157 protein-coding genes and 2 tRNA genes (1 of these 159 only partly in view) are annotated in these 198,077 nt (G+C 62.5%); 74 read left to right on the forward strand and 85 right to left on the reverse strand.

Translation table 11 applies throughout. The features are described 5' to 3' along the window. Positions 1-1,631, forward strand: the 3' portion of a protein-coding gene (locus RCO24_RS14030; RefSeq protein ID WP_308962951.1) for an acyltransferase family protein. 319 nt of this gene lie to the left of the window's left edge; the window shows 1,631 of its 1,950 coding nt (coding positions 320-1,950); the start codon falls outside the window, past its left edge; its stop codon occupies positions 1,629-1,631. A gap of 45 nt (positions 1,632-1,676) precedes the next feature. Here RCO24_RS14030 and RCO24_RS14035 read toward each other — a convergent pair whose 3' ends face one another. Then, positions 1,677-2,669, reverse strand: a complete 993-nt coding sequence (locus RCO24_RS14035; RefSeq protein ID WP_308962953.1) for a glycosyltransferase family A protein — start codon at positions 2,667-2,669, stop codon at positions 1,677-1,679. A 185-nt stretch (positions 2,670-2,854) separates the two neighbouring features. Between RCO24_RS14035 and RCO24_RS14040 the strand changes: the two genes are divergently transcribed. The 4 genes from RCO24_RS14040 to RCO24_RS14055 all read left to right on the forward strand — a co-directional run bounded on the left by RCO24_RS14040 (position 2,855) and on the right by RCO24_RS14055 (position 7,545). Next, positions 2,855-4,279: a lipopolysaccharide biosynthesis protein gene (locus tag RCO24_RS14040; RefSeq protein ID WP_308962954.1), complete on the forward strand. Its 1,425-nt coding sequence runs from the start codon at positions 2,855-2,857 to the stop codon at positions 4,277-4,279. Between the two features lie 90 nt (positions 4,280-4,369). Then, entirely contained in the window at positions 4,370-5,488 is a 1,119-nt protein-coding gene (locus RCO24_RS14045) for a nitroreductase family protein (RefSeq protein WP_308962955.1), read from the forward strand. A gap of 42 nt (positions 5,489-5,530) precedes the next feature. Next, positions 5,531-6,670: a polysaccharide pyruvyl transferase family protein gene (locus RCO24_RS14050; protein ID WP_308962956.1), complete on the forward strand. Its 1,140-nt coding sequence runs from the start codon at positions 5,531-5,533 to the stop codon at positions 6,668-6,670. Continuing rightward, positions 6,667-7,545, forward strand: a complete 879-nt coding sequence (locus tag RCO24_RS14055; RefSeq protein WP_308962957.1) for a glycosyltransferase — start codon at positions 6,667-6,669, stop codon at positions 7,543-7,545. Before RCO24_RS14050 ends, RCO24_RS14055 begins: the two co-directional genes overlap by 4 nt. A 14-nt stretch (positions 7,546-7,559) precedes the next feature. Here the strand turns inward: RCO24_RS14055 and modC are convergent, their stop codons facing one another. Further along, entirely contained in the window at positions 7,560-8,654 is a 1,095-nt protein-coding gene (gene modC, locus RCO24_RS14060) for a molybdenum ABC transporter ATP-binding protein (RefSeq protein ID WP_308962958.1), read from the reverse strand. Then, a complete protein-coding gene (modB, locus tag RCO24_RS14065) occupies positions 8,651-9,349 on the reverse strand; it encodes a molybdate ABC transporter permease subunit (protein ID WP_308962959.1) in 699 nt (232 codons plus the stop codon). Before modB ends, modC begins: the two co-directional genes overlap by 4 nt. Before the next feature lie 186 nt (positions 9,350-9,535). On the opposite strand from modB, the gene RCO24_RS14070 reads away from it, so the two are divergent. Then, positions 9,536-10,534 (forward strand): glycosyltransferase family 4 protein, encoded by a 999-nt coding sequence (locus RCO24_RS14070; protein WP_308962960.1) that lies wholly within the window; start codon positions 9,536-9,538, stop codon positions 10,532-10,534. Between the two features lie 5 nt (positions 10,535-10,539). Here the strand turns inward: RCO24_RS14070 and RCO24_RS14075 are convergent, their stop codons facing one another. Then, entirely contained in the window at positions 10,540-11,487 is a 948-nt protein-coding gene (locus tag RCO24_RS14075; RefSeq protein WP_308962961.1) for an NAD-dependent epimerase/dehydratase family protein, read from the reverse strand. Between the two features lie 120 nt (positions 11,488-11,607). On the opposite strand from RCO24_RS14075, the gene RCO24_RS14080 reads away from it, so the two are divergent. From RCO24_RS14080 to RCO24_RS14105, 6 genes are all read left to right on the forward strand, one after another. Next, positions 11,608-12,255, forward strand: coding sequence for a class I SAM-dependent methyltransferase (locus RCO24_RS14080; protein WP_308962962.1), 648 nt, complete (start codon positions 11,608-11,610; stop codon positions 12,253-12,255). A 25-nt stretch (positions 12,256-12,280) separates the two neighbouring features. Continuing rightward, positions 12,281-13,012 (forward strand): hypothetical protein, encoded by a 732-nt coding sequence (locus tag RCO24_RS14085; RefSeq protein ID WP_308962963.1) that lies wholly within the window; start codon positions 12,281-12,283, stop codon positions 13,010-13,012. Between the two features lie 125 nt (positions 13,013-13,137). After that, positions 13,138-14,181: an NAD-dependent epimerase gene (locus RCO24_RS14090; RefSeq protein ID WP_308962964.1), complete on the forward strand. Its 1,044-nt coding sequence runs from the start codon at positions 13,138-13,140 to the stop codon at positions 14,179-14,181. 37 nt (positions 14,182-14,218) lie between these two features. Beyond that, positions 14,219-16,198, forward strand: a complete 1,980-nt coding sequence (gene asnB / locus RCO24_RS14095; RefSeq protein WP_308962965.1) for an asparagine synthase (glutamine-hydrolyzing) — start codon at positions 14,219-14,221, stop codon at positions 16,196-16,198. Between the two features lie 13 nt (positions 16,199-16,211). Then, the gene (locus RCO24_RS14100) at positions 16,212-17,360 is read left to right on the forward strand and encodes a glycosyltransferase family 4 protein (protein ID WP_308962966.1); all 1,149 of its coding nucleotides are present in this window, start codon (positions 16,212-16,214) and stop codon (positions 17,358-17,360) included. Between the two features lie 142 nt (positions 17,361-17,502). Next, positions 17,503-18,450 carry a class I SAM-dependent methyltransferase gene (locus tag RCO24_RS14105; protein WP_308962968.1) on the forward strand — a complete coding sequence of 316 codons (948 nt, stop codon included), beginning with the start codon at positions 17,503-17,505 and terminating at the stop codon, positions 18,448-18,450. A gap of 29 nt (positions 18,451-18,479) precedes the next feature. On the opposite strand, the gene RCO24_RS14110 is transcribed toward RCO24_RS14105, so the two are convergent. Then, positions 18,480-19,634, reverse strand: coding sequence for a glycosyltransferase (locus RCO24_RS14110; protein WP_308962969.1), 1,155 nt, complete (start codon positions 19,632-19,634; stop codon positions 18,480-18,482). Between the two features lie 119 nt (positions 19,635-19,753). Next, entirely contained in the window at positions 19,754-20,896 is a 1,143-nt protein-coding gene (locus RCO24_RS14115; protein ID WP_308962971.1) for a glycosyltransferase family 4 protein, read from the reverse strand. A gap of 228 nt (positions 20,897-21,124) precedes the next feature. Between RCO24_RS14115 and RCO24_RS14120 the strand changes: the two genes are divergently transcribed. The 3 genes from RCO24_RS14120 to RCO24_RS14130 all read left to right on the forward strand — a co-directional run bounded on the left by RCO24_RS14120 (position 21,125) and on the right by RCO24_RS14130 (position 24,510). Further along, positions 21,125-22,255, forward strand: coding sequence for a glycosyltransferase family 4 protein (locus RCO24_RS14120; RefSeq protein ID WP_308962973.1), 1,131 nt, complete (start codon positions 21,125-21,127; stop codon positions 22,253-22,255). Positions 22,256-22,534: 279 nt separating this feature from the next. Further along, the gene (gmd, locus tag RCO24_RS14125) at positions 22,535-23,524 is read left to right on the forward strand and encodes a GDP-mannose 4,6-dehydratase (RefSeq protein ID WP_308962974.1); all 990 of its coding nucleotides are present in this window, start codon (positions 22,535-22,537) and stop codon (positions 23,522-23,524) included. A 14-nt stretch (positions 23,525-23,538) separates the two neighbouring features. Continuing rightward, on the forward strand, positions 23,539-24,510 hold the full coding sequence (locus tag RCO24_RS14130; protein WP_308962975.1) for a GDP-mannose 4,6-dehydratase: 972 nt from the start codon (positions 23,539-23,541) through the stop codon (positions 24,508-24,510). 1 nt (position 24,511) lies between these two features. Here the strand turns inward: RCO24_RS14130 and RCO24_RS14135 are convergent, their stop codons facing one another. Beyond that, positions 24,512-25,507 (reverse strand): glycosyltransferase, encoded by a 996-nt coding sequence (locus RCO24_RS14135; RefSeq protein WP_308962977.1) that lies wholly within the window; start codon positions 25,505-25,507, stop codon positions 24,512-24,514. Positions 25,508-26,010: 503 nt separating this feature from the next. Here RCO24_RS14135 and RCO24_RS14140 point away from each other — a divergent pair. From RCO24_RS14140 to RCO24_RS14160, 5 genes are all read left to right on the forward strand, one after another. Beyond that, positions 26,011-26,589 carry a hypothetical protein gene (locus tag RCO24_RS14140; RefSeq protein ID WP_308962979.1) on the forward strand — a complete coding sequence of 193 codons (579 nt, stop codon included), beginning with the start codon at positions 26,011-26,013 and terminating at the stop codon, positions 26,587-26,589. 207 nt (positions 26,590-26,796) lie between these two features. Next, positions 26,797-27,801 carry a glycosyltransferase family 2 protein gene (locus RCO24_RS14145; protein WP_308962981.1) on the forward strand — a complete coding sequence of 335 codons (1,005 nt, stop codon included), beginning with the start codon at positions 26,797-26,799 and terminating at the stop codon, positions 27,799-27,801. 46 nt (positions 27,802-27,847) lie between these two features. Further along, complete coding sequence (locus RCO24_RS14150; RefSeq protein WP_308962983.1) at positions 27,848-28,480, forward strand: class I SAM-dependent methyltransferase; 633 nt, start codon at positions 27,848-27,850, stop codon at positions 28,478-28,480. Further along, on the forward strand, positions 28,470-29,414 hold the full coding sequence (locus tag RCO24_RS14155; protein WP_308962984.1) for a hypothetical protein: 945 nt from the start codon (positions 28,470-28,472) through the stop codon (positions 29,412-29,414). Before RCO24_RS14150 ends, RCO24_RS14155 begins: the two co-directional genes overlap by 11 nt. A gap of 88 nt (positions 29,415-29,502) precedes the next feature. Next, positions 29,503-31,716: a hypothetical protein gene (locus RCO24_RS14160; RefSeq protein WP_308962986.1), complete on the forward strand. Its 2,214-nt coding sequence runs from the start codon at positions 29,503-29,505 to the stop codon at positions 31,714-31,716. A 13-nt stretch (positions 31,717-31,729) separates the two neighbouring features. On the opposite strand, the gene RCO24_RS14165 is transcribed toward RCO24_RS14160, so the two are convergent. Beyond that, positions 31,730-32,818, reverse strand: coding sequence for a class I SAM-dependent methyltransferase (locus tag RCO24_RS14165; RefSeq protein ID WP_308962988.1), 1,089 nt, complete (start codon positions 32,816-32,818; stop codon positions 31,730-31,732). Beyond that, positions 32,815-33,582 carry an FkbM family methyltransferase gene (locus tag RCO24_RS14170; RefSeq protein WP_308962990.1) on the reverse strand — a complete coding sequence of 256 codons (768 nt, stop codon included), beginning with the start codon at positions 33,580-33,582 and terminating at the stop codon, positions 32,815-32,817. The genes RCO24_RS14165 and RCO24_RS14170 overlap by 4 nt, the downstream gene beginning before the upstream one ends. A 581-nt stretch (positions 33,583-34,163) precedes the next feature. Here RCO24_RS14170 and RCO24_RS14175 point away from each other — a divergent pair. The 7 genes from RCO24_RS14175 (at position 34,164) to RCO24_RS14205 (ending at position 44,876) form a co-directional block, all read left to right on the forward strand. Continuing rightward, positions 34,164-35,606, forward strand: coding sequence for an FkbM family methyltransferase (locus RCO24_RS14175; protein ID WP_308962992.1), 1,443 nt, complete (start codon positions 34,164-34,166; stop codon positions 35,604-35,606). Positions 35,607-35,612: 6 nt separating this feature from the next. Further along, the gene (locus RCO24_RS14180; RefSeq protein ID WP_308962994.1) at positions 35,613-38,510 is read left to right on the forward strand and encodes a glycosyltransferase family 1 protein; all 2,898 of its coding nucleotides are present in this window, start codon (positions 35,613-35,615) and stop codon (positions 38,508-38,510) included. A 101-nt stretch (positions 38,511-38,611) separates the two neighbouring features. Beyond that, positions 38,612-39,397, forward strand: coding sequence for an ABC transporter permease (locus RCO24_RS14185; RefSeq protein WP_308962995.1), 786 nt, complete (start codon positions 38,612-38,614; stop codon positions 39,395-39,397). Positions 39,398-39,399: 2 nt separating this feature from the next. Further along, positions 39,400-40,635 carry an ABC transporter ATP-binding protein gene (locus RCO24_RS14190; RefSeq protein WP_308962997.1) on the forward strand — a complete coding sequence of 412 codons (1,236 nt, stop codon included), beginning with the start codon at positions 39,400-39,402 and terminating at the stop codon, positions 40,633-40,635. Continuing rightward, on the forward strand, positions 40,632-41,492 hold the full coding sequence (locus tag RCO24_RS14195) for an FkbM family methyltransferase (RefSeq protein WP_308962999.1): 861 nt from the start codon (positions 40,632-40,634) through the stop codon (positions 41,490-41,492). Before RCO24_RS14190 ends, RCO24_RS14195 begins: the two co-directional genes overlap by 4 nt. A gap of 254 nt (positions 41,493-41,746) precedes the next feature. Then, entirely contained in the window at positions 41,747-43,696 is a 1,950-nt protein-coding gene (locus tag RCO24_RS14200) for a nucleoside-diphosphate sugar epimerase/dehydratase (RefSeq protein ID WP_308963000.1), read from the forward strand. A 205-nt stretch (positions 43,697-43,901) separates the two neighbouring features. Next, positions 43,902-44,876, forward strand: a complete 975-nt coding sequence (locus tag RCO24_RS14205; protein WP_308963001.1) for a KpsF/GutQ family sugar-phosphate isomerase — start codon at positions 43,902-43,904, stop codon at positions 44,874-44,876. 91 nt (positions 44,877-44,967) lie between these two features. On the opposite strand, the gene RCO24_RS14210 is transcribed toward RCO24_RS14205, so the two are convergent. Continuing rightward, positions 44,968-45,360: a response regulator gene (locus RCO24_RS14210; protein ID WP_308963002.1), complete on the reverse strand. Its 393-nt coding sequence runs from the start codon at positions 45,358-45,360 to the stop codon at positions 44,968-44,970. A gap of 314 nt (positions 45,361-45,674) precedes the next feature. Between RCO24_RS14210 and RCO24_RS14215 the strand changes: the two genes are divergently transcribed. Next, the gene (locus RCO24_RS14215; RefSeq protein WP_308963003.1) at positions 45,675-46,700 is read left to right on the forward strand and encodes a chemotaxis response regulator protein-glutamate methylesterase; all 1,026 of its coding nucleotides are present in this window, start codon (positions 45,675-45,677) and stop codon (positions 46,698-46,700) included. 14 nt (positions 46,701-46,714) lie between these two features. Here RCO24_RS14215 and RCO24_RS14220 read toward each other — a convergent pair whose 3' ends face one another. The 4 genes from RCO24_RS14220 to RCO24_RS14235 form a co-directional block, all read right to left on the reverse strand. Next, entirely contained in the window at positions 46,715-46,990 is a 276-nt protein-coding gene (locus RCO24_RS14220) for a helix-turn-helix transcriptional regulator (protein WP_308963005.1), read from the reverse strand. A 116-nt stretch (positions 46,991-47,106) separates the two neighbouring features. Beyond that, positions 47,107-54,795, reverse strand: a complete 7,689-nt coding sequence (locus RCO24_RS14225) for a tetratricopeptide repeat protein (RefSeq protein WP_308963007.1) — start codon at positions 54,793-54,795, stop codon at positions 47,107-47,109. 272 nt (positions 54,796-55,067) lie between these two features. Continuing rightward, positions 55,068-55,829, reverse strand: a complete 762-nt coding sequence (locus RCO24_RS14230; RefSeq protein WP_308963009.1) for a CmcI family methyltransferase — start codon at positions 55,827-55,829, stop codon at positions 55,068-55,070. Between the two features lie 183 nt (positions 55,830-56,012). Next, on the reverse strand, positions 56,013-73,916 hold the full coding sequence (locus RCO24_RS14235; protein ID WP_308963011.1) for a hypothetical protein: 17,904 nt from the start codon (positions 73,914-73,916) through the stop codon (positions 56,013-56,015). A 534-nt stretch (positions 73,917-74,450) separates the two neighbouring features. Between RCO24_RS14235 and RCO24_RS14240 the strand changes: the two genes are divergently transcribed. Genes RCO24_RS14240 through RCO24_RS14270 form a run of 7 tightly spaced genes read left to right on the forward strand, consistent with a single transcriptional unit; the run spans position 74,451 to position 82,118 of the window. Continuing rightward, positions 74,451-76,160 (forward strand): type I secretion system permease/ATPase, encoded by a 1,710-nt coding sequence (locus RCO24_RS14240; protein WP_308963013.1) that lies wholly within the window; start codon positions 74,451-74,453, stop codon positions 76,158-76,160. Beyond that, positions 76,157-77,578: an HlyD family type I secretion periplasmic adaptor subunit gene (locus tag RCO24_RS14245; RefSeq protein WP_308963015.1), complete on the forward strand. Its 1,422-nt coding sequence runs from the start codon at positions 76,157-76,159 to the stop codon at positions 77,576-77,578. Before RCO24_RS14240 ends, RCO24_RS14245 begins: the two co-directional genes overlap by 4 nt. 39 nt (positions 77,579-77,617) lie before the next feature. After that, positions 77,618-78,400: a sugar phosphate nucleotidyltransferase gene (locus RCO24_RS14250; protein WP_308963017.1), complete on the forward strand. Its 783-nt coding sequence runs from the start codon at positions 77,618-77,620 to the stop codon at positions 78,398-78,400. 14 nt (positions 78,401-78,414) lie between these two features. Further along, the gene (gene rfbG, locus RCO24_RS14255) at positions 78,415-79,488 is read left to right on the forward strand and encodes a CDP-glucose 4,6-dehydratase (RefSeq protein WP_308963018.1); all 1,074 of its coding nucleotides are present in this window, start codon (positions 78,415-78,417) and stop codon (positions 79,486-79,488) included. Further along, a complete protein-coding gene (locus RCO24_RS14260) occupies positions 79,481-80,746 on the forward strand; it encodes a class I SAM-dependent methyltransferase (protein WP_308963019.1) in 1,266 nt (421 codons plus the stop codon). The genes rfbG and RCO24_RS14260 overlap by 8 nt, the downstream gene beginning before the upstream one ends. After that, positions 80,743-81,297 carry a dTDP-4-dehydrorhamnose 3,5-epimerase gene (rfbC, locus tag RCO24_RS14265; RefSeq protein ID WP_308963021.1) on the forward strand — a complete coding sequence of 185 codons (555 nt, stop codon included), beginning with the start codon at positions 80,743-80,745 and terminating at the stop codon, positions 81,295-81,297. The genes RCO24_RS14260 and rfbC overlap by 4 nt, the downstream gene beginning before the upstream one ends. Further along, a complete protein-coding gene (locus RCO24_RS14270; protein ID WP_308963023.1) occupies positions 81,294-82,118 on the forward strand; it encodes an SDR family oxidoreductase in 825 nt (274 codons plus the stop codon). Before rfbC ends, RCO24_RS14270 begins: the two co-directional genes overlap by 4 nt. Before the next feature lie 152 nt (positions 82,119-82,270). Here RCO24_RS14270 and RCO24_RS14275 read toward each other — a convergent pair whose 3' ends face one another. The 4 genes from RCO24_RS14275 to RCO24_RS14290 form a co-directional block, all read right to left on the reverse strand. Next, a complete protein-coding gene (locus RCO24_RS14275) occupies positions 82,271-82,756 on the reverse strand; it encodes a DUF1178 family protein (RefSeq protein ID WP_308963025.1) in 486 nt (161 codons plus the stop codon). Then, positions 82,753-83,628 (reverse strand): carbon-nitrogen hydrolase family protein, encoded by an 876-nt coding sequence (locus RCO24_RS14280; protein WP_308963027.1) that lies wholly within the window; start codon positions 83,626-83,628, stop codon positions 82,753-82,755. Before RCO24_RS14280 ends, RCO24_RS14275 begins: the two co-directional genes overlap by 4 nt. A gap of 4 nt (positions 83,629-83,632) precedes the next feature. Next, positions 83,633-83,896, reverse strand: a complete 264-nt coding sequence (gene grxC, locus RCO24_RS14285) for a glutaredoxin 3 (RefSeq protein ID WP_308963029.1) — start codon at positions 83,894-83,896, stop codon at positions 83,633-83,635. A gap of 132 nt (positions 83,897-84,028) precedes the next feature. After that, a complete protein-coding gene (locus RCO24_RS14290; RefSeq protein WP_308963031.1) occupies positions 84,029-84,832 on the reverse strand; it encodes a ComF family protein in 804 nt (267 codons plus the stop codon). A 186-nt stretch (positions 84,833-85,018) separates the two neighbouring features. Between RCO24_RS14290 and RCO24_RS14295 the strand changes: the two genes are divergently transcribed. Further along, positions 85,019-85,906, forward strand: coding sequence for a methyltransferase domain-containing protein (locus RCO24_RS14295; RefSeq protein ID WP_308963033.1), 888 nt, complete (start codon positions 85,019-85,021; stop codon positions 85,904-85,906). 16 nt (positions 85,907-85,922) lie between these two features. Here RCO24_RS14295 and RCO24_RS14300 read toward each other — a convergent pair whose 3' ends face one another. Beyond that, positions 85,923-86,432 carry a GNAT family N-acetyltransferase gene (locus RCO24_RS14300; RefSeq protein WP_308963035.1) on the reverse strand — a complete coding sequence of 170 codons (510 nt, stop codon included), beginning with the start codon at positions 86,430-86,432 and terminating at the stop codon, positions 85,923-85,925. 11 nt (positions 86,433-86,443) lie between these two features. Then, positions 86,444-86,851: an 8-oxo-dGTP diphosphatase MutT gene (gene mutT, locus RCO24_RS14305; RefSeq protein ID WP_308963037.1), complete on the reverse strand. Its 408-nt coding sequence runs from the start codon at positions 86,849-86,851 to the stop codon at positions 86,444-86,446. Between the two features lie 50 nt (positions 86,852-86,901). On the opposite strand from mutT, the gene RCO24_RS14310 reads away from it, so the two are divergent. Further along, the gene (locus RCO24_RS14310) at positions 86,902-87,879 is read left to right on the forward strand and encodes a beta-ketoacyl-ACP synthase III (RefSeq protein ID WP_308963039.1); all 978 of its coding nucleotides are present in this window, start codon (positions 86,902-86,904) and stop codon (positions 87,877-87,879) included. Here RCO24_RS14310 and RCO24_RS14315 read toward each other — a convergent pair. From RCO24_RS14315 to RCO24_RS14325, 3 genes are all read right to left on the reverse strand, one after another. Further along, positions 87,876-90,353 carry a transglycosylase domain-containing protein gene (locus RCO24_RS14315; RefSeq protein ID WP_308963041.1) on the reverse strand — a complete coding sequence of 826 codons (2,478 nt, stop codon included), beginning with the start codon at positions 90,351-90,353 and terminating at the stop codon, positions 87,876-87,878. The genes RCO24_RS14310 and RCO24_RS14315 overlap by 4 nt on opposite strands. Before the next feature lie 739 nt (positions 90,354-91,092). Further along, positions 91,093-94,482: a helicase HerA-like domain-containing protein gene (locus RCO24_RS14320; protein WP_308963043.1), complete on the reverse strand. Its 3,390-nt coding sequence runs from the start codon at positions 94,480-94,482 to the stop codon at positions 91,093-91,095. Between the two features lie 39 nt (positions 94,483-94,521). After that, on the reverse strand, positions 94,522-95,694 hold the full coding sequence (locus RCO24_RS14325; RefSeq protein ID WP_308963045.1) for a hypothetical protein: 1,173 nt from the start codon (positions 95,692-95,694) through the stop codon (positions 94,522-94,524). Between the two features lie 566 nt (positions 95,695-96,260). On the opposite strand from RCO24_RS14325, the gene RCO24_RS14330 reads away from it, so the two are divergent. After that, positions 96,261-96,836 carry a CAP domain-containing protein gene (locus RCO24_RS14330; protein ID WP_308963047.1) on the forward strand — a complete coding sequence of 192 codons (576 nt, stop codon included), beginning with the start codon at positions 96,261-96,263 and terminating at the stop codon, positions 96,834-96,836. 18 nt (positions 96,837-96,854) lie between these two features. On the opposite strand, the gene RCO24_RS14335 is transcribed toward RCO24_RS14330, so the two are convergent. From RCO24_RS14335 to RCO24_RS14355, 5 genes are all read right to left on the reverse strand, one after another. After that, the gene (locus tag RCO24_RS14335; protein WP_308963049.1) at positions 96,855-97,955 is read right to left on the reverse strand and encodes an esterase-like activity of phytase family protein; all 1,101 of its coding nucleotides are present in this window, start codon (positions 97,953-97,955) and stop codon (positions 96,855-96,857) included. Positions 97,956-97,991: 36 nt separating this feature from the next. Next, positions 97,992-99,875, reverse strand: coding sequence for a cobaltochelatase subunit CobT (gene cobT, locus RCO24_RS14340; RefSeq protein WP_308963050.1), 1,884 nt, complete (start codon positions 99,873-99,875; stop codon positions 97,992-97,994). A 6-nt stretch (positions 99,876-99,881) separates the two neighbouring features. After that, positions 99,882-100,217, reverse strand: coding sequence for a hypothetical protein (locus RCO24_RS14345; protein ID WP_308963051.1), 336 nt, complete (start codon positions 100,215-100,217; stop codon positions 99,882-99,884). Between the two features lie 13 nt (positions 100,218-100,230). Beyond that, entirely contained in the window at positions 100,231-101,235 is a 1,005-nt protein-coding gene (gene cobS / locus RCO24_RS14350) for a cobaltochelatase subunit CobS (RefSeq protein ID WP_308963052.1), read from the reverse strand. Between the two features lie 162 nt (positions 101,236-101,397). After that, entirely contained in the window at positions 101,398-102,030 is a 633-nt protein-coding gene (locus RCO24_RS14355) for a DnaJ domain-containing protein (RefSeq protein ID WP_308963053.1), read from the reverse strand. Between the two features lie 102 nt (positions 102,031-102,132). On the opposite strand from RCO24_RS14355, the gene RCO24_RS14360 reads away from it, so the two are divergent. Next, positions 102,133-102,408, forward strand: a complete 276-nt coding sequence (locus tag RCO24_RS14360) for a BolA family protein (protein ID WP_308963054.1) — start codon at positions 102,133-102,135, stop codon at positions 102,406-102,408. On the opposite strand, the gene RCO24_RS14365 is transcribed toward RCO24_RS14360, so the two are convergent. From RCO24_RS14365 to RCO24_RS14380, 4 genes are all read right to left on the reverse strand, one after another. Next, positions 102,381-103,544: an NAD(P)/FAD-dependent oxidoreductase gene (locus tag RCO24_RS14365; protein ID WP_308963055.1), complete on the reverse strand. Its 1,164-nt coding sequence runs from the start codon at positions 103,542-103,544 to the stop codon at positions 102,381-102,383. The two genes, RCO24_RS14360 and RCO24_RS14365, sit on opposite strands and share 28 nt — an antisense overlap. A 97-nt stretch (positions 103,545-103,641) precedes the next feature. Continuing rightward, positions 103,642-104,946 (reverse strand): HlyC/CorC family transporter, encoded by a 1,305-nt coding sequence (locus RCO24_RS14370; protein WP_308963056.1) that lies wholly within the window; start codon positions 104,944-104,946, stop codon positions 103,642-103,644. 90 nt (positions 104,947-105,036) lie between these two features. Then, positions 105,037-106,137 carry a 3-dehydroquinate synthase gene (gene aroB, locus RCO24_RS14375; RefSeq protein ID WP_308963058.1) on the reverse strand — a complete coding sequence of 367 codons (1,101 nt, stop codon included), beginning with the start codon at positions 106,135-106,137 and terminating at the stop codon, positions 105,037-105,039. 97 nt (positions 106,138-106,234) lie between these two features. After that, positions 106,235-106,816, reverse strand: a complete 582-nt coding sequence (locus tag RCO24_RS14380; protein WP_308963060.1) for a shikimate kinase — start codon at positions 106,814-106,816, stop codon at positions 106,235-106,237. A 671-nt stretch (positions 106,817-107,487) separates the two neighbouring features. Between RCO24_RS14380 and RCO24_RS14385 the strand changes: the two genes are divergently transcribed. From RCO24_RS14385 to RCO24_RS14415, 7 genes are all read left to right on the forward strand, one after another. Next, positions 107,488-109,095: a hypothetical protein gene (locus RCO24_RS14385; RefSeq protein WP_308963062.1), complete on the forward strand. Its 1,608-nt coding sequence runs from the start codon at positions 107,488-107,490 to the stop codon at positions 109,093-109,095. Between the two features lie 31 nt (positions 109,096-109,126). Further along, positions 109,127-110,068: a site-specific tyrosine recombinase XerD gene (locus RCO24_RS14390; RefSeq protein ID WP_308963063.1), complete on the forward strand. Its 942-nt coding sequence runs from the start codon at positions 109,127-109,129 to the stop codon at positions 110,066-110,068. Positions 110,069-110,295: 227 nt separating this feature from the next. After that, on the forward strand, positions 110,296-111,279 hold the full coding sequence (locus RCO24_RS14395) for an acetyl-CoA carboxylase carboxyltransferase subunit alpha (protein ID WP_308963065.1): 984 nt from the start codon (positions 110,296-110,298) through the stop codon (positions 111,277-111,279). 201 nt (positions 111,280-111,480) lie between these two features. Next, positions 111,481-112,482 carry a murein L,D-transpeptidase family protein gene (locus RCO24_RS14400; RefSeq protein ID WP_308963066.1) on the forward strand — a complete coding sequence of 334 codons (1,002 nt, stop codon included), beginning with the start codon at positions 111,481-111,483 and terminating at the stop codon, positions 112,480-112,482. Positions 112,483-112,494: 12 nt separating this feature from the next. Next, complete coding sequence (locus tag RCO24_RS14405) at positions 112,495-113,430, forward strand: murein L,D-transpeptidase family protein (protein WP_308963068.1); 936 nt, start codon at positions 112,495-112,497, stop codon at positions 113,428-113,430. A gap of 187 nt (positions 113,431-113,617) precedes the next feature. Beyond that, on the forward strand, positions 113,618-114,604 hold the full coding sequence (locus RCO24_RS14410; RefSeq protein ID WP_308963070.1) for a L,D-transpeptidase family protein: 987 nt from the start codon (positions 113,618-113,620) through the stop codon (positions 114,602-114,604). An 87-nt stretch (positions 114,605-114,691) separates the two neighbouring features. Continuing rightward, positions 114,692-115,246 (forward strand): TIGR00645 family protein, encoded by a 555-nt coding sequence (locus RCO24_RS14415; protein ID WP_308963072.1) that lies wholly within the window; start codon positions 114,692-114,694, stop codon positions 115,244-115,246. A gap of 45 nt (positions 115,247-115,291) precedes the next feature. Here the strand turns inward: RCO24_RS14415 and RCO24_RS14420 are convergent, their stop codons facing one another. After that, complete coding sequence (locus RCO24_RS14420; RefSeq protein WP_308963073.1) at positions 115,292-117,505, reverse strand: EAL domain-containing protein; 2,214 nt, start codon at positions 117,503-117,505, stop codon at positions 115,292-115,294. Positions 117,506-117,879: 374 nt separating this feature from the next. On the opposite strand from RCO24_RS14420, the gene RCO24_RS14425 reads away from it, so the two are divergent. Beyond that, on the forward strand, positions 117,880-119,025 hold the full coding sequence (locus RCO24_RS14425) for a saccharopine dehydrogenase NADP-binding domain-containing protein (RefSeq protein WP_308963075.1): 1,146 nt from the start codon (positions 117,880-117,882) through the stop codon (positions 119,023-119,025). 42 nt (positions 119,026-119,067) lie between these two features. On the opposite strand, the gene RCO24_RS14430 is transcribed toward RCO24_RS14425, so the two are convergent. The 4 genes from RCO24_RS14430 to RCO24_RS14445 all read right to left on the reverse strand — a co-directional run bounded on the left by RCO24_RS14430 (position 119,068) and on the right by RCO24_RS14445 (position 121,305). Then, positions 119,068-119,502, reverse strand: coding sequence for a heme-binding protein (locus RCO24_RS14430; protein WP_308963076.1), 435 nt, complete (start codon positions 119,500-119,502; stop codon positions 119,068-119,070). 103 nt (positions 119,503-119,605) lie between these two features. After that, positions 119,606-120,766, reverse strand: coding sequence for a slipin family protein (locus RCO24_RS14435; RefSeq protein WP_308963078.1), 1,161 nt, complete (start codon positions 120,764-120,766; stop codon positions 119,606-119,608). A 388-nt stretch (positions 120,767-121,154) separates the two neighbouring features. Beyond that, positions 121,155-121,228, reverse strand: a tRNA-Asn gene (locus tag RCO24_RS14440). A 3-nt stretch (positions 121,229-121,231) separates the two neighbouring features. Further along, positions 121,232-121,305: transfer RNA gene (locus RCO24_RS14445), tRNA-OTHER, on the reverse strand. Between the two features lie 405 nt (positions 121,306-121,710). On the opposite strand from RCO24_RS14445, the gene RCO24_RS14450 reads away from it, so the two are divergent. Both RCO24_RS14450 and RCO24_RS14455 read left to right on the forward strand, forming a co-directional pair. Continuing rightward, entirely contained in the window at positions 121,711-123,405 is a 1,695-nt protein-coding gene (locus tag RCO24_RS14450) for a GMC family oxidoreductase N-terminal domain-containing protein (protein ID WP_308963080.1), read from the forward strand. Positions 123,406-123,420: 15 nt separating this feature from the next. After that, complete coding sequence (locus tag RCO24_RS14455) at positions 123,421-124,359, forward strand: 50S ribosomal protein L11 methyltransferase (RefSeq protein WP_308963082.1); 939 nt, start codon at positions 123,421-123,423, stop codon at positions 124,357-124,359. Positions 124,360-124,380: 21 nt separating this feature from the next. On the opposite strand, the gene RCO24_RS14460 is transcribed toward RCO24_RS14455, so the two are convergent. The 4 genes from RCO24_RS14460 to RCO24_RS14475 all read right to left on the reverse strand — a co-directional run bounded on the left by RCO24_RS14460 (position 124,381) and on the right by RCO24_RS14475 (position 128,269). After that, complete coding sequence (locus tag RCO24_RS14460; protein ID WP_308963084.1) at positions 124,381-125,772, reverse strand: polyhydroxyalkanoate depolymerase; 1,392 nt, start codon at positions 125,770-125,772, stop codon at positions 124,381-124,383. A 204-nt stretch (positions 125,773-125,976) separates the two neighbouring features. After that, entirely contained in the window at positions 125,977-126,639 is a 663-nt protein-coding gene (locus tag RCO24_RS14465; protein WP_308963086.1) for an SCO family protein, read from the reverse strand. 11 nt (positions 126,640-126,650) lie between these two features. Next, a complete protein-coding gene (locus RCO24_RS14470; RefSeq protein ID WP_308963088.1) occupies positions 126,651-127,478 on the reverse strand; it encodes an ABC transporter permease in 828 nt (275 codons plus the stop codon). Continuing rightward, a complete protein-coding gene (locus RCO24_RS14475; RefSeq protein WP_308963089.1) occupies positions 127,475-128,269 on the reverse strand; it encodes an ABC transporter ATP-binding protein in 795 nt (264 codons plus the stop codon). The genes RCO24_RS14470 and RCO24_RS14475 overlap by 4 nt, the downstream gene beginning before the upstream one ends. Before the next feature lie 171 nt (positions 128,270-128,440). Here RCO24_RS14475 and RCO24_RS14480 point away from each other — a divergent pair, with 171 nt between their 5' ends. Continuing rightward, complete coding sequence (locus RCO24_RS14480) at positions 128,441-129,868, forward strand: ActS/PrrB/RegB family redox-sensitive histidine kinase (RefSeq protein WP_308963091.1); 1,428 nt, start codon at positions 128,441-128,443, stop codon at positions 129,866-129,868. A 169-nt stretch (positions 129,869-130,037) separates the two neighbouring features. Then, entirely contained in the window at positions 130,038-130,604 is a 567-nt protein-coding gene (locus RCO24_RS14485) for an ActR/PrrA/RegA family redox response regulator transcription factor (protein WP_308963093.1), read from the forward strand. A 64-nt stretch (positions 130,605-130,668) separates the two neighbouring features. Here RCO24_RS14485 and RCO24_RS14490 read toward each other — a convergent pair whose 3' ends face one another. Continuing rightward, entirely contained in the window at positions 130,669-131,850 is a 1,182-nt protein-coding gene (locus RCO24_RS14490) for a hypothetical protein (RefSeq protein ID WP_308963095.1), read from the reverse strand. Between the two features lie 378 nt (positions 131,851-132,228). Continuing rightward, positions 132,229-132,759: an MmcB family DNA repair protein gene (locus RCO24_RS14495; protein ID WP_308963097.1), complete on the reverse strand. Its 531-nt coding sequence runs from the start codon at positions 132,757-132,759 to the stop codon at positions 132,229-132,231. A 223-nt stretch (positions 132,760-132,982) separates the two neighbouring features. On the opposite strand from RCO24_RS14495, the gene RCO24_RS14500 reads away from it, so the two are divergent. From RCO24_RS14500 to RCO24_RS14515, 4 genes are all read left to right on the forward strand, one after another. Next, entirely contained in the window at positions 132,983-135,526 is a 2,544-nt protein-coding gene (locus RCO24_RS14500) for an AAA family ATPase (RefSeq protein WP_308963099.1), read from the forward strand. Further along, positions 135,523-136,389, forward strand: a complete 867-nt coding sequence (locus RCO24_RS14505) for a hypothetical protein (RefSeq protein WP_308963101.1) — start codon at positions 135,523-135,525, stop codon at positions 136,387-136,389. The genes RCO24_RS14500 and RCO24_RS14505 overlap by 4 nt, the downstream gene beginning before the upstream one ends. A gap of 97 nt (positions 136,390-136,486) precedes the next feature. Further along, complete coding sequence (gene mutM, locus RCO24_RS14510) at positions 136,487-137,374, forward strand: bifunctional DNA-formamidopyrimidine glycosylase/DNA-(apurinic or apyrimidinic site) lyase (protein WP_308963102.1); 888 nt, start codon at positions 136,487-136,489, stop codon at positions 137,372-137,374. A gap of 26 nt (positions 137,375-137,400) precedes the next feature. Next, the gene (locus RCO24_RS14515) at positions 137,401-138,174 is read left to right on the forward strand and encodes an enoyl-CoA hydratase (RefSeq protein ID WP_308963104.1); all 774 of its coding nucleotides are present in this window, start codon (positions 137,401-137,403) and stop codon (positions 138,172-138,174) included. Here RCO24_RS14515 and RCO24_RS14520 read toward each other — a convergent pair. The 4 genes from RCO24_RS14520 to RCO24_RS14535 all read right to left on the reverse strand — a co-directional run bounded on the left by RCO24_RS14520 (position 138,161) and on the right by RCO24_RS14535 (position 141,663). Continuing rightward, a complete protein-coding gene (locus RCO24_RS14520; RefSeq protein WP_308963106.1) occupies positions 138,161-138,805 on the reverse strand; it encodes a hypothetical protein in 645 nt (214 codons plus the stop codon). The genes RCO24_RS14515 and RCO24_RS14520 overlap by 14 nt on opposite strands. 13 nt (positions 138,806-138,818) lie before the next feature. Further along, positions 138,819-139,412, reverse strand: a complete 594-nt coding sequence (locus RCO24_RS14525; RefSeq protein WP_308963108.1) for a hypothetical protein — start codon at positions 139,410-139,412, stop codon at positions 138,819-138,821. Positions 139,413-139,525: 113 nt separating this feature from the next. Further along, positions 139,526-140,461 (reverse strand): ornithine carbamoyltransferase, encoded by a 936-nt coding sequence (gene argF, locus RCO24_RS14530; protein WP_308963109.1) that lies wholly within the window; start codon positions 140,459-140,461, stop codon positions 139,526-139,528. Positions 140,462-140,496: 35 nt separating this feature from the next. Further along, entirely contained in the window at positions 140,497-141,663 is a 1,167-nt protein-coding gene (locus tag RCO24_RS14535) for an aspartate aminotransferase family protein (protein ID WP_308963204.1), read from the reverse strand. A 729-nt stretch (positions 141,664-142,392) separates the two neighbouring features. On the opposite strand from RCO24_RS14535, the gene RCO24_RS14540 reads away from it, so the two are divergent. Beyond that, complete coding sequence (locus RCO24_RS14540; protein ID WP_308963111.1) at positions 142,393-142,953, forward strand: GcrA family cell cycle regulator; 561 nt, start codon at positions 142,393-142,395, stop codon at positions 142,951-142,953. 141 nt (positions 142,954-143,094) lie between these two features. Here RCO24_RS14540 and RCO24_RS14545 read toward each other — a convergent pair whose 3' ends face one another. Beyond that, the gene (locus RCO24_RS14545) at positions 143,095-143,595 is read right to left on the reverse strand and encodes a DUF2244 domain-containing protein (protein ID WP_308963112.1); all 501 of its coding nucleotides are present in this window, start codon (positions 143,593-143,595) and stop codon (positions 143,095-143,097) included. A gap of 39 nt (positions 143,596-143,634) precedes the next feature. On the opposite strand from RCO24_RS14545, the gene nth reads away from it, so the two are divergent. After that, positions 143,635-144,354: an endonuclease III gene (gene nth, locus RCO24_RS14550; protein ID WP_308963113.1), complete on the forward strand. Its 720-nt coding sequence runs from the start codon at positions 143,635-143,637 to the stop codon at positions 144,352-144,354. 167 nt (positions 144,355-144,521) lie between these two features. Continuing rightward, on the forward strand, positions 144,522-145,634 hold the full coding sequence (locus RCO24_RS14555) for a diguanylate cyclase domain-containing protein (RefSeq protein WP_308963115.1): 1,113 nt from the start codon (positions 144,522-144,524) through the stop codon (positions 145,632-145,634). 11 nt (positions 145,635-145,645) lie between these two features. Here the strand turns inward: RCO24_RS14555 and hisF are convergent, their stop codons facing one another. After that, positions 145,646-146,419: an imidazole glycerol phosphate synthase subunit HisF gene (gene hisF / locus RCO24_RS14560; protein WP_308963117.1), complete on the reverse strand. Its 774-nt coding sequence runs from the start codon at positions 146,417-146,419 to the stop codon at positions 145,646-145,648. Between the two features lie 96 nt (positions 146,420-146,515). Between hisF and RCO24_RS14565 the strand changes: the two genes are divergently transcribed. Further along, the gene (locus RCO24_RS14565) at positions 146,516-146,839 is read left to right on the forward strand and encodes a hypothetical protein (protein ID WP_308963119.1); all 324 of its coding nucleotides are present in this window, start codon (positions 146,516-146,518) and stop codon (positions 146,837-146,839) included. A 5-nt stretch (positions 146,840-146,844) separates the two neighbouring features. On the opposite strand, the gene hisA is transcribed toward RCO24_RS14565, so the two are convergent. Further along, positions 146,845-147,573: a 1-(5-phosphoribosyl)-5-[(5-phosphoribosylamino)methylideneamino]imidazole-4-carboxamide isomerase gene (gene hisA / locus RCO24_RS14570; RefSeq protein ID WP_308963120.1), complete on the reverse strand. Its 729-nt coding sequence runs from the start codon at positions 147,571-147,573 to the stop codon at positions 146,845-146,847. Between the two features lie 109 nt (positions 147,574-147,682). On the opposite strand from hisA, the gene RCO24_RS14575 reads away from it, so the two are divergent. The 3 genes from RCO24_RS14575 to RCO24_RS14585 all read left to right on the forward strand — a co-directional run bounded on the left by RCO24_RS14575 (position 147,683) and on the right by RCO24_RS14585 (position 149,438). Beyond that, entirely contained in the window at positions 147,683-147,991 is a 309-nt protein-coding gene (locus RCO24_RS14575; protein ID WP_308963122.1) for a hypothetical protein, read from the forward strand. A gap of 256 nt (positions 147,992-148,247) precedes the next feature. Then, entirely contained in the window at positions 148,248-148,607 is a 360-nt protein-coding gene (locus tag RCO24_RS14580; protein ID WP_308963124.1) for a hypothetical protein, read from the forward strand. 417 nt (positions 148,608-149,024) lie between these two features. Then, entirely contained in the window at positions 149,025-149,438 is a 414-nt protein-coding gene (locus RCO24_RS14585; RefSeq protein ID WP_308963125.1) for a YciI family protein, read from the forward strand. Between the two features lie 269 nt (positions 149,439-149,707). Here the strand turns inward: RCO24_RS14585 and RCO24_RS14590 are convergent, their stop codons facing one another. The 5 genes from RCO24_RS14590 to hisB all read right to left on the reverse strand — a co-directional run bounded on the left by RCO24_RS14590 (position 149,708) and on the right by hisB (position 152,760). Continuing rightward, positions 149,708-150,115 (reverse strand): hypothetical protein, encoded by a 408-nt coding sequence (locus RCO24_RS14590; RefSeq protein WP_308963127.1) that lies wholly within the window; start codon positions 150,113-150,115, stop codon positions 149,708-149,710. 158 nt (positions 150,116-150,273) lie between these two features. Beyond that, positions 150,274-150,831, reverse strand: a complete 558-nt coding sequence (pyrE, locus tag RCO24_RS14595; RefSeq protein WP_308963128.1) for an orotate phosphoribosyltransferase — start codon at positions 150,829-150,831, stop codon at positions 150,274-150,276. Positions 150,832-150,934: 103 nt separating this feature from the next. Next, on the reverse strand, positions 150,935-151,588 hold the full coding sequence (gene hisH, locus RCO24_RS14600) for an imidazole glycerol phosphate synthase subunit HisH (protein ID WP_308963130.1): 654 nt from the start codon (positions 151,586-151,588) through the stop codon (positions 150,935-150,937). 24 nt (positions 151,589-151,612) lie between these two features. Then, a complete protein-coding gene (locus tag RCO24_RS14605) occupies positions 151,613-152,131 on the reverse strand; it encodes a DUF2628 domain-containing protein (RefSeq protein ID WP_308963132.1) in 519 nt (172 codons plus the stop codon). 35 nt (positions 152,132-152,166) lie between these two features. Then, positions 152,167-152,760, reverse strand: coding sequence for an imidazoleglycerol-phosphate dehydratase HisB (gene hisB, locus RCO24_RS14610; RefSeq protein ID WP_308963134.1), 594 nt, complete (start codon positions 152,758-152,760; stop codon positions 152,167-152,169). Positions 152,761-152,901: 141 nt separating this feature from the next. Between hisB and hslV the strand changes: the two genes are divergently transcribed. From hslV to RCO24_RS14640, 6 genes are all read left to right on the forward strand, one after another. Further along, a complete protein-coding gene (gene hslV, locus RCO24_RS14615; protein ID WP_308963136.1) occupies positions 152,902-153,471 on the forward strand; it encodes an ATP-dependent protease subunit HslV in 570 nt (189 codons plus the stop codon). Continuing rightward, positions 153,468-154,514 (forward strand): hypothetical protein, encoded by a 1,047-nt coding sequence (locus RCO24_RS14620; protein WP_308963138.1) that lies wholly within the window; start codon positions 153,468-153,470, stop codon positions 154,512-154,514. Before hslV ends, RCO24_RS14620 begins: the two co-directional genes overlap by 4 nt. Before the next feature lie 63 nt (positions 154,515-154,577). After that, complete coding sequence (locus tag RCO24_RS14625) at positions 154,578-154,895, forward strand: multidrug efflux SMR transporter (RefSeq protein ID WP_308963139.1); 318 nt, start codon at positions 154,578-154,580, stop codon at positions 154,893-154,895. 10 nt (positions 154,896-154,905) lie between these two features. Continuing rightward, positions 154,906-156,219, forward strand: coding sequence for an ATP-dependent protease ATPase subunit HslU (gene hslU, locus RCO24_RS14630; RefSeq protein ID WP_308963141.1), 1,314 nt, complete (start codon positions 154,906-154,908; stop codon positions 156,217-156,219). 185 nt (positions 156,220-156,404) lie between these two features. After that, positions 156,405-157,532 (forward strand): WD40 repeat domain-containing protein, encoded by a 1,128-nt coding sequence (locus RCO24_RS14635; protein WP_308963144.1) that lies wholly within the window; start codon positions 156,405-156,407, stop codon positions 157,530-157,532. A 125-nt stretch (positions 157,533-157,657) separates the two neighbouring features. Further along, entirely contained in the window at positions 157,658-158,377 is a 720-nt protein-coding gene (locus tag RCO24_RS14640) for a hypothetical protein (RefSeq protein ID WP_308963146.1), read from the forward strand. Here RCO24_RS14640 and gcvA read toward each other — a convergent pair. Next, complete coding sequence (gene gcvA / locus RCO24_RS14645; protein ID WP_308963147.1) at positions 158,374-159,321, reverse strand: transcriptional regulator GcvA; 948 nt, start codon at positions 159,319-159,321, stop codon at positions 158,374-158,376. The two genes, RCO24_RS14640 and gcvA, sit on opposite strands and share 4 nt — an antisense overlap. Positions 159,322-159,428: 107 nt before the next feature. Between gcvA and RCO24_RS14650 the strand changes: the two genes are divergently transcribed. Beyond that, the gene (locus tag RCO24_RS14650) at positions 159,429-159,575 is read left to right on the forward strand and encodes a hypothetical protein (protein ID WP_308963148.1); all 147 of its coding nucleotides are present in this window, start codon (positions 159,429-159,431) and stop codon (positions 159,573-159,575) included. A 19-nt stretch (positions 159,576-159,594) separates the two neighbouring features. After that, entirely contained in the window at positions 159,595-159,912 is a 318-nt protein-coding gene (locus tag RCO24_RS14655; RefSeq protein ID WP_308963149.1) for a multidrug efflux SMR transporter, read from the forward strand. Here RCO24_RS14655 and RCO24_RS14660 read toward each other — a convergent pair. Together RCO24_RS14660 and pip are read right to left on the reverse strand one after the other, a co-directional pair. After that, positions 159,892-160,710: a rhodanese-related sulfurtransferase gene (locus tag RCO24_RS14660; protein WP_308963206.1), complete on the reverse strand. Its 819-nt coding sequence runs from the start codon at positions 160,708-160,710 to the stop codon at positions 159,892-159,894. The genes RCO24_RS14655 and RCO24_RS14660 overlap by 21 nt on opposite strands. A 13-nt stretch (positions 160,711-160,723) precedes the next feature. After that, positions 160,724-161,680: a prolyl aminopeptidase gene (gene pip, locus RCO24_RS14665; protein WP_308963150.1), complete on the reverse strand. Its 957-nt coding sequence runs from the start codon at positions 161,678-161,680 to the stop codon at positions 160,724-160,726. Positions 161,681-161,818: 138 nt separating this feature from the next. On the opposite strand from pip, the gene RCO24_RS14670 reads away from it, so the two are divergent. Beyond that, positions 161,819-162,661, forward strand: a complete 843-nt coding sequence (locus RCO24_RS14670) for a transglutaminase family protein (RefSeq protein ID WP_308963152.1) — start codon at positions 161,819-161,821, stop codon at positions 162,659-162,661. A 132-nt stretch (positions 162,662-162,793) separates the two neighbouring features. On the opposite strand, the gene gyrB is transcribed toward RCO24_RS14670, so the two are convergent. From gyrB to RCO24_RS14705, 7 genes are all read right to left on the reverse strand, one after another. Beyond that, a complete protein-coding gene (gyrB, locus tag RCO24_RS14675; protein ID WP_308963154.1) occupies positions 162,794-165,232 on the reverse strand; it encodes a DNA topoisomerase (ATP-hydrolyzing) subunit B in 2,439 nt (812 codons plus the stop codon). Positions 165,233-165,400: 168 nt separating this feature from the next. Beyond that, positions 165,401-166,600: a DNA replication/repair protein RecF gene (gene recF, locus RCO24_RS14680; protein WP_308963155.1), complete on the reverse strand. Its 1,200-nt coding sequence runs from the start codon at positions 166,598-166,600 to the stop codon at positions 165,401-165,403. A gap of 2 nt (positions 166,601-166,602) precedes the next feature. Next, positions 166,603-167,721, reverse strand: a complete 1,119-nt coding sequence (gene dnaN / locus RCO24_RS14685; RefSeq protein WP_308963156.1) for a DNA polymerase III subunit beta — start codon at positions 167,719-167,721, stop codon at positions 166,603-166,605. Positions 167,722-168,231: 510 nt separating this feature from the next. Continuing rightward, the gene (gene dnaA / locus RCO24_RS14690) at positions 168,232-169,815 is read right to left on the reverse strand and encodes a chromosomal replication initiator protein DnaA (protein ID WP_308963158.1); all 1,584 of its coding nucleotides are present in this window, start codon (positions 169,813-169,815) and stop codon (positions 168,232-168,234) included. Positions 169,816-169,923: 108 nt separating this feature from the next. After that, positions 169,924-170,361: a rhodanese-like domain-containing protein gene (locus RCO24_RS14695; RefSeq protein WP_308963159.1), complete on the reverse strand. Its 438-nt coding sequence runs from the start codon at positions 170,359-170,361 to the stop codon at positions 169,924-169,926. A 962-nt stretch (positions 170,362-171,323) separates the two neighbouring features. Continuing rightward, a complete protein-coding gene (rpsT, locus tag RCO24_RS14700) occupies positions 171,324-171,587 on the reverse strand; it encodes a 30S ribosomal protein S20 (protein WP_308963160.1) in 264 nt (87 codons plus the stop codon). Positions 171,588-171,851: 264 nt separating this feature from the next. Next, positions 171,852-172,406 carry a thioredoxin family protein gene (locus tag RCO24_RS14705; protein WP_308963162.1) on the reverse strand — a complete coding sequence of 185 codons (555 nt, stop codon included), beginning with the start codon at positions 172,404-172,406 and terminating at the stop codon, positions 171,852-171,854. Between the two features lie 304 nt (positions 172,407-172,710). Here RCO24_RS14705 and RCO24_RS14710 point away from each other — a divergent pair, with 304 nt between their 5' ends. Then, positions 172,711-173,985, forward strand: a complete 1,275-nt coding sequence (locus tag RCO24_RS14710; RefSeq protein ID WP_308963164.1) for a cyclic nucleotide-gated ion channel — start codon at positions 172,711-172,713, stop codon at positions 173,983-173,985. Here the strand turns inward: RCO24_RS14710 and RCO24_RS14715 are convergent, their stop codons facing one another. The 4 genes from RCO24_RS14715 to fabA form a co-directional block, all read right to left on the reverse strand. Then, entirely contained in the window at positions 173,986-174,843 is an 858-nt protein-coding gene (locus tag RCO24_RS14715; protein ID WP_308963165.1) for an aspartate/glutamate racemase family protein, read from the reverse strand. It abuts the gene before it with no gap. Positions 174,844-174,939: 96 nt separating this feature from the next. Then, positions 174,940-175,809: an enoyl-ACP reductase FabI gene (gene fabI, locus RCO24_RS14720; RefSeq protein WP_308963167.1), complete on the reverse strand. Its 870-nt coding sequence runs from the start codon at positions 175,807-175,809 to the stop codon at positions 174,940-174,942. Positions 175,810-175,936: 127 nt separating this feature from the next. After that, positions 175,937-177,169, reverse strand: a complete 1,233-nt coding sequence (gene fabB / locus RCO24_RS14725) for a beta-ketoacyl-ACP synthase I (protein WP_308963169.1) — start codon at positions 177,167-177,169, stop codon at positions 175,937-175,939. A 221-nt stretch (positions 177,170-177,390) separates the two neighbouring features. Further along, complete coding sequence (gene fabA, locus RCO24_RS14730; protein ID WP_308963171.1) at positions 177,391-177,927, reverse strand: 3-hydroxyacyl-[acyl-carrier-protein] dehydratase FabA; 537 nt, start codon at positions 177,925-177,927, stop codon at positions 177,391-177,393. A 429-nt stretch (positions 177,928-178,356) separates the two neighbouring features. Here fabA and irrA point away from each other — a divergent pair, with 429 nt between their 5' ends. Beyond that, positions 178,357-178,761: an iron response transcriptional regulator IrrA gene (gene irrA, locus RCO24_RS14735; RefSeq protein ID WP_308963207.1), complete on the forward strand. Its 405-nt coding sequence runs from the start codon at positions 178,357-178,359 to the stop codon at positions 178,759-178,761. 121 nt (positions 178,762-178,882) lie between these two features. On the opposite strand, the gene RCO24_RS14740 is transcribed toward irrA, so the two are convergent. Continuing rightward, entirely contained in the window at positions 178,883-179,431 is a 549-nt protein-coding gene (locus tag RCO24_RS14740) for an SH3 domain-containing protein (RefSeq protein ID WP_308963172.1), read from the reverse strand. Positions 179,432-179,827: 396 nt separating this feature from the next. On the opposite strand from RCO24_RS14740, the gene RCO24_RS14745 reads away from it, so the two are divergent. Further along, on the forward strand, positions 179,828-180,826 hold the full coding sequence (locus RCO24_RS14745; protein ID WP_308963174.1) for a D-glycerate dehydrogenase: 999 nt from the start codon (positions 179,828-179,830) through the stop codon (positions 180,824-180,826). Positions 180,827-181,023: 197 nt separating this feature from the next. Here the strand turns inward: RCO24_RS14745 and RCO24_RS14750 are convergent, their stop codons facing one another. The 15 genes from RCO24_RS14750 to exbB all read right to left on the reverse strand — a co-directional run. Beyond that, positions 181,024-182,241, reverse strand: coding sequence for a site-2 protease family protein (locus tag RCO24_RS14750; protein ID WP_308963176.1), 1,218 nt, complete (start codon positions 182,239-182,241; stop codon positions 181,024-181,026). Positions 182,242-182,298: 57 nt separating this feature from the next. Then, positions 182,299-183,111, reverse strand: coding sequence for a HesA/MoeB/ThiF family protein (locus tag RCO24_RS14755; RefSeq protein ID WP_308963177.1), 813 nt, complete (start codon positions 183,109-183,111; stop codon positions 182,299-182,301). An 84-nt stretch (positions 183,112-183,195) separates the two neighbouring features. Continuing rightward, positions 183,196-185,022, reverse strand: coding sequence for an AsmA family protein (locus tag RCO24_RS14760; RefSeq protein WP_308963178.1), 1,827 nt, complete (start codon positions 185,020-185,022; stop codon positions 183,196-183,198). 529 nt (positions 185,023-185,551) lie between these two features. Continuing rightward, positions 185,552-185,953, reverse strand: coding sequence for a hypothetical protein (locus tag RCO24_RS14765; protein WP_308963180.1), 402 nt, complete (start codon positions 185,951-185,953; stop codon positions 185,552-185,554). Between the two features lie 26 nt (positions 185,954-185,979). Further along, the gene (locus RCO24_RS14770; protein ID WP_308963182.1) at positions 185,980-189,114 is read right to left on the reverse strand and encodes an efflux RND transporter permease subunit; all 3,135 of its coding nucleotides are present in this window, start codon (positions 189,112-189,114) and stop codon (positions 185,980-185,982) included. 24 nt (positions 189,115-189,138) lie between these two features. Continuing rightward, the gene (locus tag RCO24_RS14775; RefSeq protein ID WP_308963183.1) at positions 189,139-190,863 is read right to left on the reverse strand and encodes an HlyD family efflux transporter periplasmic adaptor subunit; all 1,725 of its coding nucleotides are present in this window, start codon (positions 190,861-190,863) and stop codon (positions 189,139-189,141) included. A gap of 265 nt (positions 190,864-191,128) precedes the next feature. Continuing rightward, positions 191,129-191,518, reverse strand: coding sequence for a hypothetical protein (locus RCO24_RS14780; RefSeq protein WP_308963184.1), 390 nt, complete (start codon positions 191,516-191,518; stop codon positions 191,129-191,131). Between the two features lie 118 nt (positions 191,519-191,636). After that, complete coding sequence (locus RCO24_RS14785; protein WP_308963186.1) at positions 191,637-192,698, reverse strand: FAD:protein FMN transferase; 1,062 nt, start codon at positions 192,696-192,698, stop codon at positions 191,637-191,639. Continuing rightward, positions 192,695-193,501 (reverse strand): DUF4198 domain-containing protein, encoded by an 807-nt coding sequence (locus RCO24_RS14790; RefSeq protein ID WP_308963188.1) that lies wholly within the window; start codon positions 193,499-193,501, stop codon positions 192,695-192,697. Before RCO24_RS14790 ends, RCO24_RS14785 begins: the two co-directional genes overlap by 4 nt. Positions 193,502-193,522: 21 nt before the next feature. Continuing rightward, entirely contained in the window at positions 193,523-194,035 is a 513-nt protein-coding gene (locus RCO24_RS14795) for a DUF2271 domain-containing protein (RefSeq protein ID WP_308963190.1), read from the reverse strand. 64 nt (positions 194,036-194,099) lie between these two features. Then, positions 194,100-194,753: a PepSY-associated TM helix domain-containing protein gene (locus RCO24_RS14800; protein WP_308963192.1), complete on the reverse strand. Its 654-nt coding sequence runs from the start codon at positions 194,751-194,753 to the stop codon at positions 194,100-194,102. Further along, complete coding sequence (locus RCO24_RS14805) at positions 194,750-195,550, reverse strand: tetratricopeptide repeat protein (RefSeq protein ID WP_308963194.1); 801 nt, start codon at positions 195,548-195,550, stop codon at positions 194,750-194,752. Before RCO24_RS14805 ends, RCO24_RS14800 begins: the two co-directional genes overlap by 4 nt. A 288-nt stretch (positions 195,551-195,838) precedes the next feature. Beyond that, complete coding sequence (locus RCO24_RS14810) at positions 195,839-196,642, reverse strand: energy transducer TonB (protein ID WP_308963196.1); 804 nt, start codon at positions 196,640-196,642, stop codon at positions 195,839-195,841. After that, positions 196,639-197,130 (reverse strand): TonB system transport protein ExbD, encoded by a 492-nt coding sequence (gene exbD / locus RCO24_RS14815; RefSeq protein WP_308963198.1) that lies wholly within the window; start codon positions 197,128-197,130, stop codon positions 196,639-196,641. The genes RCO24_RS14810 and exbD overlap by 4 nt, the downstream gene beginning before the upstream one ends. Positions 197,131-197,149: 19 nt before the next feature. After that, on the reverse strand, positions 197,150-198,077 hold a 928-nt coding region (exbB, locus tag RCO24_RS14820; RefSeq protein WP_308963200.1), incomplete at its 5' end, for a tonB-system energizer ExbB.

Genomic DNA, 198,077 nt, shown 5'->3' on the forward strand with positions numbered 1-198,077 from the left:
GCCTCACGCACGTCATTCCATTCCTCTCGAACACGTACTTCTACGATCAACGCGGATACTTCGAGACGGCCGCGGAGCTGAAGCCGCTGATCCACACCTGGAGTCTCGCGGTGGAGGAGCAGTTCTATGTGGTTTTGCCGATCGCCGCTTGGGCGCTTTGGCGATGGCACAAGTCGTTCCTCCTGCCGGCGCTCGTGATCGCGGCCGCCGCAAGCCTCGCCTACTCGCAATACAGCGTCTCGGCGGACCCGCATGCGGCGTTCTATCTTACGACCTCGCGCGCTTGGGAGCTTCTCGCGGGCGCGATCCTCGCCGTCTTCACGAAGCAGCGAAACCTTCCCGCGCAGCCCAGCCAAGCCGGCGGCGCAGCAGGCCTAATGCTCATTGTCTTTGCCGTGTTCTTCTTCGATCAGACTGTCGCGTTTCCCGGATTGAATGCCGTGGTTCCCGTGGCTGGCGCGCTGCTGGTCCTTCACTACGGCGCCCCGCAAACGGCCGTGGGGCAGCTACTCGGCAGCAAGCTCGCTGTCGGCATCGGACTGATCAGCTACAGCGCCTATTTGTGGCATCAGCCGCTTTTCGCCTTCGCGCGCCATCTCACGCTCACCGAACCGGGCCTGCCGATCTTTGCAGTGCTCATTGCGGCGACGCTGGCACTCGCCTTCCTGAGCTGGCGATATGTGGAGCAGCCATTCAGACGGGGGACCATTGATCGCCGCGGAATTGTTGCCGTGGCGGTCGCTGCCTCGGTTTTTCTGTTCTCTGTCGGAATGGCTGGCACGGTCAGCGACGGATATGCGCGCCTCTATCAGGCGAGCTGGGATTCGCGTCAGCTCGCGATATGGAACGAGGGCAAGAACGCCGTTCCGAGAGACAACGGCGATTGCCACCTCAGCTTCAGAACCGTTTCGGCCGAACTCGAACCTCGCTTCGACGCGTGTCTCGAAAAATACGGGAAAGCGATCGTTGTCCTTGGAGACTCCCACGCCGCCGATGTGTTTGGCGCGATCGCCTCACAGTCGGATAGAAAGTTCATCCTCGGAGTTGCGCAGGGCGGATGCAGGCCGCATTCGCCCGCCGACAAATGCCACTACGACGGTTTCCTTTCCTTCCTGGAACGGCGCTCTCAGGCAATTTCCGACGTGATCTACGTCCAAGCCGGCTTTCACATGATCCAGGACGACGACGGCCACCCCGGCGACCGATCGTTCTTTCGGAAGCGGGCCATTCCAGTCTATCGACCCGACATCGATGCCATCGATCAAACGATCCGCTACCTCAACACACTATCGACCCGTGCCCGCGTCACCTGGCTTGGTCCTCGGTTCGAGCCTCACGTGAATACGATGAAAATCAAAAAGTTCGCGATGGCCTGCGAGGACGCCCAGATCGAGATTCATGACAGCGTATCGAGGACTTGGCAGGCGTTGGATGCGTTCTTGACGACCCGATTGGCCGAAGAACCACGTCTTCGGTACGTCTCCGGGCTGGCGGCGGTTCCGTTCGACAGCCGACACGACCTCTATGATTGCCACTCGGTATACTGGGAGGACACCGATCATTGGTCCGCCTCCGGAGAACGGCGCTTCGGGAAACGCATCGTGGCGGCATTGCAAGCCTCTGCCCAATAATCAGCCCCATGTGTTCAGGCTCGGCTCTGCGATGACGGCCTGGCCTCAGCCCACAGAGACCTTTCGCCCGCGGGAGCCTTGGCGTTTCAGCCATTCCAGGATGGGCCAGATCGGAGCCGTCATTCGGTTCGATATCACCATGGAAAGGGCATAGAGGATCGGATTGTCCCTGACATAGAACGTGTCCAGCGGAGCGCCGCCAAATCGCCCAGCGCGGGCGGCATGCAGCACATAGAGGAATGCCTCGAGATTATATAACTCGCGCAACCGCGATCCGAGTTCGGGCGGCGCGGTTTCGAGCAGCATCTCGATTGTTTTCGTAATGCAATGCGGCTCGGTCGTCGCGACACTGACCGTGACCATGTTTGTCGAGTCGGTTCTGTAGGTCGCGAGCGCTTTGTTGCAATGGAGGGCGGTTCCAAGGTTCATCGCACGAAGCCAGAGATCCTTGTCTCCCCCGCGCTTGCAACGATGCTCGGGAAAAAGCCCGGATTCGAGCAAGACCGTTCTGCGGAAACTCGCTGCTCCGGTCCAGATGGGACATTCCCGGTCAGTCAGCCAGGCATCGATAAAAGCTTCGAAATTCAGCTCGTGCACGCCCTGTGCATCGTTGCGCCGCATATATTTCTGATCGACCAGCGTGTCGTCCTTCCGCCTCCGAGCGTAGCCGGTAAAAACGCAGCCGACGCGAGACGGCGCATTTTTTGCCAAATCGTCGACGTTGCGAAGATACTCGGCGTCCCATTCGTCATCGGCGTCGAGAAAGGAAATCCACTCCGTGACGGCGTGCCTGACAGCGCAGTTTCTCGCCGCATACCCGCCCGGGCCTGGAGATGGGCGCGTCAGAACGACGGCGTTCGGCCAGTCGAGCTGGCGCAGATACTCCACGCCGCCATCTGTCGATCCATCATCGACAAAAATCACTTGGGCGGGCTGGACGGTTTGGCGCGCAAGCGACGCCACGCAGCGCAACAGATCGGGCATCTTGTTGAGCACCGGTACGACGACGGTTACGTCAGCCACTCTTTCGTCGGTCATCAATCACTCGTTTCGAAGCTGCCCGAACCTGGCCCGCTCAATTTTCTGATGGGTTTCCCAGGTTGCCCAGGCGCATTGACGCTGGCACTCGACCCCGACAAATGCAATACACGCCCAGGGAGATACAGATGATTGCGCTGCGTCACTTTCGATAATCAGGGCAACCCGCTCATGGGATCTGACGCATGCAATCTCTGAAGTCCGACGCCACGTGGACCGCGGTCGATACACTGATCTCAAGCGGTTTAGGACTGCTGTTCCGGTTGGCAATAGCGCGCGTCCTCGCACCCGATCAATTCGGTATTGTCGCAATCGCGCTCGCTTTCATATCGATCTTAACCGCGATCAACAACTTTGGTCTCACGGCCGCCCTCATCCAGCGGGACAGGGAGACTTTGTCGCCATCGCTCATCAACTCGTGCTTCACGGCTTCCTGCATCATTTCGGGTGTGCTGTGCCTTTTGACCATCGGCGGACTGGCACCGTTTTTGGCGTGGTACTATCAAAGCCCGACGATATCGGCGCTCACGTCCGCCCTTGCTATCACCCTGATCGGCGCTCCGTTCGCGACGGTCTCTTCGGCGCTTCTCTCGCGCGAACGCCGTTTCAGAGATCTTGCGATCATTCGCGTTGCCTCGAGCGGAATCAGTATCCTGATCGCGGCGCTCTATCTTTGGGTGTCGGCGGACGTTTGGGTGATCGCAGTCCAGCTGTGGGTCGCCCAAATCATCTCGACCATCGGCCTTACAATCGCGGCGCGCTGGAAATTTCGTCTCGAGCTCGACAAAAGCCATATCGGCGAATTGTTCGGCTATAGCACCCTTGTTTTTATCAACGATGTCGTCGGCACCATTACCGCTAACGTCGGAACGTTGATCATAGGGCGCATCTTCACCCCCTCGGAAGCCGCGATCTACGGGTTGGCGGTCAATCTTACCGAAACCGTGCGCCGGGTCATCATGTCAGTGCTCAATCGAGTGATGTTCGTTCACTACTCGATAAACAAGCACGACAACCATGCGCTCAGAACCGGGTATGTCCGGACGCTGACGTGGAACTGCCGGGTCATTTTTCCGATGATGACCGCATGCATTTTCTTCAGCGACGCGATCGTAAACGTTCTTCTTGGCCCGGAGTGGCGAGATATGGAGAGCGTCATGCAGATCCTTGCCGTGTCGATCATGATCCAGACCGCCGGAGGCACCACCTCGACCCTTTACAAGGCCATCGGCAAACCGGGCCTCGACACCTCCCTTTCAATCCTGACCAACCTTCTACTCCTCCTGCCCGCAATCGTAGCAGGATCGTATTGGGCTGGCCTCGAAGGCGCTGCGGCGGCAACGGCAGCAACAAAGCTGATCGCCGTTTGCCTGCGGCAGGTTTTGCTCGACCGGCTCATCGGATCAACGCTGGCCGCCGTCTGCAAGACGGTTCTGGCCGCACTTGCGGCCCAGCTCCCGATCATCGCTGCATTCGCATTGAAATATGCTTTTATGCCGGATGCTGATTCTCTTGCTGCGGTCGGTTTTCTCGTCCTCGGCCTGATCGGGACCGGGTTGATAGAACTGTGGCGGATTCGTGCGAGCGACCCGCCTGACTTCCTAAAATAAATTTGCAGGATCACATTTGCGATCGGTAGACTCCGGCGCGATCGGTAGATTCCGGCCTACTCGAGGCTGGCTCGCTCGGCGAGAGGACGCATGGCGTTGGCAAGACAAGTATTATCTCGAATTCTGCCGGTGCGGGTGTATCAAGCCCTAGCCGGTTTTCGACGTCGCCAGCAGCGCCTGCTGCAACAGACCTTGCGTGCGCGCGCGATGAAGAGCGACGCGTTCTCAGCTTTTTATGCGTTTGTCATCGATCGGGGGCTCGGCCGGGAAGCTCGAGCGGTCGCGGCAGGACAACATCGCTATCACGCTGATCACGATGCAGCCGCGACAAGCTACTTCCTGCTCAGACGCAATATTCACCGCCTCGAAAAGGGCCTGATCATGCGGCCGCGCCGCGACAGTTTCGCTGCCGATTATATAGGCGAAACCGTCAGGTGCTATCGCAACGCCTATCTTGAGCTCGAACGAACCAATCGATCTGAAACGCCCGAGCTTGCGTGGGCGACGGACGTCCTCGGACAGTACTTTTCAGTCGTCCAGAAAGATGATCCGAAAATCGCGGACGCGCATGAAATTTTTTCAAAGCTGGCCGCGATTCCTCTCGGGCATGCCGTGCCGTATGCGCGAGATATCGCGGCGCCGCCGCCCGTCAGCTACGACGCTTTCATGAGTCTGTGCCGGCGGCGAAGATCGGTTCGCTGGTATCTCGACAAGCCGGTCCCGAGAGACATGATCGATCTTGCAATCGACGCGGCGGCCCAGGCGCCCAGTGCCTGCAATCGACAGCCGTTCGTGTTCAGCATATTCGATGACAAAGAGTTGGCGAGACGCGTCGCCAAGCTTCCCATGGGAACAAAAGGCTTCTCCGATCAAATTCCGGCGGTCGCGGTTGTGATCGGCCGCTTGAGAGCCTATCCCCACTCCCGGGACAGACACGCGATATATATCGATGGCTCGCTGGCGGCGATGTCGTTCATGCTTGCCCTCGAAAGCATGGGCATTGCCTCCTGCACGATCAACTGGCCCGACCAGAACCCACAGGAAACGCAAATCGCGCAGCTTCTCGGGCTTGCGCAAGACGAGCGTGTGATCATGCTAATCGCCTTCGGATGGCCCGATCCCAGCGGACAAGTTCCTTACTCGGCGAAACGAGGACGAGACGAGCTGCGGACCTACAATTCGCTGGCTACGCAGACATCGATCCAATGAGTCTCACGCATGTCCGGCCGTCTTTCCGATAGAGCACCTCGCATGAACATCGAGATCGTCGGCGTGCATCCCGCGAACAAGGGCGCGCTGCTGATGTTGGAGGCGATCCGGGCGCAGCTCGCTCCGCGCTTCCCAAACGCGCGGTTCGCAGTTCCGTTCACCTGGCCGCCGGACCAGAGGATCAAATACGGCCTTTGGGCCACGGTGCCCAACGACCTGGGGCGCGTCGATTTCTCAAAATGGTCCTCGCTCGTTCCCGCACGCCTGCTGCGCCCACTTGGCGTGCTGCTCCCCAAGGACATTGACGTTCGGCTCGATGCGTCCGGGTTCGCCTACGGGGACTACTGGGGACCGCGCAAACTCAATCGACGCCTCGTAGGTCCGGCAACCGGCTGGAAGCGCGCAGGAAAAAGCCTGATCCTGCTTCCACAAGCCGTCGGCCCCTTCGAAAAACCTGGCATGGCCGAGGCTTTCCGGGCGGCGCTTCGCGGGGTCGACCTCGCCTACGTTCGCGACAGCGTGTCGATGGCGTACGTAAAAGCTGTTGCGCCTGATGCCACGAATATCAAGCAAGCTCCGGACTTCACGAACCTTCTAAAACCCGAACTTCCGGACCGGCTTTCTCATCTCAAGGGGGCGGCGCTTATCGTACCAAACGAGAGGGTGGTTCAAGGAGACGAAGAGAGCCGTAAAAAATACCTCTCGTTCCTGGCCCAAGCGGTGCGAGAGTTGCAGGCACGAGGCTTTCCGGTTGCGATCGTGTTGCACGAGGGAAGCGGTGACCGGGCATTGGCAACTGCTCTCAACAGTCAATTCTCCACGCCTCTCGAACTCATCGACGAGGACCAGGCGCTTGTCACCAAAGCCGTCATCGGGGCCGCCTCTGCGGTCATCTCGTCTCGTTTCCACGCCCTCGTGAGTGCATTGAGCGCTGCGGTACCGGCGCTCGCATGCGGATGGTCGCACAAGTACCGCGAGTTGATGTCCGACTATGGGTGCGAGGATTTCATGATCTCGCTCACACAGCCATTGACCTGGTCCGAACGTATAGGAGCGCTCGCGGCTGCCGTGCACGATCGGGATTTTTTGCAGGCGCTTTCGGACCGTGCTGTACACCAGCGCCGTTTGAGCGAGACGATGTGGAAGGATGTGATCGAGTTGATCGAGGCGCGGCAAGCATGAGCACAACGCCGTTTGTTTCGGTCATCGTGCCGGTCTGGAATGGCGCAGGCGAGATCGAAAAGTGTGTCGCCGCGTTGAGTACGCAGTCCTACCCGCGCGAGCGCTACGAAATTCTCGTCGTCGACAACGGCTCATCGGACGACACGCCCGACATTCTGGCTCGCCTCGCTGACATCAAGGTGCTCAGCGAGCGCGAGCCCGGCTCCTATTGCGCGAGAAACCTGGGACTTCGTCACGCTGCTGGGGACGTCATCGCATTTACGGACGCGGATTGCGTCCCGGATCCCACATGGATCGAGACAGGAGCTGCGCGCCTTTCCGAACGCCCGGATGCTGGCCTTGTCGGAGGGCGGATCGAGCTTTTCAGCAGGGCTTCTGAAAGCGAAACCTGCCGGCTCTACGAGCTGACGTTCAGTTTCGATCAGGAGACCACAATTCGGAAAGGGCGTTGCGCGACGGCGAACTGGATGAGCCCTCTTGCGGTGCTGAGGAAAACGGGCGGCTTCAACGCGCAGCTCAAATCGGGAGCGGATTTCGAGCTTTCGCGCCGTCTGTTCGATGCCGGCCTAGCATTGCTTTACGAGCGTGACATGGTCGTGCGGCATCCCTTTCGGGGCGGCTGGGCAGAGCTTCTCAACAAACGGCGTCGCACCACCGGCGGGAATTGGGCGCTTCTCGAAGGCAAGCGCGCGAAGCTGCGCTATATGGCCGGAATTCCGTTCGGCTGGGCGCAGCGCATTGCCATAGTCGCTAGCAACACATCGATTCCGTTGCACCGAAAGCCCGGCGTGGCCGCTCTCGTGTCCGCGCTTTCAATCGTGCAAATCGCGGAGATCATCCGCCTCGCGTTCGGCGGCAATCCCCGGAGGCGCTGAGAGGATCGTAGGGTCTAGCCCAGCATCACGACCGAGCGCTCGTCGATCGACACCGCTTTGACGAGCGCGTAGACCTCGCGCCCCACGTCGAGGCCGAGGTCCGAAATCGCCAGGCGCGTGAGCGACGCCGAGATCTTGTCCCCGCCATCAAGCTCGACCGTGACCAGCGCCGTCGGGCCGGTGCCAACTGCGATCGCGTGGATCCGCCCTTTCAATGTGGTCCTGACGCTGAGCCCCTGGGGCTTCTCGGTCGCGAGCGTGACGTTGGTCGCGCGAATGGCCATGCGGACCGTGCGGCCGGGAGGTCCGAACAGGCCTGGAACGGCGATCTCGCCAGCCGGATGGGCGAGCGTCGTCATCGCATAGGCGGTCAGTTCCTTCAGCGAGGTTCCTGCTAGAACCGAGACGGCTTCGAAACGGTCGGCGGCGCTCTCCGGTAGGGCTGCGGCGAACACCTCTGTCGGCGGGCCTTGCGCGACTATTCTCCCCTCCGACATCCGAACCACGACCGTCGCAAGCCGCGCCACTTCCTCGAGTGCATGGGAGACGTAGACGATCGGCAGCGAAAGCTCGTCACGCAGCCGTTCGATGAACGGGAGGATTTCCAGCTTGCGGTCCGCGTCGAGCGAGGCGAGCGGCTCGTCCATCACGAGCAGTCGTGGCGCGGCCAAAAGCGCGCGGCCGATTGCGACGCGCTGGCGCTCGCCTCCCGACAAGGTTGCGGGCCTCGCCGCCAGCAAGTGACCGATACCCAGCAGCTCGACGACGCCATCGAACGGCACTTCGCGCGCATCGACCGGTGAAAAATAGCGACCGTAGGCGAGGTTCTGACGTACGGAGAGATGCGGAAGAAGCTGCCCGTCCTGAAAGACAAGCCCGACGCGGCGCTTGTGGACGGGTAGGTCGATGCCCGCGTTGGTATCAAGCAGAACGCGATCGCCGACGACGATGCGGCCGCTTTGGGGGCGTTCCAGCCCCGCGATCAGCTTGGCAACGGTCGTCTTGCCGGAACCGGACGGGCCGAACAGCGCCACGCAACCGCTCGGGCAATTGAAATCAGCTTCGAGGGTGAAGCGAGGACGCGACAGACGGCAGGAGAATTCGATCATTCGTAACCCGCCCTACGCTGGTTCGAACGACGCGCGAGGATCTCCGACACGATGAGTGCGCCTAACGAAAGCGCCACCGCCACCAGCGACAGCCGGAAGGCTCCCTCCTCGCCGCCGGGCGTCTGTGTGTATGAGTAGATCGCGGCCGGGATGGTTTGTGTCTCTCCGGGGATGTTCGAAACGAACGTGATGGTGGCGCCGAATTCTCCCAGCGCCTTGGCGAAGCCCAGCATGGCGCCGGCGATAATGCCAGGTAGCGATAGGGGTAACGTCACCGTAAGAAACACCCAGGCCGGAGAGGCACCGAGCGTGGCCGCGGCGTCTTCGCTTCGGCTATCGATCGTATCCATAGCGAGGCGGATCGCCCGCACCATGAGCGGGAACCCCATCACGGCGGCGGCCAACGCGGCGCCTGTCCAGCGGAACGACAGCACCAGGCCGAAGGTCTGCTCGAGGAATGCGCCGAGCGGCCCACGGCGGCCAAACAGGATCAGCAGAATGTATCCGGTCACCACCGGCGGCAGGACCAGCGGCAGGTAGACGAGGCCATCAAGCAGGATCTTGCCGCGGAAGTTTCCCCGCGACAGCAAATAGGCCACCAGCACGCCGAGGGGGAGGCTCGCGAGCGTCGCCACCGTCGCCACGCGCAGCGAGAGCTTTATGGCCGTGAACTCGTCTGGCGTGATCGTCCACATATTCCCAACTTCTCGATTCGAGCGTCCTGAGCTCGAGCATTGCTTCGCCTATGGCTCTTGGCAGCTCTAGGCGACGCTCCGGACCGGGGCAAAGTTGCACATGGCTTTCTGTTCGGGCAAGCAATTGATCTTGTTGATCGAGCGGCGCTTGATATACCGAATTGCGAAAGCGGTGGGGAGCGGCGGTTGAAAGCGATCATTCCGGCAGTGCTGAGCTTCGTGGCCGCCGTGGCCCTCGTCCGGCTGCTGGCGCTCAGCCGCTTCTCCCAAAGCGCGCTCGATATGCCTAATGAACGCTCGCTCCATGTCGCTCCGGTGCCGCGAACCGGCGGTCTCGGCTTACTCAGCGCTGCCAGTATCGGATGCGTGCTGCTCGCGCCCTCGGGGCTGTGGGGGCTCGTGGCGCTCGCGGGCCTGCTCAGCGTCGTGACGTTCGCGGACGACCGAGTCGGCCTGCCGGTGATGACGCGCCTCTTCGTGCAGATCGCCGCCGCCGTGCTCTTTCTCGCGCTTTACTACGCGGGACCCTTGTGGCTGCTGCCGCTCGCGTTCGGGGCGCTGATCTGGATGGCGAACCTCTATAATTTCATGGACGGATCGGACGGCCTCGCGGGGGGAATGACGGTCGCCGGATTCGGCGCCTACGCCATTGCCGCGATCTACGCGCCGGCCGAGGCGCCCCAAGCGGAGGCGCTTGCTGTGATTGCAGCCTCGATCGCGGGGGGCGCCGGCGGGTTCCTGGTCTGGAACTTCCACAAGGCGAGCGTCTTCATGGGCGACTCGGGCTCCGTTCCGCTCGGCTTCCTGGCAGCGGCGCTCGGCATCGTCGGATGGCAGAGCGGGATCTGGCCGGTCTGGTTTCCCGCGCTGGTGTTTTCGCCCTTTATCGCAGACGCCACCGTGACGCTGATCAAGCGGTTCCGGCGCGGCGAGAAGCTCACCCAGGCGCACAAGACGCACTACTACCAGCGGGCACTGCGCATGGGGCTCGGCCATCGCGGCACCGCGCTGGCGAGCTATGTGCTGATGGGGGCCGTGGGAGTGAGCGCACTTTTGGCCCGCGACTGGGGGCCTGTGGCGGTTGGCTTAATGCTCGGGTTCTGGGGGGCGGCCTATGCGGCGCTGATGACCCTCATCGACCGGCATTGGGACGCCTTTTCGCGCGATCCGGCTCGGGCCGTCTAAACCTCTTATTGGCGGGACCGGTATCCATCGGCCGTGAGCTTCATGGCCTCGCCCGCACTGACGCGAGGCTCCCACGCCAGCAAACGGCGCGTTTCGCCGTCGTCGATCTCCAGATTGCCGGTGAGACGGCGGACCTCCGCCGTGCGCCCGGTGAGACGGCCGATTAACTCCAGCATCGACACCGGGCACGGCAGTAGAATTGGGCGCTTGCCCAGGGCGCCGGCGATGCTGCGGAAAAGATCCGGCGTGGACAGCGGTTCGCCGTCCCGCGCCAGGAAAACCCGGTTCGCCGCAGCCGGCGCGGAGACGGCTCGGACGATCAGATCCGCGAAAGATCCGACATAGAGCAGATCGCGTGCATTCCGGATCGAGCCGAACGGAACCGGCCAACCGCGGTCGGCAATCGCGTACAGGCGCGCCATGTTGCCGCGAACGCCGGGCCCATACATCAGCGGTGGCCGTAGAATGACCCATTCCATGGCGGTGCCAGCAATTTCTCGGAGGCGCTGCTCGGCTTCCAACTTGCTTTTTCCGTAGGCGTCCTCTGGCGCGGGAGGCCTATCTGCCGAAAAGGGCACGCCGAAGGTCTCCTCGCCGTTGACCTTGATCGAGCTTGCAAACGCCAGGCGTTTCACGCCCGCAGCGACTGCGGCCCGCGCCAAGCCCTCGAGCACCTCGACGTTGGCCTGCCTGTAGAGGCGCTCGGCTTCGCGCGCATCGTCGTTCAAGACGTGGGCGCGGCCCGCCAGGTGTACGACGGCATCGATACCGACCAACACGTCGCTCCAGTCGGTCGCGCCGGTCAAATCGCCCAGCACCGCTATGCGCTCGGCAGCCAAGGGCGTTGCGGTCGGCGACCGCGTCACGGCGGTGACGCGATGCCCGCTCTCCGACAAAGCCTTGCAAGCGGCCACCCCTACAAAACCGGCGGCTCCAGTTACCAGTATTCGCATTCAAAGAGTTCCGTCGTGCCTGGAGCCTTGCGTCGCCGTTGGGGGCCGTGTCACATCGCACTATAGTATTTTTTCAGGCGCCGGGTCTTGGGCCTTTGGCGCTGCGCCCCAGGAAAGCCCGTGCCGAAAACGCTAAAATGGCTGGAGATGCGGGTGCGCAAGCTTATGCCGCAGCCGGTCAGAACGGCTTACAGGATCGCGCGCTCCTTGAAGCACGTGGAAGTCGCCCAGCCACTTCCTCCAGAGCTGGTAGATGGCGCCCGCCTCAGCCCGTCACGCCTGCATCTTCTGGACCTCATGCCGAAGCGAGGTAAGGTTGCAGAGCTCGGCACGCTCAGAGGGGACTTTGCCCGCTGTATTTTTTCGCGTACCGAACCGGCCGAGCTGCATCTCGTCGACATCGACTATACAGAATTCGACGAAACCGGGCTGCCGGCGCCGCAGGTTAGCCGCCACGTCGGGTTTACTCACGACGTGATCGCGTCGTTTCCGAACTCCTATTTCGATTGGATCTATATCGACGCCGATCATTCTTACGAGGGCTGCCTGAGAGATGCCCATATTTCGGCGGACAAGATCCGGCCAGGCGGATACATGGTTTTCAACGATTTCGCCCATATTGACCCCTATCTCGGCCGCTATGGCGTGAAGCGCGCCGCCATGGATTTCATGCACGAACGCCGCTGGCCAATTGCCTTCCTTGCGCTCGACGCATATGGCCTTTACGACATCGCCCTAAGGAAGCCGGACGTAGACAACGACCCGTGACCGTTTTGCTTTTCGGGAGACGGACATGCGTATTCTGTCGATGATCGCTTCTCGCAAAGGCGTGGTGTTGCTCTTCCTCGGCGCCATTGCCCTGACATTGTGGGCGCACGACGTCTCGACCGAGGTCACGGACGAAGACGAGATCTACGCAAAGCACATTCTGGCACAAGCGGGCTACGATCACGCGGCGCTGAAAGTGGCAGGGCCGGCCGATTTCGAGTCCGAGGTCCGAACCATCAAAGCGGTGCAGGATGCAGTGCTAACTGCGGCTCCCGACAACAAGGGGCTCCCGTTCAAGACTGAACGGGAACCAAGGGACATTTTCGAGCGCAAGTATGGGCTTTGCTATGATCGGAGCCGCGCTATCGAGAAAATCCTGTCCTGGCTCGGCTTCGAGACGCGGCACGTCGCGATCTATTCGACGGCGGACACATCGCCCCTCCAGGCGCTTTTCACGCCCCAGGTCGCCTCGCACGCCGTCTCGGAGGCGCTGACGCGCAAGGGCTGGATGGTCGTCGATTCCAATGCGCGATGGATAGGTCTCGACCAAACGCGCGACGCGGTTTCTATCGATGATATCCAGTCCTCCGGACTTCGAGGCTGGGCCAGCGAAAGTAGCGCCCCTATCAACGGCATTTTCAGGGGGGCGTTCATACAAATTCGCGGGCTCTACTCTCGCCATGGGTACTTCTATCCCCCTTACACACCCATTCCGGATTTCAATTTCCGGCAAGTCGTGGGTAATGTAGTCGACTGAGACCAACCCTTGCATCGAAACACAGTGCGACGCCGACCGGCGCCTCCAGCCCCCAATTATCCTACATGAGCGCAGCCGGTGCCTCCCTTGGCGACCGCGACGGCTACTCTCCGCGAGACAAAGATATGACCACCCTGCCACACTCCATCCCGCCGGGATCCGGCCCCGTCCTCCTGACGGGTGTAGCGGGTTTCATCGGGTTTCATGTGGCGCGTGCGCTTCTCGATCGCGGGCGGATCGTGCACGGCATCGACAATCTCAACGACTACTATGATCCCGCTTTGAAAGAGGCGCGGCTCGCCCTGCTCGAAGGGCGCAACGGGTTCAGCTTCGAAAAGCTTGACGTGTCGGACCGTGCAGCAACAGCCGAATTGTTTGCGCGCCTCAAGCCGGAATACGTCATTCATCTCGCGGCGCAAGCGGGTGTGCGCTATTCGCTGATTAACCCGCAGGCTTATGTGGATGCCAACATCGTCGGCTTCTCGAACATCCTCGAGGGATGCCGGCAAGGCGCGGTCCGCCACCTGACCTATGCATCATCGAGTTCGGTCTATGGCGCGAACACAAGCATGCCGTTCTCGGTGCACCAGAACGTGGATCATCCGGTCAGCCTCTATGCCGCTTCGAAAAAGGCCAACGAGCTGATGGCGCATTGCTACAGCCACCTCTATGGATTGCCGACGACCGGATTGCGCTTCTTCACCGTGTATGGCCCGTGGGGTCGGCCGGACATGGCGCTTTTTCTGTTCACAAAGGCGATCCTCGAAGGTCGACCGATCGAGGTGTTCAACAACGGCGATATGAGACGCGACTTCACTTACATCGACGACATCGTCGAAGCCGTGATCCGCACCAGCGATACGGTCGCGAGCCCGAACCCGGCCTGGGACGGAGCGCACCCGGATCCCGGCACCAGTCGCGCACCCTACCGGCTTTACAACATCGGAAATCACAGTCCGGTCGAGCTTTGGGACTTGATAAGCTGCCTCGAACGCGCGATTGGCCGCGAAGCGCAAAAAGTCCTGCTTCCGATGCAGCCGGGAGACGTTCCGGAGACCTATGCCGACGTGGACGACCTCGCTCGCGACGTCGGCTTCAGGCCCGATACGCCCTTGGAAGACGGCGTACGCAAATTCGTGGCGTGGTATAGAGACTACTATCGCGTCTAGACGAATTTCACGACGACAGAGGGGATGACCAAAGCGCATGTGTGGCCTGGCAGGATTTGCAGGCTTCAAAGCCCTGGCGCATGAGCCGGGGAGAATAGCGCGCGTGATGGCGGACGCGATCCGCCACCGGGGGCCAGACGACTCGGGCACGTGGATCGATACGAATGCTGAGATTGCCCTCGCGCATCGGCGTCTTTCGATCGTGGACCTCTCGCCCGCCGGGCATCAGCCGATGCCGTCGGCGTCTGGGCGCTTCGTCATTGTCTTCAACGGCGAGATCTATAATCATCGCGAGATGAGGGCGCGCCTCGAACAAGAGGGGCGCACTATCGCTTGGCGCGGCACCTCCGATACCGAGGTGCTGCTCGAAGCGGCGGCGGCTTGGGGGCTTCGCGTGGCGCTCGAGTGCGCTGTCGGGATGTTCGCGCTCGCGTTGTTCGATCGCGAGAAGCGGCACCTCTATCTCGCTCGCGACCGGCTTGGCGAGAAACCGCTATACCATGGGCGCGTGGGAGGATCGTTCGTTTTCGGATCTGAGCTGAAGGCGCTTGCACAGCATCCGGAGTGGATTGGCGAGCTCGACCGCGATGCTGTTGCGATGTTCATGGACACCGGAAATGTCCCGGCGCCGCACTCCATCTATCTGGGCATCCGGAAGCTTCGGCCCGGCACGTTCCTCACTCTCGATTTGGCAACGGACGCGGAGACGACAGAGACCTATTGGGACGCGCGATCCGTTGCGTCGGCAGGGCTCGCCCATCCGTTCGCTGGCACGGCCGATGAGGCCGTGGACCGCACCGAAGCTTTGCTTAAATCCTCTATAGCGGGGCAAATTATTGCGGATGTGCCGCTCGGTGCGTTTCTTTCGGGGGGCATCGATTCCTCAACTGTGGTCGCACTCATGCAATCCCAGAGCGCGCGGCCGGTGCGCACGTTCTCGATCGGATTTCATGTCGAGGGCTATGACGAGGCGCAACATGCCAAAGCTGTCGCCAGACACCTTGGGACGGAGCACACTGAGCTCTACGTTTCGGAAACGGATGCGCTCGCCGTGATTCCCAAATTGCCGGAGATCTACTGCGAGCCGTTTGCGGATGCTTCCCAGATTCCGACGTTTCTGCTCTCGAAGCTCGCGCGGCAGCAAGTGACGGTTTCTCTGTCGGGGGACGGCGGCGACGAACTGTTCGGCGGATATTCCCGCCACGCATTCGCGCGTCGCTACTGGCCCGCGCTCAAGCGCCTTCCAGGTGCCGCACGTCGCGGCATTGCTTCTACCATTACACACGTCTCTCCCGCCGCATGGGACAAAGCGATGAACCCGCTTTTCGCCTTGCTGCCAAAGACCAAGCGGCCTCCTCGTTTCGGCGAGCAGCTTCACAAAGCCGCTTCCATCGCGGGGGCTGCGGACGACGACACGCTCTATCGCGCGCTTACCACGCGGTGGCCCGACTGCGGTCGCCCGGTGCCTCACACGCACGACCTCCCGCGCGCAAGCGCACTTGGCTCGGCCGACACCATTCGCAACATGATGTTCCAGGATCTTACCGGCTATCTTCCGGACGACGTGCTCGCCAAAGTCGATCGCGCCGCCATGGCGGTCAGCCTTGAGACGCGCGTGCCGATGCTGGACCATCGACTTGTCGAATTTTCCTGGAGCCTGCCCGACAGCTATCTTTCTCGTGGCGGAAAATCCAAATGGCCGCTCCGGCATCTACTTGCCAAATATGTGCCGCGTGACTTGATCGAACGCCCGAAGAGCGGCTTCGCCGTGCCAATCGGAACTTGGCTCCGCGGCGAGCTTCGGGATTGGGCGGAGGGGCTTCTGAGCGAGGCGCGGCTCGAAAATGACGGCCTGCTCGACGCTGCGCTCGTCCGGCGTCTTTGGAGCGACCACCTTTCTGGACGAAAGAATGCGCAATACGCGCTCTGGAACGTCCTCATGCTCAATGCCTGGCTCGACGAAACCGGGGGAGCGCGGGTGCAACGCGTCTCCGCCGATCGCGATCATGTTGCCTGAGGCGAGCCATTCGATGAGTCAGACAGGCAAGCCGCCGAAGCTTTTGTATCTCGTCACGGAAGATTGGTACTTCGTCTCGCACCGGCTGCCGCTGGCCATCGCAGCGCGCGAGCGGGGCTACGACGTTGTGGTGGCGACGCGCGTCCGGGAATCAGGCGCCAAAATCCGCGACGCCGGTCTGCGGCTCATCCCACTCGACTTCGAGCGCGCGAGCCTTTCGCCGTTGAGCGAAGGCAAGACGATCTCACAGCTCGTGGCGCTCTATCGGCGCGAGGCTCCGGATATCGTGCATCACGTGGCGCTAAAGCCCGTCTTGTATGGGGCGATCGCGGCCCGCCTTGCCGGGACGAAGGCGGTCGTGAATGCCATCATGGGGCTAGGCTTCGTGTTCAGCTCGAACTCGGCCAAAGCGCGCTTTTTGCGGCCAGCGGTTCAACGGCTCATGAAAAGCGCGCTTGGCCGATCCGGCGCACGGACCATCGTTCAAAACGCAGACGACCTTGCTTTTTTGACCGACAACCGGATCGCTGCGCCCGGTACCGTGCGCCTCATTCCGGGCTCTGGCGTGGACGTGAACCTCTATTCGCAGGCGCCACCGCCGGAAGGCGTCCCGACGATCGTGCTGCCGGCGCGTCTCATTCGCCCCAAAGGCGTAATGGAGTTCGTGGAAGCCGCGCGTCGGCTGAAGCAGGACGGGCTTCGCGCGCGCTTCGTCCTCGTCGGGGCGCCGGACCCTTCCAATCCCGCCTCGCTTACGGAAAACGAGATCAGGAACCTAGCCGAAAGCGGCGTGGTCGAGCATTGGGGTTGGCGCGCCGACATGCCGGCCGTGCTCGAAGCCGCAACAGCCGTTTGTCTTCCCACCTACTACGGCGAAGGCGTGCCCAAGTCCCTCATTGAAGCGGCCGCCAGCGGGCGCGCCATCGTGACGACCGATACGCCCGGATGCCGCGATATCGTCAAACACGACGTCAACGGCTGGCTGGTACCGCCACGCGACGTGGATGCGCTAACGCATGCCCTGCGGGACGTCATCACCAGCCCGGAAACGACACGCCGATATGGCGAACAGGGCCGGCACCTCGTGCGCAACGGATTTTCACTCGAGGAAATCGTCCGGCAAACACTCGCCGTGTACGACGAAATCCTGCCGCCCGGCTGATCACACCCACAGTTGCCTGCAGGCCGGGGTTTCGGCCGGCGTTTTCTGATCGTGCCTGATGTAGTATTCATGCTGACGCACACGTGTGCAACGCCCCTGATGCATGACTTTTCCGCACCACTCAGCAACGAGGGATACGGACATGCCGATCGCTTCCATTGTCGCGGAACCTCCGCTGCAAGACGTGCAAACCGCTCAGCACGTGATCACGTCCAACACCAAACGTGGCGTGCCTATGCCGTGGTGGGCGAAAATCGCGGCGAAGGTCGTGCTTTCGCGCGTCATGCCCAGCTATCAGGTGCGCCAGCGGCTCGGCCTGTTCCGGCACGGCGCGATGGATCGCGATGCTCATCGGCAGATTCGGCAGGTCGAGCGGGTGATCGCTCATCATCGCGCGCATGGGCGTAACACGCCGCGCGCCATCCTCGAGCTTGGCCCCGGCGACAGCGTCGGCATGGCGCTTGTCGCGAAGTCGATGGGCTTTCACACATCCTATCTCGTGGACGTCGGGGATTTCGCATCACGCGACATGCAGGTCTATACGCGCTTGCTCGACGCCTTGCGCGACACTGGCCATACACCACCGTCGAATGTCGACACGTCAAGCCGTGACGCCTTGCTGAAAAGCGTCGATAGCTCCTACCGCACGATCGGAACCCGGGCCCTCAAGGACATCCCAGATACCTCAATCGACATTCTCTTCTCGAACGCCGTTCTCGAGCACGTGGCGCGCTCCGAGTTTCAGGATCTGATCGAGGAAACGTTCCGGATCATGACGCCGGGCGCCATCGCGCACCATCAGATCGACTTGATGGACCATCTTGGCGGCGCGCTGAACAATCTCCGCTTCAGTGAGCGCGTGTGGGAAGGTCGCCTGATGTCGAACTCGGGCTTCTATACGAACCGGCTGAGGTTCAGTGAAATCCTGGATATCGCGAAGAAGGCTGGTTTCAATTTCGCCGTTACGCAGATCACGGCCTGGCCAGAGCTGCCGACGCCAAAGCGGGCTCTCGCTGCTCCGTTCAACGCATTGCCGGACGACGAGCTCAAGGTGGCAACGTTCGGGCTGTTGCTTCGGAAGCCGGACTAGAGCGTATTTGCGTTCCTAATCCGTCGCGCTTACGAGGCCGCGCGCGCGAGCGACCGGTAGAGGTTCGCATAGGTCGCGGCGATGTGCGCCAAGCTGAAATTCTGGACGATGCGCTCGCGCGCGCGGTTTCCGAGCGCCGTTCTCTCATTTGGTGAGAGCCGCAGCATTTCGCGCAGGGCCTGCGCAAGAGCCGCGTCGTCTTTCGGCGCAACGATGCGGCCGGTATCAGCCACGATGGCGGCGGATTCTCCAACGTCGGTCGCAACGCACGGAACCCCGCACGCCATGGCCTCGCCCAGAACATTCGGAAAGGCCTCTCCCCATGCAGAAGAAGAGACGTAGACATCGAGTGCGGGCAAGAGCCGATACATATCGGTACGCTCGCCCAAAAGGTGAACCTTGCCGGCGAGACCTGCCTCCTCGATGAGCTTGGACAGGCCACTATTTGCAGGGGTGATTTCCCGTCCCGCGAGGATCAGGTGCGCACGCTCGTCTCCGGACGCCACATCTGCAAATGCGCGGATCAGGCTCGCATGGTTCTTCATCACATGATAGCGCGCCGCATGGCCCACAAGACGCATCTCAGGATCGAGCCCAAGCTCCGCCAATAGTCGATCACGCGCTTCGGACTCGGGCTTGAATCGCTCACAGTCGAAGCCATTGGGGATGACAAGCGCGTCGTCGGCCGGATAGCTCACGGCCTCATGCTGCTGGCGGCTTTGCTCCGAGCAGTAAACGACGCGGCCGTTTCTCGCCTTGATCAACGTAGGGCCGAGCCAGATCGAGGCACGTGTGAATATTTTTTCCTGCTTCGCGGCGAGGGTGCAGCGGATACCCGCGATGAGTGGCGTTGCCTTCGGTGCGATCAGACAGGCGACGACATTGGCGTGATACATCCAGCCGTGAACGACATCGGGACGTTCGGCACTCGCGAGGCGCTGCAACCGCTGGATCGCGAGTGGCATGCTTAGAGAGCCCGTCAGGTTCGCAAGCGTTACCGGCACACCGAGTCTCGCGAAATCAAACGCATTCTTGCCGCTCAGGGCTATGATGGAATGGCGGGACGTGCCGTCCTTGCTGAGCTCGGTAATCAGCTTGTGCAACATCGTCTCGGCCCCGCCGCGCGACAAGCCCGTTATCACGTGGAGGATTTTAAGTGGACGATTTGCTTCAGACGATCCCATTACTCGCGGAGCTCAGCACACGACCCGGTTGCCACATCGATCGACTCGCACCCGCCAGCCGAAACCAATCGGGAGCATTTCTCTAGGACTAGTGCAACAAATTCAATGACCGCGTGCCGTCAATTTCGCGGCGCGGCGCTGGTTTCGGCAGAGCACCTCAGTAAATGTGCGATGCACTCTTTCGCAAAGCGCGCCATGGAACGACTTTCTCGTGTGGCGGCGATGTTGACGCAGATCGAGTTGTAAAGCACGGGATTGAGCAACAAATCCTCAAGTGCCTCCGACAATGCGGCAGCATCGGCTCGCAGGGCGACCACACCTGTCCGGCCGTCTAGTATCTGCTCGATCAACCCCCCGACCGGGGTTGCAACCACAGGCATACCCGCTCCGAGCGCCGCAGCCGCCACGCCAGACTGGCTCGCCTCGACGTGCGACAGCACCATGACGTCAAAGCGGCTCATAATCTCGCTGATTTCGGTGTCCGAAAGCCATCGGTTCACAACCTCGGCGCCGAGCGCATGAAGGCGGGGCGCGCAAGATCCCAGCCTGCCTTCGCCGAATACGCCGACCTCTATCGGAACGCCGTTGCTCTTGAGAATCTCCATCGCATCCAAGAAGAGCGGCAATCCCTTGTAGTCCATGATCCGGCCCATGAAGAGAAGACGTGTAGGCCGACCAGTTGGCGCTTCGCGGGAGATGGGGGCGGAATAGCTGAGTTCGGGATGGAAAAGCGTGACAATTTTTTGCCTGGAAATGCGCCCCAAGGCTTCAAGCCGACCCGCAACCGCGCCGCTCAGCGTCAGCACGAGGTCAGCGTGATCCATCGACTTGTCCATCCACCCTTTTGCCAAGGATGTGATATCTCCCGGATGGGGATCGGCGTCATGCACGATCGGCACGTAAACTGCTCCGGCCGCCTTCACCACTGGCGCAACGATGGGCGACCAGACGTGAGGCATGAGATCGATCACGGCACGGGTATTGTCGTCGTGCAGCCGCTTTCGCAAGGCAGAGCAGAGCGACGGCAAAGACCACGCTCGGGCGAAGGCGCCCATATCGGAGCGAAATGTCGAAACGGGAAAAAGCGACGCGCCAAATTCTTTGAATTGATCGTAGGTGTCGCACTGGCGGGAGACTGAGATGGTGATGTTGGACGCTGGCTGAGCACGGACCTCACGAGCGAAATCCAACGAGAAGCGCGTCAATGCACCGCGCCGCCCCCAGTACATACACATCACGTTAGGTGTTGCAGATGTACGCAAGCCCCCGTCCATGTTCGTTCGGCGTCCTCGTACGTGGTTATGTGGTCTAGCGAGGGTGCGAGGCGCCGAAGCGCGGCACAAAAATCGATGTGGCGGATCTCAATACCGGACTGAAAACGGTGTGGTCCAACGGAAAAGCGTGATTACCGGATCCTATCCCGCGAAAAGATGTCCATTGACACACCAATCGGTGCTTGGGATTGTCAAATTTTTTGAGGGTTTTAGCTTTTGTTTCCGCAGAATAATTCCCGCGAAGGCGTGCTTTTCACGTACTGGGGGCGTCGAGGGGCGCTGTCCCGTTTTGCTCTAGAGGTCGGGCGCGAGGCGCTATCGAACCGCAACTATCGCGCGGCTCTTTCTGTCTCCGAATACAACCAGGATTTTCGCGCAATCCGCGATGTCGGCAGCGAGCTTCTTCCGCTGCGACTTTTTTCCTCGGATTTGGGCGCTCTCACGCAGAGCTGGCGCATCCCCATTGTGCGCAGCCAGCTCATTTCCTGGGTTCGAGAAGCGCGCATCGGAACCGTCGTCGAGCTGATGCCCCATATCTGGTCCCCGTTCGTCATGCCAGCAGTCCAGGCCCACGGCGTCAGATACATCAGCGTCATCCACGATGCCGATGCCCATCCGGGCGATCGCTCCAGCATTGCCAAGACGCTGCTCGATCGGGCGCTCGACAATGCGGATTTGATTATTACGCTCAGCGGCGCCGTGGCGGGACGCCTTGAGGCGATGGAACGTGTGAGCGCCAAGAAAATCTTCACGCTCTTTCATCCCGATCTGCACTACGGCGCTGCTTCGCAGGCTCGCCGGGCGCCTGAGGGCCGGCCTGTGAAACTGTTGTTTCTTGGCCGTATTTTGCACTACAAGGGGCTTCCGATCCTCATCGACGCTGTCGAGCAGCTTCGCGCCGACGGACATTCTGTCGAACTTGGCGTTTTCGGAGAGGGTCCGCTTGGCGGAAGCGCACCACGTCTTCGCGCTCTCGGCGCCGAAGTCGTCAACAGATGGCTTTCCAATGACGACATCGCCTCCGTTCTCACCCGCTACGACGTCATGGTTCTGTCCCACGTCGAAGCAAGCCAATCTGGTGTCGCGGCGACGGCGTTCGGAGCGGGAATGCCGGTGATCTGCACGCCTGTGGGCGGATTGCCCGAGCAGGTTCTGGATGGCGTGACCGGGATCGTTGCGAGGCGCGCTGACGGTCCTGCGCTCGCGGACGCGATCATGGGGCTTGCGAACGATCCTCAGCTCTACAACGCCATAAGCGCGGCAATCGTCGATACCCAAGGCCACCGTTCGATTGCGCGGTTTGTGGAGGACTGCGTTGCGCACGCGCGCCATGCGACGGCACCGTAGGCCCCTCTTCGACTATCGCGGCATTTCAACCCACCCCCGCATTTCCCGTGTTCGATGGCACGACCAACGGCTCGTTTCAGACCGAGCAGACTGCCGGGCGACAACCTCCGAAAGTTATACGTCCGCTCACGTAAAACTCCGAGCGGATGAAATTCCAAGTGCGAACTGATTGCACGCAATAACGTTCGAAAGTAAAAGCAAATTACGAGTGGCCACGTGGCGGTATTTCATCCGGCAAGGGGTGCCCTTCGCAGTGAAACATCTTTCTTGAGGGTTTGCATGACCGCGAAGAAGGCCTTGATCACGGGCGTCACCGGACAGGATGGAGCGTATCTCTCAAAACTGCTCGTGGACAAAGGCTACGAGGTCCATGGCCTGCTTCGCCGAAGCGCATCGGCCGATGTCATCGATGCCCGCCTCAAGTGGCTCGGGATCGCCAACAAGGTCATCTACCACGACGGCAACCTGGTCGACCTCTCCTGCCTCATTCGCATCGTCGAAGATGTCGCGCCGGATGAAGTCTACAATCTCGCCGCACAATCGTTCGTGAAGTCCTCGTGGCAGCAGCCTCTTCTGACCGGATCGGTCACCGGCCTCGGGGCTGCAAACGTGCTCGAAGCGGTTCGGATTGCTCGTCCACAAGCGCGCTTCTATCAGGCTTCGTCATCCGAGATGTATGGCCTCATCCAGGAGCCTATCCAATCGGAAACGACCCCTTTCTATCCTCGTTCGCCCTATGCCGTGGCCAAGCTCTACGCGCACTGGATGACGGTCAACTACCGCGAAAGCTTTGGGCTCCATGCGTCGAGCGGCATCCTGTTCAATCACGAGTCCCCGCTGCGCGGCATCGAGTTCGTCACGCGCAAGATCACCGACGGCGTCGCCCGCATCAAGCTCGGCCTGCAGAAGAACATCATGCTCGGCAATCTGGACGCCAAGCGGGACTGGGGCCATGCGAAGGATTACGTTCAGGCCATGTGGCTCATGCTGCAGCAGGAGCGACCTGACGACTACGTGGTGGCCACCGGCCGGACGACGTCGGTCCGCACGTTCTGCGAGCTTGCCTTCGCGCACGTGGGGCTGACCGCCGAGGACCACATTTCCGTGGATCCGAGATTTATGAGGCCCGCGGAGGTCGATGTCCTGCACGGAAACTCCGAAAAAGCTCAAAAAGCGCTAGGATGGTCTCCGGAAACGAGCCTCGAACAGCTGGTGGCGGAAATGGTGGAAGCCGACCTGGTTCGCCTCAAGAGGCACGAACACCTTTAGCCAGGGCAGCCAACATGCGCGTTCTCGTCACCGGTGCGGGCGGCTTCGTCGGCCCCTATCTGATCGCTGCCTTGCGCGACCAGTTCGGGAGCGGGCTTGATCTCGTTGCGACGTCGAAAGATCGCGTTCCGCATCCAAGCATCGGAACAATCGAAGCTCTCGATGTCTGCGATGCAGCGGCCGTCGAGGAGATCGTGCGACGAGTCCAGCCGGACCACATCGTTCATCTCGCGGGCTTGGCTGCCATTCCAAAGGCCGCTGCCAACGTCGATCTCGCCTGGAACATCCATCTCTTCGGCAGCCTGCATATTGCGAGAGCCGTTCTGAGGCATGTTCCGAAATCAGTCCTCCACCATATCAGCACAGGGCAGGTCTACGGCGCGAGCGCTTTGCCCGGCCTTGCTTTGGACGAGACGGTCCTACTGGCCCCGAACAACACTTACAGCGCAACCAAGGCGTCCGCGGATCTGGCACTCGGGGCGCTCGCGGCCGAGGGCTTGCGCTGCATTCGCCTCCGCCCCTTCAATCACATCGGGCCTGGCCAGAGCGAAGACTTCGTTGTTTCGAGCTTCGCGATGCAGGTCGCGCGCATCGAGGCCGGCCTGCAAGAGCCCGTGATGCGCGTTGGGAATCTCGACGCCGAGCGCGATTTTCTGGATGTGCGCGACATCGCGGCCGCGTACGCGCTCGCGATCAAGAAGTCGGGAGAGCTCGAAGCGGGTGCAGTTCTCAACATTGCTTCAGGACGCCCCGTCCGAATTCGCGACATCCTTCATCGCTTGGTCAAGCTGAGCGGCGTTCAGATCGCGGTGGAGCAAGACGCCGCGCGAATGCGGCCGAGCGACATTCCGCGCTACATCGGCGACGCGGCTCGTGCGCGTCAGATCCTCGGGTGGTCGCCCAAATGGGAATTCGAAACGACACTCACGGACATTCTGAACGACGCGCGCAACCGAGTGCGCGAAGCAGCCGGTGGTCGCGCTTGACCTATTGCACGACGCTGTCTCGTGTCTCCGGCCGTTGTTCGATCATTTCCCGGACCGAACGGGCATAGCGCTCGGCGCTCCAGGCCTCGAGCGCAAACTGCCGGCCGCAAGCACCGAGGCGCCGACCTAGCCCCTCCTCGGAGCGCAACCTGACAAGCGCCGCCGCCGCCTGCTCGACATCGGCCTCGGCCCAGCTCGCGGCCGGATCGTGGTACGTTCTCTGCTCATCGCGCGCGGGGACGAGATGATAGTCGATCGGGAAGCCATGATCGCGCGTCAGGAAATCCGTATTTGCAGACCAATTCGTCGCGACGACCGGCAGGCCGGCCAGCATGGACTCGGCAATGGGCAGACCAAAGCCTTCCGCGCGATGAAGAGAAAGAAGCACGTCGGATTGCGCGTAGAGGCTCGCAACTTCCTCTCTCGACATGCTCTGCGTGATCAGCTCGATGTTGTCCGCATCGGCAACAGCTTCCTCAAGGCGGCGCAGCCCAGCCGGATACAATGAGGTATTCTGAGTTTTAACGATGAGGCGCGCAGACCGGTCGTTTCCGAAGGCTCTGCGGAAGGCGGCTATCGCGGCAAGCGGGTTCTTCCTGGCGAAACTCGACCCCGTATCGAACATCGACAAGACAGTAAAGCAATCCGAACGCTCACCCTTTTCCCAGTCCTTTGCGATTCCGCCCGCATGAGCCGCGACCGGATGGGGCAAGACCTTTACGGGCTTTCCTGCCGCAATCGATGAGATCGCGGCTTGCGTGAAATGGCTGGACACCCAGATCTCGTCGACAAACGGTACACCGCCCGACCACGTAGCCGGTACCCGCGGCAGCTCCCAATGCCAAACGCCGACTATTCTCTTGGCCTCGAGCAATGTGCGGCCGAGCTTCAGCAAGGCGACAGGCAGAATGGGACTATTGACGTGTGCGATGATCGTGCCGCTGCCGACCATCGTGCTCCCGTCTCGAAACGGAAAGTCGACGTTCCTCGCTTGCATCAGAGTTTCTGAGAGATCGACCGCATAGACCTCGAGGCCGGCGCGTTCGAGGGCTTGGTAGCAAAGCCGAGCTGACTCCCCCAGCCCCGTCGAAGACGTCAGGACGCCAACAACGATCAGCGGCTCAGAACCGCTTCTCCCCAACGCCGCTCTTGGCGCAAGCCTGGCCGCCGCCCCCTGAAGCATCGCGCTGCGCGCACCGGCAGGCAATCTTTGCCAGATTTGACGGTGTAGAAATCGCCTCAGCACCGGGCTGCCTTGTCTTCCAGGGCTTCGTCCATTCCATGCTGGACCACAACCAATCGATACGCGACACGTTTACAGATGCTTCGATATCGCGGCAACGTGTTGCATTCAATCCACCAAACGACTTCCAGGATGTGCCTATAAGTTCCAAATGGCCCAGGACGATATTCTAACGCAGAGAGGCTCGTTTTTCGCTGATCCGGCTTGGCCGATAGCGACTGACGATCGAATGTCCAAATAACGTGCCGAGTCGCTCCATGCCCCTTTCCCGCGACAGCCGCGCACGGAAGCGGCGAACAGGTGACACGCTGCTGCTTCTCGCGCTTGGGACAGCCGGGCTCGTGTCGGGATCCTGGATCGCACAATCTTACCTGAGCAAGAGCTTGACCAAGGCGCCAGCCTCCGGCCCTCTCGTCATCGAGCAGTTCAGCGAAGAAAGTGCGCACCAGTTCGCCACCCCTTATGTCGACAAAAAGAAGCTCAAGCAGGGCTGGTTCCCGCCCGAGACCTGGGGCGTGTGGTCCAACGCGCTCGTGTCGGAGCTGTCGATCCCGGTTGGAGAGACCTACTCCGACACACGTGTATCCGCGCAAATTTTCGCTTTCACCGCGCAAGAGATCAAAGTCGAAGCAAACGGCACCCAGATCGCGACCTGGCGTTTGGGGACCAAGACTTCGACGCAGACCGCTACCATCCCGAAATCTCTCGTGAACACCGTGCGAAACCTGGAAATAAAGTTCACTGCGCAGCGATTGGCTTCGCCAAGTGAGGGCGGAAAGAGCCGGGACACCCGTCAACTCGGAATCGGGCTTACCAGCCTGACGCTCGCTCATTGACGACAAATGTTCGCACGCTTCAGGACGCGACAGCGGAGTGCGCAGACTCGCAACGAAGATTTCCCGAATAGAAGGCGTATCCCTCAGCGGCCTTACTTCTTGCATAACGGGAGGAGCTGAGCCATTAAGCTATTGGAACACGGTTCCATTGCGCGAATGTTCTGAGACGGCAAATTGCCGAACTGTCGTGGGGGAAGAGTTTTTACCGTGACCAATCTCAGTGCCGATTTGAGTCGAGACGCCAACAACAAGCCCAGCGTCACCGTCGTCATTCCAGTCAAAGACGAACAAGATACGCTCGCGCGTCTTGCCGAGGGAATTTTCGAAGCTGTCAGCGGCCACGCTAAAAGCGCGGAGATCGTTTTCGTCGACGATGGCAGCAAGGACAAAAGCTGGAAGGTGATGCAGGACCTCGTTCTGCAGCATCCCGGACAAGTTCGAGCGCTGAAGCTGAGGCGCAATTTCGGCAAGTCCATCGCGCTGGCAGCAGGCTTCAAGGTCGCCCATGGCGACGTGATCTTCACCATGGACGCCGACCTGCAGGACGATCCGAAAGAGATCCCTCGCTTTCTCGAAGCCCTCGACGGAGGGCTCGATCTGGTCTCCGGCTGGAAACGAAAACGCAACGACCCGCTCTCCAAGACGCTGCCGTCGCTGCTGTTCAATCGTGCCACCGCCTGGATAACCGGAGTGCCGCTCCACGACTTCAACTGCGGCTTCAAGGCTTATCGGCGCGAGGTCATCGAGCAGCTCAAGCTCTACGGAGAGTTGCATCGCTACATCCCGGCCTTGGCAAACGATGCCGGCTTCCGGATCGGCGAGATCGAAGTGGAGCACCACCCGCGCCGGCACGGGGTGACGAAGTACGGCCTGGAGCGCTACGTCCGCGGCTTTCTCGACCTCATCACGATCCTGGCGACGACCCGCTATCTGCAGCGGCCCGGACATCTGTTCGGCGGTCTCGGCGTGGGCTTCGGACTCCTGGGCAGTCTCGTCCTGGGATATCTCGGCGTGCTCTGGCTCATGGGACAGTCCATCGGACACAGGCCGCTGTTCTTCGCCGGCATTCTTCTGATGGTCTTTTCGGTGCAGATGATCTCTCTCGGCGTGATCGCCGAACTGTTGATCCGCCTGTCCACCCCGCGGGACGTGGGAGATCTGGTCGTGGCAGACGTGTCGGAGAGATCCACGACCAAAGCTATCGCAGAATGACCCAAGCCCGGGTTTCGGATGACAAAGGCCGCTTTAGGGACGTTTCATGACAGCCAACATCAGAGTTGAAAATGGCCTTGTGATCGGTACTGCGGGCAACAAATACGAGTCGAAGAATCCGATTGCCCGTTGGCTGGTCCGCGGTTTCGACGACGCAGTGTCGCAACTTGCCGCGCAGGCCGCTCCCCAGACAATCCTCGAGGTCGGATGCGGAGAGGGCCATGTCGTGCAGCTTCTGCTCGACGCGACAACCGCGAAGATTCACGCGACCGATATCTCGGCAACCTGTATTGCCGATGCCAAAACGAACATCTCGTCGGATCGCGTAACCTTCGCCGTCGAGGACGTGATGACGATCGGACCGAGCAGCGCTTCTCCACCAGAGATGGTGGTGTGCTGCGAGGTTCTGGAGCATCTCGAAGATCCTCGCAAAGGGCTTGAGGCGCTTCTCGCGCTCGGGGCCGACTATTATCTTCTTAGCGTGCCGCGCGAGCCTCTCTGGCGTGTGCTGAATTTTTCAAGAGGGGCTTATGTCAAGGATTGGGGGAACAGCCCTGGGCATCTGCAGCACTGGAGCAAGCGCGGCTTCCTGAAGTTCATCGGCGAGCACCTAACCCCCATCGCAGTGCGTTCGCCTGTGCCGTGGACGGCCGTGCTGTGTCGCCCAAATGGACGCTAGGCTTGGTCGCTGGGTGAAGGCCGCAGGTTCGGCACTCGCCATCGTATCCGTTGTCTTCATTGCCGCTCTTTTCTGGAAAGAGCGTGTTGTTCTTTCCACATTCCGACCAGGAGCCGCCGGCATCGCGGCACTTGCGTTGTCGGCGATGGGCTACGGATTGCTTGGATGGGTCCTGGCGGACGCCTGGCGCCAACTGCTCCTATGGTCCGGTGAAACGAACGTTCCCAGCTCGTATACGCGCCGGATCTATGCTCAGACGCAGATCGCGAAATACATTCCGGGCAACGTCGCGCAGTTCGCCGGGCGGCAGGTAATAGGCCGCCAGGCGGGATGGACCCACACCGGCCTTTTACTCTCTACCGTGTTCGAACTGCTCAGCCTCGTTTGCGTGGCGGCAGCCATAGCGGCGGTGACCATTGCCACCGGGGCCCACGACGCGCTCGCTTGGAAACTGCTTGTTGCAGGAGGAATAGCGGCTGCATTCGTCGCGGGTGGCGTGACCGCTTTGCGTATCAGCCCGCGCCTGCTTGGCGGTCGTTGGCCGGACGTCGCCCATCGGTTGGCGAGCCTGAGATTGCGAGACCTATGGCCTGTCGCCGCCTATCATACGCTCTTCTTCATCACATCCGGGCTCCTGTTCATCGTCGTGACCGCTGTGACGACTGGGAAACCTGTGGCTTACGAGCACTGGCCGAAGCTGATCGGGTTGCTATCAATTGCCTGGATCGTAGCCACTTTGACGCCAGGTGCGCCATCCGGCATCGGCGTCAGAGAGATGATGCTTGTGGCAGGACTAGCGTTCATGACGACAACCGACAAAGCGATCCTCATCGCAACGCTGTGGCGAGCTGTAACGGTCGGTGGCGATTTGCTTTTCTTTCTCTCCGCCGGATTTCGGACCTCCAAAATAACACTCTCTCCCCCGCAGGCATAGTTCATGCACGGATATCACTTGTCGGCAATCTGAAACCCGCCTTTGTCACCCATCGCGACTCTCCCAACTGAAGAAAAGTGAAGCTCGAATGGCATCTGCAGTTTTCAACGCTTTCGAAATTGCGCGACCTGCTTTTTTATTGGGGCTTTATGCGATCCTTATCGGTCTGGGCGTACAGGCAGCTGTAGCACGATACGTCCGGTTTCCTCGGAGTATCGGGCTAACCGCAGGAATCGGACTGAGCGCGACCGCGGTGATCATTTTCTTTAGTTACCATTTCGCGGACGACGCAACGACGCCGATCTGGCCACTTGCCGCCGTGGCGGCGTTGGCGATTGCGGCGCGATTTGTCTTTGTTCTTAAAAAATGTTCTTGGAACACCTCGTTTCTCTGGAGATGGCTTCGATCGAGCTCGTCACGGTCAATAACTCCGATCGACATCATGGCAGCGGTTGCGGTCGCGCTCGTGATGTATCCCGTCACCAAGTTCGGCTTAACCTATTGGACCAATGGAACGGCCGATTTTCCAAACTACGCGTCTTCTGCAAAAATTTGGATGACCTCTGCGGCAGCTTTTGCGGAAAAGCACCCTGATGCGTTTGGAGATCTTCAGCTGCATCGGGCTTCCTTCGAAAAGCCGATGGTCACTGCCCTTCTCGTTGCGATGAGCCAGTTGTCTGATACGCCTCCGTATCAGCTTCTGACACCCGCCTTCCTTTTCTATTTGTTCATCCTTGCCACGTCATTGCTGGTTTTGTGCTCACGACTGTTTGGGCTTGGGCTATTCACGACAACAATCACCGTTCTAACTCCTGCACTGTCGCTCGTCCCCATGTCGCGCGTTTACGATGCGCAATTGGGCCAAGCCGCCGCAGTTTCCTTGCTGGCCTGCACGTTCGCGATTGTAGGAACGGCCGTCTTCAAAAGATCGGCATGGGGAATATTCGCATTTGCGCTCGTTACTGCGGTGGTGAGCGTAGCCGCACTGGGGTCCAACTTCACTCTCGTTATAGGGAGCGGGATTGCGCTGGCTGCTCTCGTCGTCTGGGCAGCATTGCATCGGGCACACTATTTTACTCGCCTAACCAAAGCTGCCGCCGTCTGCGCGCTTCTGATCGGCGCTATATGTTTGCCGTTGCTGAGTTGGTTCAAAGTCTCTTTTGCGGCACAAACGACGGGCGTCCCGGGCTTCAATATCCCGCTGGCGTCACCTCTTGCGATTGTCGGCCAGCAGATTTCTCTCGCTTCGGTGAGCGAGCAATCGCAAACGCTGCTGTCCTGGAGTGTGCTGTTGGTAATCGTATCGGCAGTGCTTTGGATTCGTGCGGCCTATGTACGTCGCGCAAGTATGCTGGATTTTTTCGTTCTGGCTGCCGCGACCGCTAACATTCTAATAATCGGATTGAAACTCGGCTGGAGTAACTACAGCGTTCATAAATATCTTGCTGTCGTTATCGCGGTGCTGATGCCGCTTGTGCTCTCCTATGCCACATCAAAACTTCGAGGAAGAGCAAGGATTGCCGCAATATTTACTTTTGTACCGCTACTCATCTCGAGCCTCTGGATCAGCTTGCAGCACGGCTCATCGGTGCAGATCGTCATGAGCCCTGATTTGGTCAGTCTTCAAAATCACCCCAAGCTTGCCGAGCAGGACTTCGTCAACATCGACCTTAAAAACCTTCACGAGGACTCGTTCGCGGCGCTGCTGTCGCCGTCGCGGTCAGCAACCATCCTCAGGTCGACCTACGCACGACCTACCCCACCCAATACCGGCTTATTTCTGATTCGATCAGATAAAGCTGACGCCGATATTTACTCAAACACGGTCAAGTTGAACGATACCTACTCATTGGCGTCGATAGACTTATCGCTTACTGACACCAAAATTGAGTTCAACAGTAAGCACCCTGCCTCGCGCCGCTTTCTGTTCGGCAACTGGCACCCGCTAGAAGAATGGGGGACATGGTCGGGCCGCAAGAACAACTACGTCGTGTTCGATCTGCCGCCCGAACTTCAATCCCGTGACTTCAACATGACCGTGACGGGCTACGCTTTTTCACACGTCACGACGCCACAAGAAATAGAAGTTTTGGTGAATGACTCCCCTTTGGGAGTCCAAACGTATCAAAACGAAGGGGCGAGGACGTTCACGGTTTCCGTCCCCAGACAATTGACTGAAGCAAGCAACGGGCGCGTAACCGTCAACTTCAAATCGAAACGGCTCATGTCTCCTTCTGAATTCGGCTACGCCGACAAAAGGTTTCTGACGTTCGGACTGATTAGCCTTCAAGTCGGACCGTAGGGATCGTCCTCGCCTATCGCTGAGTAGCCTTCTCAGCGACCATGATCCATCCGATGGCGCCGGCTTCGGCACCGAAATGGGTGACCTTGAAGCCGCAGCGTTCGACGCATGCGGTTAGGAAGCGCGCGCTCCAGCCGCTCTCGAACCATCCGTACTTCCTAATGCAATAGACGGATAAGGGGTCGGTACGAAGACCCCAGTGCTTCCAGATGTCGTTGATCGGCTCACCCGCGAGCAACAGCTTTCCGCCGGGCTTCAACCTGCTATGGACGAGCGAAAGCGTCTCCCACGGCTTGATGGCATGGTGCAGGCATTCATAATAGAGGACGGCATCGTACAGCGTGTCGCCGGGGATGCTTTCAAAGCTACCGACGACCGCATCGACTTTGTGGCCGAGGCGGGCAGCCCGTCGGTTGACCAATTCGACGAACTTCGGATTGATATCGAGCCCCGTCGCGCGCAAACCGGAAAAGGCCATCAACTCGGTGCTGGTTCCCCAGCCACACCCCATGTCGAGAACGTGCGCGTCGATCCCCAACCCCGAATACTCAATGGCGCGGGCAACGCGCCCGATATGCACGGCGACGCCGTGGGGAGCATGATGCGCATAGGGGTTTGCGGCGGCGACGTGAACCTCCAGATCGAAGTCTGTCAGCTCGTTCTTTCCCTGATCGATCTCCCGCCCCGATATCTCGTGATAAACCGCAATCTGCTGGGCAACGTATTCTTCGCTAAACGGGTCCAGGTCTTGATTGACCTTCGTCGTCGGCGAGTAGGTCATGCCCTTCCAGAACTCCTCGACGGGCGGCGTCGCGGGCGGGCCAAGCTTGTCCGATTCCGAGATGAACCAATCGAGCTCGGCAGCCGTGATCGTCTTTGATTTTCCGTTTAGAAGAGACGCAATGACGGAGGAGAACGGTGTTGACCTGCGCGCTTTCTCAGGTGGATTGAGGGCATTATACTCCGGAGACGCCTTCAGGCTCTGCTCCAGAGCAGCGACTTCCTGGTGCAAAGACAAATGATGGCGAATGACATCCTCGCTTTCGGGCAAGCGATGGAGCAGCTTCTGGTAGGCCTCGACAACATCGCCGCGACTTATCATTGAGCGATCAGCCTCCCGTTGAGCCACCCCTGAACGCCATCCACCTGAATATTGGGACGGCCATCGGCCAAACCGAAGATGCAGGGCCGTTCCATCTCGAGCTTCCAGCCTTGGTCGAGCATGAACCGCATGATGTCGCCTTCGATAACGCGTGAGTGCGTACCGATTAGAGTTCTCCGCACGTAACGGTTGATTTCGTCAAAATTGGCCTTCAAGAAATCCGTTTCGCCGCCCTGGATGTCGATGTGCAGGAGGTCGATGGGACGGCCGCCGGCAAGCTCGGCGAGCGGATAGGCTTCGAGTACGTGATATCGGCCGGTACGCTCGGCCTCCGCGATTTGCTGCGATGTTGCATCGAAGATCGGTTCAGAGCCCCAGTGTTTTCCCGGCTCGGCGACCGGAAACAGTGCCTTCGAGCGCTTCGGCGCGGCAACGCCGTAAACGATCTTGAACTGATCGGGCGAAAAACCGTTTGCTGTGAGCGACTCGAGCGCAAAGCCGACATGCCCTTCGTCGCCCTCTATGCCAATAAGCTCCACTTTGAGCCCGCGACGCCGGGCCGCTGCGCCGGTATTGTTCAGCCAGCAACCCCAGCCGCAACCGAGCTCGACCACGCGAAAAGTCTCTTTCGCTGCATCGACAGCATGGAGCGCATAAGCCCACTCGGCGATGTCCGCATGCCAGTTTGCAGGAATCGGGATGGCCTCGATCGTCCCCTGCCTTCCGTCGAGGATCCCCGGAAAATATCGAGGGGAGACCTTCACGCCCAAGAAATTCGTGACGTATTCGGGATCCGGTCGCGCATCACCAACCGCGTGCCGCTGCATCACAGCGATGGCATCGAAGGAGGAATTGTAATGGTAAAAGGGGCTTCTTTCGAGCGACGGTACGACAGTTTGAACGGGGAGGCGTTGCGCCAATGTGGCGACAATTTTTCCCTTAAAGGCGGCTATTCGATTCCAAACATTCGTCATGCACGAAGATCCAAATGGGGCGATCGATGTTATCGCGCGGTCTCGTCTACACGCCGCGGATACCCCCGACAAGCATCCCGCCGTCATGTGGCCCGTTCGGAGGCCGGCCTAAAAGGGCATATCGAAATGAGCAAGCGCAGAGGCCGCCTTACTTGCGCCGCGCGCTATACCCATCAAGCTAACGAATCTGCCCCCTCAGGGACATCCGTCAACAAAATTACTATTGTTCTCCATAGGATATATACTAGTGGGTGAATCTGGAGACCACCTAGACCGCGTTTTAGACGCAGCTAGCATGAAACCTAAAGTGGGAGTTTCCCGCTGGGCTCGCGCAGCCTAAATGCTAAGGCTCGCGGTAGAAGGATTTCAAGATGTTCGTCTCCTACGCGCAAAATTTCGAGGATGTTCTGCTCTGGCGCGCCCTCAAGGATGTGAAAGACGGCTTTTACATCGACGTGGGCGCGCAAGATCCTGTCACCGACTCGGTCAGTTTCGCCTTCTACGAGCGTGGTTGGCGCGGCCTGCATGTCGAGCCGGTGCCGATGTATGCCGAGAAGCTCCGCGCTTCCCGCCCCGAGGAGGAAGTGGTGCAGGCGGCGGTCTCGTGCGAGGAAGGCGCTCTGCCGTTTTTTGAAGTCACCGCTACGGGCCTTAGCACCGGGAAGGAAGCCGTCGCCAAACGGCACAGCGAAGGCGGCTTGGACGTCAACGAACTTCAGGTCCGCTCCGTCCGACTTTCAACCCTCCTTGATCAATACATCGACAAAGACATTCATTGGCTTAAGATCGATGTTGAGGAGATGGAGCGGGAGGTTATAACCAGTTGGTCGCCTTCTACTGTGCGCCCCTGGATTGTTGTAGTTGAAAGCACCCGGGCTCGCTCTCCGGAGCTTAATTATCTCGAATGGGAAGCAGAGATTCTCGCTCTCGGGTATGAGTTTGCATATTTCGATGGCCTTAATCGATTTTACGTCCATTCCGACCGATCTCACTTGAAATCTTTGCTTGAAGTTGGGCCGAATGTTTTCGATGATTTCGTGGTGGGGAAATCAACACCCTTTGCTTGGAAACTCAACGCAGACATTGCCGAGCTTGAGCGGCGTGAGGCAGAAGAGATGGCAAAAGTAGAGGAGCTGGCAAAGGCTGTCCAAGCTATGGCCGAGCGGGAAACCGCGGCCGCCTCTCTGGTCCGTGCAGCCGAGACTTGGCAAACCACCTGCTCGGCGCTTTCGAGCGAGCTGATAGGAAAAAACGAAACGATTGCCTCCCTCAGAGAGCAGCTAGAGAAATCGAACCAGAAAATTTCTGAGTTGGAGGCCTCTAATCGCGATCTGGTTTCAACGCTGGATGCTCAGGCGGCCTCTCTCTCGACGAGAAGCGACGAAATAGACAATCGCGATGCGCAAATTGCGTATCTCAACGAGATCGTAAAAGAAGTCTCTCTTCGCGTGTCGGAACTCGATCGACATATCGGCAGCATTCACGCTTCGACATCATGGCGCTTCACGGCCCCTCTTCGGGCGGCTATGAAGGGGAGGCGTTCGCTGCAAAGCCGTCTGCGGGAGCACTCTCGCGACCTGCTCAACCGTTCGATCGGATGGACGGCCGAGAAGCCTCAGATTAAGTTTGTGGCCAAGAGCGTCATTCGGATGCTTCCCCCTCTCGACCGGAGAGTACGCGCCGTCGCTCTGTCACGCGGATACATTACTGCTGCGGTGCCCTCCGTGCACGGGCAATGGAAGATGGAGCCCGACCCCGTTGTGCTGGACGATTGGGAAGCCCTGTTGGGAGCTTCTTGGAAAAAGCGGAATTGATAAAGTATGCGTCTTTGGGTTGATGGTCAGTGTTTTCAAACTGCGAGTAGATTAAGAGGCATCGGGCGCTATGTTCATGAGTTCACTCGGTGCATCGTTGAAAATCATCCCGAAGTCGAACTCCTCATTTCCTTCAATGCGGCTATGGGCGAAGCTGCAATCGAAGCCAGGGACGTGGTTTCGGGCTGGATAAAGGCTGAAAACATTTATGTCTGGCACGGCGCTTCCGAGGCTGGCGAGACAATCGAGGGGCATTCAACCAATCGGCAGCTTAGCCATATCGCACTCGCGCATCATGTAAATTGCCTCAAGCCGAATGTTGCACTGTCTACCAGCCCGTTCGAAGGCTTCAACGATATCGCCGTACCCTTGCTGCCGGGCCCGTTCTGTGCGGTTCCGATTGCATCCATTTTCTACGACGCCATTCCGCTGCATTTTCCCGAACGGTATTTGGCGGACACGCATACACTCGCCTGCTACAAACGCCGGTTGGCCGCTTTCGGCGATTTCTCTGCCAACCTCTGCATCTCCGAATTCTCGAGGAACGAACTCCTGGAGCGACACCCGCATGCAAATGCGGTGAACATTGTCGCCGGCGTATCAAGCGAGCTCAGCACATCGCTGAATGAGCGGGAGCTGACGGATTCCCAACAGAAGTACGGCTCCTATGTGCTTTACGTCGGCGGGCTGGACTGGCGGAAGAACGTCGGGCTTATCATCGATGCGTTTGCATTGCTGCCATCGACGCTTCGCAATCGCTACAAGCTCGTGCTGGCTGGAGACCACCCAAAGGGTCTTGTCTCGCAGCTGATTTCGCAATGGAATAAGTACAACCTGCTGCCAGACAACCTAGTCTGCGTAGGGCATGTATCAGAACAGGAGCTGGCATCCCTTTACAAGGGTGCATTGGCGCTGGTGCAGCCCTCGTTCATGGAAGGCTTTGGGCTTACGGCGCTCGAGGCCATTACCTGTGGCACACCGGCACTTGCCGCCAGAGCTGGCGCGCTTCCCGAAGTGGTTGGCGACGAAGCCGCGCTGTTTGATCCTTCGTCTTCGCAGCAGCTTTCGGCACTCCTTTACAAGCTGATGGTCGACACCTCGTTTCGCCAGCAGTTGCTCGCAAGGGGAGCCGAGCAAGCGAGCCGGTTCAGTTGGACAAAGAGCGCGTCCATTGCGCTCGAAGCTCTCAAAAAAATTGCCGCAGACAACACCGCGCTCCCGGACAAGGAGATCTCCAGGCAACGGATTGCTCGCGAATGGCAACTGACAAAATCGCAACTTCCCTTGGCTGCGCGAACCCTGTCTCTGGCCGAACCTCTTGAGCAAGAATCGCCGCGCCTAATCGTGGATGCGACATCGACGACCCTTGTCGACCATGCCACGGGGATCCAGCGGGTCGTCAAGAACATCTGCCGCGAGTTCGCCCGGCAGGACACTCCGGATGGCAACAAGATCATCTCTTATTGCGTCGATGAAAATGGTTGGCTCGATACCGGGGGGAAGCTTAGGCCTCCAACCTCCATCGAGCCGACCAGTCGCGTCCGCTTTCGCAACAGCGATACCATTCTCATGCTCGACAGCTCCTGGGAGCTCTATCAATGGCATGGGACTTATCTGTGCGGTTTCCGCATAAGAGGCATGGAGATCGTGTCCTGTCTCTACGATATGGTTCCGTTGCGCACGCCCGCCTTCTGCGACCCCAACATGCCGGTGATTTTCAGCCAATGGTTCCGATCGGCACTCACCCATTCGACCGGCTTCGTCTGTATCTCTCGCGCCGTCGCCGACGAACTCTATGCAATGCTCGAGGCCGTTTCCTTTCCCCACCGCATGAAGATCGGATACTGGCAGCTGGGGGCGGACTTCGTCGGCGGAGGTTCTGACGGTCCGGCCGACGCGCTACAACAAACCAAGCCGGCGAAGCTGCGTCCGGTTGTCTTGATGGTGGGAACACTCGAACCACGAAAAGGGCATCGCGTTGCGCTGGATGCGTTCGAGTCCCTTTGGCTTGCCGGCGTGGATGTCGAGCTCGTGATCGTGGGCAAGAAGGGATGGGGCGTCCAGGCGCTCGCGGACCGAATACGCGGGCATCCGGAGTACGGGCGCCACCTCGTGTGGCATGAGGGCATCGACGACGCGACCCTGCGCGGGCTTTATGAGAGCTGCGATGTGCTGCTCGCTGCATCCTTCGCCGAAGGATTTGGCTTGCCCATCGTGGAGGCCGGGTATTTCGGAAAACCCCTGATTGCGAGCGATCTCCCGGTTTTTCGCGAGGTCGCGAAGGGGGCTGTCTCGGCGCGTTTCTTCAAAACAGGATCTGCCGAGGATCTTGCCGATGCGGTTCGCGACTTCTTGGCGGAGGCTGATGCCCGGCACGAAAATCTGCCCCGCTCGAAATGGCCGAACTGGCGCGAAAGCGCCGATCAGCTCGACGATGTCGTTCTGGGCGGGAATTGGTACCGGGTCTACGAACCACGCGAGCAAAAGGACTACGTCGCGTTCGGTGATCTCGGTCGGATACGCATGGAGACTCCATTGGAGCCTTCCGAGCGTGTCCATGCGCTCCGCCTCGTCGAAGGCCCTGTGTCCGAAGACAATGGCAGCACGCTCAAGTTCATCGTCGGTGTCACCAACCTGTCATCGAAGATTTGGTCCAGCGACGGCAGGCCAGACGGCAATTTCCGCGTTGCTCTGAGCTATCACATCCTGACCGGCAACGGGAAGATGCTACAGTTCGATAATCCGAGGGTCCATATTCCCTTCGTCCACTTGCCCGGCGATGTGCACTACATGGCTCTTGCGGTGCCGGCCGACTGGAAGGCGCGTGGCGCCCGCTATGTCGATATCGAAATGTTACAGGAAGGCGTGGCTTGGTTCGGAAAGCCGCTGCGCGTGGCACTGTAGAACCGACGCCGGCCCCAAAGCTGGCAACAGAGATCGCGGTGAACTAAGATTGCAGTTGCGAGGGTCCCCTGACGAGCGGGCCCATAAGGATCAACGGGCCTATGTTCGAGAGTTTGTGGAGATACCGGCACTTCATCAGTTCGTCGATCAAAGGGGATTTGCAGGGCCGCTTTGTCCGCTCTCGCTTCGGTGGCCTTTGGTTCATTCTACATCCGCTCGCCCAGGCGCTCATTTTTTCGCTCGTCCTTTCGGAGGTGCTCAAAGCTAAGCTTCCCGAAAACGATACGCCGGCAGCGTATCCGATCTACCTTCTGGCGGGCATGGCGGCATGGACATTGTTCAGCGACATTCTCACGCGCAGCATGAATGTCTTCATCGAACAAGCGCCCATCATGAAGAAGATCGCGTTCCCCCGGCTATGCTTGCCGCTCATCGTCGGCGGCAGCACGCTGATCACCCATCTCCTCCTGCTCGCTGCGATCTTTGTGATTTTCATCTTCTTCGGTCACGCGCCCGGCCTCACGTTGATCCTTCTCCCGCTGGGCATACTCTTGATCGCTGCGCTCGGTTTTGGCCTGGGCGTGATACTAGGAGTGATCAACGTCTTCATCCGCGATACGGCGCAGGTCATGACGATCGCGTTGCAGTTGTTGTATTGGATGACCCCCATTGTTTATCCGATCAACATCGTGCCCGAGCAGTACCGCTTCATTGTTGAGCTCAACCCCCTCACGCCTTTGATCGGTCTCTACCAGGATGCTCTTCTCTTCGATCGTTGGCCTGATCCGGCCACGCTGATATGGCCAACCGCGCTCGGAATTCTATGCGTCGCTTTCGCATTTGTTTTCTTCCGCCGGGCAAGCCCCGAACTGCTTGATGTGCTCTGACAATGACCGTGCTTACCGTCCGTGACCTATCCAAGCGCTACGCAACATACGCGAGCAATCTCGAGAGATTTGCCGGATGGTTTGGCGCACCCGTCGAGCTTCGCGAGGAGTTCTGGCCGGTCCGGAACATTTCGTTTTCGCTATCGGCCGGACAGGCGGTCGGCCTCATCGGGCAGAATGGCGCCGGCAAGAGCACACTCCTGAAGCTCATCACAGGAACCGTGCGGCCGACCTCGGGGGAGGTTTACATCGCCGGCCAGATCCGAGCGATCCTCGAACTCGGGCTCGGGTTCAATCCCGAGTTCACGGGGCGGCAGAATATCTTTCACGCCGGCGGTCTCATGGGGCTATCGCACGCTCGACTCGCGGAGCTGATGCCGCAGATCGAAGACTTTGCGGAGATCGGCAGCTACTTCGACCAACCGGTTCGAACCTATTCGAGCGGTATGCAGGCAAGGCTGGCGTTTGCGCTCGCGACGGCCGAAAGACCGGACGTGCTGATCGTCGACGAGGTGCTGGCTGTCGGGGACAGCTATTTCCAGCACAAGAGCTTCGATCGCATCCGCAGTTTCAAGGACGAAGGAACGGCGATCATTCTGGTTACCCACGGCCTCGGGGATGTTCGGGCCCTGTGCGATCGGGTGTTGTTGCTCGACAAGGGGCAGGTTCTTAAAGACGGGGATCCGGACGAGGTTATCGACTACTACAATGCGATCATCGCCGCGAAAGAGAACGCGAAGCTCACGGTCGAGCAGCGGCGCCAGAAAAATGGCTGGCTATTCACGAGATCAGGCACGCTGCAGGTGCGTGTCGCGTCGCTCGAACTTCTCGATGCCGATAGCCACGAGCCGGTGCATGTCGCGCGCGTCGGCCAGCGTCTCCGCCTTCGACTTGTCGCCAAAGCGGATGTCGACATCCCGCGTCTGGTTCTCGGCTACATGCTGCGGGACAGAACGGGGCATGTCGTTTGGGGAACCAACACGTGGCACACACGCCAGACCCTCGAAAACATCAAGGCGGGTGATGAAATCGCATTCGATCTCTCTCTGACCTGCGCCTTGGGGCCAGGCTCCTACTCGTTCACGCCCGCGCTTACGAACGCCGACAGTCATCTCGACGCGAACTACGATTGGCAGGATAACGCGCTGGTATTCGATGTCGTCAATACTGACCGTAGCTTCTTCCTCGGCACGGCGGCGCTCGACACAGAATTCACGATCAACGGACCTAACCAATGAACGAACTGGAACGCGCCGTCATGACGATCAGTTGTGACGACTGTGCTGGCATTCCAAAGGTTCAGGAGGCAGGCCGGATTCTCGATACCTCGGATGGTCTCGTTCAAATCATGCACAATGGTTTGAAGGTGCGGGCCGGCGGATACTACGGCGATTGGATGGCCCATATCATTCGCGGGCTGCGCGGCCACCACGAGCCTCAGGAAGAGCTCGCATTCCATCATCTCTTGAAATACGTGCGCCACAACTCGCTCGTGGTCGAGCTGGGTGCGTTCTGGTCCTACTATACGCTCTGGTACTTGCACGACGTGCCGAACAGCTCGGCAATCTGCGTCGAGCCCGATCCCAGCAATATCGAAGTCGGCAAAGACAACGCGCGTCTCAATCATCTTGAGGACCGCATCCGTTTTCATGAGGCTTGGATCGGCGCTCAGAGCCTCGACAGCCTTGAACTGCGCTGTGAATCCACGAACACTCAGCGCCTGCTACCTTGCCTCGACATGGCGGCGGTCGCAAATCTCGCCGACAACCGGATAATCGAGCTCCTGCACATCGATGCACAAGGCGCGGAGCTGCCTTTCATTCTCTCGATGGTGCCGCAGGTACAGCAGAGACTTGTGCGCTTCATCGTCGTGTCGACGCACCACAGCAGCATTTCCGGTTCGCCGACGACGCACACCGATTGCCGGGATGCCCTGCTAAACCTTGGGGCCATCATCCTCTCCGAGCATGACGTCCAGCAATCGTTCAGCGGGGATGGATTGATCGTGGCCAGCTTTTTCGCCGAAGACCAGCGGATCCAACTGCCTCATCTGTCTCTGAACAGTCCTCACCTGTCGATGTTTCCCGAACCGTGACCGGTGACGTATGCCGCTCCACCAGTGCGCGCTCGCTTTTCTCGCTGCATGACCACTTTGAATATGCTCAATAAAGATAATTCCTTTGTTTCGGCAATTGCCGTCCTTCCGGGGCGTGGACCGAGACGCGCTCCGTCGCGACGCGGCACGCCGCTTTCGAGAACGACGCCGCCAAAATTGATACAACTTGACGTCCAGGCTTTTCCTATCTTAGGGCTGAGTTCCATAACGACTCCGCACAGAAAATAGGTCCCATGGTCGGTAGCTGGCGTTCGTGGCTGATCGAACTGCCGCGCTATTTCAAGCGCGCCGTCCTAGCCTTGATAGACTTCTTCCTGGCCAGCGCCGCACTGTGGGTCGCGCTGTCGATTCGCTACGGCCAATACTTCGTCCCTTCCAGCCTCGGCCAGCTCGGCCTGCTGCTCAGCGGCCCGCTGATCACCCTTCTCGTTCTTTGGCGGATCGGCCTCTACCGGCTCGTCACGCGCTTCATCGGCTATCGCGGCACCCTGCAAATCATTGCGGGTGTCGGCTTTGCTGTACTCGTCTGGTCGCTGCTCGTCTTCATGGTGGGGCAGCTCGGTGTCCCGCGGTCCGTCATCCTCACTTATGCGGCCTTGAGCGCGGCGCTGCTTTCCTTGTTGCGATATGCGATCGGCATCGTTCTCGACAGCGCCGGAATTCCCTATCCCGCAAGCAAGCCCGAAATCGCCCCGAAATCGGCCATCATCTACGGAGCTGGGCCGATGGGCATCGCCTTGCTGCAGGCCATGAGACGGGCGGGCGACCGAAAGGTCGTGGCTTTCGTCGACACGGCGCCCACCATGTGGCGCCAGTACATAGGCGGACTGAAGGTTTACGCGCCCTCCAAGCTGACGCGGCTGATCGAACGCGAATCCGTCCGCGAGATTCTCGTGGCTGTCCCCGAAGCCAGGCCGCGCCGGAAAATTCTGCACGAACTCGAGCAGCATCCCGTCGAAGTGAAGGTACTTCCCGCCTATGAGGACATCGCTTCCGGCCGGGTTCGCCTCTCCGACTTGCGTCCGGTGGACGTTACCGATCTGCTCGGGCGCGATCCGGTCGAACCAAACCCGGAGCTGCTTCGCCGCAACATATCGGGCAAGGCCGTCCTGTTGACCGGCGCGGGCGGCTCGATCGGCTCAGAGCTCGTCCGGCAGGTGCTGCACCTCGATCCGCGTCTCGTCGTGTTGCTCGATGTATCCGAGGTCGCGCTCTACCAGGTCGAGCTCGAAGTCCGCGACCGTCTCAGCGAAATGCAGAGGACCGATCGGATCCCCAAAGTCAAAGCGGTTCTGGGATCGGTTCTCGACGAGGCCCTCATCAGCGATGTGGTCCGGTCCAACGGCATCGAAACGATTTTTCATGCCGCGGCCTACAAGCACGTTCCGATGGTCGAGAGAAATCCGATTTCGGGAGTCGAGAACAACGTGTTCGGCACGCAGGCCCTCGTCAACGCCGCGCTGAAGCACGGTGTCGAACGCATGGTGCTGATATCGACCGACAAGGCCGTGCGCCCGACCAACGTCATGGGGGCGAGCAAGCGGCTCTCCGAACTCATTCTGCAAGCCGCTGCATCGGAGCAAAACCGGACCGTCTTTGCGATGGTCCGCTTCGGCAACGTGCTGGACAGCTCCGGCTCGGTCATCCGCCGCTTTCGCCAGCAGATCCAGGCGGGCGGGCCGATCACCGTTACGCATCCCGAGGTCACGCGCTATTTCATGTCGATCCCGGAAGCCGCCTCTCTCGTCATCCAAGCCGGCGCGATGGCAAACGGCGGCGAAGTGTTCGTTCTCGATATGGGAGAATCCGTCAAGATCGACAAACTGGCGCGCCAGCTAATCCGTCTTTCGGGGCTTGAGGTTCGCGACGACACCAATCCTCTTGGCGATATCGCGATCTCCTACATCGGCCTCCGACCCGGTGAGAAGCTTTACGAAGAGCTTTTGATCGGCGCGCAGACGTCGCATACGGAGCATCCCCGCATTCAAAAATCCGACGAGCCGTTTCTGCCGTCGTCGGCACTCGGCGTCGAGCTGATCGACCTCAAGGCCGCCTTGACCGCTCGCGACGGAAATGCGGTTCGTGCCATTCTCCTGCGCTCGGTCGAGGGATATGAACCCCACATCGAAGAGCCGGCAACGGCTCTGCATCCACAAGAAATCTCGGCACCGCTCCTCCCGTAAAATCGGGTTTTTCGGGCGCTTCAGGGACATTCGCCGCAGGACCGGAGCGCTTCACGGCCGCGTGCTTGACAGCCTTCGGCGGGGGTGATCAGTAGCGTTCAGAAGCGTATTCGGGGACCGTGGGGCCGGCCCCATCGAGCGTGTTCTTTGTCTCCTCCACTCAAGCTCTCCCTGTTCGGGGCCGTTCGCTGACAAAGGCTTCTCAATGCGACCAGAACACGTAGCACAGGCCCTGGATCGAGCCCGCAACATCGTCGATCAGGAAATGGAAGCGCTCGCCCTTTTGCGGGAAAGCTTCGATGACAGCCTGATCAAGGCCGTCAGCCTCGTTCACGCGTGCAAGGGGCGGTTCATCGTCACCGGTGTCGGCAAGTCGGGACACATCGGGGCCAAGCTGGCCGCAACGTTCGCCTCAACCGGCACGCCCTCCTTCTTCCTGCATGCTGCCGAAGCCTCGCACGGCGATCTCGGCATGATCACCAGCCAGGATGTGGTGCTCGCAATCTCCAACTCGGGCATGACCAAAGAGCTGTTTCCCGTGCTCGAGTTTTGCGTGACCAACGGCACCAAGGTCATCTGCATGACCTCGAACGATCAGAGCCGCCTCGCTCAGCAATCCGATATCTGCCTGCGGCTGCCGAAGGTGAAGGAGGTTTGCCCGAACAACCTCGCGCCGACGTCATCGGCCATCATCACGCTTGCCGCAGGGCATGTGCTCGCCGTGCTTCTCATGGAGCAGCGCTCGTTCCTGGATGCCGACTTCGGCAAGTTGCACCCAGGCGGGCGCCTCGGACTGCTGTTGTCCTCGGTGCGCCGCTATACGGAAGAGTTTCAGGATACCGTGCCGATGGTTCGCCCGAACGAGCTTTTGGGTCACGTCGTGATCCGGCTTGCAGAAGGCCAGCGCGGATGCGTGGTGGTGACCGAAGAGGGAACCAATCGCTTGATCGGGCTGATCACCGAAGGCGACCTTAGGCGCGCTTTCTCTCCCGACATGTTCAGCAAGTCGGCTCAAGCGATCATGACCACGCGACCAGTGACGGTCAGCGTCGAAGATCTCATGAGCACGGCCGTCTCGCTGATGAAGGAACGGCGGATCGCCAACGTGGTCGTCGTCGACGGTGATACGGTCGTCGACGTGCTGCACACGAAGGACCTGATGCAGCGCGGCTATATGTGAGCGGCCCCGCTCCTTTACCTCACGCCGTACCACGAGAAAGCCCCGGACCTTCGGCCCGAGGCTTTGAACTCTCTATCGACTATTTCGCAGATCAGGCCGCGACGGGCGCAGCAAGAGCGAGGTCGATCTTTTCCTTCAGAACCTTTTCGTTGAACGGCTTGATGATGTAGCCGCTCACGCCGGCGCTCTTGGCGGCGTTGATGTTGTCCTGCTTCGATTCCGCAGTGACGAGAATGAAAGGCGTCTTGCTCATTTCAGGATCGGCGCGAACGACCTTCAGCAGCTCGTAGCCCGTCATCGGCTCCATGTTCCAATCCGAGATAATCAGGCCGTACTGCTTGGCCTTGATCTTCTGGAGGGCAGCCTCACCGCTCGAGGCTTCATCGACGTTTTCGAATCCGATCTGCTTCAGAAGCTTGCGAATAATCCGCACCATGGTGCTGTAATCGTCCACGACGAGTACAGGCATGTTGTTAACGCTCATAACCCTATCCCCTTCAAACCCATATCATGCACACGTGGTCCTCTAGGCGCGGACCTTGTACGCAGCTAACTCCGTCGATGTCTGCAAAGTATGCCCGTAGATTGCTTGCAATAGTATTAATAGCGATCCTTGGAAGAGGCCGAGTCCGTCCGTATTTGTTGTAATTTTTCAGCGCTTGCCCGTAACGGAATCGCAACCAATCTCGATTAACTATCTCCTTTAAAGAAGACCAATGGGCACCTGGGGCCCGTCGCGAGCCGCTTCCGAAGCCCGGCGCGCAAACGCTCCAGAAGCCGTCGAGGAAGCATCGAGATATGTCCGCACCTCTCATTCGTGTTCTGGTCGTGGACGACTCCCCCTTCATGCGGGGCGTTCTACCTCCCAAGATCGAGTCCGACCCGCGGTTCAAAGTTATAGGAACGGCGTCCAATGGACGTGAGGCGGTCGAAAAGACCCTCGCGCTTTCTCCGGATGTCGTGACGCTCGACATCGACATGCCGATCATGAACGGCATCGATGCGCTGAAGGAGATCGTGCGCCAAAGCACATCTTCCGTGATCATGCTCAGCGCGCGAACCGAGCAGGGCGCGGCCATTACGCTCGAAGCGCTGGCGCTCGGTGCCGTCGATTTCATTCCGAAATCCCGCGGCGTCGATCGCATCCACGAAAAACTTCTGGCTGCCGTCGAAGCCCGGATTCAGAAAACACGCGCCTCGACTCAGCGGCCCGCGCTTGCTCGCCCCATGGCTCCTTCGCGCGCGGCAGGCGGAGCCCGCGTTACGGCCAAAATCTGCATCATCGGTTCCAGCACCGGAGGCCCGCAGGCGCTCCAGACCGTGCTTTCGCAGTTCCCCGACAATCTACCCGTTCCGGTGGTGATTGCTCAGCATATGCCGCCCAACTTCACGAAGGCCTTGGCGCAACGGCTCAACGACACGTGCAAGCCCACTGTCGTCGAGGCTGCCGACGGCATGCCGCTTACGAAGGGCACCGTCTATATTTCACCCGGTGGCATGCAAACCAGGGTCTCCGCCAGCGAGCTCAAGGTGGCCGCCGATCAGGGCGAAAGCCTCTATAAGCCCTCAGTCGACGTGCTTACCGAGAGCGCGCGGGCTGCGTTCGGAAAGAACGTTCTGGGCGTGATGCTCACCGGCATGGGTGCCGACGGCGCGATTGAATTTGCAAAGCTGCGGAAGCTCGGAGGCTATAATATCTCGCAGGACCAGGCTTCGTGCGTGGTCTACGGCATGCCGCGCTCGCTTGTCGAGCATGGCGGCGCCGACGAGGTGCTTCCGTTGGATCAGATCGGCGCGCGGGTGCGGTCGGCGCTTGGGTGCTAGGTTAGCGCATCGCGTTAGATCGCGACGTCGTCGTCCTCGAAATCGCAGAGTTCCGTTTCGCCCGAAAGCAGCGACAGAATGAGCGCGTGGCTCTTGTTGGCCGCGCCGAGCTTGCGCTTGATGTTCTCGATATGCACGCGCACGGTGTTGGGACTGATGTCCAACTTCTGCGCGACTTCCTTCTCGGAATTGCCGCGGCCGCTCAACACGAGGCAATCGCGCTCGCGCCTCGTCAGCAGCTCTCTGCGCTTGGGTACGGATATCGAAATTTCTTCTTGAAGTGTCGTCACGCGTCCCGCCCCTCGCTCATCGTCTTCTACGCACTTCAACAGATCGGTCTGCACTCGCCTTATGTAAACAGGGCTAAGGCAACAGGCTTATCTGAACCTGTTGGGTAGCGCCCGGATCACACGCGCGCATCCGAGTGTGTGCAAAATGCAATCCACAGCGAGCGGTACGCCGCCTCGACTTCGCGTGCGAGCCCGACGCTGTCGGTTCCGATCGGAGAGGCTTTGAACTTTTCGCGCAGGCTTTGACGCAAACGCGAGAGCGCCGCGATGTTGCTCGCAGCGGTGGCGGCACGTGCGACGTAAGAATCGACGTTGTCCGTCACCCAATCTTCGAGCCCGACGCTACCGAGAATCGAAGCGCCGAAACGGCCCACGGGCGGGCGCCCGGCCAGCGACACAACCGGCACGCCGAGCCACAGCGCCTCGATCGTCGTCGTTCCCGCATTGTGGGGGAATGGATCGAGCGCGATATCGATGGTGCCGTAAGCATCCCAGGTGCGCGGCTGGGGCGACGTGTACACGAGTTTCACGCGGCCCGGCTCCAGCCCCAAAGCGCTGAAACGATTATGCCAGGCAATGCAATTTTCTTCCTCGCGGAACGGCTTGCTGTTGAGCACAAGGCGGGAGTTCGGCACCGACTTGAGTATCCGTGCCCACGCCTTGATGACATCCTCGTTGATGCGGGCGGGACGGCTAAAGCAGCCGAACGTCACATAGCCGTTCTTGAGGGCCGGAAGCGGCGCCACCTCCGGCATTCCTTCCGGCGGCACATAGACATGGGGCATGCGCGACAGGCGAATCGGGCGCTCGGAGAAGTAGCGCTCTGCGCCCATCGGCAGCAGGGCTTCGTTGATCAGAAACGCGTCGATTGCAGAAAGGCCGGTCGTCGTGCCGGAACCGACCATATGCGCGACCTGGACAGGTGCGGGCTTGCGCGCGAACGTCAGCAGCCGGTTACCGGAAGTGTGACCGGCGAGATCAACCAGAACGTCGATGCCGTCCTTTCGGATCAGCTCGGCGAGGTCGGCGTCCGAAAGACCAACGGTCGAGCGCCAGCGCGTGGCGTGCTTTTTGAAACGCTCGGTGACCGCGTCGGGGTTGGCGACCTCGGCGTAGCAGGTGACCTCGTAACGCGATTGATCGTGGGCCGCGATCAGCGATTCGATGAAGAAGCTTACCGCGTGATAGCGCAAGTCCGGCGACACGTAGCCGATGCGGAGGGGACGGTTCGGATCGCGGGTTCCGGAATAGGCGGGATTTGCGGGGCGCAATGGTGCCGCGTGGACGCGATCCCAGCCGCGATAGGCTTCGAAGATCTTTTCAGCCGAGAGGTCGGTGCGGTAGTTCAGGCAGAACAGATAGTTCGAATGTGCGATCGAGAAGTCCGGCTTGATCGCCACGGCCTGAGCGAAGCACTCGGCCGCCTCGGGGAGGCGGTCCTGCTGCATCAACGCGGTGCCGATGTTGTTCAGCGCATTGGCGTCACGCGGGTTCAGCTCAAAGGCCCGCCGCGCCGCCGCCTCGGCCTCACGCGCATTGCCCGAAAGAGAGAGCGTCCACGAGAGATTGCACCAGGCGTCGGAGTAATCCGGCCGAATCCTCAAGGCATGGCGCAGGTGCGCTTCGGCCTCGGCAACGCGGCCCATATCCTTGTAGACAGTTCCAAGATTGTTGTGCGCTTCGGGCGATTCAGGGGCGAGCCTGACCGCTTCCTTGCCGTGAAGCTCGGCCTCCGGAAGGCGGCCCATTCCGCGCAGCATCGGCGTGATGTTCCAGCGGAAGTCGGCCCGATCGGGATTTCCGCGGATCGCCTCGATCATGTCGGAGACGGCTTCCGGCAGCCGCCCGAGCTTGAAAGCCGATACGCCGCGCAGATGCCAAGCATCGGTATGCCGGGGCATCGCGACGATCACGGCATTCGCCAAGGCGTGCGCGTGTGCATAGTCGCCGGATTGAAAAGCCCGGACGGACTTATCAAATGTGGCGTTGATGTTGGCGACGTCGCGCTTCCTGTGCTCGGCGCACCAATCGTTCCACAACTTCTGGAACGCTGTTTCGAGTTCGCGGGCGAGGCCGGGACCGTCGGCCAGCGGCGAGGCCGTCACGCGTGCGCGTAACCCCGCGCGCAGCGCCGACAGCGCCTTCACATCCGACGCCTTCGACGCCGCAAGCGCCACATACCCCGAGACGTCCGTCGCAACCCAGTCCCGCAGGCCCACCGCGCCGAGGTTGCTCGCGCCGAACCGGCCCACAGACGGACGGTCCTCGACCGACACAACCGGAACCCCCAGCCACAGCGCCTCGATCGTCGTCGTCCCCGCATTGTGCGGGAACGGATCCAGCGCGATGTCGACCTCGCCATACGCCGACCACGTCTTCGGCTGCGGGCTCGTGTAGACGAAGTGCAGACGCTCTCGCCCGATCCCATGCGCCGCAAACCGCTGCGCCATCAGATCCGAGAACGCCTTCTCCGAGAACGCCTTCGAGTTCAGCATCAGCCGGCTGCCCGGAACCCGGGCCAGGATCTCCGACCACGCCTTCACAACCCGGTCGTTGATCCGCTCCGGGCGGCCGAAGTAGCCGAACGTGATGAACCCGTTCTTCAATGCCGGCAGCGAGGCCACCTCCGGCATCCCCTCAGGGGCCTGATAGGCCACCGGGATGCGCGACAGGCGGACGATGCTCTTCTCCGCAAACAGGTGCTCCGACCCGACCGGGGCCATCTCCTGGTCCGACAGGAACACGTCGATCGCCGACAGGCCCGACGTATAGCCATGGCCCAGGTGGTGGGCGACCTGGATCGGCGCCGGCTTCCGTGCCATCGCCAGAATCCGGCTCGACGACGTGTGGCCGCCGAAGTCCACCAGGATGTCGATCCGGTCCTTGCGGATCAGGTCCGCAACTGCATCGTCGGAGAGGCCAACCGTCGAGCGCCAGACGTCCGACATGGCCTTGAAGCTCGCGGTGACGTGGTCTTCGTTGGTCACCTCCGCGTAGCAGACGATCTCGAGCTTCGACCGGTCCAGGTAGCGAAGCAGGGGATCGAGGAAGTGACGGGCCGCGTGCTCGCGGAAATCCGGAGACAGGAAGCCGACCCTGATCTTCCGATCCGGGTTCGGGTCGTTGGCGTAACGAAGCTCGGCCGGCTTGTGGCGGGCGGCATGAGCCGCATCGAAACGCTGGTACTCCGCGAAGATCTCCTCCGCGCTCCGGTCCGGGTGGTAGTTCAGGCAGAACAGCAAGTTCGCATGCGCCAATGCATAATCGGGCTTCAGGGACAAAGCACGGCGGAATAAACGCTCCGCTTCGGTATAGAGAGACAGGTCCTGCATCAGCAGCGCCTGGTTGCCGATCGCGCGCCAGTTGTTGGCGATCTCTTCGCTCACGCTGGCATAGATCTTCACGGCCGCAACCGGCTCGCCCTTTTGGCGCAGGAGCTGAGCGAGATTGTCCTGAACGTCGCCGTCGCGCGGCATCAGGCTCGCCGCCTTGCGCAGAACCTTCTCGGCTTCGCCGGCCTTGAGCTGGCGCATCAAGCAGAGGCCAAAATTACGAAGGATCTGCGGATCTTCGGGCGAAAGCTCGTAAGCACGGCGCAGCTCGACCTCGGCCTCGGCCAGACGGCCGCGGCCAGAGAGCAGGTTGCCGAGGTTTCCGCGTGCGTTGGCGAATGTCGGATCGCGCGCGATCGCCTCGCGATAGGCGGCTTCGGCGTCGGCTTCGCGGCCGCAAGCGCGCAAAGCCGCACCAAGATTGGAGAGGATGCCCCCGCGGCGGCTCCGCTTCACGGCTTCCTCGAACAGCTCGACAGCGCGGGTGGCATTGCCACGGCCGTAAGCCCAGCCCGCCGCCTTCTGCAGGCTTTCGATGGCTTCCTCGCGATCGAGATAGCGCTGCCAGAGCTTCCCATAGACGCGTTCAAGCTCGACACAGAGCCCGCGCGCATCGCACAAGGGCGACGTGGCCATGCGCGCACGAAGCCCCGCGCGCAGCTTCGCAAGCGCCTCAATGTCCGCTGCGCGTTCGATGGCCTTCGCGACGTAGTCCGCCCGCGTGCCGGCGACCCAATCGCCGAGCCCGAGCGAGCCCATGATGGTGGCGCCGAAGCAGCCGACCGACGGGCGCGTGCTGAGGCAGATCGACGGAACGCCCAGCCACGCCGCCTCGATGGTCGTCGTACCGCCGTTGTGCGGGAACGGATCGAGCGCAATATCGATGGCGCCGTAGGCATCCCAGGTTTTGGGCTGCGGGGTCGTAAAGACGAGATCGACGCGATCGGACGCGATGCCGCGATCGGCGAACAGGCCGCGATAGCGACGGCAGATCTCCTCGTCGAGGAAAGCGACCGTATTCAGAACAAGCCGTGACTTCGGCACGGCGGCTAGGATTTCGGCCCAGGTCGCGATCACCTCGTCGTTGAGGCGCACGGCGCGGCCGAAATTTCCGAACGTCACATAGCCGTTCTTGAGGGCCGGGAGCGGCGCCACCTCGGGCATGCCCGTCGGCGGGTGATAGGTCACCGGCATGCGCGGCAGGCGTTCGACCGGCTCGGAGAACAGATGATCGGAACCTTCGGGCGCCAGCGCATCATCGGCGAGGAACGCGTCCATCACCGTCAGGCCGGACGTGTAGCCATGCCCGAGGAAATGCGCGACCTGGACGGGCGCAGGCTTGCGCGCAAATGCCAGTAGCCGGTTGCGCGCCGTATGCCCGCCGAGATCGACCAGCACGTCGATGCGATCGCGCCGGATGAGATCGGCCAGGGCATCATCGGACAGGCCGACCGTGCCGCGCCAATGCTCGGCGAGCGCCTTCAGGCGGTGCGTCTCGGCATCCGGGGCTGGAACCTCGGCGTAACAGAAGACTTCGACCTTGCTGCGATCATGGCCGACGAGAATCGGCTCGATGAAGTGGCGCGAGGACTTGGTGGCGAAGTCCGGCGATACGTAGCCGACGCGCAGGCGGCGGCCCGGCGTGCGGTCGTTCGGCCAGACCGGATTTTTCGGCGCATGCCGCGCGGCGTGCATGTCGTTCCAGTTGCGGAACTCCTCGAAGATCTGCTCGCCCGAGAGGCCCGGGTGATAGGTCACGGCGAACAGCATCATGCCGTGGCCGGTCGGATGACCGGGCGTCTTAGCGAGGGTAGCGCGGAAAATATCGACCGCTTCGGCGGCGCGGCCCTGATCCTGCACCGCGTTTGCGAGGTTGTAGCCGATCTCCGGGAGGTCCGGGCGCAGGCTAAGCGCAGTGCGCAGATCGCGTTCGGCGGCAACGAGCTTGCCGCGGCGCATCAGGATCAACGCGCGATTGTTGAAAGCCTCGGCGTGGCCGGGCTTGGCCATGATGGCATCGGTGAAAGCGGCTTCGGCTTCCGTCAGGCGGTGCTGCGCGGAGAGCGCATTGCCGAGCGCGTTGGAAGCACCGGCGCTCGTTCCCTCGATCTTGAGCATGGCCCGGGCCATCGCCTCGGCATCGGAGAGGCGGCCGAGACGGCGCATGACATCCGAGAGGTAGCAGCCGGCGTCGACGTCGCTCGGATCGGTGGCCAGATGCTTGACGACGTGCTGGGCCGCTTCGTCGAGCTTGCCGGCGACGTCCAGGCGCTGAGCAGTGGCCAACTCCTTGGTCCGGCGCGTGCGCGCGGATTTGATATCTTCGGTGGCGTGCTGCTTCTTGGCCGCCGTCGTGGCGCACCAATCGTTCCACAACTTCTGGAACGCTGTTTCGAGTTCGCGGGCGAGGCCGGGACCGTCGGCCAGCGGCGAGGCCGTCACGCGTGCGCGTAACCCCGCGCGCAGCGCCGACAGCGCCTTCACATCCGACGCCTTCGACGCCGCAAGCGCCACATACCCCGAGACGTCCGTCGCAACCCAGTCCCGCAGGCCCACCGCGCCGAGGTTGCTCGCGCCGAACCGGCCCACAGACGGACGGTCCTCGACCGACACAACCGGAACCCCCAGCCACAGCGCCTCGATCGTCGTCGTCCCCGCATTGTGCGGGAACGGATCCAGCGCGATGTCGACCTCGCCATACGCCGACCACGTCTTCGGCTGCGGGCTCGTGTAGACGAAGTGCAGACGCTCTCGCCCGATCCCATGCGCCGCAAACCGCTGCGCCATCAGATCCGAGAACGCCTTCTCCGAGAACGCCTTCGAGTTCAGCATCAGCCGGCTGCCCGGAACCCGGGCCAGGATCTCCGACCACGCCTTCACAACCCGGTCGTTGATCCGCTCCGGGCGGCCGAAGTAGCCGAACGTGATGAACCCGTTCTTCAATGCCGGCAGCGAGGCCACCTCCGGCATCCCCTCAGGGGCCTGATAGGCCACCGGGATGCGCGACAGGCGGACGATGCTCTTCTCCGCAAACAGGTGCTCCGACCCGACCGGGGCCATCTCCTGGTCCGACAGGAACACGTCGATCGCCGACAGGCCCGACGTATAGCCATGGCCCAGGTGGTGGGCGACCTGGATCGGCGCCGGCTTCCGTGCCATCGCCAGAATCCGGCTCGACGACGTGTGGCCGCCGAAGTCCACCAGGATGTCGATCCGGTCCTTGCGGATCAGGTCCGCAACTGCATCGTCGGAGAGGCCAACCGTCGAGCGCCAGACGTCCGACATGGCCTTGAAGCTCGCGGTGACGTGGTCTTCGTTGGTCACCTCCGCGTAGCAGACGATCTCGAGCTTCGACCGGTCCAGGTAGCGAAGCAGGGGATCGAGGAAGTGACGGGCCGCGTGCTCGCGGAAATCCGGAGACAGGAAGCCGACCCTGATCTTCCGATCCGGGTTCGGGTCGTTGGCGTAACGCAGCTCGGCCGGCTTGTGGCGCACAGCATGAGCCGCATCGAAACGCTGGTACTCCGCGAAGATCTCCTCCGCGCTCCGGTCCGGGTGGTAGTTCAGGCAGAACAGCAAGTTCGCATGCGCCAATGCATAATCAGGCTTCAGGGAAAGAGCCCGGCGGAATAAACGCTCCGCTTCAACGTAACGTGAGAGATCCTTGCAGATCACGCCGAGGTTGCTAACCCAGCGCTGCTCGTTTGGAGCCAGGGCCATCGCGCGGGATGTCGCTTGCTCCGCCGCGATGAAATGGCCGATGCGCATCTTCAGCGCGCCGAGATTTCCAAGCGCCAGCGCCGAATTCGGGTCCGTCGCGACGGCCTTCGCCAGAAGCTCAGATGCCTCGTTGAATTTCTGCTGCGCCATGTAGGTCGCCGCGAGATCGGACATGATGTCCGCACGAGCGGGGCGAAGCGCAAGGGCGCGATCAAGCGCTTGCTCGGCTTCCACCAGTTTGTCCATGCGCTGAAGCGCAATGCCGAACCCGTGCCAGGCATCGGCGTAGGACGCGTTCGCCGCGATCGCATTGCGATAGCTCGCCGCGGCGTCGGCGAAGCGCCCGGCATCGCGCGCGATATTGCCGAGATTGTTGTGAGCGGGCGCGAAGCTCGGGTTTACCGCGAGCGCCGCCTGGTAGGAGGCTTCAGCCTCGCCAGTGCGGCCGGCGGCCCTCAGTACGACGCCAAGGTTGGCATGATAGTCGGCAGCGTCCGGCTTGAGCGCGACGGCGCGACGGCCGGCGGCAATCGCCCGATCGAGAGCTCCGCCCCGGTGCAACGCGAGGCTCAGGATTTCCCAGGCCAGTGCATCCTCGGGTGCGGCCTCGATAGCGAGCTGCGCTTCAGAAGCGGCCGTCGCGAGATCGCCGCGATCGAGCGCCTGCATCGCGCTCTGCTGAAGGGCTTGGACACGCTGCGAAAGCGCCTGGCCGTCCTTTGCTTCGCTGTTGGCGGTCGGCTGGCGCTGCATCTAGGCTCCAAACTCAATCAGGATAGCGTCACGACGCGAGGGCTTTTGTTCGGCGGGCAGGAGCGAGACCGCCGCAAACCTCATGGTTTGCAAGGTCTTGCGACGAACCGGGCGAGCAAAAGAACCGCGCGGCTCTGCCGTGAGACGGGATTGACCGATGGCGGCGTCGAACCGCTCGACCGATGGAACGCCATCGCTCTTCGCACTTCTCGTGGCCCTCGGCCAATCTCGTCTCATCGTGATGCCATCCTGATTGAGTTTGGGGCCTAGCCCTATTTCCGTCTCAGAAATCCACGGGGCCAATAGGTGACGCGCTCGGTGACCACGCCTTCGTTGAAGGGGAATTCCGGCTCTTCGAGAGAAAACTCCGGGTGGTTCGCCGCAAACTCGGCGGCGGCATCGAGCGGATTGTTCCAATCCCAGTCGGGAGCGGTGCGCGGTGCGCCTACCACTTCCTTCATGATGCCGTCGGTCGCGACGATGTAGGAGCCGGGCGTCACGAGCGGGCCGTAGGCCTCGAGCTCCGCTAGCACGTGGGCCTTGGTGTGGTTGCTGTCGAGAAGGACGAGCACCGTCTCGCCCGGCGCAACCATCGCGCCAACAGCGCCGACCACCTCGGGGGCCACCGAACTCCCCTCGACGAGCGTGATCAGCGGCTTCATCTCGTGCGCCTCGATGGCGCTGCGGTTATGGGGCCGGATCTCGATATCGATGCCGATGACACGGCCCTTGCCCATGGCCTTGAAGAGGCTGGCGTAGAAAATCAGCGAGCCGCCATGCGCCACGCCGGTCTCGATGATCACATCCGGCTTCACCCGGTAGATCACTTCCTGTATGCGCAGCATGTCTTCGGGCAGCTGGATGACGGGGCGGCCCATCCAACTGAAAGAATAGACATATTTCGTGTCCCAACCGCAGCGGACCCAGGCCTTCGAGACAAGACTGAACGCCTCGGGGCTATCCAGCCGGTGAACGGTTTCGCCTTCGGGTCCTTCGGCAATCACAACACCACGGACCTCATCGATCTTCAGCATGGAGATGAGCTGCCCTTTCGCACATGGATTCTGAGGCTCACATCTCCATGCGATTTGCCTTGCCCCAACCTGAACGAGAACCCTGTTCAAAAACGCAGAGCGGCCGCATCTTTCGATGCAGCCGCTCGACTTGTATCTTCATTGTCACGCGGAACCCGGGGGTGTCCTGCGCGTGATCACAGGCTAGACATCCAGGAACTTCGTGAAGTCGTAGGTCCAGGGCGTCGATCCATCGCTCGTGATGACGCCGACGAGCGTACCACCGGAGGTGAAGTCGCCGTTGGCGCTGTAGTAGAGCTCGCCGGTATCCTGCTGGTAGATGAAGCCACCCTTACCGCCCGTCGACAACGTCGTCGAGAGGAGTGCGCCCTGGTTGGCAACGGCCTTGATGTTGCCGTTGTTGGTGAGCGCACCGGTGGTGTCGTAGGTGTTGCCATTGACGGTCGAGCTGTTGTCCGTGTCGAGACCGATCCTGTCGGAGCCGGTGCCCATGTTCATGACCTTCATGTAGCTGCCCGTCGAGTTCTGATCGAACACGAAGGTGTCAGCTCCCGTGCCACCGGTCACATGGTCGATGCCGCCGCCGCCGCGGATATGGCCCGTTCCGGCCGTAACCGTGATGGTATCCGCGCCCGCTCCACCAATCACCGTCTCGGCATTGGCCACCGAGATCGTGTTGTTGTAGTCGCCGAGCGTCAGCTTATCGATGCCGCTACCCAGATCGATCGAGGTGTTGGAGGCCTGCGAGCCGAGGGTGATGGTATCGACGCCGGTTCCACCGACGATGGTTTCGACGTTCGAGATCGTCGCCGTGTTGGCGAAGTTACCGAAGGTCAGCTTGTCACTACCGCCAGCCAGATCGATCGTGCCGCCGTTGACCTGCGACGCGAAGGTGATCGTGTCGCTGCCGGCGTTGCCGAGCAGGCTTTCGACGCTCGTCACCGTACCGGTGTTGGTGAAGTTTCCGAGCGATAGAGAGTCCGTTCCGGCGCCGAGATCGATCGACATTGCGGTCGTCAGTGCAGAACCCAGCGTGATGGTATCGACATTCGCGCCGCCGCCGATGGATTCGACATTGGAGACCGTTGCCGAGTTGGTGAAGCTGCCGAACTTCAGCGAGTCGATGCCGGCTCCGAGATCGAACGATCCGTCGACGATGGCGGACGTCAAGGTGATGGTATCGGCATCCGATCCGCCGATCAGGGTTTCAACGTTCGAGACCGAGACGACGTTGGCGAAGTTGCCGAGCGTCAACTTGTCCGCGCCGTCTCCAAGGTTGATGGTACCCTTCGAAATCAGCGTTGCGATGGTGATCGTGTCGGCATCCGCGCCGGCCACAATCGTCTCGACATTCGACACCGTCAGGGTGTTGGCATAGTCGGCCAGCGTCAGCGTATCGTTGCCGGCGCCGAGATCGACCGAGCCGTTCGAAACCTGCGAAGCAAACGTGAGCGTATCGATGCCGGTTCCGCCAATCACGGTCTCTACGTTCGAGACTGTTGCCGAGTTCGTGTAGTTCGCGAACGTCAGCGTATCGGCACCCGCACCGAGATCGATCGTCACCTGTGAAGCAACCGTTCCGAAAGTCACGGTGTCAGCCGCAGAGCCACCAAGAACCGACTCGACGTTGTTTACGGTCGCGACGTTGGCGAAGTTGCCGAAGGTCACGCTGTCGTATCCGGCGCCGAGATCGATCAGGGCGTTAGAGGCCTGCGTCGTGATGGTGATGCTGTCGGAGTCGCTGCCGCTCGTTACGGTTTCGACGTTCGCCACCGAGCCCAAGTTCGCCGCGTCGCCGAGGACGAGCTTGTCGGATCCGGCGCCGAGATTGACCAGGTCGGTTGCGGCGAGCGCAGTCGACAGCGTGATCGTATCGTTAGCCGATCCGCCAATCAGGGTCTCGACTTGCGAGATCGTCGCAACGTTCGCGAAGTCGCCCAGGGTCAGCGTGTCAGCGCCGTCTCCGAGATCGATAGATCCCTTCGAGACGATGCCGTTGATCGTGATCGTGTCGGCAAGCGCGCCACCAATCAGCGTCTCGACATTGCTGATCGAGCCGGTGTTGGCGTAGTCGCCGAGCCTCAGGACGTCGCTTCCCGCGCCGAGATCGACGGAGTTCGAAGAGACGAGTGCACTGCCAAGCGTGATGGTGTCCGATCCGCTTGCGCCGATCAGTGTCTCGACATTCGAGACCGTCGCCACGTTGCCCGATCCGCCGAGGGTCAGAGTATCATTGCCGGATCCGAGATCGATGGTCGCTTCGGACACCGCAACACCCAAGGTGATCGTATCCGTCGTCGATCCGCCGAGGATCGATTCCGCGTTCGAGACCGTCGCCGTGTTGGCGAAGTTGCCGAACGTCAGGGCGTCGATGCCGGCCCCAAGGTCGACCGAGGCGTTGGAAGCCTGGGTCGAAAGGGTGATCGTATCGGTATCCGCTCCGCCGACAATCGTCTCGACGTTCGAGAGCGAGCCCGTGTTCACGACATTGGCCAGCGTCAGCTTATCGTTTCCGGCGCCGAGGTTGATGCTATCCGAGGCGTTGAGCGCCGCGGCGAGCGTGATGGTATCCGCACCCGAACCGCCGACCAGCGTTTCGATGTTGGCGACCGTTGCCGAGTTGGTGAAGTCGCCCAGCGTCAGCTTGTCCGCGCCATCCGCCAGATCGATCGACCCACTGGAGGCCGCCGTTGCGAGCGTGATGGTGTCGGCACCCGTGCCGCCGATGACAGTTTCGACGTTGGTGAGCGATCCCGTGTTGGCGAAGTCGCCGAGCTTGACGGTATCCTTGCCTGCGCCGAGATCGATCGAGTTCGACGAGACCAGCGCACTTCCGAGCGTCACGGTATCAGCCAGCGAGCCACCGACCAGCGTCTCGACACCCGCGACCGTCAGGTCGTTGATGAAGTTTCCGAGCGTCAGCGTATCGGAACCCGATCCGAGATCGATCACGGTCTCGGATGTCGCCACGCCGAGGGTAATCGTATCAGCGAGCGAGCCGCCCAGAACCGATTCGGCGTTCGAGATCGTGGCCGTGTTGGCGAAGTTGCCCAGGGTCAGCGAATCCGAGCCGCCACTCAGGTTGATGGTCGCGTTAGAGACCTGCGTTGCGAAGGTGATCGTGTCGGAATCCGCGCCACCGACCAGGGTCTCGATGTTCGAGACCGAGCCCGTGTTGGCGAAATCTCCGAGCGTCAGCTTATCCAGGCCAGCTCCCAGATCCACCAGGCTGGAGGACGTGAGCGCTGCGCCAAGGGTGATGGTGTCGGCCAGCGAGCCACCCGTCAGCGTCTCGACGTTCGAGATCGTTGCCGTGTTGTTGAAGTCGCCGAGGACCAGCTTATCCGTGCCGTCTCCGAGATCGATCACGCCCTTCGTGATCACGGTCGAGATCGTGATCGTGTCAGCACCCGAACCACCGATGATGGTCTCCGTGTTGCCCACGGTCGCCGTGTTGGCGAAGTTGCCGAAGGTCAGCGAGTCGGACAAGGCGCCGAGATCGATCGAACCGTTGGAAATCTGTGCCGTGAAGGCGATGGTGTCGGTATTCGATCCACCGATCACCGTCTCGACGCCAGCCAGGGTCGCAACGTTGACGAAATTGCCAAGCGTGAGGGTATCCGCGCCGGATCCAAGATCGATGACGGCGTTGGAGGCCGCTGCTTTCAGCGTGATCGTGTCAGCCGCCGATCCGCCAAGCACGCTTTCAGCGTTGGAAATCGTGACGGTGTTGGCGAAGTCGCCCAGCGTGAGGCTGTCGATGCCCTCTCCGAGATCGACCGACCCGTTCGAAAGCTGGGTCAGGACAGTGAGGGTATCGGAGTCGGCGCCGCCGGTGATCGTCTCGATGTTAGAGAGAGAGCCGGTGTTGACGACATCGGCCAGCTTGATCGTATCCGCGCCGGAGCCCAGGTCGATGCTGTCGCTCGACGTGATCGCCGAGGCGAGCGTGATCGTATCCGTGGCGCTGCCGCCGACGATGGTTTCCGTTCCGGAGATGGTCACCGTGTTGGCGAAGTCTCCGAGGGTGATCTTGTCCGCACCTGCGCCGAGGCTGATGACGCCCTTGAGCTGGGTTGCGACCGTGATCGTATCGGCATCGCTGCCGCCGATCAGCGTCTCGACGTTCGAGACCGTGCCGGCGTTGGCGACATTCGCCAGAGTCAAGGAGTCCTGGCCACCGTTGAGGTTCACCTCGCTGGAGCTCGTGAGAGCGCTACCCAGCGTAATGATATCCACAGAGCCACCGCCCAGCAGCGATTCGACGTTCGAGATCGTAGCCGTATTGTTGGCGGTCGCGAGCGTCAGCTTGTCGGTGCCGTCGCCAAGGTCGATCACCGCGTCGACGAGTTGCGTCGAGATCGTGATCGTGTCGTTGACGGAGCCGCCAAGGAGGCTCTCGACGTTCGAAATGGTTGCCGTGTTTGCGAAATCTCCCAGCGTGACGCTGTCGATGCCGACGCCGAGGTTGATGTTGCCGTTCGAAAGCTGCGTCACGACCGTGATCACATCCGCGCCGGTTCCACCCACCAGGATCTCGACGTTCGAGATCGAGCCGGTGTTCGCGAAGTCGCCCAGGGTCAGCCTGTCATTGCCGGATCCGAGATCGATGCTATCGGTGGCGGTGAGTGCCGATCCGAGCGTGATCGTGTCGGCGGCGCTGCCGCCAACAATGGTCTCGACGTCGGTGATCGTCGCGCTGTTCGCGTAGTCGCCCAGCTCGACCTTGTCGGAGCCTGCTCCCAGGCTGATGAGTGCGTTGCCGAGCAGCGTATTGATAGTGATGGTGTCCGCGCCGGTTCCGCCGATCAGCGTCTCGACGTTCGACACCGTGCCCGTGTTGGCCGCATTCGCGAGAACAAGGGTGTCGTCTCCCGACCCCAGGTTGACGCTGTTGCTGCCGGTCAGAGCTCCGCTCAAGGTGATGGTGTCGTTGCCGCCGCCGCCGACCAGGCTCTCGACGCCCGATATGGTCGCGATGTTGGCGTGGGTGGTGCCGAAGGTGAGCTTGTCGGAGCCAGCGCCCAGATCGATCGAGGCGTTGGTTACCCCGCCGCTGATCTGGATGGTGTCGTCGTCGCTACCGCCAGCGATCGTCTCGACATTCGAGATCGTCGCCGTGTTGGCGAAGTCGCCGAGGGTCACCTTGTCGCTACCCGCGCCGAGGTCGATATTGCCCTTGGAGAGGATGGTGTCGAAGGTGATGGTGTCGGACCCAGAGCCGCCGATCAGCGTCTCGACATTCGAGACCGAGCCGGTGTTGGTGAAGTTTCCGAGAGTCAGCTTGTCGCTGCCCGCATCGAGGTCGATGCTATCGCTTGCAGTCAGTGCGGTTGCGAGCGTGACCGAGTCCGCAGCCGATCCGCCGACCACCGTGCCGACGTTGGCAACCGTGACCGAGTTTGTGAAGTTGCCGAGCGTGAGCTTGTTGGCTCCCGCGCCGAGATCGACCGAGCCGCCGCTGATTGCAGCGCCGATGGTGATGGTGTCCGCTCCGCTGCCGCCGACGATCGTCTCGACGTTGGAGACCGTGCCGGCGTTGGCGAAGTCGCCGAGCGTCAGCTTGTCGGATCCGGCGCCAAGGTTGACGACATCCGTTGCGGCCAGTGCGGAACCAAGGGTGATGGTGTCGCTCGACGAGCCGCCGACGATGCTTTCGACGTTCGAGATCGTCGCGGTGTTGACGAGGCTACCCAGCGTCACGGTGTCGGTGCCGGCGCCGAGATCGATCGCGGCGTTCGAAAGCGCCGTACCGAAGGTCACGGTGTCGCCCAAGCTGCCGCCGAGAACCGATTCCACGTTCGAGAAGGTGACCACGTTCGCGAAGTCACCAAGGATCGCGGTGTCGGAGCCGTTGCCCAGATCCACGGAGCCCTTCGAGATGACGGTCGCGAAGGTGATCTTGTCGATGCCGGAGCCGCCGAGAACGGTCTCGACATTCGAGACAGATCCCTCGTTGGCGAAGTTTCCGAGCGTCAGGGTGTCGTTTCCGACTCCGAGATCGATGCTGTTCGACGATACGAGCGCCGCGGTCAGGGTCACGGAATCCGCGCCTGTTCCGCCGAGGACCGTCTCCACGCCCGCAACCGAGACGCGGTTGCTGAAGTCGCCGAGCGTGAGCTTGTCGAGACCTGCGCCGAGATTGACGTAGACATCGTTTGCCAGGGTCGCGAGGGCGATTGTGTCCGCTCCGCTGCCACCGACGACGCTTTCGACGTTCGACAGCGTTCCGGTGTTGGCGAAGTCGCCCAGGATCAGCGTATCGAAGCTGCTGCCGAGGTTGATCGACGCGCCGGACAGCTGGTCTCCGAACGTGACGGTATCGATGTCGGCTCCGCCGATCAGCGTTTCCACGCTGGCCACCGTGAGCTTGTTCGCAAGATCGCTGAGGATCAGCTTGTCGCTGCCCGCGCCGAGGTTAATCGAGGCGTTGGAGGCCGCCGTCGCGATGGTGATCGTGTCCGCACCGCTTCCGCCGCCGATGGTTTCGACGTTGAGAACCGTGGCGTTGTTCGTAAAGTCTCCGAATGCGAGCTGATCTGCACCTGCACCGAGGTCGATTTCGCCGTTCGAGATCTGGCTCGTCAGGGTAATGGTGTCGATGTTGGCGTTGCCGTAGATGCGCTCGACGTTGGAGATCGAGCCGGTGTTGGCCACGTTGGCGAGCGTCAGGGTATCGATGCCAGCGCCCAGGTCGATGCTGTTGGACGTCGTGAGCGCCTTGGACAGCGTCACGTTGTCCGCGACAGAGCCACCGATGATGGTTTCGACGTTCGCGATCGTCACGATGTTCGCAAAGTCGCCGAGCGTGACCTTGTCGTTTCCGGCGCCGAGATCAATCGTGCTTCCGTTATCGAGCAGCGCGCCGATCGTGACCGTATCGCTGTCGGTTCCACCGATCAGGCTTTCGACGTTGGAAACCGTCAGCGTGTTGGCAAAGTTACCGAGCGTCAGCTTGTCGATATCGGCGCCGAGATCGACAAGGGTATTGGAGGCCTGGCCTGAGAGCGTAACAGTATCCGAGAGGCCGCCACCAACGATCGTCTCGATGTTGGAGATGGAGACGATATTGGCGAAGTCGCCGAGGATCACCTTGTCGTTGCCCGAGCCGAAGTCCAGCGCGGCCTTGTTCAGGAGCGATCCAAGCGTCAGCGTATCGTTGCCGGATCCGGCGACGATGGTCTCGACGTTGGTGATCGTGCCGGTGTTGGCGAAGTCGCCCAGCGTCAGCGCGTCGTTGCCGGCGCCGAGATCGATGTTGGCATTCGAGAGCTGGGTCGAGACGGTGATCACATCCGCTGTCGATCCGCCGAGGATCGATTCGACGTTCGCGACCGTTCCCGAGTTGGCAGAGTTGGCGAGCGTCAGGCTGTCGTTGCCGGCGCCGAGGTCGATGCTTCCGTTGGTCAGCGCTGCACCGAGCGAGATGGTGTCGCTGCTCGAGCCGCCGATCAGCGTTTCGACGTTCGATACCGTTGCGGTGTTGGCGAAGTCGCCGAGCACCAGCTTATCGAGGCCGGTCTTGAGATCGATGCTTGCCGCAATCGAAAGGGCAGTGCTGATAGTGATTGTATCGGCACCCGTTCCCGCAGTGATCGTCTCGACGTTGGAGACGGATGCGGTGTTGTCGAAGTTTCCGAAGTTGACGGTGTCGTCACCGCCGCCCAGATCGACTGAGGCGTTGGATGCCGCAGCCGAGTAGGAGATCGTATCGGTATCGCTGCCGCCGATCAGGGTTTCGACGTTCGAGATAGAGCCCGTATTGACGAACTCTCCAAGCGTCAGCTTGTCGTTGCCGGCGCCGAGGTCGATGACGTTCTTGTTTCCGATCGCGCTTGCCAGGACAACGTTGTCCGTGCTGCTGCCACCGGTAATGGTCTCGGTGTAAGCAACCGTTACCGTGTTGGCGAAATCGCCGAGCGTAAGCTTGTCGCTACCCGCGCCAAGGTCGATGTATCCATCCGAGATCTGGGTCCCGATGGTGATCGTGTCGTTGACCGAGCCACCAATGACGGTTTCGACGTTGAAGACGGAGCCAGTGTTGGTGAGGTTGGCCAGCGTCAGCGTATCGGCGCCGGAGCCAAGGTCGATAGAGCTCGAGGTTGCGAGCGACGATCCGAGCGTCAGAGAATCGACATCCGCGCCGCCGATGATCGTTTCGACATTGGTGATGGTGCCGGCGTTGGCGAAATCGCCCAGCGTCAGCTTGTCGTTACCCGCGCCGAGGTTGATGTCGGCCGTGATCGACAGTGCAGTTGCCACCGTCAGCGTGTCGACGCCCGTGCCGCCGACCACACTTTCGACGTTAGATAGCGTAGCGGTGTTGGCGAAGTTGCCGAACGTGATCTTGTCTTCGCTCTCGCCGAGGTCGATCGAGGCGTTGGAGGCCTGCGTACCAATCGAGATCGTGTCCGAATCGATGCCGCCGATGATGGTTTCGACGTTCGAGATCGTTCCGGCGTTGGCATAATCGCCCAGGATCAGCTTGTCGGAACCGGCGCCCAGATTGATGCTGCCGGTTGCGGCGACGGCCGAGGCGAGCGTGATCGTATCCGCGCCCGAACCAGCAGCAAGCGTCTCGACGTTCGCCACCGTTGCCGTGTTGGCGAAGTCTCCGAGCGTCAGCTTGTCTGTGCCCGCGCCAAGATCGAAGGAGGCGTCGGACGCGACGGACATCAGGGTAACCGTGTCAGCCGCCGAGCCACCGACAATGCTTTCGACGTTCTCGACCGACAGCGTATTGGCCGCATCTCCGAGGGTCAGGGTATCGATACCCGCTCCGAGGTCGACCGATCCCTTGGCCAGGCCGCCGTTGATCGTGATCGAATCCGAATCGGCTCCGCCGATGACGGTTTCGATGTTCACCACGGTTGCGGTGTTGCCGCCATCGCTGAAGGTGATCTTGTCGTTTCCGGCGCCGAGATCGATGACCTCGCCTCCAGACAGAGCTCCCATGACCGTGACGGTATCCGCCACAGATCCGCCGATCAGCGTCTCGAAGCCAGAAACAGAGACCGAGTTCGCGAAATCGCCCAGCGTGAGCTTGTCGTTTCCGGCACCGAGATCGATCGAGCCGTTAGAGATCTGCGTTCTGTAAGTGATCTCGTCGTTGCCGGCGCCACCGATCAGCGTCTCGACGTTCGAGACGGAACCGACGTTGGTGAAATCACCGAGCGTCAGCTTGTCGCTACCGGATCCGAGATCAATGCTGATCGAGCCGGTCAGAGCCGATCCGATCGTAACGGTGTCGTTGGCGGATCCGCCCACGATGGTTTCCGTGCGCGAGATCGTCACGACGTTGGCGAAATTGCCGAGGGTCAGGGTATCGGCGCCGACGCCGAGGTCGATCGACACATCCGAGGCCAGAGCGCCGAGCGTAACCGTATCGGCGCTCGATCCGCCAAGGATCGTTTCGGCGTTGGATGCGGTGACGACGTTGACGAAGTTGCCGAGCGTCAGGGTGTCGGTTCCGTCGCCCAGGTCGACAGAGCCGTTCGACACTGCCGTCGCGAAAGTGATGGCATCGGAATCCGTACCACCGACGATGCTTTCTACGTTCGACACCGAGCCGGCATTCGAAAGGTCGCTCAGGATCAGCTTGTCCACGCCGACGCCGAGGTCGATCTTGTGAGATCCGGTCAGAGCTTCGCTGAGGGTTACGGTGTCGTTCGCGCTGCCGCCTGCGACAGTCTCGATATTGGAAACCGAGACGACGTTGGCGAAGTCGCCGAGCGTCAGCTTGTCAGCGCCGTTGGCGAGATCGATGGAGCCGTTGGAAATCAGCGTCCCCAGCGTGATGACGTCCGCGGCGGATCCGCCGATGATGCTCTCTACGTTCTGGATAGTCGCGGTGTTTGCGACGTCGGCGAGCGTCAGAGTATCGGAGCCCGAACCGAGGTTCACAAGGGCGTTAGAAAGAGCGGTTGCGATGGTGACCGTGTCGGCCGCGCTGCCGCCATTGATCGTCTCAACGTTGGAGAACGTGACGGTGTTGGCGAAATCGCCCAGATTGACGGTGTCATTTCCGGCGCCGAGATTCACCGTACCTTCGGAGACCTGGGTCGCGATGGTCAGCGTGTCGGCACCCGAGCCGCCCACGATCGATTCCACGTTGGAAATCGTGGCCGTGTTCGCAAAGTTGCCGAGGGTGAGGCTATCGACGCCCGCACCGAGATTGACCGAGGCTCCCGATAGCTGCGACGTGATGACAATTTCGTCCGAGCTCGAGCCACCGATGATGGTCTCGACGTTCGAGATCGAGCCCGCGTTGGTGAAGTCACCGAGGGTCAGCGTATCGGCGCCGACGCCGAGATCCACGCTGTTTCCAACCTCGAGGATTGCACCGATCGTAATGTGATCGGCATCCGAGCCGCCGATCAGGGTTTCGACGTTCGAAACCGTTGCGGTGTTGGCGAAGTTGCCGAGGGTCAGCTTGTCGATTCCGCCGCCGAGGTTGACGGATGCGTTGGACAGGAGCGTTGCGGTAGTCACCGTATCGTTGTCGAGACCGCCGATGATCGTTTCGACGTTCGAGACGGTCAGGGCATTGACGACATCGCCCAGTGTCAGCTTGTCGGCGCCAGAGCCGAGGTCGACTGAGCCGTGTGAGACTTGCGTCGACAGCGTGATGGTGTCCGCGTCGGTTCCGCCGACGAGGCTTTCGACGCTGCCGACGGTGCCGGTATTGGCGAAGTCGCCCAGGATCAGCTTGTTCGAGCCGAGGCCTAGATCGATGCTGTGGCTCGTGGTGAGAGCGTTCGCCAGAGTGATGGTATCGGCTCCGGTGCCGCCTGTCAGGCTTTCGACGTTCGTTACCGTGGCGACGTTTGCGAAGTTTCCGAGCGTCAGCGCATCAACGCCGGCTCCCAGGTTGATATCAGCCTTCGAGAGAAGGGTCGCGATGGTGATCACGTCCGCATCCGTACCGCCGACGATGGTCTCGACGTTGGCGACGGTGGCCGTGTTGGCGAAATTGCCCAGGGTCAGCGTGTCGTTGCCGGCGCCCAGGTTGATCGATGCGTCGGATGCCTGCGCGCCCAGCGTGATGGTGTCGGCGCCCGAGCCCGTGGTCAGCGACTCGACGTTGGAGATCGTCGCCGTGTTGGCGAAGTTGCCAAGCGTCAGGCTATCGCTGCCTGATGCGAGATCGATGCTACCGGCGCTCACCGCAGTCGCGATCACGACCTTGTCGGCCGCGGAGCCGCCCACGATCGTCTCGATGTTCGAGACCGTCAGCGTGTTGTCGAAGTCTCCGAGCGTGATCTTGTCGGCCCCTGCGAGCAGATCCACGGATGCGTTCGAAACCTGCGTCGCGAAGGTGATGCTGTCGGCCAGGCTGCCGCCGAAGAGGGTCTCGACGTTGGAAACCGAGCCGGAGTTGACGAAGTTTCCGAGCGTCAGCGTGTCGGCACCCGCCTCGAGATCGATGAGCGTCGACGAGGTGATTGCAGCGCCGAGCGTGATGGCGTCAGAGCTGGTGCCACCGACCAGAGACTCGACGTTGGAGATCGTGGCCGTATTCACGAAGTTTCCGAGCGTCAGCTTGTCGGCGCCCGCGCCGAGATCGACCGATCCCTTGGAAATTTGCGTCGCGAGGGTCACCGTGTCGGCGTCCGATCCGCCGGTGACGGTCTCCGTGTTCGATACCGTTACATCATTTACGAAGTTGCCCAGGATCAGCGTGTCGCCGCCCGATCCGAGATCGACAGCAACTCCGGTTGCCTGCGACCCAAGCGTCACGGTGTCGGCAGACGCATTTCCTACGATGCTCTCAACATTGGAGACCGTTACCTTGTTGGCAAAGTTTCCGAGGATCAGCTTGTCGGCGCCAGATCCGAGATCCACCGATCCGGTAGCGATGGTCTTGAAGGTGATCGTATCGGCGGCCGAGCCACCAATCACCGTTTCGATGAGCGAAACGGAACCGTTGTTGACGAAATCACCGAGGATCAGCTTGTCGTTGCCAACGCCCAGATCGATGTTGTGAGCCGTCGTAAGGGCACTGCCGAGCGTGATGGTGTCGGCTCCGGTCCCGCCAACGATCGTTTCGACGTTTGAGACGCTGGCGACGTTGGCCACGCTCTTCAGCGTCAGGCTGTCTACGCCCGCGCCGAGATCGAACGAGGCGTTGGAAACTGCCGTTGCGAGCGTGATCTTGTCGGCGCCCGTTCCGCCGATCACCGTCTCGATGTTGGCAAGCGTACCCGTGTTGGCGAAGTTGCCGAGGGTCAGGGTGTCCGATCCCGAGGCGAGATCGATCGATCCCGTGAAGGCCGCCCCGAGCGTGATTGTATCAGCATCAGAGCCGCCAGAGATGGTTTCCGCGCTCAGAATGGTTGCTGTGTTTGCAAAGTCTCCGAGCGTCAGCGTATCTGCGCCGGAGCCCAAATTGAGCGATCCGTTGGAGAGCTGGCTGGCAATCGTGATCGTATCGACGCCATTGCCGAACACGAGCGTTTCAACGTTGGCAACCGTGGCGGTGTTGGCCGAGTTGCTGAATACCAGGGTGTCGGCGCCGCTTCCAAGATCGATAGAGCCCTTGGAGATGCCGGCAGACAAGGTGATGGTGTCGGCTCCAGAACCGCCGATGATCGTCTCGACGTTCGCGAGCGTCGCGCTATTGGCGAAGTCGCCGAATGTGACCTGGTCGTTTCCTTGCGACAGGTCGATCGATCCGTTCGAAAGCGCGGTCACAAAGGTGAGCGTGTCGGCGCCCGAGGCACCCACGACTTGCTCGACATTCGACAGGCTGCCGGTATTGGTTGCCGCTTTCGCAAGGGTCAACGTGTCGATGCCTGCACCCAGATTGATCGAGTGCGCGGTCGTCAGCGCCGTTCCAAGCGTCACCGTATCGGCGAGAGATCCGCCGACAAGAGTTTCCGTTCCGCTGACAGTGACGGTGTTGGCGAAGTTTCCGAGGGTCAGGCTGTCGCTGCCGTCGCCGAGATTGATATCGCCGTTGGAAATCGCGGTCGCGATCGAGATGGTGTCCGCGTCAGTTCCGCCGACCACGATCTCCACGTTCGACAGGGAGCCCGAGTTCGCAACGTCCGCAAGGATCAACTTGTCGGTTCCAGCGCCGAGATCGATGCTGGCCGATGAAACGAGGGCCGCTCCCAGCGTGATCGTATCGGCACCGCCGACGCCGATCAGTGTTTCGACGTTCGATACGGTTGCGGAGTTCGCGAAGTTGGCGAGCGTCAGCTTGTCTGCGCCGGCGCCGAGATCGACCGAGCCCTTGGACAGGGCAGACGTCAGGGTGATCACGTCGGAGCTCGACCCGCCCGAGACCGTTTCGATGCTCGTGAGCGTGGCGCTATTGGCGAAGTCTCCGAAGCTTACCTTGTCGTTGCCGCCGTTCAGGTTGATCGATCCGTTCGATACCTGTTGCGAGAAATGAACCTCGTCGTTTCCGGCGCCACTGATCAGCACCTCCACGTTGGCAAGCGAGACCACGTTGGACGTGTTCGCCAGGGTCAGCGTATCCACACCGCCGCCGAGATCGATAGATGCCCCGCTGGTTGCGCCCGAAAGCGTCACCGTATCCTTGAGCGAGCCGCCGATCAGCGTCTCCACTCCCGAGATGCTCAGGCTGTTTTCGAAGTTGCCGAGCGTCAGCGTGTCGCTACCGGAGCCGAGGTCTACGGATCCCTTCATCTGGGTGCTCAACGTCACCGTATCGGCAGCGCTGCCGCCGATCAGCGTTTCGACGTTCGAGATGCTGCCTTCGTTCGCGACGTTTCCAAGCGACAGCGTATCGGATCCCTTGCCGAGATCGATCACGGTCGACGTCGTCAGCGCGGACTCCAGCTTGATGGTATCGTTGCCGGTTCCACCCGTCACCGTCTCGATGCCGGACAGCGTCGCACTGTTTGCAAAGTTGTCGAGAATGAGCTTGTCGGTGCCTGCGCCAAGGTCAATCGATGCTTTCGCCGCGACACCTACAAGCGTTACGGTATCCGAGCCGCTTCCGCCGACGATCGTTTCAACGCCCGAGAAGCTTCCGGTATTGGTGAAGTCACCCAGTGTTACCTTGTCTTGACCCAGGCCAAGATCGACAACACCGCCTGACAGCGCCGTCGTGATCGTTATCGAGTCCGCGCCGGCCGCGCCGGTGATTGTCTCGACATTCGCGATGGAGCCCGCGTTGGTGAAGTTAGCCAGGAACAGCTTGTCCTTGCCGGCACCCAGATCAATCGTCTGAGCGGACGTGAGTCCAGCGCCGAGAGTTACGGTATCCGCCAGGCTACCACCGAGCAGGCTCTCGACGTTCGAAACCGTCAATGTGTTGTTGAAGTCGCCGAGCTTGAGAGTATCGGTTCCGCCAGCAAGATCAATCGACCCCTTGGAAACGATTGCTGCAAACGTCAGCGTATCCGACCCACTGCCGCCAATGATGGTCTCGACGTTTGAAACGGACCCTTCGTTGGTGAAGTCGCCCAGCGTCAACTTATCAGCGCCGGCGCCAAGATTTACGTTCGTAGAAGTTGTCAGGGCCGATCCGAGCGAGATGTTGTCGACACCCGAACCGCCAACAATCGATTCAGCGTTCGATACGGTGGCGGTGTTCGCGATGTTTCCGAACGTAATCTTGTCGCTGCCAGCACCCAGGTCGAACGAGGCTTTGACTGCGGATCCGCTGATCGTGATGGTGTTGTTGCCGGAGCCACCAACCAGCGTCTCAACGTTGGCAAGCGTTGCGACGTTTGCGAAGTCGCCGAGCGTCAGCTTGTCGTTACCCGCTCCGAGATCCACCGAGCCGTTCGACAGCAACGTGGTGATCGTGATCGAATCCGCGCCGCCCAAACCGACGATCGTCTCGACATTCGCCACCGATCCGGCGTTGGCGAATGCACCAAGATTTAACTTGTCCTTGCCGCCGCCCAAATCGATGGTTTGAGCAGACGTCAGAATGGCGCCCAGAGTTACGGTGTCAGTCTGGCTACCGCCGAGCAGGCTTTCGACGTTCGACACCGACAGGGTGTTCGCGAAATCGCCAAGCTTGATCGTGTCGGTACCCGCGCCGAGGTCGATGGACCCCTTCGACACGACGGCGGAGAACGTCAGCGTATCGGCAAGGCTGCCGCCGACAATTGTCTCAACGTTTGCAACCGAGCCTTCGTTTACGAAATTTCCGAGCGTCAGCTCGTCCGAGCCCTTGCCGAGATCGACATTGGTCGCCGTGGTCAGAGCCGAGGCAAGGGTGATCTTATCGACGCCTGCGCCGCCGACAACCGATTCGGCGTTGGCGACCGTTGCCGTGTTACCCGAGCTTCCGAATATGATCTTGTCGTTGCCAGCGCCGAGGTCCAACGAGGCTTTCACCGCCGACCCACCGAGCGTGATCGTGTTACTTCCCGATCCGCCGATGAAAGTTTCGACGTTCGAAATCGTCGCGACGTTGGCGAAATCGCCCAACGTCAGCTTGTCCTTGCCACCGCCGAGATCGATGGAGCCGTTCGACAGAAGCGTCGTGATGGTGATCGAATCGTCACCGGCGGCGCCGGTGATCGTTTCGACGTTGGCGATCGAGCCCGCGTTGGCAAAGTTGCCGAGCACGAGCTTGTCCTTGCCGCCCGCGAGATCGATGGTCTGAGCAGAGGTTAGGATTGCGCCGAGCACGACGGTATCGGCCGCGCTGCCGCCAAGCACGCTTTCGACGTTCGAGATGCTCAGATTGTTTGCGAAATCGCCGAGCTTGATGGTGTCGTTGCCGGCAGCGAGATCAATAGACGCCTTCGCGACGAGAGCTGCAAAGGTCAGCGTGTCCGAGTTGCTGCCGCCTACGATCACTTCGACGTTCGAGACAGAACCTTCGTTGACGAAGTTGCCGAGGATCAACTTGTCGTTGCCGCCGCCCAGATCGACGTTGGTCGATGTCGTGAGCGCCGTGTTGAGCGTCACGGTATCGACGCCGGATCCACCGACGATCGATTCGGTGTTTGCAACCGTAACCGTGTTGACCTTGTTGGCCAGAACCAGCTTGTCGGCGCCGTCGCCGAGATCAATCGAGCCATTGACCAGGCCCGACGAGACCGTGATCGTATTGTTCCCAGAGCCGCCGATCACCGTTTCGATGTTGGCGACTGTCATCGCATCCGGGCCCGCGCCGGAGAAGGTAATCGAGTCCAGTCCCACGCCGAGGTCGACAAACCCGTTCGAAACCACGGTCGCAAAGGTGATGGTGTCTGCGCCTGTGCCCGCAACCAGGCTTTCGACGTTGGCAATCGAGCCAGCGTTGGCAAAGTTGCCAAGCACCAGCTTGTCCTTGCCGCCGCCGAGGTCGATGCTCTGAGCAGACGTCAGCGCCGCACCGAGCGTCACCGTATCCGTGCTGCTACCGCCCAGCAGGCTTTCGATGTTCGAAATGCTCAGCGTGTTCGCAAAATCGCCGAGCTTGATGGTGTCGCTGCCTCCGGCGAGATCGATCGATCCCTTCGCGATGGCCGCTCCAAAGCTCAGGGTGTCTGCGCCGCTGCCGCCGACGATCGTCTCGACGTTCGAGACCGAGCCTTCGTTGGTGAAGTTTCCAAGATATAGCGTATCTTTGCCGGCGCCGAGGTTGACACTGGTCGATGTCGTGAGCGCCGAGGCGAGCGTCACCGTATCAACGCCGGATCCGCTAACGATGGTCTCCGCGTTGGCAATGGTGGCCGTGTTGGTGCCATTGCCAAGCGTAAGACTGTCAAGACCGGCGCCGAGATCGATCGATCCCTTGGACGCCGCCGATGTCAACGTCAGGACGTCGCTCGATGAGCCGCCGATCAGCGTTTCGACGTTCGCGACGCTACCCGTGTTGGCAAAATCGCCGAGAATGAGCTTGTCGCTTCCGGCCGCAAGATCGATCGATCCTCCGGACAGCTGAGACGTGATTGTGATGGAGTCAGCCCCACTGGCGCCAATTATGCTTTCGACATTGGCGATGGAGCCGGTGTTTGCACCCGCTGCGAGCGTCAGCTTGTCGCTACCGCCCGCGAGATCGATCGTCGCACCCGACGTGAGCAGGTTGCTCAGCGTAACCGTGTCGCCTGCGCTGCCGCCGAGCAGGCTTTCCACGTTTGCGATCGTCACGACGTTCGCGAAATCGCCCATAGTAACGGTGTCGGCACCGGCGCCGAGATCAATCAATCCCTTCGAAATGATGGCCGAGAACGTCAGCGTGTCCGCGTCGCTGCCGCCAATAATGGTTTCGACGTTAGAAACGGCACCCTCGTTAACGAAATCGCCAAGCGTCAGCTTGTCCGTGCCCTTGCCGAGATCGACAACAGTCGATGTCGTGAGCACGGATCCAAGCGTGATCGTGTCGGCGCCCGTGCCGCCGACCACTGATTCGGCGTTTGCAATCGTCGCGGTGTTCGAGAAGTTGCCGAGAACCAGCTTGTCCGAACCGCCGCCGAGATCGATGGACGCCTTAGATGCGGCAGATCCGAGCGTGATGGTGTCGTTGGCGCCCGCGCCGATGAGAGTTTCTACGTTCGCCACGGTCCCGGAGTTGGAACCTGCGCTCGAGAGCGTGAGCTTGTCCGCGCCAACGCCCAGATTGATGCTGCCGTTCACCAATGCGCTGGTGAGGGTGATCGTATCTGCGTTGGTACCGGAGATCAGGGTCTCGACGTTCGCGATCGAGCCCGCGTTGGCGAAATTGCCGAGGGTCAGCTTGTCCGCGCCCGCGCCGAGATCGACCGAGCCGTCACTCGCCAGGACCGTCGCCAAGGTAATGGTGTCTGCGCCAGTGCCGCTGGTGACGGTATGAACGTTGGAAAGCGTCGCCGTGTTGGCGATGTCGCCCATGACCAGCTTGTTGTCGCCACCTCCGAGGTTGATGGTGGCTTTCAAAAGCGCGTCAGCGACGGTGATCGTATCGGCCCCGTCGCCTCCGACCAGCGTCTCGATGCCGGCGACTGTCGCCGTGTTCCCCACACCGCTGAGCGTGAGCTTGTCTCGCCCTCCGGCTAAGTCGATGCTCGCATTGACTGCCGCCCCTGTGACCAGGACCGTATCGGTCGCCGACCCGCCAATGAGCGTATCGACACTCGCGGTCGTATACGAATTGGCCTTGCTTTTGTTCGGCAGATTCTCGACAGCCATTTTAGACCCCGAATTAACGTTGCGCGCCCGCCAGCTATGCGGCGACCCAGTCAAACCCCCACGGTGCACGCCCCTGTTAATCCGCCGTCAGCGCATTCGACTTCTTTTCGACTTGCAGCTACCGATCGTTTTAATCAGAAACACCCATTACGGGCTTCTTCACCGTACCAAGAACATTAAATGCACTGGTAATGTTTCTTTTTAGTAAATTACGCGAAAAGGCTGCATTTCACCTCATCAATAAAACTGCTAATTGAAATCAGCTAGTTCGCAACGTTGAGCGAACAGTTTATGCTTCGCTCACATCTTGCTGACTCTAATGTCTTTTATTGTTGCGTCCGCAAGGTGCCGTTTTCTCTAAAAAATGGCATTTCGAGTTGAATATGAATCTCGTCATTTCGAGCTTCATTTCCTCTTTCTTGCGCCCTTTATCGCCTTACTCGTTGTTAAAGTGCGGCTCGGAATAAACTCATGTAGCGTGCATCAGGTTTGCGTCAGTGATTCGCTCCCAGCGGAAGAGCATGAAAAAGTCAGATGACGCCAACCCTCTCAGCCGTAATCGGCGCCGGATTGTCCGGCTATAAACGCTTCCTTGTATGGGCCGCGGTTTTCAGCGTTTTCGTGAACACGCTGACTCTCGGAATACCGCTCTATACAATTCAGGTTTTCGACCGTGTGCTGCCGAGCGGCAGCGGCGCGACGCTCGTCGTGCTGACCATCGCGGTCCTGGGCGGCATCGCGGCCGCCAATGCGCTCGAGGAAGTGCGAGCTCGCCTTCTCATCTCACTCGGCATCCAGTTCGACGCGCAACTGTCCAAGCAACTGTTCGAGCGACTTGTCGAACGGGACGGAGATGCCGCGAGCGTCACGAAGGGGGGCGCAGTTCGCGATCTCGATACGGTGCGCCACGCGTTGACGGGCAGCGCCATCCTCACTCTATTCGACCTGCCGTGGACGCCTTTGTTCCTGCTAGCGTGCTTCTATCTGCACCCGGTGCTGGGCATCATTTCACTGGGAGGCGCCTTGCTGGTGATCGGGCTCGCGGTGCTGAACCAGGTTCTCGTCGGACAGCGCCTCGCGACGTCGGCGAAGCTCACCGAGGAAAGCTATCGGCTGACCGAAGGCGTGATCGGGAATGCCGAGACCGTGCGGGCCATGGGCATGCTGCCGGAGCTTTCCAAGCGCTGGTCGGACATTCGCGTCCAGGCCATCGGCATGCAGGCGGACGCCAGCGCGGGAAACTCGTCGGTTTCGAGCGTCATCAAGTTCGTCCGCTATACGCTGCAGGTTTTGATCATGGGCGCCGGCGCGTGGCTTGCGGTCGGCCGTGAGATCTCGCCCGGCTCGCTGTTCGCCGCCTCTCTCATCTGCACTCGCGCCCTGATGCCCGTCGACCAGCTCGTCGGTGTCTGGCGGCAGATTCTTTCGGCTCTGGCCGCACTCGGGCGCGTTGAGGAGGTTTTGGCCGTTCCGCTTCGGCCGAAGACGATGGAGCTGCCTATTCCGGCAGGGCGTCTCTCTGTCGAGGCGCTCTCCTACACGGTTCCTGGCGCACGCGCGCCGACACTCAACGACATCTCGTTCCTCGTGAACCCCGGCGAATCACTCGGCATCGTCGGCCCCAGCGCGGCCGGCAAATCGACGCTCGCGCGCCTCCTCGTCGGAGCGATCAAGCCCACTGCCGGCAATGTGCGCCTGGACGGCGCCGACGTGTGGTCCTGGGGTCGCGCGCAATTCGGCACCTTCACCGGCTACGTATCGCAGAACATCGAGCTGTTCGAAGGCTCGATCGCCGAGAACATTGCGCGGTTTCGCACTGTCGATGCCGCCGAGATCGTAGCCGCGGCCCGTCTTGCCGGCGTGCACGAGATGATCCTCGGCTTTCCGAAGGGATACGACACGCGACTGCTCGCGTCCGGCGCGCCGCTCTCCGGCGGACAGCGGCAACGCATCGCGCTCGCGCGGTCCGTGTTCGGCAATCCGAAACTCGTCGTTCTCGACGAGCCCAACTCCAATCTCGACAGCGACGGCGAAACGGCACTGCACGGGCTGCTCGCCGCACTCAAAGCGCGTGGAACGACCGTGATCATGATCGCGCACAGGCCCAGCATTCTCGTCTCGCTCGATAAAGTTCTGGTACTGACCAACGGCGCGGTTGCCGAGTTTGGCCCGATCGCGCGCGTCATGCCGCGAATCGCGCCGGGCTTTGCGACCGGCCAGAAGAGAATTGGAGAGAGCGCATGAAACACGCACTCGCCAAGCTCGAGCTCCTCAAGTCGGAATTCGCGAATACAGCCGCAACCAACGGCTCCGCCCCAAACGGCGAAGCCGATCCGAAGGGCGCATCCGCTGTCCGTTCGGTCGCGGGCTCCGCAAATTTCAATCAGGCGGTTCGCCTGATAAAAATCGGTCTTATCGTCGTACTCGGGTTCTTCGGGTTTCTTGGCGGCTGGGCCGCTTTGAGCCCGATCGAGAGCGCTGCCATCACTTACGGCCTCGTCGGAGCGGACGGAAACCGCAAAGCCGTACAGCACGTGGACGGCGGTATCGTGAGCGCCATCCTCGTCAAGGAGGGCGATCTCGTCAGCGCCGGGCAAGAACTGATCCGGCTTGAGCAGGTGCAGGCCCGCGCTGCGCTCGAAATTCAAACCGAATCGGTCACGACGCTTTCGACCGTGCTGGCCCGGCTCGAAGCCGAATCAGCCGGCCGGCCGGCGGTCAACTTCCCGAAGGCGCTCATCGAGCGGCGCAGCCAGCCGAGCGTCGATCAACTGCTGACGTCGCAAGAGCAGATCCTGCAGGCGCGGCGCAGCGCCAACGCCACGCAGGCCGGCACCATCCGCGAGCAGATCAAGCAGGCGCGCACGCAGATGGATATCTACAAGGGGCAGGCCGATGCGGCCGCGGACCAATATCGCATGGTCAACGAGGAGCTTGGCCCGAAGCAGATGCTCTACGACAAGGGCTATGCGACCAACTCGCCTTTGATGCAGCTCAAGCGCGCCGCGTCGGCCCTGCTCAGCCAGCAGCAGGAGTATCAGGGCCACATCATGCGGCTGCAGCACCTGATCGGGCAGCTCGAAAACCAGATCGTTCAGGTCGACAGCGATTTCCGCCTCAAGATCGCTCAGGAACTCGAAGATGCGCGCGGCAAGCTCGCCGACGCAACGGAGCGCGAGCGGGTCGCCAGGGATATCCTGGTCCGCACCGTCATTCGGGCGCCCGTCAGCGGCCACGTGCTGGGGCTCACCGTCAATACGGTGGGCGGAGTGATCGGCAAAGGCGAGCGCCTGCTTGAGATCGTGCCAGCCGATTCCGGAATCGTCATAAAGGGGCAGCTTCGCCCGACCGACGGCCTCGAGGTGCATGAAGGCATGCGCGCCGAGCTGCGCGTGCTCACCACGCAGGGCCGGCGGCTTCCAGTGGTACATGGAACTATCCGCACACGCTCCGCAGACGCGCGCCCTGATTCGGAAGGACATGCCCTGTTCTTCGACATCACCGTGGACGTCGACCCGTCGGAACTCAAAAAAATCGACGGGCTCAAGCTGATGCCGGGAACTCCGGTCGAGATCATCATCCCGACAGGCTCGCGCACGGTCCTTGATTACATATTGGAGCCGATCACGATGTCGATGCGTCACGGCCTGCGTGAGAAATAGCGTCGACTTCCCATCCCAGAGACCCAGCGGGGGAGATTTATGGAAGCACTGATACTTTGTGGTGGACTCGGTACGCGCCTGCGCGAGGAAACCGAATTCAAGCCCAAGCCGATGGTCGAAGTGGGCGGCAAGCCCATGCTCTGGCACATCATGATGCACTATCGCCACCACGGCGTGGGGCGGTTCGTGCTTTGCCTCGGCTATAAGGGCGACGCGATCCGCGATTACTTCGTGAACTACCATCAACGGGCCCACGACCTCGAAATCGACATCCGCACCGGTGGCATCTACGCACAGCGGACGACCAACTCCGAACTCCTCGATGCCCGCGTCGTGCTCGCCGAAACCGGTCTCGAAAGCCTCACTGGCCGGCGCATTCTGCGCGCGCTCCCCCATATCGAGGGCGATACCTTCCTTGCGACCTACGGCGACGCGGTTGCCGACGTCGATATCGACGACCTCATCGCCACCCACAAGCGCATGGGCAAGCTCGCGACCGTCACGGCCGTGCATCCGTCTTCCCGCTTCGGCGAACTTGCTATCGACGACGGCATGATCACGAGCTTTGCCGAAAAGCCACAGGTCACCCAGGGCTGGATCAACGGCGGCTACTTCGTGTTCAACCGGCGCGCGTTCGACATGCTGGACCCGACGCTCAACGAGCCGCTCGAAACCGGCCTCCTGGAGCGCCTCGCCAAGATGGGTGAGCTTGCCGTGCACCAGCATGGCGGCTTCTGGCAGTGCATGGATACCTATCGCGAAATGCAGCTCCTGAACGACATGTGGACGTCGGGCAAGGCGCCGTGGCAGGTCTGGAACTAAGGCTGGAGCCTCGCATGACGGCGCCGCTCAAGCGCACCTTCTGGACGGGGCGCCGCGTCTTCGTGACCGGGCACACCGGCTTCAAAGGCGGATGGCTGATGGGACTCTTGCGCCAGCTCGGCGCGGAAGCCTCGGGCTATGCGCTTGCGCCGCCTTCCAATCCGAACCTGTTCGATGTGGCGGGCGTAGCCGGACTCGGTACGTCGACGCTCGGCGACATCCGGGACGCGTCGCGAATCAAAGCTGCTATGGCAGCCGCCGACCCGGAGATCGTGCTGCATCTGGCCGCGCAAGCGCTGGTGCGCCCGGCGCGGGCGGAGCCAGTCGAAACCTTCTCGACTAACGTCGTCGGCACCGCGCAGGTGCTCGATGCGGTCCGCGAGACCGCGAGCGTGCGAGCCTGCGTCGTCATCACCAGCGACAAGGTCTATGACAACGTCGAGTGGCCATGGGCCTATCGCGAGACCGACCGGCTCGGCGGCAAGGAGCCTTACGGGGCGAGCAAGGCCTGCACCGAGATCGTCGTCGAAGCCTACCGTGCCTCCTATTTCTCGGGCGACGGGCGACCAGCCTGCCTTGCCACAGCGCGCGCCGGTAACGTCATCGGCGGCGGCGACTGGGCCGAGGACCGCCTGATCCCGGACGCCATTCGCGCCTTCACGGCGGGCGAAGCGCTGATGATCCGCAACCCTTCCTCGGTGCGGCCCTGGCAGCACGTGCTGGAGCCGCTTTCGGGCTACCTCGCGCTCGCGGAGGCACTTGTCGAGAAAAGTACGCTGCCGCAGCCGCTCGCGTTCAATTTCGGCCCCGCTCAAGAGGATGCGGTTTCGGTGCGGGTCATCGCCGACGAAATCTCCTCTCGCTGGGCTGACGGTGCCCATTGGCGGCACGACACGCGTTTCCAGCCCTACGAAGCCCGCCTTTTGGAAGTGGACAGCGCAAAGGCCCGCGGCGCGCTGAACTGGGGGCCGCGCTGGCGGCTTTCTGAGGCACTGGACCGGACGATCTCCTGGTACAAGGCCTATAATGGAGGCCAAGACATGCACGCCTTCACCCTTCGCCAGATCGACGAGTATCTCAATGGCTGATCCCAATTCCAAAACCGACGCCGTGCGTACGCTTCCCTGCCGGGCGTGCGGAACACCGCTTCGCCATGTGTTCGTGGACCTCGGGATGTCGCCGGTTTCGAATGCCATGCGGCTGCCGGCCGAGGCGCATCTCGCCGAGCCTTTCTATCCGCTGCGCACGTTCGTGTGTGAGGCCTGCAAGCTCGTGCAAATCGAGGACGTGCAGCCGGCCGAAACGCATTTCCACGGCTCCTACACGTATTTCTCGTCCTACTCGAAATCCTGGGTCGAGCATGCGCGCCGCTACGCCGACATGATGATCCAGCGGTTCGGGCTCGGCGCGGCGTCCAAGGTTGTCGAGGTCGCGAGCAACGACGGCTATCTGCTGCAGCATTTCAAGGCGGCCGGCATTCCCGTGCTCGGGATCGATCCGGCGGCCAATTGCGCGGAAGTGGCCGAGCGCGAGCGGGGCATCCCGACGCTGGTCCGCTTCTTCGGCGCCAAGACCGCAACCGAGGTTGCCGACGCCGGCAAGGCCGACGTCATCGCCGGCAACAACGTGCTGGCGCATGTGCCGGACATCAACGATTTCGTCTCGGGGCTCAAGATCCTGCTCAAGGACGGCGGCGTCATCACCATCGAGTTCCCGCATCTCCTGCGGCTGATCGAAGCCAAGTACTTCGACACGATCTATCATGAGCACTATTCGTATCTGTCGCTGCTCGCGGTGGAGCGCCTGTTCGCGCGCCACGGGCTTCAGGTGTTCGACGCGGAAGAGTTGCCGACGCACGGTGGCAGCTTGCGCATCTTCGCGGGCCACACTGGAACGACCGCCGCCGATTCGGAGCGCCTCGTCTCGTTCCGTGCGCGGGAAGCCGCCGCCGGGCTCGACGCACTCGATATCTACAGCTCCTTCGCCGCCGAGGTGCGCCACGCCAAGCGCGCGCTGCTCAATACGCTGATCAGCCTAAAGGAGAAGGGCGCGCGTATCGTGGCATACGGCGCTGCTGCCAAGGGCAACACGCTGCTCAACTATTGCGGCATCCGCGGCGATTTTATCGACTACGCGGTGGACGCAAGCCCGCACAAACAGGGCCTCCTGCTGCCTGGAACGGCGCTGCCCGTCTACGCGCCAGACCGCATCTTCGAAACCAAGCCCGACTACGTGCTGATCCTGCCCTGGAACCTCAAGGACGAGATCATCGGCCAGATGGCGGGGATCCGCGACTGGGGCGGGCAGTTCATCGTGCCGCTGCCCGAGCCTTTGATCATCCCATGATCTTCGAAGCGACGCCCCTGGCCGGCGCGTACGTGATTACGCCGGAGCCGATCTCCGACAACCGGGGCTTTTTCGCGCGCCTGTTCTGCGCGACAACCTTCACCGAACGCGGGCTCAATCCGCATCTCGACCAGATCAGCCTCTCCCAGAACATTCACGCCGGCACCGTGCGCGGGATGCATCTGCAGCGCCCGCCGGCCGCCGAATGCAAGCTCGTGCGCGTGACGGCTGGAGCCGTCTACGACGTGATCTTGGATGTGCGGGCGGGATCGGAGACCTACGGCCGCTGGTACGGCGTCGAGCTTTCGGCCGCAAACCGCATGCTTCTGTATATTCCCGAGGGCTTCGCGCATGGCTTCCAAACGCTGGTTCCCGGCACCGAGGTCACCTATCACATCTCGCGCGGCTATGAGCCGGCGCTTGCCGCGGGCATCGCCTACGACGATCCAGACCTCGCGATTTCCTGGCCGCTTCCGCCTCCCGTCGTGATCTCCGAGCGGGACGCAGCGTGGCCGCGGCTTCGCGACTTCGACCCGATCATCCTCCCATGACCGCCGCCACCGAAAAGAACGCCACCGTGTTCGGCGCCAACGGCTTCGTCGGGCGGGCGCTGGTTTCCCATCTCAAAGAGCGCGGCTATCAGGTTCGCGAGAGCGTGCGCGAGGACACCTCGTGGCGGGGCGCCGATCTCGGGCACGCGTTCTACACGATCGGGCTTACGGCAGATTTCCGCTCGCGCCCGTTCGAGACGATCGATGCGCATGTGACGCTCTTAACGGACATCCTGCGGGGCGCGCGGTTCACGTCGTTCGTCTATTGCTCTTCGACACGTGTTTATGGGACGACCTCGTCGACCGATGAAGACACGCCGATCCCGGCACTGCCGTCGAACCCGGATCATCTCTACAATCTCTCGAAGCTGATGGGAGAGGCGGCGTGCCTCGGGGCGGGGCTAAGCAATGCACGCGTCGCGCGCCTTTCAAATGTGTTCGGCCGGGATCTGGCCTCGCAGAACTTCCTGACCTCGATCTTGCGAGACGCGATCGAAACCGGCCGCGTCCATCTTCGGAGCGCTCTCGACTCCGAGAAGGATTACGTCTGGGTCGGCGATGTGGTGCGGGCTCTGGAAGCCATTGCCGTGTCCGGCGACGCGCCGATCACCAACGTTGCGTATGGGCACAACACGACCCATCGGGAGATCCTGGATCAGATCCGGGCGCTGACGGGGGCTGAAGTTTCTATCGAAGCTGGCGCGCCGCGGGTGGCGTTTCCGGCGATCGCGACCAGCCGCCTCGATCAGCTCGGCGTCACCGAGCGCACGTCGCTTTCGGCGATGATGGCCGACCTCGTGGCCACTTTCCGCAACGTCTAGAGCGTGTTTGCTTTTCTGCGAATCGCAATCCCGCTCTAGATTCTTGATGAGACCAATGATTCACGCTTCGGGCATTTCCTGCGCTGCCGATTCACGCCGCGCCCGATAGGGGTCGCGACGATCGGAGCGCATAGGGCCGAAGCGATCATGGTCTAGTTCAAATCTTCGGGCAGGCGCGGCACGGGAAGGAACGGAATGCCGTCCTCTGCCAGCTCTCGCGCTTCATCGACAGAGGCCTCGCCGTAGATGCCGCGCGCCGGGCTTTCCTCGAAATGAATGCGGCGCGCTTCCTCGGCAAACTTGCCGCCCACGTACTCGGCCTTGGTGTGCACTTCCTGGCGGAACTGGCGCAGCAGACGGTGCAGCTCCTGCGGGGGAATTTTCATGTCGGCCGCCGCTGCAGCAACCGCCTCGCTCGGCGCACCAACCTCTTTCGGTGCGGGTGTCTCGCTGGTTGCGCTCTTGTTCGTTGCGCTCTTGGCAACGGCCGGCGCCATAATGGCCTTGTTGACGGAATGAGTTCCGCAGTGCGGACAGACAAGCTGCTTGGCCGCGACCTGCGCCTCGTAGGCCGCCCCGCTCTGAAACCACCCCTCGAAGTCATGCCCCTCGTGGCAGACCAGGCTGAACTTGATCATGACGTGACCTCTGTGGCGGCCTTTGCACCCGCCTCGACCACTTCGAACTTCCTATCGTGCCGCAAAGACGGCACGCGAGCGCGGACATCCGCGATTTGCCCCAAGTCTACATCCGCGAAAATGACCGACGGGTGAACGCCGCCTTCCGCAAGCACCTCGCCCCACGGCGAAACGATCAGGCTGTGCCCGAAGGTTTCGCGGCCGTGCTCGTGCAAACCGCCCTGGCCCGCCGCAAAGACGAAGCACTGGGTCTCGATCGCGCGCGCGCGCAGCAGCGTAACCCAGTGGGCTTCGCCCGTGAGACGGGTGAATGCCGCGGGCACCGCGATGAACGACGCCCCGGCCTGGGCAAGCGCCCGATAGAGATAGGGAAAGCGGAGGTCGTAGCAGATCGAGAAGCCGAGCTTGCCCCAAGGCAGATCAGCCACCACGGCCTGCGTGCCGGGCTCGTAGTTCGTGCTTTCGCGGTAGACCTCGCCATTCGGTAGATCCACATCGAACATATGGATCTTGTCGTAACGGGCTGCCACCTCTCCAGCCGGCGAAATCAGAAAGGCACGGTTGGCGAGCTTGGTATCGCTCACCTTCACCACCAACGAGCCGAGGTGAAGCCAGATCGACAGCTCCTTGGCGAGAGCCTTGAAGTGACGCAGCGCGGCATCGGAATTTTCGGGCTCGGCCGCGGCAAACAGCCGTTCGCGCTCGAGCTCCATGAGATTGGTGACCTCGGGGGTCTGGACGTACTGGGCGCCGCCACTTGCCGCTTCGCGGATCAGCGCTGTGGCGTCGCTGAGATTGCGCGCGACATCGCGCCCCGAACACATCTGAACCAGCGCGACGCGAAGCGCCTCCGTCGGATCGGTCTCGGACATACCCCTAATGTCCCGCAGACAGAAGAGGATCGAGCTTGCCGCTCCGTTCGAGGCACATCAGATCATCGCAGCCGCCCACGTGCTGCTCGTCGATCCAGATCTGAGGGACCGTATTGCGACCGCCCGCCTTGGACTTCATCTCGGCGCGAAGCGTCGCCTGCCCGGTCACGTCAACCTCTTCGAAGGTCACGCATTTTGCCCTCAGAAGCTCCTTTGCCATGTGGCAGTAAGGGCAAAGGATCGTGGTGTAGATTGTGACTTTGGCCATGTCTCCCAGGGTTCCTCGACGGCCAACCTGATTGCATTTTGCTAAATGGCGCAGGGCCCAACCACGCGTTTCCGCGCCGTAACGCTATTTACGCAACGATTTGCGGCATTTTTCCAGTGTTGAGAAGGGCTTTCAAGAGGGAATGACGGCGCGATCGGTTACAAGGGCCAGCGCCAGGACATCCACCCGCGTCGCTCCGGCCCTTCGGAGGGCCCGGGCACAGGCGCCGACGGTCGATCCCGTCGTTATGACATCGTCGATGAGCAAGATGTTGCGGCCTCTTATGCGCGCCTCCCGACGCGGCGGGACGGCGAAAGCCCCCGCTACATTGCGCTGGCGCGCGCCCCGCGACAATCCGACCTGGCTGGCGGTGGCCCGCGTCCGCTCCAGGGTCAGCGGCTCGTAGCAGATGCCGGCGAGTTGACCCACTTCGCGCGCCAGAATGGCCGCCTGATTGAAGCGGCGCATGACAAGCCGCCTGCGCGCGAGCGGAACCGGAACCACGACATCGGCATCAAGCACCAACTCGCGACCGGCCTCGACCAGCCACTTCCCAAGCAGGCGGCGCACGTCGTGGCGGTCGTGAAACTTGAGGGCGTGCACCAGCGTGCGCATCGATCCCGTATGGGCGGCCACGGCGCGGGCCCGGTCATAGGACGGAGGGTCTGCTACGGCGGCGGCCGACACCGCCCCCTCTCCTGCATCGAAGGGGAGCGGAATTCCCAAGCGGTCGCATAGCGGCGGGCGAATAAAGTCGATCTCGCGCCAGCAGCCAGCGCAGAGCGCGTCGTGGGAGCCGATCGGCGTCCGGCACACCAAGCAGACGGGCGGCATCACGAGATCGGAGAGGGCCGTGAAGACGCGCCGAAAGAGCCCGGGGCCTAGAGTGGCCGCGGTGAGCTGGTCGGTGTTCTCGTCCAGGCTCGTTTCCGACACCTCGCACCCTCCGGCGGCTTCGGGCCCGCCCGCGCCAAATCTCTTTCGTGCTAGAAAGGCGCCGCTGTTCAGGGCGGCCAGGCTGGACTTTCCGTCCCTCGGCGGCCACTTAGACTTCGGAAGCCCCCTCATCTGCGGATGCTCGCGCGTCCGCACGCACCTTAGCGAAGAACGTCCCGTATTCAAATGTCCGAGCCTCGCCCCTTGTTCGACAGTGCGCTTCTGGCCAGCCGGCGCAACCGCGCGGCCGGCCGGGCCGCAGACCATGATTTTCTGCTGCGCCGGGTGGCGGACGATCTCACGGAACGGCTCGCCATCGTAAAGCGCGACTTTCCGGTTGCGCTCGACCTCGGCTCTCATCACGGCGTTCTCGGGCGACAGATCGGAGCAAGCCCCAATGTCGGGCGCCTCATCTCGTTAGACCCATCGGCGCGGCTTCTTGCGCAAGCGCCAGCTCCGCGCGTGCAGGGGGCGCTCGAAGCCTTGCCGTTCGCACCCGCTTCGTTCGACCTCGTGATATCCGGGCTTTCGCTGCAGCTCGTCGACGACCTGCCGGGCACGTTGTTTCAGATCCGGCACGTGCTCAAACCGGACGGCCTGCTGCTCGCGGCGGTGCTCGGCGGACAAACGCTCAAGGAACTACGCGAAGCGTGGCTTCTCGCGGAAGACGACCTCTTGGGCGGAGCTTCGCCGCGTGTCGCGCCGTTCGCGGACGTGCGCGATCTCGGCGGCCTGTTGCAGCGGGCCGGGTTTGCTCTCCCAGTGGCCGACTCCGATACGGTTGCCGTAACCTATGCGGACCCACTCGCACTGATGCGTGACATCAAAGGCATGGGCGCGTCCAACATGCTGCTCGACCGGCGCCGGGTTCCGGCGACGCGCCGGCTTCTGATGCGCGCGGCCGAGATCTACGTCGAGCGGTTCGGGCTGGCAGGCGGGCGCGTGCCGGCGACATTCGAAATCCTGACGCTCACGGCTTGGGCTCCGCACGAAAGCCAACCCAAACCGCTGAAGCCGGGATCGGCGCAAGCTCGCCTTGCAGACGCCCTCGGCGTGCCGGAGCGGAAGGCCTAGTTTTTCCGGAAACGTTCTAGAACCTTCGCACCATGTAGCGCGCGTCGGCGTCATAGGTGAGAAGCCTGGCGTGGAGCGACGGCTCGGACACGACCTCGAAGCCGAAGCGGCTCCAGAACGGAATAGACTTGTTCACTGCCACCAGCGACACGTTCGGCAACGCGCGGCTCCTGGCGTGCGCGATGACAGCATTTGCGAATGCAGATCCTGCACCGGATCCTCGGGTTTCCGGCAACACCGCGAAATCGTGGATGTAGTAAGTCGTCGGCCTTTCGGGCAGCGTGCCCAGCATGACGTTCAGAGCCGGCGGCTCGGCACAGCGCCAGGGATGGGTGATGGCGTAGCCGGACACGGCTCCTTCATGCTCCAGCACCGCACATCCCTCCGGATAGAGCGCCAGACGCTCGGCCTGAACGGCATCGTCTTCCGGGTAAGAGATGTGGACCTTGTTCGCGACCGACGCGACCGCTGCCAGATCGGCCTGCGTCATCGGCCGCCAAACACCGCGCTCAAGCTCGACCCGCATGACAGGTCCTCCTAGCCCAAGAGGTCGCGCAACCATGGGATCAACGGGGCGTCGGCCGGCGGCATCGGGTAGTCGGCCAGGCGCTTGGCGCGAACCCAGGTCACTTCCTGACCCTCCTGAGGCGTGATTTCCCCCTCCCAGTTGCGGCACAAATAGAGCGGCATCAGCAGGTGAAAATCGCGGTAGGCGTGGCTCGCAAACGTAAACGGCGCGAGGCACGTTTCGCATACCTCGATCGCCAGCTCCTCCTTGAGCTCGCGGATCAGCGCTGCCTCGGGCGTCTCGCCGGCATCGACTTTTCCACCCGGAAATTCCCAAAGCCCGCTGAGCGATTTACCTTCCGGGCGCTTGCTAATCAGGACCCGATTGTCCGAATCGACGAGCGCAGCCGCCGCCACCAGAAGAATTGGCTTAGTCATGAGGTGATTTGGACCTTGTGCGGACAGGAACGGCGTCTATACGAAAGGGCATGGGAACGGCACTTCATTCGCTCGGACACTATGCGCCCGAGCGGCGCGTGACAAATGCGGAAATCGAGGCGCGTCTCGGCGTCGAAAGCGGCTGGTGCGAGCAGCGGACCGGGATTCGCGAACGCCGGTTTGCGGCACCTGACGAGGCGCTGTCCGATCTCGCGTTCAAAGCTGGGGAGATGGCGCTCGGCGCTTCCGCATTCGATCGAAGCTCGATCGGTCTCTTGGCGCTTGCAACGTCGACGCCGGATCATCTGCTGCCGCCTTCGGCGCCGCTCGTGGCGCATCGGCTCGGCCTCACCGGGGCCGGGGCCATCGATATGGCGGGCGCCTGCGGCGGCTTTCTCTATGCGCTCACGTTCGCAGATGGATTTGTCCGCCAGCACAACGCGCCGGCCCTCGTCATCGCGGCCAACATTCTTTCGCGCCGTCTGAACCTCGACGATCCCAAGAGCGCGCTGTTGTTCGGCGACGCCGCAGGTGCGGTTCTGCTCGTCCCGTCCGACCGGCCGACTTCGGGCGTGCGCGGCGTGCATCTCGCCTCGGACGGCTCAGCCTACGATCTGATCAAGATCCCGGCGGGCGGCAGCAGACGTCCGTTCGAAAACGGGCTCGATCCCGCCGCAACGCTGATGCAAATCAAGGACGGCCGGGCGGTGTTCACGCGCGCGGTCAAGATCATGACGGACTCGTCGAAAAAGGCGCTGGCGCGGGCGCAATTGACGCTCGACGACATCGACTATTTCGTGCCTCATCAGGCCAACGCACGCATCATCGGAGCGGCGCAGAAGCAGCTCGGTGTCCCCGATGACAAACTGATTTCGACCGTCGCGCTTTACGGCAACAGCTCTGCTGCGACGATCCCGCTGTCGCTCTCGATCGCTGCGGAGGCGCGTCCGTTCCGCGTCGGCGAACGGCTTCTGCTCACGGCTGCCGGCGCGGGCCTCACCGGCGGCGCGCTGGTGCTAGAAGTTTAGCGCATCTGCTGCAGATTGAGGGCGCGGGTCAGGGCGTCTTCTGCGGAACCTATGTTGTTAGCGACGGGCTTCGGTGGCGCGCGCGGTGGCAGCAGGCCCGGCATCGGGTTTTCGCGCGCGTGCCCTGTCAAATCCTCGAGCAGGATTTCGAGCAGGGGGGCCGCAACATCCGCGGCATGGATCTTCGTCGCCCACGGCTCCGATCCGGACCCGGTTCCGACCAGCACGACATACGAATAAGCCGCGCCGTTCGCGAACTGGAGACCGCCCGCGGTCCAGACATCGACGGTGGCATTCATATCCGCCGTGACCTGCGTGCCGGTCTTGGCGAAATGCAGACGCAGGCCGGTCCGCCGCCCCGCGCACCACGACGAGAGCGATTTCAGCGTGCCGGCCGGCGCGCTGCCGGTTTTGTAACAGAGAGGTGCCGACAACAGCGCCCGCAGCAGCGGCACAGCGCGGCGTTGGATCAGCCGGTTCGGGATGATGGGATCGCGAACATCCAAGTGCTTCTCGCGCGCGTCTTCGGCGTGTGTGTAGTCGTAACTCTTCACGAGCGTCGGCTCGCGGACGGGCGTCGCGCCGCGGCCGATCAGGGCTGCGAGGATCACCGCCGACATATGGTGCACCTTGCGTGGCGATCCGGAGATCTGCCCGAGAACGGCCGCCGTCGAGGGCGGCGTCCCATGCCCCGACGCGTCTGCCGGCGGCATCGTGAAGCCGAAGCCGTCGATGAGGCGGCGCACACGCTCCTGGCCGGCGAGCGCCGTCCGGTTGATCAGCGGGGCGTTGAGCGAGCAGGCGAAACTGACGAGCGCTGTGCGGCCGAAGCGGTTGTTGCCCTTGGCACAGGTTTCCAGCCCGCGGGCAGGGGCCTCGGTATCGACGTAAAGCGACGCGGTGCTGTCGCGTCCGCTGTTGGCAATCGCGATGGCCGCGATCATCTTGCCGGTGGAGGCGATCATGCGCGGATCGCGAGTGGGGTCGTAAAGGCCGGTTGCGGGATTGCGCGCGACCGGGGCACCGAAATAGGGCGCCGTCTCGCCCGCCTCGTAGTAGCGCACGATCTCGCCCTTCGCGTTGGCGGCGACGACCGTGATGGACGGTAGCTTGCGATCCGGCCCGGCGCGCGCGGGATCGAGCGCGTAGCCCTTGTCGAGCTTCGGCTGCACGGCTGCGTCGATCTTCGCGAGAGCGGTCTTGATCTTGTCATGGAACGCGAGATTGGTGGCCGCATCGAAGGTGGTCGTGACGCCGCGGACATGATCACGCCAGCCGAAGCCGTAGATCTCCTTCATTTCCTCGCGCAGACCGAAGCGGGCCGCCGGCATCAGCGCATTGGCGCGGGCAACGGGATTGGCGCGGGCGCGCCTGGCTTCGCCCGGTGCGTAGCGATCGAGGGCGGCCTGAAGCTTCGGCTTCACTTTGGGATCGGGCGGGCCACCAGCCATCGCGATCAGCTCGAACAGGACCTGCTTTTTCAAATCCTCGTCGGTAATGAGGGCTTCCGCACAGAGGCGCGCGCGCACCTCTACGATAAAGCGCCAGCGGTCGAGGCGCACTTCGTTGAGGCGTTCGTCGCCCTTGAGCAGGATGATCGGTTTGTTGACGGCAGAGGCGAGGACGAACTGCTCGGCAATCGACAGCTCGCTCGAATCCTTGCCGAACACCACGCGGCTCGTGATCTCGACGCCATGCAGCGGCGCGCCGCCCGTCCTCTGCGCCAGCCAGAGGTGGTTTGCGGCCCACTGCTTCAAGAGCGTCGGGTCTCCGCCGCGCGTCAGCTCATGATAGACGACGGGCGCGAGCCACCATTCTCCGAACTTGCGGGAGAGCTTGGTCATCGCGCCTTCGCCGCTGTGGGGCGGGGTGTTGTAGATCACGCGAACGAGCTGCATGGGCAGCGTGGAGCCGCCGACACCGAGGCTCGGCCGGCGCAACGCAATGGAGCGCAGCGCCGAGGAGTAGGGGATCTTCAAGACGCCCGCGAGATCGATGCCGAAGGGGTTCAGCCAGGTGCCGAGGTAGCGGTCCTCGTGATGGACGAGGCATTGCCAATAGTGAGGTGGTACCTCGCGCACCGGGATCGATTTGTGGTCCGGATTGGCTGTGTAGTTGCCGACGTCGATAGCGGCGTCGGTGTAGTTCACGTCGCGCCGGCTATCGAGGCGCGCATCGAACGTGCCCGCAAAGCTGCCGTTGCCGTCGTAGATGGCCGTCGCCAGCCAGCGCTCGGCGTCATAACGGAGCTTTTCTCCAAGAAAATAGTGCCCGGCGAGCCCGCGCAGCGGCGCCACCGCATAAACAAGGACGACCGCGAAGAAGGCATAGGCGACCGCGGCGACGAACACGTAGCGCAGCGGGCCGAGGCGGGGATTGAAGGCGACAAGCTCGCCGAACAAGCTCACGAACCGCATCGGAATGCTGATCACGAGCTCGCGCACGTTGGCGAGGAGGCGGAGAACGAACAGCATGACGCGACAGGATTTCTACGGCGCTTCTGCCAATCGTCTTAGGCGACGTTTATGGCCGAAGCTCGGGGGAATCGAGGCGCGCGCCCGAAACAGAAGCCTCAGCATCGAAATCCTGGCGTTGCTCGCGAAAAAGCATACGCCGAGGAACGTGCCTAAGCCGCATTTAAAGATCAGGAGATGTCGGCCAATTGCAGGTCAAAGACCCAGACTACGACCGGCTGCTACATCGTGTTGAGAAGAACGAAAAGCCCAACGCCGACAGCCGGCCCCAATAAAGTGGCCACAACAAGCATCAAGAATGATTTGCCAAGCATAACACAAACAGACCCCGCGAACTCTACACAACCTCACTGCGAAGCCGCCCACTCCTCGCCGTGTCTTCCGATGCCTCGCGAACCCTCACCCGCGAAACAAGGAGATAATACAACAAGAAAATAATTCCCTCATCACAGAATCCCAATTTCGCCACAATGTTATCTCGCGTCGGCGAGCGTTTTTGTTGCGATGCAAATGAAAATCGATGCCCAAAGAAAATTGCTATAGTTTTTCAAAATCTTGAATTGCCGTGTTGCATGCAGCACATGTGCATAGCCCTGTGCAAAACAGCGTTCCGGGGAGTTTGAGCGGCTTCTGTGGGTAAAAAACGTTGCAGCCGGGCAACAGGTCTTTAGTCCTATCCCTTGGTCCGTCAGCTATGTTACGGGCGGGCGGCCGCGTTTTTCGCAGACGCACCTTTCGGTCACGAGCGGCGCACCGTGGAGGTTCGGCCCATCGGGTCGAACAAGCGAAGCTGGCGCTCATCCTGCCCCTTGGTTTCGTGCGCGAGCTGTTCGATGCGGTCGAACGGAACCTGCTCGGCCTCGATCAACGAGCGCTGCGCCTTCATGGCGCGCACGAGCCCTTCCTGGACGAGATGGAATTCACCCACCGTCTGGCCCGGCAGAACAGCGGCCGGATCGAGCCCGCTTTCGCTCTGGAAGGCAGCCTTGAGCTTGCGTAGCGCGGTGTCTTCACGAACTCGGCCGATGAACCAGCTGGTGATCTGATCGCGCGATTTGTAGTCGAGGTCGCCCGGCGACTGGGTCGCCAGCATCAGGCCGAGGCCGGCCGAACGGGCACGCTTCAGCAAGCTCTGCAGCGGCTCGGCCGTGGCCGGCTTGGCGTTGGCCGGAATGTAAAGGTCCGCTTCGTCGAACATGACCACGGCCTGCAGCTCGTCGTTCGGGTTGCGCTGGCAGAAGCGCAGCGCCTCCGAAAGGAACTGGGAGACCCAGAACAGAATGTTCTCGTTGTCGCCGAGGAAGCCGGTGTAGATGACCGAAAGGCGCGTGCGGCCTTCGCGGGCGAACGAGCCCAGGCCGAGCAGCGCATCCATGCGCAGGCTCTCGCCGCCCCCCTCGAACAGCGCCGCGTTGCGATAACGAAGGCTGTCGAGCTGGGCCACGAGGTCACGGCGGATCTTGCCGGACGGGTCCATGCGCTGTGTGAGATCCGTCAGTTCGGGATCTTCGTCCTCCAACAGTGCAATGAGATCGGACAGCGTCACCTCGCGGCTGTGGCGAGAGCCCAGGATGCGGAGTGCGACCGACAGCGTTCCCGACTGCTTCTGGTGCGTCGCCGAGTTCTTCAGATGCAGCATGTCGCCGAGCGCGGCCGCCGAAAGGTTGGCCAAAAGCTGCTGCTCGTGATCGGGCAGCTCGTTGATGCCGTTCGGCAAAAGCGTGATCGAGATCGGCCGGCCGGATGAACGACCCGGCGTGTACACGGCGACATCGATGGCGTCCGCCAGCCGCTCGCGTTCGCCGCGGCGTTCGCTGAACTCGTCGTCGTTGGCGCGCCAGACATCGGGGTTGGCGTAGCTGCAGAGATCGCCCTTGCGGTCGATCAGCACCGCCGGAATGCCCTTCAAGAGGAGCTGCTCGATAAGCGTAAGTGCGAGCGTCGTCTTACCCGAACCGGAACCGCCGAGCACGGCGGCGTGCCGCTTCAAGACGTTCATGTTGAGCGTCACCGGCTTGCTGCGGTTGCCGATCTCGCGGCCGGCGAAGATGCTGGTGCCGTTGCTGCCGGTCTCGTCCAGTATAACGGACAACGGCAGTTCGTCGTCGTTGGCGGGAAGCGGCTCGGCAGAGCCTTCGCTCAACGACCACGGCGGCGGCAGCGCAGGGTTTTGCGAAGCGCCTGCTTCCCCAGACGGAGCGGCCACTGCGCTCTTGGCGGTATCCAATGCGGGTTCGGCTTCGCGCGTGACGCGCGGCAGCGTACGGCCAAGAAGATCGAGACGCAGGACGCTGATGATCGAAATGATGTTCGACAGCAGCTTTGCGTCCGCGAACCAAGCCAGGAAGCCGGGGTCGTTCTTGTAGTGCGCGTAGAACTCGCGCACCATCATCATGCGCTCCCACTCGGGGATCGGAATCGTGAACAGGCGGCCACCGCCCTCGCGGAACTTGCGGAAGGCCTGCGCGGTCTGATTTTTCTTGTTCGGCGGATAGTCGCTCGCCCGCAGCATGACGCAGCTCTTGCCCGACGTCATCGGCAGAACCTTGTCCAGCTGGCGCTTCAAGCCGCCGCCCTGCGTCGTGCGGTTGCAGAGAAACACGCGCGTCTCGCTCATGTGGCCGGACTTGTGGTTGACCCGCAGATCGACCGCCGGAACCTCGTCGGAAATCTCGAGACGCCCGACCGTGAGCTTGATGGCGCCGCTCCACTCTTCCTTGGCGAGCGCAAGCGAGGACGCGAAAACGTCCATCAGCTCGTTCTCGTCGGAGGGGATCTCGGCCTCGGACGCACTCTGGAAACGTTCCCAGGCGTCGCGGTAGTCGACCGACGGCGAAAGCGGCCGCGAGGTCTCGCCCTCGGGGCTTCCGAAAATGCCGCCGAGAACAGACGCCAGTGTCGATGTCCACGAGCCCTGTGCATCGGGCTCGTCGTCGCCCTCGGGCGCGGTCTTGTCACGCAGACGGTTCTGCGCATGCTCCAGAAGACGGCGCGTCGAGAGACCGCCGAACTCTTCGAAGAAGTCAGGGCCGAAATACTGTGCGGGATCGGGGAAGTCGAGGCCGCCAGCGTTCTCGGCAATATGCTCGAGCCGCTTGGCGATGATCAGGCGCGCCTCTTCGGGCGTGCGCGTTTCGAGCAGCGGCACGGGGCCGGACTTCTCGATGCGATCGACGTAAGACTGGGCGAGGACGCCCCGCACCTGTCCGTAGAAATCCTCGAGGCACGAAATGATGATGATCGCATTCGGCAGCCGGTTCGCGATCTGGATGAGATCGCGCGCCGCCTTCTGAAAGCGCTCCTCGGCGTCGTCGAAGAAGCGCAGATCTTCGACCTGATCGATCGAGAACACCAGCGCCGCGCGCTCGACGGTCCACATCAGCGTGCCGACGGCCGTGATGATCTCGAAGGCGCGATCCTCGCCGGTGTTGGGATCGAGCGCAGCGACGGCTTCACGCGCGAGCGGCGTCAGCTGGCGCCCGAACAGATACTGCCGGATGCGCTGATCGATGCGGGGATCCTTGCGCTCGAGATAAAGGAGCGCGCGCACGATGTTGATGTCGAGTTCGAGATCGCGAAACTTGGGGCTCGCGACGACCTCGTCGGCGAGCTTCAGAACGAGACTGGCAAGCTCGTCGTCCGACAACGCGCCGTCGGAGAGCTGCTTGCGGTTCGCCTTCGATAACACCTCGGTGTCGCCGACCAGGCTCTCGGTCAGCCGCGTCAGGCCGCTGATGCCCTCGTTATCCGGGTCGTAGGGCTTCTCCAGCGAGTGAATAAGGCGGCGCAGATAATAGTCGGCATAGTTCGCCACGTCCGGCGTCATCTGGGCGTAACCGAAGTACGCCCTGCCTTCACGATGGGCGGTCGTGCGGAGAGCGCGCAGAAGATGCGTTTTGCCGGCGCCGGACTGGCCATGAAACAAAAGAATGCGCGATTGCGTGGCCGCGCCGTTGCGCCCGCTCGTCACCTGCGACAAGAGGTCGGCGAACTTGCGGCGCGCCTTTACATGCACTTCGGGGACGTCGACGGGATCGGCCCGCCAGATGTCGTCCTCCCAAGTGATGCTGTGCTCAAAGGCCTGAGACAGCTTGTCCGTAGCCCCGGCCTCGACGACTTCCTGATGCATGCGCGAACGTTCTCCAACGCAATCCAAATTGGGCGGGGGCTACTCTTCGACCCGAACGAAGTGCCAAACGGTATTCTTGTAGGGGACAGCCGAACTCTCGAATTCCTTGATGCTCTTCTTGTCTTTGAGATCGGCATTGGCGAGCACGAGGGCACCGAGCCGGTGGGCTTCGGCGAGCATGCATTTGAATTCGATTTCGGAAACCTTCCAGGATGTCTGGGTCGTGCGAATCGCGTCCCAGACGTGCGAGATAAACGCCTTGCGGCTGCCTGGCCAGCCTTCGGCTCGCGACGCTGCCGCTTTCTTGACGGCGCGGGCGAACTCCGAAAGATCCGGGCGGGAGGCGGGAGGCGGCGGCGCCTTCACCGCCGCGGGCGCGACGTCATTCGCGACCGAAGCCAGCGTGGGCGTCGGTTCCGCGACGCGCGCCGGCATGACGGGACGCTCGGCGCTCGGCGTCGCAATTTCCGTGGAGCCCTGCTCCAGCGCCTGGGCACCAAGACCCCTGAGCACGCCAAGACGCAAGCCTTCGAGCGTGGATTCGCGGGCGCCGACGTGCTCGACCGCGAGCTCTGCGATGAGCTTGGCGTCCGTCGTGAAAGCGCGGGGATTCTGGGACAACTGGCCAGCGAGCAGGCGTCCGGCCTTGGCCGATAGCGCCGAGCCCTTGCCGAAGCCGGCTTTGATGCGATTGCCGAACGCGCGCTCGAGCGCAATCACCGCCAACTGGGCGCGGAGCTTGGTCGGAGGCGGATTCTTTTTGACCGAAAGCCCGAAAGCCTTCTGCACAATCAGCGTGCGCAGACCTTCGACCCGCGCCAACGGCTTCAAGCGTGCGGCGGTTTCCTTCTCGAGGCCGAGGCCTTTGGCAATCAGAGCGACATCGCGAAGCTCCGACCACGGAGCGGCGATAGGGCCTTTCTGGCCGAGGAACCGAGCCGCGGCCAATGCGCCGGTCTCGCTCGGGGCCAAGCGGCCGCGCGTTTCCGTGACGAGGCCATTTGCGATCAGGTTGCCGATTTCCTTTTCGGCGAGGCGGCGCCAATCGGCCGGCGACAACTTATGGGTGAACAGGGGGGCGAGATCGGTCGCGATATCCGCGCGGGTCGCGCCACCGGAAGCGGTCGTGCGGACCAGGATCAAATGTCCCGTCGCCGATGCGCCTCCGCGCCGCGGCCCTGCAAGGGGAGCACCGCTGCCAAGCGCCGACATCTCGCACGTCTCCTTCTCGGGTCTCAAGCTTCTGGGAAAGCCGTACGCGCGAATCACCGGCCCGATTCCGATACATTGCGGGAGACTGCCTTTAGTTCCAAGGGATTCGGCAGCACGCGTTTTTATTTTTCTCGAGTTGTAACCGCCAGGCCGCGCTCGCTCCTTTCCGCGGATTTTTCCTCCCGGTTGCGGCGGCTTTTGTCGGCTTTCTGCCCCAATGGCGACATGTTCGTTAGCAAAATTAGCTGCGGGCTTCGGGGGATAGACAGGAGCTCGAGGGGGATTTCGTTAAATTCGTTGATGAAGCAACCCTCGACGAACCGGCCAACTGGCCTGTTCGCGACGCCTCAAGTCCCCCGCAGCGATATCGGGTAAACCCCGTCTTAGTCTTAACGACGAGTTAACTCCTTACTGCGATGTTGGCTCTTAGTACCGCGCGTCCACTTGCGGGAGTTACGGGAATGTATCGCGTCGCCCTTCTGGCTGTTGTATCAGCCTCACTCGCTCTCGGAGCGTGCAGCCTCAACACGGCTGGTATCTCTTCCGGTTACAATGATCTCGGATCCATGTCGTCCGTCGACGCCGTAGGCGGGTCTCGGCAAGCGACCACGACAGGATCGATCGACCGCAGCTCGCGGTCCTCGCTCGCGGGCACGCAGGTCGCGGCGCTCGCCCCCGACAAGGCCCCCAAGGGATCCTACGAAAAAGCGCCGCGCGGCGCCCTTTCCGACCGCGACTATTCCGCGACCGCTCTCAACCCCGAGCGGGCTCGCGACCTCATCAACCAGTACCGCCACGAGAACGGGCTGAAGCCGCTCAAGCTCAACGCCGCCCTGACGGACGCCGCCAAAGAGCACAGCCGCGATCTCTCAAAGTGGGACCGCATCTCGCATTACGGATCGGACGGCTCCAATCCCTGGGATCGCGTCAAGCGCACGGGCTACAAGCCGCGGCTCGCCGCCGAAAACGTCGGCACGGGTCAGGTTTCGTTCGCAGAGGTTCTCAAGGGCTGGAAGGAAAGCCCGGGCCATAACAAGAACCTGCTGCTTGGCGATGCCAGCGAAATGGGGCTGGCGCTGGTTCAGGACCCGAAGACTGAATTCAAATCGTTCTGGACGCTCGTCATCGGCACGGCGATGTAACGCCTGCCAACCCGGCGATCAGTTGGCTTCCTCGTTCGACGCGCGCTTCTCGGAGCGCGCGTTTTCGTTTTTACCGGCAGCGTTCGGCGCATCCTTCAACGTGAACTGCAGCAGCACGGTGCGCTGCAGGAAGCGATTGAAGTTGTCGTCCGACATCAGTGTAACCACGGTTTCGCCCTTGGCGCCTTCCGTCACCGCCAAGGCTTCAAGATTGTCGATCTCCATGGCGCTGTCGGCTTCGAGAAGGATCTCGCCGGCCGCAGTGCCGCCGGGCTTCAGGCTGCTGGCCGCGAGATGGCGCAGGCGAATTTTCACGCCTTCGAACCAGCGGAAGCGACGCTCCAGGATCAGCACGCTGCCGTCGGCGAGGCTTGCCGCATCGGTGATGCCGTAGCCCTCGACGCCTGGCACAACGAACCCTTTCGGCCCGCCGGCTCCCCAGATCCATCCGCGATGGAGCTTTTCGCCCCGCAACGGATGCTCGGCGAACGCGACAACGGCTCCCTTGTTCGGCCCGCCCGCTAGAACGGTCAATGCTTCGAAGCCGTCCGCGCGCATGCGCGCGGCTTCCTTCGGCATCTCCAGATATTTCGTCGGCGCTCCGATGCCGTTCTTATCGAGCGGAAATACGCCGATGCGATCGTTCTGCTCGAAGGCGATGTAGGCGGTGCCCTTGCCGACACTTCCGCTCGCGAGCGTGATCGCCTCGGCGTCGCGATCACGGGCGCGGCGCAGCGGCAGGCCCTTGAGCGCCTTCAACGCGCCGACACGGACCGCGCGCAATGCCTTCGGGCGTTCGCCATCGTCGTAAGCGATCTCGCCGGTCATCCACATTCCAGCGTCGGAAACGGCTGTGAGGCTTTTGCCGTCACCGCTCAAGAGCAGCCCCGACCAGCCGCCGAAATAGGATGAAGGGGACGTGAGAACGAGGCCGCCGCGCCATTCGAGCTTCGGGTTCGGCTTTTCCTGGCCGTTACGCGCGAAGGTCGCGATGGGGCGGGCCGTAACCTCGATCGACTGCGTCTTCATGCCGGCCGTGTCGGGCTTCATCTGCGCCGAAGCAGGGATTACGGCGAACAGCGCGAGGACCGACACTGTCAACGGCAACAAGGCTCGCACGACCCGCCTCTCGATCTCTTCGCTTAATTTCCCGGCCTAGACGGCGCGACGCGCCTTCGGCCGCCCGCGCGTCGGCACCACTTTCGGCTTTTCCTCGAACAGCTCGACGAGCTTGTCCGTCATGGCGCCGGCCAGCTCACTCGGATCCGAGATGGTAACAGCGCGAGCGTAATATCGTGTGACATCGTGGCCGATACCGATGGCGATCAGCTCGACGGGCGAGCGGGTCTGGATCTCGTCAATGACTTTCCGCAGATGCTGCTCAAGGTAGCTGCCCGAATTCACCGAGAGCGTGGAGTCGTCGACCGGCGCACCGTCCGAGATCATCATCAGAATGCGGCGCTGCTCGGGACGGGCCATCAGGCGACCGTGCGCCCACGCCAATGCCTCGCCGTCGATGTTCTCTTTGAGCAAGCCTTCCCGCATCATCAGCGCGAGCGAGCGCTTGGCGCGCCGCCAGGGCTCGTCGGCCGTCTTGTAGATGATGTGACGGAGATCGTTGAGGCGCCCCGGTGTCGCCGGCTTGCCGGCCGCAAGCCATTCCTCGCGCGACTGCCCGCCCTTCCAGGCCCGCGTCGTGAACCCGAGGATCTCGACCTTGACGCCGCAGCGCTCGAGCGTGCGGGCCAGGATATCGGCACAGCAGGCCGCGACCATGATCGGGCGACCGCGCATGGAGCCGGAATTATCGAGGAGCAGCGTGACGACCGTGTCGCGGAATTCGGTATCGCGCTCGCGCTTGAACGACAGCGGCTGCATCGGATCGGTGACGATGCGCGTCAGGCGCGCGGCATCAAGCGTGCCTTCCTCGAGGTCGAAATCCCAGGCGCGGTTCTGCTGCGCGAGCAAACGGCGCTGCAGGCGATTGGCGAGGCGGGCGACAACGCTTGCAAGCGCCTTCAACTCCTTGTCGAGGAATGTGCGCAGGCGCTCCAATTCCTCAGGTGAGGAAATGTCCTGGGCGGCGACCTCTTCGTCGTGGGCGCGCGTATAGACCTTGTAACCGAAGGGCTCGGGATCCTCGAGAACCGAGACGTTCGGCCGCCAGGGCTCGGTCGTCTCCATGCCGTCGGGCTCTTCGGCGTCGCTGTCGAAATCTTCGGGATCGGGAGCGTCGGCCGTTTCCTGCGCCTCGCCAGCGTCGCCTTCAGAGCGCTCTTCCTCGCGTTCCTGCTCGCCGCCCTCGCCGCCTTCGTCCTCGCTTTCGGCCTCAGCCTCGCCGCCATCGGGCTTCTCTTCGGCGGTCTCCTCGCTCTCGTCGGCCTGGCCTTCCTGGAACTCGTCGGCGAGATCCAACGCCTTCAGGAGGTCGCGAACGAGGCGGCCGAATGCTTCCTGGTTCTCGGCCAGGTCCTTCAGCTGCTGAAACACGCCGTCGGCGCGCTCTTCGACGAGCGGGCGCCACAGGTCGACGAGTGCACGGGCACTTTCGGGCGGCGCGCGTCCTGTCAGGCGCTCGCGCACCAGAAGCGACAGCGCGTTGCCGATCGGCGCGTCGGCGCGATCGGAAATGCGGTCGAAGCGGCCATGACCATATTCATCCTCGCACTTGGCGGCGAGATTGTTGGCCATGCCGTCCATGCGATTTGCGCCCAGCGCCTCGATGCGCGCGCGCTCCAAGGCCTCGAACACTTCGCGGGCCGCACCGGACGAGGGCGCGAGGCGACGATGCACGGCGTCGTCGTGGCACGCAGCCGTCAGCGCAAGGCTATCCGCCCACCCACGCAACACCGCGATCTCGGCCGCGGAGGGAATGCGCGAGGGCTCCGCCAAGCGGACGAGCTTGCCTTCGAGGGCCGGCTTGGCCGGACCGTAGGTGACCTCGACCTCCGGATCGCCGGCGATCGCACGCACCGTCAGCCCCAGCACGCGCTTCAGCGGCTCGGAGGGCGATTCCCGGCGTTTCGGATTTTGCGTCATGGCGCCTTACTTACCGAGTTCGCGCCGAAGCTGGCGGCGCCATTCCCTGTCGCCGACCTGCTCGCGGGCTTCGAGGTTGCCCTGGCGGATCTTGATCAAGCCAATCAGCACCGCAGCGACGGACCCGAAGCCTGCCCCGACCGCCGTGCTGATGGTCTCGGACGTTCCCGGCACCATCGCATTCCAGAGAATGGCAATCACCACCGAGCCGAGCAAACCGCCGACAAAAGCGAGGATCGCGCAGAACAGAACCGCCTGGCGCGGGCTGGTATAGCCCGCTGCTGCGAGTGCGGCTCTGTCTTCGTCGTGTTCGCCCATGACGGCCAGGCTTGCGCTTCCCATCTCAGCCCAGATCTCAACCGAGTGCGACGTTCGCCGCGCTCTCGGGCAGTTCCTCACCGAAGGCGCGCTGATAGAACTCGGCGACCAGCGGGCGCTCGAGCTCGTCGCACTTGTTCAAGAACGTGAGGCGGAACGCAAAGCCGACATCGCCGAAGATCTCGGCGTTCTCGGCCCATGTCATCACGGTGCGCGGGCTCATGACGGTCGAGAGGTCGCCGTTGATGAAGGCCTGGCGCGTGAGATCGGCGACGCGAACCATGTTCGACACGACCTTGCGCTTGGCGTCGGTCTTGTTCCAGCTCTTGACCTTCGACAGGACGATGCGTGCCTCGTCGTCGTGCGGCAGATAGTTCAGCGTCGCGACGATGGACCAGCGGTCCATCTGGCCCTGGTTGATCTGCTGGGTGCCGTGATAGAGGCCCGACGTATCGCCGAGGCCGATGGTGTTCGTCGTCGCGAAGAGGCGGAACGCGGCGTGCGGGCGGATCACCTTCGACTGATCGAGCAGCGTGAGCTTGCCCGAAACCTCGAGCACGCGCTGGATCACGAACATCACATCGGGGCGGCCGGCGTCATACTCGTCGAACACGAGCGCGGTGTTCGTCTGCAGCGCGTAGGGCAGGATGCCCTCGCGGAACTCGGTGACCTGCTTGCCGTCCTTCAGCACGATCGCGTCCTTGCCGACGAGATCGATGCGCGAGACGTGGCTGTCGAGGTTGACGCGGATGCACGGCCAGTTGAGGCGCGCGGCGACCTGCTCGATGTGGGTCGATTTGCCGGTGCCGTGATAGCCCTGAACCATCACGCGGCGGTTGTATTTGAAGCCCGCGAGGATGGCGAGCGTCACTTCCCGGTTGAACTGATAGTCGGGATCGAGATCGGGCACATGCTCATCGGCCTTCGAGTACGCCGACACCTCGAGATCGGAGTCGATCCCGAACACCTGGCGAACCGAGAGTTTCATGTCGGGCAGCCCAGGCGCCTGGGAGGAAGCAGCAGTGGAGGTTTGCGCGCGCATTGAGACCTGTATCGGGCAATGGTTACGACGTCCGCCGGTCCGTGCTTGTCCGTAATTCGGCAAGCGGCGGATGCGGTTCGGACAAGATCCGGTTTCCGCAGATAGTTATAGGGTCGAGGTCGCCCAGTCCAGCGAGCAGGGCGGGGAGGCGAGCTTACCGGATCAGACCAGTCCGGAGCGCTTCAGGTAATTATAGGCCTGGATGATCTCGCGCAGGGTGTCCTCGGAGCGCGTATCGCCGCCGTTGGAATCGGGGTGGTGGCGTTTAACCAACTCCTTGAAGCGCGTCTTGATCTCCTGCTTCGATGCCGTCTCGGGCAAGTGAAGCGCCTCGAGCGACTTGCGCTCGATCGGCTTCAATGTGCGCCGCTGCTCCGCCGGCTGCTCACGGGCCTGGCGCGCCTGCTCGGCGAACAAATCGTGCGGATCATGCTCGCGAAACCCGTCGCCGCCACCGCGGGCGCCCGAGACCTTCGCGCTGGTGCCGTGCGCCCAAGAGTTCGCCCCGACCTTCCAGGTCGGCCTGTGGCCGGTCATGGCGTCCTTCTGGAAGTCCGAGACCTCCGCGTCGCTCATGCCGTCGAAATAGTTATAAGACGCATTGTACTCGCGAACGTGGTCCACGCAGAACGCGAAATACTCGCCGTCTCGCCCGCGGCCTTTTGGCGCGCGGTGAGGCGCCGGCCGGTTGCATCCCTTCCATTGGCAGGTGGGGTGCTTTTTCCGGTCCGCGTCGTCCGCTGCCCGCTTGGGAGCGGCCCGGATCGAATCAAAGTATTTCGAGTTGAGTTTCATGGCTTAGATTATGGTCTCCCGGCCGCGGCCAGACAAGACGAACTCTTTGTCGATGCTGCCGGAGCGTAGCCGCAAAGCAAAAAATTTCATGGAGGATACACTATGTCGGCGGAGACGCGGTTGCGCGAGAAGCTCATGGTCGCACTCGAACCGACGCGTCTCGATATCATCAACGAAAGCGAATTGCATGCCGGACACCGTTCCTCGCCAAACACCGGGGAAAGTCATTTTCGCATCCTAATCGTTTCGCCGATGTTTACGGGCGTCTCACGCGTGGGGCGCCATCGCATGGTCACCGACGCCATCGCCGACGAGCTCAAAGGGAGCATTCACGCGCTGGCGCTTTCGACCTATGCGCCGGGCGAAGCGGTGGGATAGGGAGCCGCCGCGCTTTGCCGCTCGGCGTTGAGCTTCGCCTCGAACTCGGCAAAGCTGACGCCGCCGGCTCCGCGCCGGTGGAAATACATGTGCTGGGCCAGCCAGCGCATCGGCGGCAACGCAATCGCCATATCGATAAGCGCGTTCGGAGGCGCGAGATCGAGTGCCGTCCGCGTCATCTTCTTCATCGCGAACGACGGCAGCTCGGGAGCGAGCGCAACCGCGGGCGGGGGGCCGAGATCCTGCAGATGGTCGGCGATGACCTGCGCGGAGCGCCGTCCCAACTCGAAGGCGAGCTTGATGCCTCCGCCGGTGGCGGGCGAGACTTGGCCGGCCGCATCGCCGACGAGCATAACGCCGTCCGTGTGCCAACGCTTCAAAAGGCCGCCAGCCGGAATGCGTCCCGACCTGCGCTCGACGGCTCGCGCCTTCGAATATCCGAAGATCGGCTCGGTCGCGGCGAGAAACGCCTTGAGGTCGGGGCTGCGGCCGGGGCCGACGGCGAGGCCGGCCTGGGTTACGGACGGTCCGGGTGCAACCCAGCCCAGATAACCTGGCGCGAGCCTGGAATCGAGGAAGCAGTGCAGGAAGCGCGGGTCGGCATCGGCCAAGTCTTCGTACTCGACTTCGAGGCCGGTCAGGAATTTCTCATTGCGGTCGAGGCCAAAGGCGCGCGCCACGGCCGAGCGGGCACCGTCGGCGCCCAGGATGTAACGCGCCGCAATGTTGATGCCGCGAAACCGAAAGAGGCCGCTCTCACGATCGGCACCCTCGAAACGCGCGCGATAAAGAATTTTGGCGCCAGCGCGGAGGGCTTCGTTGGAGAGCCAGCGCAGCACGTTGGCGGTGTCGGTCGTCAGGAAGAAATAGCCCGGAGCGAACAGGTCGATGAAGCGGTGGCTCGGCGCGTAGAGACGGACGCCATGCACCCGCCGCGTCAGCGTGTGGGGAATGTCGATCTCCTCGGCCGCTTCCTTGACCAGGATGCCCGTCGTCGCGACGCGATGGCCGGCTTCGGGCTTGGCTTCGAGAACGGCGACCTTGAGGCCGCGCATGGCCGCTGTGCGCGCGGCGACTAGCCCCGCGAACGAGGCGCCGACAATGACGAGGTCATAGGGGCGGACAGCTTCCGACATGCGAAACTCCGGCTGAGCGACTGCAGCCCGAACATGCCAAACGATTGTGGCGTCCTCGCGCCTCGACGCGAGCGATCAGGCGTTCGCGGAGGATATGCTAGCCTACGGAGCTTTGAGCGCCGCCGGTCGCCTCCGCTCCGTCCAGGCGCTTGATGCGGACCGCCGCGATCTTGTTGCGCGAGCGGCGGAGGATTTCCATCCGATAGCCGTAGAACGTGAAGACCTGCCCCGGCTCGGGGATCATCTGCGCCTCGTGCACGACGAGCCCGGCGATGGTCGTCGCCTCGTCGTCCGGGAGATCCCAATCCATATGCCGATTGAGGTCGCGGATCGGAACCGTGCCGTCGACATTGATGGTTCCGTCGGCCTGCGGACGAATATGCAGCTCGGCGGAATCATGCTCGTCCGAGATCTGACCGACGATCTCCTCGAGAATGTCCTCGAGCGTGATCAAGCCCTGCACCTCACCGTACTCGTCGACGACGAGCGCCATCTGTGCCTTGTTCTTCAGGAAATGATTGAGCTGATCCTTCAGGGTCGTCGTGTCGGGCACGAACCACGGCTTGGCCGCGATGCTCAGGATGTCGAGCTTCTCGACATCCCAGCCGGACTTCGAAAGCGCGCCCAGGAGATCTTTGGTGTTGAGGAGGCCGATGATGTTCTCGGGTTCGTCGAGCCAGATCGGAACGCGCGTGTACTGCGAGCGGAGCACCTGATCGATGATGGCCTGCGGCGACTCGGCCGCGTCATAGGTTTCCATCTTGGTGCGGTGGATCATGATGTCCGCGACCTGCAGCTCGCCCAGATCGAGCACACCGCCGAGCATGTTGGCGTCGTGGCGCGCGACTGCGCCATCTCTCGTTTGCAGGTCGATCGCGCCGCGGATCTCGGCATGGGCCGCAAGAATGTTGGCTTCGTCGTCCTTGGTCGTCGGTGTGAACTTCAGGATCCAGCGGACGATCAGCTCGATAAAGCGCGTCACGGGGCCGAACAGCACGATCAGCACGCGCATGATGGGGGCGACGAACAGCGCGACCCGGTCGGAGTAGGCCAGCGCGTAGGTCTTTGGCAGGACGGCGGCAAAAATCACGATGAGAAGTGTGACGATGCCGGTCGCATAGACCACGCCGACCTCTCCTACGAGGCGGATCGCGAGCGCAGAGGCAAGGCTCGCGGCGAGAACATCGACCAGCGTATTGCCGAGCAGCACGGCGCCGATCATCTTCTCCGGCTCCGACAGAAGCCGGTTGACGAGCTTGGCCTTGGCGTTGCCTTCCTGATCGAGGGCGTGCATGCGGGCGCGCGAAGCGGCCGTCAGCCCCGTCTCGCTCATGTTGAAGAATGCGCTCATGGCGATCATCAGGACGATCGCCGCGATCAAAAGACCGATTTCGAGTGTCATGGATCTACCAATGCGACTTCGCGTTCACCGCACTATAAAGTCGGCGCCGCGAAACACGAAGCGGCGGGTCGCGCCTTCCGTGCGACAAGACTAGGCAGCTGCGATCTCGGCTGCGAGGAAATCGCGCACGGCCGCCTCGTCGATATCGCGCGAGACGAACGCCTCGCCGATGTTGCGCACAAGGATAAACGTCAGCCGGCCGTCACGGACCTTCTTGTCCTGGCCCATCAGGCGCACGAGTTCGCCCGCGTCGGCCTTTCCGCCCGGAATGTCGGAGAGCCGCGTGGGCAGACCAGCAGCAGCAAGGTGGCGCGAAACCCGCTCGGCCGTCCCCTGCGGGCAAAGGCCCAAGTGCTCGGAGAAGCGGAACGCGAGGCACATGCCGATCGCGACGCCCTCTCCGTGGAGGAGACGATCCGAATAGCCGGTCCAGGCTTCGAGCGCGTGGCCGAAGGTATGACCGAGGTTCAGGAGCGCGCGGTCGCCGTTCTCGTGCTCGTCGCGCACGACGATAGCCGCCTTGGCCTTGACGCTGGTCTCGATGGCCGTGATCAGCGTTTCCTGATCGTAGCTGAAAATCCCGTCGTGACCCTGCTCGAGCCAGGAGAAGAAGCCGGCGTCGCCGAGCAAGCCGTATTTCGCCACTTCGGCGTAGCCCGCGCGCATCTCACGCGGCGGCAACGTTTTCAGAACATCGGTATCGGCAATGACGAGCGACGGCTGATGAAACACACCGATCAGATTCTTGCCTTGCGGCGTGTTGATGCCGGTCTTGCCGCCGACGGAGCTATCGACCTGGGCAAGCAGGCTGGTCGGAATCTGGACGAAGCGGATGCCGCGCCGGAGAATTCCGGCCGCGAAGCCGGCGAGGTCGCCGATCACGCCGCCACCAAAGGCGACCACGAGGTCGCCGCGCTCGAGCCCCAGCTCCAGCAAGCGCTCGCAAAGCGGGCCCAGCTCGCGGAAACTCTTGGTCGGCTCGCCCGGCTTCAAAACGATGGAGCCCTTGAGACGGCCTTCGGCGCGCAGGCTCGCTTCCAGCGCGGCCAGATGATGCTTCGCGACATTCTCGTCGGTGACGATGCCGCAACGCGCCTTGCCGAGGCGCCCGGCGATGAGACGGCCGGCTTCCGCCAGAAGATCGGGGCCGATCAGCACGTCATAAGCGCGCCCCGGGAGCGGAACGGGCACCGTGCGGCTCGCTCGGGTTGTGGCAGCAAGAGAATGAGCAAGGGTCGGCATGATCTTGAATTATGTCTCGCGCTTTGGGCTTCAAAGCCCAGGACTATCAGATCGAGGACGCTTGCGCCAATGCAGGGTGCCTGGATAGAGCCTCGATAATCTCGGCAACGATACTGTCGTGGGGCACGTCCCGGCTTTCGACAGTCAGGTCCGCCTCCGCATAGATCGGATAGCGCGCCTCCATCAGCTTGCGCATGACCGCCTCCGGGTCGCCGCCCTTGAGCAGGGGACGGGTATCGCGCTTGGCGACCCGTCGCATGAGGACAGGCAGCTCGGCCCTGAGCCAGATCGAAAGCCCGGTATCGCGGATCATTTCGCGCGTGCTCGGCATGATGAAGGCACCTCCGCCCGTGGCCAGCACCTGCGGCCCGTGCGCCAGCAGGCGCGCAATCACCTTGCTCTCGCGATCCCGGAAGAAGTTCTCGCCGTGGTCGGAGAAGATCTCGCTGATCGACTTTTGCGCGACGCGCTCGATTTCCTCGTCGGCATCGATGAACGGCAGGCCCAGCTTGGTCGCAAGGCGCCGGCCGATCGACGATTTTCCGCACCCCATCAGGCCGACGAGCACCACCGTGCGCTGACCGAGCGCGCGCCGAACCTTCTCAGCGGTGTCCTTGTCGTGCTCCATCTCGCCTCTCGTGGGCTCCGGGTGGGCTTCGCCGAACGGGCGCACTCATACTTCAATTTGCCGTGTCGAGGCAATTTGCAGTCCGGTGGCCGGCTGATCGGGCCGAAATCGGGATATTTTCTTGCCCGCATGGCGGGGAAATCAGCCATAATCGCGCCACCTTAGGTTCGAAGATGTCCTAAAGCGTTCGCGTGCCTTCACGACGTGCCCCGTCTCGCGCTCCAAAGCGTAAACGCTTTGGATTTTTGTTTTGTCGCATTTTCCAACGACGAACCGGTATCCATCCCGGATCGTGTCCGGGACAGGCTTCGTCGGAAAATGTTGTCGTCCGCGCATTCATCCTGAGCGACTTCCACCGATGCCAAGCCTTTTCCGCTTCCTCGTCTCTGCCGGGTCGCTGCTGGCACTGGTCTCGGGAGGATTGTACATTCTCGCCAGTCAGTTCGAGCCCGTTCAGCACGAGGTGGTTAAGGTGGTGCCCGGGGTCAAAATCCGAAAGCCATGACGCTGCTCCCATGACCGCCAAGCCGATGCGCGCGCCCCGTGTTTGCTCAGCTCCCCGCATCCGGCGGACCCTGCGACCCGTCCTGTTTGCCGCTTTCCTTGCTTGGCCGTCCTTAGGGCCGGCGTTTTCGCAGGAGTGGGGCGACGACCGCCCGCGGGGCGGGGGCGTGACCCGGGAAGAGCTGGCGCCCTCGGCCGCCTACGAAGAGCGCGGGCGCGGCGTCGAGCGCGAGGAACTCGACCCCGTTCTGTCGTCGGACGGCTCGGGGCTGCCTTACGAGCTTTGGAGCGGTCTTTCAGCGGAGCAATTCGCCGAGCACATCGCAGCCCTCAGCCTGCCCCCCAAATCGCCGGCGCTGCACGCGCTCTGGCGCCGTCTCATCGCCTCGGATACGGGTCCGGCGGCCGGCACAGTCAGCACGGCGCGTTTCACCGCCTTGCGCGTCGAGGCGCTCGATCAATCCGGCCTGATCGACGACACGGCCGCCGTGCTCGCGAAAGATCGAGCCTCGGAGAGCGATCCGCTGCTGCTGGCGCTGACGGCGAAAAGCGAGATCGGGCTCGGCAACTTCGAGCGCGGATGCGAGATCGCGAAGAGCCTGCTTTCGGTTCAGTCCCAGCTCCCGAAGACACTGCTCTCGGACACCCTGCTGATCAACGGCTTTTGCGCCGCGTCTCGCGGCGATCCCGACGGGGCCTCGCTGCAAGCGAGCTTCATCCGTGAGCAGGATCTACCCGGCCTCGTGGGCGCGGATCTGCTCGATACGGCCGCCGCGGGCGGCGTGCCGGAGGTTCCGTCAGGGCTCAAGCTCTCGCTGCTCGACTACCGCATCGCCTCGCTCAAGGGCACACCCAACCAGACCAAGCTCCTTGCCGCCGCGACACCGGCCCTGCTCGCCGGGCTCGCCCACGATCCGAGAACGGCGCCCGACCTCAGACTGGCAGCCGGAGAAGCCGCCGCGGCCCTCAATGCCATTCCAGCCGGAGACCTTGCGCAGCTCTATCGTGCTTCAGGCGCGGGCGGAGACGCCGGCACGATCGAACGGGCAGGCCTCTTCAAATCGGCGGAGGGGGAGCAGACGCCGTTGCGAAAGACGCGCCACATCCGGGCTTTTCTCGACGAAGCGCGGCGGGGCGGCTTCTACTGGCCGGCACTGCAGCTCATGGCGCGGCCGACCGAGGAACTTTCTCCCACACCGGAAATCGGCTGGTTTGCAGAAACCGCCATCGAGATCAATCTTGCGTCGGGCAATTTCGAAGGTGTCCGGCACTGGGCCCGCCTCGGATCTTCGCTCGGGGCCGGGGAGGGGCCGGGCCCGCAGCCGCTGGCGCACTGGATTGCGCTGGCCGACATCGCGGACCCGGCGCGCGGGGCAGACCGCGGACAGAACCTCGATGCGCTCGAACCCCTGGCCCGAAACGGCCGTTTCGACCCAGCGCTGCTGCATCGGCTCGCGACCGTGCTCGACGCCCTCGACATGAACGTGCCGATGCCGCTCTGGGAGCTGGCCGGCCGCTCGCCTCAGCCGGAAGGCGGGCATCTGCCGGATACGGGCGTGCTCTCCCAGCTCGCCGAGGCTTCTAAAAAGAAAGAGTTCGGGCGGACGGTGCTGCTCGTCATGCGCACGATCGGGCCTGCGGGAGCGGAAGGCGCTCATATGATCGCTCTCGGCGATGCGCTCCGGGCGCTGAAACGCGCCGGCCTCGACGCGGAAGCCCGCCAGCTCGCGCTCGAGGGCCTGTTCGGCTCCTGGCCGCGTTCCGTCAGCCAATGAGGGGCGCGATGCAAATCACCTTCGTGTCCCCATGAGCGACGACCAGCGCCACGTGGCAGCCTTTCTCGAAATGCAGACGGCGGAAAAAGGGGCTTCGGCCAACACGCTCGATGCCTATCGCCGCGATCTCCAGGACTTCACGGCCTATCTCGACCGCGGCGGCGTCACCATAGCCGCGGCAGGAAAGGCCGACCTGTCGCGCTACCTGCAGGAACTTTCGATCGCCGGGCTCAAACCCGCGTCGCGGGCGCGGCGGCTTTCCGCCGTCCGCCAGCTCTACAAATTCCTCGAAGCCGAAGGCGTGGTGCGAGACAGCCCGGTCGAAGGCATCACGGCGCCGAGCAAGAAGCGCGCGCTGCCGAAAACACTTTCGGTGGACGAGGTGGACCGCCTGATCGAAAGCGCGGCCCAGGCTGCGGACGGCCTCTCCGGCCGCGATCTCGTGCGCGCGGTGCGTCACCATTGCCTGCTCGAAATGCTCTATGCGACGGGCATGCGCGTCACCGAGCTGGTTTCGCTTCCCCGCAGCGTGCTCAAGGGCGATCCGCGGTTGCTCTCGATCACGGGCAAAGGTGGGCGGGAGCGCCTGGTTCCGCTCAATACGAGCGCGCGCGCCGCACTCGACCGCTATCTTCAGCTGGGGTCCGATCCGGCGGACGGTGTCAGCCCCATGATCGCGACCCGCTATCTTTTTCCCTCGCGCGGAGACGCCGGCCATCTCACGCGGCAACGTTTCGCCCAGGATCTCAAGGAGACCGCGATCCGAGCCGCGCTCGACCCCGAGCGGGTCTCGCCGCACGTCCTCCGGCACGCCTTTGCGAGCCATCTGCTCGACCGGGGCGCAGACCTCCGGTCGGTACAAAGCCTGCTCGGACATGCCGACATCTCGACGACCGAGATCTACACGCACGTGCTCGAAGAGCGCCTGAAACGCCTCGTGACCGAGCATCATCCGCTGGCCAAACGGGGCTGATGGATCCAAAATGGCGATCCGTGGGCTGCAAGATCTGCCAGCTGCAGGCCGTTGCACTTGAAATCGGCCACTTTTCCGGGAGCCAGCGCGGCAAGAGAGCGGTGAGGCGACGTTTACGACGATCCGCGCGGGCCTTGACAGGCGAGAAGCGGGAAGGTCAACGTGCCCCCAAATTTCCGTCGTCCCGACTGAGCGCCGCACATCAAGCGGCAGGATGAGGCCTTTCCTTGGAACCTACGAAGTCCGACCGCCCGGTAACTGTCCGCACCTATCTCGATTTCGAGAAGCCGATCGCCGAGCTTGAAAGCAAAGTCTCGGAGCTCAAGGCGCTCGAAGGCGGCGAGGGCGTCTCGATCTCGGAGGAGATCAAGAAGCTCGAGCAAAAGGCCAAAGCCGCGCTTGTCGACACCTACGGCAAGCTGACGCCTTGGCAGAAAACTCAAGTCGCTCGGCATCCCGATCGTCCGCACTGCCTCGACTATGTGAAGGCGCTGATCGAAGATTTCACGCCGCTCGCCGGGGATCGCTATTTCTCGGAAGACGAAGCGATCATGGGCGGGCTCGGCCGGTTCCGCGGCAAGCCGGTCGTCGTGATCGGACACGAGAAGGGCTCGGACACGGAAGGGCGTATCCGGCACAACTTCGGCATGGCCAGACCCGAAGGCTACCGCAAGGCCGTGCGCCTCATGGACATGGCCGACAAGTTCAACCTGCCCGTAGTCACGCTCGTCGATACCGCGGGCGCCTATCCCGGCATCGGCGCGGAGGAGCGGGGCCAAGCGGAGGCCATTGCGCGCTCCACCGACAAATGCCTCGAAATCGGCGTTCCGATCATCGCGCTGGTGATCGGGGAGGGCGGATCGGGCGGCGCGATCGCCATCGCTTCGGCCAACCGCATCCTTATGCTCGAACATTCCATTTATACCGTGGCCTCGCCCGAGGCGGCAGCCTCGATCCTGTGGCGCGATTCCGCCAAGGCCATCGACGCGGCCACCAACATGAAGATCACGGCGCAGGACCTCGATACGCTCGGGGTCATCGACGTGATTATCCGCGAGCCGGTGGGCGGCGCCCACCGCGACCGGGCCCTGGCGATCCAGACCGCCGGCGACGCCATCGCCAAGGCGCTCGCGGAATTCGAGGGGAAAACCCCGGAAGAGATCAGGAATCTGCGCCACGAGCGCTTCCTCGGCATCGGGCGGCAGTTGTAGGATTTGCCGTTTCCGTTCGTGCGTGTTGCCGATAAATCGGGTAACATCCGAGGCTCGGTTGGGGTGGGTGGCCCCATGAGCGCCCAATTCGGGTGTCATGTTCGACACTTCCGCGCTCGCACTGAAAACTTTGGGGAATCCGTAACGTTAATGGAATCTTTACGGTTTCGGTTGGATGGTCCTTCGTATGCGCCAGGGGGAATGCGTGTGCGTCTAAACATCCTCGCTGACAGAATTGCCGCTCGCTTGAAGCCCGCCTTGGCGGTTGGGCTCGTGAGCGCTTTGCTTGGCGCGTGCTCGAGCGCGACCGGGTTGATCCCGCCTTCCGAACAGCCGCTGACTGCGGAAACCGTCTCGCTTCTCGGCAAGAAGGGCATGAATACGGCTGCGCCGATCTTCGTGCGCATCTTCAAGGAGGAGTCGGAGCTCGAAGTCTGGAAGATGCGCGACGATGGGCGCTTCTATCACTTCAAGACCTATCCGATCTGCAATTGGTCCGGCGATCTCGGGCCCAAGCAGGTGCAGGGCGACAAACAGGCGCCGGAAGGGTTCTACACGATCTCCCAGACGCAGATGAACCCGAACTCCAAGTTCTATCTGGCCTTCAACCTCGGCTATCCCAACGCCTATGACCGCTCGCTCGGCCGCACGGGCGAAGCGCTGATGGTGCACGGCAAGTGCAAGTCGGCCGGCTGCTACGCGATGACGGATGCGCTCGCCGAAGAAATCTACGGGCTCGCGCGCGATGCGCTGCGCAGCGGGCAGACCGGCTTCCAGGTGCATGCCTTCCCGTTCCGCATGACGCAGGAGAAGCTTGACCGCTTCAAGGGCCACAAGTGGTACGCCTTCTGGAAAACGCTGAAGCAAGGCTACGACTCCTTCGAGATCAACCGCATCCCGCCCTCGATCGCCGTGTGTGAGAAGCGCTACGTCGTCGATGCCGTGGCCATGACCGACCAGCCGATCGATCCGGCCGGACGCTGCCCGCGCTTCGAGAAGCCGACGCTGCAGCCGTTCGCTCCGCGCCCGGCCGAATGGCAGCTCGCGACGGAACGGCTGACAATGCCGGGTCCTAAAACCCGGGATGCGACGGAAGTCGCGCAGACCACAGCCCAGTCGCAGAGCCTGTTCGCCACGACGACCGGTTCCATCTCCGGCAGCGGCATGCCGCCGGGCGCTTCCGCGCTCGGCTACAATCCATAGTCCGTGGCGCGGATGGCCGACACGCCCTCCAAGGCCTCACCTGACGGCACACCGGATGCGGCGGCTCAACCGCCGCAGCGCGGGCAGAAGCCGCGCAAGCGCCGTACGGGACGTCTTGTTTTCCGCGCGCTGCTTCTGCTTCTGATCGCGGTGCCGATCTCTGCCGCGCTATTTGCGCTCGCCCGGCCAGTCGATGCCGAGCGGACGTGGATCGGCATCCAGCGTCATTGGCGCCACACGCTCGCAAGCTACAAGGTGCCGCTGCCCGGTACGCCCGATCTCTGGAACCTGGACAAGCGTCTCGCCTCACACGGTTTGGCGGTCGGCAATCCGATTTTCATGCGGATCTTCAAGCGCGAGTTCGAGCTCGAGCTGTGGATGCTGCGCGACGGGAAATTCCACCGCTTCGCGACCTATCCGATCTGCAAATGGTCGGGCGAGCTTGGCCCTAAGATCAAGACCGGCGACCGGCAGGCCCCGGAGGGCTTCTATACCGTCGACGCGAAGGCGCTCAATCCCAACAGCGCCTGGCACCGCTCCTTCAACCTCGGTTTCCCCAACGCCTTCGACCGCGCGCTTGGCCGCAGCGGATCGTTTCTGATGGTGCATGGGGGATGCGGCTCGATCGGATGCTACGCGATGACGAACCCGGTCATCGACGAGATCTGGAAGCTCGTCACCAGTGCTCTCAACGGAGGCCAGCAGCGCTTCCAGGTGCAGGTGTTTCCGTTCCGCATGACGGAGAGCAATCTCGCACGCCATGCGGGCTCACCGCAGAGCGCGTTCTGGACCAGCCTCAAGCCGGGGTACGACCTATTCGACGCCAACTTGACCCCGCCGAAGGTCAGCGTTTGCGGCAAAACATATGCCTTTGGCCCCGGCGTCGAAGGTTCGGACGGAAGCGCGCCGATCGAGGCCGGATGCCCGACAGGCGCCACCGCCCGATAGCTGCGGGACACCCAAGTTTTCCACACCCTTGGCCAAACCTGTGGCGGTCCGGCTGCGCGCGCAAAGCTGAATTATCGATAAAGCCACGCTAAGGTTTCATCCACGGGGCGCCTGTGCTTTCAATTGCTTGGCGATCTACTGGGGCACGGCCCTGTCTTTCTGGAAGCCCTCTAGCGAGCGGTGCGGGATGGTTGGCGTAAGGCCGGAACAAACCAAGCGTGGGGCGCGGCGCGCCCTCATGGCCGGTCTCGCAGCCGCCATCGGGCTCGCAGTTGGCGCCGGCAACGCATCGGCGATTTCGATCGAGCTCAAGGACGTCGCGCCGGATCGCATCGAGCGCCAGCGCGCCGCAGTCGATGGTCGCCTGCCGCTCGCAAATACTCCAGATGTCAGCCGCCTCACGGAGCGGCTTGCCGAAGCCGGCGTCAAATCCGGCGCGCCGGTGCTGATGCGCGTGTTCAAGGACAGCTCGGAGCTCGAGCTTTGGATCGAGAAGGGCGACCGCTTCGTCCTGTTCGCGACCTATCCGATCTGCCATTGGTCCGGAACGCTCGGCCCCAAGCTCAAGGAAGGCGACAAGCAGACGCCGGAAGGCTTCTACACGATCGCCAGCCGCCAGCTTCGCCATCTCGGCCGCTGGCCCCGCGCGATCAATCTCGGCTTTCCGAATGCATTCGACCGCGCGCATGATCGCGACGGCTCCTATATCCTGATGCACGGCGGATGCTCGTCGGTCGGCTGCTTCGCGCTGACCAATCCGGTCATCGGTGAAGTCTACGGGCTCACCAAAGCTGCCCTCGGCAACGGGCAGCGCTACGTGCCTATCCACGTGTTTCCATTCCGCATGACCGACGAAGCCCTCGCGGCGCATACGGCGAGCCCGTGGCACGGATTCTGGACGACGCTCCAGGCGGGATACAAATCGTTCGAACGGACGGGACGGCCGCCGCGCGTCAGCGTCTGCAAGGGTGCCTATAGCGTTGCGGATGCGCCGCCGAAAGCGGCCGACGCCGTCGAGGAGCCGCCGGCTTCAAAGCGTAAGCGCGGCAAATCCCGCTCGGACATCATGCTGGGGGCGCTTCGCACCGATTGCCCAGATCCGGTGGTGGTGACGGCCGAAGGCAAGGATGCCGGCTCGGCAGCGCCCGGCCAGCAGGTCGTGAAGCAGCATTAACGGATTTCCGCCCGTTGCTTGCCGCGAGCGCGCCCGTCATGCCATACCCCCGGTGTTCAGGACGCAGGCACGGGAGCCAGGGACCTCATGTGGGATACAGTGACGAGCAAGATCGAGAAGGCGCTGGAAGTTTTGATCTTCGCCAGCCGGTGGATTCTCGCCCCGTTCTATCTCGGATTGGCGATCTCGCTGTTGGTGCTGCTCGTCAAGTTCACCGGCGAACTGTTTCACATCGCTCTTCATGCCTTCACCGCAACCGAGAGTGAGGTCATTCTCGGCGTGCTGGCGCTGGTCGACCTCACGCTGACGGCTTCGCTGCTGATCATCGTGATCTTTTCGGGCTACGAGAACTTCGTCTCGAAGATCGACCACTCGGGTCACCGCGACTGGCCGGAGTGGATGGGCACCATCGATTTCTCGGGGCTGAAGCTCAAGCTGCTGTCGTCGATCGTCGCGATCTCGGCCATTCAGCTGCTGAAGCAGTTCATGTCGATCCAGAACATCTCCGAGCGCGAGATCTTCTGGCTCGTCGTCATCCATGTGGTGTTCGTGGTGTCGAGCGTGCTGCTCGCGCTTTCGGATCGCATCTCGGGGCATGGCGGCGGACATGCCGCGCCGGCACCCGGAAAATCGGAGCATTGAGGGGCCACGCGCCCCTCTCACTACCCTGATCGATCCGCTGATTTCTCAGGCGACGCGCTTCGGCTTGCGCTTGGTGAGGAAGGGCAGCAACGCATCTTGCGTGCGGGCCTTGCTGAACAGGAAGCCCTGCCCCTGGTCGCAGCCGATGCTGCGCAGGCAGGCGAGTTCTTCCGCGGTCTCGATGCCTTCGGCGGTGATGGTTTTGCCGAGCGTCTGGCCGAGGCCGACGATGGCGCGGACAACCGCCTGCTGCTCGACGTTGCCGGCAATACCCTGCACGAACGAGCGGTCGATCTTGATCTTGTCGAATGGGAAGCTGCAAAGGTAGCCGAGCGACGAATAGCCGGTGCCGAAATCGTCCATCGCGATGCGGGTTCCGAGCTTGCGCAACTCCGCCAGCGTATCGAGCACCAGATTCGATCGGTCCAGGAACAGGGATTCTGTGATTTCGAGTTCGAGGCGATCCGGTGCGAGACCCGAGCCCGCGAGCGCGGCTTCCACCATGTCGCGTACGTTGCCGCAGCGGAACTGCATCGGCGACAGATTGACGGCGACCCGCACGCTGTCGGGCCAGGCAACCGCATCGCGGCAGGCGCGGTTCAGGACGAAATCGCCGAGCGCCCAGATCAAGCCGGCTTCCTCGGCAATGGGAATGAATTCCACCGGCGAGATGAAGCCGCGCTCCTTGTGCGGCCAGCGCACCAACGCCTCGGCGGCGACGATGCGGCCGTTCGCCAGAGAGACCAGCGGCTGATAGTGCACATCGAGACCATCGTTCTCGATGGCGTCGCGCAAATCCTGCTCCAAGCGGCGGCGCTCCTGGGCGCGCGCATTCATCTCGGCTTCGAAGAAGCGGAACGAGCCCTTGCCGCGCAGCTTGACCTGCGAGAGTGCGAGGTCGGCATTCTTCAACAGCTTGCCGGCTTCCTCACCGTCTCCCGGTGCGATGGCGATGCCGATGCTGGCACCGATCGTGATCTGCTGGCTCTGAATCTTGTAAGGCGCGCTGATCACCTCGATCAGGCGCTTCGCAACGGCGCTGACTTCTTCCGGCTCAGCGATGTCCGACATGATGATGCCGAACTCGTCACCGCCGAGCCGCGCCGGCACGGAGCCCTGCCGCAAGGTCTTGGTGATGCGCCGCGACACGGCCTGGAGCAGCAGATCTCCCGCTGCAGGCCCCATGGTTTCGTTGATCGATTTGAAGTTGTCGAGACCGATGCAGAGGGAGGCGCCGAGCCCACCGCTTTCCTTGATGGCCGCAAGCATCTCCCCGGCCTGCTCGAGATGGCGCGCGCGGTTGGCGAGGCCGGTCAACGGATCGTGGTGAGCGAGATAGGCCACCTGGGCTTCGGCGCGGCGGCGCTCGGTGATGTCGACGGCAGCCACGAGCACGGCCGGCGCGCGTTCATGCACGATCGCCTGCGAGAAGATCGCGACCTCGATATTGCTGCCGTCGCGCTTCAGATGGCTCCAGACGTGGTCGGCGAGAATACCGGGCGCGGGGCTGTAAAGCTCGTCGAGCCGGTCGTGATCCTGATCCAGATGCAAGCAGTGCACGGGCCGGCCGATCAGGTCGGTGCCCGGATACCCGTAATGATCGCGCGCAGCCGCATTGGCGGACAGAACCGTCTTGCCGTTTTGCGAGACGACATACATGGGAACCGGGTTGGCCTCGAAGAGAAGCCGGAAAGACGCCTCGCGCTCCTTAAGCTCGGTGATGTCGACGCGAAGACCGATAATGCCGCCGTCGTTGGTGCGCCGCTCCTCGATCATGATGCAGCGACCATCGGCGAGCCACTGTTCGTGGCGCTCGCGCGGGCTCGTCAGCTTTTGTAGGCGCTCCTTGATCCACTCTTCCTCGCGGCCCTTGGCCGCCGGGTAGTCTCCGCGCATGACGCCGACGCGCAGCGTATCGGCGAGACGTGCACCGACTTTGAAGAGATCGGCCGAGCGATGATAAATCTTGGAATAGTGCTCGTTCCAGAGAACGTAGCGGCCCTCGGAATCCAGGAACACGATGCCTTGCGGCAGGATCTCGATCGCTTCGCGCAGGCGTGCGTTGGCGGTGCGGGCGTCGTTGGTCGCCGTGCGCGCCATATCGAGCGCCGCTTCCAGCTCTGAAATCTGCGCGGCAGCGTCGGCGCCATGCCGGGTTGCGACGGCGCCGCTCAAAACTTTCAGCGCGGCGCGCAAGGGACGTCGTCCGGCCGGAGTACGCCGCGCAGTCGATTTCCGCTCTTTGATAGCCGTACTCATTCGATCCTCGGCGTGCTTACGCTCCGAATAATGAGCATCAAGATTTAACGGCGTGTTTCCGCAGGCCAAACGATAGGTCGTCGAACCTACTGATTTTGCCTGATAAATGACTACTTTTCGTGCATGCTTCGCGTCGCGAAATGGGACGACCGTTGACACCTCCACGACGGATGGCGCGCCAATAAACATTTATCGTCGTTCAAACGAGTTTCAGGCGTATCCGGAGGATCCGGCGCGGTAACCAATCGTTTGCGCTGATCAAAAAAGTTGCATTTGAACGGTGAGCGAAAGAGTTCGTTTATGGTTATGGAAGTCTTACTCATCGGCTCTTCGCTGGCCCCGCTTGCCGAACTCGCGTTCCTTCCCGTGCTCGCATGAACTCTCAGACGCGCGACTTCCCGATCCTCGTCCTCGGCAGCACGGGAGCGTTCGGCGCCAGGATCGTCACGCTGCTCGCGCGGGGCGGGCCTGTCGACCTCGTGCTCGCCGGACGAACCCGGCAGGCGCTCGATAATCAGGCGCGTTCTCTCGCTGATCTTGCTGCCGGGAGCCGCGTGCGCACGGCGGTTCTTGACGCCAACACGGTTGAAGCCGACGCTCTCTCCCGGCTCGGCGTCGCGCTCGTCATCAACGCCTCGGGGCCCTATCAGGGTGGACACTACGGCCTCGCCCGTGCGGCCATCGGCGCCTCCTGCCACTACATCGACCTTGCGGACGGGCGCGCGTTCGTCGCCGGAATCCGCGCGCTTGACGAGAGCGCGCGAGGCGCCGGCGTGCTGGTGGTGAGCGGCGCCAGCTCGGTGCCCGGGATATCGTCGGCGGTGGTTTATCAGCATCGAGAGGCATTCGCCGGTCTGCGCTCGATCGATATCGCGATCTCGCCTGGAAACGCATTCGATCCCGGTATTGCCACCGTCAGATCGGTGCTCGGCGGCGTCGGCCAGCCCATACGCATGTTCCAAGACGGCGACTGGCGAACCGTTTACGGCTGGCAGGGACTACGCCGTGGCGATTTCGGGTCGGCCGGGCGGCGCTGGCTCGGTTATGTCGATGTTCCCGATCTCGAGCTCATGCCTGCGCATGGCGTCAGCCTCGAAACCGTGCGCTTTCAAGCGGGGCTTGAAGTCTCCCTGTTCCACCTTGGCTTATGGGGCGCATCCTGGCTCGTCCGTTGCGGCCTGGTTCGAAGCCTCGAGCCTCTGGCGCCGGGACTACTCGCGCTCAAACGCAAGCTTCACCGCCTCGGCAGCGATCGGGGCGGCATGAGCGTCACGATGCGCGGGCTCGGCCGCGACGCCACGCAGAGGGAAATCACCTGGCTGCTCGTCGCCCACAGCGGCCATGGGCCGTACGTGCCGGCGCTCACGGCCGTTGCCCTTGCCAAGCGGCTCGCATCCGGCGCCGAAAAGCGGCGTGGCGCCCTGCCCTGCCACGGGCTCGTTCCGTTGGCCGACATCCTGGCCGAGGCGAATGGCCTCGACATTCATTGCTCGATCACGGAAAAGCCCCTCCCGTCGTGAAACGGAAGGGGCTTCTTTTTATTGCCAATTGGACGGCAGCAATCAGGTGCGCCAGGGATGCTCCGGCAGATCGGACACGCCGACAACCTTCACGCCCGCCTCGGCAACCTTGTGATCGTTCTCGACGGAGCTGCCGGAGACGCCGATGGCGCCGACGAGCACGCCTTCCTTGTCGACGATCGGCAAGCCGCCCGGAAACGTGATCAGTCCGTCATTCGAATGCTCGATGCCGAACAACGGGCCGCCGGGCTGAGAGAGCCCGCCGATTGCGCCTGTCGGCATGCCGAAGAACACGGCCGTCTTGGCCTTCTTGATGGCGATGTCGATGGAACCAACCCACGCGTCGTCCATGCGATGAAACGCCTTCAGATTGGCGCCGCTATCGACGACTGCGATGCACATCTTGGTTTTGGTTCTCTCCGCTTCCTTGCGGGCAGCGGCGATAATTTTTTGAGCGTCATCGATCGTAACGTGCATGGACCTTATCCTCCAGAGTGCGCGACACATGCGCGAGCGTGATATCGCGTCGGATGTCCGCGATTTCAATGGCCGAAAAAATTAACCGTAACCCGTTCCACTACTACTTCTGCTCGGCGGCTTTCTGGTCGCCGAGCTTGTAGAGGTTCGAAAGCAGCGCATCGAAGCCACCGGCGCCGGTGTGCAAGTCGATACGGCCCACCTTTTCGACGAGCTTCTCCAGCGCCTCGAGCTCCTTCAAGCGAAGTAGAAGCGGATTGTTCTCCATCAACTTCGACGTGTTGAGCAGCGAGCGCGTAGCGGCCGTTTCCTCCTGGCGGCGGATGATGTTCGCCTTGGCGACCCGCTCGGCCTCGACGACCTTGTTCAGAAGCTCGCGCACATCGCCCGGCAGGATGACATCCTTGACGCCGATTTCACCGATCTCAGCGCCGAGCGCTCCGGCGCGATTGGTCACGTAGGCGCGCACCTCGTTGTCGATCGTATGACGGGCGGCCAGGATGTCGTCGAGCGTGCGCGTCGCGACGGCCTCACGGATCGCGAACTGGATGTAGCGATAGAGCGTGGCGTTGACGTCGCTGCTCGCGGCCGCTGCGATCTCCGGATCGACGATGCGCGTGAAAGCCGTCAGCGTCACGCGGATGCCGACCCGGTCCTTGGTCAGAATCTCCTGCGCGGTCACTTCGAGCGGCTGGGGACGCATATCCATCGTCACGATGCGGACGTTGCGGCCAACGGCCCAGAACGCATGGCGGCCGGGTCCGAGACGCTCGGTCAGCACGCCATCGACGAAGAGAAGGCCCGCCTGGTTCGCCTCTACGATCGTCGAAACGACGGAGTTGCCGGCGCGGCTCACGTCGAGCTTGTCGAGATGGCGCTTCTCGACGCGCAAGGCGGACGCCGTATCTATGACCTCGACATCGATCGCCGTCAGCGTCTTCCAGAATGCGCGCGTGGTGTTCGGCAATACGAGGTGCTTCGGTTCGCCGTCCATCGAGACGATGGCGACCTCGGTCGGGCCGGGCTGCACGATGGCAAAATTTTCAATGGCGATGTCCGGCTCGGTCTTGGCGAGCAGAAGCGCCTTCTCGGGCGCGATCTCGGCGCGGAGAATTTTCAAGATCTCGACCGCGAGCTGCTGGAACGGATCGAACTCGATGAAGCGGCCGGGTTCGAGCAGCTTCTCGAAGCGTCCATTGCGCCGCAGAATGGCGCGCTCGTCGTCCTTCACGACAGCCGTGGTCCAAATACTCAGGCGGGACATGGGAAACTCCAGAAACAGGATGGGCTGCGGAAGGCGAGGTCAGGTGTTATTCAATCGTCGTCGTGTGTCGTATCGATTTCGACCGTGCTGGTTAGTCAATTCCTAGCGACCGGGCTGCGGCAGGCCGCCGGCCGTTACGCTACGACGAAAACGCGGGCCCACGTTTGAGCCCCTCGGCTTCGGCCTTAGGCCGCCCGCGCAGTCGAGACTGTCCCCGAAGGAATGGCCAAGGCTGCAACGCGCATGCATCCGGCTCTGCCGCGAGGCGGTATCCGCGCGGGCGCGGAGCGCTTCGACGCTTGCCTTCCGCTTCACTCTCTCGGCCGAAGCTTTGAGAGAGAAACTTGGGCCAGAGCAACGACCGGCTTCCCATCAATTGGAGATCGCTTGGAGGCGATCGGCATGGGATTCGAACCCATTACAGCGAGATTAACAGTCTCGTGCTCTACCCAATGAGCTAGCCGCTGGAGAAGCTAAAGGGAGTCGAACCCTCGACCTCCCGGATAAATCCGGACGCTCTACCGCTGAGCTACAGCCTCGTTTGTTCCCGAATGACGCGGAACACGCCGCCGCAGGGCGGTGCGCGCCGGCCGGGTCTCGGAGAGCCCGGGCCCATGGCGCCGATCAGGAGCTGTGAGTAAACAATCGATTTTGTCGAAATTCCATCCCGGGCTCGGAAAACCGCGATTATCGTTACACGGAAGCCACCCTCTCCTGGGAAGTGCGGGAAACTTGACCGGGTCGCGTTGCGCTCGCCAGCCCAGGAGAGTACCCCCTCGGTACTGGGCGCCCATGGCGCTTGCCGACATTTACCATCCGCTGGGACACGTCACGCGGGGAACAGCGGAGGACCACACGGAACGGCAGGCTCGTTGGCTTGCCGTGCCCGGACGACGGGATGCGGGCACTTCGTGTCAGACTGCTTGCGTCAGACGGGGACTTCGATGTCAAGACTGAGCCTTCCGCTTTCTGCCCTCAAGGGACGCTACGACGTTATCGTCGTCGGCTCGGGCTATGGCGGCGGGGTTACAGCATCCCGACTTGCGCGCGCAGGAAAGCGCGTCGCGGTGCTGGAGCGCGGCCGTGAAATCCTGACCGGCGAATTCCCGCAAAAATTTTCCGAGCTGAAGAACGAGTTTCAGGTCCGCGGCAAGAGCTTCCGCACCGGGTCGGATCAAGCGATCTACGACGTGCGGCTCGGGACCGACATGCACGTGCTGGTAGCCTGTGGGCTCGGCGGCGGATCGCTGGTCAATGCGGGCGTTTCGCTGATCCCGGACAGCCGCGTGTTCGCCGACGACGCATGGCCCGGACAGATCGCGCAAGACGGGCTGATGGACGAGGGCTATCGCCGCGCCGAGCAATGGCTGCGGCCTGCCGCCGATCCACGCGCCAGCGAAATGACGAAGTACAAAGTCCTGGAGGCAGCCGGCAAAGCCATCGGCGTGAGCCCGGTGGCGTCGCGGCTCGCCGTGAGCTTCGCCGATACGACCAACCCGGCCGGCATTCGGCAATCGGCGTGCACGCGGTGCGGCGATTGCTGCGCGGGATGCAATGTCGGGGCAAAAAATACCGTCGCGATGACCTATCTGCCGGATGCCGTGCAGCATGGCGCGGAGGCGTTTACCGGGCTCATGGTCGATACCGTTCGCAAGGGTGCCGACGGACTGTGGCGCGTCTCGGCACGCGTGGTCGGGCCTGACCGCAGCCGCCCGAACGTGGAGATCGAAGCACCGGTGGTCGTGCTGGCGGCCGGCACGCTCGGCTCCACCGAGATTCTGTTGCGCTCGCGGGAAGCGGGGCTTTCGGTTTCGGATCGTCTCGGCCAGAGATTTTCTGCCAACGGCGACATCATCGCCTTCGGCTACGGCGCGAAGACGCCCGTCAACGGCGTGGGTGTCGGGCATCCGTCGAAGGTGGACGGGCTCGAAATCGGCGCGGCCGTTTCCGCCCAGCTCGAAATCCGCGACGCCGAAACGCTCGCCAACGAACTCAACGTGCAGGAAGGCGCGCTGCCGTCTGCATTCGCCTCCGTGTTGCCGGTGATGTTCCTGCCGAACGGGCGCCTGCTCGGAGCGCTTTCGAGCCTCGTCAACGGCGTCTACAAAGGGCCGTTCGCGAGCCTGCAGACGTTCTTCGCGGTTTCGCACGATAGCGCTTCCGGGCGCTTCTCGCTCGATGACGATCAGCTTTCGCTCGCCTGGCCTGGCGCCAAAGACGAGCCGGTTTACGCGCGACTCGATGCGATCCTTTCGCAGCTCGTCACGGCCAGCGGCGGCTCTTACGTCAAGAACCCGCTGGCGGGCACCGTCATGGGCCACCAGCCGGCTACCGCGCATCCACTTGGCGGTTGCGGCATGGGGCGCGACCGCAGCGACGGCGTCGTCGATCACAAATGCCGGGTTTTCTCGGGCGCGAGCGGCGCCGGCGATACCGCCGTGCACGACGGGCTTTACGTCATCGACGGCGCGGTGATCCCGCGCTCGCTCGGCGTCAATCCGCTGCTAACCATTACCGCGCTCGCCGAACGGGCGATGCTGCACTTTGCACAAGACCGCGGTCTCAGGTACACAACGGCACCGGTCACAGACCCGGTTTCGTCAACCTCTCTCGCAGACCGGGCTGCCCAGCCGGTCTGAAACAAGACCGACCCCATGCGCATCGAATATCATCGCACGCTGATCGCCGACCACGTCCGCAATCAGGCGTTTCACGACGCGCTCGCCCGCACCATCAAGAAGGGCGAGACCGTCGTTGCCGACATCGGCGCAGGAACGGGCCTCATCGGCCTCATGGCCGCAAAGCTCGGCGCGCGCGAAGTCATTCTATACGAAGCGGCGGAGGTTGCGGGCGTGGCTGCCGCGACCCTCAACGCCAATCGCGCCAGGGCCTGCAATCTCATGCCGTGCCACTCGACGGAGATGGAAGATCCGCCGCGCGTCGATCTCGTCGTCTCGGAGACGCTCGGGAACTACGCGCTCGAGGAAAACATCATCGATACGCTTGCGGACGCACGCCGGCGGCATCTGAAGGACGGCGGCGTGATGATCCCGGCGCGAATCCGCCAGTTCGTGGTTCCGGTCATTTCGGATCGCATCCATAAGGAGTTGACCGTCTGGGATGGCGTCGGCTTCGGGATCGATCTTTCGGTTGCGCGCACGATGAGCCTGAACAATGCGTATGTGCGCAGCTTCACCGCCGACGAGTTGCTGTCGGGCGGCACTGTCGCGAAGGTGTGGGACGAGGTTGCGCTCGGCTCCGATACGCGCGGAAGCCGCAAAGGCGAAGCCTCCTGGAAACTCGACCAGGCGCAAACGATCTACGGCTTTGCCTATTGGTGGGACGCCGAGCTCGTTCCCGGCGTGACGTTGTCCACGGCGCCCGACGCACCGCGCACCCATTGGGAGCAGCTTTACTTCCCGCTGCAGACGCCGATGGCGCTCGAAGCCGAGGAAAGCGCGCTCGTCACGCTACGCTCGCGCTCGTCGGAGGAAGCGGGCACGCATCTCGCCTGGACGGCGGTGCACTTCGACCGCGACGGCGCGTCCAAAGGGCGCCAGGCGATGGACCTCGACAAGGGTTGGATTCCCTGAGGCTTGGGGCCGCGCCCAGCGTCAACTCTTTAGCGGTATGATCTCAGGCGGCGTGTACATGCCCGGGAGAAGATCGTTGGCGGGCGAAAACGTGAATGCCACGGACGCGGGATCGAAGCCCACGACGGGCGGCACAGACGACAATCGCGAAACTGCGGGCTGTCTCGCGATCATCTCGGCGCGAGGATCGAACGTTCTCACGAACTGAGCGATGCGCGGCGCAATCTCCGAGCGGAAGCGCGAACCGTTGAAGATGCCGTAGTGACCGACGCCGGTGCACTCGACATGAAACTTCTGGTCGCTTGAAAGGCCGGTCGCGAGATCATGCGCAGCGCGGCACTGGCCGACGCCGGTAATGTCGTCCTTCTCGCCCTCGATGGTCATCAGCGCCGTGCGCTCGATCTTGCTCGGATCGACGCGTCGGCCGCGATGGGTCAGCTCGCCATTGGGCAGCGCATGGCGCACGAACACGGCGTCGATCGTATCGAGATAGAATTCCGCGGTGAGATCCATGACCGCGAGATATTCGTCATAGAATTCGCGATGCTTCTCGGCGGAATCTCCGTCACCCTTGATGAGGTGCAGGAACAGATCCTTGTGCGCGTTGGTGTGGCGATCGAGGTTCATCGACATGAACCCCGAAAGCTGCAGGAAGCCGGGATAGACGCTGCGGCCAGCTCCCGCGTAAGGCCAGGGAACAGCGGTGATCACATGGCTTTTGAACCAGTCGGTGCCGTTCTCGACCGCAAGCTTGTTGACGGCCGTCGGATTGACGCGGGTGTCGACCGGCCCGCCGGCGAGGATCAGGCTCAAGGGCGCGTTGGGATCGTTGTCCTCCTCCATCAGCGATACGGCGGCGAGAGCCGGGATCGACGGCTGGCAGACGGCGAAGACATGCACGTCGCCGCGCAGAAACGTCAGCATCTCGCGCATATAGTCGATGTAGTCATCGAGCGCGAAGCGGCCTGACGCGAGCGGCACACTGCGCGCATCCTGCCAATCGGTGATGTAGACTTCGTGATGAGGGAGCAGCGTTTCCACCGTACCGCGCAGCAAGGTCGCAAAGTGGCCGGACATCGGGGCCACCAGCAAAATGCGTGGGTGAGCCGCGCACTCCTCGGCCGGCAAATCGCGGCGGAAGTGGATCAGGCGACAAAAGGGCCGCTGCCAGACGACCTCCTCGGTGACGGCCACCGCGCGGCGATCGATCTCTGTCGTCTCGATGCCGAAGATGGGCTTGTCATATCGGCGCGTGGTGCGCTCGAAGACCTCACAAGCCGCGGCGGTGTGACGGCCGACTGGCGTATGGGTGAATGGATTGAACGGACTTTCGAAGAGGTAGCGCATGGATTCCGCAACGGCGCGCGCCGGCCTCAGAGCCACGTGGCTCATTTCATAGAGATGATAAAGCACAGTCGATCCCCCGCTCTCGTGCGCTTGGCTTGTCGCGACCAACGCCGCTACCGACCACCTCTTCTTGATATACGTCAGGCGGCATTAGCCGAATGGCCACGTGCGCGGCGGATCGCCGCGAAACGTAAACGATGTTTGATTTTTTGCGCATCCCCGTGGCGAGAATGCACTGATTCGAGTCGATTGGCTAAATACCGTGCGGTGTCACAAAACTTTCGCCACTTCTTCCGCGAGCTGCCCGGCGTCCACGCTATGCGGGAAATGTTTTACGAACTCGCCGTTGGCGTTCATCAGGTACATGAACGAGCTGTGATCGACGTTATATTCGCCGGGACGCTCTGCGTCGGGGGCCTTCTTCGCGTAGACCCGATAGGCTTTGGTGACGGCTGCGATATCTTCTGGCGAGCCTGACAAGCCGACGATGCCGGAGTGGAAGCTCGCGACATATTTGCCAAGCAGCTCGGGCGTATCCCGCTCAGGATCAACGGTAATAAAGAGAGGCGTTACACTTTTCGCCTTGTCGCCGAGACGATCCAGCGCCGCAGCAATGACCTGCAAACCGGCCGGGCACACGTCGGGGCAATTGGTGAACCCGAAATAGACGAGCATCGGTTTGCCGGCGAAATCCTTGTCGGTGACGCGTTTGCCGGTTGCGTCGGTCAGCGTGAAGGGGCCGCCAATCAGCGCTTTTCCGGTCGTCGAAACCTGGCCGGTTCCGGAAGGGTTCGGGACGGCGAGCAGGAACACGGCCGTCATCACGCCCGCAGCCAAGCCGACGATGAGCGCAAGCAGCAGCGTTTTGCGAGACGCGCCGGCGGCGGGCGCGGCGGCACCGGTTTTCGTTTCGGAAGGCTTTTTCTTCGTCATCTCGTTCTCGCTCATTCGCCCATGTGGACCAGCGTGCCGGCGGTGCGGGCGCTGTCGATCAAATAGCGGAACAGCGCGACGCCGGCCGCAAGGTATACGAGGTTCAAGAGGAAAGCCCAGAGCATAAGGTCACCCCTGTATTCGCCGTGCAGCACGATCGCCCGGAGACCTTCGAATACGTAGGTCGGCGGCAGCGCCCACGAGAACGGCTGCATCCATACGGGAAGCGTGGTCACGGGATAGTAAACGCAGGCGAGCGGCATCATCAGGAAGGTCATGAGCCAGGCAATGTTCTCGGCGCCGAGACCGTAACGCAGCACCGCGCCCGTCGAGACCAGACCAAACGACCAGCTGGTGATGACCAGGTTCGCGAAGAAAGCGGCCAGCGGCAGGCCGATACTGAACAGGCTGTAGTCGAACATCAGGTAGGCGATCACGACGACCGGAACCATCGAGACCGCAAGCTTGATCAGGCTTACGACGATGAGGCTCGAAATCAATTCCCAAGAACGGAGCGGGCTCATCATCAGATGGCCGAGATTGCGCGCCCAGACTTCCTCCAGGAACGCCATTGCGAAGCCTAGCTGACTGCGCGCCAGAATATCCCACAGCAGAACGCCGCCCACGAAAAGGCCGGCCGCGGTTGCGGCGAGGCTGGTGGTTTGGGCGAGATGGACCTGGACGAAGCCCCAGGTCAGCATCTGCACCAGCGGCCAGAACACCATTTCGAGCGCGCGTGGCCCCGACGAGCGCAGCAGATACCAATGGCGCAGCACCATCGCGTGAATGCGACGCGCCGAAGCTCTGGGCCCGGTTTGGGCTTCGCGCAGCGCCATCATGATGCTTTCTCCGCGTCGCGCACGCGGCCGTTACGCGCGATATCGAGGAACACCTCCTCGAGCGTCTCGCGGCCGAAGCGGCTGACCAGCGAACCCGGCGTCTCGTCGGCCACGATGCGGCCCTTGTCGAGCATGATCACACGATCCGCCATGCGCTCGACCTCGCTCATGTTGTGGGACGCGAGCAGAATGGTGGCGTTGGTCTGACGGCGATACTCCTCGAGGCGCGAGCGCACCCAGTCGGCAGTATCGGGGTCGAGCGACGCCGTCGGCTCATCGAGCAGCAGCAGCTCGGGCGTATTGAGCAGCGCCTTGGCCAGGCTCACGCGCGTTTTCTGGCCGGCGGACAGCTTACCGTAGGGGCGATGTAAAAACTCTTCGAGCCGCAACGAGGCCGCGAGCTCGCGGATCCGCTCTTCGAAGCGTACGACCCCATAAAGCCGGGAGAAGATCGCGAGGTTCTGATGCACGGTGAGGCGCATCGGCACGTCGGAATAGGGGCTCTCGAAATTCATGCGATGGAGGACCTGATGCCGGTCCGTGCTCATATCCGCGCCAAACACCACCGCGGCGCCGGAGGTCGGGACGATGAGCCCCATCAGCATTGAAATCGTCGTGGTTTTGCCAGCCCCGTTGCCGCCAAGGAGGGCAGTTACCGTGCCCGCTTCGAGCGAAAACGTGATCCCGTCGACGGCCACGACGTCGCCATACACCTTGCGCAAGTCGCGAACGATCACGGGAGGTTCGGCGCGGGCGTCGCCCGGAGCCCGGTGCTGGGCGATATCAAGCATTGCCAATCCACTTAAGCAGGGTTTTACCAGCCCATCCGAGCGATTATCTTGTCGTTCAGCGCTTTCCCGGGCAGACGAAGGTGCATTCCCTATCTGGATCAGGCAACGCCCGCTTGCAAGGCGTGCTAAAGTCCCCAAAACTCAAACTTCAATTCAAGAAACGGTCCGGCCGTGCCAGGAAATACTCCTCGATTTTTCGAACCGAATTTTACCTTCGGCGGCGACAGCCAGCTCCGCCTGCAAACCATCGTGCGCCTCAGGTGGTTCGGCGTTCTCGGGCAGATCTTCGCGCTCTGCGTGGTGTACTTCTGGCTGGGGTTCGATCTGCCCGCCGGGGCGTGCCTGACCATCATCGCCGTGTCGGCTTGGGTCAACGTGTTCCTTGCCATTCGCTATCCTGCGCGCCACCGCCTTTCGCTCCGTTTCGCAACTGCGCTCTTGGCCTACGACATCATCCAGCTCGCCTCGCTGCTCTACCTTACGGGCGGCATCGACAACCCCTTCACCATGCTCATCGTCGCCCCGGTCACGGTTTCGGCGGCCACGCTGCCGCTCGGGCATACCATCGGGCTCGGCGTGCTGGCGCTTGCGAGCACCGCGCTCCTGGCCTTTTACGCGAAACCGCTGCCCTGGTATCTCGATCCGCCGCTGACCCATCCCCTGCTTTACAAAGTCGGGATCCTGTCGGCGGTGGCCGCTTCGATGCCGTTCCTTGCGATCTACGTCTGGCGGCTGACGAAAGAGGGCCGTCAGATGTCGGCGGCGCTGGCGGCCACGGAGCTCGTGCTTTCGCGCGAGCAGAAGCTGCATGCGCTCGACGGCCTTGCGGCCGCCGCGGCGCACGAGCTTGGAACGCCGCTCTCTACGATTACCCTCGTCACTAACGAGCTCGACCGGCAGATCGACAAGAACAGCCCCCACCGCGAAGACATCCTGCTCCTGCGCAGCCAGGCCCAGCGCTGCCGCGAAATCCTGCAGAAGCTCACGCGGCACCCGCCGGACGAGGACCCGCTGCACGCCACACTCACGGTCAAGGAATTGCTGCACGAGGCGGCGGCTCCTTACCTGGATGGGCGTGCGCGGATCCAGATCCGCGCCACGCCTTCCTCCTCAGCCGCAGGCCCCGAGGCGAGGCAGCCGACCGGGCTCAGACGCCCCGGCGTGATCTACGGGCTTGGAAATCTCATTGAAAACGCAGCCGACTACGCGGAAAGCCGGGTCGAGATCAGCGCCGAGTGGGACGGGCAGACGGTGGTCGTGCTGATCGCCGACGACGGCCCCGGCTTCAAGCCCGAGGTGATCGACAATCTGGGCGAGCCCTACGTCACAACGCGTTCGGCCGGACGCAAGGAGCGGAACGGGGGCAAAGTCTCGGGGCTTGGGCTCGGCTTCTTCATCGCCAAGACGCTGCTCGAACGCTCCGGGGCGCGTTTCCATTTCGACAACCGGGCCGCACCCGAGCACGGCGCCATGGTGCGCATCACCTGGCCGAGGACGGCCTTCGAGGCCATGCCAGAAGCCCGAGAAGGACATGCGCCGTTTCCAACCCGGCGTCTCGAGCCTCCCGCGCCCGGAGATCCGATTTCCGATGCCATCTGACGACTTGTATGAGGAATTCGACCACGTGCAGCGCAGCAATGCGCCCGTTGCAGAGCCGTTCACTATGATTGCCGATAAGATTTAACCCGTTAGGCAACGCCAAAGATTGCATCTGCCCTTTGCACGGCGTCCTCGGCTAATATAAATCCCAAGAATCGGGAGGTACGCGGTGGTGACTGAAGATCTATCATTTCGGCAGGACGAACTGCCAGAAGACCGCTCATTGATCGTCGTCGACGACGATCGTCCTTTCTTGCAGCGCCTCGCCCGCGCCATGGAGCTGCGCGGATTTGAAGTCCGAAGCGCACATTCCGTGGCCGAGGGCATCGATCTCATCAAAGCGCATGCGCCCGCGTTCGCCGTCGTCGATATGCGGCTCGAGGACGGAAACGGACTCGACGTGATCGCAGAGCTGACGCGCGCCCGGCCGGACGCCCGCATCATCGTGCTGACCGGATACGGCAACATCGCGACCGCCGTCTCGGCGGTGAAGCTCGGCGCGGTCGACTATCTCGCCAAGCCCGCGGACGCCGACGACGTGACGGACGCACTGCTCGCGCCCCACAACGCGAAAGCTGCGCCGCCCGAGAACCCGATGTCCGCGGATAGGGTCCGCTGGGAACACATCCAGCGTGTCTATGAATTGTGCAACCGCAACGTCTCCGAGACGGCGCGGCGGCTCAACATGCATCGGCGTACGCTGCAGCGCATCCTCGCCAAGCGCGCGCCGAAGTAGACGCGCCCACGCGGCGGGTCGTTTAAATGGCGTGTGTCCAATGAGTGGGCCGGGGTTTCCCGGCCTATTTCTTTTTGTCGGCGGGACAGGGATCGAATTCCAGGTTCAAGCTCACAGTTCCGATAAAGCCATCCCAATTGGCGGCGTCGAGCGATGAATCCTGGCGTTGGTAGGTCGCAGCGAACTTCAAAGTTGCTTCGTCCGTCACCCCCCAGTTGAGGGCCGCCGCGACGGTGCTTACGAGATCCGAGCGATCCTCGGGATGCTCGGCGTAGTGGCGGCCCCTGAGCCTTGCCGAGACGTTCAGTGTCACAGCCTTCCACGGCGTCTCGAAGTCGCCCTCGGTCGCCAGCAAGGCAAAGGTATTGCTCGATGCCTCATTGGCCGCAAAGCTCTGGCCGCCGGTCAGAGAGGCCTGCGCTCTGTTGCACAAGCCTTTGCCGCAGATTTTATTTGAGATCGGGATGTTGGAAAGACCCCATCTCGCCTGCAATACGACGTTCGAGGACAGCCAATCTCCAAGCCCCTCATCGTAGTTGTTGTTGTTCGTCGCCGTGAGACTGAGAGACTCCGAGGTCAGAACCTCCTTGTTTTCGGCCCAGCGATGCTTGGCGAGGGTCTTGTTCATGGACGCGGCAAACGTCGCGGTATCTCCGCTGCTGTCGTCAAGTTCGGCGTAGCGAAGGCTCGTCAGCGATGCCGACACCTTGAAGCCCAGGCTTTCGTCCGATGTCGGGATGGAGATCACAATGCCGGGTGTTACAGCCGTGGTGCTGTCGGAGACAGCGTTCGTCGGTGAGTTCGACGCATTGCTCTCTAACGTCTCTGCGACTTCGAGCGAGAGCTTGACGGTCGGCTTCTTCTGCGCGGATTGGGCTGCTGCAGCCGTGACGATCGGGACTTTCTGCATCACCGTTCGGGTTGTCGGGATCTTAGCAAGGTCCAGGATAGGCTTGGCCTTGAGCGATTCCGCTCCCGGCGGCGGGACGTACATCATCTTGTTGGGATTGCGGTTATTGAAGATTACGACACGCTCTGCCTCGGTGAGCTTTTCTTCGACCGGAACGAAGACGTATTCTTGTTTCTTGACGGGTTGAGGTGCCGGGGGTGTGGGCTGCGAGACAAGGTCGGGAACGTAGCGATCGTTGCGCTCGTCGATGTTGAGATCTCTCGACTGTGACCACCCCGGTGTCGCGTAGAGCAATGCGGCAACCAGGAAAGAAATACGCCCCCACATCTTGGTCATGATACGCCCCTACACTAGATACGCCCTGAGGGAGCATTCTCATGATCTGTGATTGAGATCGAGCGGTGATCCGTGCACAAACATAAATCATCAGTGGTAGTTGTATTGTTATCACTGCTGGCCGTATCCAGCGCGAGTGCGTATGCGGACCCTGCGAGCGATCGCACAAACGCTGATATCGATCGCGAGTCACGAAACGACAGGTACGTCCCGAACCTGATCGAGAGGCAGTTCGAGAAAGAGCTCGAGAACACCCGTTGCACGGCTGAAGACGTGCGTCGCGGTATTTGCTCTCGCGAGAGCAGGGTGAAGAAGAAGCTTCACGAAGACCGGTAGAAATCTCAGGCTCGAGCAAGACAAGAAGCGTCCAACGCCTGTCTAGGTGTCAGTGATGCCGAGGCCGATTTCGGCCGGTAGAGTGGGGTCGAGCTGCACGCAAAGCCGAGACGCGGCGGCACGGGCGATGCGCAAGGTCATGGCCTTGCGCTTCGGCGCGAGGAGGCGGATCTCAGGCGCGGCGCGCACGATCTCGCCGCCGTAGCGATCCGCGATAACAAGCCCCGCCTCGACCGGCAGGATCTCTACCGGAAAGCTCGGCAAGACGGCAAAGAACAGCCGATCCGAGAACTCCCGGTACTCCGGCCATTTGTGGTCGGATCGAAAATCCTCGATCGACGACTTGATCTCCACGATCCAGATCGATCCGTCCGGCCCGACGCCGACGACGTCGGCGCGCCGCCCGTTCGGGAGAGGTAGTTCGGCAATCGCGGCAAGGCCATGGGCTGCGAGAACGCGCACGACGCCGCGGCAAATCTCGCGCGCGATCTGCGACTGCGGCCCGCCGAGCGACGTTGGTGGAATATCAACCCCCGCCGCTACGTTCTCCACACTGTCCTCTACGCCGGTCATCGAACTGCCATTGGGGACTGACACCACTTTGCCCTCAAGTTGACCCAAACTCTCTACCCAATCATCGCTCTAGCGTCGTGCTTCTGTTCGGAAAACCGTTGCACACTTTTCCGGAAGCACTTTTGTTCGAAGTTGTCGCGTCCTGACATCACGGACTATCCGCGCCACGCTCTCCGCATTACCTTGAACCTCGATCTCATGACCACGTGAGGCTTCAGCCCCCATGTTCTTCAAGCGACTTTCCAAGTCCAAGTCGACCCCGTCGCCGGCACCAGCGGCAGACGAAACGGCGAAGCTCGATACCGCCACGAGCGTCCCAGTCCCGGCCCTGCAGGCGAGCAACGGAGCTCAGGCGCTTGCAGCTGCGGACCTGCGCCGCACCGTCGACGGCAAATCGCTCGGTTTCAAGACGACCGCCGATCTCAAGCCTGCAGCAGGGCTCATTGGCCAGGATCGCGCGCTCAAGGCGCTGGATTTCGGCCTAAGCATAAAAGCACGTGATTTCAATATCTTCGTGCTGGGCCCGCCTGCCTGCGGAAAAAGCACGGCGGTGCGCGCCCACCTCGCCAAAGCTGCCGCTGCCTCGGAAACGCCTTCCGATTGGATCTACGTCAACAACTTCTCCGATCCGCGCCGCCCCCGCGCCATCGCACTGCCGGCCGGCCGTGCCGCGGCGCTGAGCAAAGGCCTCGTTTCTGCGCTTCGCGAGCTTGCGGCTGCGTTGCCGGTCGCCTTCGAAACCGAAGATTACAAAGCCCGGCGCAGCGCCATCGAGGAGGAGTTCCGCAATACGCGCGAAGACGCGCTCGATGCGGTCTACGCGAAGGCCGCCCAGCAGAACATCGCCGTGCTGCGCACGCCGCTCGGCTTCGGCATGGCCCCCATGCACGACGGCAAGGTGGTCAAGTCGGAGGTCTTCAACCAGCTTCCGGAAACGATGCGGCGCGATGTCGAAAGCCGGATCAAGTTGCTCCAATCCGAACTCGAAACCATCCTCTCGGACGCGCCGAAGGCCGACAAGCGCCGGCGCACGCAGCTCGCGGCGCTTAACCAGGACGTCTCGCAGAACGCCATCGAGGACGCGCTCGACGAGCTCAGCGCAGCCTTCTCCGATCTTCCCGAAATTGCAGCCTTTCTCGCCGAGGCCGCGAGCGATCTCGCCGAGAACGCGGCGCACCTGATTGCGCAACCCGGCTCGCGCGCCGGTGCTCTTTCAGAAGATGCATTTTCACAGGACGGCCGCTTCCGCCGCTACCTGGTGAACGTGGTGGTCTCGCAAAAGGACGCCAAGGCCGGGGCTCCGGTTTCGGAAGCCCTCGATCCGACGGCCGCAAATCTTTGCGGGCACACGGAACACATCCAAACCGCGCAAGGCTCTCTCAGCGATTTCCTGCTCATCCGGTCCGGAGCGCTGCATCGGGCGAACGGCGGCGCGCTGATGATCGACGCGCGCGACATCGTCAATTCGCCAACGGCCTGGAGCGCACTCAAGCGGGCGCTCAAGAGCGGCGAGATCAACATCGAAGCGGCGTCCGACGGACTAAACGGCGTGACACGCGCGGAGAGGATCGAGCCGGAACCGATCCCGCTCAATATCAAGGTCGTTCTGTTCGGCGAGCCCGATCTCTTCTACCGCCTGCACAAAGACGATCCCGGCTTCGCACAGCTGTTCAAGGTGCAGGCCGACTTCGACGAGACGCTCGATCGCTCGAAGGACAACGACGCGGCTTACGCGCAGCTCATCGCATCGATTGTCGAGACGCATTCTTTGAAACCGATCGACGCTGCGGGCGTCGCGCGACTGCTCGAGGTTTCCTCGCGCATCGCCGAGGACAGCGACAAACTTTCGATCGAAGTGGGTCCGATCGCCGACATCGTACGGGAAGCCGACTACTGGTCCGATGGCGAGACCCGCAAGACTACGACCGCCGACGACATCGTGCGCGCGCTCGAAGAGCGCACGCGGCGCGCAAATCGTATCCGCGACGACGTTCTCGAATCCGTCGAGCGCGGCATCGTTCTGATCGAAACGAAGGGCACAAAGGTCGGGCAGATCAACGGGCTTTCGCTGGTTCAGAAGGCCGGTTTCAATTTCGGGCGACCGGCACGCATCACCGCTCGCGTGCATCTCGGCCAAGGCCGCGTCACCGACATCGAGCGCGAGGTCAACCTCGGCGGTCCCGTGCACTCGAAAGGCGTGATGATCCTGTGGGGCTATCTCGCCGGACGCTTCGCACAGGACGTTCCGCTCGCGCTCGCCGCCTCGCTGGTTTTCGAGCAGTCCTATGGGGCCGTCGATGGCGACAGCGCTTCGTCCGCAGAATTGCTCGCACTGCTTTCGGCCCTTGCCGACACGCCGCTCCGCCAGGATCTGGCGGTGACGGGCTCCATCAATCAGCTCGGCGAACTGCAGGCCGTGGGCGGCATCAACGAGAAGATCGAAGGCTTCTACGACATCTGCGCGTCGCGCGGCATTACCGGCACGCAAGGCGTCGTCATTCCCCGCGCCAATCGCCAGCACCTGATGCTGCGCGAGGATGTCGTGAAGGCGGTGAAGGATGGGCGCTTCGCCATCTATGCCGTGAAAACCATCGACGAGGCGCTGACGCTCGTCACCGGTCTCGAAGCCGGCGACAGGGGGGCCGACGGGCGCTTTCCGGCTGAGACTGTCAACGGGCGGATCGAGGCGCGCCTGCGCAGCTTCGCCGAACGGGCGCGTTCGTTCTCGCTCGGCAAGGACGGGGCTGCGGCAGGAAGCGCCACATGATCATGCATGTCGCGCAAGCGGACGAGCAGCGCGGGCGCGTCGTACTTTGGCTTGGCGCTTCGGGCGAGCCGCAGGAGGTCGCGGTCGATGCCGCCGTCTGCCTCGCGCAGGCCTTCCAATCTGAAATCGAAAGCCTGTTCATCGAGGATCGCCAGCTGTTCGATCTCGCCGAGCTGCCGTTCGCCCGAGAAATCTCGCTCTCGGGCCGGAGCACGCGCGCTATGAGCGCCAACGCGCTCGCCCAGGACATGCAATCGCATGCATCCGCGCTACACCGGCGGGTGCTGGCGCGCGCCCGCGCGGCTGACGTGAAAGCGAAGGCGCGGGTGATCCGCGAAGAGCCGGTCCGTGCGCTGGCGCAGGCGTGCGCCGAGAACGGCCCGTGGAACGTGGTCACGGTCGGTACGCCGCTTACGCGCGGCACGGAAGCCGGCCTCGCCGACCTCTTCCATTCCGTGATCGCGACAACCGGCGTCGTCGTCACCGGCCCCAGGGCGCGGCGCACGCAAGGCCCGGTGATTGCCGTTGTTGAGGAACTCGAGCGCGTGGTTCCGATGATGCGGGCGGCGGAGCGGATTGCGTCTGCCACCGGCGGGGAAACGCAACTGTGGCTGCTGGAGCAGGACCAGGACCGGCAGGACTGGATCGAGGGGCAGATCCGGCTTGCGCTCGGCTCCCATTCCGGCGTCAAGTTTCAAGTCATCGACATGATGCTCAACAAGCGGCAGGACGTGGCGCGCATGATCCGCCGCGAAGGGGCGGGTTTCGTCATCGCCCGTTTCGGCGGTCTACTTGCGCCGGACGAGGTTGACGTCATCCAGATCGCCGAGACGATCGAAGGGCCGCTGTTCCTCGTACGCTGATTTTACCTGCGGCAGATGCACGACAGGGCTTGCTCTCGCGCTCACAAATCCTTAGCTCGGCTCGACACCGTATCGTTGGTGGGAGGAGCTTGAACGCATGCCGGAGCTGCCCGAGGTCGAAACCGTCCGATTGGGGCTCGAGCCGGTGCTGCTCGGCGGCACGTTCGCGAGCGTTTCGACCAACCGCGCCGATCTCCGCTTTCCGTTTCCCGAGAACTTCACGCGGCGACTTTCGGGGGCGCGGGTGGACCGCCTCGTGCGCCGCGCCAAGTATCTGATCGCGCACCTTTCAACCGGCGAAGCGCTCGTCATGCACCTCGGCATGACCGGCCGTTTCCATGTGCAGGGGAAGGCTTCGGAGAAACCGCTGCTGCTCGGCGAATACGAGCTGTCGGTCGCAGCCGGCGAGAAGCACATGCATGCGGTGTTTGACATGGCCGATGGCGGGCGCGTCGCGTACTTCGACCCGCGCCGGTTCGGCTACATGCTGCTGATACCCGAGACCGAACTGGCTGCCCATCCGCTGATGCGTGGGCTCGGCGTCGAACCGCTGACGGACGACCTCGATCCGTCCTATCTCGCCCAGCGCGCGGCCGGGCGCAAAACCGATCTCAAGGCTTTCCTGCTCGATCAACGCATCATCGCCGGCCTCGGCAACATCTATGTGTGCGAAGCACTGTTCCGCGCCGGGCTCAAGCCGTCGCGGCGCGCGAGCGTTCTTGCCGATCGCGCGGGCCGCTCGACCCCACAGGCGGAACGGCTTGTCACCGAAATCAAAGCCGTTCTGCGCGCGGCGATCCAGGCCGGTGGATCGACGCTCAAGGACTACCGGCACGCCGATGGCGCGACCGGCAGCTTTCAGACGTCGTTCCAGGTGTACGGCCGCGAAGGCGAGCCTTGCGTGACGCCCGGTTGTCGGGGCACTGTGCAACGCAGCATACAAGCCGGACGGTCGAGCTTCTTCTGCCCGTCGTGCCAACGCTAGAGGCAATCCACGAAAGGGCGTGCGCCATGGCCTTCGAGACGATCCTCACGGAAACCCGCGGACGTGTCGGCCTGATCACGCTCAATCGGCCCGCCCAGCTCAACGCACTCAACGACCAGCTCATCACCGAATTGAACCAGGCCCTCGATGGGTTCGAGGCGGACGAGGGCATCGGCGCGATCGTCGTGACCGGATCGGAAAAGGCTTTCGCGGCGGGCGCCGACATCAAGGAAATGCAGGCCAAGACCTACATCGAGGCCTACAAATCCGACTTCATCGCCAGCTGGGAGCGCATCACGCGCTGTCGTAAGCCGGTGATCGCGGCGGTGGCGGGTTTCGCACTCGGCGGCGGATGCGAGCTTGCGATGAGCTGCGACCTGATCATCGCGGCCGACACGGCCAAGTTCGGCCAACCGGAAATCAAGCTCGGGATCATGCCGGGCGCGGGCGGTACGCAACGCCTGATCCGGGCCGTCGGGAAATCGAAGGCGATGGAGCTGTGCCTGACCGGACGCCTGATGGATGCGGGAGAGGCCGAACGCGCCGGGCTCGTCGCGCGGATCGTGCCGCCCGCCGACCTTCTCGCAGACGCCCTCAAGACCGCCGAGACGATCGCCGCCAACTCGCTCACCGCCACCATGATGACCAAGGATTGCGTGAACCGCGCCTACGAGACGACGCTTGCGGAAGGCATCCGCTACGAGCGGCGCACGTTTCATGCGCTGTTCGCGACCCACGATCAAAAGGAGGGGATGGCGGCCTTCGTGGAAAAGCGAAAGGCGCAGTTCAAGAACGAATGAGCCGCGTCTGCGTCACCGTCGAGATCACGCAGAGCACGACGATCGCGATGCCGCCCCAGAGGAACACCTCGTTGGCCGCCCAGTCGCCCTTGGTCGTGTCGAGCTTGCCGCCGCCGATGAGATAAACGAGGCCGCCCGCCGCGGCGAGGCCATGGGTGGCCGTGAGATAAAGCGGAGGGATCGCCAGATTTCTCGCCCGGCCGAGACGATAGCCATAGATGCCGAGGCCGGCGGCGAAGAGTGCGGCGCCTGATCCGTACTGGAAGGCGTGGCGCCACCAGACATCAGACAGCGAATAGACGGCGAACAGCGCGGAGGCGCCCCAGGCGTAGACGAGCGCGGCCAGCCACACGTTGCAGCGGAGCGCTTCCTTTATGGTCGCGGATCCTTCCTGCGCCGTCGTCGCGGGCCGAGCGGTGCGCGACCACAGCGGTGAGTTGATGCCAAGGCCGGTGCCGATGACCAGGGCGACCAAGAGGCCGGCCGACAGCGACGGCAGGAACTGGTCCCCGCGTCCGGCGCCAAGCACCATCAGGGTTATGCTCAGGGCAGACGCCAGCAGCAGCCACGGAAGAAGTGGCCGCAACGAAATTCCTGGCGCGTATCCGCCGCCTTGTTGGTGGATGCTCATGCGAGCTTCTTGACTAGGAGGAATTCTTGTTTCCGTCAATCAAAGCGTGTGCGGAAACAATCGCCAACGCAAGAGCGCCAAACACAAAAATTCCGTTCCCGGCCCAGTCGGCGTCGACCGGATAGAGAACTTCCTTGTCCGGATCGATGGCGAGACCCGCCAGCGTGGCGATCATGCCGACCAATTGTCCGATGGCGAGATAGCGGCCGAGCCGCAGCATCGTGGCGTCCTCGCGGCTAGCGGCAGCATCCTTCGCGAGCAACGCGGAGAAGCCAAGAGCCAGCACGCCGGCGCCTGCAAACGCCGCCGAGAAATGCGGCCATTCGCGCCACGACAGCACGAATACGTACACGAGCACCAAGGCTGCCGCGCCCCAAAGCCAGATCAGCCCCATGTAGCGGGCGGTCACGCTTTCGATTTTGCTGCGCGACGCGCCGGCGCGCCCGAGCGACCGGCGTTCGGAGATGGCGACAGCGACGAGCAGCAGGTTCACGAACGCGGCAGACGCGAGAAGGGCCAAAGGCTCCTGGGTTCCGGCGGCGTAGTACACGCCCGCAAGGCCGAGCCCGAAGATCAGGACCCAGGCGACGATCGAATTTAGAGTCATTCCACGCATTCCTCCCCATCCGTCCCGCGAGGTGCTCTTACAGCACCTTTTCGGGAAGCTGGGAAGAATGGCCGATCCCTTCGGGGGGCAACCTCTTGCGACAGGCCCGGCGCTTAGACGGCGCCGAGGCTCCAGGCGAGAATGGCCTTCTGGGCGTGCAGGCGGTTTTCAGCCTCGTCGAACACGACGGACTGCGGGCCTTCGAGCACGTCTTCGGTCACCTCGTGGCCCCGGTAGGCCGGCAGGCAGTGCATGAAGATGGCGTCCTTGTCGGCTTTCGCCATCAGCGCCGCATCGACCGCGTACGGCTTCAGAAGCTGCTTTCTACGTGCCGCGTCGGTCTGGCCCATCGAAACCCAGGTGTCGGTCACGATGCAATCGACACCACGGACGGCCTTTACCGGATCGGTCATGATGGTGACCTGGGCCTTCTCGCGGCGGACCCAATCGACCACGTCGTCGGTCGGACGCAGAGCTTCCGGGCAGGCGACACGCAGCTCGAAATTGAACTTGGCGGCGGCGTGCATCCAGGACGCGGCGACGTTGTTGCCGTCTCCGACCCAGGCGACCTTGCGGCCCTTGATCGATCCCAGCCGCTCCTCGAAGGTCATGATGTCGGCCATGATCTGGCAGGGGTGCGACTTGTCGGTCAGGCCGTTGATCACCGGCACGCTGGCGTGCTTGGCGAGATCCAGGAGGGTCTCGTGGCTGTTGGCGCGGATCATGATGACGTCGGCGTAGCGCGAGAGCACGCGCGCGGTGTCGGCGATGCTTTCGCCGCGGCCGAGCTGCAGATCGTTCTGGTTCAACATGATGGTCTGGCCGCCGAGCTGACGCATGCCGACATCGAACGAAACGCGCGTGCGCGTCGACGGCTTCTCGAAGATGAGAACCAGCACGTCGTCCTCGATGCCCTTGGGCCTGAGCTTCGCGGGCACACGCTTGCCCGCCGCCTTCATGGCATGGGCAGCATCGATGATGCGGCGCAGCGTCTTGCCGTCGATCTCGTCGAGATCCAGGAAATGTCGAATAGCGGGTGCTTTGGCCATGGCGCGTGGGCCGGCTCCAGATCCGGGGTTTATTTTCAGGTTATCGATTTCGAGAGGTGGCTCAGCGCGCGGGCCAGGCGATCGACGCCTTCGCTGATCTCGTGATCCGCGACGGTGAGGGGCGGGAGCACGCGCACGACGTTGTCGCCCGCGCCCACGACCAGAAGCCGCTCAGCGAGCGCTGCCGCGACGACCTCAGCCGGCGCGACCGAGACCTTGATGCCGGTCAGGAGGCCCTGGCCGCGCACTTCGGTAACGAGAGACGGGAACTGATCCTGGATGCGCGCGAGGCTCTGGCGCAAACGGAGCGCCTTTTGCTGCACGCTTTCGAGGAAATCCGGCTCCAGAACGACGTCGAGAACCGCACTGCCGACCGCGGTGGCCAGCGGATTACCGCCGAACGTGGACCCGTGCGTCCCGGGCGTGAGGCCCACCGCCGCGCGCTCGGTCGCGAGCACCGCTCCGAGGGGAAACCCGCCGCCGATGCCTTTGGCGACAGCCATGATGTCAGGCGTGATGCCGGCCCACTCGTGCGAGAACAGCTTGCCGGACCGGCCGACACCCGTCTGCACCTCGTCGAGGACGAGCAGGATGCCGGCTTCATCGCAAATCTCGCGTAGGCCGCGCAGGTAGTCGGCGGAACCGACATGGACGCCGCCTTCACCCTGGACCGGCTCCACCATGACGGCGGCCGTCTCGGGGCCGATTGCGGCGCGAACCGCCGCAAGATCGCCGAACGGGACATGATCGAAGCCCGGGGCTTCCGGGCCAAACCCTTCGAGGTATTTGGGATTTCCGGCTGCAGCGAGGGCCGTCAGGGTGCGCCCATGGAAGGCGCCTTCGGCGGTGATGATGCGCCAGCGCTCAGGGCTGCCGGATACGAAATGATAGCGCCGCGCAGCCTTGATGGCGCCCTCGCAGGCTTCGGCGCCGGAATTGCAGAAGAAAACCTTATCGGCAAACGTCGCCTCAACCAGGCGCTCGGCCAGCTTTTCCTGGCCGGCGACGCGATAGAGGTTAGAGGTGTGCCAGAGATTGCCCGCCTGCTCGGTCAGCGCCGCGACGAGGCGCGGGTGCGCGTGGCCCAGCGCATTGACGGCAACGCCGGAGCCGAAGTCCAGATAACGCTCGCCGTTTTCGGTTTCAAGCCAAGCGCCTTCGCCGCGGGCGAATACGATATTCTGGCGCGCGTAGGTGCCCATGACCGCAGGTGACGGGCCCGTCGAAGGACCCGCGTTTTTAGCGGTCGAGGATGTGAGGGGTTTGGACATCTCGCCCATCCCGCTCCCCCAAAATGACGAAAGCCGCCCTCCCGGCGGCCACGCGAAGCAGGCGTGATACGCGCATGAGGCCCTAAAGTCAACGGACGGCCTCCAGAACGGGCCTATAGAGCAGAGGCTTGGCGCGGCGGGTGAAGCGATCGGGCAATTCCAGCGCGCTTCTTCACATGCTTATCTGCGTTCAACACGAACGCATCCGCTAATAATATCGGGGAAAGGCGCCCGGACGCCCAGCTTTCGGGGGGCCGCGACTCAATCTGTGGCGAGCGGGCAACTTGTCCCGTGTCAACGCCCCTGATCTTGAAGGGCCTGCTTGTACAAGAAAATCAAGTTATTGTAGGTTAACGGGATCCAGACACGACATCTCGCGTTGTATTGCGGTTGTCTCGTGTTGCCGGTCTCCAGTTTTTCCTGGCCGGTATGTCTGGTCTGCGTTCGGGCCTTGTATGTGCGCGGCTCTCGCCCCGCTGGCCTGCTCTAGTTCCTGCGTCATCTTCAGTTCGCGTTGCGAGCAGTCGTGGTTCTGCTCACGTTTGGCGTGTGTGCGCTCTTCGCACCCTGCCGTCCGTGCTCAGCCGCCGCCTCTTTTCTCGCGCGCCTGCTTGTCTGGGTCTTTGGCCCGGAAAGCTTATGCTTTGAGGAGCACCGACTATGGCGTGGAACGATGAACGGGTTGAGCTTTTGAAGAAGCTCTGGTCCGAAGGCTTGTCTGCAAGTCAAATCGCTGGCCGTCTCGGCGGTGTGACACGCAATGCCGTGATCGGCAAGGTTCATCGGCTTGGCCTTTCGGGACGCGCCACCACCTCGCGCATGAAATCGCACCGCCCTCGTGCCCGCGCCAACAACGCCGCCACGGCGCGCCGCATGCAGCAGAAGACGCGCTTTGCACCCCAGGGCAATCCCGCGCTCCGCGCTCTCTATCAGCCGGAAGCCGAACCCTTTACGCCTTCGGTGGAAGAACTTGTGATCCCGCTCAAAGAGCGCCGCACGATCCAGACGCTCACCGAATGCAGCTGCCGTTGGCCGATCGGAGACCCGCAGGCTGCCGACTTCCACTTCTGCGGCAAAAACAAAGTCGCCGGCTTGCCCTATTGCGAATTCCATGCGCGCCGCGCATTCCAGCCGCCGCAGCCGCGCCGCCGCGAGCGCGAGATTGCAGAGCCCCGGATTCCGGCGCTCGCCCGCGCCGACAAGGAGCAGGCCGACGTCTAGTATTTTCGCTTCAGGGCTGGAAGGCACCTGAAGCGATTTGAGGGTTTGACGGGGGAAAGGTCGGGCGCGCCGGGGGGCGTTCCCGACCTTTGTTTTTCGGAAGGCAACTGGCTGGGCCAAAGGCCTAGCTGGCGGAAGGTGCTAGGAACCCGAGGGTCCGAGACGCGCTGTTTCCAAAGCCCCGCGCAAGGCCTCGGCAAAGTCGCGGCGCTCGTCGTCGTTCAAGAGGCGGCCGAATTCCAGCTCGCGGCCGTGAGAGACGAGCTTCAGGTGGTTGCCGCCGTCGGGGCGCTCGGTGAACAGAATCCGGACCCAATAGGGATTGAACTCGAAGCTGCGGCTCTTTCCGGAGGCCGATATCTGCGTGAGCTTCAGGGTTTCCGGCGTCAGCTCCACCAGCTCATAGGCGCGCGCAGCGCGGTAGTTCAGCTTGAAGGCGATGTAGACGAGAAGGACATCGAGGCCGAAGAAGCCGAAGACCGGCCAGGCCCCGAGAAACACGAACACCATCCCCATCACGAAGCTCACGGAGCCAATCGCGAGCATCAAGATCATGAAGCCCCGCGGCCCCAGCGAGCGGTGGGGGTGGAGAATGGCGCGAAACACCCTCGCGTCCGGAGCGGCCTGTCCTTTATCATCCATCCCTTGAAATTACTCGCGGGATCAATGTTGTCAAAGCGCATGTCCGTATCCAAACGAACCGCTGCCGTCTCCGAAATCACGGCCAAACCGCCTACAGCGCGCGCCCGGGCCGGGCGGGGCAAGCTCACCCCGGCTGAAATCGCGGAGATATTCCGCCGCTTCTCGGCCGCCAACCCCGAGCCCAAGGGTGAACTCGAGCATACCAACCCGTTCACGCTGCTGGTTGCCGTCGTGTTATCGGCGCAGGCGACGGACGCGGGTGTGAACAAGGCCACGCGGGCCCTGTTCCAGAAAGCCGACACGCCGCAAAAGATGCTGGCGCTCGGCGAGGACGTTGTGCGCGACCACGTCAAGTCGATCGGGCTGTTCCGCGCCAAGGCGAAGAACGTGATCCTGCTCAGCGAGAAGCTGATCCGGGAGTACGGCGGCACGGTTCCCGCCGACCGCGACGCCCTCGAGACCTTGCCCGGCGTCGGGCGGAAGACCGCCAACGTGGTGATGAATGTCGCGTTCGGAGCGCCGACGATGGCGGTCGATACGCACGTGCTGCGCATCTCGAACCGCATCGGCCTTTCGAACGGCAAAACGCCGCTCGCGGTGGAAGCCGACCTCCTGGCGAAAATTCCGCCCGAGTATGGCGTGCCCGCCCATCACTGGTTGATCCTTCACGGGCGCTACATCTGCAAGGCGCGCAAGCCGCTCTGCCCAGAGTGCCTGATCCGCGACCTCTGCAAGTTCCCCGACAAAACTCCGGACTGATCTCATCCTGGGGTTGGCGCTCGTTAAGGTCGGAGCAACTACATCACCGATTGGTCGGGCGATGCGTGCAATCGATTAATGCGCCATTCAACGAAGAGGCCGATAGTGGAGGCTATTGATCGAAATTGTTTTTACCACTGCGTTGATTTTATTGCCGGAGTTTCGAAGTGATTTCTTCCCACAGCCTCGTGGCCGTCGAGCATTTTCACGACGCACCCGATGAAGCGGACGCGCAGGCTCTCGTCCGGCATACCGACACGCCCACACGTCTCAAGTCCTCCTTTGAAATCGCCGTCAACAATATGGCGCGTGGCCTCTCGATGTTCGACGCAGAGCGCCGCCTCGTGGTTTGCAACGCGCTCTACCGCGAGATCTACGGGCTGACGGAAAGCATCACGGCGCCGGGGACGCCGCTCGCGAAGATCATCGCGTTTCATTGCGCACGAAACGATCTCTCGGAAACCGACTCTGATCTGATCCGCCAGCAAAGCTGGATCGACGCGCACACACGCGCGCTCGCGAGAGGCAAAGTCTTTTCCCACCTGCAGCACCTGAGGAACGGGCGCATCGTTCTCGTCACCTACCAGCCGATGGCAGACGGGGGCTGGGTCGATACGCAGGAGGACGTCACCGAAACGACGCAAGCGCAAGATCGCATCGCGTGGCTCGCTAGGCATTGCCCGCTGACCGAGATTGCCAACCGTGGTCATTTTCGCGACAGGCTCAACGAGATCGCCTCGTCTCTCGACGCGGGGCAGATGCTGGCCGTGCACCTCGTGGACCTCGACCATTTCAAGCAGGTAAACGATACACTCGGCCATGCCGCCGGTGACAGCGTACTCAAAGCCGCGGCCGGACGCATGCTGGCGATCTTGGGCGACCGGGGAGTTGCCGGACGCCTCGGCGGAGATGAATTCGCCATTATCCAGACCGGGCTCTCACGCCCGGAGCAAGCCGGTCATCTGGCGCGCCGACTGATCGAAACTTTGAGTGCGCCCTATCGCGGCATCGGCTCCGCGGCACGCATCGGCGCCAGCGTGGGGATTGCGATCTCTCCCGCCCACGGAGGCGACACCGACACGCTGCTGCAAAAGGCTGATCTCGCGCTCTATCGCGTCAAAACGCGCGGGCGGGGAAGCTTTGCGATCTACGACAGCGCCGATCACGTGTTCGGCGAGCAGGACGTGTCCGGTGCGGACGGTGCTCCGCAGGAGGGGGCTGCACCGCGGTTTCTGCGTGCGTTGGCGAAGACTTTGCGGCGGCCGTTCCAGGCCCGCTGACGGAAAGGTTTTTAGGCCCCGCGCACGGCGATGCCGGCTTCCGCCATATGCTTCTTGGCTTCGCCGATGGTGTAGGTTCCGAAGTGGAAGATGGAGGCCGCAAGCACCGCGCTCGCGTGGCCTTCTTTGACGCCGGCAACCAGGTGATCGAGATTTCCGACGCCACCGGACGCGATGACGGGCACCGCGACGGCATCCGAGATCGCGCGTGTCAGCTCGATGTCGAAGCCGGATTTCGTGCCGTCGCGATCCATCGAGGTCAGCAGGATCTCGCCGGCGCCGAGGCTCACGACTTCTTTCGCGAATTCTATGGCATCGATGCCGGTTGGCTTGCGGCCGCCATGCGTGAAGATCTCCCAACGCAGCGGCTCGCCTTCCGCAGAGACGCGCTTGGCATCGATGGCGACGACGATGCACTGGGCGCCGAATTTCTCGGAGGCTTCCTTCACGAACTGGCGGTTGGTGACGGCGGCGGTGTTGATCGAGACCTTGTCGGCACCGGCCTCCAGGAGCTTCCGGATATCATCGACCGTGCGCACACCGCCGCCGACCGTGAGTGGCATGAAGCAACGCTCGGCCGTGCGCTCGACGACGTCGAAGATCACGTCGCGGGCTTCGTGGGAGGCGGTGATGTCGAGAAAGCAAAGCTCGTCGGCGCCGGCTGCGTCATAGGCGGCTGCAGCCTCGACGGGATCGCCGGCGTCGATCAGGTCGACGAAGTTCACGCCTTTGACGACGCGGCCATCTTTGACATCGAGGCAGGGGATGATGCGGGTTTTCAGCATTGTCTCGGCCGTTACTGCATGGGTCCGCGGTGCGCGGCAAGGTGCGTCCCGGTATCATAGTCCTGCGGGACGCCACAAGGGCGGGGTCATTTTGACATGAATGGGTTCGACACTCTTCTCGGCTGGGGTCCGGTGTTCCTCGGCCTTTGTGCCGCTAGCTTCCTGGTCGTCGGGATCGGCGCCATGCTCAAGCGGACATGGGCGCGGCGCGAGCTGGAGGCGCTCCGACAGCGGTACAAAGAGACCGACGTGACCGATCCGCAATACAACGCCGTTCGGGCGCTCTACGTCAACGCACTGATCGCGGCTGGTCGCGACTCCGGAGGAGCTCTGCTCGTCGAGGAAAACGATCCAGACGGCAGCGACGCCGGGGGAAATGACGGCGGCGGGGGCGATGGAGGTGGAGGCGGAGGAGACTAGAGCCCCTATGCGGCTGCTAGCAGGGCCAGGGCTTCCTTGGGATCGAGGCGGCCGTCATAAAGCGCGCGGCCGGTGATGGCACCTTCGAGCATCCGGTATTCCGGCGTCAGCAGCGCTTTCACGTCGTCGATCGAGGCGAGACCGCCGGAGGCGATGACCGGGATCGAGGTAGCGCGGGCTAGCTCCGCAGTGGCGGGCAGGTTCAGGCCCTTCAAAACGCCATCGCGCTCGATGTCGGTGTAGATGATGGCGGCGACGCCGGCATCTTCGAAGCGGCGTGCGAGTTCGATCGCGGTAAGCTCCGACGTTTCCGCCCAGCCCTCGACGGCGACCTTGCCGCCCTTGGCGTCGATGCCGACGGCGACGCGGCCCGGAAACAGCTTGCAGGCCTCGCGCACGAGAGCCGGGTCGCGCACGGCGATGGTGCCGAGGATCACGCGGCGAATGCCGCGGGTAAGCCAGGCCTCGATGGTCGCGATATCGCGAATGCCGCCGCCGAGCTGGGCCGGCATCGTGATCGCCTTCAGGATGGCGTCCACGGCGCCGGCATTGACCGGCTTGCCTGCGAACGCGCCATTGAGATCGACGATGTGGAGATACTCGAAGCCTTGCTTCTCAAACGACAGAGCCTGGTCGGCCGGATCGTCGTTGAAAACGGTGGCTTCGTTCATGTCCCCGAGCTTCAGGCGGACGCACTTGCCGTCCTTCAGGTCGATGGCGGGGAATAGGATCACGTCGGCTCCTTCAAGCGGCGCTGTCGCAGGGCGCGGGCCGCCATAAGATTGCTGTCTTCGCGCCCGATGAATAGCTAATCGCTCGTAGCGTCAAGTGCGTCTCAACATCATGCCGAATGCATCCCGCAACGCAGTTTCGTCCCGCAATGTGCGTCCGTCGCTGACGGAGGCTGATGCCGTCGATATCTGGATCGCGCGCTGGCTCAAGATCCGCCGCCGCGATCTCATCCAGCGATACGAGTGCGATCCGCGCCGCCTCTACGAAATCTGGCAGGAGGAACGCTTCGCAGGGAGCCGCGCCAAGGCGCTCGAACTGTTCCAGGCGCGCTTTCCGTATCTGTCGGATCGGATCGACCCGGGCGCGCATGTCCGCCACTCGAAGGCGCCTCATCCCGACCAGCTGCCGCTTTTTAGCTAGGCGGTCAACGGCTAACGTTTCACATGCAGCAATATGCCTTATTGCTTTGATTTCTCTTATTTGTTTTGATCTTTCCCAGGTTCACGAGAAGCCCTGACGGCGCTTGCCTCGGCAACCACTGCCACGGTTCGACCGTGTCTCCTCCCTCATGAGAACAAAATTCGAACGGACTCTAGACGTGGTGAGCGACTCATGCCACGTTCTCCCTACGTTCTCACCGCGTCCAACACCCTCTTCTTTGCCCCCGGAGAGCCCCATGCGCACCTATCTCATCTCTTACGATCTCGCCAAGCCCCACCTCCTCAAGCACGTCGTCGCCCAGGCCATCATGGCGGCTGGACAGAGCTGGGCACGCCCGCTCGAGCAGACCTGGTACGTGCGCACCACCGAGAGCGAGGAAGCGATCGAAGCGAAGCTGATGCGCATCCTCGACAGCGAGGACGGCCTCCTGATCCAGCGCGTGAAGGAGGATGCGATCCTGACCAACACATCGATCCGCTGGTTCAAGCAGCGCCAAGGCGGCGTCGAGACCGGCGGCGACACCAACATCATCGCATTCCCGATGGCAAAGCCCGGCACGGACGAGCCGGAGCTGCCGTTCGCGGAAGCCTGCTGAGTTTGGGCACACGCGTCACGTTCGCGTCTTGAGCGGTACCGGGGTGCTTCCCCATCCCCCGCACCCCGTATTCGCTCCAAGGGAGGCCTTTTGGCCTCCCTTTTTTGTTGCTGGACGTGTTTCTGGCCGAAAACCGGTGCTCATCCCGGATCAAGTCCGGGACAGGCATTTTCGGGAAGCACTTTGTCGTTGGACGTGCTTCTGGCCGAAAACCGGTTCCCATCCCGGATCAGGTCCGGGACAGTCATTTCAGAAAACACGTCGGGGAGGCCTTCCGGCCTCCCTTTTTGTTGCGCGGGCAGTTGGCTGCTACGCTGGTCACGAAAAAAATGTCGGCTTCCATAAGCGCCGTTCGTCGTTTCGCGGTAGCGGGCGTGCAAGGCGGCCCGCGCAAAGCAACGTTCAGGGAGAAAGCCCATGCGATACATGATCCTGGTGAAGGCCTCTGCGGACTCGGAAGCCGGCGTGATGCCGAAAGAGGACATGTTTCAGGCGATGGCGGACTATCACGAGGAGCTACAAAAAGCGGGTGTGCTCGTGGACGGCAACGGTCTGCATCCGACGTCGAAAGGCTGGCGCCTCCAATACAAGGACGGCAAACGGATTCTGATCGACGGCCCGTTCACGGAGACAAAGGAAGTCATCGCCGGCTACACGATGATCAAGGTCAAATCACCGGAAGAGGCGCTGACGTGGTTCCAGCGCTTTCCGCAGCCGCACTACCAGGACTGCGAGATCGAGCTCAGGCAAATGTTCGAGCTCGAGGAGTTCGGCGAGGGCGAGGAGATCCAGCGCTTCCGGGACATGGAGATGGGTCTGAAGGGCTCGTGAGGACCGCTCAGGTGAGTTTTGCCCATGATTTGGGCATCTTCTCAGCCGTCGGAGCAAATCTGTGGATATCCGATTTACCGGGTCGCTTTAACTTGCGGTGGCAACTTTCGCGGGCGCTAGATGCCGTGTCGCGTCCGGGCACTAGATCATTCAGCTCAGGCCGCGGCTCGTTTGGTCAGTAGAGGAGTTGTTCCCTATGTCGTCCAATGAGAAGACGTCGGCTCAGGTCGCGGCCATCGCTCAACGCGCCCAACAGAACCCAAAATCCGTTACGCCAGAAGAGGTTCAAGCTCTCGCGGCTTCGGTTCTGAATCAAAATTCAAATCGTGACCGGCAGCAGCAGGGCCAACAGAGCCAGCCGAACCAGCGCGGCGGTCAGCAAAATCCGTCGGACCCACAGAGACGTTAGGTCCGTCGATCTCCGTTAGTGTCTCGATCGAGAGAATGCAGCGAGTGGGTATCGTCATGATCCCGCTCGCTTGTGCGTTTTGGGGGGAGCCGAGATCGCCGATGTTCTGGGCCAGAACCTTGACCTCGTCGGTGTCCGTTATCAGCCAGCCCACGGAGGCAACCTCGACGGCCTTTTGCTCCGGCAGGGACGACAGATAGCGCCACTGGCCGCACGGTTGGCGGCTGTCCTGCCAGCGAATGATGACCAGTCGGCAATCGCCTGACATTGCGTCTCCCGGCGTGGGGTGGTCCTTTGCTTTGCCGTGTTTCCTATCGGAAAACCGCGGAAGCACGGGCTGATTCGCATGGAATCATAGCAGAGTCAGATCGTTCACGCGGTGGTCGCTTTGCCACTGTGGGGCGCACCTCAGCCGCTCCGGCAACGTCACGCGTTCAGAAAATCGCTCGCCTTAAAGAGGGAGGCGAAGGGGATGCCGGCGTCGGCGTAAAGCTTCGCGGCGTTTTCCTCGCGGTCGAGGATTGAGATCACGAGGGTGACGGTAGCGCCAGCGGCAGTCAGCGCTTCGACGGCCTTCATCGCCGAGCCGCCCGTCGTCGTCACGTCCTCGACGATCACGACGCGCTTGCCCTTGATGTCGGACAGGCCTTCGACCAGCTTCTTGGTGCCGTGATCCTTCACGGTTTTGCGCACAAAAAAGCCCGGCAGCGGACGGCCGGCGCGGCGGCTCGCGATCGAGATCGGCGTGATCAGCGGTACGGCGCCCATTTCGAGGCCGCCGACGATGTCGGCTTCGATGCCAGCAAGACGCGCGAAGATCAGCTCAGCCAGAAGGTCCGCGCCCTCGGGATCGAACATCGAGGGCTTCATGTCGAAGTAGTGGTCGCTCTCCTTGCCGGAGGCGAGTACGACGTGGCCGCGCACGAACGACTTGCTTTTGATGATGTCGTAGAGACGAGCGCGGGCGTCGGCGGCGTTTGTCATGAGCGGAGATCCGTATCTGCTTTGGATTGCTCATAGACGGCGGACCGTGCCGCGTCCACCCGGCGTTTTACCGTCTCCCGTCCTGGTAGGACAAGGCAGCGCCTTAGGGCGTCCACTTCAGGAAGTTGGCGATGAGTGCAAGGCCAAGGGTCTGGCTCTTCTCGGGATGGAACTGAGTTCCCGCCACATTGCCCTTGGCGATCATGGCCGTCACCGGCCCGCCATAGCCGGTTTCCGCCACGACGACCGAGCGATCCTTCGGCACGAAATGATAAGAGTGCACGAAGTAGGCGTGCAGCCCGTTGGCGCCGGTCGGAATGCCAGCGAGCAACGGGTGCGGCGTCGCCACATCCAGCGTGTTCCAACCCATGTGCGGAATCTTGAGTGTCGGATCGTTCGGCTCGATCGCGCGCACCTCGCCGTCGATCCAGCCGAGGCCGTCCGTCACCTCGAACTCGAGACCGCGGGACGCCAGAAGCTGCATCCCAACGCAGATACCGAGAAACGGGCGGCCGCGGCCGTGCACGGCCTCCTCGAGCGTCTCGCGCATGCCCGGAACGGCTTCGAGACCACGCTTACAATCGGCGAACGCGCCGACACCCGGCAGCACGACGCGATCGGCGTTGCGCACATCTTCCGCTTTCGCGCTGACGACGATCTCGGCGTTCGCCTCGGCTTCACGCGCCGCGCGCTCGAAGGCTTTGGCCGCCGAGTGAAGGTTTCCGGACCCGTAATCGATGATGACGACGCGCTGCATGGAAGATCTTTGTTTTCAGGCCGATCACGGTCTGGTGGCGAACTTGGTGCGAAGGGATTGGGAGAAGCGGCGAAGACCGTGCTCGATGCGCGAGGCGGTATCACCTTCGGCGGGATTGAAATGGGGATCGGACGGATCGCGCAGCGGGCTCTCGACGACCGACGGCAGCCAGGCCTCGAAGAAACGGCGCTCGGCTTCCTCCCGGTTCGATCCGCTGACGGTCGCAACTTCGCGCCAGCCGGCGCGGCCAAGCGACCAGCGCTTGATCTCGCTTGCCTCAAAGCCGGTGACGACGTTCAGCAGCAGCCACGTCCAGACGTACCAATCGGACGATGCGCCGATCAGGTTGAGGACAGCGAGCGCAAGAACGGCTGCACCCGCATAAGCCGCAAGGGCCAACCATTCGCCGCGCACGATCAGATAAAGCGGCGAGAAGAAGGCCGCGCGCCAGGAAAAGCCGTCACCGACGAACACAAGCTTTTCTGCCTGCTCGAGCCTGGTGCCGCTTGTCTCCTGCGGCTCATGAACCGTAAACGCTGCCACGCGCGTCGTTCCAAAATGCAAAAGCGACCCGAGCATCAGGCCAGCATTCCTTTCGTCGAGGGCACGCGGCCAATTTGGCGCGGATCGAGCGCGATCGCGGCCCGGAGCGCCCGCGCCAAGCCTTTATAGCAGGTCTCGGCGATGTGGTGGTTGTTCTCGCCGTAAAGGGTTTCGATGTGGAGCGTGATCCCGGCGTTCTGAGCAAATGCCTGAAACCACTCGCGGAACAGCTCGGTGTCCATCTCGCCGATCTTCGGCTGCGAGAAAGCGACCTTCCAGATGAGGTACGGGCGGCCCGAGACGTCGATGGCGACGCGAGTCAGCGTCTCGTCCATCGGAAGATGCACGTCCGCGTAACGGGTGATGCCCTGCTTGTCGCCGAGCGCTTTCTGCACGGCCTGGCCGAGCACGATGCCGACGTCCTCCGTCGTGTGATGGAAATCGATGTGGAGGTCACCCTTGGCCTCGAGCTTAATGTCGATCAAAGCGTGGCGGGCCAATTGCTCCAGCATATGGTCGAGGAAGCCGACGCCGGTCGAGATCTCGAACACGCCGGTGCCGTCGAGATCGACCGAAGCGGTGATCTGGGTTTCCTTGGTCTTGCGGGCGATGCTGGCTTGCCGCTTCACGGGGTGTCCTCGATTGGGCGGGTGGCCTGCACGCCGCCAATATTGCCTTCACGAACCCAAGCGTCTATCAGCTTCAGGGGTCCCGTTCCAGTGGGCTAAGCCCAGCCCGGGCAGATCCTTTCAACCGCGTCGCCAGGTCCCATGTCCCAGACCCCGAACAGCTCCACAGACACTTCCTCGTGGCATGCCACGACCATCCTGACCGTACGCAAGAACGGGAAAGTCGTGATCGCCGGAGACGGGCAAGTAAGCCTCGGGGCAACCATAATCAAGGCTAACGCCCGCAAGGTGCGCCAACTCGGTAAAGGCGGCGTTATCGCCGGATTTGCCGGCGCAACCGCGGATGCGTTCACGCTGTTCGAAAGGCTCGAAGCCAAGCTCGAACAATATCCCGGGCAACTGATGCGGGCGGCGGTGGAACTCGCCAAGGATTGGCGCACGGACCGCTTCCTGCGCCGGCTCGAAGCCATGATGATCGTCGCGGACCGCGACATCACGCTCGTGCTCACGGGGACCGGCGACGTGCTCGAACCCGAACATCACGTCATGGGAATCGGCTCGGGCGGCATGTACGCGCTCTCAGCCGCGCGCGCGCTGCTCGACCAGCCGCTGGAGGCCGAAGAGATCGCGCGCCGCGCCATGGCGATCGCAGGCGAGATCTGCGTCTACACCAATGCCAACCTCGTCGTCGAAACACTGGATTCCAAATGATACGGGACGAGCAACTGGACGCGGCTGTCGCGCAAGGCATCATCGATGCCGATCAGGCCGCGAGATTGCGTGACTTCGTAAAGCGCGGTCCCAGGCATGTGGATGTCAACGAGCGGGCAGCCGATCCCGACGACGAAAAGTTCCGGCTGATCGGCGGTTTCAACGACGTGTTCGTCTCGATCGGCGTTCTGCTGCTGGTCGCGGCGCTGTTCGGGCTCGCGAGCCAGTTCGGCTTCGGCGGCGGGTTCGCATTCCTCGCCATGATCGTGGCATGGGGGCTCTCGGAGTTCTTCTCGCGCCATATGCGCCTCGCGCTTCCTTCGATCGTGCTGGCGGCAATGTTCGCGGGCGCCGGCGCTTTCGTCGGAGCCTCGTTCGGCGCGGCAGCCCTCGGCGAGAACGCGACGCTGGTATTTTCGGGGTTGGGCGGCGCGCTCGCCGCGTTCCTGCACGAGCGGCGCTTTCGCGTACCGATCGACAACGCCATTGCGGCGGCCGGTATCGTCTGCGCTGTTGCGGGCGTTCTTTATCTTGTCGCGCCGGACTGGATGCGCGTGCACAGCGCGATTCCGATCGCAGTGCTGGGGCTCGCCGTGTTCGCACTCGCGGTTCGCGTGGATGCCAGCGACGTGACGCGACAGACCCGACGCGCGGACGTCGCGTTCTGGCTGCATATGCTTTCGGCCCCGATGATCGTTCATGCGGTGGTGCCACTCATCGCCGGCGATACGGGCGAGATCGACACGGCGCAGGCCCTTCTGATCCTCGCATTGTTCGTGCTGCTCGGCATCGTCGCGCTCGTCATCGATCGGCGCGCGCTCTTGATCTCGGGGCTCGCTTACGCCGGTATCGCCATCGCCTACCTGCTCTCCCAAAGCATCGGAGAGGGATTGCGGCTTTCGGTGACGCTGCTCGGCCTTGCGGTCGTGGTGCTCGGCCTTTCGGCCGGATGGCGATCGCTGCGGCGTATTCTGCTTCCGCTTTTGCCGCTCGGCGGACTGGCGCGCTACGTGCCGCCGGTCCATCTCTCGGATGCGCGATAAATTTCTCTGCAATTTTCTCCCAAGCGCGGCTGGCATTGCGCGAGGCTGACACTGGAGACGTCAATGGGTTGGTTCTACTTGCTACTCGCCGGGGTCTTCGAGATCGCCTTCACAACAGCCATTCGCTTCACCGACGGGTTCACCAAGGTTCTGCCCAGTGCACTCGTGTTGCTCCTGGCGACGATCAGCATTTATTTCGTCACCAAGGCCTCGACGACCATGCCGCTCGGAACCGCCTATGCCGCCTGGGGCGGCTTCGGTGCGCTCGGGACTGTCGCAATCGGAATTCTCTATTTCGGCGAGCCGGTGACGGTTTGGCGCATGGTTTTCCTGTCTCTGCTCATCATCTCAATCATCGGATTGAAGCTCGTCACGGAATAGGCTGCCGCTCATGACCACTTTCTCGCCCCGCGAAATCGTCTCGGAGCTCGACCGCTACATCGTCGGGCAAGGCGACGCCAAGCGTGCCGTCGCCATCGCGCTCCGTAACCGCTGGCGGCGCCAGCAGCTCGAAGGGCCGCTCAAGGACGAGGTGCTGCCGAAGAACATCCTGATGATCGGGCCGACCGGCGTCGGCAAGACCGAGATCGCGCGCCGCCTCGCCAAGCTCGCCAACGCACCGTTCCTCAAGGTCGAAGCCACCAAGTTCACCGAAGTCGGCTACGTGGGCCGTGACGTGGACAGCATCATCCGCGACCTCGTCGAAGTCGGTCTTTCGCTGGTTCGGGAGTCGAAGCGCAAGGAAGTCCGCGCGCAGGCCGAGAAGAATGCCGAGGAGCGCGTGCTCGACGCCCTTGTCGGGCCGACGGCCTCACCTACCACGCGCGAAACCTTCCGCAAGCGGCTGCGCGCCAACGAGCTCAACGACAAGATCATCGAGGTCCATGTCGCGGAGACGGCTTCGGCGCTTCCGATGTTCGACATCCCCGGGATGCCCGGAAGCTCGATGGGCGCCGTTAACATCGGGGACATGCTCGGCAAGATGATGGGCGGACGCACCAAGCCGCGCCGCATCACCGTCAAGGACAGCCACAACCTGCTGATCGCGGAAGAAAGCGACAAGCTGATCGACAACGACCAGATCACAAGCGAAGCGGTGCGCGTCGTCGAGAACAACGGCATCGTGTTTCTGGACGAGATCGACAAGATCTGCTCGCGCGGCGAGACGGGACGCTCAGGCGCCGAGGTTTCGCGCGAGGGTGTGCAGCGCGATCTCCTGCCGCTGATCGAGGGCACCAGCGTCTCGACCAAATACGGACCGGTGAAGACCGATCATGTGCTGTTCGTTGCATCGGGCGCGTTCCATGTGGCGAAGCCTTCCGATCTGCTGCCGGAGTTGCAGGGCCGTCTCCCGATCCGGGTGGAACTCAAAGCGCTGACGCGCGAAGATTTCCGGCGCATTCTGACCGAGCCGGAAGCGAGCCTCATCAAGCAGTACGTGGCGCTGCTGAAAACCGAAGGGCTCGACATCTCCTTCACCGAGGACGCCATCGATGCGCTCGCGGACACCGCCGTGCTCGTCAACTCGACGGTCGAGAACATCGGCGCGCGCCGGCTGCAGACCGTGATGGAGCGGGTGCTCGACGAGATCTCGTTCGAGGCTTCGGATCGCAGCGGCGACGCCGTGACGGTGGATGCCGCTTACGTCACGAGCCGCGTCGGCGAGCTTGCGAAAAACGCCGACCTCTCGAAGTTCATTCTTTAGAGCATAGTCGCTCCGAACTGTTGCAAACGCGGGTGGAATTCCCGCGTTTCGCGGGCGTTTGTCCTCCCTCCGGATTGAAAAATCTTGCTCGTCAGCCGGCAGCAGATAATCTGGAACATTATAACAAAATGATCGCTACGGCCCACGCGGTAGTGGGGCCGGATGCACGCTGGGAGAGGCGCACGATGGCTCGGCATCTGTTCCGCACCGCCTGTGGTGCGGTGGCTTTCGCGTTCGCGGCCCTGACGGTGGGAGCCACCTTCGCCGACGACGCGAAGCTCGCCTCGGTGCTGACAATCTCCGATCACGACGCCGATGTCTGGTCGGCAAGCTACAATCCAGACGGCAGCCGCATCCTCACGGCATCGGCCGACAGAACCGCACGCGTGTGGGATGCCAGGACCGGCAAGGAGCTTCTGAAGCTCACCGGACACACGGAAGCCGTGCGCCACGCCGCCTACAATGCTGATGCGAGTTTGATCGTAACGGCCTCGCGAGATGCCACCGCGCGGCTGTGGGACGCAAAAGACGGGCGCGAGATCGCCGTGCTCGGCGGCCACGAGCTGATGGTGGAGCACGCCGAATTCAGCCCGGACGGCGCGCGTATCGTCACCGTGCCGCACGACAAGACAGCCAAGCTATGGGACGGCAAGACCGGTGCGCCGATCGCCGATCTCGTCGGCCACGAAGCGTATCTCACCTGGGGCGTGTTCAGCCCGGATTCGCGGCTGCTACTCACTACTTCGAGTGACGAGACGGCACGCGTTTGGGACGGAAAAACCGGGGAGCTGCTGCATACCTTGAGCGGCCACACCGGCATGGTGAGCTATGCCGCATTCAGCGCCGATGGAGCCCGTATCATCACCGGCTCGACCGACAAGACCGCGAAAATCTGGGACAGCAAAACCGGCGCTTTGCTCAAGAGCATCGAAGGCGGGCATACGCGTGCGGTGCTGCGTGTTGCCTTCAGCCCGGACGGCAAGCGCGTGATCACGGGAGCGGCCGACAAGCTCGCCAAGATCTGGGACGCAGAGAGCGGCGCGCTGCTGGTCACGCTCGAAGGTGGGCACAAGCGCATCCTTTCCGTCACCGCCTTCAACCGGGATGGACGCCTCGTCATCACCGCTTCCCATGACAAGAGCGCGCGCGTGTGGGATGCCACGACGGGCGCCGCCGTCGCCGTGCTCGCCGAGCATACCAAGGAGGTCGACACCGCAGAGTTTAGCCCCGATGGACGCCAGGTGCTGACCAGCTCGTTCGACGGGCTCGTCAAGGTTTGGGATCTGCCGCCGATCGTCAGCGCGGAAAAATGAGTGTAGGCCTTCGCAGGCTCCTCATCCGGGGCTGAAGTTCCTTGGGGAACAGGCGCACGCCGGATCGCATGGCAAGGATCGCAGCGATCCGCTCGGATCGTCCTCCCCGCTTCCCGTGGACTCTCATGACCAATCTCATCGCAATTCTCGGCGGCCTCATCGGTGCCGCCGCCGGATGGGCCGCTGCCGCGACCATCGCCATTGTTGTCTCCGGCTACTACGGCGTGTCGGATTTCGAAGGTGCGCGTGGCATGGCCGCCATCTTCTTCTTCGGACCGATCGGTGGCGTCCTCGGGCTGATCCTTGGCGTGTGGCTCACGCTCAGGCTACGAGCCGGGACCAAGGTCGGCGCCAAGACACTTCTGCTGCGCCTGCCGGTCGTGTTCGCCGGCATCGCGGCCCTGGTGGCCGCAACGTTCGGCGCGCTCTATTGGTTTAGCCCAATTCTCAATCCCAACGGCCAGCCACCACGCCTCGCCTTCGAGATCAAACTGCCGCCCGGATCCGCCGTGCCGGGGGACGGCGTCAGCGTCACGCTCTTCACCGAGAAGAACAACATGCCCGCGACCCTCGACGCCGGTTCCCGTCGCGACGAAAGCGGCCGCCCTGTCATTTCCGGGACCGTCGATCTCTACTTCCGATCGTCGTGGCGGATCGTTGGGCTCAAGATGCCGAACACGCCTGAGCAGATTTTCGTGCTCAAAACCAGCGCGCGCCCCGGACACGATGCGGACTTCCGCAGTTGGGAGCATGTTTCGAGCGTCGGCAACGGCACCGACCGACCGCGTCTCGCGACGCCGGACGACGCCTACGATATCCGCTATCGCGTGATCTGGCCGGACTAACGCTTCTTCTTGCTCACTGCGGGCCGGCGTGCCGGTGCCGCGAGCTTGCGAACCGCGTCGACGGTTTGATCGATCTCGGCTTTGAGCCAGGCGTGAAAGGCGGCCATGGCCTTGCTGTCCTTGCGTGCGGCGTCGCGGACGAAATAGTAGCCGTACTCCGCAACCGAAATCGCGAACGGCTTCACCAATCTGCCGCCGACGAGCGCATCACCAGCGATCACCTCGTCGGCTAATGCGAAGCCCTGGCCTGCTTCCGCGGCCGGGATCGTCAGATGCAGGCCGAGCGTCGGGCCTTCCGGCGAGATGCGATCGCAGACACCGGCGGCTTTCAGCCACTCATACCAATAGCGGCGGGTTTCTTCCTGAAGGAGAAGGCCCGGTTCCAGATCCGACGGCTCGCGGATACGCCGCGCGCGTAAGAGCGCCGGACTGCAGACGGGGGTCATGTTGGTTCGTGTCAACACGTCCGACGCGACATTCGGCCAGACGCCTCTGCCGTAGCGGATGCCAATATCCGCCTCGTCACGCGCGAAATCGACGAGACGATGGCTCGAGTCGACGACCAGCTCGATTTCCGGATTGGCCGCGGTGAACCTGCCAAGACGCGGCACCAGCCAGAGCGCGGCAAACGACGGCTCGACACTGACGACAAGCTGCTGACGACGACGGCGCCGACGGCTCGATACGCTTTCCGTTGCGGCGGCGAGCACATCGAAACCACGCGTGATGTCGGCGACGTAGCTTCCGCCTTTCTCCGTAAGCTCGACGCCGCGCCCGGTGCGCACGAAAAGCTTGGTGCCGAGCCACACCTCAAGCTCGCGGATATGCCGGCTGATGGCCGCATGCGTGACGTTCAGCTCAGCCGCGGCCAGCGTGAAACTTTCGTGACGGGCTGCCGCTTCGAAGGCCTTCAAGGCATTCAGCGATGGTAGGATTCTCGACATGGCGTCATGTAACAAAATCTTACGTGTTGTGTAAAGCAATGCCGTTTGTCTCAAGCGGCCGGCGGGCGCACGGTCATCTCAATCGAACCAAACCGATGGAGATCGCCATGCTGATCGCAATCGAGAGCTTTGTTCGCCTGTTCGAAAGGCTGATTCTCGAAACACCTGTCCGCGCGTCTAAATCCGACCGGCGGGCCAACAACGATAACGACGAGACCAGCGAAGAAGATCGACGCTGGGCCGCCTATCGCTAACGCTGAACTGGAGACACGATTGGGTTGGATCTACTTGCTGCTTGCAGGCTGCATCGAAGTCGCTTTCACCACCGCCATTCGCTACACGGACGGATTCACCAAGCTATGGCCGACCGCACTTGTGCTCGTGTTGGCCGGCGTAAGCTTCTACCTGGTTGCAAAATCCACAGCGACTATTCCGTTGGGCACAGCCTATGCCGCGTGGGGTGGTCTCGGCGCAGCCGGAACAGCCGTGATCGGCATCCTCTATTTCGGAGAGCCGGTCACGGCGTGGCGTCTCGTGTTCCTGACGCTGCTGATCGTCTCGATCGCGGGACTAAAGCTCGTCACGGACTGAGCCGCACTCCGGGCACGGCGGCACCTTGCCGCTTTCCGCCTCTCTCTGAATCGGAAATCCGCATTCCCAGCACATGACATACGTGCCGGGCCGGACGCCGTGCTCCAGCGCCACGCGTCGATCGAAGACGAAGCATTCGCCCTCCCACAAGCTCTGCTCGGGTGGGACCGTCTCAAGGTATTTCAGAATACCGCCCTCGAGGTGATAGACCTCCGGGAACCCTTGCGACAGCATGTAGGCTGACGCCTTCTCGCAGCGGATGCCGCCGGTGCAGAACATGGCAACGCGCCGATGCTTAGCAGGATCGAGATTTTCGGCGACGAAGCCGGGAAACTCGTTGAAGGCGCGTGTTTTGGGATCGATCGCATTCTTGAAGGTTCCGATGCCGACCTCGTAAGTGTTGCGCGTATCTACGACGATCACGTCGGGATCGGACACAAGCGCGTTCCAATCCTCCGGCTTGACGTAGGTGCCAACGCGCTTGGTGGGATCGGCCTCAGGCTGGCGCAATGTCACGATCTCGCGCTTCAGTCTCACCTTGAAACGACGGAACGGCATGTCCTCGGCGTAGGATTCCTTGCTCACGAGATCGGCAAAGCGCGGATCGCTTCGAAGCCATGCAAGTATCCAGGAGATGGCTTCATCCGTGCCGGCAATGGTCGCGTTGATGCCCTCGTGCGCCAAAAGGATGGTGCCCATGATGCCGCGCGCGCGGGCGAGCGGAAGCAACGTTTCGCGCAACGCGGCCGTATCCGCGATCTCGACGAACTTGTAAAATGCTGTGACGGTGACGGACATATTGCTCAACGATTCACGTTCTTGCAGACAACCGCGTGGCGGCTCGTTTCATGGCCTCGAAGATCCCAGGATCTGTCATGGCGTGACCGGCGCCAGAGACGATTTCGAGGTGAGCCCCCGGCCAGCGCTGCGCGATCTCGAAGGCCGCGCGCGGCGGGCACAGCAGATCATAGCGTCCCTGCACGATCACGCCCGGAATGGAGCCGAGAAGCGAAGCGCCGTCAAGCAGCTCGCCCGGCTCCAGGAAGAAGCCATTGGCAATATAGTGCGCTTCCATGATCGGCGTCGGCGGGATGCGGCCGTCATGCGGCATCGTTTCAGGCAGAACCGTGCCGGACGGCGCAAACTCCGAAAGAATGCGCTCGAACTGGTACCACTGCCGGGAGGCGGGACCGTGCACGGCGGGATCGGGATCGATCAGTCTCGCCACGTAGGCCTTGAGCGGATCGGCGCGCTCCTGCTCAGGCAGCGCTGAGACGAAATTCTCGTAGAGATCCGGTCGCAGCTCGGCAGGGCCCTGGCGGAACGCCCAGTCGACCTCTGCATCCGAGCCGAGAAAGACCGCCCTCAACACCAAGCCCGAAACGCGCTCCGGGTGCGTCTTCGCGTAAGCCAACGCAAGCGTCGAGCCCCACGATCCGCCGACGATCAGCATCTTTTCGAAGCCAAAATGAACGCGGATGCGCTCGATGTCGGCGACGAGGTGCTGGGTGGTGTTGGCGTGCGTCGAAAGATAGGGGTGGCTGCGACCGGCGCCGCGCTGATCGAACAGGATGGCGTGGAAGCGCTCGGGATCGAACAGCAACCGATGGCTATGCTGCGATCCACTGCCCGGGCCGCCGTGCAGAAAGATGGCGGGGATGGCGCCGCGCGTGCCGACTTCCTCAACGTAAAGCCAATGGCCGTCGCCGACAGCGAGCATGATCGCATCGAACGGGCGCGGCGTTTCGGAGGGAAGGCTTGACGACATCGGCTCGAGGATCCTTAGTGAGATGCACGCACCCTGTGACACCCGCAGCTTGCGTTCAAGTGCTCAAATTTCAGGCGCTTAACGAACGGAACGATGCGGCCTGCCGCCGCGTTATCCGGAGCAAACGAGGTGGCCCCCATGATCATAAAGTATGGTTTCGACATCGAAATATCTGTCGCGCAATCAACCCCGCTGATTACCCTTCTCGATGTCCACGACTCCCGGCGTGCCCAGATCATCACCGAGAGCCCCTTCCTGACTCGGCCCGATGTTCCCACCGCCACGTATCACGACCAGTTCGGAAACATCTGCCGCCGCATGGTGGCCCCCGCCGGCGCATTCTCATTCACGCTGGACGGCCTGATGCTCGATTCCGGTGAGCCCGATTTCAACGACCCGGCGCTGCAAGAGGTGCCGATCGTCGATCTTCCCGACGACGTGCTCGTCTACTTGCTCGGCAGCCGCTATTGCGAGACGGATCAGCTGAGCGACCTTGCCTGGAAGCAGTTCGGCGGTTTGGCGCCCGGCTGGACGCGCGTTGCCGCCATCGTCAATTTCGTGCACCAGCATCTGACGTTCGGGTATCAGCACGCGCGTGCCACGCGAACAGCGGCCGAAGCCTATCAAGAGCGCGTCGGGGTTTGCCGCGACTTCGCTCATCTCACCATCGCGTTGTGCCGCTGCCTCAACATTCCGGCGCGCTACGTCAACGGATACCTTGGCGACATCGGGGTTCCAAAAGACCCGGCCCCGATGGATTTCAGCGCCTGGTGCGAAATCTATCTCGGCGGGCGTTGGTGCACATTCGACGCCCGGCACAACAAGCCCCGCATCGGGCGCATCGTCATTGCGCGCGGACGCGACGCGACCGACGTTTCGCTGATTCACACGTTCGGCGCCCACACGCTGACCTCGTTCAAGATCTGGACCGACGAGGTGCAAGAGACCGGGCTTCAGCCGAAACCGGCGGTTGCGGCATAAGCCGCGCAGATGAACCAGAAAGCGCAAGGCGGAAATCCCGCCTTGCTTTCGCGTGTCGTCGCACCCTCTGCATTGCCGGGTCGAGCGTGGCCATGACATCCGGGAGCATGGCTGGGAGAAAAAGTGTCCCTGCTAGACGTCGAGGTTCGCGACGGTGAGGGCGTTCTCCTGAATGAACTCGCGGCGCGGTTCCACCACATCGCCCATCAGCTTCGAGAAGATCTCGTCGACCTCCGACACGTCGCCGATCTTGACCTGCAGCAGCGTGCGCACGTCGCGATCGAGCGTCGTTTCCCAAAGCTGCTCGGGGTTCATCTCGCCCAAGCCTTTGTAGCGCTGGAGCGAAAGGCCCTTGCGGCCAGCTTCGTAGATGGCATCCAGAAGAGAACGCGGGCCGAAGATCGTCAGTGTGTCGGCCTTGCGCCGGAGCTTGGTGCCGAGCCCGTAAACCTCGGCGAGATGCTTGCGCTTCTCGTTAAGGCGGCGCGCATCCAGCGAAGCCAGTAACGCGCGATCGAGGGCGTGCGCCTCGGTGACGCCGCGCACTTCGCGCTTCAAGAGGAAGCCGTCGTTGCCGAAGCTCCCGGACCAACCCTTCTCGGTTTCCTCGGCGACCTCGTTCAAGCGTGCGGCGATCATCGCGGCCGTGGCGTTCGCGCCCGAGGCCGATGTCACCAGCTCGGCATCGAAGGCGCCCGCGATCGCCGCCTGCTCGACGACGAGACGCGAATAGCGCGAATGAAGCTGATCGATCAGTCCGACGATGGCGCGGGCCTGATCGACGATGTCGCGAAGATCCTTGCCGCCGCGCTCGGCGCCGCCGGCCACGAGCACGTTGTCCTCAAGGCCGCTATCGATCAGATAATCCTCGAGCGCGCGCTGGTCCTTCAGGTAGGTGCCGCTCTTGCCGCGGCTCACCTTGTAGAGCGGCGGCTGAGCGATATAGACGTGGCCCTTCTCGACCAGCTCCGACATCTGCCGGTAGAAGAACGTGAGTAGAAGCGTGCGAATATGGGCGCCGTCGACGTCGGCGTCGGTCATGATGATGATCTTGTGATAGCGCAGCTTCGAGAGATCGAAGTCGTCCCGGATGCCGGTGCCGAGCGCGCCGATGATGTTGGTCACCTGCTCGGACGACAGCATCTTGTCGATGCGCGCGCGCTCGACGTTCAAGATCTTACCTCGGATCGGCAAAACGGCCTGATACTCGCGCTTGCGGCCCTGCTTGGCGGAGCCGCCTGCCGAGTCGCCCTCGACGATAAAGAGTTCGGTGTTGGCGGCGTCGCGGTCCTGGCATTCGGCCAAACCACCCGGCAGACGCATGCCGTCCAACGCGCTCTTTCTGCGGGTCAGCTCGCGCGCCTTGCGGGCCGCCTCGCGGGCGAGGGCTGCTTCGACGATCTTGCCGACGATCGCCTTCGCCTCTTTCGGATGCTCCTCGAACCAGGCCATCAGCTCTTCGAAGACGGCGCTTTCGACAACCGGCTTCACCTCGGACGAGACGAGCTTGTCTTTGGTCTGGCTCGAAAACTTGGGATCGGGCACCTTGACGGAGAGCACGCAGGTCAAGCCTTCGCGCGCGTCCTCGCCCGAGAGATCGACCTTCTCCTTCTTGGAGATACCGCTGTCGGTCGCGTATTTGTTGATGACGCGGGTCAGCGCGCCGCGGAAGCCAGCGAGATGGGTTCCGCCATCACGCTGCGGGATGTTGTTCGTGAAGCAGAGCACGTTCTCGTGGTAGCTGTCGTTCCACCACAGCGCGACCTCGACACCGACGCGATCCCTTTCGGTGCGGATCATGATCGGCTCTGAAATCAGCGATTGCTTCGAGCGATCGAGGAAACGCACGAACGCGGACGTGCCGCCTTCGTACATGAACTCCTCGCGCTTCACGTCGGCATGACGCGCATCCGTCAGCACGACTTTTGCGCCGGAGTTCAAGAACGCCAGCTCGCGCAGGCGGTGCTCGAGTGTCGCGTAGTCGAACTCGACCTTCGTGAACGTATTGGGGCTCGGCAGGAAGGTCACCTCGGTGCCGCGATTGCCATCGGCGTCGCCGACGACCTTCAACGGCGCGATTGCCACGCCATCGTTAAACTCGATGAAATGCTCTTTGCCTTCGCGCCAGACGCGGGCCCTGAGCCAGGTCGACAGCGCGTTGACGACCGATACGCCGACGCCGTGCAGACCGCCGGAAACCTTGTAGGAGTTCTGGTCGAACTTGCCGCCCGCGTGGAGTTCGGTGAACACGATTTCGGTCGCGGAGCGCTTCGGCTCGTGGTCGTCGTCTTTCTTGATGCCGGTCGGAATACCGCGGCCATCGTCGCGCACCGTGCACGAGCCATCGGGATTGAGCATGACATCGCAGGACTTGGCGTGACCGGCCAAGACCTCGTCGATGGCATTGTCGACCACCTCGTAAATCATGTGGTGAAGGCCGGAGCCGTCATCGGTGTCGCCGATGTACATGCCGGGGCGCTTGCGCACGGCCTCAAGGCCTTTGAGCATCTTGATGCTATCGGCGCCGTAGTCTTCGGGCGCGGGTGATTTTTTGGCGGGCTCAGCGCTCATTAGGTCCCTGTCGCGAGATTGCTCCTGAATGGCTGGGAGCCTACCATAGCGCGCGGTCAAACGGCGCAAAAAAGCGCATTTATCGCACTGTCACGCACGTATATTTTTTGTTTTATTTCAGAATGTTATGGAGCTGCGGCTGTAGCGCTCGCCGGGACGGTCCAGGGTTCAGGCAGATCGCGTCACCGAACCCTGCTCGACACGCCAGAATTGGGCCTTTCCGGCGAGGCTCGAAAAGGCCTGCTGATCGGTTCCGGTCATCCATGCCTGGGTGCCCAAGCGCAGCAATTCATCGAAAAGCGCAGCGCGCCGATCGACATCGAGATGGGCCGTCACCTCGTCCAGAAGCAGCATCGGCGTCATGCCATCGCGGCGCGCGGCGACCAGCTCGGCGTGCGCCAGCAGCAGCCCCATCAGCAATGCTTTCTGCTCTCCGGTGGAGGAATGACGCGCGGCGGTCGCCTTGGGTCCGTGAAAAACCGCGAGGTCGCTGCGGTGCGGGCCGTCGAGCGCGCGGCCGGCGGCGCGGTCGCGCTCGCGCACGTCGCGCAGAAGTCGGGCATAGGCATCCTCGACGTCGACGGCGGCTCGCTCGGCCAAATCGCGATCGACCGCACCTTCGAGGCGGACCTCGCTCCACGGAAACGGCGAATCCGGGTCTCTTCCGCGCCGCGCGTCGATGACGGATGCCAGCGCGGCCACCGCTTCCGCCCGCGCGGCTGCCATCGCGATCCCCATCTCGGCCATCACGATCTCAAGGCCGTCGAGATTGCCGCCGCGGGTCACGCCGTCCGAGAGCAAGCGATTGCGTTGCGCCATCGCGCGCTCGAAACGTCCGGCTCGGGTGCGATGGCTCGGATCGAAACACAGGATGAGGCGGTCGAGAAAACGGCGGCGCTCGGAGGCGGGGCCGGTGAACAGCCCGTCCGTCGCGGGCGTGATCCAGACCATCTCGACGTAATCGGCCAGCGCACCCGATCCGGTTTTGGCCTCGCCGTCGATGCGGACGATACGGCCGCCGGCTCGCTCGCCTTGACGATCCGATGCCGTCTGGCCAGTGCCGATGATGACAGGGCCGACCGCGGTGTGAATGCGCGAAGACACCGTCCAGCTGCCGTCTCCGCCGCCGCGCGCGAGATCCGAGAACGGAGCCTGCCGCAGGCCCTGGCCGGGCGCGAGCAGCGAAACGGCTTCGAGAACGTTGGTTTTGCCGGAGCCGTTCGGCCCCGTCAGCACGAGCGGCGTGGGCGCCAGCTCAAGGCTCAACGCGTCATAGTTGCGGAAGCCGGACAGCGTCAGCCGCTCGACCCAAAGGCGAGGGGCGGCTTCGGGCGCGACCGGCGTTCGATATTCGGGGCTCGGCGACAAGCCTACACACGCATCGGCATCAGAACGTAGAGGGCTGCCTCATCCTCGGTGCCGCGGATCATCGTGGGCGAACCCGGATCGGCGAGCAGGAAGCGGGCTTGCTCGCCCTCGAGCTGGCCGGCGATGTCCAACAGATACTTCGCGTTGAAGCCGATCTCAAGGGGCGCAGCCGTATAGTTGACCTCGATCTCCTCGGTGGCGCTGCCACCTTCCGGATTGTTGACCGAGAGCACGAGCTTGCCCTGCGAGAGATTGAGCTTCACGGCGCGGCCGCGTTCGCTCGCGATCGTGGAGACGCGATCCACCGCGCTAATGAAATCGGCGTTCTCGACACGCAGCTCCTTGTCGTTTCCTTGCGGAATGACGCGGCCGTAATCGGGGAACGTGCCATCAATGAGCTTGGAGGTCAGCGTGACCGACCCGATCTCGAATCGCACCTTGGAGGCGGAGACGGCAACCGTTACGTTCTCGGCACTCTCTTCGATCAAGCGCTGCAGCTCGTGCACGGTCTTGCGCGGAATGATCACGCCCGGCATGCCCTCCGCGCCTTTCGGGCGCGGCAGCTCGGATTGAGCGAGGCGATGGCCGTCTGTCGCCACGGCGCGGAGCGTCGGTACTTTTCCGGCCTCGGCGATGTGGAAGTAAATGCCGTTGAGATAGTAGCGCGTCTCTTCGGTCGAGATGGCGAAGCGGGTCTTGTCGATCAGACGCTTCAGATCCTTGGCCGCGACCTCAAACGTATGGCCGAGATCGCCAGCGTTGAGATCGGGAAAATCCTCGGGGCCGAGGGTCTGCAGCGCGAAACGCGCCTGACCGGCAGCGAGCGTCAGGCGCTCCTTCTCGGCATCGCGACGGATATCGACCTGGCTGCCTTCAGGCAGCTTACGCACGATGTCGTGCAGGATATGGGCGGGAACAGTCACGGCGCCGGCAGCACCGACCTCGGCGCGTACCTCCTCGATCACCTCACGCTCAAGGTCGGTCGCCTTGAGTTCGAGCGACTGGCCCGAAGCCTTGAGGAGCACGTTGGAGAGTATCGGAATCGTCGTCCGGCGCTCGACGACGCTCGTCACGTGTCCGAGCGCCCTCAGAAGTTCACCGCGTTCGATCACAAGCCGCATCGGTTTCCTCGGCGTTCGCGAGACTGCCCCTTCTTTGCGGGGAGGCAAGATCGCAGGTGGTAAAAATGCTCGACCGCCCTTCCTCTGACGATGGGAGGAGTGAAAGAAGCTCAGCTTTCGTCATGGAAGATCGTTATGGCGTGCGACGCACAACTTGCCCCGATCGGGGGGCCCATTCAAGGGGGCGAACCGGAATTTACCGCGCGTTTTCGGGTCTTATTCGATGGAAGCAAGACGCCAGGTGCTCCGCCCGGTCGCTTTTCAGCGGCGAACTGAGGCAAACTGGCTTCCCTCACGGCCTTCGCCGGCGCCCGCTTCACGGGCAAACACGTTCGAATCGTTCCGCTTTTCATCCGCGCGCGGATACAGTCAGGCCGCCGCGCGATCCCGATAAAAAAGCTTCGGGAGCAGCATCCTAAGACGCCGCTCCCGCCCCGCTAAGGCGTGATGCCGATCTCCCTCAACACCACACCATTTGCACATTTACGCAGCGATATCAGCTCCCTGCGATTAATGGCTCAAAAGCTTCTTCAGCTCGTCGATTTCGTCCCGCAGGCCGGTGTCATTGGTGATGACGCCTTCGATCTTGCGGATGGCGTGAAGGACGGTGGTGTGGTCGCGATTGCCGAACCGGCGGCCGATCTCGGGCAGCGACCGGTGGGTGAGCTGCTTGGCGAGATACATGCCGATCTGGCGCGGCCAGACCACCGAGCGATGGCGGCGCTGCGAAAGCAGATCCCCCTTCGACACGCCGAAATGACGCGAGATGATGCGCAGAATGTCCTCGATCTTGATGCGGCGCGGCTCGACGCCCTGAAACAGGTCGCGCACCACCGTCTCGGCGATGTCGAGCGTGATCGGCGCGCGCATGTGCTGCCAGGTGAGGTAGAGGCGGTTGACGGCGCCCTCCAGCTCACGGCCGCTTTCGGTGAGACGGCTCGCCAGGATCTCGATGACCTCGCGCGACAGCTCGAAGGCCGGATCCGTGGCCCGCTTCTCGGCAAGGCGCTGTTCGAGCACGCGCTGGCGCAGCTCATAGTCGAAGCCGCCGATCTCAGCGACGAGACCGCGCTGAAGGCGCGAGCGCATGCGCTCGTTCAGTCGCTCGATCTGGGCCGGGTGACGGGCGGATGCCACGACGACCTGACGGCCACCATCCAGAAGCGCATTGATGATGTGATCGAATTCCTGCTCGGTCTTCTCGCCCTGCATGAACTCAAGATCGTCGATCAGCAACATGTTGATCGAGCGGAACTTATCCTTGAAGGACAACGGGTCCTGATTGCGAAGCGCCTCGACGAACTGATAGCGGAAGCGCTCGGCGGTGAGATACAGCACCTGCGCGTTCTGCGCGCGACGCTTCACTTCCCAGGCGATGGCCTGGAGGAGGTGCGTCTTGCCGAGGCCGACCGACGAATAGAGGTAGAGCGGGTTGAACGCCGGGCTGTCGGTCAGCACGGTTTCGGCGACCTGGATCGCGCCGGCGTGCGCCATACGGTTCGAGGCGCCGACGACGAAGTTGTCGAAGGTATGATGCGGATCGAGAGGCGAGCCCTCGAAGCCGTCGATGCTGGTACGGCCGGCTACCGGACGAACGACCTGCATGCGTACCGGCTCGAAGCTGCCGAGCGCGCGCGGCTCGATTGCAGTCGCCTCACGCGAGGTTTTCACCGGCTCGGCTTGCTGCACGGGCGCGCGGGACGGACTTACGCCCGGCTGACGAACGGCAACCTCGACGCGCTCGGCGGTCTTGAACTCCGATTTGCAGCAGGTCAGCAGCTCATCCAGATAGTGGGACTGAATCCACTTGCGCAGGAATTTGACGGGAACCGAGACCTTGACGGTCGTACCGTCGAATTCGTCGAATTCGAGGGCGTTGAACCAGCTGGTGTAGATATCCTCTCCAAGGCGGGCGCGCAGGGTTGCACGAACTTTGGCGCCTTTGCCTTCGGTGCCCACGCCGTCCGAAGCCTTGTGGCTCTCGAGGGCCTTGTGGTCGCTGACCGTGAGGGCCGCAGAGGCCGACCGCACGGGCCGTTCAACTGTCCGCTCAGGTGCCGAAAGAGATAGCTCCGCTTTAGAGATCGCTTGCATTTTTTACCCCGCACTTTTGTTTGCTTCTGCCTTCCGCAAAGGCAGACGATCCATGACGCCGCTCATTCGCCCAAACGGGCGGCGCCATTCCCTACTTGCAGACGCTTCCTATCCTTGCCGCCAGGGCAATCCGGCTGCTTTCCAGCCCGCGATCTGCCCTCGTCTGTGGTCGGCGTCGAGAGGACCCTCGAAGCCTTCCGCCACGTTGCGGCAGCGCGTATAGCCCGCGTCTGCCATTGCCGCTGCAGCCGACCGGCTGCGTGCGCCCGACCGGCACACGAAGAACACCTCAGCGTCCTTCGCCACACCGGCCCCTTCGAGTAGCTTGTTCAACTTTTCGACGAACTCCGGATCGATCCGGTTGTCGGGAAAAGTCTGCCACTCGAGGGTCGTCACCCGCTTGTTCAGCGAGCTGAGATCAGGAAGTCCAACGAAGGTCCATTCCGCTCGTGTCCGCACATCGACCAGAACAGACCCCTTATCCGCCGTGAGGCGAGCCCAGGTTTCATCCACAGGCACATCCTCGATTTTGACGGTGTCGGCCAAACTGTTAACCCTCTAAATCTTGCTGCTCATTGAGGGGCAATGCCCCACTCTGACACAGTTAACACAAGTAAAAACCAGTATATTTTCAGTAAAAAAGTATCCGCACCCTGCAAAAGCAGCAGGATACTCGTACTCCACTGAAATACTGAAGGATTCAGGATTACGCTACGCTATCAGACCCTGAGTCGGGGGCGGAACGATACTAGGGCAGTACAGCCCCCTGAGGTTCCGTCTCGCTGACGAGGACTCTTTTAACGGGTTGGTAATCTCTTAGCAAGCAGGTGGAGACGTGGAGAAGGTGGTCGCCGTCGCGTGGACGAGTGGTGGGTGCAGCGTGGAAAACTTGAGTCCTTTCCACAGGCCCAGTGGGGAAACTCTTTGAGGCGAAAGCCAATTCGAGCTGACGCAAATGGTGCCCCAAACCAAATGCGGCGCTCGTGTGTCGAGTGCGGCGGATGCTGTTTTTTATTTGGGCCGTTTGCGGAGGGTGTGACGCCTGAGGATTGGCGATCGCCGTTCGCCCCGTCTCGCGCCCAAAAAATCCGCCACTTACAGGCTTGGGATGGGGGCTGCTGATTCCATCGCCCGGCCTTCCCTGTTGCGAACAAGACACATTTGGTTAACTGATAAAAAGTTGTCGTGAAAGAGCGGTGGGAAGCTTCGAGGGGAAGCGCGGTTGCCCGCCGAGCAGTCGCGATTGAGCCTTGTAATACAGGCCTTTCCGCAATTCGTTGAGCTGCGACGCGGCACTCACCGGAGTGTTCGCTCTCTCCCTGGAGCACCATCGCGCTCTAACTTTTTGATGTGTTCGACGTTTCGCGCTTCCGCGCGCACGGTCTCCCAATCCGGTCCTTCACCGCGCACAAAAAAAGAGCCCGTGGAAGCGGGCTCTTTTTTGAGTCTGCAGGCCAACACGCGCTCTCGCTCCCAGCGAAAGCGACCAGGCCCTAAAACGATCTGGCTTAAGCCATCGCCTTCACGCGTTGAGTGAGACGCGAGACCTTGCGGCTTGCGGTCTTCGGATGCATGACGCCCTTCTGGGCCGTGCGCACGAGAGACGGCTCGGCGGACTTGAGCGCAGAGATCGCGGCGTCCTTGTTGCCCGACGCGATGGCTTCCTCAACCTTACGAACCTCGGTCTTCACGGCCGAGCGGCGGTTCTTGTTGACCTCAGTCCGGCTGATCATCTGCCGAGCTGCCTTCTTCGCCGACTTCGTATTGGCCATAAACGCTATCCTTCTCTATCTTTCAGGCCCTGTCCGCTCGGGACGGGCGATACGATTGTTCTAATGCGTACAGGGGCTTAGCCCAGCCGCATCCGCTCGCCTCGTCCGACTTCTCCAGCACGGGCTCAAATGCGTTTACCGCCCGAAACACGAGTTTCGAGCGGCTCTGTGGCAGGTCTATAGCTTTGGGGCCTATCCGCGGTCAACGGATTTGGCATTTTCCGGGCGTTTACGCCGCTCCCTGGCACCATACCGGGTTGCCGCTCAGTCATCTTTCCATTTGATCGAGCAGCCCACGGAGGGGATCTGGTCGGCCGGCCCGCGGCCGGTTTCAGCCACGCCCTTCATAGCTTCGAACAGGTCGCGACGGGCATCAGGTGGGGCCGCGTCCTTGCGGCTGGCATCGAGGCGGCCGCGGTACTGAAGCGCAAGATCTTGGTTAAAGCCGAAAAAATCGGGCGTGCAGACGGCGCCATAGCGGCGGGCGACGTCCTGGCTTTCGTCGTAGAGGTAGGGGAACGGGAAGCCGTTTGCCTTCGCCACCTCCTTCATCCGCGGGAAGCTGTCTTCCGGGTAGGTCTGCGCATCGTTGGAGGAAATGGCCACCGACGCAATGCCGAGCGCGGCGAGATCGGCCGCGTCGCGCACAATGCGGTCCAGAATGGCCTGCACATAGGGGCAATGGTTGCAGATAAACATAACCAGCGTCCCCTTTGGGCCGCGCAGCTCGTCCAGCGTGTAGATCCGGCCGTCGGTCGCAGACAGCCGGAAGGACGGCGCCTTCCAACCGAAATCGCAGACAGGGGTTGCCTCGGCCATCCGATAACTCCGTTTTTTCGATCGCGTGTTTCTGCGCGGATATATGTGGCACACGAGGCCTCCGCGAAAGCCTGTGTTTGAAGCGGCAAGACAGTTCGGTGAGACCGATGATTCACGCTTCAGGCATTTCCTGCGCTCCCGATTCACGCCGCGCCCGGATAGGGGGCGCGACGATCGGAGCGCGTGGGCCTGAAGCGATCATGGTGGTCTTTAGTGAGACCGATGATTCACGCTTCAGGCTGGTAGGGCCTGAAGCGATCATGGTCTAGGATCTACCGAAGGGCATGGCGAGGGGTTACGGCCCATGGATGTAAGGCGTGGGGATCTCAGGCGCGAGATAAGCGCTCGCGCGTTCGTCGCGGCCGATGCGCTGAAGCGGACGCTTCGGCCGAAGAGCGACGAGGGGCAGGCCGTGCCGCACTCCGTTGCCGCCTGGCGGCGGCGCATCTTCGAGATCATCGAGATCGGCCATGGCGAAAGCCGCGCGAGCCGCATCTTCGATACCGCGATCGTCACGCTCATCCTGCTCAACATCGCAGCCTTCGTCGCCGAGACGGTGCCGTGGCTGTCGGCAGCCTACGCTCCCTACTTCACCGCGTTCGAGATCTTTTCGGTCGTGGTGTTCAGCATCGAATACGGCTTGAGGCTGTGGACGGCCGTCGAGGTGCCCTTCCTAAAACGCCTGCCGGCCTGGAAGGCGCGCCTGACGCTCGCGCTGCGACCGGCCCTGCTGATCGACCTTCTCGCGATCCTTCCGTTCTTCCTCGGCATGTTCCTCTCGATCGATCTGCGCATCCTGCGCGCGCTCAGGCTGTTGCGCTTCTTCAAGCTGTCGCGCTATTCGCCGGCGATGCACACGCTCTTGCGCGTGCTCGTCAACGAGCAGCGGGCCCTGATCGGAGCGGGACTTCTGCTGCTCACGGTCGTGCTCTTTGCCTCGACCGGCATCTACTACATCGAAGGCAGCGCCCAGCCCGACAAATTCGGAAGCGTGCCGGACGCCGCCTGGTGGGCGATCGCGACGCTGACGACGGTCGGCTACGGCGATGTCGCGCCGATCACCACATTTGGACGGCTGTTCGGATCGGTCGTCATGGTGACGGGACTTTGCATCCTGGCGCTGCCGGTGGCGATCATCTCGGCGGGGTTTGCGCAGGAGCTCGGCCGTCGCGATTTCGTCGTCACATGGTCGCTGATGTCGCGCATTCCGCTGCTCGCGGATCTCGAAGCGGGCGTCGTCGAGAAGATCATGCCGCTGCTGCAGGCCCACAACCTGCCCCCGAACGTCGAGGTGCTCGGCGAAGAGCAGGTCGGAAACGCCATTTTCTTCATCGCGTCCGGTCAGGTGCTGCTGCGATCCACCGAAGGCGAGCGGATCTATTCCAAAGGCGATTTCTTCGGCGTTGTCGCGATGCTGGAGCGCGATTTCACACAAGGATCGTTCGTGACGAAATCCAAGTGCCGCCTCTTGAAACTGCACAGCGAGGATTTCCATCGGCTGGAAACCGCAAGCCCCGAGATCGGAGAGCTGCTGAGGCGCAAAGCCCGCGAGCGGCGCGAGGAGAGCGCGGCAACCTGATCAGGTGTCGAGATGCTGGAAGCGCAGCCCTTCGCCTGCAAAGACGCGCGCGCCCGCGCTCGCTTCCTCGGGATTGCCGGTCGTCAGCAGCACGAGCGACGGCTGAGGCCGAATCTCGCCTTTGAAGCGCGGATGGCGCGAAAGATAATCCTCGAGGCTGTCAGCGACGATCTCCGGCTGCGAGAGAATGCGCGTCGCCGGCGGCAGATGGCGCCGGAACAGATGCTCGACGAGCGGAAAATGCGTGCATCCGAGGATCGCGCGATGCAGCGGCTCGCCGTTGGCCTGCGCCATCGCGCCGTCGATGCCTTCCTTGACGAGGCGTTCAAGCTCCGGCTCCGCGACGCCGCGCTCGATGGCGCCGGCCAGCTCAGAGCAGACCTGCTGGATTACCGTCACCTTCGGACAGCGCTTCCGGATCTCCTCGGCGTAGACGTTGGAGGCGATGGTGCGCGTGGTGCCGAACACGGCGATGCGGTCGGTCAGGAATTTCTGCGGGTACTGCGGCGTGGTGACGGCCCACGGCGTCTGGGTCGCGGCTTCCACGGTCGGCGCGACGATGCCGACAATGTTGTAGCCCTCGGCCTTCCAGGGCGTCTCCGGCAGCCACGTCGTCTGCAGGCGGCGCGCCGCCACTGCGGTCGCGGTATTGCAGCCGAGCACGACCAGCTTGCAGCCGCGCCGGAAAAGCGTTTCGACCGACGCACGCGTCAGCTCGATGATTTCTTCGGAGGGCCGATTGCCGTAGGGAACGTGGGCGTGGTCGCCGAGATAGACAAAGGAAAGCTCAGGGAAGCGCGCCGTCAACGCGCGCAGAACGGTAAGCCCCCCAAGGCCGGAATCGAAGACACCAATCATGGAGTCCCTTGATTGCGAGGGTGAGCCCGCCGGGTCAATCGGCTTCTAGAGCCCCTCACCCGGCCGAGCCCTGCTCGCTCCCCGATTTTGTATCGCTTATTCCGCAGCCTCGGATGGCGAGCGACCGACGGCAGTGGTTTCCTGATCCGCTGCCTTGAGCGCATCGAGCGTCGGCATCGCGACTGTATTGTAGCCGCAGTCGACGAAATGAACTTCGCCAGTGACCGCACCCGACAGCGGCGAAAGCAGATAAAGCGCCGCGCCGCCGATCTCGTCGAGCGTCGGCGTCCGACGGAGCGGTGCATGATCGCGCTGATAGTTGAAGATCACGCGGGCATCCGACACGCCGGCACCAGCCAGCGTGCGCATGACACCAGCCGAGAGCGCGTTGACGCGAATGCCCTGCGTCCCGAAGTCCGCGGCGAGATAGCGAACGCTCGCCTCGAGCGCGGCCTTGGCGACGCCCATGACGTTATAGGACGGCACCCAGCGCGTCGCGCCGCCGTAGCTCAGCGTCAGAAGCGAGCCGCCGTTCGGCATGACGGCCGCCGCACGCTTTGCGATCTCGGTGAACGAGAAGCAGGAGATGACCATCGTGTTGGTGAAGTTATCGCGCGTCGTGTCGGCGTAGCGGCCAGCAAGCTCGCGGCGATCGGAGAAGGCAAGCGCGTGGACGACGAAGTCGATCGTGCCCCACTTGTTCTTGATCTCTTCGAAGACGGCATCGACGCTGGCGAGATCGGACACGTCACAGGGGACGATGATCTCCGAGTTGACCGACTGGGCCAGCGGAATAGCGCGGCGGCCGAATGCGTCACCCTGATAGGTGAAGGCGAGCTTGGCACCTTGCCCAGCCAGAACGCGCGCGATGCCCCAGGCGATCGAGCGGTCATTCGCAACGCCCATAACCAAGCCACGCTTGCCAGCCAAGAGCGGACCAGGTTTCGCAACATCAAAATCGGCCATCGACGTCCTCGCACTCGCACCAAATTTGCGGCCGATCTCAAACCAGCCGCGCCCATTTTTATATACTCTCATGCTCGGATCGTCCTTAAGGGCGTGATGCCCCTATGGCGCGAACCCGTGCAAGAATTCAGCCATTATAGCGGCGGAACGCCAGAGTTGCATTTGTTCCGCCGAATCCGAAGCTGTTCGACATGACACAGTTAAGCTCAGTGTTGTCGATACGGCTGCGAACGATCGGCATATCCTCGAACGCGGGATCCAGCTCCTCGATATTGGCGCTCTCGCAAATGAACCCGTTGTTCATCATAAGCAACGAGAAGATGCTTTCCTGCACCCCGATAGCCCCCAACGAATGTCCCGAAAGTGACTTGGTGGCTGAAATTTTTGGAATTTCCTGGCCGGCGAACACCTCGCGGATGGCCTCGATCTCCTTCAAGTCGCCAACCGGCGTCGCGGTCGCGTGCGGATTGATGTAGTCGACGGGGCCGATGCCCTTGTCGTCGAAGCCCTTCATCGCAAGGCGCATGCAACGGGCCGCGCCCTCGCCTGATGGGGCAACCATATCGAAGCCGTCCGAGGTCGCGGCGTAGCCCACGATCTCACCGTAGATCTTGGCGCCGCGCGCCTTCGCGCGCTCAAGCTCTTCCAACACCAGAACACCGGCGCCGCCCGCAATCACGAACCCGTCGCGGTTTTTGTCGTAGGCGCGGCTGGCCGTTGCCGGCGTGTCGTTGTAGCGCGAGGACATGGCGCCCATGGCGTCGAACAGAACGGACAGCGTCCAGTCCAGCTCCTCGCAACCGCCGGCAAACATCACATCCTGCTTGCCCCACTGGATCATCTCGGCGGCGTTGCCGATGCAGTGGGCCGACGTCGAACAGGCCGACGAAATCGAGTAGTTGACGCCCTTGATCTGGAAGCTCGTTGCAAGCGCCGCGGAGGGACCGGAGCACATGCCTTTCGGAACCTCGAAGGGGCCGACCTTCTTGGGATCTTTCTCGCGAGCGGTATCGGCCGCCCAAACGATGGCGCGCGTCGAGGGGCCGCCCGAGCCCATGATGATGCCGGTGCGCTCGTTGACGACCTCGCCGGGTTCGAGCCCTGAATCGCGGATCGCCTGATCCATCGCGATGTAGTTCCAGCCGACGCCGGCTTCCATGAAGCGCTTCGGCTTGCGCGGAACCTGGGCTTCCCAATCAAGCTGCGGATCGCCGTGCACCTGGCAACGGAAACCAAGCTCGGCATATTTCTCGGCGCGAACAATGCCAGATTTGCCTTCGCGCAACGACGCGAGCACCTCTTGGGTCGTGTTTCCAATGGAAGACACGATCCCCATGCCGGTGACGACTACTCGTCTCATCGACAACCCCTTCCTCGCCCGCGCTCCAGAGTGGTCCGCCCTCTCTTCGGAGGCGCAGAGCAACTCTAGTTCTTTCGTTTGTCGTGCTTCTTATCGGACTTGGTCCCCTGCATGGCTTCGCCATGACCCGGTTCCCACTTTTCCTGAAGCACTTAGCTTATTCGTTCGTCGTGCTTCTTTTCGGAAGCACTCCAGACCACCGTTTTATACGATAATTTGGTTTATCCGGCGGCCGGCGCTTCACCCGCCTCGAAAAGGCCGACGCGCAGGTCGGTCGCCGTATAGATGACCTGGCCGTCCGCCTTCAGGGTTCCATCTGCAATCGCAAGCTTCAGGCGGCGCAGAATGACCCGCTTCAGGTCCACGACATACTCGACCTTCTTGACCGTCGGGAGGACCATGCCGGTGAATTTTACCTCTCCGACGCCCAGAGCGCGACCCCGGCCTGGTGCGCCGAGCCAGCCCAGAAAGAAGCCGGTCAGCTGCCAGAGCGCATCCAGTCCCAAGCATCCGGGCATCACCGGATCGCCCTGGAAATGGCATTTGAAAAACCAATCGAGCCGCTCATTGCCCTCGACGGCAAGCTCGGCAACGATCTGGCCCTTGTCGTGGGCTCCTTGTTTTTCGGAGATATGTGAGATGCGGTCGAACATCAACATGGGGGGAAGCGGCAATTGTGCGTTGCCAGGACCGAACAGCTCGCCCCGTCCGCACGCCAACAAATCCTCGAAATCATAGCTAAAACGGCGCTCGGCCATTGATCGGCTCTATCCCTCTGTGACAGTTTTTATCGACAACGCCCCTGCGCGACACTTCCGGAACCGCTCCGAGCCGCGTTGTCCTAGCACATCCGACTGACGTTCAAACGATAATCAGAGGCACCGTCAAGGGAGCGCATGGAAAAGGTGACGTATTGTCCAGTGGAGGGCAGGCGGTGCCCGACCCGACCCGCGGCGGGCCAAAAACCTAGAAACGATCCAGAAAGGACCTTCAAAACAGAGCCTTGAGCCGACTTGCGATCCGCGAGCGCTGATTCTATACTGACGTACTTGAGAGAATCTGGCTCCCGTCATGATCAGGCCCAAGGGCGCGGTCACTGGAGCTTATTGGGTTTGGCGCTTTCCATGAACGACGACGTCTTTGACGACCAGAACAGCGATGCCACGGCAGACAGCAATCTGGCGCCGATGCAATCGGCCATTGCCGAACGCCTGCGAGAAGCGGGCCTGCGTCCGACGCGCCAGCGCGTCGCGCTCGGCGAACTGCTGTTCGGGGGAGAAGACCGGCACGTTTCGGCCGAGATGCTGCACGCCGAGGCGCTCGCGTTGGGCGAACAGGTTTCGCTGGCAACGGTCTACAACACGCTGCACCAGTTCACCGGCGCCGGATTGCTGCGCGAGCTCGCGATCGACGGCGGCAAGGCGTATTTCGATACCAACACCTCGAACCACAACCACTTCTTCATCGAAGCGGACGGCGAGCTGATGGACATCCCGGGTGACTCGATCCGGGTCGACGGTTTGCCGGAGCCGCCGGAAGGCATGATGGTAAGCCACATCGACGTCGTGGTGCGCCTAGTCCCCAAGGGCTGAGTTCCGAGGGCTGAGCTGCCAAGCAGCGGCACTCATTCAAACGCGCAGCATCGCTGCGCGTTTTTTGTTTGTCGAAACCCGCGCGCAGTCGCGGCGCAGACGTCCGCCCGCTTCCGTCCGCCTATTTCACCACTTCGTTCTCGTAGACGCCCCAGAGCTGATTCTGCGGCATGTATCCCCGGAAACGGTCGATCGAGACGCGGCACCAGCGGCCGTCGCAGCCATGGATATTCGCAATCACGCCGGCCTCCACGTTCACCACTGCGCGGGAGCCGTCGCTATCGTCGTTTCGAACCGGGACTTGAGGCGAAGGCTTACCCGCCTTCACGTCCCACGGCGTCACGAGGGCGGTGCGCCGCCCCGACAGCAGCGATTGCAGCACCCATCCGGTCGCGCCCTCAGCGTCACGAACCTGGCGCCAGCCTTCGAATTCACTCAGAACCTCGACCGGCAGACCGGCTCGGCGGTAAACCCACGAGGTCGGATAGTCGGTTCCCGGACCTGCGCGCAGGTTCACGCGGTCCGATTTCAGACTGACAAAACGAGGGATTGGCAGTCCGCTCTCGGACGTCCCGGCCTTGCCCGGCGCCTGTGCGATCGCGGCCCCCGCCCAAACCCCACATAGAGGAAATGCCGCCAACCTCGCGGCGGCTCGCCAGCTCAATCGCATCTCCGCTCCCGCACATCCTGCTTCGAACAGGTAAACCCGCCCGTTCGGACCGTATCGCCGTTTCACGCCAGATCACGGCCCCCAAGCGCCCGAATCGGCCGGATTATCGCCCCGGCCCCGCCAAATGGGGGCGGTTGGCCGAAATCCGGACGATCCATCACTTTGTCACGGCCGCAACCTTCTGTTAGACACTGCCTGATCCTAGAGAACGTTCGCTTTGCATAGAATTGGATCGTGGTGCAAACGTGCTCTAAATCCTTGTTTTAGAGTTTGTTCAACCTACGCGATGCCCGCAAAGAAAGTCCTCAGAGCCTAAACCCTCTATCTGTCGCATTTTACTCGGCGGACCCCCGTTCGCTTCGTCGGAAAATGCTCCATGCCGCCGGTGGAAGAGATATGCCCAGCCCTGTCAAGAAACCAGTCGTCATCGTCACGCGCAAACTGCCGGATGTGGTCGAAACCCGCATGCGCGAGCTGTTCGATGCGCGGCTCAATACCGACGACAAGCCGTTGACGCAAAGCCAGCTCGCGGAAGCCGTCAAAGTCGCCGACGTGTTGGTGCCGACCGTCACCGACCGCATCGACCGGGCCGTGATTTCCCAAGCGGGGCCGCAACTTCGGCTGATCGCGAACTTCGGTACCGGCGTCGACAACATCGACCTCGATACCGCCCGCAACCGCGCGATCACCGTGACCAACACACCGGGCGTGCTGACCGAAGATACCGCCGACATGACGATGGCGCTGATCCTCGCCGTGCCGCGCCGGCTGCCGGAAGGCGCCGCCTTCCTCAAGGACCCCAAGACGCGGTGGGCCGGCTGGTCGCCGACCTGGATGCTTGGCAACCGCATTTTCGGAAAGCGGCTCGGGATCGTCGGCATGGGCCGTATCGGCCAGGCCGTCGCCCAGCGCGCGAAGGCCTTCGGCTTGCAGATCCACTACCACAACCGCAAGCGCGTCTCGACGGCGATCGAGCAGGATCTAGAGGCAACCTACTGGGAAAGCCTCGACCAGATGCTGACGCGGATGGACATCGTCTCCGTCAACTGCCCGCACACGCCGGCGACCTATCATCTGCTGTCGGCGCGTCGCCTCAAGCTCCTGAAGCCGACCGCTTACATCGTCAACACCGCGCGCGGCGAGGTGATCGACGAGAACGAGCTTGCACGCCTGATCGAGGCGGGCTCGATCGCGGGCGCCGGGCTCGACGTGTTCGAGCATGAACCGGCGATCAATCCCAAGCTGCTCGCCTCCGAGCGCGTCGTAGCGCTGCCGCACATGAGCTCGGCGACCATCGAAGGTCGTATCGACATGGGCGAGAAGGTGATCATCAACATCAAGGCGTTCCTCGACGGGCATGCGCCGCCCGACAAGGTTCACCCGGCGATGTTCTAAGGCATGATTGCTTTTCGCAATCACGCTCTAGTCTTTTGATGAGACCAATGATTCACGCTTCAGGCTGATAAGGCCTGAAGCGATCATTGTCACCTTAGTGAGACCGATGATTCACGCTTCAGGCTGGTAGGGCCTGAAGCGATCATGGTCTAGAAAACCGCTCCCACTTCAATCCGAAGACGCGACGGGCGCCGCTCTCACGAGAGCGGCGCGAGGCCAGCCGTCATGTAGTGGGTGACGATCGCGACATAGAACCCGACCGTCGCCAAATATCCGGCGACGAGCCAGTTGCGACTTGCCTCGGTAATGGGTTCTGCGCGGCGCGGCCGCTTCGCGGATTTGAACAGCCACGGCGCGGTGATCAGCAACAGCGCCGTCAGCATGTACCATTCGAAGTAGACCGAGGCGCCGATCCCGACGAAAAGCGCCAGGATGTTGATGATGGCCGTGAACTCGGGATCCGAACTCGACAGCGCCGAGTCGACCACGTGCCCGCCGTCGAGCGGCAGGACCGGTGCGAGATTGAACCCGTTCAATATGGCGCTGAGAAACGCCAAATGCTGGAAGAGCGGTTCGCCGGTCAAATAGCCGGCGACGAGGAACAGGCCGGTCGAGAGCAAGCTGAAGCCCGGCCCCATCAGCGCGACGAAGCCGCGCTCGGCTTCGGTTCGGTGCGGGGCGGCCGCAACCGCGACGCCGCCGAAAAACGGAATAAAATAGACGCCCTGGACCGGCAATCCGACCCAACGCATAGCCACCGCGTGACCGGCCTCGTGGATGACGAGGAGGGCGAGCAAGAGCGCGGCGAACTGCCAATCGAAGAGGTACGTGAAGCTGGCGTAGGTCAGTGCGCCCGTTACGAGGCCTGCGCCGAGCTTGCCGCCCCCACGTTGCCCGGCGGATCCCGCCAGGGCCTCGCAGTGATCCCGTAAGCGGCGGGCGTTGAAGCGCGCACCCAATGGAATCGTCAACCGTCCGACGAAATTGTCGTGGGTCAGCTCGTGTACCGTCGTCAGGCGCGTCCCGTGCGGCTCGGCGTTGAATTTGCAAGCGACGAAAAAATCCTCGCCAGGCGCGACACCGGGGCCGCTGCCTTCCTTTAACACCTCGATCAGGAGCGCTTCGCGCGGCCGCAACTCGACCTCGCGGTAGGCCATCGCAACGGTGCGCTCGCCGAAGTTGATGTTGCCTTCGTAGACGTCGGTGGTGCCTTCACGCAGCGAGGTGGTGATCTCGATCCGGGGTGGGCCCTCGAACACGATCGCGTGGGACGAGGCCGCATCCCAGACCGTATCGACCGGCGCGTTGATCTCGACTTCGGTGACATAGCTCTTGCGACGGCGGCCCAAGAGGGCGTCGAACAAGCCGCAAAGCAGAAAGTACAGGATGTGAATGACGTCGGCGATCAGCGTCATCGCTCGCAGCTCTCTTGCTCAAGTCTCAATTGCAAGGTCATGCCAGAGCGTGCGCGATCATTCTGTTTCGGCGGGAACAGTAACATCCAGGATGGTAGGATTGAGGCCGGTCAGCGGATTGTCCGGATCCCAGGCGACGCGGACGGTCTCGAAACGCGGCTCCTTGGCGTCGTAGAGCATGAGGCGACCCGCCAAGCTTTCGCCGGCGCCGGTGATCTCCTTGATGACCTCTGTGGCCTGGAGCGTGCCGATGACGCCCACGACCGACCCCAGGACGCCCACTTCGGAGCAATTGGGAACAGTGCCCGGAGGTGGCGCTTCCGGGAAAATGCAGCGGTAGCTCGGGTATGGTGTTCCGTCGTCCCCGCGCGCGAACGGCTTCAGCGTCGTCAGATACCCATCGAACGGACCAACCGCGGCGTGGACGAGCGTCCGGCCGGCGAAGTAGCACGCGTCGGAGACGAGATAGCGGGTCGCGAAGTTGTCGGAGCCGTCGGCGACGATGTCGTAGCGCGAGATCAGATCGCGCGCGTTCGTGGCATCGAGCCGAAAATCGTGAGCTTCGACCACAACGTGCGGGTTGAGACGCGCAATCGTTTGGCGCGCACTTTCAACCTTGGAAACTCCGACGCTCTCGGTCGTGTGCACGACTTGCCGCTGCAGGTTGTCGAGCGAGACCCGATCGTCGTCGATGATGCCGAGGGTGCCGACGCCTGCCGCCGCCAGATAAAGCAGCACGGGGCTGCCGAGCCCACCCGCGCCGACAACCAGAACGCGCGCCGCCTTGAGGCTCGCCTGGCCTTGTCCGCCGATATCGTGCAGCAGGAGGTGGCGCTTGTAGCGCTGGATTTCCTCTGGCGAGAGCGCCATAGCAGGTTCGCTTTCTCGAGCAATGGCCGCTTCGCCTCGCCTCATGGAGATCCGTTTCCGGCTCGGACAAGGCCTTCAGGCGGACTAGCCCGGGTCGGACGCGGAGACCGTGCTCCGTGCAGCCTTTCCGGGCTCGGCTGCGGTGACGGACGGCGCGGACCACGGTCCTTGCACCTTAAACGCACCGATTGGTTTCGCCGTACTCGCGGCGCCCGGTGCGTTCGCGATCGAGAGTACGAGATCAACAACGCTCTTGTCGATATCGATCGTTCCCGTCACGTCGACCGCGCGATCTCCAGCCTGGGCTTTCACCTGGCCGGCGGTCAAAACGCCATTTGCAGCTGTAAATCGGGCGTTGAGCTGGTTTACGGCCGTGGTTCCTGCCGCCACGGGCCCCCAGCCCTCAGGCGGGGTTTTGGCGTCGATCGCCTTGGGCAACACGTCGAGATCGATGCCGAGGCGGCCGCTATCGGGAATATCCAACGAAACCGTTCCGGCGAGCGAGCGCGCGATATCTCCCTCGCTGGTGCCGTGAGCGTTGAGATCGAGGGTGAGATCTCCGGTACCGTCGAGGACGGCGGGGCCTGCCCGCAAGCTCGCGAGTGTTCCAAAGTCGATGTCGTCGAGGTGCGCGCGCACGGTATAGGCGGCTTCGTCGCCTGTCATATCGACGGTGAATTGCCCCTCGCCCGTTCCGCCCTGTTCGAGGTCAAGCTCTGCAATCTCGCCGTAGAGCTTTCCATTCTTGACGGAGAGGCTTGCCGCGCAGCGCCCGAGGCGGTCGGAGCCGCTCACGACGTTGCCGGCGGAAATGCGCACGTCCGCGTCGATCTCCCGAAGCAGCGACGGCGCGGCGAAGCCCGGAACCTTGAGACCGGACAGCCAATCGGAGGCCAATGCGAGCGCATAGGGCCGGGACGGTGCGAAATAGGGCGCGAGATCGAATGTCGCGAAAGCGAGGGTGCCCTCGATCGACGGGCGCTCGGGCTTCAGCGTGACGGCGAGAGCCCCGGTCGCGCTGTTGCCATCGAGGGCGAACTGAGCGTGCTCGAACGCAATCGACCGGTCATCGAGCGTCAGATGACCCTTGGCCGAGAACGCGCCAAGACCCGGCCCGACCGGCCAATCGGCGCCAAGCCACCTGGCGGCGCTGCGCAGATCCGAAATCGACAGCTCCGCATTCTGCGCGGAGATCTGCCCGCGATCGCCCGGCGCGATACGGCCGTTGAACGACGCCAAGATGTGATTGCCCTTGATGCTGGCGCGCACGTGAACCGGCGCATCGGCAGCTTTCTCGGGAGGAGGCGTAAAGGCGATGTCGATGTCGAGCGGTTCGCTCCGATATTCGATACGGCCCTTTGCCGTCACCACTCCGTGCCTGTCGGTGGCGACCTCGACGTTGACGTTCGACAATGTCTCGGCCGTGCCTTGCACCGTGTTGAGAACGATCGTGCTGTCCAACAACGCGAGGCTGCGAAATTTGAAATTCGACAGAGCCGAAACGATGGAGCCCAAAACCTCGTGGCCGGTTTCGCTTGCCGCATCGATCGCCTGTTGCGGAGCGGTGGTCGCGCTCGTGCGGTCGACCGTGAGCTTGGTGCGATCGAGCACGATATCGGCTCCGCCGCCGAGGACAAGCGCGCGCAATACGGCACCGACCCGGCTTTCGCCGGCGCCCGGACCGACGAGCGCAACGGTGCCTTCGCTGAGCGTCACGGCGGGTGACGAGAAGAGCGTCATCGGCTTGGTGATCGAAACGGTTTCGCCCGATGCCGCGCGCACCGTCGATCCCGGGATCGGCTCGCCCCTGCGCGCGCCGATCACCACCGGTGCAACCAGGGCGGCTCCGATCGCAGCGATCGATAGGATCGCAGCAACCAGCGGGCGACGCTTGTCAGCTCTGGCGGTCATACAGCCGCTGTTCCGCGCTATGAGGTTTGTAGAGGTCGTGACTGGCGAGCCGGACGATCGGGGTCTCCGATCTGTGGGCCCTCTTACTTAGCGGAAGGCGATGGCCGTGTGCAATACGTCATCGGACGGCGATTGACCAACAGATGCGCAGAAAAATTCATATCTTCAGATGCATAGGGCCTCGCCCCCAAAAAATTGGATATTCCGGGCAATGAATATTGCTAGCGCGAAGGGGCGGCGAAGCTCTCGCGGCCAAGCGCAGCATCAGAAAACACCCTGAAATTGGGCCTTTTCGAGGGCACAGGCCCATTTGTGCGGGATCTGCTCAAGATGAGCGCACTTCAATCCCGCGTCCTTCGCGCGCGCCAGATTTTTTTTGCAACGCAGCTTTTCAAGACGCCGCGTAAGACGCATCCGGACAGAATGCACAGAATGGGTGCGGACATTGCCGCGAGACTAGTCACTGCGGCACATCGAGAGGTGATTTTTTTTGGGGTTGGGGCCGCGCGAACGCGGCCCCAATTTGCGCTTAATCAATTTTGAAGCGGATCTGCTCCGTGTCGTGGCCCGGCATGGTCAACGACACCACGACGGTCGTGCCCTTTCCTGCATTGAAGTTGCCGCTTCCCTTGAAGCCATTGCCGCCGACTGGCTCAAGGGCGACGCGTTCCGTCTTGCCGTCTGCCAGAACCGTCGCGGACGCCTTGGCGCCGTTCGTGTCCTCCGCATCACCGTCCTCATGCGTCACATAAACTTCAAGCGTGCCGCCCTTGGCCACGAGCTCGAGGTGGTGGTGACCGTTGTGCGCGACGATGCCGCCGTGCTTGGCACCGTGATCATGGGTCTTGCCATGATCGTGCCCCTCACCGGCCAGTGCGAAGCTCGCACCAAGTGCGATCGCTCCCAGCGCCAGCAAAATTCGCTTTGTCATCTCATGCTCCTTCTTGGTTGGACGTATCAAAATGCTTCGGCGTGAACGGAGGTGTCCCGCTCGGCCATCAGCCGCTCCAGCGGCTTCTTTCCGAAGAGCAGGAACAAAACCGGGGTGAGGAAGGCGTCGAGCAACGTGGCGGAGAACAGGCCGCCAAAAATCGTGATGGCGACCGGATGCAGGATCTCCTTGCCGGGCTCGTCGGCGCCGATCATCAGCGGCAGCAACGCGATGCCCGCGGCAAGCGCGGTCATCAAGACGGGTGTCAGGCGCTCCAAGGTTCCACGCATCACCAGCTCGCGGCCGAAGCGTTCACCTTCGAACAGCGTCAGGTTGATGTAGTGGCTGATCTTCAGGATGCCGTTGCGGGTCGCGATGCCGGCCAGCGTGATGAAGCCGATGGCGCTTGCGACCGAGAACGGCTGTCCCGCGATCCACAGCGCGGCGACGCTGCCGATCAGAGCCAAGGGCACATTGCCCATGATGATGAGCGCAAGCGCTGTCGACCGGTAGCGCGTGTAGAGCACCAGGAAAATCATTGCGAGCGACGCCAGCGACAGCATCGCGATCAACCGCGAGGCCTCCTCCTGGGCTTGGAACTGGCCTTCCAGGCGCGTGAAGTAGCCTTGCGGAAGCGGCGCGCTTGCGATCTCGGTGCGAATGTTCTCCACGATCCGCGCCATGTCCGATCCATCCGTGTTGGCGAGCACGGCGATGCGGCGCCTGCTGTTCTCACGCAGGATCTGGTTCGGCCCGTCTGTCTCGATGACCTCGGCGACGTTGCTCAACGGAATACGTCCCGCCGGGCTCTCGATGAGCATCTCGCCCAAGGCGCGCGTGGTGCGATCAGCATCCGACAGACGCAAGACCACATCGAAGCGCTTCTGCTGATCGATCACCTGAGACACGACGCGGCCGTTCGAAAGCGTTTCGAGAGACTCGGTGATCGTGCTCGGGTTCAGGCCGTAGCGCTTGGCCTTCTCATAATCGATGCGAACCTGAAGCTCTGGAATGCGCACCTGCTTTTCGGTTTGAAGATCGACGATGCCCGGGATGCGGCGCATCCGGGTTTCGAGATCCGCGGCGAGGGCCCGGAGCGCATCGTAGTCGTCGCCGTAGATCTTGAGTGCGATCTGGGCCCGCACGCCGGACAGCATATGATCGAGGCGATGCGCGATCGGCTGACCAACAGTAATGGACGCCGGCAACACCGACAGGCGCGAGCGGATATCCGCCAGCACCTCCTCGCGGCTTCTTTCGGAGCGCCGCAGATCCACGTCGAGCTCACTGTTGTGGACGCCCTCCGCGTGCTCATCGAGTTCGGCACGGCCGGTGCGGCGACCAAGCGAGTGCACCTCGGGCACCTCCGCTACGATGTTCTCCGCCAGCCTGCCGATGCGATCGGATTCCGCAAGGCTGATGCCGGGCTGCAGGATGACGCTGACCAACACCGTGCCTTCGTTGAAGGCAGGCAGAAACGCGCGGGGCAGATAGGTCCCCGCGACGACAGCCGCCGCCACGGCCACGACCGGCATGCCGACCACGAACGCCGGCCGGTCGAAACACCAGGCCAGGCCGCGCCGCTGCCAGCGCTTCAATACACGGACGATCGGGCTTTCATGCTCGGCCAGATGCTTCATACGCGGGATCAGCCAATAGGCGAGCACGGGCGTCACGGTCATGGAGACGAGCAGGCTCGCCACGATCGAGACAATGAAGGCGATGCCGAGTGGCGCGAACAAGCGGCCTTCGATGCCGGACAGCGCGAAGAGCGGCAGAAACACCAGAACGATAATGGCGGTGGCATAGAGGATGCCGCTCCGAACCTCGATTGAGGCGTCGGCGACGACCTCCTCGGTCGAGCGGATATCGCGACCGCCGGCCGCGCGGTGAAGACCAAGCCTTCGATAGATGTTCTCGACGTCTACCACCGCATCGTCGACCAGGGCACCGATCGCGATGGCAAGACCACCCAGCGTCATGGTGTTGATCGAGAGCCCCATAGCTTCGAACACGATGACGCTGGTCAATACCGAGAGCGGAATGGCGAGAAGCGAGATGAAGGTCGTTTGCCAATTGAGCAGGAACACGAACAACACGACCGCCACCACGACAAGCGCTTCGACGAGCACGCGCTTCACGTTGTCAATCGACGACTCGATGAATGTGGCCTGGCGAAACTGGATATCCGTCACACGGACGCCTTCCGGCATCACGCGTTGCAGCTCCGGCAGCATGCGTTCGATCTCGCGCGTGATGGTGACGGTGTCGGCGGCCGGCTGTTTCTGGACGCCGAGAATGACGGCAGGCTTGCCGTTGAAACCGGCGTCACCGCGCTTGGCGCGGGCGGCGAAGTCCACGCTCGCGACCTGGCTCAGCGTCACGGCCTGTCCGCTGCGATAGGCGACGACGAGATTTCGCAGATCCTCGATGCGAGAAGACCGGCCGATGTTACGGATCAGGAATTCGCGCGTCTTCTGGTCGACGAAACCGCCGCCGGTGTTGACGCCGAAGGACTTGATCGCCTGCTCGATGGCTTCGAAGCCGATGTCGAGACCGGCCATGCGGCGCGGATCGGGAACGACGCGGTACTGGCGCACCTCGCCTCCGATGGGAATGACCTGCGAGACACCGGGCACCGTCAACAGCTGCGGGCGCACGGTGAAATCGGCGATCTCGCGCAGCGTCATCGGGTCGGCCTTGCTGCCGGATGCGCCCGTCTCGGCAGACATGGCAATCAGCATGATCTCACCCATCACCGAGGAGATCGGCCCCATTTGCGCGGTCACACCCGGCGGCATCTGTTCGCGCACGAGCTGCAGACGCTCAGCCACCTGCTGGCGCGCCAGATAGATCTCCGCGGACCAATCGAACTCGATGTAGACGATCGACAGACCCACACCGGACACCGAACGCACGCGCGATACGCCCGGCATGCCGTTCATGGCGGTCTCGATCGGGAAGGTTACGAGCTGCTCGACCTCCTCGGGAGCGAGGCCTTCCACCTCGGCCATCAAAGTCACGGTGGGCCGGTTGAGATCGGGGAAGACATCGACCGGAAGACGGGACAGCGTCAGCAAGCCGTAGGCACTCATGGCCACGGCAGCAACGAGAATGAACAGCCTGTTCGCCAAGCTCGCGCGGACAATGGCATTAAACATTGTCGCCTCCTTTCTTCGCTCGACTTAGCGAACCTGGTTGATGAGCTCGGCGGCCTCGACGACGACGCGATCGCCTGCCGCGAGGCCGGCGATCACGACGACGCGGTCGCCATCCAGCGGCGCAATGCGAACGGGACGCGCGGCAAACCGCTCGGGCGCCACCTTGACCCAAACCTGGGGCAGGCCGTTCGTCGCGCGGACCACAGCGGCATCCGGCACGATGAAGCCTTCGACGGGCGTTCCGTGCTGCACCAGCACCTTCACGGTGACACCGATGGAGAGCGACTCGTGGGGATCCTCAACCTTGAACAGGAGCGGGAGCGCTTGCTGCCGAAGCGCGGGGGCGCGGCCGATGTAGGTCAGCGGAATTTTGTGCCCTTCAGCATCGACGGCGGACGCGGACGAGACCTTGCCTGCGTCGTCGGTTCCGGGAATGCCGATCGCCTCGATCCAGATCTTTTTCGGATCGACGATTTCGAACAGCGTATCGCGCGCGGACACGACTTGCCCGGCGCGGACGTTGGCGACGGATATGATGCCGGAAACAGGCGCCTTCAATTGCAGACGCTCCTCGTTCTTTGGCTCGAGCACACGCTTCTGCGTACGCAAGCTCTCGATCTCCGTCCTGGTGTCGTCGATCTCACGCTGGGGAATGTAGTCACCCGAGATGCGCTCCAAGCGGGCGAGCTTTTGCTCGGCGATACGCAGCTTGCCTTCGACGTCGGCCGTTACCTGAGCGAGCGTGCCGCGCTCGTAGACGGGCATGGCAGGCGCGAGGAGCGCCAGGATGTCGCCTTCTTTCACGGACTTGCCGACGTACGACAGCTCTCCGGCCGCCAGCTCGATCTGGCCTTCCATGGGAGCCTGGACGCGGCCTTCGTGCGCGGGATCAGCGATGACGGTGCCGACCAGTTCGGTGCCGGTCTGCGCCGTCTCAGTCGCGGCAGGCACGGTTCGCACATGGAGCAGGCGCTGCGAGGCCTTGGGCAGAAAGACCTCGCCGTTCGGCTGCTTCACAGGCGCACTGCCGCCGGGAAGGGCGGGCGCAGCTTCGTCGCCGTGATCGTGCCCCTCATGCGCGACAGCAGTCCGCGGCATGGCGGAGGCAACGAGCAGGGCAATAAGGACGATTTCGGCAGCGTTCTTGAGGACTTCCACGATGGCCGGCCTTGCAGGCGCGGGAGGTGCTGCGGCTTTCGGCGGATCGTCCGGCGGAATGCGTACGGGGCGGAAGGCAAACGCCAGGAAGAAACCGCCGAGACCAATCGTGAGAGCCAGCAGCCACAGCTCGGGACGTGCCAACGGGCCTGACGAGACCGACACCGCGCCGTGGTCGGCATCGGCCGCGGACGCGACGACGAGCACGCCTGCGAGCAGATCCATTTCGCCGTTCGCCTCGACGACAAAGGTCAGCGCTTTGCTGCCGGGCTCGTCGAGCCATTCCGCTTCGAGCGTGTAGGTGCCGGGGCCGGACGGCTTCGCCTTCACCGGCGCAATGCCTTCACCAGAAACCTCGATGCTGGCGCCGTCGACCGGCTCGTTGGTGGCGATCCGATCGAGGTAAATGGTCAGCGCATGGCCCGTCGCTGTCGCCACGAGTTCGAGCTGCGAGCCTTCGGCGACGACCCGCGGAACAGCCGGGGCGGCAGCAGCGGCAGCCGGTTCAGGGCCGTGGTCATGGCCCGGACCTGCCTGGACCACGCCAGCGGATATGAACAGGCAAAAAATGAGAGTGCTAAGTCTGAACATGCTTCGAGCCTCGTAGACTTGCGAGCGTGCGCAGCGGCGCGCTTCGCCCTTGTCACGGAGACCGATCGAACAGGATGCGGATGGGGACGTACCGCCGACACCTCGGACGACCGGGCTCTCGAGCAGCATCGATGGAAGCAGGACAGGTGGCGGATTGCGGACAATCCAGCAAAAGGATCGCCTACAGAAAATCCCGCGCGCTTGCGCCTATCGGATGCCGATCACGATCCTTCTCTCAGCGCCAAACGCAGAGGGAAGGTCAGGATCAGGCCGAGGCGCGCGGGGGACGGAAAAGCGGGGTGGCGAGCTGGCCAAGCGGAAGATGCGAGGCCCGTTCGGGCTGGATCAAACCCGGCACAAAGCCGAGCTTGAAGCCGCAATCGCCAGCTGGGACAGCCAACGAGGCGCAGCAATGCGTATGCATATAGGCGCAGTGGCTGGCCGACTTCGCCGGTTCTTCGCAGCTCACGCCTTCGCAGGTATCGGCCGATTGATCGACGTGGTCGTGGCCGGCGTGATCGGCAGAGGTGACGCTCACGCCGTCGTTGGCGTGGTGCACATGCGCGCCCATAGGGCCGTGCGTATGGGTCTCAAAGGCTTCGAGCACAGCCGAATACCCGCTTAGGCTGCTGGCGCAGAGTGCCACAGCAACCATGAAAATTCGCAGGAACTGGCGCGTTGTGCCGATCATCGCCTAAGGAAAACCGAAAGATTCGAGAGCCGTCAAGACCAATACGGCCTCAGCGCTCCCCATCACATATTCATCGAACCGATCAATTCAACATCACAGCCATGGCGGGAGTGAGGCATTCAACAAGCCGTTCGCCATCAAGGCGCACGAAACGGGCAGCCACGCCGTTCTCGGCGGCGAATACCGGCCCCTGCTCAGGGCCAAACACCGTGAGCGCGGTCGCGAGCACGTCCGCCGTCATGCAATCCTCGGCGACGACGGTGACGGATACGAGATCGTGCGCAACGGGATGGCCGGTGCGCGGATCGATGGTGTGTGCGTAACGGCGCCCGTCGCGATCGAAGTAGCGCTGCTCGTCGCCGGACGTCGCAACCGAGATGCCGTTGAGTGCAAGCACGGCATCGAGCGGTTGGGCGCTGGTGAACTGACTTGCGCGCGGCGTCTCAAGCGCCACCCACCAGGGCGAGCCGTCCGGCTTGACGCCTTCGCCGCGCAACTCCCCGCCGATCTCAACGAGCAGGTTCGCGACACCGCTTTTCCGCAAGAAGCGCACGACCTCATCCACCGCAAATCCCTTCGCGATGGCGCAAAGATCGAGCTGCAATTGACCGGGCTGAAATACGCGCCGGGCTTCGACGTCACACTTTACGCGTTGCCAGCCGCTCGACGCTTGGGCTGCGTTCACTGCGTCCGGTTTCGGTAAACCGGCTGCAACGGCCGCCGGGCCGAAGCCCCACAGATCGACGAGCGCGCCAATGGTCGGATCGTAGGCGCCGCCGGTTCGCTCCGCCCAATGCAACGCTGCAGAAAGCACTTTGAAGAAGCCGTCCGGCAAAAGATGCCAGGTTCCGCCCGGCGCCGCGTTGAAGCGCGAGAGGGCGGAGCTTGGCTCCCACGGGCTCATCTCCGCCACGACGCCTGCAAGCACGGCCTCGATGCCACGGTTGAGGCTCGCTACGTCGGCGCCGCGTGGAAGCGCCACCTTGGCGGACCACGAGGTGCCCATGGTCTTGCCGCCAAGATGCTCGATCGACAACACGCGGAGCGCCGCAAACGACGGAGGGACGGCGATCCGCTCCGGAATGAACACGCGCCGCTCGTCGTGCGCAGGAGGCGGAAGCTTTTCCCGCTCCGCTTGCTTCACTCCGGCAACACTTCGAGCGTCGCGGCGTAGCTTGCGCGGCGTTCCTTGGCTTCCTTGAATTCCGCCTTGTCGTCGCTGACGCTCGCCTCGAGCCAGTACATGCCGGCTTCCGGCCACTTGTACTTGAATACGCCATCCTTATCGGTCGAGACCTTGATCTCGCCGAGCTGATTGCGATAGCGGATGCCGCCGCGAACGATCTCGACCTCGACGTTCGGAGCCGGCTGGCCGTCAAGCAGAAGCTTGAATTCGGCCTCGTCGCCCGCGACCAGATCGGTCGGATGGGTGATCGGCTGCATCTCGAGCCCCTTGCCGACCGGCTTCAACGCCGCCTCATCGGGATTGCCGGACGTGACGAACGTCTCCAAGCGGCGCTGCGCGTGGGTGACGACGACATCCGTTGCGGAAGCCGGAATTTCTTTCGCCAGATTTTCTGGCTTGCCGCGCCAGCGCTTCTGCTCGCCGTTCTCCTTGTAGCGCGCAAACAGATTGTTGCCGACCAAGGCAATGCGATAGGTGCCCGGCGCCTTCAACGAGAGATCAAACGTGCTGCGATACTTGCCGGTGCTGGCATTCTCAGGCTCGATCTTGGAGCCGTCGGGGGCCGTAACCACGAGACCATCGAGCCGCATCGGCTGATGCTCGAAATAGAAGAGATCGTTCGAGACGGCCGCATCAATCGTGACGGCCGGATCCTTACCGGAAAGGACCGTCGCAGACGGCAGCAGCCAGGCGCGATGAGCGTGCGCCGAGACGGGAATGACGAGGGCGAGCGCAGCGGCTGCGCGAATGAGCGTCTTCATGAGTGGATCTCCTCGATCGGATCAGGGCTTTACGGTGACGGCGACGGTGCCGAGTTCATGCTCGCCCTTGGCGTTGAGGGCGGCTCCCTTCTCGGGCGGCCATTGCAGCGGAATTTTCACGACCTCACGGCCGCCGACTTCGCGGGCCGCCTCGACGATGAGCTGATACTCGCCGGGAGCGAGCGCCTTCAGTGCGGCGTGGCTGTCCTCGAACTTGATCGCGTGGGCACCGGGTGCGCGCGTGGCGCTCGTCAGTCCATCGGCGGGAACCGTCACGTTGCGGCCGGCGCGGCGCCACCACTGGCGCAGATCCTTCAGCCACTTGTCGCCTTCCTGTTTCTTGTTGGCGACGTCGTACCAGACCGCGAGATTGGCGGCGACGCTCTGGTCCGGTCGCTCAAGCCAGATCGCGACGTACGGCTTGTGATATTCGGCAACGTCGAGCTTGGGGATCTCGATCGAGATTTCGAGATCGGCCGCAAAGGCCGGGGCCGCAACAAGCCCCGTGAGGCCGAACGACAGAAGAATGCGCATCAATACCCTCGTTTCGATTGGTCGTGCTTGCGCGCGAAAAACGTTCCCTCTTTCCGCGCGCACTTCAGTGAATCAAGAAAATCGCGAGTAGAACCGGAATTCCCAAGCCCAGGCCGACGACTGGCCAGGTGGAGGGGCGACCCTTCGCGTACATCTGCAGCAACAGCAGGCCGGTGACGCAGAACACGACGCTCGCCAGCGCGAACAGATCGATGAACAGGCTCCATGCCGAGCCCGTGTGGCGGCCCTTGTGGAGATCGTTCAGGTAGGAAATCCAACCGCGGTCGGTGATCTCGTAGGTGACGGCTCCGCTCTCGCGATCGATCGAAACCCAGGCATCGCCGCCGGGGCGCGGGAGGGCGACGTAAGCCTCGCCATCGGACCATTCCGCCTCACGGCCCGCGACCTCCACGCCGACCGCACGCGTGACCTCGCCCGCAATGTCAGAAGGGAGCGGCGCACGTCCGGTGCGTGGCGCCTTCGTCAACGCTTCGATGGCGGAAGCGCCGATCTTCGCGTCGCGCGTCGTCACCTCGGGCTTGGCCTCGATCAGCGACGAATGGTTCAGCGTGATGCCCGTCACGGAAAACAGCAGCATCGAAACGAGGCTCACGGCCCCGCTGATCCAGTGCCATTGCCGGAGCTGGCGCATCCATTGCGCACGGCGGTTCGCTTTCGCGGTCTTTTCGGCCGACAGATCGCGGACGTTGACGTTCACGTGGATGGTCCCTGCTCGCCGCCCGATAGCACTTGTTCCCGCGCGAACTCCCGAAGGGCCGGATGCGCGTCCTGCTGCAGGGCGTCCAACGCTTCCTGGCGGAAATGGCCCGGTGCCTGGCTGAAGGACGTACGGAGCCAGCTCAATCCGTCGATGACGCGGCCAGTTGTCACAAGATGGCAGCCATGGCGAAACTGCCCGCGGAAACATCCGCGTTGGGCGGCCCAGCGGTACCAGTGGAAGGGCGAACCCGGCCTTCGGTCGGCGGCCTTGGCTTCGCGGTAGCGGCCGATCATGTTCATTGCCTTGGCGTTTCCGCGGCGGGCCGAACGGACCAGAAGGGTCAGGGCCGCGTTCTCGTCGTAAGGCACTCCAAGCCCTTGCGCGTAGAGATTGGCGAGATTGAATTCGCCCCAGGCGTGGTTTTTATTTGCGGCCCGGCGATACCAATCCGCCGCCTCAACCAGATCCGGGGCGACGCCCCATCCCAGCTCGAAGCAACGCCCGACCATGTTGAGGGCTTCGGCATCGCCGCTACGCGCGGCCATCTTGAACCAGCGGAGCGCGGCTTCGGGATCATGCTCTGCGCCGTGGCCATGCAGCAATCTGCGAGCCCAGCCGATCTGCGCGTCGACCGATCCTTCGACAGCCAGCTTGCGCAAGTCTTCGGATGGGATTTCGGCGGACGGCACATCACGCTCGGGCTCGAGCACGCGCACATACAGCGTCTGGAAGCGAACGCCCTCGGCGACTGAGAGCTCGAAGTCGTCGTCTACTCTGACATCCGCGCCCTTCATGAACGGTTCGCTTCCCGTCTGATCTCTGCTTTGGCCTTCGGTCAAAGCACTGCCCCAATTCGAAGCGCGCCTCGGCTGTTGGTGACCGCCTATTCGGCCGCGCCAATCAGCAATATACGACCAGTTTAATCAAGTATATTCGAACATCCGAAGGCGCGCGGTCCTCTCGGACATCCCCTCAGTGGAAATACAGAAAAGCCGCACACCGTAGGCGCACTCTCGTTTGTTTGTCGAAGCGGTCTGACCAACAGTCCGCGACCAGAAAAGCGCCGGGCGCTCGAACACGCTTCAGCGAATGTTGAACTGAATGGGCAGCGACAGGTTGCGCGCCGTTTCCAGCGCCTGATCCGGCGGCGCCGGGAGCGGGGCAGCGCGCTGCAGGATTTCGACAGCCTCTTCGTCGAGGAGCGGCGAGCCCGAGCCTTTCAGGACCTTTACGTTCGTCACGTGTCCGGCGCCATCGATCGAGAAACTGACCGTCACGACTCCCTGAACACGCTTCTCCCGCGCTTGAGACGGATAGCGCTTGTGCTTGCTGATGTGCAGATGAAGCGCCTTCTGCCAGGAAACTTCGGCTTGATTGGGCTTCCTGGAGTTACCTTGCAGAGGGGCCGCCGGCTTTGGCCCGACAGCTGCGGCCTCGATGGGCGGGGGCGCCGCGGCGATCGATGCGCTTTGCGCCTGAACGCGCTCCTGCTCTTTCTTTTCTTCCTCGGGCTTTTCTTCTTCCTCGATCGGCTTCACCTTCTCGAGCGCAACCTCCGGCTCTTTCACGAGGGGGGCTTCTTCAAGCTGGGGCAGTTCCTCCTCCGGCTTGACCTCTTTCACCTCTTCAACCGGCGCGACCTCGGGGGCTTCGTCACTCTTGGGACCGATCGCGAGCATCTCGGGTGGGTCGGGCGACGAGACGGCCATAGGCGCGAGCTCGAGCAGCATCGCGCCTTCGGGCTCGGTATCGACTTCCGCTTCTTCCCACTGCCAGAGCGCGGCGGCTGCGCCGCCGACATGCAAGGCCAGCACCAACATTCCGGCGCCGGCCCATCTGCGCCAGCGACGCCACGAGGGCTCGAGAATGTCGAATGCGGTGATCATGGAGTGGGAGCGGTTCCGGGCTGGGCCTGCGGTGCAGCGGCAGCGGGCGCGCCGCCGGGAACGGGGGGAGGCGGCGCCTCTTCCAGCCCGACCATCGCGACCTTCAGATAGCCGGCTGCACGGAGCAGGTTCATCACGCGCATGACCTCGCCGTAGGGCACGGTTTTGTCCGCCCTCAAGAAGATGCGCTGCTGACGGTCGGAGTTCGTGGCGGCGTCAAGCGAGCCAGCAAGCTGCGGGCTTGCGATCGCGTCGTTGCCGAGCGCAAGCGAAAGATCAGACTTGATGGTGAGGAACAGCGGCTTGTTGGGGCGCGGCTGCGGCTTGGCGCTGGCAACCGGAAGATCGACCGGAATGTCGACCGTCGACAGCGGCGCCGCCACCATGAAGATGATCAGAAGCACGAGCATCACGTCGATGAACGGCGTGACGTTGATCTCGTGGTTTTCGGCCAAGTCGTCGCTGCCGTCGTCGAGACGTCCAGCCATGGTTCACCTCACTCGGCTCTTATTCTGCAGCGCGCGCCGCTTTGACCTTGAATCCGCGATCGAGATCACGCGAAACGAGGCGCATCACCTCGGCGGAGGCTTCAGCGATCAACGCCTTATACCCTCCGATCTGGCGTGAAAAGTGGTTGTAGATAATGACGGCTGGAATCGCGGCCACAAGGCCGATGGCGGTGGCGAGCAAGGCCTCGGCGATGCCGGGAGCGACGATCGCGAGATTGGTCGTCTGCGATTCCGAAATGCCGATGAAGCTGTTCATGATGCCCCAGACGGTTCCGAACAGGCCGACGAACGGCGAGGTCGAACCGATGGTGGCCAACACGCCGGTGCCACGGTTCATGTCGCGGCCCGCCGCTGCAACCAGCCCGTCGAGGCGCGAGCCCACGCGCTCCTTGATACCGGCCTTGTCGGGAACATCGGCCGAAAGGCGCAGCTCGATGATCGCCATGTCGATCAAGCCCGAGACGACGCCCTTCTTGTCACCCAGCCGCTGAGCCGCTTCCGCCAGACTCGACGAAGCGTTGATATCGGAGAAGCCGCGCGTCAGACGCCGCTTTGCCCAAGTCAGCTCCAGAGATTTGGCGAGCCATACCGTCCACGTCACGACCGACGCAAAGGCGAGGCCGATCATCACCGCCTTAACGACGATGTCGGCCGACATGAACATGTTCCACGGCGACAGATCATGCGGGAGGTGCGGATTCTCCGTCGATTGCGCCACTGGGGCGGGAGCAACCGCAGGTGCGGCATCTGCCGGCACGCCCGGAACCGCTGGAGCGATCGCCGTCGGCTGGGCGAGATCGGTCGAGCCTGGCGCCGGAGTTGGGGCAGTTGCGGCCGCGGGGGCAGCAGGCGTTGATGCGGCAGGGGCATCGGCCTGGACCGGCGGCGCGGCCTCGGCCGGCTGAGCCGTTGCGGCGGGCGGGGCC

This window comes from Hyphomicrobium sp. LHD-15 (genome assembly GCF_031157355.1).
Taxonomy (GTDB): domain Bacteria; phylum Pseudomonadota; class Alphaproteobacteria; order Rhizobiales; family Hyphomicrobiaceae; genus Hyphomicrobium_C.

Coding starts and splice junctions, on each gene's coding strand:
- RCO24_RS14035 (WP_308962953.1), bottom strand. CDS start 2,669: ATGACCGACGAAAGAGTGGCTGACGTAACCGTCGTCGTACCGGTGCTC.
- RCO24_RS14040 (WP_308962954.1), top strand. CDS start 2,855: ATGCAATCTCTGAAGTCCGACGCCACGTGGACCGCGGTCGATACACTG.
- RCO24_RS14045 (WP_308962955.1), top strand. CDS start 4,370: ATGGCGTTGGCAAGACAAGTATTATCTCGAATTCTGCCGGTGCGGGTG.
- RCO24_RS14050 (WP_308962956.1), top strand. CDS start 5,531: ATGAACATCGAGATCGTCGGCGTGCATCCCGCGAACAAGGGCGCGCTG.
- RCO24_RS14055 (WP_308962957.1), top strand. CDS start 6,667: ATGAGCACAACGCCGTTTGTTTCGGTCATCGTGCCGGTCTGGAATGGC.
- modC (WP_308962958.1), bottom strand. CDS start 8,654: ATGATCGAATTCTCCTGCCGTCTGTCGCGTCCTCGCTTCACCCTCGAA.
- modB (WP_308962959.1), bottom strand. CDS start 9,349: ATGTGGACGATCACGCCAGACGAGTTCACGGCCATAAAGCTCTCGCTG.
- RCO24_RS14075 (WP_308962961.1), bottom strand. CDS start 11,487: ATGCGAATACTGGTAACTGGAGCCGCCGGTTTTGTAGGGGTGGCCGCT.
- RCO24_RS14085 (WP_308962963.1), top strand. CDS start 12,281: ATGCGTATTCTGTCGATGATCGCTTCTCGCAAAGGCGTGGTGTTGCTC.
- RCO24_RS14090 (WP_308962964.1), top strand. CDS start 13,138: ATGACCACCCTGCCACACTCCATCCCGCCGGGATCCGGCCCCGTCCTC.
- asnB (WP_308962965.1), top strand. CDS start 14,219: ATGTGTGGCCTGGCAGGATTTGCAGGCTTCAAAGCCCTGGCGCATGAG.
- RCO24_RS14100 (WP_308962966.1), top strand. CDS start 16,212: ATGAGTCAGACAGGCAAGCCGCCGAAGCTTTTGTATCTCGTCACGGAA.
- RCO24_RS14105 (WP_308962968.1), top strand. CDS start 17,503: ATGCCGATCGCTTCCATTGTCGCGGAACCTCCGCTGCAAGACGTGCAA.
- RCO24_RS14110 (WP_308962969.1), bottom strand. CDS start 19,634: ATGGGATCGTCTGAAGCAAATCGTCCACTTAAAATCCTCCACGTGATA.
- gmd (WP_308962974.1), top strand. CDS start 22,535: ATGACCGCGAAGAAGGCCTTGATCACGGGCGTCACCGGACAGGATGGA.
- RCO24_RS14130 (WP_308962975.1), top strand. CDS start 23,539: ATGCGCGTTCTCGTCACCGGTGCGGGCGGCTTCGTCGGCCCCTATCTG.
- RCO24_RS14135 (WP_308962977.1), bottom strand. CDS start 25,507: ATGCAAGCGAGGAACGTCGACTTTCCGTTTCGAGACGGGAGCACGATG.
- RCO24_RS14140 (WP_308962979.1), top strand. CDS start 26,011: ATGCCCCTTTCCCGCGACAGCCGCGCACGGAAGCGGCGAACAGGTGAC.
- RCO24_RS14150 (WP_308962983.1), top strand. CDS start 27,848: ATGACAGCCAACATCAGAGTTGAAAATGGCCTTGTGATCGGTACTGCG.
- RCO24_RS14155 (WP_308962984.1), top strand. CDS start 28,470: ATGGACGCTAGGCTTGGTCGCTGGGTGAAGGCCGCAGGTTCGGCACTC.
- RCO24_RS14160 (WP_308962986.1), top strand. CDS start 29,503: ATGGCATCTGCAGTTTTCAACGCTTTCGAAATTGCGCGACCTGCTTTT.
- RCO24_RS14165 (WP_308962988.1), bottom strand. CDS start 32,818: ATGATAAGTCGCGGCGATGTTGTCGAGGCCTACCAGAAGCTGCTCCAT.
- RCO24_RS14175 (WP_308962992.1), top strand. CDS start 34,164: ATGTTCGTCTCCTACGCGCAAAATTTCGAGGATGTTCTGCTCTGGCGC.
- RCO24_RS14180 (WP_308962994.1), top strand. CDS start 35,613: ATGCGTCTTTGGGTTGATGGTCAGTGTTTTCAAACTGCGAGTAGATTA.
- RCO24_RS14185 (WP_308962995.1), top strand. CDS start 38,612: ATGTTCGAGAGTTTGTGGAGATACCGGCACTTCATCAGTTCGTCGATC.
- RCO24_RS14190 (WP_308962997.1), top strand. CDS start 39,400: ATGACCGTGCTTACCGTCCGTGACCTATCCAAGCGCTACGCAACATAC.
- RCO24_RS14195 (WP_308962999.1), top strand. CDS start 40,632: ATGAACGAACTGGAACGCGCCGTCATGACGATCAGTTGTGACGACTGT.
- RCO24_RS14200 (WP_308963000.1), top strand. CDS start 41,747: ATGGTCGGTAGCTGGCGTTCGTGGCTGATCGAACTGCCGCGCTATTTC.
- RCO24_RS14205 (WP_308963001.1), top strand. CDS start 43,902: ATGCGACCAGAACACGTAGCACAGGCCCTGGATCGAGCCCGCAACATC.
- RCO24_RS14210 (WP_308963002.1), bottom strand. CDS start 45,360: ATGAGCGTTAACAACATGCCTGTACTCGTCGTGGACGATTACAGCACC.
- RCO24_RS14215 (WP_308963003.1), top strand. CDS start 45,675: ATGTCCGCACCTCTCATTCGTGTTCTGGTCGTGGACGACTCCCCCTTC.
- RCO24_RS14225 (WP_308963007.1), bottom strand. CDS start 54,795: ATGCAGCGCCAGCCGACCGCCAACAGCGAAGCAAAGGACGGCCAGGCG.
- RCO24_RS14230 (WP_308963009.1), bottom strand. CDS start 55,829: ATGCTGAAGATCGATGAGGTCCGTGGTGTTGTGATTGCCGAAGGACCC.
- RCO24_RS14235 (WP_308963011.1), bottom strand. CDS start 73,916: ATGGCTGTCGAGAATCTGCCGAACAAAAGCAAGGCCAATTCGTATACG.
- RCO24_RS14240 (WP_308963013.1), top strand. CDS start 74,451: ATGACGCCAACCCTCTCAGCCGTAATCGGCGCCGGATTGTCCGGCTAT.
- RCO24_RS14245 (WP_308963015.1), top strand. CDS start 76,157: ATGAAACACGCACTCGCCAAGCTCGAGCTCCTCAAGTCGGAATTCGCG.
- RCO24_RS14250 (WP_308963017.1), top strand. CDS start 77,618: ATGGAAGCACTGATACTTTGTGGTGGACTCGGTACGCGCCTGCGCGAG.
- rfbG (WP_308963018.1), top strand. CDS start 78,415: ATGACGGCGCCGCTCAAGCGCACCTTCTGGACGGGGCGCCGCGTCTTC.
- RCO24_RS14260 (WP_308963019.1), top strand. CDS start 79,481: ATGGCTGATCCCAATTCCAAAACCGACGCCGTGCGTACGCTTCCCTGC.
- rfbC (WP_308963021.1), top strand. CDS start 80,743: ATGATCTTCGAAGCGACGCCCCTGGCCGGCGCGTACGTGATTACGCCG.
- RCO24_RS14270 (WP_308963023.1), top strand. CDS start 81,294: ATGACCGCCGCCACCGAAAAGAACGCCACCGTGTTCGGCGCCAACGGC.
- RCO24_RS14275 (WP_308963025.1), bottom strand. CDS start 82,756: ATGATCAAGTTCAGCCTGGTCTGCCACGAGGGGCATGACTTCGAGGGG.
- RCO24_RS14280 (WP_308963027.1), bottom strand. CDS start 83,628: ATGTCCGAGACCGATCCGACGGAGGCGCTTCGCGTCGCGCTGGTTCAG.
- grxC (WP_308963029.1), bottom strand. CDS start 83,896: ATGGCCAAAGTCACAATCTACACCACGATCCTTTGCCCTTACTGCCAC.
- RCO24_RS14295 (WP_308963033.1), top strand. CDS start 85,019: ATGTCCGAGCCTCGCCCCTTGTTCGACAGTGCGCTTCTGGCCAGCCGG.
- RCO24_RS14300 (WP_308963035.1), bottom strand. CDS start 86,432: ATGCGGGTCGAGCTTGAGCGCGGTGTTTGGCGGCCGATGACGCAGGCC.
- mutT (WP_308963037.1), bottom strand. CDS start 86,851: ATGACTAAGCCAATTCTTCTGGTGGCGGCGGCTGCGCTCGTCGATTCG.
- RCO24_RS14310 (WP_308963039.1), top strand. CDS start 86,902: ATGGGAACGGCACTTCATTCGCTCGGACACTATGCGCCCGAGCGGCGC.
- RCO24_RS14315 (WP_308963041.1), bottom strand. CDS start 90,353: ATGCTGTTCGTTCTCCGCCTCCTCGCCAACGTGCGCGAGCTCGTGATC.
- RCO24_RS14320 (WP_308963043.1), bottom strand. CDS start 94,482: ATGCATCAGGAAGTCGTCGAGGCCGGGGCTACGGACAAGCTGTCTCAG.
- RCO24_RS14325 (WP_308963045.1), bottom strand. CDS start 95,694: ATGTCGGCGCTTGGCAGCGGTGCTCCCCTTGCAGGGCCGCGGCGCGGA.
- RCO24_RS14330 (WP_308963047.1), top strand. CDS start 96,261: ATGTCGTCCGTCGACGCCGTAGGCGGGTCTCGGCAAGCGACCACGACA.
- cobT (WP_308963050.1), bottom strand. CDS start 99,875: ATGACGCAAAATCCGAAACGCCGGGAATCGCCCTCCGAGCCGCTGAAG.
- RCO24_RS14345 (WP_308963051.1), bottom strand. CDS start 100,217: ATGGGAAGCGCAAGCCTGGCCGTCATGGGCGAACACGACGAAGACAGA.
- cobS (WP_308963052.1), bottom strand. CDS start 101,235: ATGCGCGCGCAAACCTCCACTGCTGCTTCCTCCCAGGCGCCTGGGCTG.
- RCO24_RS14355 (WP_308963053.1), bottom strand. CDS start 102,030: ATGAAACTCAACTCGAAATACTTTGATTCGATCCGGGCCGCTCCCAAG.
- RCO24_RS14360 (WP_308963054.1), top strand. CDS start 102,133: ATGTCGGCGGAGACGCGGTTGCGCGAGAAGCTCATGGTCGCACTCGAA.
- RCO24_RS14365 (WP_308963055.1), bottom strand. CDS start 103,544: ATGTCGGAAGCTGTCCGCCCCTATGACCTCGTCATTGTCGGCGCCTCG.
- RCO24_RS14370 (WP_308963056.1), bottom strand. CDS start 104,946: ATGACACTCGAAATCGGTCTTTTGATCGCGGCGATCGTCCTGATGATC.
- RCO24_RS14380 (WP_308963060.1), bottom strand. CDS start 106,816: ATGGAGCACGACAAGGACACCGCTGAGAAGGTTCGGCGCGCGCTCGGT.
- RCO24_RS14390 (WP_308963063.1), top strand. CDS start 109,127: ATGAGCGACGACCAGCGCCACGTGGCAGCCTTTCTCGAAATGCAGACG.
- RCO24_RS14400 (WP_308963066.1), top strand. CDS start 111,481: ATGCGTGTGCGTCTAAACATCCTCGCTGACAGAATTGCCGCTCGCTTG.
- RCO24_RS14405 (WP_308963068.1), top strand. CDS start 112,495: ATGGCCGACACGCCCTCCAAGGCCTCACCTGACGGCACACCGGATGCG.
- RCO24_RS14410 (WP_308963070.1), top strand. CDS start 113,618: ATGGTTGGCGTAAGGCCGGAACAAACCAAGCGTGGGGCGCGGCGCGCC.
- RCO24_RS14415 (WP_308963072.1), top strand. CDS start 114,692: ATGTGGGATACAGTGACGAGCAAGATCGAGAAGGCGCTGGAAGTTTTG.
- RCO24_RS14420 (WP_308963073.1), bottom strand. CDS start 117,505: ATGAGTACGGCTATCAAAGAGCGGAAATCGACTGCGCGGCGTACTCCG.
- RCO24_RS14425 (WP_308963075.1), top strand. CDS start 117,880: ATGAACTCTCAGACGCGCGACTTCCCGATCCTCGTCCTCGGCAGCACG.
- RCO24_RS14430 (WP_308963076.1), bottom strand. CDS start 119,502: ATGCACGTTACGATCGATGACGCTCAAAAAATTATCGCCGCTGCCCGC.
- RCO24_RS14435 (WP_308963078.1), bottom strand. CDS start 120,766: ATGTCCCGCCTGAGTATTTGGACCACGGCTGTCGTGAAGGACGACGAG.
- RCO24_RS14450 (WP_308963080.1), top strand. CDS start 121,711: ATGTCAAGACTGAGCCTTCCGCTTTCTGCCCTCAAGGGACGCTACGAC.
- RCO24_RS14455 (WP_308963082.1), top strand. CDS start 123,421: ATGCGCATCGAATATCATCGCACGCTGATCGCCGACCACGTCCGCAAT.
- RCO24_RS14465 (WP_308963086.1), bottom strand. CDS start 126,639: ATGACGAAGAAAAAGCCTTCCGAAACGAAAACCGGTGCCGCCGCGCCC.
- RCO24_RS14470 (WP_308963088.1), bottom strand. CDS start 127,478: ATGATGGCGCTGCGCGAAGCCCAAACCGGGCCCAGAGCTTCGGCGCGT.
- RCO24_RS14475 (WP_308963089.1), bottom strand. CDS start 128,269: ATGCTTGATATCGCCCAGCACCGGGCTCCGGGCGACGCCCGCGCCGAA.
- RCO24_RS14490 (WP_308963095.1), bottom strand. CDS start 131,850: ATGACCAAGATGTGGGGGCGTATTTCTTTCCTGGTTGCCGCATTGCTC.
- RCO24_RS14495 (WP_308963097.1), bottom strand. CDS start 132,759: ATGACCGGCGTAGAGGACAGTGTGGAGAACGTAGCGGCGGGGGTTGAT.
- RCO24_RS14500 (WP_308963099.1), top strand. CDS start 132,983: ATGTTCTTCAAGCGACTTTCCAAGTCCAAGTCGACCCCGTCGCCGGCA.
- RCO24_RS14505 (WP_308963101.1), top strand. CDS start 135,523: ATGATCATGCATGTCGCGCAAGCGGACGAGCAGCGCGGGCGCGTCGTA.
- mutM (WP_308963102.1), top strand. CDS start 136,487: ATGCCGGAGCTGCCCGAGGTCGAAACCGTCCGATTGGGGCTCGAGCCG.
- RCO24_RS14515 (WP_308963104.1), top strand. CDS start 137,401: ATGGCCTTCGAGACGATCCTCACGGAAACCCGCGGACGTGTCGGCCTG.
- RCO24_RS14520 (WP_308963106.1), bottom strand. CDS start 138,805: ATGAGCATCCACCAACAAGGCGGCGGATACGCGCCAGGAATTTCGTTG.
- RCO24_RS14525 (WP_308963108.1), bottom strand. CDS start 139,412: ATGACTCTAAATTCGATCGTCGCCTGGGTCCTGATCTTCGGGCTCGGC.
- argF (WP_308963109.1), bottom strand. CDS start 140,461: ATGGCCAAAGCACCCGCTATTCGACATTTCCTGGATCTCGACGAGATC.
- RCO24_RS14535 (WP_308963204.1), bottom strand. CDS start 141,663: ATGGGCACCTACGCGCGCCAGAATATCGTATTCGCCCGCGGCGAAGGC.
- RCO24_RS14540 (WP_308963111.1), top strand. CDS start 142,393: ATGGCGTGGAACGATGAACGGGTTGAGCTTTTGAAGAAGCTCTGGTCC.
- RCO24_RS14545 (WP_308963112.1), bottom strand. CDS start 143,595: ATGGATGATAAAGGACAGGCCGCTCCGGACGCGAGGGTGTTTCGCGCC.
- nth (WP_308963113.1), top strand. CDS start 143,635: ATGTCCGTATCCAAACGAACCGCTGCCGTCTCCGAAATCACGGCCAAA.
- hisF (WP_308963117.1), bottom strand. CDS start 146,419: ATGCTGAAAACCCGCATCATCCCCTGCCTCGATGTCAAAGATGGCCGC.
- RCO24_RS14565 (WP_308963119.1), top strand. CDS start 146,516: ATGAATGGGTTCGACACTCTTCTCGGCTGGGGTCCGGTGTTCCTCGGC.
- RCO24_RS14575 (WP_308963122.1), top strand. CDS start 147,683: ATGCCGAATGCATCCCGCAACGCAGTTTCGTCCCGCAATGTGCGTCCG.
- RCO24_RS14580 (WP_308963124.1), top strand. CDS start 148,248: ATGCGCACCTATCTCATCTCTTACGATCTCGCCAAGCCCCACCTCCTC.
- RCO24_RS14585 (WP_308963125.1), top strand. CDS start 149,025: ATGCGATACATGATCCTGGTGAAGGCCTCTGCGGACTCGGAAGCCGGC.
- RCO24_RS14590 (WP_308963127.1), bottom strand. CDS start 150,115: ATGTCAGGCGATTGCCGACTGGTCATCATTCGCTGGCAGGACAGCCGC.
- pyrE (WP_308963128.1), bottom strand. CDS start 150,831: ATGACAAACGCCGCCGACGCCCGCGCTCGTCTCTACGACATCATCAAA.
- hisH (WP_308963130.1), bottom strand. CDS start 151,588: ATGCAGCGCGTCGTCATCATCGATTACGGGTCCGGAAACCTTCACTCG.
- hslV (WP_308963136.1), top strand. CDS start 152,902: ATGTCCCAGACCCCGAACAGCTCCACAGACACTTCCTCGTGGCATGCC.
- RCO24_RS14620 (WP_308963138.1), top strand. CDS start 153,468: ATGATACGGGACGAGCAACTGGACGCGGCTGTCGCGCAAGGCATCATC.
- RCO24_RS14625 (WP_308963139.1), top strand. CDS start 154,578: ATGGGTTGGTTCTACTTGCTACTCGCCGGGGTCTTCGAGATCGCCTTC.
- hslU (WP_308963141.1), top strand. CDS start 154,906: ATGACCACTTTCTCGCCCCGCGAAATCGTCTCGGAGCTCGACCGCTAC.
- RCO24_RS14635 (WP_308963144.1), top strand. CDS start 156,405: ATGGCTCGGCATCTGTTCCGCACCGCCTGTGGTGCGGTGGCTTTCGCG.
- RCO24_RS14640 (WP_308963146.1), top strand. CDS start 157,658: ATGACCAATCTCATCGCAATTCTCGGCGGCCTCATCGGTGCCGCCGCC.
- gcvA (WP_308963147.1), bottom strand. CDS start 159,321: ATGTCGAGAATCCTACCATCGCTGAATGCCTTGAAGGCCTTCGAAGCG.
- RCO24_RS14650 (WP_308963148.1), top strand. CDS start 159,429: ATGCTGATCGCAATCGAGAGCTTTGTTCGCCTGTTCGAAAGGCTGATT.
- RCO24_RS14660 (WP_308963206.1), bottom strand. CDS start 160,710: ATGTCCGTCACCGTCACAGCATTTTACAAGTTCGTCGAGATCGCGGAT.
- pip (WP_308963150.1), bottom strand. CDS start 161,680: ATGTCGTCAAGCCTTCCCTCCGAAACGCCGCGCCCGTTCGATGCGATC.
- RCO24_RS14670 (WP_308963152.1), top strand. CDS start 161,819: ATGATCATAAAGTATGGTTTCGACATCGAAATATCTGTCGCGCAATCA.
- gyrB (WP_308963154.1), bottom strand. CDS start 165,232: ATGAGCGCTGAGCCCGCCAAAAAATCACCCGCGCCCGAAGACTACGGC.
- dnaN (WP_308963156.1), bottom strand. CDS start 167,721: ATGCGGCTTGTGATCGAACGCGGTGAACTTCTGAGGGCGCTCGGACAC.
- dnaA (WP_308963158.1), bottom strand. CDS start 169,815: ATGCAAGCGATCTCTAAAGCGGAGCTATCTCTTTCGGCACCTGAGCGG.
- rpsT (WP_308963160.1), bottom strand. CDS start 171,587: ATGGCCAATACGAAGTCGGCGAAGAAGGCAGCTCGGCAGATGATCAGC.
- RCO24_RS14705 (WP_308963162.1), bottom strand. CDS start 172,406: ATGGCCGAGGCAACCCCTGTCTGCGATTTCGGTTGGAAGGCGCCGTCC.
- RCO24_RS14710 (WP_308963164.1), top strand. CDS start 172,711: ATGGATGTAAGGCGTGGGGATCTCAGGCGCGAGATAAGCGCTCGCGCG.
- RCO24_RS14715 (WP_308963165.1), bottom strand. CDS start 174,843: ATGATTGGTGTCTTCGATTCCGGCCTTGGGGGGCTTACCGTTCTGCGC.
- fabI (WP_308963167.1), bottom strand. CDS start 175,809: ATGGCCGATTTTGATGTTGCGAAACCTGGTCCGCTCTTGGCTGGCAAG.
- fabB (WP_308963169.1), bottom strand. CDS start 177,169: ATGAGACGAGTAGTCGTCACCGGCATGGGGATCGTGTCTTCCATTGGA.
- fabA (WP_308963171.1), bottom strand. CDS start 177,927: ATGGCCGAGCGCCGTTTTAGCTATGATTTCGAGGATTTGTTGGCGTGC.
- irrA (WP_308963207.1), top strand. CDS start 178,357: ATGCAATCGGCCATTGCCGAACGCCTGCGAGAAGCGGGCCTGCGTCCG.
- RCO24_RS14740 (WP_308963172.1), bottom strand. CDS start 179,431: ATGCGATTGAGCTGGCGAGCCGCCGCGAGGTTGGCGGCATTTCCTCTA.
- RCO24_RS14745 (WP_308963174.1), top strand. CDS start 179,828: ATGCCCAGCCCTGTCAAGAAACCAGTCGTCATCGTCACGCGCAAACTG.
- RCO24_RS14750 (WP_308963176.1), bottom strand. CDS start 182,241: ATGACGCTGATCGCCGACGTCATTCACATCCTGTACTTTCTGCTTTGC.
- RCO24_RS14755 (WP_308963177.1), bottom strand. CDS start 183,111: ATGGCGCTCTCGCCAGAGGAAATCCAGCGCTACAAGCGCCACCTCCTG.
- RCO24_RS14760 (WP_308963178.1), bottom strand. CDS start 185,022: ATGACCGCCAGAGCTGACAAGCGTCGCCCGCTGGTTGCTGCGATCCTA.
- RCO24_RS14765 (WP_308963180.1), bottom strand. CDS start 185,953: ATGACAAAGCGAATTTTGCTGGCGCTGGGAGCGATCGCACTTGGTGCG.
- RCO24_RS14770 (WP_308963182.1), bottom strand. CDS start 189,114: ATGTTTAATGCCATTGTCCGCGCGAGCTTGGCGAACAGGCTGTTCATT.
- RCO24_RS14775 (WP_308963183.1), bottom strand. CDS start 190,863: ATGTTCAGACTTAGCACTCTCATTTTTTGCCTGTTCATATCCGCTGGC.
- RCO24_RS14780 (WP_308963184.1), bottom strand. CDS start 191,518: ATGGTTGCTGTGGCACTCTGCGCCAGCAGCCTAAGCGGGTATTCGGCT.
- RCO24_RS14790 (WP_308963188.1), bottom strand. CDS start 193,501: ATGAAGACGCTCATTCGCGCAGCCGCTGCGCTCGCCCTCGTCATTCCC.
- RCO24_RS14795 (WP_308963190.1), bottom strand. CDS start 194,035: ATGCGCATTCTTCTGTCGTTCGGCCTCACGGGGCTTGTTGCGGCCCCG.
- RCO24_RS14805 (WP_308963194.1), bottom strand. CDS start 195,550: ATGAAGGGCGCGGATGTCAGAGTAGACGACGACTTCGAGCTCTCAGTC.
- RCO24_RS14810 (WP_308963196.1), bottom strand. CDS start 196,642: ATGATCACCGCATTCGACATTCTCGAGCCCTCGTGGCGTCGCTGGCGC.
- exbD (WP_308963198.1), bottom strand. CDS start 197,130: ATGGCTGGACGTCTCGACGACGGCAGCGACGACTTGGCCGAAAACCAC.